The 230686-nt window shown below is 44.7% G+C and carries 222 protein-coding genes, 17 tRNA genes, 3 rRNA genes, 1 pseudogene and 1 riboswitch; of the genes and pseudogenes, 52 read left to right on the top strand and 191 right to left on the bottom strand.

Features of this window, described 5'->3' with window-relative positions:
- Window positions 1-28: 28 nt before the first annotated feature.
- Together ACZ444_RS05660 and rpoN are read right to left on the bottom strand one after the other, a co-directional pair.
- The gene (locus ACZ444_RS05660) at window positions 29-277 is read right to left on the bottom strand and encodes a glutaredoxin family protein (RefSeq protein WP_382357635.1); all 249 of its coding nucleotides are present in this window, start codon (window positions 275-277) and stop codon (window positions 29-31) included.
- Window positions 278-289: 12 nt separating this feature from the next.
- Entirely contained in the window at window positions 290-1561 is a 1272-nt protein-coding gene (gene rpoN / locus ACZ444_RS05655; RefSeq protein WP_382357636.1) for an RNA polymerase factor sigma-54, read from the bottom strand.
- Between the two features lie 195 nt (window positions 1562-1756).
- Between rpoN and ACZ444_RS05650 the strand changes: the two genes are divergently transcribed.
- The 3 genes from ACZ444_RS05650 (at window position 1757) to ACZ444_RS05640 (ending at window position 3415) form a co-directional block, all read left to right on the top strand.
- On the top strand, window positions 1757-2248 hold the full coding sequence (locus ACZ444_RS05650) for a hypothetical protein (protein WP_382357640.1): 492 nt from the start codon (window positions 1757-1759) through the stop codon (window positions 2246-2248).
- Window positions 2249-2266: 18 nt separating this feature from the next.
- Complete coding sequence (locus ACZ444_RS05645; protein WP_382357637.1) at window positions 2267-3175, top strand: prenyltransferase; 909 nt, start codon at window positions 2267-2269, stop codon at window positions 3173-3175.
- Between the two features lie 166 nt (window positions 3176-3341).
- Window positions 3342-3415, top strand: a tRNA-Arg gene (locus ACZ444_RS05640).
- Window positions 3416-3647: 232 nt separating this feature from the next.
- Here the strand turns inward: ACZ444_RS05640 and ACZ444_RS05635 are convergent.
- The 3 genes from ACZ444_RS05635 to ACZ444_RS05625 all read right to left on the bottom strand — a co-directional run bounded on the left by ACZ444_RS05635 (window position 3648) and on the right by ACZ444_RS05625 (window position 6634).
- Window positions 3648-5003, bottom strand: coding sequence for an IS1182 family transposase (locus ACZ444_RS05635; RefSeq protein WP_464433229.1), 1356 nt, complete (start codon window positions 5001-5003; stop codon window positions 3648-3650).
- Between the two features lie 214 nt (window positions 5004-5217).
- Window positions 5218-5895 carry a hypothetical protein gene (locus ACZ444_RS05630; protein WP_464433669.1) on the bottom strand — a complete coding sequence of 226 codons (678 nt, stop codon included), beginning with the start codon at window positions 5893-5895 and terminating at the stop codon, window positions 5218-5220.
- A gap of 22 nt (window positions 5896-5917) precedes the next feature.
- On the bottom strand, window positions 5918-6634 hold the full coding sequence (locus ACZ444_RS05625; RefSeq protein WP_464433666.1) for a hypothetical protein: 717 nt from the start codon (window positions 6632-6634) through the stop codon (window positions 5918-5920).
- 499 nt (window positions 6635-7133) lie between these two features.
- Here ACZ444_RS05625 and ACZ444_RS05620 point away from each other — a divergent pair, with 499 nt between their 5' ends.
- The 3 genes from ACZ444_RS05620 to ACZ444_RS05610 all read left to right on the top strand — a co-directional run bounded on the left by ACZ444_RS05620 (window position 7134) and on the right by ACZ444_RS05610 (window position 9151).
- The gene (locus ACZ444_RS05620) at window positions 7134-7445 is read left to right on the top strand and encodes a transposase (protein ID WP_382360195.1); all 312 of its coding nucleotides are present in this window, start codon (window positions 7134-7136) and stop codon (window positions 7443-7445) included.
- A complete protein-coding gene (locus ACZ444_RS05615; protein ID WP_464433820.1) occupies window positions 7436-8362 on the top strand; it encodes an IS3 family transposase in 927 nt (308 codons plus the stop codon). The genes ACZ444_RS05620 and ACZ444_RS05615 overlap by 10 nt, the downstream gene beginning before the upstream one ends.
- Before the next feature lie 624 nt (window positions 8363-8986).
- A complete protein-coding gene (locus tag ACZ444_RS05610) occupies window positions 8987-9151 on the top strand; it encodes a hypothetical protein (RefSeq protein WP_382358832.1) in 165 nt (54 codons plus the stop codon).
- Window positions 9152-9246: 95 nt separating this feature from the next.
- Here the strand turns inward: ACZ444_RS05610 and ACZ444_RS05605 are convergent, their stop codons facing one another.
- From ACZ444_RS05605 to ACZ444_RS05550, 12 genes are all read right to left on the bottom strand, one after another.
- Window positions 9247-10050, bottom strand: a complete 804-nt coding sequence (locus ACZ444_RS05605; RefSeq protein WP_464433664.1) for a peptidoglycan recognition protein family protein — start codon at window positions 10048-10050, stop codon at window positions 9247-9249.
- Window positions 10051-10092: 42 nt separating this feature from the next.
- The gene (locus ACZ444_RS05600; protein ID WP_382358833.1) at window positions 10093-10260 is read right to left on the bottom strand and encodes a hypothetical protein; all 168 of its coding nucleotides are present in this window, start codon (window positions 10258-10260) and stop codon (window positions 10093-10095) included.
- A gap of 46 nt (window positions 10261-10306) precedes the next feature.
- Window positions 10307-10582 (bottom strand): phage holin, encoded by a 276-nt coding sequence (locus ACZ444_RS05595; protein ID WP_382358834.1) that lies wholly within the window; start codon window positions 10580-10582, stop codon window positions 10307-10309.
- Between the two features lie 10 nt (window positions 10583-10592).
- Window positions 10593-10859 (bottom strand): hypothetical protein, encoded by a 267-nt coding sequence (locus tag ACZ444_RS05590; protein WP_382358835.1) that lies wholly within the window; start codon window positions 10857-10859, stop codon window positions 10593-10595.
- 94 nt (window positions 10860-10953) lie between these two features.
- Window positions 10954-11199 (bottom strand): hypothetical protein, encoded by a 246-nt coding sequence (locus ACZ444_RS05585; RefSeq protein WP_382358836.1) that lies wholly within the window; start codon window positions 11197-11199, stop codon window positions 10954-10956.
- Window positions 11200-11415: 216 nt separating this feature from the next.
- Window positions 11416-11655, bottom strand: a complete 240-nt coding sequence (locus ACZ444_RS05580) for a hypothetical protein (protein ID WP_382358837.1) — start codon at window positions 11653-11655, stop codon at window positions 11416-11418.
- Between the two features lie 467 nt (window positions 11656-12122).
- Window positions 12123-12572, bottom strand: coding sequence for a hypothetical protein (locus ACZ444_RS05575; protein ID WP_382358839.1), 450 nt, complete (start codon window positions 12570-12572; stop codon window positions 12123-12125).
- A gap of 29 nt (window positions 12573-12601) precedes the next feature.
- Window positions 12602-13510, bottom strand: a complete 909-nt coding sequence (locus tag ACZ444_RS05570) for a hypothetical protein (RefSeq protein WP_382358840.1) — start codon at window positions 13508-13510, stop codon at window positions 12602-12604.
- A gap of 12 nt (window positions 13511-13522) precedes the next feature.
- Window positions 13523-14161, bottom strand: coding sequence for a hypothetical protein (locus ACZ444_RS05565; protein ID WP_382358841.1), 639 nt, complete (start codon window positions 14159-14161; stop codon window positions 13523-13525).
- Window positions 14158-14838, bottom strand: a complete 681-nt coding sequence (locus ACZ444_RS05560) for a hypothetical protein (RefSeq protein ID WP_464433656.1) — start codon at window positions 14836-14838, stop codon at window positions 14158-14160. The genes ACZ444_RS05565 and ACZ444_RS05560 overlap by 4 nt, the downstream gene beginning before the upstream one ends.
- Before the next feature lie 35 nt (window positions 14839-14873).
- Complete coding sequence (locus tag ACZ444_RS05555; protein ID WP_382358842.1) at window positions 14874-15194, bottom strand: hypothetical protein; 321 nt, start codon at window positions 15192-15194, stop codon at window positions 14874-14876.
- 36 nt (window positions 15195-15230) lie between these two features.
- Window positions 15231-15488, bottom strand: coding sequence for a helix-turn-helix transcriptional regulator (locus ACZ444_RS05550; RefSeq protein ID WP_382358843.1), 258 nt, complete (start codon window positions 15486-15488; stop codon window positions 15231-15233).
- A gap of 130 nt (window positions 15489-15618) precedes the next feature.
- On the opposite strand from ACZ444_RS05550, the gene ACZ444_RS05545 reads away from it, so the two are divergent.
- From ACZ444_RS05545 to ACZ444_RS05535, 3 genes are read left to right on the top strand one after another with little or no spacing between them, the layout of a single operon-like run.
- Window positions 15619-15999, top strand: a complete 381-nt coding sequence (locus ACZ444_RS05545; protein WP_382358844.1) for a helix-turn-helix domain-containing protein — start codon at window positions 15619-15621, stop codon at window positions 15997-15999.
- A 33-nt stretch (window positions 16000-16032) separates the two neighbouring features.
- Window positions 16033-16989 carry a dsDNA nuclease domain-containing protein gene (locus ACZ444_RS05540; RefSeq protein WP_382358845.1) on the top strand — a complete coding sequence of 319 codons (957 nt, stop codon included), beginning with the start codon at window positions 16033-16035 and terminating at the stop codon, window positions 16987-16989.
- A gap of 4 nt (window positions 16990-16993) precedes the next feature.
- Window positions 16994-17941 (top strand): hypothetical protein, encoded by a 948-nt coding sequence (locus ACZ444_RS05535; RefSeq protein ID WP_382358846.1) that lies wholly within the window; start codon window positions 16994-16996, stop codon window positions 17939-17941.
- A gap of 41 nt (window positions 17942-17982) precedes the next feature.
- Here the strand turns inward: ACZ444_RS05535 and ACZ444_RS05530 are convergent, their stop codons facing one another.
- Entirely contained in the window at window positions 17983-19176 is a 1194-nt protein-coding gene (locus tag ACZ444_RS05530) for an IS256 family transposase (protein ID WP_464433219.1), read from the bottom strand.
- 121 nt (window positions 19177-19297) lie between these two features.
- Here ACZ444_RS05530 and ACZ444_RS05525 point away from each other — a divergent pair, with 121 nt between their 5' ends.
- From ACZ444_RS05525 to ACZ444_RS05510, 4 genes are all read left to right on the top strand, one after another.
- Complete coding sequence (locus tag ACZ444_RS05525) at window positions 19298-20038, top strand: hypothetical protein (RefSeq protein ID WP_382359427.1); 741 nt, start codon at window positions 19298-19300, stop codon at window positions 20036-20038.
- A gap of 194 nt (window positions 20039-20232) precedes the next feature.
- The gene (locus tag ACZ444_RS05520; protein WP_382359428.1) at window positions 20233-20619 is read left to right on the top strand and encodes an ImmA/IrrE family metallo-endopeptidase; all 387 of its coding nucleotides are present in this window, start codon (window positions 20233-20235) and stop codon (window positions 20617-20619) included.
- Window positions 20616-20999, top strand: coding sequence for an Arm DNA-binding domain-containing protein (locus ACZ444_RS05515; RefSeq protein ID WP_382359431.1), 384 nt, complete (start codon window positions 20616-20618; stop codon window positions 20997-20999). Before ACZ444_RS05520 ends, ACZ444_RS05515 begins: the two co-directional genes overlap by 4 nt.
- Window positions 20959-21822: a site-specific integrase gene (locus ACZ444_RS05510; protein WP_382359434.1), complete on the top strand. Its 864-nt coding sequence runs from the start codon at window positions 20959-20961 to the stop codon at window positions 21820-21822. The genes ACZ444_RS05515 and ACZ444_RS05510 overlap by 41 nt, the downstream gene beginning before the upstream one ends.
- A gap of 259 nt (window positions 21823-22081) precedes the next feature.
- On the opposite strand, the gene ACZ444_RS05505 is transcribed toward ACZ444_RS05510, so the two are convergent.
- Both ACZ444_RS05505 and ACZ444_RS05500 read right to left on the bottom strand, forming a co-directional pair.
- Window positions 22082-22987 carry an IS3 family transposase gene (locus tag ACZ444_RS05505; protein WP_464433816.1) on the bottom strand — a complete coding sequence of 302 codons (906 nt, stop codon included), beginning with the start codon at window positions 22985-22987 and terminating at the stop codon, window positions 22082-22084.
- Between the two features lie 11 nt (window positions 22988-22998).
- Window positions 22999-23310: a transposase gene (locus ACZ444_RS05500; protein ID WP_382360195.1), complete on the bottom strand. Its 312-nt coding sequence runs from the start codon at window positions 23308-23310 to the stop codon at window positions 22999-23001.
- A 62-nt stretch (window positions 23311-23372) separates the two neighbouring features.
- On the opposite strand from ACZ444_RS05500, the gene ACZ444_RS05495 reads away from it, so the two are divergent.
- Together ACZ444_RS05495 and clpP are read left to right on the top strand one after the other, a co-directional pair.
- A tRNA-Leu gene (locus tag ACZ444_RS05495) sits at window positions 23373-23467 on the top strand.
- 304 nt (window positions 23468-23771) lie between these two features.
- Complete coding sequence (gene clpP / locus ACZ444_RS05490) at window positions 23772-24365, top strand: ATP-dependent Clp endopeptidase proteolytic subunit ClpP (protein ID WP_464433647.1); 594 nt, start codon at window positions 23772-23774, stop codon at window positions 24363-24365.
- Window positions 24366-24466: 101 nt separating this feature from the next.
- Here clpP and ACZ444_RS05485 read toward each other — a convergent pair whose 3' ends face one another.
- The 50 genes from ACZ444_RS05485 to ACZ444_RS05240 all read right to left on the bottom strand — a co-directional run bounded on the left by ACZ444_RS05485 (window position 24467) and on the right by ACZ444_RS05240 (window position 74409).
- Window positions 24467-24718, bottom strand: coding sequence for an HPr family phosphocarrier protein (locus ACZ444_RS05485; protein WP_382360189.1), 252 nt, complete (start codon window positions 24716-24718; stop codon window positions 24467-24469).
- A gap of 136 nt (window positions 24719-24854) precedes the next feature.
- Window positions 24855-25808: a DNA-binding protein WhiA gene (whiA, locus tag ACZ444_RS05480; protein ID WP_382360186.1), complete on the bottom strand. Its 954-nt coding sequence runs from the start codon at window positions 25806-25808 to the stop codon at window positions 24855-24857.
- A gap of 39 nt (window positions 25809-25847) precedes the next feature.
- The gene (locus ACZ444_RS05475; protein ID WP_382360183.1) at window positions 25848-26810 is read right to left on the bottom strand and encodes a gluconeogenesis factor YvcK family protein; all 963 of its coding nucleotides are present in this window, start codon (window positions 26808-26810) and stop codon (window positions 25848-25850) included.
- A gap of 13 nt (window positions 26811-26823) precedes the next feature.
- Complete coding sequence (gene rapZ, locus ACZ444_RS05470) at window positions 26824-27696, bottom strand: RNase adapter RapZ (RefSeq protein WP_382360180.1); 873 nt, start codon at window positions 27694-27696, stop codon at window positions 26824-26826.
- A gap of 335 nt (window positions 27697-28031) precedes the next feature.
- Window positions 28032-28985: a thioredoxin-disulfide reductase gene (gene trxB, locus ACZ444_RS05465; RefSeq protein ID WP_464433643.1), complete on the bottom strand. Its 954-nt coding sequence runs from the start codon at window positions 28983-28985 to the stop codon at window positions 28032-28034.
- Window positions 28986-29100: 115 nt separating this feature from the next.
- Window positions 29101-30105, bottom strand: coding sequence for a tetratricopeptide repeat protein (locus ACZ444_RS05460; protein ID WP_382360174.1), 1005 nt, complete (start codon window positions 30103-30105; stop codon window positions 29101-29103).
- Between the two features lie 214 nt (window positions 30106-30319).
- On the bottom strand, window positions 30320-31981 hold the full coding sequence (locus ACZ444_RS05455) for a glycerol-3-phosphate dehydrogenase/oxidase (protein WP_382360171.1): 1662 nt from the start codon (window positions 31979-31981) through the stop codon (window positions 30320-30322).
- A 185-nt stretch (window positions 31982-32166) separates the two neighbouring features.
- Window positions 32167-32541, bottom strand: a complete 375-nt coding sequence (dhaM, locus tag ACZ444_RS05450; protein ID WP_382360168.1) for a dihydroxyacetone kinase phosphoryl donor subunit DhaM — start codon at window positions 32539-32541, stop codon at window positions 32167-32169.
- Between the two features lies 1 nt (window position 32542).
- Window positions 32543-33163, bottom strand: a complete 621-nt coding sequence (gene dhaL, locus ACZ444_RS05445; RefSeq protein WP_382360165.1) for a dihydroxyacetone kinase subunit DhaL — start codon at window positions 33161-33163, stop codon at window positions 32543-32545.
- A 15-nt stretch (window positions 33164-33178) separates the two neighbouring features.
- Window positions 33179-34162 carry a dihydroxyacetone kinase subunit DhaK gene (gene dhaK, locus ACZ444_RS05440; RefSeq protein ID WP_382360162.1) on the bottom strand — a complete coding sequence of 328 codons (984 nt, stop codon included), beginning with the start codon at window positions 34160-34162 and terminating at the stop codon, window positions 33179-33181.
- A gap of 74 nt (window positions 34163-34236) precedes the next feature.
- Window positions 34237-35730 carry a glycerol kinase GlpK gene (gene glpK / locus ACZ444_RS05435; RefSeq protein ID WP_382360159.1) on the bottom strand — a complete coding sequence of 498 codons (1494 nt, stop codon included), beginning with the start codon at window positions 35728-35730 and terminating at the stop codon, window positions 34237-34239.
- Between the two features lie 43 nt (window positions 35731-35773).
- Window positions 35774-36589 (bottom strand): MIP/aquaporin family protein, encoded by an 816-nt coding sequence (locus ACZ444_RS05430; RefSeq protein ID WP_382360157.1) that lies wholly within the window; start codon window positions 36587-36589, stop codon window positions 35774-35776.
- A 170-nt stretch (window positions 36590-36759) separates the two neighbouring features.
- Entirely contained in the window at window positions 36760-37308 is a 549-nt protein-coding gene (locus ACZ444_RS05425) for a glycerol-3-phosphate responsive antiterminator (protein ID WP_382360154.1), read from the bottom strand.
- A gap of 68 nt (window positions 37309-37376) precedes the next feature.
- Window positions 37377-38816 carry a nicotinate phosphoribosyltransferase gene (locus tag ACZ444_RS05420; protein WP_382360151.1) on the bottom strand — a complete coding sequence of 480 codons (1440 nt, stop codon included), beginning with the start codon at window positions 38814-38816 and terminating at the stop codon, window positions 37377-37379.
- Between the two features lie 113 nt (window positions 38817-38929).
- Entirely contained in the window at window positions 38930-39445 is a 516-nt protein-coding gene (locus ACZ444_RS05415) for an acyltransferase (RefSeq protein ID WP_382360148.1), read from the bottom strand.
- Between the two features lie 86 nt (window positions 39446-39531).
- Complete coding sequence (locus ACZ444_RS05410; protein ID WP_382360145.1) at window positions 39532-40491, bottom strand: nucleoside recognition domain-containing protein; 960 nt, start codon at window positions 40489-40491, stop codon at window positions 39532-39534.
- Window positions 40492-40510: 19 nt separating this feature from the next.
- The gene (gene lgt / locus ACZ444_RS05405; RefSeq protein WP_382360142.1) at window positions 40511-41356 is read right to left on the bottom strand and encodes a prolipoprotein diacylglyceryl transferase; all 846 of its coding nucleotides are present in this window, start codon (window positions 41354-41356) and stop codon (window positions 40511-40513) included.
- 11 nt (window positions 41357-41367) lie between these two features.
- Entirely contained in the window at window positions 41368-42300 is a 933-nt protein-coding gene (hprK, locus tag ACZ444_RS05400; protein ID WP_382360139.1) for an HPr(Ser) kinase/phosphatase, read from the bottom strand.
- A 123-nt stretch (window positions 42301-42423) separates the two neighbouring features.
- A complete protein-coding gene (locus ACZ444_RS05395; RefSeq protein WP_382360137.1) occupies window positions 42424-42780 on the bottom strand; it encodes a phage holin family protein in 357 nt (118 codons plus the stop codon).
- A gap of 133 nt (window positions 42781-42913) precedes the next feature.
- Window positions 42914-43576, bottom strand: coding sequence for a bacillithiol biosynthesis deacetylase BshB2 (bshB2, locus tag ACZ444_RS05390; RefSeq protein ID WP_382360135.1), 663 nt, complete (start codon window positions 43574-43576; stop codon window positions 42914-42916).
- A gap of 43 nt (window positions 43577-43619) precedes the next feature.
- Window positions 43620-43973, bottom strand: coding sequence for a YojF family protein (locus ACZ444_RS05385; protein WP_382360132.1), 354 nt, complete (start codon window positions 43971-43973; stop codon window positions 43620-43622).
- 203 nt (window positions 43974-44176) lie between these two features.
- Window positions 44177-47059, bottom strand: a complete 2883-nt coding sequence (gene uvrA / locus ACZ444_RS05380; RefSeq protein WP_382360129.1) for an excinuclease ABC subunit UvrA — start codon at window positions 47057-47059, stop codon at window positions 44177-44179.
- A gap of 75 nt (window positions 47060-47134) precedes the next feature.
- The gene (gene uvrB, locus ACZ444_RS05375) at window positions 47135-49147 is read right to left on the bottom strand and encodes an excinuclease ABC subunit UvrB (protein ID WP_382360126.1); all 2013 of its coding nucleotides are present in this window, start codon (window positions 49145-49147) and stop codon (window positions 47135-47137) included.
- Between the two features lie 208 nt (window positions 49148-49355).
- A complete protein-coding gene (locus ACZ444_RS05370; protein ID WP_382360123.1) occupies window positions 49356-50540 on the bottom strand; it encodes a PDZ domain-containing protein in 1185 nt (394 codons plus the stop codon).
- A 109-nt stretch (window positions 50541-50649) separates the two neighbouring features.
- Window positions 50650-52125, bottom strand: coding sequence for a S41 family peptidase (locus ACZ444_RS05365; protein ID WP_382360121.1), 1476 nt, complete (start codon window positions 52123-52125; stop codon window positions 50650-50652).
- Between the two features lie 160 nt (window positions 52126-52285).
- Window positions 52286-53710, bottom strand: coding sequence for a murein hydrolase activator EnvC family protein (locus ACZ444_RS05360; RefSeq protein ID WP_382360118.1), 1425 nt, complete (start codon window positions 53708-53710; stop codon window positions 52286-52288).
- Window positions 53711-53771: 61 nt separating this feature from the next.
- A complete protein-coding gene (gene ftsX, locus ACZ444_RS05355) occupies window positions 53772-54665 on the bottom strand; it encodes a permease-like cell division protein FtsX (RefSeq protein WP_382360115.1) in 894 nt (297 codons plus the stop codon).
- Window positions 54655-55341, bottom strand: coding sequence for a cell division ATP-binding protein FtsE (ftsE, locus tag ACZ444_RS05350; protein ID WP_382360201.1), 687 nt, complete (start codon window positions 55339-55341; stop codon window positions 54655-54657). The genes ftsX and ftsE overlap by 11 nt, the downstream gene beginning before the upstream one ends.
- Window positions 55342-55779: 438 nt before the next feature.
- Window positions 55780-56118: a cytochrome c551 gene (cccB, locus tag ACZ444_RS05345; protein ID WP_382360112.1), complete on the bottom strand. Its 339-nt coding sequence runs from the start codon at window positions 56116-56118 to the stop codon at window positions 55780-55782.
- A gap of 159 nt (window positions 56119-56277) precedes the next feature.
- Window positions 56278-57379 (bottom strand): peptide chain release factor 2 gene (gene prfB / locus ACZ444_RS05340; RefSeq protein ID WP_382360109.1). Its coding sequence is split into 2 segments (ribosomal slippage): window positions 56278-57306 and window positions 57308-57379, totalling 1101 coding nucleotides; the frame shifts between segments, so codons are not numbered across the junction.
- Between the two features lie 61 nt (window positions 57380-57440).
- Window positions 57441-59960 (bottom strand): preprotein translocase subunit SecA, encoded by a 2520-nt coding sequence (gene secA / locus ACZ444_RS05335; protein WP_382360107.1) that lies wholly within the window; start codon window positions 59958-59960, stop codon window positions 57441-57443.
- Window positions 59961-60325: 365 nt separating this feature from the next.
- The gene (locus ACZ444_RS05330; protein ID WP_382360104.1) at window positions 60326-60472 is read right to left on the bottom strand and encodes a hypothetical protein; all 147 of its coding nucleotides are present in this window, start codon (window positions 60470-60472) and stop codon (window positions 60326-60328) included.
- A 383-nt stretch (window positions 60473-60855) separates the two neighbouring features.
- Window positions 60856-61410, bottom strand: a complete 555-nt coding sequence (gene hpf / locus ACZ444_RS05325; protein WP_382360101.1) for a ribosome hibernation-promoting factor, HPF/YfiA family — start codon at window positions 61408-61410, stop codon at window positions 60856-60858.
- 165 nt (window positions 61411-61575) lie between these two features.
- A complete protein-coding gene (gene fliT, locus ACZ444_RS05320; protein WP_382360098.1) occupies window positions 61576-61929 on the bottom strand; it encodes a flagellar protein FliT in 354 nt (117 codons plus the stop codon).
- Entirely contained in the window at window positions 61929-62330 is a 402-nt protein-coding gene (gene fliS / locus ACZ444_RS05315; protein ID WP_382360095.1) for a flagellar export chaperone FliS, read from the bottom strand. The genes fliT and fliS overlap by 1 nt, the downstream gene beginning before the upstream one ends.
- 57 nt (window positions 62331-62387) lie before the next feature.
- Window positions 62388-63980, bottom strand: coding sequence for a flagellar filament capping protein FliD (gene fliD, locus ACZ444_RS05310; protein ID WP_382360092.1), 1593 nt, complete (start codon window positions 63978-63980; stop codon window positions 62388-62390).
- 37 nt (window positions 63981-64017) lie between these two features.
- Complete coding sequence (locus ACZ444_RS05305) at window positions 64018-64197, bottom strand: flagellar protein FlaG (RefSeq protein WP_382360085.1); 180 nt, start codon at window positions 64195-64197, stop codon at window positions 64018-64020.
- Window positions 64198-64264: 67 nt separating this feature from the next.
- Window positions 64265-64489: a carbon storage regulator CsrA gene (gene csrA / locus ACZ444_RS05300; RefSeq protein WP_382360082.1), complete on the bottom strand. Its 225-nt coding sequence runs from the start codon at window positions 64487-64489 to the stop codon at window positions 64265-64267.
- A gap of 2 nt (window positions 64490-64491) precedes the next feature.
- On the bottom strand, window positions 64492-64941 hold the full coding sequence (gene fliW, locus ACZ444_RS05295; RefSeq protein WP_464433619.1) for a flagellar assembly protein FliW: 450 nt from the start codon (window positions 64939-64941) through the stop codon (window positions 64492-64494).
- Window positions 64942-64956: 15 nt separating this feature from the next.
- On the bottom strand, window positions 64957-65529 hold the full coding sequence (locus ACZ444_RS05290) for a DUF6470 family protein (protein WP_382360076.1): 573 nt from the start codon (window positions 65527-65529) through the stop codon (window positions 64957-64959).
- Between the two features lie 80 nt (window positions 65530-65609).
- Window positions 65610-66470 carry a flagellar hook-associated protein FlgL gene (gene flgL / locus ACZ444_RS05285; RefSeq protein ID WP_382360073.1) on the bottom strand — a complete coding sequence of 287 codons (861 nt, stop codon included), beginning with the start codon at window positions 66468-66470 and terminating at the stop codon, window positions 65610-65612.
- 9 nt (window positions 66471-66479) lie between these two features.
- The gene (gene flgK / locus ACZ444_RS05280; RefSeq protein WP_382360070.1) at window positions 66480-67976 is read right to left on the bottom strand and encodes a flagellar hook-associated protein FlgK; all 1497 of its coding nucleotides are present in this window, start codon (window positions 67974-67976) and stop codon (window positions 66480-66482) included.
- Between the two features lie 27 nt (window positions 67977-68003).
- Complete coding sequence (locus ACZ444_RS05275) at window positions 68004-68492, bottom strand: flagellar protein FlgN (protein WP_382360067.1); 489 nt, start codon at window positions 68490-68492, stop codon at window positions 68004-68006.
- 77 nt (window positions 68493-68569) lie between these two features.
- Window positions 68570-68836 carry a flagellar biosynthesis anti-sigma factor FlgM gene (gene flgM, locus ACZ444_RS05270; RefSeq protein ID WP_382360065.1) on the bottom strand — a complete coding sequence of 89 codons (267 nt, stop codon included), beginning with the start codon at window positions 68834-68836 and terminating at the stop codon, window positions 68570-68572.
- 81 nt (window positions 68837-68917) lie between these two features.
- On the bottom strand, window positions 68918-69334 hold the full coding sequence (locus tag ACZ444_RS05265; protein WP_382360062.1) for a TIGR03826 family flagellar region protein: 417 nt from the start codon (window positions 69332-69334) through the stop codon (window positions 68918-68920).
- A 44-nt stretch (window positions 69335-69378) separates the two neighbouring features.
- Window positions 69379-70062: a ComF family protein gene (locus ACZ444_RS05260; RefSeq protein WP_382360059.1), complete on the bottom strand. Its 684-nt coding sequence runs from the start codon at window positions 70060-70062 to the stop codon at window positions 69379-69381.
- A gap of 1 nt (window position 70063) precedes the next feature.
- Window positions 70064-71434: an ATP-dependent helicase ComFA gene (locus tag ACZ444_RS05255; RefSeq protein WP_382360056.1), complete on the bottom strand. Its 1371-nt coding sequence runs from the start codon at window positions 71432-71434 to the stop codon at window positions 70064-70066.
- Between the two features lie 80 nt (window positions 71435-71514).
- Window positions 71515-72357: a DegV family protein gene (locus tag ACZ444_RS05250; RefSeq protein ID WP_382360053.1), complete on the bottom strand. Its 843-nt coding sequence runs from the start codon at window positions 72355-72357 to the stop codon at window positions 71515-71517.
- Window positions 72358-72475: 118 nt separating this feature from the next.
- On the bottom strand, window positions 72476-73180 hold the full coding sequence (locus ACZ444_RS05245; RefSeq protein ID WP_382360050.1) for a response regulator transcription factor: 705 nt from the start codon (window positions 73178-73180) through the stop codon (window positions 72476-72478).
- A gap of 68 nt (window positions 73181-73248) precedes the next feature.
- On the bottom strand, window positions 73249-74409 hold the full coding sequence (locus tag ACZ444_RS05240; protein WP_382360047.1) for a sensor histidine kinase: 1161 nt from the start codon (window positions 74407-74409) through the stop codon (window positions 73249-73251).
- Window positions 74410-74599: 190 nt separating this feature from the next.
- Here ACZ444_RS05240 and ACZ444_RS05235 point away from each other — a divergent pair, with 190 nt between their 5' ends.
- Complete coding sequence (locus ACZ444_RS05235) at window positions 74600-75232, top strand: YigZ family protein (protein WP_382360044.1); 633 nt, start codon at window positions 74600-74602, stop codon at window positions 75230-75232.
- Between the two features lie 48 nt (window positions 75233-75280).
- Here ACZ444_RS05235 and nagB read toward each other — a convergent pair whose 3' ends face one another.
- The 4 genes from nagB to ACZ444_RS05215 form a co-directional block, all read right to left on the bottom strand.
- Entirely contained in the window at window positions 75281-76006 is a 726-nt protein-coding gene (nagB, locus tag ACZ444_RS05230; RefSeq protein ID WP_382360041.1) for a glucosamine-6-phosphate deaminase, read from the bottom strand.
- A gap of 13 nt (window positions 76007-76019) precedes the next feature.
- Window positions 76020-77180: an N-acetylglucosamine-6-phosphate deacetylase gene (gene nagA / locus ACZ444_RS05225; RefSeq protein WP_464433608.1), complete on the bottom strand. Its 1161-nt coding sequence runs from the start codon at window positions 77178-77180 to the stop codon at window positions 76020-76022.
- Window positions 77181-77273: 93 nt separating this feature from the next.
- A complete protein-coding gene (locus ACZ444_RS05220) occupies window positions 77274-77417 on the bottom strand; it encodes a hypothetical protein (RefSeq protein WP_382360035.1) in 144 nt (47 codons plus the stop codon).
- 144 nt (window positions 77418-77561) lie between these two features.
- A complete protein-coding gene (locus ACZ444_RS05215) occupies window positions 77562-77888 on the bottom strand; it encodes a helix-turn-helix domain-containing protein (protein ID WP_382360032.1) in 327 nt (108 codons plus the stop codon).
- Between the two features lie 188 nt (window positions 77889-78076).
- Between ACZ444_RS05215 and ACZ444_RS05210 the strand changes: the two genes are divergently transcribed.
- A complete protein-coding gene (locus ACZ444_RS05210; RefSeq protein WP_382360029.1) occupies window positions 78077-80113 on the top strand; it encodes a penicillin-binding transpeptidase domain-containing protein in 2037 nt (678 codons plus the stop codon).
- A 77-nt stretch (window positions 80114-80190) separates the two neighbouring features.
- Here the strand turns inward: ACZ444_RS05210 and ACZ444_RS05205 are convergent, their stop codons facing one another.
- The 7 genes from ACZ444_RS05205 to ACZ444_RS05175 form a co-directional block, all read right to left on the bottom strand.
- On the bottom strand, window positions 80191-82071 hold the full coding sequence (locus tag ACZ444_RS05205; protein WP_382360026.1) for an OPT family oligopeptide transporter: 1881 nt from the start codon (window positions 82069-82071) through the stop codon (window positions 80191-80193).
- A gap of 307 nt (window positions 82072-82378) precedes the next feature.
- A complete protein-coding gene (locus ACZ444_RS05200; RefSeq protein WP_382360023.1) occupies window positions 82379-83401 on the bottom strand; it encodes a P-loop domain-containing protein in 1023 nt (340 codons plus the stop codon).
- 129 nt (window positions 83402-83530) lie between these two features.
- On the bottom strand, window positions 83531-84268 hold the full coding sequence (locus ACZ444_RS05195) for a nitrilase-related carbon-nitrogen hydrolase (RefSeq protein ID WP_382360020.1): 738 nt from the start codon (window positions 84266-84268) through the stop codon (window positions 83531-83533).
- A gap of 368 nt (window positions 84269-84636) precedes the next feature.
- Window positions 84637-84990: a DUF779 domain-containing protein gene (locus ACZ444_RS05190; protein WP_382360017.1), complete on the bottom strand. Its 354-nt coding sequence runs from the start codon at window positions 84988-84990 to the stop codon at window positions 84637-84639.
- Between the two features lie 52 nt (window positions 84991-85042).
- The gene (exaC, locus tag ACZ444_RS05185; protein ID WP_382360014.1) at window positions 85043-86563 is read right to left on the bottom strand and encodes an acetaldehyde dehydrogenase ExaC; all 1521 of its coding nucleotides are present in this window, start codon (window positions 86561-86563) and stop codon (window positions 85043-85045) included.
- A gap of 185 nt (window positions 86564-86748) precedes the next feature.
- Window positions 86749-86934 carry a cold-shock protein gene (locus ACZ444_RS05180; RefSeq protein WP_382360011.1) on the bottom strand — a complete coding sequence of 62 codons (186 nt, stop codon included), beginning with the start codon at window positions 86932-86934 and terminating at the stop codon, window positions 86749-86751.
- A 124-nt stretch (window positions 86935-87058) separates the two neighbouring features.
- Complete coding sequence (locus ACZ444_RS05175; protein ID WP_382360008.1) at window positions 87059-87793, bottom strand: Cof-type HAD-IIB family hydrolase; 735 nt, start codon at window positions 87791-87793, stop codon at window positions 87059-87061.
- 495 nt (window positions 87794-88288) lie between these two features.
- Here ACZ444_RS05175 and ACZ444_RS05170 point away from each other — a divergent pair, with 495 nt between their 5' ends.
- Entirely contained in the window at window positions 88289-89938 is a 1650-nt protein-coding gene (locus ACZ444_RS05170; protein WP_382360005.1) for an SLC13 family permease, read from the top strand.
- A gap of 58 nt (window positions 89939-89996) precedes the next feature.
- Here the strand turns inward: ACZ444_RS05170 and ACZ444_RS05165 are convergent, their stop codons facing one another.
- Both ACZ444_RS05165 and fabI read right to left on the bottom strand, forming a co-directional pair.
- Window positions 89997-91208 carry an MFS transporter gene (locus tag ACZ444_RS05165; protein ID WP_382360002.1) on the bottom strand — a complete coding sequence of 404 codons (1212 nt, stop codon included), beginning with the start codon at window positions 91206-91208 and terminating at the stop codon, window positions 89997-89999.
- A 229-nt stretch (window positions 91209-91437) separates the two neighbouring features.
- Entirely contained in the window at window positions 91438-92217 is a 780-nt protein-coding gene (fabI, locus tag ACZ444_RS05160; RefSeq protein ID WP_382359999.1) for an enoyl-ACP reductase FabI, read from the bottom strand.
- A gap of 189 nt (window positions 92218-92406) precedes the next feature.
- Between fabI and yfmT the strand changes: the two genes are divergently transcribed.
- Window positions 92407-93864 (top strand): benzaldehyde dehydrogenase, encoded by a 1458-nt coding sequence (gene yfmT / locus ACZ444_RS05155; protein WP_382359996.1) that lies wholly within the window; start codon window positions 92407-92409, stop codon window positions 93862-93864.
- Between the two features lie 70 nt (window positions 93865-93934).
- Complete coding sequence (locus tag ACZ444_RS05150; protein ID WP_382359993.1) at window positions 93935-94807, top strand: methyl-accepting chemotaxis protein; 873 nt, start codon at window positions 93935-93937, stop codon at window positions 94805-94807.
- Between the two features lie 96 nt (window positions 94808-94903).
- On the opposite strand, the gene ACZ444_RS05145 is transcribed toward ACZ444_RS05150, so the two are convergent.
- From ACZ444_RS05145 to motA, 7 genes are all read right to left on the bottom strand, one after another.
- A complete protein-coding gene (locus ACZ444_RS05145) occupies window positions 94904-95539 on the bottom strand; it encodes a response regulator transcription factor (RefSeq protein WP_382359990.1) in 636 nt (211 codons plus the stop codon).
- A gap of 102 nt (window positions 95540-95641) precedes the next feature.
- Complete coding sequence (locus tag ACZ444_RS05140) at window positions 95642-97333, bottom strand: methyl-accepting chemotaxis protein (protein WP_382359987.1); 1692 nt, start codon at window positions 97331-97333, stop codon at window positions 95642-95644.
- 33 nt (window positions 97334-97366) lie between these two features.
- Window positions 97367-97723, bottom strand: a complete 357-nt coding sequence (locus ACZ444_RS05135; protein WP_382359985.1) for a response regulator — start codon at window positions 97721-97723, stop codon at window positions 97367-97369.
- A gap of 22 nt (window positions 97724-97745) precedes the next feature.
- Window positions 97746-98207, bottom strand: coding sequence for a chemotaxis protein CheW (locus ACZ444_RS05130; RefSeq protein ID WP_382359982.1), 462 nt, complete (start codon window positions 98205-98207; stop codon window positions 97746-97748).
- Window positions 98208-98223: 16 nt separating this feature from the next.
- Complete coding sequence (locus ACZ444_RS05125) at window positions 98224-100242, bottom strand: chemotaxis protein CheA (protein ID WP_382359979.1); 2019 nt, start codon at window positions 100240-100242, stop codon at window positions 98224-98226.
- 52 nt (window positions 100243-100294) lie between these two features.
- Window positions 100295-101074 (bottom strand): flagellar motor protein MotB, encoded by a 780-nt coding sequence (gene motB, locus ACZ444_RS05120; RefSeq protein WP_382359976.1) that lies wholly within the window; start codon window positions 101072-101074, stop codon window positions 100295-100297.
- A complete protein-coding gene (gene motA / locus ACZ444_RS05115) occupies window positions 101052-101852 on the bottom strand; it encodes a flagellar motor stator protein MotA (protein WP_382359973.1) in 801 nt (266 codons plus the stop codon). The genes motB and motA overlap by 23 nt, the downstream gene beginning before the upstream one ends.
- Before the next feature lie 151 nt (window positions 101853-102003).
- Window positions 102004-102094: riboswitch (cyclic di-GMP riboswitch) on the bottom strand.
- 259 nt (window positions 102095-102353) lie between these two features.
- Here motA and ACZ444_RS05110 point away from each other — a divergent pair.
- The gene (locus ACZ444_RS05110) at window positions 102354-104420 is read left to right on the top strand and encodes a thioredoxin domain-containing protein (protein ID WP_382359970.1); all 2067 of its coding nucleotides are present in this window, start codon (window positions 102354-102356) and stop codon (window positions 104418-104420) included.
- 188 nt (window positions 104421-104608) lie between these two features.
- Here the strand turns inward: ACZ444_RS05110 and ACZ444_RS05105 are convergent, their stop codons facing one another.
- From ACZ444_RS05105 to ACZ444_RS05095, 3 genes are all read right to left on the bottom strand, one after another.
- On the bottom strand, window positions 104609-104926 hold the full coding sequence (locus ACZ444_RS05105) for a CHY zinc finger protein (RefSeq protein WP_382359967.1): 318 nt from the start codon (window positions 104924-104926) through the stop codon (window positions 104609-104611).
- An 84-nt stretch (window positions 104927-105010) separates the two neighbouring features.
- Complete coding sequence (locus ACZ444_RS05100) at window positions 105011-106483, bottom strand: Na+/H+ antiporter NhaC family protein (RefSeq protein ID WP_382359964.1); 1473 nt, start codon at window positions 106481-106483, stop codon at window positions 105011-105013.
- Between the two features lie 266 nt (window positions 106484-106749).
- Window positions 106750-108906, bottom strand: a complete 2157-nt coding sequence (locus tag ACZ444_RS05095) for a DNA topoisomerase III (RefSeq protein ID WP_382359961.1) — start codon at window positions 108904-108906, stop codon at window positions 106750-106752.
- 124 nt (window positions 108907-109030) lie between these two features.
- Between ACZ444_RS05095 and ytaF the strand changes: the two genes are divergently transcribed.
- Window positions 109031-109660: a sporulation membrane protein YtaF gene (gene ytaF, locus ACZ444_RS05090; RefSeq protein WP_382359958.1), complete on the top strand. Its 630-nt coding sequence runs from the start codon at window positions 109031-109033 to the stop codon at window positions 109658-109660.
- Between the two features lie 101 nt (window positions 109661-109761).
- On the opposite strand, the gene ACZ444_RS05085 is transcribed toward ytaF, so the two are convergent.
- The 3 genes from ACZ444_RS05085 to ACZ444_RS05075 all read right to left on the bottom strand — a co-directional run bounded on the left by ACZ444_RS05085 (window position 109762) and on the right by ACZ444_RS05075 (window position 112089).
- Window positions 109762-110049 carry a hypothetical protein gene (locus ACZ444_RS05085; RefSeq protein WP_382359955.1) on the bottom strand — a complete coding sequence of 96 codons (288 nt, stop codon included), beginning with the start codon at window positions 110047-110049 and terminating at the stop codon, window positions 109762-109764.
- A 97-nt stretch (window positions 110050-110146) separates the two neighbouring features.
- Window positions 110147-111712, bottom strand: coding sequence for a Na+/H+ antiporter NhaC family protein (locus ACZ444_RS05080; protein WP_382359952.1), 1566 nt, complete (start codon window positions 111710-111712; stop codon window positions 110147-110149).
- A 179-nt stretch (window positions 111713-111891) separates the two neighbouring features.
- Window positions 111892-112089 carry a small, acid-soluble spore protein, alpha/beta type gene (locus tag ACZ444_RS05075; protein ID WP_382359949.1) on the bottom strand — a complete coding sequence of 66 codons (198 nt, stop codon included), beginning with the start codon at window positions 112087-112089 and terminating at the stop codon, window positions 111892-111894.
- 150 nt (window positions 112090-112239) lie between these two features.
- On the opposite strand from ACZ444_RS05075, the gene ACZ444_RS05070 reads away from it, so the two are divergent.
- The gene (locus ACZ444_RS05070) at window positions 112240-113019 is read left to right on the top strand and encodes an HAD family hydrolase (protein ID WP_382359946.1); all 780 of its coding nucleotides are present in this window, start codon (window positions 112240-112242) and stop codon (window positions 113017-113019) included.
- A 32-nt stretch (window positions 113020-113051) separates the two neighbouring features.
- On the opposite strand, the gene ACZ444_RS05065 is transcribed toward ACZ444_RS05070, so the two are convergent.
- The 7 genes from ACZ444_RS05065 to rpiA all read right to left on the bottom strand — a co-directional run bounded on the left by ACZ444_RS05065 (window position 113052) and on the right by rpiA (window position 120106).
- Entirely contained in the window at window positions 113052-114035 is a 984-nt protein-coding gene (locus ACZ444_RS05065; protein ID WP_382359943.1) for a Gfo/Idh/MocA family protein, read from the bottom strand.
- A 117-nt stretch (window positions 114036-114152) separates the two neighbouring features.
- Window positions 114153-114482 (bottom strand): PTS sugar transporter subunit IIA, encoded by a 330-nt coding sequence (locus tag ACZ444_RS05060; protein WP_382360198.1) that lies wholly within the window; start codon window positions 114480-114482, stop codon window positions 114153-114155.
- Between the two features lie 49 nt (window positions 114483-114531).
- On the bottom strand, window positions 114532-115830 hold the full coding sequence (locus tag ACZ444_RS05055) for a PTS sugar transporter subunit IIC (protein ID WP_382359940.1): 1299 nt from the start codon (window positions 115828-115830) through the stop codon (window positions 114532-114534).
- A gap of 71 nt (window positions 115831-115901) precedes the next feature.
- Window positions 115902-116219, bottom strand: coding sequence for a PTS sugar transporter subunit IIB (locus tag ACZ444_RS05050; RefSeq protein WP_382359937.1), 318 nt, complete (start codon window positions 116217-116219; stop codon window positions 115902-115904).
- Window positions 116220-116226: 7 nt separating this feature from the next.
- Window positions 116227-116472: a hypothetical protein gene (locus ACZ444_RS05045; RefSeq protein WP_382359934.1), complete on the bottom strand. Its 246-nt coding sequence runs from the start codon at window positions 116470-116472 to the stop codon at window positions 116227-116229.
- Window positions 116473-116702: 230 nt separating this feature from the next.
- Entirely contained in the window at window positions 116703-119339 is a 2637-nt protein-coding gene (locus ACZ444_RS05040; protein ID WP_382359931.1) for a sigma 54-interacting transcriptional regulator, read from the bottom strand.
- 80 nt (window positions 119340-119419) lie between these two features.
- The gene (rpiA, locus tag ACZ444_RS05035; RefSeq protein ID WP_382359928.1) at window positions 119420-120106 is read right to left on the bottom strand and encodes a ribose-5-phosphate isomerase RpiA; all 687 of its coding nucleotides are present in this window, start codon (window positions 120104-120106) and stop codon (window positions 119420-119422) included.
- A gap of 275 nt (window positions 120107-120381) precedes the next feature.
- On the opposite strand from rpiA, the gene rfbA reads away from it, so the two are divergent.
- The 7 genes from rfbA to ACZ444_RS05000 are packed head-to-tail and all read left to right on the top strand — an operon-like array spanning window position 120382 to window position 127060.
- The gene (gene rfbA, locus ACZ444_RS05030) at window positions 120382-121311 is read left to right on the top strand and encodes a glucose-1-phosphate thymidylyltransferase RfbA (protein ID WP_382359925.1); all 930 of its coding nucleotides are present in this window, start codon (window positions 120382-120384) and stop codon (window positions 121309-121311) included.
- Window positions 121304-122317, top strand: coding sequence for a dTDP-glucose 4,6-dehydratase (rfbB, locus tag ACZ444_RS05025; protein ID WP_382359922.1), 1014 nt, complete (start codon window positions 121304-121306; stop codon window positions 122315-122317). The genes rfbA and rfbB overlap by 8 nt, the downstream gene beginning before the upstream one ends.
- Complete coding sequence (locus ACZ444_RS05020; RefSeq protein WP_382359919.1) at window positions 122296-123246, top strand: glycosyltransferase family 2 protein; 951 nt, start codon at window positions 122296-122298, stop codon at window positions 123244-123246. Before rfbB ends, ACZ444_RS05020 begins: the two co-directional genes overlap by 22 nt.
- The gene (locus tag ACZ444_RS05015; RefSeq protein WP_382359916.1) at window positions 123224-123925 is read left to right on the top strand and encodes a GNAT family N-acetyltransferase; all 702 of its coding nucleotides are present in this window, start codon (window positions 123224-123226) and stop codon (window positions 123923-123925) included. The genes ACZ444_RS05020 and ACZ444_RS05015 overlap by 23 nt, the downstream gene beginning before the upstream one ends.
- Complete coding sequence (locus ACZ444_RS05010) at window positions 123925-124290, top strand: EamA family transporter (RefSeq protein WP_382359914.1); 366 nt, start codon at window positions 123925-123927, stop codon at window positions 124288-124290. The genes ACZ444_RS05015 and ACZ444_RS05010 overlap by 1 nt, the downstream gene beginning before the upstream one ends.
- A gap of 9 nt (window positions 124291-124299) precedes the next feature.
- Entirely contained in the window at window positions 124300-125412 is a 1113-nt protein-coding gene (rffA, locus tag ACZ444_RS05005) for a dTDP-4-amino-4,6-dideoxygalactose transaminase (RefSeq protein WP_382359911.1), read from the top strand.
- A complete protein-coding gene (locus ACZ444_RS05000) occupies window positions 125375-127060 on the top strand; it encodes a DUF6044 family protein (protein WP_382359908.1) in 1686 nt (561 codons plus the stop codon). Before rffA ends, ACZ444_RS05000 begins: the two co-directional genes overlap by 38 nt.
- A gap of 37 nt (window positions 127061-127097) precedes the next feature.
- Here the strand turns inward: ACZ444_RS05000 and ACZ444_RS04995 are convergent, their stop codons facing one another.
- Complete coding sequence (locus ACZ444_RS04995) at window positions 127098-127550, bottom strand: hypothetical protein (protein WP_382359905.1); 453 nt, start codon at window positions 127548-127550, stop codon at window positions 127098-127100.
- A gap of 185 nt (window positions 127551-127735) precedes the next feature.
- Here ACZ444_RS04995 and ACZ444_RS04990 point away from each other — a divergent pair, with 185 nt between their 5' ends.
- Window positions 127736-128569, top strand: a complete 834-nt coding sequence (locus tag ACZ444_RS04990) for a YitT family protein (protein WP_382359902.1) — start codon at window positions 127736-127738, stop codon at window positions 128567-128569.
- Between the two features lie 74 nt (window positions 128570-128643).
- On the opposite strand, the gene ACZ444_RS04985 is transcribed toward ACZ444_RS04990, so the two are convergent.
- The 8 genes from ACZ444_RS04985 to gabT form a co-directional block, all read right to left on the bottom strand.
- Window positions 128644-130209 (bottom strand): AbgT family transporter, encoded by a 1566-nt coding sequence (locus tag ACZ444_RS04985; RefSeq protein WP_382359899.1) that lies wholly within the window; start codon window positions 130207-130209, stop codon window positions 128644-128646.
- A 103-nt stretch (window positions 130210-130312) separates the two neighbouring features.
- Window positions 130313-131143 carry an aldo/keto reductase gene (locus ACZ444_RS04980; protein WP_382359896.1) on the bottom strand — a complete coding sequence of 277 codons (831 nt, stop codon included), beginning with the start codon at window positions 131141-131143 and terminating at the stop codon, window positions 130313-130315.
- 152 nt (window positions 131144-131295) lie between these two features.
- Window positions 131296-132390, bottom strand: coding sequence for an alanine racemase (alr, locus tag ACZ444_RS04975; RefSeq protein WP_382359893.1), 1095 nt, complete (start codon window positions 132388-132390; stop codon window positions 131296-131298).
- 91 nt (window positions 132391-132481) lie between these two features.
- Window positions 132482-133318 carry a D-amino-acid transaminase gene (gene dat, locus ACZ444_RS04970; RefSeq protein WP_382359890.1) on the bottom strand — a complete coding sequence of 279 codons (837 nt, stop codon included), beginning with the start codon at window positions 133316-133318 and terminating at the stop codon, window positions 132482-132484.
- A 19-nt stretch (window positions 133319-133337) separates the two neighbouring features.
- Entirely contained in the window at window positions 133338-134324 is a 987-nt protein-coding gene (locus ACZ444_RS04965) for a pyridoxal-phosphate dependent enzyme (protein WP_382359887.1), read from the bottom strand.
- 49 nt (window positions 134325-134373) lie between these two features.
- A complete protein-coding gene (locus ACZ444_RS04960) occupies window positions 134374-135597 on the bottom strand; it encodes a M20 metallopeptidase family protein (protein WP_382359885.1) in 1224 nt (407 codons plus the stop codon).
- Between the two features lie 104 nt (window positions 135598-135701).
- Entirely contained in the window at window positions 135702-137144 is a 1443-nt protein-coding gene (locus ACZ444_RS04955) for an NAD-dependent succinate-semialdehyde dehydrogenase (RefSeq protein ID WP_382359882.1), read from the bottom strand.
- A 30-nt stretch (window positions 137145-137174) separates the two neighbouring features.
- Window positions 137175-138530, bottom strand: a complete 1356-nt coding sequence (gene gabT / locus ACZ444_RS04950) for a 4-aminobutyrate--2-oxoglutarate transaminase (protein ID WP_382359879.1) — start codon at window positions 138528-138530, stop codon at window positions 137175-137177.
- Window positions 138531-138783: 253 nt separating this feature from the next.
- Between gabT and ACZ444_RS04945 the strand changes: the two genes are divergently transcribed.
- Complete coding sequence (locus ACZ444_RS04945) at window positions 138784-139764, top strand: 2-hydroxyacid dehydrogenase (protein ID WP_382359876.1); 981 nt, start codon at window positions 138784-138786, stop codon at window positions 139762-139764.
- 62 nt (window positions 139765-139826) lie between these two features.
- Here ACZ444_RS04945 and ACZ444_RS04940 read toward each other — a convergent pair whose 3' ends face one another.
- Window positions 139827-141014, bottom strand: coding sequence for a M24 family metallopeptidase (locus tag ACZ444_RS04940; protein ID WP_382359873.1), 1188 nt, complete (start codon window positions 141012-141014; stop codon window positions 139827-139829).
- 409 nt (window positions 141015-141423) lie between these two features.
- Between ACZ444_RS04940 and ACZ444_RS04935 the strand changes: the two genes are divergently transcribed.
- Window positions 141424-141870, top strand: coding sequence for a flavodoxin domain-containing protein (locus ACZ444_RS04935; protein WP_382359870.1), 447 nt, complete (start codon window positions 141424-141426; stop codon window positions 141868-141870).
- 206 nt (window positions 141871-142076) lie between these two features.
- On the opposite strand, the gene ACZ444_RS04930 is transcribed toward ACZ444_RS04935, so the two are convergent.
- Together ACZ444_RS04930 and ACZ444_RS04925 are read right to left on the bottom strand one after the other, a co-directional pair.
- On the bottom strand, window positions 142077-142787 hold the full coding sequence (locus ACZ444_RS04930) for a ferredoxin--NADP reductase (RefSeq protein WP_382359867.1): 711 nt from the start codon (window positions 142785-142787) through the stop codon (window positions 142077-142079).
- Window positions 142788-142866: 79 nt separating this feature from the next.
- Window positions 142867-143859 carry a sodium:calcium antiporter gene (locus ACZ444_RS04925; protein WP_382359864.1) on the bottom strand — a complete coding sequence of 331 codons (993 nt, stop codon included), beginning with the start codon at window positions 143857-143859 and terminating at the stop codon, window positions 142867-142869.
- A gap of 252 nt (window positions 143860-144111) precedes the next feature.
- Between ACZ444_RS04925 and ACZ444_RS04920 the strand changes: the two genes are divergently transcribed.
- Complete coding sequence (locus ACZ444_RS04920) at window positions 144112-145164, top strand: dipeptidase (RefSeq protein ID WP_382359861.1); 1053 nt, start codon at window positions 144112-144114, stop codon at window positions 145162-145164.
- Between the two features lie 144 nt (window positions 145165-145308).
- Window positions 145309-146232, top strand: a complete 924-nt coding sequence (locus ACZ444_RS04915; RefSeq protein ID WP_382359858.1) for an AEC family transporter — start codon at window positions 145309-145311, stop codon at window positions 146230-146232.
- Between the two features lie 92 nt (window positions 146233-146324).
- On the opposite strand, the gene pruA is transcribed toward ACZ444_RS04915, so the two are convergent.
- The 4 genes from pruA to ACZ444_RS04895 form a co-directional block, all read right to left on the bottom strand.
- The gene (gene pruA / locus ACZ444_RS04910) at window positions 146325-147872 is read right to left on the bottom strand and encodes an L-glutamate gamma-semialdehyde dehydrogenase (protein ID WP_382359855.1); all 1548 of its coding nucleotides are present in this window, start codon (window positions 147870-147872) and stop codon (window positions 146325-146327) included.
- 150 nt (window positions 147873-148022) lie between these two features.
- Window positions 148023-148910 carry a ribokinase gene (gene rbsK / locus ACZ444_RS04905; protein WP_382359853.1) on the bottom strand — a complete coding sequence of 296 codons (888 nt, stop codon included), beginning with the start codon at window positions 148908-148910 and terminating at the stop codon, window positions 148023-148025.
- On the bottom strand, window positions 148900-149901 hold the full coding sequence (locus ACZ444_RS04900) for a LacI family DNA-binding transcriptional regulator (RefSeq protein ID WP_382359850.1): 1002 nt from the start codon (window positions 149899-149901) through the stop codon (window positions 148900-148902). The genes rbsK and ACZ444_RS04900 overlap by 11 nt, the downstream gene beginning before the upstream one ends.
- A 158-nt stretch (window positions 149902-150059) precedes the next feature.
- Entirely contained in the window at window positions 150060-150851 is a 792-nt protein-coding gene (locus ACZ444_RS04895; protein WP_382359847.1) for an SDR family oxidoreductase, read from the bottom strand.
- A gap of 199 nt (window positions 150852-151050) precedes the next feature.
- On the opposite strand from ACZ444_RS04895, the gene ACZ444_RS04890 reads away from it, so the two are divergent.
- Window positions 151051-151123: transfer RNA gene (locus ACZ444_RS04890), tRNA-Ala, on the top strand.
- A 176-nt stretch (window positions 151124-151299) separates the two neighbouring features.
- On the opposite strand, the gene ACZ444_RS04885 is transcribed toward ACZ444_RS04890, so the two are convergent.
- The 14 genes from ACZ444_RS04885 to ACZ444_RS04820 all read right to left on the bottom strand — a co-directional run bounded on the left by ACZ444_RS04885 (window position 151300) and on the right by ACZ444_RS04820 (window position 165704).
- Window positions 151300-151560, bottom strand: coding sequence for a DUF3951 domain-containing protein (locus ACZ444_RS04885; protein WP_382359844.1), 261 nt, complete (start codon window positions 151558-151560; stop codon window positions 151300-151302).
- Between the two features lie 63 nt (window positions 151561-151623).
- Window positions 151624-151773 carry a DUF6007 family protein gene (locus ACZ444_RS04880; protein ID WP_464433813.1) on the bottom strand — a complete coding sequence of 50 codons (150 nt, stop codon included), beginning with the start codon at window positions 151771-151773 and terminating at the stop codon, window positions 151624-151626.
- A gap of 124 nt (window positions 151774-151897) precedes the next feature.
- The gene (locus tag ACZ444_RS04875; RefSeq protein WP_382359838.1) at window positions 151898-152071 is read right to left on the bottom strand and encodes a hypothetical protein; all 174 of its coding nucleotides are present in this window, start codon (window positions 152069-152071) and stop codon (window positions 151898-151900) included.
- A gap of 314 nt (window positions 152072-152385) precedes the next feature.
- Entirely contained in the window at window positions 152386-152742 is a 357-nt protein-coding gene (locus ACZ444_RS04870; RefSeq protein WP_382359835.1) for a hypothetical protein, read from the bottom strand.
- A 284-nt stretch (window positions 152743-153026) separates the two neighbouring features.
- Window positions 153027-153986, bottom strand: a complete 960-nt coding sequence (gene ilvA, locus ACZ444_RS04865) for a threonine ammonia-lyase (RefSeq protein WP_382359832.1) — start codon at window positions 153984-153986, stop codon at window positions 153027-153029.
- Window positions 153987-154054: 68 nt separating this feature from the next.
- Window positions 154055-154639 carry a 3-isopropylmalate dehydratase small subunit gene (gene leuD / locus ACZ444_RS04860; RefSeq protein ID WP_382359829.1) on the bottom strand — a complete coding sequence of 195 codons (585 nt, stop codon included), beginning with the start codon at window positions 154637-154639 and terminating at the stop codon, window positions 154055-154057.
- Between the two features lie 48 nt (window positions 154640-154687).
- Window positions 154688-156091: a 3-isopropylmalate dehydratase large subunit gene (leuC, locus tag ACZ444_RS04855; RefSeq protein ID WP_382359826.1), complete on the bottom strand. Its 1404-nt coding sequence runs from the start codon at window positions 156089-156091 to the stop codon at window positions 154688-154690.
- Window positions 156092-156110: 19 nt separating this feature from the next.
- Window positions 156111-157217 (bottom strand): 3-isopropylmalate dehydrogenase, encoded by a 1107-nt coding sequence (gene leuB / locus ACZ444_RS04850; RefSeq protein ID WP_382359823.1) that lies wholly within the window; start codon window positions 157215-157217, stop codon window positions 156111-156113.
- 38 nt (window positions 157218-157255) lie between these two features.
- Window positions 157256-158803 (bottom strand): 2-isopropylmalate synthase, encoded by a 1548-nt coding sequence (locus tag ACZ444_RS04845; protein WP_382359820.1) that lies wholly within the window; start codon window positions 158801-158803, stop codon window positions 157256-157258.
- Window positions 158790-159836 (bottom strand): ketol-acid reductoisomerase, encoded by a 1047-nt coding sequence (gene ilvC, locus ACZ444_RS04840; protein ID WP_382359817.1) that lies wholly within the window; start codon window positions 159834-159836, stop codon window positions 158790-158792. The genes ACZ444_RS04845 and ilvC overlap by 14 nt, the downstream gene beginning before the upstream one ends.
- A gap of 22 nt (window positions 159837-159858) precedes the next feature.
- On the bottom strand, window positions 159859-160377 hold the full coding sequence (ilvN, locus tag ACZ444_RS04835; RefSeq protein ID WP_382359814.1) for an acetolactate synthase small subunit: 519 nt from the start codon (window positions 160375-160377) through the stop codon (window positions 159859-159861).
- Complete coding sequence (ilvB, locus tag ACZ444_RS04830) at window positions 160374-162104, bottom strand: biosynthetic-type acetolactate synthase large subunit (RefSeq protein ID WP_382359811.1); 1731 nt, start codon at window positions 162102-162104, stop codon at window positions 160374-160376. Before ilvB ends, ilvN begins: the two co-directional genes overlap by 4 nt.
- 836 nt (window positions 162105-162940) lie before the next feature.
- The gene (gene ilvD / locus ACZ444_RS04825; RefSeq protein WP_382359808.1) at window positions 162941-164635 is read right to left on the bottom strand and encodes a dihydroxy-acid dehydratase; all 1695 of its coding nucleotides are present in this window, start codon (window positions 164633-164635) and stop codon (window positions 162941-162943) included.
- A gap of 106 nt (window positions 164636-164741) precedes the next feature.
- Window positions 164742-165704, bottom strand: coding sequence for a bile acid:sodium symporter family protein (locus tag ACZ444_RS04820; RefSeq protein WP_382359805.1), 963 nt, complete (start codon window positions 165702-165704; stop codon window positions 164742-164744).
- A 184-nt stretch (window positions 165705-165888) separates the two neighbouring features.
- Here ACZ444_RS04820 and ACZ444_RS04815 point away from each other — a divergent pair, with 184 nt between their 5' ends.
- Complete coding sequence (locus ACZ444_RS04815; protein ID WP_382359802.1) at window positions 165889-166995, top strand: branched-chain amino acid aminotransferase; 1107 nt, start codon at window positions 165889-165891, stop codon at window positions 166993-166995.
- A gap of 307 nt (window positions 166996-167302) precedes the next feature.
- Here the strand turns inward: ACZ444_RS04815 and ACZ444_RS04810 are convergent, their stop codons facing one another.
- The 3 genes from ACZ444_RS04810 to ACZ444_RS04800 form a co-directional block, all read right to left on the bottom strand.
- Window positions 167303-167956, bottom strand: a complete 654-nt coding sequence (locus ACZ444_RS04810) for a reverse transcriptase-like protein (RefSeq protein WP_382359799.1) — start codon at window positions 167954-167956, stop codon at window positions 167303-167305.
- Window positions 167957-168026: 70 nt separating this feature from the next.
- The gene (locus ACZ444_RS04805) at window positions 168027-168722 is read right to left on the bottom strand and encodes an HAD family hydrolase (protein ID WP_464433595.1); all 696 of its coding nucleotides are present in this window, start codon (window positions 168720-168722) and stop codon (window positions 168027-168029) included.
- Between the two features lie 114 nt (window positions 168723-168836).
- The gene (locus tag ACZ444_RS04800; RefSeq protein WP_382359793.1) at window positions 168837-169847 is read right to left on the bottom strand and encodes a proline dehydrogenase family protein; all 1011 of its coding nucleotides are present in this window, start codon (window positions 169845-169847) and stop codon (window positions 168837-168839) included.
- A gap of 195 nt (window positions 169848-170042) precedes the next feature.
- On the opposite strand from ACZ444_RS04800, the gene ACZ444_RS04795 reads away from it, so the two are divergent.
- The 4 genes from ACZ444_RS04795 (at window position 170043) to ACZ444_RS04780 (ending at window position 173790) form a co-directional block, all read left to right on the top strand.
- A complete protein-coding gene (locus ACZ444_RS04795) occupies window positions 170043-170564 on the top strand; it encodes a GNAT family N-acetyltransferase (RefSeq protein WP_382359790.1) in 522 nt (173 codons plus the stop codon).
- A gap of 62 nt (window positions 170565-170626) precedes the next feature.
- Window positions 170627-171508, top strand: coding sequence for an ATP-binding protein (locus tag ACZ444_RS04790; protein WP_382359787.1), 882 nt, complete (start codon window positions 170627-170629; stop codon window positions 171506-171508).
- Window positions 171509-171523: 15 nt separating this feature from the next.
- On the top strand, window positions 171524-173464 hold the full coding sequence (locus ACZ444_RS04785; protein ID WP_464433594.1) for a vWA domain-containing protein: 1941 nt from the start codon (window positions 171524-171526) through the stop codon (window positions 173462-173464).
- A gap of 131 nt (window positions 173465-173595) precedes the next feature.
- Complete coding sequence (locus ACZ444_RS04780; protein ID WP_382359781.1) at window positions 173596-173790, top strand: hypothetical protein; 195 nt, start codon at window positions 173596-173598, stop codon at window positions 173788-173790.
- A gap of 139 nt (window positions 173791-173929) precedes the next feature.
- On the opposite strand, the gene ACZ444_RS04775 is transcribed toward ACZ444_RS04780, so the two are convergent.
- From ACZ444_RS04775 to hmpA, 3 genes are all read right to left on the bottom strand, one after another.
- A complete protein-coding gene (locus ACZ444_RS04775; RefSeq protein ID WP_382359778.1) occupies window positions 173930-174790 on the bottom strand; it encodes an EamA family transporter in 861 nt (286 codons plus the stop codon).
- A 142-nt stretch (window positions 174791-174932) separates the two neighbouring features.
- Window positions 174933-175121, bottom strand: a complete 189-nt coding sequence (locus ACZ444_RS04770; protein WP_382359775.1) for a gamma-type small acid-soluble spore protein — start codon at window positions 175119-175121, stop codon at window positions 174933-174935.
- A gap of 84 nt (window positions 175122-175205) precedes the next feature.
- On the bottom strand, window positions 175206-176459 hold the full coding sequence (gene hmpA / locus ACZ444_RS04765; protein WP_382359772.1) for an NO-inducible flavohemoprotein: 1254 nt from the start codon (window positions 176457-176459) through the stop codon (window positions 175206-175208).
- 197 nt (window positions 176460-176656) lie between these two features.
- Here hmpA and ACZ444_RS04760 point away from each other — a divergent pair, with 197 nt between their 5' ends.
- A complete protein-coding gene (locus ACZ444_RS04760; protein WP_382359769.1) occupies window positions 176657-177502 on the top strand; it encodes a metallophosphoesterase in 846 nt (281 codons plus the stop codon).
- Window positions 177503-177612: 110 nt separating this feature from the next.
- Here ACZ444_RS04760 and ACZ444_RS04755 read toward each other — a convergent pair whose 3' ends face one another.
- From ACZ444_RS04755 to ACZ444_RS04710, 10 genes are all read right to left on the bottom strand, one after another.
- Window positions 177613-179484: a PTS fructose transporter subunit IIABC gene (locus ACZ444_RS04755; protein ID WP_382359766.1), complete on the bottom strand. Its 1872-nt coding sequence runs from the start codon at window positions 179482-179484 to the stop codon at window positions 177613-177615.
- An 18-nt stretch (window positions 179485-179502) separates the two neighbouring features.
- Entirely contained in the window at window positions 179503-180417 is a 915-nt protein-coding gene (gene pfkB, locus ACZ444_RS04750; protein ID WP_382359763.1) for a 1-phosphofructokinase, read from the bottom strand.
- Window positions 180414-181163 carry a DeoR/GlpR family DNA-binding transcription regulator gene (locus ACZ444_RS04745; RefSeq protein WP_382359760.1) on the bottom strand — a complete coding sequence of 250 codons (750 nt, stop codon included), beginning with the start codon at window positions 181161-181163 and terminating at the stop codon, window positions 180414-180416. The genes pfkB and ACZ444_RS04745 overlap by 4 nt, the downstream gene beginning before the upstream one ends.
- Before the next feature lie 135 nt (window positions 181164-181298).
- The gene (gene cbpA / locus ACZ444_RS04740; protein ID WP_382359757.1) at window positions 181299-181925 is read right to left on the bottom strand and encodes a cyclic di-AMP binding protein CbpA; all 627 of its coding nucleotides are present in this window, start codon (window positions 181923-181925) and stop codon (window positions 181299-181301) included.
- Window positions 181926-182061: 136 nt separating this feature from the next.
- Window positions 182062-182271 carry a hypothetical protein gene (locus ACZ444_RS04735; protein WP_464433592.1) on the bottom strand — a complete coding sequence of 70 codons (210 nt, stop codon included), beginning with the start codon at window positions 182269-182271 and terminating at the stop codon, window positions 182062-182064.
- 20 nt (window positions 182272-182291) lie between these two features.
- Window positions 182292-183245, bottom strand: a complete 954-nt coding sequence (locus ACZ444_RS04730; RefSeq protein ID WP_382359754.1) for a hydroxyacid dehydrogenase — start codon at window positions 183243-183245, stop codon at window positions 182292-182294.
- A 160-nt stretch (window positions 183246-183405) separates the two neighbouring features.
- The gene (locus tag ACZ444_RS04725) at window positions 183406-184938 is read right to left on the bottom strand and encodes a BCCT family transporter (protein ID WP_382359751.1); all 1533 of its coding nucleotides are present in this window, start codon (window positions 184936-184938) and stop codon (window positions 183406-183408) included.
- A 285-nt stretch (window positions 184939-185223) separates the two neighbouring features.
- Window positions 185224-186153, bottom strand: coding sequence for a glycine betaine ABC transporter substrate-binding protein (locus ACZ444_RS04720; RefSeq protein WP_382359748.1), 930 nt, complete (start codon window positions 186151-186153; stop codon window positions 185224-185226).
- Between the two features lie 510 nt (window positions 186154-186663).
- On the bottom strand, window positions 186664-188025 hold the full coding sequence (locus ACZ444_RS04715; RefSeq protein WP_382359745.1) for an alanine/glycine:cation symporter family protein: 1362 nt from the start codon (window positions 188023-188025) through the stop codon (window positions 186664-186666).
- Window positions 188026-188234: 209 nt separating this feature from the next.
- The gene (locus tag ACZ444_RS04710; RefSeq protein WP_382359741.1) at window positions 188235-189107 is read right to left on the bottom strand and encodes a DMT family transporter; all 873 of its coding nucleotides are present in this window, start codon (window positions 189105-189107) and stop codon (window positions 188235-188237) included.
- Between the two features lie 279 nt (window positions 189108-189386).
- Between ACZ444_RS04710 and ACZ444_RS04705 the strand changes: the two genes are divergently transcribed.
- Window positions 189387-190274: a fructose bisphosphate aldolase gene (locus ACZ444_RS04705; protein WP_382359738.1), complete on the top strand. Its 888-nt coding sequence runs from the start codon at window positions 189387-189389 to the stop codon at window positions 190272-190274.
- Between the two features lie 240 nt (window positions 190275-190514).
- Complete coding sequence (locus tag ACZ444_RS04700) at window positions 190515-191249, top strand: glucose 1-dehydrogenase (protein ID WP_382359735.1); 735 nt, start codon at window positions 190515-190517, stop codon at window positions 191247-191249.
- A gap of 86 nt (window positions 191250-191335) precedes the next feature.
- On the opposite strand, the gene cax is transcribed toward ACZ444_RS04700, so the two are convergent.
- On the bottom strand, window positions 191336-192397 hold the full coding sequence (cax, locus tag ACZ444_RS04695) for a calcium/proton exchanger (RefSeq protein WP_464433591.1): 1062 nt from the start codon (window positions 192395-192397) through the stop codon (window positions 191336-191338).
- A 186-nt stretch (window positions 192398-192583) separates the two neighbouring features.
- Here cax and ACZ444_RS04690 point away from each other — a divergent pair, with 186 nt between their 5' ends.
- Window positions 192584-193570: a diaminopimelate dehydrogenase gene (locus ACZ444_RS04690; protein ID WP_382359732.1), complete on the top strand. Its 987-nt coding sequence runs from the start codon at window positions 192584-192586 to the stop codon at window positions 193568-193570.
- Window positions 193571-193750: 180 nt separating this feature from the next.
- Here the strand turns inward: ACZ444_RS04690 and ACZ444_RS04685 are convergent.
- The 17 genes from ACZ444_RS04685 to ACZ444_RS04605 all read right to left on the bottom strand — a co-directional run bounded on the left by ACZ444_RS04685 (window position 193751) and on the right by ACZ444_RS04605 (window position 200209).
- A tRNA-Leu gene (locus ACZ444_RS04685) sits at window positions 193751-193832 on the bottom strand.
- 15 nt (window positions 193833-193847) lie between these two features.
- A tRNA-Cys gene (locus tag ACZ444_RS04680) sits at window positions 193848-193918 on the bottom strand.
- A 14-nt stretch (window positions 193919-193932) separates the two neighbouring features.
- Window positions 193933-194004, bottom strand: a tRNA-Gly gene (locus tag ACZ444_RS04675).
- A gap of 6 nt (window positions 194005-194010) precedes the next feature.
- Window positions 194011-194085: transfer RNA gene (locus ACZ444_RS04670), tRNA-Gln, on the bottom strand.
- 14 nt (window positions 194086-194099) lie between these two features.
- Window positions 194100-194175: transfer RNA gene (locus ACZ444_RS04665), tRNA-His, on the bottom strand.
- Between the two features lie 14 nt (window positions 194176-194189).
- Window positions 194190-194263 (bottom strand) — tRNA-Trp (locus ACZ444_RS04660).
- 9 nt (window positions 194264-194272) lie between these two features.
- Window positions 194273-194358: transfer RNA gene (locus ACZ444_RS04655), tRNA-Tyr, on the bottom strand.
- A 10-nt stretch (window positions 194359-194368) separates the two neighbouring features.
- A tRNA-Phe gene (locus ACZ444_RS04650) sits at window positions 194369-194441 on the bottom strand.
- 26 nt (window positions 194442-194467) lie between these two features.
- Window positions 194468-194544: transfer RNA gene (locus ACZ444_RS04645), tRNA-Asp, on the bottom strand.
- 59 nt (window positions 194545-194603) lie between these two features.
- Window positions 194604-194680, bottom strand: a tRNA-Met gene (locus ACZ444_RS04640).
- Window positions 194681-194785: 105 nt separating this feature from the next.
- A tRNA-Val gene (locus ACZ444_RS04635) sits at window positions 194786-194858 on the bottom strand.
- 52 nt (window positions 194859-194910) lie between these two features.
- Window positions 194911-194985 (bottom strand) — tRNA-Glu (locus tag ACZ444_RS04630).
- A gap of 18 nt (window positions 194986-195003) precedes the next feature.
- A tRNA-Ser gene (locus ACZ444_RS04625) sits at window positions 195004-195096 on the bottom strand.
- 1 nt (window position 195097) lies between these two features.
- Window positions 195098-195172: transfer RNA gene (locus ACZ444_RS04620), tRNA-Asn, on the bottom strand.
- 41 nt (window positions 195173-195213) lie between these two features.
- Window positions 195214-195329 (bottom strand): 5S ribosomal RNA (gene rrf, locus ACZ444_RS04615).
- A 129-nt stretch (window positions 195330-195458) separates the two neighbouring features.
- Window positions 195459-198384, bottom strand: a 23S ribosomal RNA gene (locus ACZ444_RS04610).
- 258 nt (window positions 198385-198642) lie between these two features.
- Window positions 198643-200209, bottom strand: a 16S ribosomal RNA gene (locus ACZ444_RS04605).
- Together the 16S, 23S and 5S rRNA genes with 14 tRNA genes alongside form the textbook arrangement of a ribosomal RNA operon.
- Window positions 200210-200951: 742 nt before the next feature.
- Between ACZ444_RS04605 and ACZ444_RS04600 the strand changes: the two genes are divergently transcribed.
- Window positions 200952-201341: a YgzB family protein gene (locus ACZ444_RS04600; protein ID WP_382357492.1), complete on the top strand. Its 390-nt coding sequence runs from the start codon at window positions 200952-200954 to the stop codon at window positions 201339-201341.
- 131 nt (window positions 201342-201472) lie between these two features.
- On the opposite strand, the gene perR is transcribed toward ACZ444_RS04600, so the two are convergent.
- The 5 genes from perR to ACZ444_RS04575 all read right to left on the bottom strand — a co-directional run bounded on the left by perR (window position 201473) and on the right by ACZ444_RS04575 (window position 204688).
- Window positions 201473-201925, bottom strand: coding sequence for a peroxide-responsive transcriptional repressor PerR (perR, locus tag ACZ444_RS04595; protein WP_382357501.1), 453 nt, complete (start codon window positions 201923-201925; stop codon window positions 201473-201475).
- A gap of 143 nt (window positions 201926-202068) precedes the next feature.
- Complete coding sequence (locus tag ACZ444_RS04590) at window positions 202069-202629, bottom strand: cob(I)yrinic acid a,c-diamide adenosyltransferase (protein WP_382357491.1); 561 nt, start codon at window positions 202627-202629, stop codon at window positions 202069-202071.
- A 2-nt stretch (window positions 202630-202631) separates the two neighbouring features.
- The gene (locus tag ACZ444_RS04585; RefSeq protein ID WP_464433590.1) at window positions 202632-203672 is read right to left on the bottom strand and encodes a D-2-hydroxyacid dehydrogenase; all 1041 of its coding nucleotides are present in this window, start codon (window positions 203670-203672) and stop codon (window positions 202632-202634) included.
- A gap of 46 nt (window positions 203673-203718) precedes the next feature.
- On the bottom strand, window positions 203719-204159 hold the full coding sequence (gene bcp / locus ACZ444_RS04580) for a thioredoxin-dependent thiol peroxidase (protein WP_382357489.1): 441 nt from the start codon (window positions 204157-204159) through the stop codon (window positions 203719-203721).
- A gap of 82 nt (window positions 204160-204241) precedes the next feature.
- Window positions 204242-204688, bottom strand: coding sequence for a potassium channel family protein (locus ACZ444_RS04575; RefSeq protein WP_382357488.1), 447 nt, complete (start codon window positions 204686-204688; stop codon window positions 204242-204244).
- Window positions 204689-204811: 123 nt separating this feature from the next.
- On the opposite strand from ACZ444_RS04575, the gene ACZ444_RS04570 reads away from it, so the two are divergent.
- Window positions 204812-206101, top strand: coding sequence for a glutamate-1-semialdehyde 2,1-aminomutase (locus tag ACZ444_RS04570; protein WP_382357487.1), 1290 nt, complete (start codon window positions 204812-204814; stop codon window positions 206099-206101).
- 60 nt (window positions 206102-206161) lie between these two features.
- Here ACZ444_RS04570 and ACZ444_RS04565 read toward each other — a convergent pair whose 3' ends face one another.
- From ACZ444_RS04565 to mutY, 4 genes are all read right to left on the bottom strand, one after another.
- A complete protein-coding gene (locus ACZ444_RS04565; RefSeq protein ID WP_382357486.1) occupies window positions 206162-207928 on the bottom strand; it encodes an ABC transporter ATP-binding protein in 1767 nt (588 codons plus the stop codon).
- Window positions 207929-208043: 115 nt separating this feature from the next.
- Complete coding sequence (locus ACZ444_RS04560; protein ID WP_382357485.1) at window positions 208044-208568, bottom strand: DUF402 domain-containing protein; 525 nt, start codon at window positions 208566-208568, stop codon at window positions 208044-208046.
- 120 nt (window positions 208569-208688) lie between these two features.
- Complete coding sequence (locus ACZ444_RS04555) at window positions 208689-208859, bottom strand: gamma-type small acid-soluble spore protein (protein ID WP_382357484.1); 171 nt, start codon at window positions 208857-208859, stop codon at window positions 208689-208691.
- Between the two features lie 105 nt (window positions 208860-208964).
- A complete protein-coding gene (gene mutY, locus ACZ444_RS04550) occupies window positions 208965-210038 on the bottom strand; it encodes an A/G-specific adenine glycosylase (RefSeq protein WP_382357483.1) in 1074 nt (357 codons plus the stop codon).
- Window positions 210039-210119: 81 nt separating this feature from the next.
- Between mutY and ACZ444_RS04545 the strand changes: the two genes are divergently transcribed.
- A complete protein-coding gene (locus ACZ444_RS04545; protein WP_382357482.1) occupies window positions 210120-211106 on the top strand; it encodes a metal-dependent hydrolase in 987 nt (328 codons plus the stop codon).
- A gap of 110 nt (window positions 211107-211216) precedes the next feature.
- Here the strand turns inward: ACZ444_RS04545 and ACZ444_RS04540 are convergent, their stop codons facing one another.
- Together ACZ444_RS04540 and recX are read right to left on the bottom strand one after the other, a co-directional pair.
- Window positions 211217-211561, bottom strand: a complete 345-nt coding sequence (locus tag ACZ444_RS04540) for a YfhH family protein (protein ID WP_382357481.1) — start codon at window positions 211559-211561, stop codon at window positions 211217-211219.
- A 69-nt stretch (window positions 211562-211630) separates the two neighbouring features.
- Window positions 211631-212443: a recombination regulator RecX gene (recX, locus tag ACZ444_RS04535; RefSeq protein ID WP_382357480.1), complete on the bottom strand. Its 813-nt coding sequence runs from the start codon at window positions 212441-212443 to the stop codon at window positions 211631-211633.
- 115 nt (window positions 212444-212558) lie between these two features.
- Here recX and ACZ444_RS04530 point away from each other — a divergent pair, with 115 nt between their 5' ends.
- Window positions 212559-213449, top strand: coding sequence for a TIGR01777 family oxidoreductase (locus ACZ444_RS04530; RefSeq protein ID WP_382357479.1), 891 nt, complete (start codon window positions 212559-212561; stop codon window positions 213447-213449).
- A gap of 66 nt (window positions 213450-213515) precedes the next feature.
- Here ACZ444_RS04530 and ACZ444_RS04525 read toward each other — a convergent pair whose 3' ends face one another.
- The 4 genes from ACZ444_RS04525 to ACZ444_RS04510 all read right to left on the bottom strand — a co-directional run bounded on the left by ACZ444_RS04525 (window position 213516) and on the right by ACZ444_RS04510 (window position 217767).
- Complete coding sequence (locus ACZ444_RS04525; RefSeq protein ID WP_382357478.1) at window positions 213516-213692, bottom strand: type II toxin-antitoxin system antitoxin; 177 nt, start codon at window positions 213690-213692, stop codon at window positions 213516-213518.
- A 12-nt stretch (window positions 213693-213704) separates the two neighbouring features.
- Window positions 213705-214553 carry an SPFH domain-containing protein gene (locus ACZ444_RS04520; protein WP_382357477.1) on the bottom strand — a complete coding sequence of 283 codons (849 nt, stop codon included), beginning with the start codon at window positions 214551-214553 and terminating at the stop codon, window positions 213705-213707.
- Between the two features lie 70 nt (window positions 214554-214623).
- Window positions 214624-215490, bottom strand: coding sequence for a ComEC/Rec2 family competence protein (locus ACZ444_RS04515; protein WP_382357476.1), 867 nt, complete (start codon window positions 215488-215490; stop codon window positions 214624-214626).
- Window positions 215491-215634: 144 nt separating this feature from the next.
- Entirely contained in the window at window positions 215635-217767 is a 2133-nt protein-coding gene (locus ACZ444_RS04510; RefSeq protein WP_382357475.1) for an ATP-dependent Clp protease ATP-binding subunit, read from the bottom strand.
- A 404-nt stretch (window positions 217768-218171) separates the two neighbouring features.
- On the opposite strand from ACZ444_RS04510, the gene ACZ444_RS04505 reads away from it, so the two are divergent.
- Window positions 218172-219893 (top strand): bifunctional diguanylate cyclase/phosphodiesterase, encoded by a 1722-nt coding sequence (locus ACZ444_RS04505; RefSeq protein ID WP_382357474.1) that lies wholly within the window; start codon window positions 218172-218174, stop codon window positions 219891-219893.
- 274 nt (window positions 219894-220167) lie between these two features.
- On the opposite strand, the gene pdaA is transcribed toward ACZ444_RS04505, so the two are convergent.
- The 8 genes from pdaA to ACZ444_RS04465 all read right to left on the bottom strand — a co-directional run bounded on the left by pdaA (window position 220168) and on the right by ACZ444_RS04465 (window position 226339).
- Window positions 220168-220959 carry a delta-lactam-biosynthetic de-N-acetylase gene (gene pdaA, locus ACZ444_RS04500; protein WP_382357473.1) on the bottom strand — a complete coding sequence of 264 codons (792 nt, stop codon included), beginning with the start codon at window positions 220957-220959 and terminating at the stop codon, window positions 220168-220170.
- Window positions 220960-221030: 71 nt separating this feature from the next.
- On the bottom strand, window positions 221031-222341 hold the full coding sequence (locus tag ACZ444_RS04495) for a Na+/H+ antiporter family protein (RefSeq protein WP_382357472.1): 1311 nt from the start codon (window positions 222339-222341) through the stop codon (window positions 221031-221033).
- A gap of 175 nt (window positions 222342-222516) precedes the next feature.
- Window positions 222517-223314, bottom strand: a complete 798-nt coding sequence (locus ACZ444_RS04490; RefSeq protein WP_382357471.1) for a YfkD famly protein — start codon at window positions 223312-223314, stop codon at window positions 222517-222519.
- A gap of 81 nt (window positions 223315-223395) precedes the next feature.
- Window positions 223396-223788: an OsmC family protein gene (locus tag ACZ444_RS04485; RefSeq protein ID WP_382357470.1), complete on the bottom strand. Its 393-nt coding sequence runs from the start codon at window positions 223786-223788 to the stop codon at window positions 223396-223398.
- Window positions 223789-223927: 139 nt separating this feature from the next.
- Window positions 223928-224752 (bottom strand): YihY/virulence factor BrkB family protein, encoded by an 825-nt coding sequence (locus ACZ444_RS04480; protein ID WP_382357469.1) that lies wholly within the window; start codon window positions 224750-224752, stop codon window positions 223928-223930.
- A gap of 23 nt (window positions 224753-224775) precedes the next feature.
- Window positions 224776-225081 carry a YtxH domain-containing protein gene (locus ACZ444_RS04475; protein ID WP_382357468.1) on the bottom strand — a complete coding sequence of 102 codons (306 nt, stop codon included), beginning with the start codon at window positions 225079-225081 and terminating at the stop codon, window positions 224776-224778.
- A gap of 22 nt (window positions 225082-225103) precedes the next feature.
- Window positions 225104-225574, bottom strand: coding sequence for a low molecular weight protein-tyrosine-phosphatase (locus tag ACZ444_RS04470; protein ID WP_382357467.1), 471 nt, complete (start codon window positions 225572-225574; stop codon window positions 225104-225106).
- A gap of 99 nt (window positions 225575-225673) precedes the next feature.
- Window positions 225674-226339: an SOS response-associated peptidase gene (locus tag ACZ444_RS04465; protein WP_382357466.1), complete on the bottom strand. Its 666-nt coding sequence runs from the start codon at window positions 226337-226339 to the stop codon at window positions 225674-225676.
- Window positions 226340-226565: 226 nt separating this feature from the next.
- Here ACZ444_RS04465 and ACZ444_RS04460 point away from each other — a divergent pair, with 226 nt between their 5' ends.
- Complete coding sequence (locus ACZ444_RS04460; RefSeq protein ID WP_382357465.1) at window positions 226566-227744, top strand: MFS transporter; 1179 nt, start codon at window positions 226566-226568, stop codon at window positions 227742-227744.
- Between the two features lie 190 nt (window positions 227745-227934).
- Here the strand turns inward: ACZ444_RS04460 and ACZ444_RS04455 are convergent.
- Window positions 227935-228321: pseudogene (locus ACZ444_RS04455) on the bottom strand (CAP domain-containing protein); the annotation flags it as partial.
- 1236 nt (window positions 228322-229557) lie between these two features.
- Here ACZ444_RS04455 and mreBH point away from each other — a divergent pair.
- On the top strand, window positions 229558-230565 hold the full coding sequence (gene mreBH / locus ACZ444_RS04450; protein ID WP_382357464.1) for a rod-share determining protein MreBH: 1008 nt from the start codon (window positions 229558-229560) through the stop codon (window positions 230563-230565).
- The last annotated feature ends 121 nt before the right edge of the window (window positions 230566-230686 follow it).

Below are 230686 nucleotides of genomic sequence, written 5' to 3'. Positions count from 1 at the left end.
ATATAACATATGTTTACTTTTAAATAAATCATTTTGCTTCAAATGCTGACAGCGCCCTTTCCAGTGCTTCATAACTGATTTGGCTGCCATTAAAAGCGGCGCCGTTAATGATGACGACGGGAATCTGCAGCTGATAGCGTTCCAGCCAGTCATCATTCGTTTCAATATCCCACTTTTCAACCTCAAACGAATAATCTGAACGCAATAAATTCAGTATAGAAAGCGCCTCATCACATAATGGACAGTTGTCTTTTAGATAAATCGTAATGGTTGGCATGATCCCCCTCCGTTACTTTCGTTTAGCTGATGATACCATTCCCAAATGCTTGCGGTACTTCATCACAGTCCGCCGTGCTGCTGTAATCCCAAATTCCTGCTGCAGGCGGTCTGCAATAGCCTGGTCTGACAAAGGCTGCAGCTTATCTTCCTGTTTAATTAATTCAGCAATAAGCTGTTTAATGACTGATGAAGCGGTTTGCTCTCCATTTTGCTGCTTAACGCCCGATTGCAGAAAGAATTTAAGCGGCATAACACCTCGTCTGGTCTGTATATATTTATTAGATACGGCACGGCTGACAGTCGATGGATGCATATTTAACGCCGCAGCAAGATCCTTCAATGTTAAAGGCTGCAGCATAAAATTACCATGTTCAAAATACAAACGCTGTTTTTCGACGATCTTTTCAATGATCTGCTCCACTGTATTGCCGCGGAATGCGACCGCTTGCTGCAGCCAATTGACTTGTTTATATTTTTCCTTCAGATAATCCTGTGCTGCTTTATCATCAACTTGAAGATGCTGGTAAGATTCATCAATATTAATCGTCGGGGCATGCCATTTATAAAACGATATGGTCCATTCCCCGTTTTCCTTATAAATATAAGCTTCCGGAATAATGTAAGCTGTATCCGCTGCCGCTAAAAGATGACCCGGCTTAGGATGGCACGACTGAATTTGGTTTAACAGATCGGCAGCTGTATCTTCCAGCATATTAAAACAGTCAGCGATGGCAGCTGTGTCTTCCTCTGCCACCCAGTCCAGATGATCAGACAGCAATTCTTCTAAAAGCGCTTTCTTATCTGGCAATTGCAGCTGAATGCACTCCTGGAGACTCCGCGCTCCAATCCCCGCAGGTTCAAGCTTTTGAATTAGCTTTAGTGCTTGTTTCGTCATATCAATTGTTATTTGACATGCATGAGCCCAGGCTTCCAGCGTCATATCCAGGTAACCATCTTCATTCAGCGAGTCAATTCCGAAGATAACCGCCTCGCGTAAATTATCCGGAATCTGGACGGCATACAGCTGGCTTTTCAGCTGTTCGTACATCGTCCATTCAGCCTGGTTCATGTCGCCTATTGATGTATCGTTCATATCAGCCGTTTTAAAGATGCTGATATCATCATCCACATTGACAGTTTCAATCAGCGGGTTCTCTTTAGCCAATTCCTGAATGTATTCCACAATTTCTATGCCTGTATACTGCAGCAGGTGAAGCGATTGAATCAATGATTGATTCATTTTCATCTGTAACGTCTGTTCCTGCACCAGTTTCGGCTCCATGATAAATCCCCCATGTTTTTCCCGTCATTTTCTATTTTGCCATAAAATTTGCGAAAAGGCACGCATCAGGCTGAATGGCATAAACATGTCATTTAATTGAATTGTATGCTTTAACGTGATATGAATCACACCTCAAAATGCCCCCGGGGTATATAATGAAATTAAATCAAACAAAGCAGGTGATCTGTCGTGCTAATGGATTTTCGGGAAGTCTTATTAGTACTCCATATTCTGCTTGCCATTATCTGGGCCGGAGGTGTGCTGTTTATAGGCTGGGGTGTTTTTCCTGCCTTCAGAAAAATGGCTTTTGTCCAGCAGCGAACCTTTCTGCAGGCACTCATGCAATGGTCACATAAGTTTTTAACAGCTGCAGGCGGTGGTGTCGTTATAACCGGTGTATTGCTTGGCACAGTTTTTGGACCTATCAGCCAATGGCAAGATATGATCACGACACGATATGGCCTAATCTGGATAACGGCACTCGTTATCGGTATTGTGACATTATTATGGGGGACTGTGGTTGGCTTCAGACAATCCGCAAGACTTTTTTCAAAGGTTACATTATGGAAACAGGCGGATGCCGGCAACACAAAACCTCTAACAAAAGCTTTAGCCGCCGTTGTCCTGCTGGAATCAGCAGAGGGGGTCGGTTTTGCAGCGCTGGTTGTTCTTATGGTTTTATTCTAAACGAGGAGCTGAGCTGGTATGGCACAGTCTGCTGTCGTGTATCGCCGGGAAACCTATTTCTACCGGGATTCGTGGATTCAATTATTCCGGCCGATGACGCTAACGGGAACCATTACGCCGGTTTTAACAGGAACCGGTATGGCGGCCGCTCAAGGGAAAGTTCAATTCACTGTCTTTCTGGCAATGCTTGTCGCCTCATTACTTGTGCAATCTGCTGCCAACCTGTTCAATGATTATTACGACTTTCTGCACGGACAGGACGGACAAAAATGGACTGATGATTCAGCCGAGGCGCACGGCCCGGCTCATCAAACCGTATTCTATCTAGCTTTAACACTTTTAAGCGCTGCTGCTGTGATCGGGTTGTGGCTCGCCGTCAAGAGTACATTCTGGATCATTCCTGCAGGCGTCCTGAGCATCCTATTCGGTTATCTCTATTCAGCCGGACCACGCCCATTATCCTCGATCGGCCTCGGCGAAACAGTCGCGTTCGTTTTTCTTGGCCCTGTCATCATGATATTAAGCTATGTTGTCCAGGGCTGCGGACTAGATGCTGATATCTTTTTTGCGTCGCTTCCATTTGCATTCATGATTGCGTCAATGATTTTAACGAATAATATCCGCGATATCGCCAAAGACTATGAATTCCGCAGCACGATTGCTGCCATAATCGGCTATAAACATGCCGTTCATGTGCTGACTGCTCTTTTACTGCTGGTATATTTAACAGTGACCGGACTGATTCTTAGCGGCACCATACCTTTATCAGCCATGATTGTGCTGTTCGCCCTTCCCTTTGCCATACGCTTGCGCTGGCTTCTGCGGCAGAAATCTGCGCGAGCCGCTGAGCTTAGCAGCATGAAATGGGCAGCATGGCATCACTGGGCTTTCGGCCTATTGCTGACAATTGGGGTATGGATCACTTAATACGAGTGAATCGTCAAGTCGCGCACCGGAAAGGTGGCTTTCACAGACACCCGATTCCAAACCGTCAGAAAATACCGTCTTATTATAAAATCTTTAATAGGGCTTGTTTATTTCGCAGCCACATATTATAATGTGACATGTGCTTTGAGGAAATGATCATGCATAGGCGCTCGTAGCTCAGCTGGATAGAGCACTGGTTTCCGGTACCAGGAGTCGGAGGTTCAAGTCCTCCCGGGCGCATCTTAATTAAGACAGTCATGGCAAGGGGTTTGGTATTCCGGACTCCTTGCTATTTTTATGTTCTTCTAACTTATTTCTAACATTGGCTTTTCAAGTGGTTAGATCAGGCTGTCCGATTAACGGATATTTTGGGATGTGAGGTTACAGTTTTATACGAATCAATTTCATAATTGCTCTTATTAAAAACGCAAAGACCTGCAGAATTTCTAATGTGTATTTTTTTAAAATTCCTCTAAGCAGCCTGCTGCTGCTTTAACGCGGCATCAATGCGGTCTGCGGCTAATTTCGATGCATTATACATCAACGTAACGATATCAAAATGGATCTGAGCGCGTTTCCCTGAACGATGGCGAACATTGTTGAGCTGAAAGAATTCCTTTAAATAGGCATTGACACGTTCAACGGCTGATCGGCGCTTGTAGATGGTGTTCCAAGCTTTAGAGCCCCGTGCCGGGGCTGTGTATCGCCTGAGGTCTTTAGTGATTTTCATCTTGAATACTTTCTGGCATATGTCTTCATGGGCTAAAGGGCAGTCTTTGCATTCCTTTGGGTTTGTGTACTTCAGGGTTTCATGTTTGGCATCGTAACTTTCATAACGGTACGAATGTTCACGGAAACATGTTGGGGCAAAATATTTATCAAACCCTATGGGTTCCGATTCATTGCGTTTATTATAGGCAATGATAGATTGCTGGCCCATTCGATAGACCTGCGTGTAAATCGGTTCAAAATCATAACCCGCATCCATCGTCTGATAACGCAAGTTTGAAAGAGGCAAGCGTTCATTCATCCCCTTCAATAAAGGAATTGCGGCTTTTCCATCATTTAGATTTCCTGATGAGAAAAGGGCCTGTAAAATGTATTGACTTGATGTGCCGACAGCCAGATGTCCTTTATAGCCAAACCAGAATGTATTTTTGCCTTCGCTGTTTTTCTTGATCCCCCATTGGGGATCCCGGGGAACACCGTCTCGAAGTTCTGTTAAAGATGCATCCAGTTGAGCTTCGATTTTCCTGTCATAAAGAGGCAGATTCGCTTCTTTCTCAGCTTGTTCCTGGAGCCATTGGTCACGCTCTTCCCTGGATTTACGGCCGCGTTTTTTCGGTTCCGGCTTTGCCTTTTCTTCTTTAGGCGGGGCCTGATCACGTGCTTCGAAATGAGTCGCATCGATGGCGACTGTATCATCAGCGATAAAGCCTTCGGCAATGGCTTGAAGAACAACTTTTTCCTGGGCCTTTTCCAATGCATCTGACTCGCTCAGCTTGGTTAAAAGGCGGGAATAGGAAGCTTCCGAAGGAATCTTGTCTGAAACCAGAAATCCACAATTCAATTTGAAGGCAATATCATCATCTAAGCGTTTTTTCAGGTCTTTTATGGTTGGGATGCGTTCAACATACCGAATGAAAACGGAAATAATCATCGCTGCAACATTCAGCTCTTCAGGCGCGCCCAAACGGGATTTTTTAGCCATGTCGTGATAAATGGCATCCAAATCAACGGCGGAAATGATCGCCTCATACTTTTGGGTAGGTTCCATGTCATAAAGTTCTTGGATGCTAAATAAGCTTGGTTGTCGTATAATAGTCATAGGAAGTATTCCTCCAATCTCTATGGATGTTTTAGTTCAACTACCATTATACAAGATTTGGGGAGGTACTTCCTTTTTTACGTTTTTAAGTCCTTGCGCCGCAAGGGCTATGAATTATGAAATTCGCTCATACGAGAAATAATAAAATCTCTAGACATAAAAATAAGACCCACAGAAATGGGTCTTTTAAAATCCTCATAAATTTATCTGACAATTATTCTAAATTTAATAAGTCTTCAATAAGTTCTAATATCTCATAATCGCCAAGATTGCTATATAATTGTATAGATCCATCTACAGTCACTCTGAAAGTAATTGTTTTATCAGGTAAGTCATAATTCACAATCACAGCCGACAGTTGACCGGAACGCAACATATTCGCATAATATTCAGTGTTATGCACTCTGGTACCTTTCATTGTCACACCGCTCACTGTCTCAATTTCGACGTCAAATTTGGCATTTCTGACGTCCGCGGATTCTTCAATAATTTGTAACACATCAAACTGATGAGGTTCAAAACTTAACTCATACTGGTCTTCAAATATCTCTTTTATTCTATGGGAGTCGGCTTTTTTACAAAGAGTTATTAAGTTTCCAACACCATTTCTAAAATCATTTCTAACCTTCACATAAGCTAAATGAAGTTCTTGTTTAATAACCTCGTCAACGACTTCTCCTTTGACTCTAACCCTTTGACTATATACTTCGTCAGTAATTATCCGAAAATTTTGATATCCTGTAGGAGAAATTTCATTTTTCATTATCCAGGTTTCTAGAACTTCATTATAACCATTAACAAGCTTTTCAGTTTCATGGTGCTTTGTATCAATATCATTATTTCCTCCTGTTTCATTTTCTTCATCATATGCATCGTTTTGTTTGTCGTACACGTTGATGCTTACAATCATCTTTTCACCTCAATAACAAAGAATCAAGAACAATTTCCTCTAGTATATCATAATTGGATTCAGTAACGGTTATTTTATCCTTAAATATTCTAAGTTTATAATTATTTTGAGTATCCTTATTTCTTTGTTTTTTCATCATCATGGATATCGGGAAAACACATTCAAAGTAATCAATATGTTCTGGGCCTAATCGTTGAATCATCAGTCCATAAAAAGGATTGTTCATTGAGGTGAACTCAATGTTCATATTGTAGCTTTTATTATAAACTTGTAGTCCCTTCTCCAAATCAGTAAATAAGTGGCGTAATTCCTTTAATCTCTCCTCAGAGTTTTTCAAGGTAACATTTAAGGGATCAAATAACAATTCAACACTTATCTGATCTGTTTCTTCAAACTCAATATTATATAACACTGTACACGCAAAATTTCCAAAGCTATAATGTTTTTTATTTCTTAGATTAAATTTACGTTGAAATCCATTAAATCTTTGATTCAAAATGTATTGAAAGACCCCAAAAAAGTCATCACTTTGACTTATTCTAAATGAAACAGTTGTCTCCCATTTAGTATCTTTTCTTTTTGATAAGAATTTCATTATAGTGAAATAATATTTGGGAGATTTTGTATAAAGTATTTGATGTAATCCGGCAATGCTAAGAATCCAAGGGAGAATTTGGAAAAATAGTTTCAATATTGTTCCAGCTTGTTGAATTATTTCCATATAATACCTCCCTCTTGAATACACTTAGTATATACTAACGTTCAATCATTTGTATACAAAATACCATTGGGTTTACTATTATCCCCTGGTCAAAAAATTAATTACTGAAACTAAAATTAACACATCCACTCCTTAAATTAAAGTGGATGAAATTATGTTTGTATTCATTACACAAACTCGCGTATTACATAGTTCAAATCTTAAAACATATATATAAGTCAACTAATAATTTTCTATTTTTAAGAACCGATCAGTGCTTTTACCGTATGTCAAGTATTCACAATGTCAGGTTCGGATAATTCGTCGATTATTGTAGTTCCTGGTTCAACAACTCCAAATCGAATACTCCTGATTCAATATCCTCTTTCATGGACAGAAAGTAGTCCTTCAGATGACCATTCGGAAGAAAAGGCACAGCATTCCAACCATACAAGCCCCCAAGTGACTTTGGACACTTAAGGTAACAAGCGTTACACTAAAGTTGAAAGGGGATCTTGTTATGGAACGCCAACATTATTCCAATGAATTTAAAGTCCAGGTTATTCAAGAAGCCGAGGAAGTCGGCAATAAAGCAGCTGTGGCCAGACGATACGAGATCACACCTAACATGCTTCACCGTTGGCAAAAGCAATACCATGATGGAGGCTTTGCCGGCGTTGATGCTGACGCAGCCAGTAACCAGGAAGTTGGTGAATTAACCAAAGAAAACGATCATCTCAAACAGCTGCTTGGTGATAAGGATCTAGAAATTGCGATCCTGCGGGATCTTGTAAAAAAGAAAAACCCTCACTTGCTGAAAAAATTGAAGTAGCCCAGCAATGGATTGGGCGTGGCTATCCCGTCGCGAAGGTATTACGAATTGCCGGTGTGGCCCGTTCCAGTTACTATTATCAAACACGCTATGCCGTGAAAGAAAAACAAGTAAGTGAGGGACGTCCGGCGCCAGGCTATTCTTATAATGACCATCATGTACGTATTTCTGATGAGCAAATCCAGGAGTGGCTGATGGAGCTGATCAGCGGATCAGGCTACAACTATGGCTATCATAAACTCACAGCGGCCTTGCGGCGGGAATACGGATTGGTGGTTAATAAAAAGAAAATCTATCGGCTGTGTCAGGAACTGGGCATTTTACGCCGCCAGCATCGTAAACAAATCCATTATCCCAGGCGAATTGCTAGAAATCGCATCATCACAGGATCCAATCAGCTTTGGGAAACGGATATCAAATATGGTTATGTCGATGGTGAAGACCGTTTCTTTTTTATCCTTGAGTTTCTTGATGTCTATGATCGTTCGATTATTGCCTATCATATGGGGCGGAGCTGTCGAGCGACAGACGCCGTAAGAACCTTGAAAAACGCGCTTTGGCAAAGGGATCTGTTGGAAGCAGATACGCAGCCCATTATTCGCAGTGACAACGGCCCACAATATGTCGCAAAGGCATTTGAGGCAGCTTGCGAAACCCTGGGCTGTGAACATGAACGGATTCCGCCCAAAACGCCCAATAAAAATGCTCATATTGAATCCTTTCACCGCGTCCTGGAGGACGATTGCCTCTCGCGAGAGCTCTTTGAGAGCTATAAAACGGCGTATGAAAGGGTTTCTGAGTTCTTTTATAATTATAATAACGTCCGTCTTCATGGGAGCCTCGGTTATCGTCCTCCGGCTGAATTTTTTCGTAAGCATATGCAGGCAGGCGTAACGACGAAAACGGTGACCCTATAACATTTTTTCTTGATTTTTCGTCCTGTGTTAACAGCAGCCGGAACGAGCATGAGATCAAGGGCGATCGGTAGATCGGGCGTCAGCCTTTACCCTTGATCCCAGGCGCAGTGAAGGTTACATTGTCAGCGGACGAAAAACAGATGAATTCAAAGCAAATATGAGTAAACAAGAGAATTTCGCCTTACATGTCTAAAATATAGGGGCTAATCCGCTCTTAATTGAAAATGAATAATCTCCTGCCCAAAGAAACACCTTTGAACAGGAGGTGATTTCAATGAATTATCAAGAAAAGCATGACAGAATAGCGGCAATGTGTAGAGAAATATTAGATACTGAAGAACCATTTTATTGAAATTATAATTTGTCACATAGAGACAAAGATATTGCAATTGACTTTCTTCTAAGAGCAGTTTTAGGTTATGCAGAAAGCAATGGATCCGATTTAAATTATATTCAAACGAAATTCTATGGTGCATATAACTTCATTACAAATAAAAGTTTAACCCCTCCTTAAAACAATTTTTTATAATCGTAACAGGATTTCCCCCGAAACGTGTCGAATAACTATATGAAGTAATAAAGTTTTGAAAGATATATTAGTTGTTTAAATTTGGGGGATTTATAATGCAAATGGAAAAAGCTGAAGAAATTCGAAAGGAATGGGGAAATAAACCTTGCGAACACCCCACCATCACTAAAGAATATTACTTAGGGGCGCAAACTGGCGACTATGTATGTACGCAATGTGGGCAAACACGCTCTAACGAATCAGATTTTAAAAAACAATGAATTAAAGAGGGCCGTTAAGCCCTCTTTTTATTAAAGTAATACGCTAATAGGTGATAATGTAATAAATAAGACTATATTAGTAATTATAATATAAATCAAACTTGCTTGCCATATTGTCCAGTAATATAGCCAAGTTGTCCTTTATACTTAACTTCATAATAACCTGTGTCGCTTCCAGTACCACGCACAGAGCCATTAAGCGGTAGTGTATCGCCTTTAGAAACCGTGCCCAGATTACTGCTGTTGTTGCGATTAGGCTTGTCCATAACAATAGCAGCATTGTTGACACCAACAATTTTAAGTTGACCAGCTTTGCCACTATCTCCGCCGGAATTATCTGATTGATTGCTACTTCCATTCGAGATCGTGGCGCCAGTATCAGGAGCCACATATATATTTCCCTTGCCAAAGTTATCTGTATTTATAGTTACAACATTTTTCTGCGGATGCCCTAATACATCATATTGTAGACCGCCAAACTTGGAAGGCCTTAAGAACCCTTTTTCATTTCCTTTAGTAGACGCGGCATCTACTGGATAACTGCGCCATGAGTTAGACGATGCAGGTAATGTGACGATTTCTTGTCCGCCAGAACCAGATGAGACCGTCTGTGCTTCTTCTTCTCTGTCTGGAGCAGATTCCACTTTCTTGTCATCAACCATTTGCAGAAATTCATCCCACTCACCATTTTCGCGTATTTTTCCGGGACAGTTTTCACCCGACCAATGATGATGCTGTTTGATGTGAGACTTAGGTATATTTTCATCATTCATAATTTGCTTGACCAATTCAGCAGCATTTGCCAGTGCCTTATTAAAATTGCCGTCCGAATTGACGCAAATTTCCACAGCGATAGAATTTAAATTCCCATCACCTTTACCATCGCCTGCATGGTACAATTGAAAATCATGTTCAAATGATTGGATCGCCTCATGGTCGTCTCAATTAGCGGCGCGGCTGTTACCACCAGATTGCAAATCAGCATGCATTTGTGCGTCTGCACCCTCATTTGTATTAGCAGTTGTGTGGATTGTAATGTAGGTACGTCCATTATTTCTGCCAAATTTGTTAGGCGTGTCACTGACTAATTGTTGTTTGATTTCAACCATTATTTATCATCCTTTCTTTATTAAAAAGACTCCCAAACTGGATGTCTTACGCAGACTTATGTTCTTGTTTCATGGCTTCCATATAATTGGTTGCATGTTTAGCTTCGGGCGTGTAATCGTTGTTTTTGTAGTGATTCCACACTTCACTGACGATCATTGCGACAAAGGATGCACCGTTTACAATCTCCTGATTATCAAAAGGGAGAAGATCATATCCTAACAACATCGCTCCTGTATTAATGCCGACAATAATAAAGACAGCGAACCTTACCCAGCCATTATTGATTTTATCGAGCGCTTTTCTAAGTGATTTTTTAAGCATTTTTTGCCTCCTAGCCCAATATAAGTTTTAATATGGTGAGACCAATGGCAATTAGTCCGATCATAGATGATATAGCTATGCCCCATGCCCATCTATTTGTAACTTTAATGCCGTGTACGTCTTTTCCCTGAGCTTCAAAACGTTCGTCAATCTCGTTTCTTGGCACATAGTCCTGCTTGTCTATTTTTTTATCGATTCTTGTAAGCATATCTGTGTGGTTTTTGAATTCGTTTTCGAGTGCTGCCAACCTTTCGCCATAATCATTTCGATCTACCATACTTCCCTCCTTATAAAGAAAAGCACCCCTGTAACGGAGTGCTTCGACATAAAAAATACGCCCAGCGTTTGAGCGTATTAGTTATTTAAAATTATTAATCAGCAATCCTGACTTCAATTTTTCCATCATTTAGTCTAAAATTAAACGATCTGAACGATGGGCTTTGATGTTGATTTCCAACCCATTTTATAGCTAGTGGAGATTCAAGACTACCTTCATTTTCTAATTGATTTATTATAGATGTTTTATATTGCCTCAAATCTTCCCATAAAGTTTTGAGTTGTTCTTCACTTAATTTATCCTCTACATCAATTAATTCATATTTTAAATTGTCATTCATTGAATCCCTCCTTTATCCATATAATACGACAAGAAGGAATTTTTAACCATAAAAAATACGCCTTCGTGGGCGTTTTGATTTACTGCGTATATCCGTTCTTATGCATTGTTTTCCTTGTCTAGCTCATATTGAATTTGCTTTTTAACATCTTCATTCTTAATATCCTCAACCTCGATCATGTTAAATTTAACCATTCTCAAAAAATCATTAATCATTTTATAGCATCCCTTTCGATTTATAATATAATAAATTGACCTTGTCCTCTAGTGACGGTTCATCATCTTCTTCTGTATCATCCTCTACCTTTTCATCTGACCACCTCCCATCTTTGTATTTTCGTCCGATTAAGTCATCATCCATTTCATCAATTTCGACATGATAACCGTCATCAATAAAATCTTTTGTTTGTTTTACGCCTTCGCAAACATTTTCGTCACTTAAAACAGCTAAAAACATTTTATCACTCCTTTATTCAAACTCGATTACTTGCCAATGAAAAGTCATTGTGGAAGATGTATTCTTAGGTCTTGATAATTTTATAGAAATGCTATCTTTGATATATCCAGATGCTTCTCTATATTCACCTGATGACGTACTGTCTGATTCGTGGCTTAAAATTAAAAAAGACTTAGAAGTGTTAATGTTTGATATATTCTCAATTACTGATCCTTTTTTACTAAAAGATATAGTACCTCTTTGAACGCTCTTAATACCTTTAGTGTCTATATTAAGAGGGAATTTGCCATATATATAATCAACGTTGCTCTTTATAGTTCAAATATCACTCTTTAATCGTGAAATATCATCAGTATTATCTTTGATTTGTTCTTGTGTTTTTTTTGTTGGAAACTCGATTTCTTTTTTTGCCATTATTATACCTCCTCATAAACAAAAGCCAGCCTAAATGGCTGACTGATTATGTTCTATATAGGTTCTTCTTCAAGATTTAATTCTTTTCTTGCTAAATCGTTAATCCAAGCAAATGTTGCTAATCCAATGATATTAATGTTAAGCAAAGTATCCTCTGAATTTAACTCCTTAATCTCATCTCGTACATAGTCCAGATTATAATCCCTGTAATTTAAATCATTAAAACGATAATTCAAATTATGAGCACATTTGTTTCTTAACTTATTGAGCTTAACAAGATTTTGATATAACTTTTCTGGAATCAAATCCATGTTAAATATTAGCTCCAACTTATTTAAATAATTCCACCTCAATATTTTTGAAGATGTCTTAGTTTTATTCTTAATAATCAAATCAACCCAATACTCTGTATAAAGATGAATAGTAACGACTGCTGCGATTGGATCTTCAATCGAATTTAATTTCGTCGCAAAACCTTCTGCCAACTCATGAGACATACCCAATTTTATCACATCCCTTTTTGACAAGATTATCAGTTAAGGGATTCATAAACAAATGTCAGCCCATCTTTATTACTATTGACTTTCCATCCACCTTGATATTTAATGCCATCAATCTCAAACCTATTATGTTGCATATCGTCCGCCTTATGCGCATCAAAATCCTGCTTGCTTGCCTGTTCAATGTTTTCTACTTTCGGCAGACCAACATCATCTTTAGACACACCGCCGCGAACTTCAGAAATGTTTTTACCGTCCAGTTTACTGCTATCACTAGCTTGTTCATTTTTACCTAATTGCTCCTGGTTTTTGACCTTACCTAAACCAATTTGTTCAGCGTTTGTGCCGTGAGGATTATCCTTATCACCCGCGTGACTACCCTCCGCGACCGTTCCTTTTTCGGTTCCAAAATCCTTGTTGAATGCATCGTTTTTATTAAAGGATGGTTCCGCTCCTATATCAGACGGAGACACAGGATCAGATCCATCACTCGCGTGTGTGCTCGCATGTGACTCAGGCGTATATTCGCTGGGTTTCCCCGGTAAGTTCTCCCAAGTCATGTCAGGTATTTCTTTTATTTGCTGGTCCGTATATTGATTCGCATTTGATTCAGCCGGGCCAGCTTTAGATTGTGCACCGCTAGGCGTTTCCGCATCGATATCACTTGGCTTAATTTCATCATCGCCACCGCTGGAATGACTGGAAGCATGATGTTCTGGTGGGAAAACAGAAGGTTTTTCTTGAATTTCAGGCCAACTCAGCTTTAATTGTTCAAGGTATTCGCGCAATTCTTTTAGTGCTTCGTACGTGGTATGTTGAAACCGATTGTGCCATTGAGCGGGTGGCTTATCTCCTTCTTGCCAACCTTGATTACGTTTGCTTTCTGGTGGTTCGGTTCCCGGCGCATTCCACTCCGGCAACCGCTTTTCGAATTTAGCCATCATGTCACCCCTTTAAACAGGTAATTTTTCTTCATTTTCGGGCTTATAAACGGCACCGTAGTAGCCGCCTGTTGTCATATCTAGATCGGAAAAACCTTTATCTTTGTCCTGGACTAACTCTGTTCCACCATATTCAAATGTTCCTTGTAATTCAATTTGTTTAACAAGTACGCCTGCAGCTACTGTACGCTGCACAATTTGCACAAACTGACCACTGGACATCCCTACCTCATTTAATCGTTCAATCGGAATCTCAATAACTTTGATAGCAGCAGGTTCTGGGTTGTATTCATCCATCCATTTGTCAGTTATATTAACCTCTTGTTTTGGTACATCTAGCGACATAGCCAGAACATCAATAATCGTATTCGTATCAGCCGTGGAGAAATCACGTGCTACTTTTGATTTCAGCATAATGCGATAAATATCATCATTAGCTCCGCCGCGATATTGGTCAATATCGCGTCCTATGTCATTTAGAACTTCACCCTCGGCATTATCAATGGAACGCCATGATTCGATTTGCTCAAATGTTTCCCGTAATTCTTCAAACGGCTTGATCATAATGCCAATAATTTTAGCAATATTGGAGTCCTGAGCCTTTTTGTAAGCATCTGTGAGCCGATGAATAGTTTTATCTTTTAAACTCATGATATATCGACCTTTTCATAATCTGTTATAGCAACCTCTGTTGGGCTTATTTCTATGGTATTCATTTCTTCCGTGTTGTTAATGTCTTTACCAATTTTTAGCCTCGGTACATTTTCAATACCCGGAACGCTCTGGAATATAATATTGACAAGCGGCATGAAGTAAACATCTTCACCTGTTTGCAGACCCACATACTCGTTGCCATCATAATCCGTACCGCCTATATGTCTCACAATTTCTGTTATAATCCTTTTTTTGCCGTCGTCCGGGAACTCATTATTTGTTTTGAGCACCATTTCAACATGTATATTTACTTTTTTGGCACGCGTTAGACCTACTGGGACAATGTTTCCTGCGTCGTCTTCTATATCCACCATCGTTTCACCATAGGCTTGTACACCCGCTGCGCGTCGTTTAAAAATAGCTCTCGCGACATCTTCATCATCACCACCTAACACATACGTTTCAAAACTTCGCCCTGGCCGTCCGTTTTGTTTATCAAGTGATAGGTTTTCGATAACTGTAGCGGTAAGTACGCCCTCGACACCTAATACTTCGGAACGGATGCCGTTCATGGTTGGAGAACCACTTGCGGAGAGTGACAATTCGTAGCGATTTTTTAGTTCATCGTCTGTTTCAGCTATCCGTCCGCCCGAAATAGGCTCTTTATTTGTCACGCCATCAACGCCGACAATAGGTGTATCAATTGTGTCTACCTCACCAGGCTGTGCATTGCCGTGAGCGCCTGTGCCCGATCCTCGTCTGACCTTTGAAGGAATGCGCCTACTTGAACGTTAGATTCAGGATTTTTGAATTTGCGAATATGAGGTTCGCGAATTGTTTGGCATCCTGCTAGTTTCTTTGCATGGTCAAAGACCATATCCATTTCTTCAAGGCGCATATTATGATCAGCCAAAGTTTGCAAAATGTTGTAAGCCATTCGGCTCAGATCATCATACGTGATCGTTCTGATTGTGCTTTTCTTTTGTGATCCGTCGTTGCCGCGGCGGGTCACATATGGATTTTCGTTCATTAAATAACCTCCTTAGCGAATTCGGTGTCACATCTTTTACTTGCATTTTTTTGCAACATATCCATTAAAAAAATATTCAACTGGTACTTCAAAGTATTCCGCAATAGTATGCAATTCATCAGCTGTAAAATTTTGCGAACCTACTTCTTTACGATGATAAGGATAAAGACTATTCAAGCTCAATATTTGAGCCATTTCTCGCTGGGAAAGATTGTGTTCATTTCTGAGAGATCTAATTCTCTCAAGGTTTACTTTTTTCATTTTTTCACCTCTTTTATCTTGCGTTTTTTGCAAGATTTGACCCCAGTATAAATTGCATTAAATGCAATGTAAATAATTTAATGCATTTAATGCAATAAAATTTTTGCTAAATCTGCAATAATGGTATATTAAAAAGGAGGTAAATAGGTTGGAGGTTGTGACCATGGAAAATAACACATTAGGTAAACGCATGAAATGGCTTAGAGAAAAGAAAGATTTAAAACAAAACAAAGTTGCTGAAACACTAGGAATTACTGCTTATCAATTGTCCAGATATGAAAGCGGAAAGTCTAAGCCTGATCCAAAATTAATAGCTTCAATCGCCAATTACTATGACGTAACAACCGATTATCTTCTAGGTCACAACAGCCAGGAAACAGCCGTAGATCCTGAAGAAGATGAAAAAACGGCCATCATCAACAAAATAGCCAAGGACTTCCCTAACGCTGACCTGATGTTTCACGATATGGCTAATATGGATGCGGACCAGCTGCAGGAAGTGTACGAGTTCATTAAGTTTAAGATGAGTCAGAAGGATAAATGAATATGTTATTTATATAATGGAGGATTATTGACTATGCCTACAATGGATGATGGAGGAGCTAACGCAATTCGGGGCTTTAATTATCAAAAAGCATCTATCATCTTAGTTATGATTAAAAACTTTCAAAAACAAGATTTTGCTATTATTCCTGAAGCTGATGAAGATTTTGATGTAAAATGCGAAAATAATGATTTTTATATACAAGTAAAAGGTACCAATAAAATTTCTCCGAAAAAACTTATGAAATCAAGTAATAGTAAAAATTCAGGGGATTCAATTTTAGAAAAGAATATGGAGCCAGGTTCAAACTCAGATATTAGAAAAATATTTATATGTAATTACACTGAATCTTTAAATAATCAATTAATTGAAGAATACGGTGATCACATTGTAACTCCGGTATATAGCCTTTCTGATCAACAAAAGAAAGTTTTTATCAATAAATTAAATCTTACCCCTGATCAAACTACTCGTCTAAACAATCTATATATTTTTATTACCCCTTTTATTAACAATTCAACTGATGCGACAACATATTTAAAGGGAGAAATGGTTAATGAAGATTTAATTACTAGTAATGAACGAGCTCAATTAATTCTTGGAGAATTATCAACGTTAGTAGATCAAAAAAGTGAGATAACGATAACTAATGAAGAGGATTATAATAAGAAAAAAATAAGTGGTGAAAGTCTTAAAGAGTTTTTAATCACTGTTGAAAACATGGATAATTTTAATAGTATACTTGAATCTTTGGATTTTAACTTCCTTAAAAAGCAAAAAATTAGAATGGAAAAAAATAAAATTCCGTTGCTATTCCAAGATTTAAAAAGTAATATTAAAGAAGAAATAACTTTAGACTCTGTTATTAATCTTACGGATCAAGGTGCTCTTGACTTAATTATAAATACAATAAAAAGCAAAATTTCTGATATTAATGAACACCAATTATGGGCTATAGCTATAGATTGCTTTAAGGATTTAGGAGAATAAATATATGTGGATTGAGTCATTTTCCATACTGGATTATAAAAACGAGGAAGCTAATCACTATAAATTTTCAGAAGGTATCAATTTAATATCCAGTGAAAATAATAGTCTGGGGAAATCTAGTGTCTTAAAATCACTTTATTTTAACTTAGGATTCGATATTAAACATTTTCCCAGCAATTGGGACTCAAGAAATATGGTTTTTCAGTTAAAATGTGTAATCAACGATGAGGAGTATGTTATAACTCGTAAAAATAATATTTTTAAAATAGATAACGACGATACCCCCTTAAATGTAAAGGAATATTCAAACTGGCTTCAAGACAAACTAAATATAAATATGCAATTACCTAACGTAAGGACAAACGAATTATATGAAGCGTATTCTTCAGCGATTATTTTACCTTTTTATATTGACCAAGATGATTCATGGAATGGTGCTCTATACAAAAATGTAACTGACACTGTAAAGCAATACTCTTCTATGCCTTCAGAAATTTTTAAATATTTATTTAATATTTCTGATATCGAAATACAAGATTTAAACAACCTCATAAAAAGTTATCAAAAAGAAAAAAACGATACCCAAACAAAAATAAATAGTCTGAATCTTGTTATTGAAGACTATCAAACTGAGGTTTCATCTGTTCCATCAATCGACAAAAATGCTCTAGAACAAGAAATAAATTCATATTTGAAGATTTTGAATGATCATAATGAAAAAGCAACTAAATACAAAATGAATTTAATAAATAAACAAGAACTTTTGGATCAACAAAAACAAGACTTATCTGAAATAGAAAAATTACTCCAAATGAACAAAAAAAGATATGATTCGATACAATCAATATGCACTTATTGTAATTCATATTTAACTCAAGAACAGTCTTTAACAAGATTAAATTTATCAAATAATAAATTTGAAATGGGGGCGTCAATAATTTTGTGTAAATGACCCTATCCCTTTTGAATTTAGTTAGCCAGTGTTTTAGTCGTTTAAACTTGTTCCTCCAGCGATTCAAACATCTGCAGTAATTCAGGCTTTGCTTTTTTGAAGCCTCTGTGGCACCGCATACCGAACTTATGGTTATAATCTAAAAACTGGGTCACCAGGAAACGTTCCAGGGCATCTTCATTTGGAAATTGTTCTTTGCGTTTGACGTAGCGTTTGATTTCCTTGTTAAATCCTTCGATGAGGTTTGTTGTATAGATGCTGGATCGGATGGATGCCGGAAAATCATAAAACGTTAATAAGCGATCCTGTTTCATCACGGCATCGACAGCACGTGGATACGTCTTATGCCATTTGTTTTGAAATTGTTCCAGGGCATTTAAAGCATCCTGGCGGCTTTCAGCCTCATAGACAGCCCTGAAATCATCCAGAATGACGGCACGATCTTTCACACGTACTTTGTTAGCGATGTTGCGGGAAACATGAACGCAGCACACCTGATGTTTAGCCTTGGGATAGACACGATGCAGCGCATCCGTCATGCCGTTCAAGCCGTCCGAAATGAAAAGAAGGACGTGTTCAACACCGCGATCATATAAGCGCTGAACGAGCTCCTCCCACACCTCGGCGGATTCCGTTGGGGCGATGGTGAAGTCGAGCACTTCTTTGCCGCCATCTTCCGCAATGCCAATGGCGATATAGACCGATTCCTTTTCAACGCTTTGACGCCGGATTGGAATTTGCGTGGCATCCAGATAAATGCAGACATAACGCTGTTCCAGCGTTCGCTCATGAAAAGCCTTAACATCTTCTGACACAAGCTGTGTCAGGTTGGATACAGTTTGTTTGGAATAGTGCTGACCATACATTTTTTCGATCAAATCGGCGATTTCATCCGTTGTGATGCCCTTTTCGTACAGGTGGATGATAAACTGTTCCAGTGTGTCGTTGGAACGTTTATAGGGTGCCAGGGTTTGTTGCTGAAAGGCACCGTTGCGATCTCTGGGAATATGCAGCTCAAGGTTGCCGTATTCTGTCTTAAACGTACGGCCATAAAATCCGTTACGGGAATTACCAGAGTTAACGCCAGCCTGCTCATAAGGCTCATAGTCCAGAAAAGCTGTTAATTCGTGTTTTAAAAGCTGATTGATCGCTGTTTCCAAGTGATGGCGAAAAACTTCTTCAATATCCTGTTTTTGGGCTAGTGATTCAAGCAAATCTGTAGTAAGATGGCTCATAGGGAAGACCTCCTGTGGGTGTGTTTTGGCTAACTCTATTCTACAGGAAAGGGTCTTCCTTTTTCTATGACCATTATTGAGTCATTGCGATTTACACAAACTATTTTACGCTCTCTTTGAAATGCAGTATTTACGTGATGAAGTATTAAGTAATATATCAAAGTATGAAAAAGATATAGAAGAACTAGAGCTGGATAAAACTAGATTAGATAAAGATATTGAAAAGATTAATTCTTATATAAAAAGATCCAAAGAGTTATTAACTATAGACGAGTATATTGATTCAAAGGCAAAATCAATTGCACTTAATGAAATGAATGACCGTGTTAATAGCGAATTATTACATAAATCAAATTTAGATAATGAAATTAAAACACTCAAAAAGAGAGTTGAGGAATTAAATAAAGATAAAAAGTCATTAAGAAAAGAATTATCCTCTTCCTATAAATCAAAAATCAACCAAATGGAAATTATTTTGTCTAATACCAACCTGAATGAACTTGAATTTCTTTCCTTCAAAAAATTCAATGGGAGTGGTATTGACAAAAATAAAAAGTTTTTAGCTTATTATCTAACCTATTTTTCCTTAATTGAAAAATATGGCATATATAATTTACCGCTATGTATGGATTCTTTTATAAAAGATGAAGCAACAACTCAATCATTAACCCAAATGTTTAGTGCTATAGAAAAAAGTCTTTTTACAAGCAATAATCAAGTGTTTTTTTCACTTGTAAATGAAAATTTTAAATATCTTCAGCACGAAGAAGAGTATAATATTATTGATATTGGTGATAAAGTTTTAAGTGAAGATAAATATAACGAAGTTTCCCAAGAAATTGAAAAAAATCAAAAGTTATAATAAACAACTTAAAACTTTAGACCAAGATTTTCTTGCAGTTTACTAAACAATTAAAATGACTTAATTAACAAAACTTTTAAAAATACGGTGTACATAAGTACACCGTTTTTTTAAACCTAAATCGAACACTAGTTCTAAATGGAGATGATACCATTACGCATCTTGAAGACTTCATCACGACCTTATACAGAGATATGCGGATAACCACACCGCAGCAGATGAGCATTAAACGTATCGCAAATAGTTTGGGAATTAACATACACTATGGCTGTGTCAATTTTATAATCGATAATGACATAGTCATCAGGGAAACAACAAAACAGCGTGAGTGGCAGTTATTTGGCCATGAGTTGGGTCATTATTTAAGACATGCCGGTAACCAGTATGTTATGTGCTATCTTTTCCGGGATCTGCAGGAGTACCAGGCGGACCATTTTGCTTATCACTTCTGTGTTCCAACATTTATGCTGGATAACGTACAGCCATTAACAGTCCATGATGTTGTTAATCTGTTTTGTGTAGAATACCAATTTGCACGACAGAGATTGGATATGTATCAGCAAAGGGAGGAATACATATGAGAGGACACATTGCTAAAAAAGGCCAAAAATATTATGTTGTTATTGATCTGGGACAGGATCACAAAAATAAGCGCAAGCAAAAGTGGTTCTCCGGATATGAACGAAAGAAAGATGCAGAAAAGGACTTACCGAAAATCATCAACAAATTGGAACAGGGATACACAGATCCAGCGAATATGACCATGCTGGAATACTTTGAACAATGGCTCCAAAAGAAAAAGAATGCGGTATCTGAGGGCACGTATGAACATTATGAGTCTTATTATATGCGCAAGCACATCATTCCAGTTGGGCCACTTGAAGATAAACAAATTAAAAAGTCACCATATCGAATCATTTATGGACGAAGTTTCCGAAAAAGAATTATCACAACGCAGTAAACATCATATTTACCGGATCCTTTCCAGCTCAATTGCAAAAGGAAAGAAATATGGCATTGATGAAAACATTATGGAAGATATTGAACCCCCTAAATTAGACAGGCAGGAAAAAGAGTATTGGATACAAGCAGAAGTCCAGACATTTATGGCCCATTTGAATAGTAAAAATCATGCATTGCCAATTATCCTTGCTCTGGCAACCGGCATGCGTCGCGGGGAAGTGCTTGGCCTAACATGGTCGAAAGTCGATTTTGGAAATAAAACATTGTCGGTTACACATCAATTGAAAAAACATGAAAACAGCAAATGGTATTTATCGTCCCAATTAAAGACATCGACGAGCTACCGCACCATTAAGCTGGACGATGACACAATTGATATTCTAAAAAGTCACAAGCGTAAACAAGAGAAACAGAAGTTGCAAGCTGGATCTGATTACGATGATAAAGACCTGGTTTGCGCTGTTTCAGATGGCGGGTATATGCTGCCAACTTATCTGCGGACCGTGTTCAATCGCACAATCAAGAAAAGTGGTGTAGCAAAAATTAGCTTTCATGGGTTAAGACACACCCACGCCACTCTTCTATTACAGTCTGGTGTCCATCCAAAAGTAGTACAGGAACGACTGGGCCATCTGTCCATTCAAACGACCTTAGATACTTATTCGCATATTATACCAGGCATCCAAGATGTCGCTGCAGAAAGCATTCAAAAATCGCTTTATCAACAGCCGAAAAGCAATGATGAAAATGTTTCTTCGATGTACGAAAATAACCGTCCAACGTCTAACAGAATTTCTAACGAAACATCTAACACTAACTGAAATCAATGGAAATTTATTAGAACCAAAGGTCTTTATTCAAAACAATTTCGGATTAGCCCCTATATTTTAGACATGTAAGGCGAAATTCTCTTGTTTACTCATATTTGCTTTGAATTCATCTGTTTTTCGTCCGCTGACAATGTAACCTTCACTGCGCCTGGGATCAAGGGTAAAGGCTGACGCCCGATCTACCGATCGCCCTTGATCTCATGCTCGTTCCGGCTGCTGTTAACACAGGACGAAAAATCAAGAAAAAATGTTATAGGGTCACCGTTTTCGTCGTTACGCCTGCCTGCATATGCTTACGAAAAAATTCAGCCGGAGGACGATAACCGAGGCTCCCATGAAGACGGACGTTATTATAATTATAAAAGAACTCAGAAACCCTTTCATACGCCGTTTTATAGCTCTCAAAGAGCTCTCGCGAGAGGCAATCGTCCTCCAGGACGCGGTGAAAGGATTCAATATGAGCATTTTTATTGGGCGTTTTGGGCGGAATCCGTTCATGTTCACAGCCCAGGGTTTCGCAAGCTGCCTCAAATGCCTTTGCGACATATTGTGGGCCGTTGTCACTGCGAATAATGGGCTGCGTATCTGCTTCCAACAGATCCCTTTGCCAAAGCGCGTTTTTCAAGGTTCTTACGGCGTCTGTCGCTCGACAGCTCCGCCCCATATGATAGGCAATAATCGAACGATCATAGACATCAAGAAACTCAAGGATAAAAAAGAAACGGTCTTCACCATCGACATAACCATATTTGATATCCGTTTCCCAAAGCTGATTGGATCCTGTGATGATGCGATTTCTAGCAATTCGCCTGGGATAATGGATTTGTTTACGATGCTGGCGGCGTAAAATGCCCAGTTCCTGACACAGCCGATAGATTTTCTTTTTATTAACCACCAATCCGTATTCCCGCCGCAAGGCCGCTGTGAGTTTATGATAGCCATAGTTGTAGCCTGATCCGCTGATCAGCTCCATCAGCCACTCCTGGATTTGCTCATCAGAAATACGTACATGATGGTCATTATAAGAATAGCCTGGCGCCGGACGTCCCTCACTTACTTGTTTTTCTTTCACGGCATAGCGTGTTTGATAATAGTAACTGGAACGGGCCACACCGGCAATTCGTAATACCTTCGCGACGGGATAGCCACGCCCAATCCATTGCTGGGCTACTTCAATTTTTTCAGCAAGTGAGGGTTTTTCTTTTTTACAAGATCCCGCAGGATCGCAATTTCAAGATCCTTATCACCAAGCAGCTGTTTGAGATGATCGTTTTCTTTGGTTAATTCACCAACTTCCTGATTACTGGCTGCGTCAGCATCAACGCCGGCAAAGCCTCCATCATGGTATTGTTTTTGCCAACGGTGAAGCATGTTAGGTGTGATCTCGTATCGTCTGGCCACAGCTGCTTTATTGCCGACTTCCTCGGCTTCTTGAATAACCTGGACTTTAAATTCATTGGAATAATGTTGGCGTTCCATAACAAGATCCCCTTTCAACTTTAGTGTAACGCTTGTTACCTTAAGTGTCCAAAGTCACTTGGGGGCTTGTATGATTTGACACCCGCTAAAATACGTTAAAATGCTACTTATTGGTTTCCGGTACCAGGAGTCGGAGGTTCAAGTCCTCCCGGGCGCATCCATCTTTAAGTCAGAGATACTGTGAGTGTCTCTGACTTTTTTCTATTCTGCAGAAACCTGAAGATTATCACCCTTCTTGTATAAACATTTTAATAATATTTTTGCTTAATGGGTTTTATTGGGTACCTTTTAAGGGTATTATGAAATAAGATGCATTTGACTTATCCTGAGTTTATCTTTATAGACTTTTAAAATGTCAATTTTAGTGTGACCTTTTCGTTTGACCTTTTTTGACCTATTAGTTATGATAAAGATATCCACTGCATGGATGGGTTTTGAAAATGAACAAGGAGGCTAATGAAATGAATTTAATACCAACAGTTATTGAACAGACAAATAGCGGGGAACGCGCCTATGATATTTATTCGCGCCTGTTAAAAGATCGTATCATTATGCTTGGAAGCGAGATTAATGACGACGTTGCCAACTCTATTGTGGCGCAGCTGCTGTTTTTGGAGGCAGAAGACCCGGACAAGGATATTTCCCTGTACATTAACTCACCAGGCGGCTCAATCACCGCAGGCATGGCCATTTACGATACCATGCAGTTCATCAAATCAGATGTTTCAACCATTTGCACAGGTATGGCAGCATCCATGGGTTCTTTCTTGCTGACAGCCGGCGAAAAAGGCAAACGATTTGCACTGCCTAACAGTGAAGTTATGATTCACCAGCCATTAGGCGGCACACAAGGCCAGGCAACGGATATTGACATTCATGCACGCCGTATCATTCAAATACGTGAGAAAATGAACAAAATCCTGTCTGAACGGACAGGTCAGCCTTTGGAAGTCATTCAGCGTGATACAGACCGGGATAACTTCAAGTCTGCCCAGGAATCTGTTGAATACGGTCTGATTGACAAAGTTCTCGAAAGAAATACCGAGCGTGAATAAGAGCTGACATCTGATCGAAAAAAGCTGCACCGACTATGGTGCAGCTTTTTTATGATCAGATGATTGTGATCTTGAGAATAAGTGATTTGCGGATAAACATCCTACGTATCTGAAACGAATTCTGTCAATTCATTAAGAGCTTCCTTTTCGTCATCGCCCTCCGCTATCAACCTAACCATTTCACCCGACGTTATCGCCAGGCTCATCAATCCCATGATGCTTTTGGCATTAACCCGCCTTTTGTCTTTTTCAAGAAACAAATGCGCCGTAAACCGGTTTGCTTCCTGAACAAATTGCGAGGCCGCCCGTGACTGCAGCCCTGTTTCAAGTTCAACTTTCACGGATTTCTCCACTCTGTGTCACCCTCCTAATGAAATCGTTTGCAATACGTTATAAAAAAAAGACAGCACGTTAACTGTATGACTGCCATATTGTTAATTTGCTGTTTAGTGATCATAGTGTATCACATATTTAGACAATAATGAACTATCAATTATTCATTGACTTGGCGTCATCTTCCCGGAGTCTTTCAGCAAATTCGTCAATTTTCTTCAATCGATGGTTAACACCAGATTTAGAAATTTTACCACTTGTTACAAGTTCACCTAGTTCTTTCAGTGAAATTTCCTGATGCTGGACCCGTAATTGAGCTATTTCCTGTAATTTTTCCGGAAGAGCTTCCAAGCCGACTGTGTCCGCAATAAAATTAATATTTTCAATCTGACGAAAAGCAGCCCCAATCGTTTTGTTTAAATTTGCTGTTTCACAATTAACCAAACGATTGACTGAATTACGCATGTCCCGGACAATCCGCACATCTTCAAATTTGAACAGAGCATTATGGGCCCCAATTATGTTAAGAAAATCCGTTATTTTTTCGGCTTCTTTCAAATATGTTATATAGCCGCTTTTGCGTTCCAATTTCCGTGCCTTTAAGTCAAAGTCGTTTAGCATCTGACACAACGAATCATTATGCTCCTCGTAGACATTGGAAATTTCCAGATGATACGACGATGTTTCTGGATTGTTAATCGAACCGCCCGCTAGAAAGGCCCCCCGTAAATAGGAGCGTTTGGAGCAATCCTTTTCCCAGTAGACATCCGGTATTGTTTTATGAAACGTATACGAATCACTAACGATCCCTAAATCCGCCAGCAGGTTTTGAGCACTGTTCTTCAATCGGACAATATAAATGTGATTTTTTTTCAATTTCATTTTCTTGCGTACAAGCAATTCTGCTGAAATGTCATATAACGACTTCATCAATGTGAACATGCGCCGTGCAATAGCCGCATTTTCTGTTTGGACATCCAATGTGTGAACATTTCCGGCCATGGATATAACACCATTCATCCGGATTAGAGCAGCCAGTTCAGCATATTGGCCGCAAGCATCCAACTCGATGCCTGTCAGTTCTTTCTTGATCTCTGCTGCAAATGACATTCTCCTCACCTCCCGGCTCAGCCATTCACATCACCCTATTCATTCATCACGGATCATTGAATAAAGTAATTTGGCTATTTTATGTGTATCATGACGTAAGGCAGTCTTAGACGGATCAATGATATCATTTTCGATAACCTGAAGCCCCATCGCAAGCAGTCGGTCTATATCATAAATAACCGGGGTCGCATTTTCCTCGGCATAAATCTCACGTACCTGTTGTCGAATAGGTTCGTTATGAACAACAACCGAATCAATGCAATCATCACCAATGTGGCGATGAATGGCCTGCACATGATCTGCGGCGGTATAGCCGTCAGTCTCGCCCTCCTGTGTCATAACATTACAGACATAGACAACCCTTGCGCTCGTCTGACCAAGCGCTTTATCAATTTGCGGTATAATCAAATTCGGCATAATACTTGTGTATAGGCTCCCGGGAGATACGACAACCAAATCTGCATCCCTAATGGCCTGTACGGCATCAGGCAATGGATGAACCGGCTGCGGGCTTAGATAAACCTGCTCAATTTGTTTATGAGCGAGCGGTATCTGCGACTCTCCGGATACAACTGATCCATCGGTCATGCGTGCGTGGAGCGACATGTTGTCATTTGATATAGGAAGAATTCGCCCCTTAACATTGAGTACACGTGATATCTCCTGAATGCCCATTAAAAAATTCCCTGTCACTGACGTCATAGCTGCCAGCAGCAAGTTGCCCATTGAATGACCAGTCAGATCCTTGCCAGCTTGAAACCGATGCTGGAACAAATCTAAGAGCATTGGCTCGGCATCAGATAATGCAGCAATAACATTTCGTATATCACCAGGAGCCGGCATGCCCATTTCATCACGCAGACGGCCTGTACTGCCACCATCATCAGCAACTGTTACGAGAGCTGTCAGATCGACGGGTAAATCTTTCAGTCCACGCAAAAGGACCGGCATCCCCGTTCCGCCGCCAATAACAACGACGCTCAGATTTTTTTCGCTTTTCATGTTAATAACCCTTTCATTTATCGATATCGCGATGGCTGACATGCGTCATGTATTGTTCTGAAAGCTGTTCAGCAAAGTATTCTGCAATGGCTACAGAACGATGGCGTCCACCTGTACAACCGATACCGATGACAAGCTGTGATTTTCCTTCTTTTTTATACTGAGGCAGCATGAACTGCAGTAAATCCAGTACTTTTGTATCAAATTTCTGGGTATCAGACCACTTAAAAACATAGGAAGCAACATCAGAATGAAGCCCTGTCAGCGGCTTGATTTGCGGTACATAATGCGGATTGGGCAAAAAACGCACATCGAACAATAAATCCGCATCAATCGGGATGCCATATTTATACCCAAATGAGACCATTTGTACCGAGAAGATATCCTTTTGATCGCCTGTATAAGCTTTTAAAATCTGATTTCTTAATTCTCTGGGGGTCAGGTTACTGGTATCAATGATACGCTGTGCCCTCCCCCTTAATTCATCGAGCATTTTCCGTTCCTGTTGAATACCGTTCAATGGCAGACCTTCTGCAGCCAAAGGATGGCTGCGCCGAGTCTCTTTATAGCGATTGACTAAAGCATTATCTTGTGCATTCAAGAAAAGAATTCGATCATCCAGCCATTCTTCTTCACCTAATCTGTCCAGCACCTCAAACAGCGAATCAAAAAATTCACGAGAACGCAAGTCCATGACCAGTGCCACATTTTGAATATTATTACGCGAGTCCTTCATCAGATCCAAAAATTTCGGCAGCAATGCTGGCGGCAGATTATCCACACAGTAATAACCCATATCTTCAAAACTCTGGACAGCAACCGTTTTCCCCGCTCCAGACATGCCGGTTATCACAACTAATTTTGTTTGCGGTTTATTATTTGCCATACACAATTCTCCTCTTCAGGGAATGAACAAACAACAGCCCTGCACCCTTTGATTTCACAAACAGAAACGTGCTGCCTCTCGAAATGTCTGATACAAAAAGCTATTAGCTATATTATACACTGAAACCGCTCCGGCCAACAACCTTCTGGAATGCGGGCAGACACATACCCGCCTCACTGAATTAAAAAAAGCAGGTGACATCATATCACCTGCAAGTCATTTATCATTATAAGGGGGTCAATAATGTTATTGTATCAAATTGATGTTTCGTGCGGGTTACAGTAACATTAAAATATCATGACGCATCTGACTTTCACTTGAAACAGATGCAGAGCTTACGATTGTGCCGCTTTCAGCTCTTCTTTTAAATCTTCAATATATTTCTGTGCTTCCTCAGCAGCAATGCTTCCATCACCAGTTGCTGTCACGATTTGCCGCAATGATTTCTCACGGATGTCACCTGCTGCAAATATACCTGGAATGGCCGTCTGCATTTCTTCATTTGTTTGAATATAACCTTCTTCGCCTGTAATGCCAAGTGATAAAAACGGCTCATTAATAGGCAGCAAGCCTATATAAATGAAAACACCATCTATCGGATAGTCATATTCTTCGCCCGTCTTATTGTCATGCAGAAGAACTGAACTGACCTTGCCATCTGGTCCATTAATTGTTTTAGCCTCTGTATTCCAGATGAAGTCAATCTTGTCATTGTCAAACGCACGGTCCTGCAGAATTTTCTGCGCACGCAGTTCATCACGCCGATGAACAATGGTTACTTTGTCAGCAAAACGTGTCAAGTACATGCCTTCCTCAACGGCAGAGTCACCGCCGCCAACAACGACGAGATTCTTCCCTTTAAAGAACGCACCATCACAGACAGCACAATAGGAAACACCTTTTCCGCCCAATTCTTCTTCCCCTGGTACTCCAAGTTTTTTGTACTCGGCACCAGAAGCAATAATCAGAGTGCGTGTGTTGTACTGTTTTTTTCCGGCGAAGATCGTTTTATACATGCCATGATCCTCGACACTTTTAATATCACCGTAAGCATACTCAGCACCGAACTTTTTAGCATGTTCATACAATTCATTAGATAAATCCGGGCCTGAAATATAGGAGTAGCCAGGATAATTCTCAACATCTTCTGTATTAGCTACTTGGCCACCTGGAATGCCGCGTTCGAGCATCAGTGTATCAAGATCAGCCCGGGATGCATAGACCGCCGCGGTCATGCCAGCAGGGCCTGCACCAGCAATTATTACATCATACATACGTTCTTCGGACATCATATCAGCCCTTTCTCTCACATTTATCCGTTTACCGTCTTCATCATATTAGATAGCGATGATTTCGTCCATTCTTATGCTTATCAGCCAATTTTCATAACAGGGAAGCCATTTTTCAACGATTCCAGGGCGCGGTTTTGTCTGCAAGTGCCGGATGTTTTTGACAGCCCTCTTCCCATAATGACGCAGCTTTCGATGTCTGCCCAATCTGATATGCCGCCAGACTGTACCATTTATAGTAGGCCTGATGAGACTGCACTTGCGGCTTGTTCAGTGTTTGAAAGCGCCCGAAGGCCCATTTATAAACACCCGTCCTTGCAAAGGTAACAGCTATTCGTAATTTTTGCTGTTCATGAATAGGATATACATTCAACAGTGGTGTTATATAGTTGTTATATTCCGCCATCTGCCCTATCTGGTGATAAAATAACGCCAGGTTCGTGTAACTGTTAATTGAATCAGGGTGTTCCAGCAAGAACGCGTGTTCAAGTCTGATCGCCTCTTCTGTGTGACCGTAAAAGAACAAAACGTAAGCATAATCATGTTCAATCATCTCGTGTTCCGGAAACAGTGAAAGCATTTCTTCAAGCAGCGGCAGTGCTTCTTCCCACATCTCGTTTTCCATATGCTGAAAAACAGCTTCCTGATATACAAGCAGTTCTTCCTCTTCCTCGAACTCCCATTCATCACTCTCTGCTTCATCACTATTCACTAAATCCAGCAGATGTTCAGCATCATCGCGGAAATCTCCCTCTGGGGACGCACTAAGATAGTGTTTTGCATATTTTTTTGCGTCATTCAGCAGTCCTAAATGGGCATAATTATTAGCCAGCAAATAATAACAGTCCGTATATGTCTCATTGGTTGTCTGCAGGACCTCGTGCAGCAATTGATTGGCTGCTTGATAGGCACCGGTTTCAGTATAAACAACGGACAACTGGCACTGGTATAGTGGCGTGTCAGGTGAAAATTCAATAGCCTTCCGCAGCCATTTAATGGCCGTGTCGAATTTCTGTTTCTCGAAGGCTTCGACACCTTTTGTGAAATAAAACTTGCCGTTCGGAATAAAGGGGACAATATTCTCCTTATATTCTGTGTTTGATTCACTTGAAGACGCCATAATCTGGGCTCCCCCTTATTGTCGAATTTCTCCGAATAAAGTGTATCACAATTGAAAGAGAAATAACATATGGTTGCCTATTTTAAACGAATTTTAGATGGCAGCTTCTGAACTATGAAAAAAAACTGGGACAAATGTCCTTTTATCAACGTCTAGCTGCTCCGCAAAATGTACCTTAGCGTTGATAATTCAGGTTTTGTCCCAGCCCCTCTAATTAATTAGTTGGATGAACGGCTTCATAAAGAAGTTGATCCAGCTGTTCGATATAGGATTGTTTTTGATTGTCGCTCCATTCCAGAACACGGGCCATATAATTAATAACAGGATCTTTATGCTCTCTGACAAAGTCAATATCAAAAAACAGGGCACCCGTACGGCGTATGAAAAAATCAACGGGTTTATAGACCATTTCCTGATCAATCGCATAAAGCAGCTCCGCAAATACGATCGGCTCAATCCCTTCTTCAGCTGCACGCGAATATTCACGCTGATACAGATTGAAGATTTCATCAATGTTCCCGCCATACTTTTGGATCAGAAAACGCGCTGTTTCGTCTTTAATTCCCAAATCAGCTGCTTCAGTAAGTTTTTGCTCCCTTAACGCTTGAAAGCCTGTTGAACCATTGACATCCCCACCGGAAATAGGTAAATGCACCGTTTTGCATTCCGAATATAAAATATCATAGTCATCTTTGAACTGTTCAGCAATCGTGTCGACCACATTTTCGGCCATTTTGCGGTAACCTGTCAACTTTCCGCCGGCGATGGATACCAGCCCGGAATCTGAGATAAATATTTCATCTTTACGGGAAATTTCATCAGGATCATCCTGGCCTTCCTCAGCAATCAGCGGCCTTAAGCCGGCATAACTCGAGTCAACATCAGCAACCGTCATGCCAAGCGATGGAAACATATAATTGATGGCATCCAATAAATAGTCCCGGTCCGCTTCGGTCATCTGTGGATGAGCAATATCACCATTATGACTGGTATCCGTTGTTCCAACATAGGTTTTCTTATTCCGCGGGATGGCAAAAACCATCCGGCCATCAGGGGCATCAAAGTAAACCGCCTGCTGCAGTGGAAAACGGTCATTTTGAAATACAAGGTGAACCCCTTTTGTCAGCTGCAGCGTTTTGCCCTGTTTGGAACCGTCCATTTCACGAAGATTATCGACCCATGGACCGGCTGCATTGATAATTTTCTTCGCATAAACATGGTGCTTTTGACCTGTGATGCGGTCTTCGATAAGAGCTCCAACCACTTGGCCCTCGTCATAGAGCAGATCCACCACTTTAGCGTAATTAATCGCATGAGCACCTTCTTCAACGGCTTTCTTCGCCACTTCGATCGTCAACCGGGCATCATCTGTTTTATACTCGACGTAATAACCGGCGCCTTTCAGACCTTTCTGTTTGACAAGCGGTTCCTTTTTCAGGGCCTGTGATCGGCTCAGCATCTTCCGTCGTTCGCCCTTTTTGACTTTTGCCAGAAAGTCATAAACGCGCAGACCAATATTCGCCGTTAACGGACCAAACGTCCCGCCTTTGTAAAACGGCAGCATCATCCACTCAGGTGTTGTCACGTGTGGCCCATTTTCATAGACGATCGCCCGCTCCTGACCAACTTCTGCCACCATTTTTATTTCAAATTGCTGTAGATAACGCAAGCCGCCGTGCACTAATTTTGTCGAGCGGCTGGATGTCCCGGCAGCAAAATCCTGCATCTCGACAACAGCTGTATTCATGCCGCGCGTAACGGCATCGAGTGCAATACCTGAACCAGTGATCCCGCCGCCGATAACAAGCACATCCAGCTGCTTCTGCTCCACGTCCTGAATGATAGTTTCCCGCTTACGACTTGAAAATACTGACATGACTTTTATCGCTCCTTATATTAAGAAATGTTTAGTTCATATCCTGTTGGACATATTCCCTAAAAAAAGAAACCGCAAAATAGACGAATGAACCATTCATCAGTTTTCGCGGTTTCTCCTTGGCTCCGGTAAACTTATTAACTTAACTATATTCTACCACACTTCTGACCCCTTTGTATAACGATTCACTTGAATTCTTTCATAACAGCCTCTGCTGCGTCGTCAGCTTCTTTTTCCATCCCGCATTCAACAGCCGCAACATAAGCACCCTCCAGCAAGGGAACGTCCAGAAGTCTCACCTTCTCAGCTGTTGCCATTTCAATCGCCATTTCTGCATTCATTTTAGCACTGCCTATATCATAGAACACTAAAACACCCTGACCCTGATCGGCGCGGCTAATAGCTGTCTGGATCTTGTCAATGCTTGTTCCAATATCATTTTCATCCGTTCCGCCAGCCAGCTCAATCGGAACTTCTTTCATGACCTGGCGAATCATATCATTTATCCCATCAACAACTTTTGGACTGTGCGAAATAAGGACGATACCGACATAGGCCATATTAAGTTCCTCCTTCAATCACTTCTGACAAGGCCTCGAAAATATACAGTGAGGATGCAGATCCCGGATCAATATGACCGATTGACCCGTCCTTAAAATAAGCGGCTCTTCCTTTTGTGGCCATCATGCTTTTCGTTTGCTCCATAGCACTTTTTGCCTCTTCTGCTATCCTGTCTGCCCTGAAGTCTGATTCACAATTAAACAGATCTGCCATTTTCGACCACACATCCACAAGTGTCTTGTCACCTTCTGCTGCTTTTCCCCGCTGTTTAATACCATTTACGGCGTCCTCAATGGCACCCGTAAATGTATCATAATCAACCGGGTCAATTCCTTTTATGGCTGCGGATAATTTCAGGAATGCTGTCCCGAACAACGGACCGGATGCACCGCCTACTTTTGACATCAGTGTTTTAGCTGTATCCTGCAGTACATCAGCACCGCTCGTATACGTCTCTCCTCTGATTTTTTCCGCCGTTTCCTGAAAACCGCGTGACATATTGATACCGTGGTCACCGTCACCGATCGCCTGATCCAAAGCTGTCAGATAATCTTTATTGGCCTGGATTTTTTCATTTGCTTTTACGATCCAATCAACTATATTCTGTACAGTTAGAGCCATCGCTATCACCCCTTTTCAACCGTTAAACGCCAGTGTATTGGCTGGTTCATCGAGCAGCTGTTTCAATTCATCATCCAATTGCAACAGCGTTAAAGAGCAGCCGGTCATTTCCAGCGACGTCATGTATTCACCGACTAGTGTTTTGTACACATTAATCTCATTGTTCGCTAGTATAGCCTGTACTTTATTATTCATAATATACAGTTCCATCTCCGGAGTAGATCCTAAACCATTGACTATAACAGCTGTATCACTCCCGGAAAAATCATAATCAGCCAAGAGCTTATCAGTCAGTTCTTGTGCTATATCATCAGCAGGAGCAATTTCTTTTCGTTCGATGCCTGGTTCACCGTGAATGCCGATACCGATTTCCATCTCATTTTCAGCTAAAGTGAAACTCGGCGTTCCAGCAGCAGGGACTGTACATGGGGTCAGCGCCATTCCCACCGACCGGACGTTTTCGGCTGCCTTATCGGCTGCGGCTTTAACCTCCTCTAGTGAACCGCCTTGCTCAGCTTTTGCCCCAGCCATCTTATGAACCAGTATGGTACCGGCAATACCTCTGCGCGATGCGACATCATCAACAGCAACATCATCATTTACAACCACTTTGGCCACTTTAATGTTCTCAGCCTCAGCCAGTTCAGCTGCCATATCAAAATTCAGCACATCGCCTGTGTAATTTTTGACGACCATAAATACGCCTGCACCACCATCAACAGCTTTAATTGCTTCAAATATCTGGTCAGGCGTCGGGGATGTGAAAACCTCACCCGCCACTGCAGCATCCAGCATTCCTTTACCTACATAACCGGCATGAGCTGGTTCATGGCCGCTTCCTCCGCCGCTCACAATACCAACTTTATTAGACTCCGGGGCCGTTCTTCGTTTAATAACAGTGGTCCCGGGCAATTGTTCCAGGTCATCTGGGTACGCAGCAGCCAAACCTTCCGCCATCTCTTGCACAACGGCATTCGGATCATTTATGATTTTTTTCATTTTTCGCCCTCCTTATAGTAAAAAGAGAGGCCAATCTTATTCTTAAATAGTGACCTCTCCTGAACCATTATTCTTTATTCGAACGTTCTTGCTGCCTTTACGGCTTTCTTCCATCCAGCATAAAGATTATCGCGTTTTTCCTCTGGCATATTTCTGGTAAAGGTGCGCTCTTTCTTCCACTGTCCTGCAATTTCATTTTTATTCTGCCAGTAGCCAACAGCCAGTCCTGCCAGATAAGCAGCTCCTAAAGCAGTTGTTTCCTGCACAACCGGCCGTTCAACCGGTACATCCATCATATCACTCTGGAATTGCATTAAAAAGTCATTCTGTACGGCACCGCCATCAACGCGCATCGCTTTGAGGTCTATTCCGGAATCCTGAATCATGGCATCGAGCACATCTTTGGATTGGTAGGCAAGCGACTCCAAAGTGGCTCTGACCATATGCTCGCGTGTTGTTCCGCGCGTGATGCCGAAAAAGGCGCCGCGGACATCACTGTCCCAATAAGGTGTTCCCATTCCGACAAATGCCGGCACCATGTACACACCATCTGTGGAATCAATCTGTGTCGCATATGCCTCACTTTGCGGCGAATTCTCGATAATATTCAGCCCATCACGAAGCCATTGAATAGCTGAACCGGAAACAAAGATACTGCCCTCCAGCGCATACTCAACTTTGCCGTCAATGCCCCAAGCCAGTGTGGTCAGTAATCCATTATCCGATTGAATGCCTTCTTCACCCGTGTTCATCAGCATGAAATTGCCGGTTCCATAGGTGTTTTTGGCCATACCCTTTTCAAAACAAGCCTGGCCAAACAAGGAAGCCTGCTGATCACCGGCGATGCCGGCAATCGGAATTTCATGACCAAAGAAATGGTAATCAACTGTTTGCGTATAAATCTCGGAAGACTCCTTCACTTCGGGCAGCATGCTTTTCGGAACGCCGAATATAGCCAGTAATTCATCATCCCATTGCAAATCATAAATGTTGAACATCAGCGTTCTGGAAGCATTTGAGTAGTCCGTTATATGTGCTTTTCCGCCTGACAATTTGTACACAATCCAAGTATCCATGGTGCCGAACAACAGCTCATCATTATCAGCTTTCTCCCGGGCACCTTCTACATTATCAAGTATCCATTTAACTTTTGTTCCTGAGAAATAAGGGTCGATCAACAGGCCCGTTTTCTGATGAATGGTATCCTCATAACCCTGATCCTTGAGTTCCCTGCAAATGCCGTCTGTTTGCCGCGACTGCCAGACAACCGCTCGATATATAGGTTTGCCAGTATTTTTGTCCCAGATGACGGTTGTTTCACGCTGGTTGGTTATACCAATACCGGCAATTTGAGAAGGATCGGTATCCGCTTTTCGCAACACTTCCGAAATACAAGCGAGCATCGATGTCCAAATTTCATTGGCATCATGCTCAACCCAGCCAGGTTTTTGGAAAAATTGTTCAAACTCTTGCTGCGCTGACTCAACAATCTCACCATCATGATTAAACAAAATCGCCCGGGAACTTGTTGTTCCCTGATCCAAAGATAAAATATACGTTTCACGCATGACCTTCTCCCCCTTAAAATTAATGGATGTGCATTACTTTCTTCTAGACTTCGCTCGTTGCTGTTTTCGCTTTTCTTAATTCCGACACAGCTGCTCCAATAAAAATAATGGCGACTAACACAGTTAAAATCCAAAACATGATGGAAGATTCACCTAAAAACAATACCTTATAAAACAAAGCGCCATAGATACTTCCTAAAATCGGACCGACAACTGGGATCCAGGCATAACGCCAATCGGATGCTCCTTTATTCGGAATCGGAAGCAATGCATGGGCAATTCTGGGCCCAAGGTCACGAGCCGGGTTAATCGCATAACCTGTCGCACCCCCCAGAGACATTCCTATGGCAACAATCAATAGCCCCACAACTAATGGATTAAGTCCTTCAGAGTAATTATTGGCACCAATGAACATCAGTCCCAGCATAAGAACAAATGTACCAATCATTTCACTGACTAAATTTGAAGGAAGACTGCGGATAGCCGGCGTTGTTGAAAACACATCCCGTTTAGCTATCTTATCCTTCGTTTCCCGCCAATGCGGCAAATAGTTAAAGAATACAATCACGGCACCAATAAAAGCGCCGATTAACTGAGCGCCGATATACATTGGCACTTTTTCCCAGGGAAATTGGCCGGCTGCAGCAAATCCGATGGTAACGGCAGGATTGATATGAGCATCTGTCACCAGTCCAGCCGCATATACACCCATTGTAACACCCAGTCCCCAGCCTATGGTAATCAGGACCCAGCCTGTCCCCTCAGCCTTTGAATTTTTCAGAAGAACACCGCCAACAACGCCGCCTCCTAAAATCACCAGGATCATCGTACCAAGTAACTCCGCTAAAAACTCAGACATCCTAACACCCCCAGTTATTGTCCAGCCATTATTCGACACAAAAAAATCCGCAAAACAATCATGTACTTTTCTTAAAGTACACTTGCAACGCGGATCTCCAAATCTCCATCACAAATTAACTTGTTAACTATTATTATAATGACTTATGCAAACGCTGTCAATAACCATTCTTAGTGGGAACGCCATAATTCTGTGTTGGACGTCGACACAGCAATTGCGCCGGCATTCAGTGCTGAAGAAACTTCATTTTGATCCCGGATAAGCCCTCCAGCGATCACTGGTACGCCGGTTTTCTCATTAATATGCTGAATAATATCAGGGATGAGACCAGGCAGCAATTCGACACAATCCGGTTTAAAACGGTCAATTAATTCTAGATTATGGTCTAATGCCATACTATCCAGCAAAAACATACGCTGAATGGCCAGCAGCTCATGCTTTTTAGCAAGCTTAATAATATTACCCCGGGTTGAAATTATTCCGTCCGGCTTAATCTCACGGATTAAAAACTCCATCCCATACTCATCAGCTTTTAAGCCCTGAATTAAATCAAAATGAAGTAATACCTGTTTGCCCTCTCGTTTTGAATAGTTAATTAAACTTTTTAATTGCGCAAGACGCGTTTCCAGAAAAAAGATCGTATTCGCTTCAGACCCCAAAGCCTTTTCAAAATCCTTCATTTGCCGGACAGCTGGAACAATGCCTGTGGGAATGTCCATATGATACCTCCTATAACAGCCTCCTCATATTCAAGCGATCCATCACCCTGGAAAGGACATATTATCGCTTACTCCAGCGAATTTTTCTCAATAATATCCTGCTTCATTTTCCATAATTCATAGCTCAAATCAACATAATACGTTTGCGGATTAAGCAATCTTAAAGTTTCTTCCCATATAAACGCAAGCTGTTGCTCATGATAGCTGTGTATATCTTCGAGCGACGGCAGCTGATAAACTTGTTTCCCGTCCACAAAGATTGGCTGCAGAAGATCAACAGCATCATAGTCATCCACATATTTAAACTTTTGCGGGAATATCGGATCAAACATCTTCAGCGGTTTATCATTGACCACTTCATGATCCAGCGCAACATAGTCGCCTTCCGACTTTTGTGTCTTGCGATTGATGATTCTGTAAACCTTTTTCGAGCCGGGAGTTGATATCTTTGCCAAATCATCAGACAGCTTAATCACCGGCACAAGTGCATTGTCCTTCTCTCTGGCAACAAGTTTGTACACACCGCCAAGTGATGGACTCCTGGCACCGGTAATCAATTTTGTTCCAATACCCCAGGCTGTAATTTTGGCTCCCTGTAATTTCAGATGCATAATAACTTCTTCATCAAGATCATTGGAAGCCATAATCTGAACATCTTCCATGCCTGCTTCATCAAGCATTCGCCGGCCTTCAATTGACAAACGGGCCAAATCCCCGCTATCAAGACGGACAGCCTTTAACTTCTTGCCATATTCTTCCAGTTGCTTTCCGATCTTTATAGCATTAGGAATCCCGGATTGCAGCGTATCATATGTATCAACCAGCAGGACCGTCTGATCAGGCAGAGCCCTGGCAAAGTTCATGAAGGCTTCTTCTTCTGTATCGTGGTCCTGAATCCAGGAATGCGCATTGGTCCCCTGTGTCGGAATGCCAAACAGCTTACCAGCACGCATATTTGATGTTGCGTGAAAGCCCGCAATATAGGCAGCACGGGCGCCCCAGATAGAAGCATCAGCTTCCTGTGCCCTTCGTGTTCCAAATTCAATCAGCGTATCATCATCAACAACCTGTTTGATGCGGCTTGCCTTCGTGGCAATCAGACTCTGATAGTTCATCATATTAAGAATAGCTGTCTCGATCAATTGCGCTTCAAAAATGCGTGCCTGCACCCGGATAAGGGGTTCATCCGGAAAAACAATTTCACCTTCATGCATAGCGTAAATGGTGCCGGTGAAAGAAAGCTGTCTTAATTCATCCAGAAAACCTTCTTCATAATTTTCTTCCTGCTGTCTCAGAAAATCAATATCTTCTTCAGTAAACGTCAGGTTATTAATATAATGAACAACCCGCTCCAGCCCGGCAAACACAGTATAGCCGTTATGGAATGGATTGTTTCGAATATACGCATCAAAAATCGCTTCGCGGTTATGCGAGTTATTTTTCCAGTGCGCATACATCATATTAATCTGATACTTATCCGTGTGCAACGTTAAATTTTCGTATTCCATCAGTTTCCCCCATTAAACGACTTTACGACTATTGTATACGAAAAGCACCTTAATTTAAATAAATTGTCCTCCGAACCAGGAATGGCTTTTTATTATCTGTCAGCCTCATGTCATTATTCATCATCTTCCTGCCGCTCTGTCAATTCTTCTTTCGTGTAAATGATCTGCATAGGATTCCCCCCCGCGAAAACACCCGGAGGTACATCTTTATTGACCAGCGTGGCTGCGGATATTATCGCCCCATTGCCAATCGTTACGCCGGGCAGAACCGTCGTATTGGCGCCGACCATCACCTCATCACCGATGACAACAGGGCCAATCCGGTACTCTTTAATTAAGTATTCATGAGCCAGTATCGTTGTATTATAACCAATAACACAATTGGAACCAACTTTTATCTGTTCCGGAAACATCGTATCGGGCATGACCATCAGGGCAAATGCTGTCGTCTTCCCCACCTTCATACGCAAAAAGGTGCGATACAGCCAGTTTTTCACACTTAAAAGAGGCATATACCGGCCCAATTGGATAATACAAACATTCTTCACGACTTTCCAGAATGAAACCGTTTGATAAATATGCCACAGTGAATTGTCTTTGTTCACACGATACCGTTTTGTTTGACGCATCAGCGACACTCCTGGTCTTCTGTTCTATTAAAGCTGCTTGAACAACAAATTAATCAATCGCTATTAAGCCGTGCATGCGACCGTCATCAAAGTGGAAGATTAGACTGACTATAGGTTGACTTGCGGCCTTTTCGATGAGCCACACGTTTCCAGATTGCTGCAACTGTTATTGTTAATACAACAGCGGTGACCAGACGGATCAGCAGCAGTGGCCATACCGGAATCCCCAGCGGAATGAATATAACAGTGTCTTCCACAACAGCATGACAGGCAACAAGAAAAATCAGTGCCAAATACATATCATGTTTGGAGACACCATCTTCTTCGACAGCCTGAATCATTAAGCCCGCCCCATAAGCCAGGCCTAATGTCAGACCAGCAACCAGCGTCATCGTTGTATTTTGTCCCATGCCAAGCACCCTGGTAAAAGGGGCCAATTTGTCAGAAATGAGCGTAAGCCAGCCTTTTTCCCGGAAAAACTGCATCACGACCATTAAAACCAGTACAATCAGCGCTAACTGAAGTATGGCCGTGAAGGCTGTCTGCAGTCCGTGGAGCAAAACATCAGCCGATCCATCGGGTGCTGCATCAGATGATGAGATAAGTCCGTACTGGGCTGGCTCACTTCCACCCGTCCAGAGAAGATTAATCATGATCGCTGCGACCAAAGAAAGCGAAAGACGAATGCCCAAAATCAGCCACCAGCTCACACCTGCCTTAGAGGCAACTGTTGATTCAATAAATAAATTATGGGAAAACGACATCATAACCGCCAGAATAAATACTTCTTTAATCGAGAAATCGAACGAGACGATCGCGCCAATGCCGGCATACAGATTCAGGGCATTTCCCAGCACAAGCGGCACGGCGGCTTCACCGGACAGTCCAAGCAGTCGCATGAGAGGACTAATCTGCTCCACGACCCAGTCCAGTACAGGGGTGTACTGCAAAATAGTTACAATCAGTGTGATTGGAAAAATAACTTTGCCCAACGTCCATGTCAGGTGCAGTCCCCGCTGCAGCCCCCGGCTAAAAATACCCGTCAATGATCTGCCTCCCCTCATTCTACGACTTCTTCTTTTTCACCTTTTCCCCATTGTAATGTCTATCAGCCATACCAGATTTACGGCGATACCACATGATAGCAAGCAGGCCTAAGATGATAATAACCGAGATAAGCTGTGCCATTCGAATATTGGTATCGGGAACATATAAGCTGTCTGTCCGCATCCCTTCAATCACAAAACGGCCAGCCGAATAGGCAATCAAATAACTCACAAAGATTTCACCGCGCAGTGGATTCTTGCGGCGCAATACGAGCAGAAGGATGAGAACCAAAATATCCCAGAATGACTCATATAAAAAGGTTGGATGATACATAACACCATCAATGCACATTTGGTTCATAATGAAATCGGGTAAATATGTATGGAAATTATTAAACGTTTCCTCACTGATCGGGCCGCCATGAGCTTCCTGATTCATAAAATTGCCCCAGCGTCCGATAGCCTGTCCCAAAATCAGACTGGGTGCTGTGATATCTGCCAGCTGCCAGAAAGAGACCTTTTTCACACGCGCAAAGATAATCGCCGTCAGAACCGCACCAATTAACGCGCCATGAATGGCAATGCCGCCTTCCCAGACTGCAAAAACATTCCACCATGGACCACCTGCATAACGATCCCATTCAAAAATCACGTAATACATCCGTGCAAAGATAATCGCAACAGGCAAAGCAAACAGCAGTAAATCGACCATTAAATCTTTTGGCATGCCCAGCCGGTCAGATTCCTTCGTTGCCAAATAAAGCCCCAAAAAGGCGCCAAATGCAATTATCACACCGTACCACTGAATTGTCAGCGGCCCTAACTCGAAAAATACCGGATCTAATGCCGGTGCATTGCACTGCACATTAACCACTCCTACTCCATATCATGCCCCTGGTCTATCATATCTGTTAATCGCTCAGAAAATTTCTCAGCCGCATTAACACCCATACGTTTTAGTCGGAAGTTCATAGCAGCAACTTCAACAATTACGGCAAGGTTACGCCCCGGTCGGACCGGGATCGTTGCTTTCGGCACATTAACATCCATAATTTTCGTTGTATCTTCATCAAGCCCAAGGCGATCATACTGTTTTGTTTCATCCCACAATTCCAGATCGATAATCATCGATATACGTTTATAGCTTCTGACAGATCCTGCGCCGAACAACGTCATAACGTCAATGATGCCAAGTCCGCGGATCTCCAGTAAATGCTCAATCAAAGGCGGCGAGTTACCAATCAGCGCTTCATAATCTTCCTGCCGGATTTCAACGCTGTCATCTGCCACGAGTCGATGCCCCCGTTTGACCAGCTCAAGTGCTGACTCACTTTTACCGACCCCACTCTGGCCAGTCAAAAGCACACCCACACCATAGATATCTACTAACACGCCGTGAATAGCAGTGAACGGGGCAAATTTAGCTTCCAGATAATTGGTCAGACGGCTGATAACCCGCGTCGTTTTGCGTGGTGAGTGTAATATCGGGACCCCTGATTTATTCGCCGTCTCCAGAATAACCTCTGGAATAGCCATATCTCTCGAGATAACGATGACAGGGGTGATATCGGTACAAAGCTGTTCCATGCGATCCTTCTGTGCGTCTGCCGGCAGATCAAGAAAATAGGACATCTCCGTTTTGCCAATTAATTGCAGACGTTCCCGCGGATAATAGTTAAAAAAACCAGTCATCTCAATCCCCGGCCGATGGATATCGCTGGACATAATTTCCCGATGGACGCCATCTTCTCCGGCGACTAAAGTCAAATTAAAATTTTCCAGCAGATCTTGTGTGCGGACTTTCGCCATCTTGTAAGCCTCCATTTATCCCGTAAATACTGATTTATATTGTAGCATATTTTTTTCCCAGCGAATATACCAGCCGGCTTAACATTCAAAAAATCGCAGGTGGCTCACCTGCGATAAGAGCGGTTACGTCATGGGATCCCTGATAAGCTTATTCAGCAGAAGATTCAGGACAGAAATGATCACCGCAGCTATAACAGCAATACCAAACCCTTCAATGATGAATGATTCATCCATAATGGCCTGTGCCACCATCAGGCTGACAGCATTAATCACAAATAAAAATAAACCAAGGGTCACCACTGTCACCGGAAGCGTCAAAACCACTAAAATCGGTCGTACAATCAGATTGAGAATACCAATGATAATACTGGCCAATACAGCTGTACCAAAACCTTCAAGGTGAAATGAACTGAACAGCTGAGCTGTCACAATAAGGGCAACAGCATTCAAAATAATCGATAGGACTGCTCGCAGCAGCATTCATGCACCTCCCGCTCTTCAGCATGATAACAACACTAATAATATAAGCATCAAGGAAGACGCCACTTGCGAAAGCAATCACAGCAAACTGATGCGGCCACTTTCGCATGTCACGCTCTCCTGTTAAAATCCATTAGTCCGAAAAATGCCAGATATAAAATTGTTCCTGACCCAAGTGCCGTTTAGCTTTTTCGCCTAATTCTGCAGACGTGTCTGAACCGCCGTGAAATTGACCAAGAATTCCCTTAGCCTGTGACTGATGGGCAAAAATCGCTTCTTTCTTCTGCTCCAGCACAGGCAGCACATCATTTGAAATATCCGGCTTGCCAAGTTCCTGCTGGTTAATCGCTTGTGCCCAGACGGTCGGCCGTTTATCAGGATCCATCAAACGAACCGCTTCAATGGCCGCAGCACCCATGGCATTATGATCAGGATGGACAGCATAGCCCGGATAATGTGTCATAACCAGACTCGGCTGTATCTCCTCGAGGTAGCCTTTCAGGTGATCAGCGACGTTGCGTTTATCTTCAAATTCCACCATTTTATCACGGTAGCCAAGCATATGAAGGTCAACATCTAACTTCTCACACGCATTAACGAGTTCCTCCCGGCGGATTTCCGGGAGTGTTTCCCGATTGGCAAATATAGGTGATCCCATATTCCGTCCCATTTCTCCCAAGGTGCCGCACAAATAAGTAACTGGCACACCCTGATTTCGGAATTGCGCGATCGTGCCTGCCGCACCAAATGATTCATCGTCTGGATGCGGATATATAACTACAACATGCGTTTCCATTTTCATCACCCAATCCTTAATAGTATATGCAGATCAAATCAGTTTATTGCCCCAGCGGTGTCTCACTAACATGCAATGCTACCATCAGCTTGCCATCCTGATCGTGCCCCGCAAGAAGCAGCTCATTATCATTATGGATGGTCCAGTCTGTCAGTCCTTCAGCATAAACCCAGCCAAGCTGTGTCTTGAGTCCGGCCCGGTAGCCTGCTCCATCTCTTACCAGTTTAGCTTGAGAAAAGTTAATTGCCGCATTGCGTATATAAGCACCGACATTATGAGCCTGGCCATCAAAATGACTCGCATAAGCTCCATTCGTTGTTTCCAGATGGATGTAGACATCTTTATTGATCAAATCATTCAATTGCTGCTGTACCTGTTCCTGTTCAATCGGCTTCATTACAAGTCCTCCTAACATATTTCCAAGGTATCAGAACGGCATAAAACCCGAGTACGTGGCTTCGCATACGGACGATTCCAAATCTGTACCCGCGCATGGGACTATCGTAACATCTCCAAGGGGCAATGCGCTCTTTTGCGGATTGCCCTGCCATTAAATAAGCCTATCGCTTCAGATCGCGGGAGCAGCGGAGCCAAAACACCTTAGGTTAACTCGATTTCTTCACGCCGCTTCATATCCCGCTCCATCCGTTCGCGATCACGTTCCAGGACGGGTTTTAAGTAATAGCCTGTATAGGATTGCTCCTGTTGTTCCGCCACTTCTTCCGGCGAACCCGTTGCAATGACGTAGCCTCCGCCATCGCCGCCTTCAGGTCCCAAATCAATGATATGATCAGCCGTTTTAATAACATCCAGATCGTGTTCAATAATTAAAACAGAGTCGCCATTGTCAACAAGCCGCTGCAGCACATCCAAGAGACGTCTGACATCATCAGTATGCAAACCCGTTGTTGGTTCATCTAAGATATAAAACGATTTACCATTGGAACGGCGATGCAGTTCACTGGCGAGTTTAACCCGTTGCGCCTCGCCGCCTGACAATGTTGTAGCCTGCTGGCCCAGTTTAATATAACCAAGCCCCACATCAGAAATCGTCTGCAGTTTTCGCTTAATTTTCGGGAGGTTCCCAAAGAATTCCAGACCCTCTTCAATGGTCATGTCCAACACGTCAGCAATATTTTTCCCTTTATAGGCCACTTCGAGCGTTTCCCGGTTATAACGCTTGCCATGGCACACTTCACAGGCAACAAACACATCCGGTAAAAAGTGCATCTCGATTTTAATAATTCCATCCCCATGACATGCCTCACAGCGGCCGCCCTTCACATTAAAACTAAAGCGCCCTTTTTTATAACCGCGGATTTTAGCTTCGTTCGTTTCTGCAAACACGTCACGAATATCATCGAACACCCCGATATAAGTAGCCGGATTTGATCTTGGTGTTCGGCCGATGGGTGATTGATCGATATTGATCACTTTTTCAACTTGCTTTGTTCCATTTATACGCTGGTGTTTTCCCGGTTTAAACTTGGCACGATACAGCTGTCTGGACAAGGATTTATATAAAACGTCATTAACCAGCGTACTCTTCCCAGACCCTGAAACACCTGTCACAGCTGTCATGATACCGATTGGGAAAGAAACATCCACGTTTTTCAGATTGTTTTCCTCAGCTCCGACGACTTTGAGCTGCTTTTGCTTAGACGGTTTGCGTCGTTTAGCCGGAAGCGGTACATATTTCTCACCAGCTAGATATTGACCGGTCAGCGATTCTTTATTTTGCATCACGTTTTCCGGTGTATCGCTTGCTACAATATAACCGCCATGTTCACCTGCTCCCGGTCCAATATCAATTAAATGATCAGCCGCCAGCATCGTATCTTCATCATGCTCAACAACAACCAGCGTGTTATCGAGATCACGCATTTGCTTCAGGGTATTGAGCAGACGGTTATTATCACGCTGATGCAGTCCAATCGATGGCTCGTCCAGTACATACAGGACACCGGTAAGAGCTGAACCAATCTGGGTAGCCAGCCGTATCCGTTGTGCTTCGCCGCCAGATAGTGTTCCCGCTCGGCGTGACAGGGTCAGATAATCAAGTCCGACATTATTCATAAATTCAAGCCGATCAGCTATTTCCTTTAGGATCATCTGGGCAATCGTTTCTTCCTTCTCCGTCAGCTCAAGGCTCATAAAGAACTGTTTAGCTTCAGTTATCGCGTAATCCGTAACCTCACCAATATGCTTGCCGTTTACTAAAACGGCAAGCGCTTCTTCTTTAAGACGATGCCCATGGCAGGTCGGGCAATCATTCTGCGACATGTATTTACCCAGCAGTTCCCTGGTGAATTCAGATGATGTTTCCTCATAACGCCGGGCAATATTAGCCACAACACCTTCAAAATAAATCGCATTATCACGAATCGTGCCAAAGTCATTCTGAAACCGGAATTGAATTTTTTCCTTGCCGCTTCCATACAAAATTTTGTTCATTTGTTTTTTGGGGATGTCTTTAACCGGTATCGTCATGTCAATGTTGTAATGATCACAAACACTCTTCAAAAGCTGTGGATAATACTGAGAACTGATGGGCTCCCAGGCTGCAATGGCATGATCGTTTAGACTCTGATTCCAATCCGGTATAACAAGTTCCAGGTCAACTTCAAATTTGGTCCCCAGTCCATCACAGGTTGGACAGGCACCATATGGACTGTTGAAGGAAAAAAGCCGGGGTTCCAGTTCGCCGATTGAATAGCCACAAATTGGGCAGGCATGGTTTTCGCTGAACACCAGCTCCTGATCATCGATGACATCGACAATGATATTCCCGTCACCGAGTCCGAGTGCCGTTTCGATCGAATCACTTATACGGCCGGCTGCGCCATCTTTGACAACGATGCGATCAACAACGACTTCAATGGAATGATCTTTATTTTTTTCCAGCTGAATATCATCTGTCACTTCCCGCATTTCCTGATCGACCCGGATCCGAACATATCCTTCGCGTTTCAGCTTTTCGATTGTTTTGGTATGTTCGCCTTTACGTCCGGAAACAACGGGCGCCAGAATTTGCATCTTGGTTCGTTCAGGGTACTCCAGCAAACGATCAACCATTTGCTGAACGGTCTGGGACGTGATCTCAACACCGTGTATGGGACAAGTTGGACGGCCGATCCGCGCAAATAACAGACGCAGATAATCATAAATCTCCGTCACTGTCCCGACAGTTGAACGGGGGTTGTTGCTGGTTGTTTTCTGATTGATCGAAATAGCCGGCGACAAGCCTTCAATTGCATCAACATCGGGCTTGTCCATTTGCCCTAAAAACTGGCGGGCATAAGCAGACAGCGACTCGACATAGCGGCGCTGTCCTTCCGCATATACTGTATCAAAAGCAAGTGATGATTTGCCTGAACCGGATAAACCGGTAAACACGACAAATTGACCTTTGGGAATCGACACATTAATATTTTTTAAATTATGAGCACGAGCGCCTTGAACGGTAATCGATTTACTAGACATGAACAGGTCATCCCTCCACTTTGCTTGGTCATGAATTATTCAGAAACGGCTGCTGGAACCATCTCTCAGCAGCGATTAGGCACCTTCTGCTTTCAATTCAAGCATAATATCGCGCAGTTCAGCGGCTTTTTCAAAATCAAGCGCTTTAGCCGCTTCTTTCATTTCTTTATCCATGTTCTCAATCACTTTCTCTTTTTCATCTTTCGTCATCTCTTTAACATTTGGTTTGCTTCTGCCTTCTTCTTTTTCATCATCTTCAGCTTCTGTCGTTGCCTGAATGACATCACGCACTTCTTTTTGAATCGTTGTTGGCGTAATGTTATGCCGTTCGTTATAAGCCATTTGTTTTTCACGGCGACGGTTTGTTTCCTCAATCGCAGTCTGCATCGAATTCGTCACCTTATCACCATACATGACGACTTCACCATGCTCATTTCTGGCAGCACGCCCCATGGTCTGAATAAGGGAACGTTCAGATCTGAGAAAACCTTCTTTATCGGCATCGAGAATAGCCACAAGGGATACTTCCGGAATATCCAGTCCTTCACGGAGCAGGTTAATCCCTACGAGCACATCATACTTGCCCATGCGTAAATTCCTTATGGTTTCAAGACGCTCCAAGGTTTTTACCTCTGAATGCAAATAGGCAACTTTAATGCCGATTTCCTTCAAATAGTCCGTTAAATCCTCAGACATCCTTTTTGTCAAAGTTGTCACGAGCACGCGTTCATTGCGCTGCGACCGGTCTTTAATTTCCGCAATCAAATCATCCACCTGCCCGTCAATCGGCCGGACATGAATCTCGGGATCAAGTAATCCCGTAGGCCGGATAATCTGTTCGGTTACATCCGGCGCATGCTCTTTTTCGTATGGACCGGGTGTTGCCGAAACATAAATCAGCTGATTGGTGACTTTTTCAAATTCCCCAAACTTGAGGGGGCGGTTGTCGAGTGCGGACGGCAGACGAAAACCGTGATCAACCAATACTTGTTTACGTGCTCTGTCGCCATTGTACATACCTCTGATTTGCGGCAGGGTGGCGTGTGACTCATCAACAACACACAAAAAGTCATCCGGAAAGAAATCCAGCAGTGTATAGGGTGTTGCGCCGGGTTCACGGAATGTCAGATGAGCCGAATAGTTTTCGATACCAGAACAAAAGCCCATTTCCTGCATCATTTCGATATCATAATTCGTACGCTGCTCCAGGCGCTGGGCTTCCAGCAGTTTATCCTGTTCACGCAATGCCGCGAGTTGTTCTTTCAATTCTTTTTTAATATTTTCAATCGCTACTTTCAGCTTTTCATCACGGGTCACAAAGTGGGAAGCCGGATAAATGGCGACATGTTCACGATCGCCGACGATTTCACCGGTTAACGCGTCCACTTCCCGGATCCGATCAATTTCATCACCAAAAAATTCAATCCGAATACAGTGTTCATCACGCGAGGCCGGGATCACTTCAACTGAATCCCCGCGCACACGGAATGTTCCGCGCTGAAAATCAATATCGTTACGGGCATACTGAATATCCACAAAGTCCCGTAAAAGCTGGTCACGATCTTTTTCCATTCCCATTCTCAGTGACAAAACCTGGCTTTTATATTCGTCCGGTGACCCGAGACCATAGATACATGAGACACTTGAAACAATCAGAACATCACGTCGTTCAATCAATGCTGATGTTGCTGAATGCCGCAGTTTATCAATCTCATCATTAATACTGGCGTCCTTTTCAATAAATGTATCAGTCGATGGGACATATGCTTCCGGCTGATAGTAATCATAATAGCTCACAAAGTACTCAACGGCGTTATTCGGAAAAAATTCTTTAAACTCGCTATACAGCTGACCCGCGAGTGTCTTGTTATGAGCAATAACCAATGTTGGCCGATTAATCTCTGCTATGGCATTGGATACTGTAAAAGTTTTGCCTGTGCCAGTAGCACCAAGGAGTGTCTGATGCCTCTGGCCGGACTTCACTTTTTCAACAATCTCGTTAATCGCTTCAGGCTGGTCTCCGCGCGGCTCATAATTCGCTTCTAACTGAAATTGATTTTCCAAACCGAAAGACCTCCGTTCCTTCATTGCATCTATTCTAACATAATTAAACTCACATTTTAATGGTCATGCGAACAAATATTCGTTTCATTACTGAACCTAAGCCAATTCCATTTTACCCGAAACATTGGGTATAAATCATCCACAAAGGCTTCAAAGTGCTGAGCAGCTATATGCCGGAAACAAAAATAAGCAGCAAGGTATGTTTTGAACCTTGCTGCTTAGCTGGTCTTTATCAGGCCGATTTATTGTTGTGATAGGGTTTATCAACCGTGATAATCCCTAATTCATGATGGTCTTCTTCATACAGGGCACTTTGCACAAATCGCACTTCACCGTTATCATCAACCACGGTCAGCTTGAAGAATGCGCCACTATCCTGCAGTGCATAATAAAATGCCTCAATAGTGTCAATGGATTTGCCATTCACCTTCGTAATCACCTCGCCGACCGTAACACCTAATCGATCGGCTGGTGTGCCAGGAATGACCGCCAGTACCTGAATACCGCGTTCATGGCGTTGAAAATATGGCGTCTTTACCTGATCTGTCACGCGATGCCTGTAATGAATGAGTTCCCGGCCAATTATCCCTGCTGCAACCGCCACCAGTGACAGCCAGCCAGCATAAATACCACCGAGGGCCAGAAGAAGCACAAACAAACTCAGCATGTACGTCCATTTCGCTGCATTGGCCGCGGCCTTCTCCGGTAATTCGCTTCTGACAACGTGATCACATCCGAGTAAAAACGGTATTAATACGAGGCTGTATGTTTCATTGTTTATTGAAAAATACGGCCAGAAGGAAGCCATTTCGGGTATAGACCCAGTTGGAATCAGAACGAAAAACGGAATCAGTGCCATTTTTTTAAGATGATGCACACCCATCCAATTGCCGCGCCGGCTTAACTCCAGAGCCGGAAATGTATGACGCCGTGTCTGCCGGCGCAGCAAAAAGGCTTCAGCTGCCAGAAGAATGCCTGATAATAAAGCAAGCCCTTCCAGATCAACTGCCTCAAATAATTCTGGATTAATCAGTGACTGATTCTGCAGTACCAGCGGCATAACTAAAACAAGCAGAAACGTGATTCCAATCGTATAAACTGGTGACAGCATCGTTAGACGTAACGACAGACTAAGGACAATAGTGACAATGGCCAGCAGCAAAATGGTTTCAAGCGAAAAAACCATCCCCGCGCCAATCGTGACGGCAGATATGATAAGTCCGAAAATAACAGACACTGGCCATGTTCTTCGCCACTCTGAAAATAGATCAAATACCTTAAAACCAAATGATAGCCGTTCTTGTTTGATTCGTTTATAACCGGTCAGGATAACGAGAATCACAGCCCAGTATAATACGGGGTTTAAAAAGAAGCGTCCCACTCCTTTTAACAGTTCTATAAACCAGCTCTCTGTCACGATGATCACCCTTCTGTCTGCCTCTATTAATTAGCTCAGTCCATATATTCGCTGTTAGGCCAGCCGATTCCTGCCGGTTGTGAAAATGGATCCGCAGTGTACCCGCGGATCATTTCTGTTTATACAAAACATGCAATGCTTTGGCCAGTTGCTTATCATCTTTGCCGTCGCGAATCTGATCAACAATAGCTGATTCAACTGAGCCGGCTGTCTGTTCATCAACTTTGCCAGTTGCATCAAGGTCATGATCAGCCTGGAAATTCTCAACCGCTGTTTCGGTTTCACGGCTGAAATAACCATCCGTGCGACCTGGATCATAGTCCAAACCTGACAGCATCTCCTGCACGTTTCCTATATTGTCACCTGTCTGGTCATACGCAAGCATTTTGTCTTCAACCTGGACAGGATTCGTAAAGTAATAATCAGGCTGCTCTTCTTTCACAGTCGGTTCCACGCCTTTTTCATGAATCCATTTTCCTTCAGGAGAGAGCCATTTGTTTAACGTTAATTTAACTCTGCTGCCATCGTCTCCAACAGGAACAGCTCTCTGGACCGTTCCCTTGCCAAAACTTGTTGTACCAACAACATCATAGCCGGCTTCCTTCATAGCCACAGCCAAAATTTCAGAAGCTGATGCACTTCCTTCGTTAATCAGGACACTGATTGGATATGGCTTTTTCTCATCCAATGAGGAATAGAATTTCTCAGTCTCACCATTCCGATTTTCAATCTGGTAGTCAGGCATATCTTTCGGTATAAAGTTTCCCAGCACATCCTCCACAGCAGTTAAAACGCCACCAGGATTGCCACGAACATCGATAACCAGCCCCTCAATGTTGTTATCCTCGAGTGATGCTAACTTCTTTTTGAACTCATCACCTGTCTTTTGGGCAAATGAGCTGATTTCAAGTGTACCTGTTTTTTTGCCGTTAACCTTTTGCATGTTAGAATGAACGGTCTCCACAGGGATATCATCACGTACGACATCTACATCAAATGGTTCAGAAACACCGGAACGCTGGATTTCAACACTAACTTCGCTTCCTTTTTCACCACGAATTTTCTGAACGGCCTCATGCAAACTTGAATCCGAAACACTCTCACCATCCACGCTTAAAATCTGATCATTGGGTCTGAGTCCTGCGTCTTCAGCAGGGGAATCTTTAATCGGTGAAACAATGGTCACTTTTCCGTTCTTCATGCTGACTTTCGCGCCAATGCCTTCAAATGATGATTCAATTGTTTGGCTAAATTGTTCCATTGATTCCGAATCCATATAAGAACTGTATGGGTCATCCAAAGATGTCACCATGCCCTTAATAGCACCTTCAATTAACTGATCATTCGTAACATCTTCCAGATAATTGTCTTTGATTAAATTGTAGGCTTCCGTTACTTTTTGCATGTTGTCTGGTGATGTGGGGCTATTTTCAACACTTAAATCGGCATCAGTTGAATCAGCCGTGTCTTCCTGTTTTGGCGTATCGTCAGACTGCCCCAGTTCAACACCTAAAAATCCACCCGCAACCCCCAGCACCAATGCGCCAGTTAAAATAAGAATCATATGCAGCTTGCGAAGTCTCATATAGTCACCCCAATGTATCATATTCAACCGAAAGCTTGACCATTCCAGCCGTTTAAACGATCCGTCGTCCGTTCTATTTAAAAAGGCATCACACCTTTATGTGCGATGCCTTCAATAATAGAGTTTATACACGCAAAATGCAATATGCTCAACTCACTAATCAGTTAACATAATTTAATGGGTTGACCGCATTACTTTTAGCTCCATTCCATCCGCCTTTATGAACTTCAAAATGCAGATGTGGCCCCGTTGACGAACCTGTATTTCCGCTTGCGCCCACTGTCCGTCCACGACTGATTGACTGACCAGAGGATACGGATACGCTGCTCATATGAGCATACAGTGTTGTATAAGACTGGCCGTTAATGGAATGCGATATCAGGACGGCATTGCCGTAGCCTCGCATCGTACCATCACCCTCAGCGTGTGTGGAGATAACCACACCTGCAGCTGCTGCCTTAACCGGCGTTCCAAGCGTTACACCATAATCGATTCCAGGATGAAATTCAGCCCCCCGATTGCCATATCCAGACGTTATCCGAGCAGATACCGGACTGCTGAACTTACCATTACTGGACTGACTGGCTGAATCGCCACTGGCGTCACTATCTGAATGGCTGGAATCAGAACTTGAATGGCCGCTTGAACTGGTATTACTGTGTGACTTTGTTGCCGCTTGTCTGGCTCTTTGCTTTGCTTGTTCTTTATTTCGCTTAGCTTGTTCAATAGCCTTTTGGTTGGCTTCCTTTTGTTTACGCAGTATATCCTTTTTGTCGTTCAGGCTTATTTGGTGTTCTTCCAATTGTTCTTGTTTGTCTTCAAGCTCATCAAGCTGGCTTTCCTTTTCATCTACTTGATCATCTAATTGTGACTTCAAGGATTTAAGTTCTTGTTTTTGGTTCTTTAGAGAAGCCTTTTTATCTTCTGCTTCCTGTTTCTTTTGTTCGGCTTCCTGTTTCTTTTGTTTCACTTCGGACTGTTTATCTTCAACTTCCTGCTTTTCCTGTTTATGTGTCTCCATGATGTCTTTATCCTGATCCATTATGGTATTGACAGCTGAAGCTCTGCTGATAAAATCGCTGAAACTTTTTGATCCAAGCAGAACCTCTATGTAGTTCATACTGCCGCCATTTGACTGGATTGAACGGAGGCGGTCTTTCAACAGCTTCTCCCGTTTTTTAATACGATCCTTCAGCTCTTTAATGTCATCTTTCAATTGAGCAACCTGTTTATTTAAATCATTAACCTGGCCGCTAAGTTTGTCAACTTGTGCATTTGTAGCGGCAATTTTTTCTTCTTTAGCATCAATTTTATCTCGTGTATCAGACAAGTCCTGGTTAATTCCGTCAATTTTGCTGTTGACTTCAGTCTGTTTTTCCTGATTTTCATTAAGCTTTTCTTTTGTATTCTGTTTTTCGTTTGTCAGTTCTGATTTTTTCTGTTCAATTGCCTCCTGATCGCTTTTCTTAGTTTCGATTTTTTGATCGAAATCAGATGCTGACTGAGCTGATACTGTCTGCATTCCCAGCGAACCTGTACTGAAGACCATTAAAGCGATCATTGGATAGGTGATATATTTGCGCATCTCAGTTTCTCCTCTCAAGCATTGTCTAGTGTCATGTCTTTTTTCGTTTCTAATTAAACTATTAAACTTTCAGGAATTTACGGATGCTCATGCCGCTTCCCCATACACCGATTACCATTCCAATCAGCAGAATGATTATGGATAACTGCCAGGCAAATGGATCAAATGGCAGTATATCGACAAACGAATACGTAATTTGATCACTGATCGTGTTTTCCAGATAAGAATAACCAGTTAAAACAACCGCAATCGGTATAATCGAACCTAATAGTCCGTGCAGAGCTCCTTCAATGAAAAAGGGCCAGCGAATGAAGCCGTTTGTAGCACCGACAAGCTTCATGATGCCAATTTCGTTGCTTCGAGCCATAATCGTTAGTTTAATAGTATTTGATATGAGGAATACAGCAGTAAATACTAATGCAGCAATCAGAACCAAACCAATATTCCGGGCATAATCATTAAATGTGAAAAGCTCGTGAATGAAATCCTGGCCATAGTTAACTTTCTTAATATGGTCAAGTTTATTAATATCTTTGGCTAATGATTCTGTCTGCTCTGGTTTGTTCGGTTTCACAACATAAGCATGGCTTAATGGGTTATCCTGTTTAAACATTTCCCAAGTGTCGCTGTCTTTGCCCATGTCATCAAAAAGTTTCTCAAGCGAGTCTTTTTTGGAAAGAAAACCGACACTTTTAGCACCATTCATTTGTTTAATATCTGAACCGATGTCTTCTATATCAGTTTCATCCGCAGAAACATCGATTAATGCTTTAATTTCAACATCTTTTTCAAGACCATCGGCCATATGGTTCAGATTCAGCATCAATGCAAGGAAGACACCAACCAGAAGCAGGGTTGTCGTAACGGCTGCTACTGATGCGAATGTCATCCAGCCATTCCGGAAGAGATTCTTGCCGCCTTCCCGGAAATGCCGTCTTAGTGTTTTAAGCTTCATAGCCGTATTCACCTCGTTGCTCGTCTCGAACGATCAGTCCGTCATCGATGGCGATAACGCGTTTTCTAACCGTATTGACAATTTCTTTGTTGTGGGTGGCCATGATAATCGTTGTGCCCCGATCACTTATCTCTTCAAAAATTCGCATGATCCCTCGCGATGTTGCCGGGTCCAGGTTACCTGTCGGCTCATCCGCTATAACAATCTTAGGTTTGTTCACAATAGCACGTGCAATTGATACCCGCTGCTGCTCGCCTCCTGACAATTCGGCAGGAAGAAATCTGGCTTTATTCTTCAATCCAACCAGATTAAGCACTTCCATAACAAGGTTGCGAATCTGGCGCGGTGTCTCTTCTATCACCTCAAGTGCAAATGCGATATTTTCATAGACTGTCAGTTTAGGCAGCAGTTTGAAATCCTGAAAGATAACGCCAATATCTCGGCGCAGTAGCGGAATATCTCTTCTTCTTATAGTGCTTAAGTCTGTATCATTTATAACGACCGTTCCTGCTGATGGCTTCACTTCACGATAAATCAATTTAATAAAGGTTGATTTGCCGGCACCGCTTGGACCGACAATATAAATGAACTCGCCTTTATCAATCGCGGTACTGATGCCATTCAGCGCCGTAACACCATTTCCATATGTTTTATAGACATCTTGCATATGTATCATGTGCATATCACCTTTAATCGAAAATGTTGCCATTCTAGCTGTAAAGTCGCCGGGAACCAGCTTCTTCAGCTCGTTTCATAAAAAACAGTTTCGCAATATGACATCCGTTTCAATCAAATAACAGATTTTCCAATTTATGTAACTTGTTTAAAATATAACAATGTTTGTAACACAAACCCAAACTATGTATGTAATTTTCATTTATTATAACATCTTTCAACACAAATTTTAGGCTTAATCAGATTACGTTTTCATTTCATTTTGCGTCAAAGTGACCTGTTTTTGTAACATTTTAGCGTAACGGGACATATTCTGCTGTTTACGCATGTATCTTAGCCGATGAGTGAAGGGACTGGAAGCAGATAATTGACATTATTAATTCCAAATACAAAAAACGTGACCCATTTGATGAAATGGATCACGTTTTGTATTATCAGCTTAGTTTTTTTGAGCCAGCCAATCAGCAAGGGTCTGAGCATCTTCGTCACTCACATCCTGTGGAGGCATTTGGCCTTTACCTTCATGGATGATTTTCTTAATGTCATCTGCGGAATGATCTGAGCCAACAGATGTTAAATCCGGACCAACATTGCCGGAAAGATCAGCGCCATGGCAATTTGCACAGTTGCTGTCGAAAATCTTCTCGGCAGCATTTGCATCGACTTTACCGCCGCCATTACTGCCGGTACTTTCCTCATTACCGCCATCACCGCCGCCGCCACAGGCACCAAGTACCAGTGCTGCGCCAAACAGCATTGTCATTAACCATTTTTTCATATGTCATCCCCCTAAAAAATATTGTGATAAAGTTATCAAATATAGTATAACCTTAATCACAAAAATTAATACCGTGCAATCCGCTATTCTCAGGAGTATTTATCCTGGAACGCACGCACCTGAAGGGGTTAGTAAAATCTGTCAAATTTATGACCTTTTTCAGCTCACTCTATCCCGTAAAAATGCATCGATAAATGGATCCAGGGCACCATCAATAACACCCTGTGCATTACCTGCTTCTGTATTTGTACGATGATCTTTCACCATCGTATAAGGGTGAAAGACATATGAACGGATTTGGCTGCCCCAACCGATTTCCCGCTGTATACCGCGCAGTTCATCGATTTCCTGCTGCTGCCGTTCCAATTCTTGCTGGTACAGCTTAGAGCGAAGCATTTTCATAGCACGTTCACGGTTTTGGATCTGCGACCGTTCTGATTGGCATGTCACAATCGTTTTGGTGGGCAGATGGGTAATTCTGACCGCCGAATCCGTTGTGTTGACATGCTGACCGCCGGCTCCACTCGCACGATACGTATCAATGTGAATATCCTGACTTTTGATTTCAACATCGACATCATCATCAATTTCAGGCATGACCTCACAAGATGCAAACGATGTATGACGCCTGCCGGAAGAGTCAAATGGTGAAATGCGAACAAGCCGGTGAATCCCTTTTTCAGCTTTTAAATAACCGTATGCATTACGTCCCTTTATCCACAATGTCACACTTTTGACACCAGCTTCATCTCCGGGCAGATAATACAATGTCTCAACTGTAAAACCCTTCTTCTCAGCCCAGCGCTGATACATACGAAGAAGAATGCTGACCCAGTCCTGTGATTCTGTACCGCCTGCTCCGGGATGCAATTCAAGAATCGCATTATTTTGGTCATATGGTTCACTTAGAAGGATCTGCAATTCAAATTCATTCATTTCGTTTCTTAAAGCAACTATGTCATTTTCCAGATCAGCAAATAATGCCTGATCTTCCTCTTCTTTAACCAGCTCATAGGATACATCAAGACTCTCAATTTTTTCTTCAAGTGAGTCAAATCCTTCTACGTAGCGTTTCAGATTGTTATTTTCTTCAATGTGTTTTTGTGCCTCGTTCTGATCATTCCAGAACTCAGGGTCGGCCATGGCCAGTTCCAGTTCTTTCATGCGTTCACGTTTGACGTCTAAGTCAAAGTGACCCCCTAAAGTCATTAATTCGCTTATGCATGTGCTGCAGTTCGTGTCCAATATCTGTTAAGTCCAATATAGTCACCTCATTTTAAATGTTGTATTATCGTCGTGCGCGTACAGGATGAGCAGCGCATCTAGGCGCCATGGCAGTTTTTATATTTTTTACCGCTGCCGCAAGGGCAAGGATCATTCCGCCCGACCGTTTCAGTCTTCACATACGGTTTCCGGGGTTTTTTCGTTTCACTCTGATCCTGTCCGCCTGATACAGCCTGTGTATTTTGAGCCACTTGTTCCCGCTGCAGATTATCCCGGATCTCAGCTTTCATAACATATCTGGCCACCTCGTCCTCGATGTTGGCAACCATTTCCTCAAACATCTCGAAGCCTTCTGCCTGATATTCCTGTAATGGATCGTTCTGCCCATAAGCACGCAAATGGATTCCCTGACGCAATTGCTCCATCTGGTCGATGTGATCCATCCACTTCGTATCCACAGTGCGCAAAACAATGACTTTTTCAAACTCGCGCATTTGCTCAGATGTTAGTTCCTGCTCTTTTTCATCATACCGGCCATTCACTTTTTCCATAATCAGTTCAGTGATTTCGTCCGGGTCTTTTCCTTTAAGGTCATCCACTGATAGGTCTTCCGAGTGCAGCAAGTTTCGATGTGCATATTCGACAATAGAATCCAGGTTCCAGTTTTCGTCAATTTCATCCTGCGTATTCGTACTGACAACGCGTTCCAGAGCAGATTGAATCATGTCTTTAACAATGCCGCGCAAATTGTCACCTGCTTCAATGACATCATAGCGCTGTTTATAAATAATATCACGCTGCTGTCTCAGAATATCATCATAGGAAAGCACTGTTTTGCGGGCGTCGAAGTTATTGCCTTCTACGCGTCTTTGAGCGGATTCCACAGCCCTTGAAACCATCTTGCTTTGAATAGGCTGTGTATCATCCATACCCATCTTTTCCATCATGGAACTCAAATTTTCCGACCCAAAACGCCGCATCAGTTCATCTTCCATTGACAAATAAAACTGTGTTACACCAGGATCACCCTGGCGGCCTGAACGTCCGCGCAGCTGATTGTCGATCCGGCGGGACTCATGCCGTTCAGTGCCAATAACAACCAGACCGCCTAATTCTACCACACCTTCGCCAAGCTTGATGTCCGTTCCGCGCCCAGCCATGTTTGTGGCAATTGTTACAGCGCCTTTTTGTCCCGCATTTTCAATAATCTCTGCTTCCCGGTAGTGATTCTTAGCGTTCAGCACGTTGTGGGGAACCCCGGCCTTGTTCAGCAGCTTAGAGATTAATTCGGATGTTTCAACAGCTACCGTGCCGACCAGTACAGGCTGTCCAATCTCATGACGGCGCTGAATTTCATCGGCAACGGCCTGGAATTTTCCGTTCATCGTCTTATAAATCATGTCTGCCTTATCATCACGAATAATAGGCTCGTTCGTCGGGATGGCAATAACATCCATATTATAAATGTTGCGGAATTCCTCTTCTTCCGTTTTGGCAGTACCGGTCATACCGGCTAATTTATCGTACATCCGGAAAAAGTTCTGGAATGTCAGCGAAGCAAGTGTCATGCTTTCATTTTGAATCTGCAGACCTTCCTTAGCCTCGATAGCCTGATGAAGCCCATCACTGTAGCGGCGTCCTTTCATAAGCCGGCCGGTAAATTGGTCTACAATGATGATCTCACCTTCCTGGACAACATAATCAGTATCACGCTGCATGGCTACATGGGCTTTTAAAGCCTGATTAATATGGTGGGTCAATGTCACATGATCCAAATCAAATAAATTATCAATATTAAAATAACGCTCCGCCTTATTGATGCCTTCTTCTGTCATCTGAACACCTTTTGTCTGCTCATCAAACGTATAATCCGTTTCCTGGCTAAGTACTCGGACAAAAGCATTTGCCTGCTGATACATTGATGCCGACTTCTGTGCTGAACCGGATATGATCAGCGGCGTCCGTGCCTCATCAATCAGAATGGAGTCAACCTCGTCAACGATCGCATAATGCAGTGAGCGCTGGACCATCTGTTCTTTGTACAGCACCATATTATCGCGCAAGTAATCAAACCCAAATTCATTATTCGTTCCGTAGGTGATATCACAGGCATAGGCTTCCCGCTTCTCTTCTTTGGACATACCATTGCCATTCATGCCTACTGTCAGACCAAGAAAATTGTATAACACACCCATGTCTTTGGCATCACGATCAGCCAGATAATCATTGACCGTGATAATATGAACGCCTTTTCCGGTTAAGGCATTCAAATACGCAGGCATTGTTGAAGCAAGGGTCTTACCTTCCCCTGTCTTCATTTCGGCAATATTTCCCTCATGCAAGGCAATGGCACCTATCAACTGAACAGGAAAGGGCCGCATGCCCAAAACACGTTTTGAACTTTCACGAACAAGGGCGAATGCTTCGGGAAGCAAGTCATCAAGTGATTCACCGTCTGCATAACGCTGTTTAAATTCGTCGGTTTTACTGCTGAAATCATCATCCGTCAGTTGTTCCATTTCAGACTCCAGCGTTTCGATCTGGTCAACCTTCCGCTGTAGCTTATTTAACTGCCGTTTAGTGCCGTCGCCAAAGATTTTTGTTAGTAATCCTGCCATATCAAACGCTCCTCATCTGATTTCAAAACTTAAGAGCTGTCTCATCCTACAGTAAATATTAATGTCTTTACCGTATGTTCAAACGTTTCAATCATTCGTTGTCACATTATAAAATAGTACTTTGCCCAAGTGTACAGCGGCAAAGTTCAATCAATTAGTTATCATTGACATCGTTCAATAAGGTACCATCAATATAATAACGTATCTCGAATGGTATGACAACTGATTGAAGCTTGCCTGAGCGTCTGTGACAGCCGGCGAGCCCTGCTGTTTGAGACAAAAGAAAAAGCAGCCCAGGGGGTGGGCTGCTTTTTCTCTGAGCGAGAGGCACATGGTGCGAGGTGGACATAAGGGTGGAGGAGGGCTTATGTCAACAAGTATTGGTCAGTCTGCCGCCTTTCCAGCTCTGACAAGCGACGGTTCGTTACAGCAACGATTTCTAATAACTGTGTTATAACTTCTTCGTGCTGTCTCACTTGTTTAACTAATTCGTCATGCGTCATCTTCTTCACATAAGCACTCCCTTTTTCGATTGGCTAAGTCTTTTATACCATAGAAACAAAAAGAAAAGCCAGTTGCCATTTTTCGATTTTGCCATTCAGTCGACACGTTTTTACCATAAAAACTACAATAATCGACAATTAAACGCATGAAACAGGACAATTTATTCCTTTCTAAGCTACCAAAAGTAGAATTTGGTAAACTGTACGACAGTTTTCGACAAATCCACCCTAAATCCAGTCTAGGCAGTGATATCAAGGACTTTTTCCACGCACTAAATTTTAAGTTGGAACACTAAAAAGACGATCCTTTAAATTCAAGGATCGTCTTCAAAATATGTTTTCGTAAGGCCGCGCTATAAAACACGCATCTGTCTGAGTACTTGATTCAAGGGTCAGGCGGTAGGCTCAATCAACCCGAACTTGCCATCCTTCCGGCGATATACAACGTTCGTATCACCAGAAACAGCATTGGTGAAAACATAGAATCCATGTCCGAGCATATCCATTTGCAGGACAGCCTCTTCGGAATCCATCGGTTTTAAATCAAATTGTTTTTTACGAACAATCTCAATATCATCGGATTCCTGTTCCTTCTCAGCCTCAGCTTCTTTTTCAAGTTCTGCAAAAATATGTTTTGCGGCACCTTCCTGTCTAAATTTACGGTTCACTTTTGTTTTGTACTTGCGGATTTGACGTTCCAATTTTTCCACAACCAGATCAATAGCTGCATATAAATCAGAATGCCTTTCCTCAGCTCTCAGCACTAAATTGGTCATGGGAATAGTCACTTCAATTTCTTGTTCATCACTATAAACACTTAAATTCACATTGACATCGGATGATGGTGGTGTATCAAAATATTTGTCGAGTTTTCCGATTTTTCTTTCCACATAGTCACGGATCGCATCGGTCACCTCAATATTTTTACCACGGATATTGTACTTCATACAACATGTCCTCCTTTCATCCTTGTGGATTTATTATACTACATTACCACGTATTTTTCATCTTTAAACACGCATATTTTTAGAAAAAATAGAATAAAATGCAAAAAACTTTTCAGAAGATACTCTGCATAAAAACAACGCTGGTTCTCCAGCGCTGTCAGTTGGTTAGTTGCGACTGTCCATATACATGCCATCGGCCGTTTTCACCTGGGCATAGGGATTAATATAGGAACGATTTGATTTTTTTTGTTGTTTCACCTGTTTCATTACCTGTTTCAATTCTGCAAACTGCTCATTCATTTTTCGCTCAACGCGATGATTGATCTCGATAACCTGCTGGCCCATGTCGGACTCGTCATCGGCAAAAGGGGGCTCAATCTGATGCAGCAGCTTGTCCCTTTTTTCCAGCAAGTCCTGAACATTTGCCATAACGTCGTCACGATTTTCAGCATAGATATCCCCATCAAGCAACTTTTCCATTTGCTGTGTTAAGGCCAGCAGTTCCTGTACCTTTTCCATTATACACGTTCTCCTTGAGCATAGCGGGTCTGTCGTGATTGCTTAATAACCTGTTTCCACGTGTCACGAAAATCTTTGACATAAGCTAATGCCTCTTCCAGGTAAGCCGGATCATTCTGGATATTTCCTTCTTTGAGCTGATGCAGAATGTACTCGTACAGCGGCATAAATTGCTGTGATAACGTTACATTGGGATCCAGTGTGACCATCAGTTCTCTGATAATATTCTGCGCCTTTTGAATACTGGTGTTCTTAGCTTCGATGTTGTTTTGTTCCATATGCTTCTCGGCCTGCTTAATAAATTTGATACAGCCGTTATATAGCATAAGTGTAAGTTCCCCGCTCGATGCTGTGTTGACAGCATTATTCTGATACGTCTGATAAGGCTTTTGTTTCGGCACTCTGAAACACTCCTTTTAAGCGACTGACATTTGAGTTATATTTGGTGAAAACGATGACTACATCATCGCATTTCCGCCTCCACCACCAAACTTCTGCGACAGCATGGAGGACTGCTGATTCATCCGCTGAATCGCTTGCTCCATTTGCGTGAATTGACTCCGATAGCGTTTTTCTACCCGTGTCATGCGATCTTCAAAATCATCTATCTGCTGATTGAGATCTTTCATCCGTTTGCCAATGCTGTAGTTGTCAGGGGTATCCGTCGCTTTACCTGCACGGTGTTCGATTTGACCTATGGTCGAATCAAGTGCACCTTGAAGACGGTCAATCACACCGTTCCCATCCTCTCCTCCCGACGAATTGGAAAACACTTTGGATACACTGTCAGGGTCCTTAGCCAAGGCTTCTTTAAGCTCTTGTCCGTCAACCTCCAGCTTCCCGCCATCCATATAGTTCTTGGTGGTTGAAATGCCAATTTCCGTAATCGTATTGTAAGCACCGCCGGTATCTTCATTGGCATACCAGCTGCCGCGCATCGACGTCAGACCCTGGGAAATAACCGATTCGCCATGGAGTATTCCGCTTTTTGCCTTATCCTCCCACAGCTCGATCTCGTGCTCTGACATTTCCTTTTTCTGTTCATCGGTTAATGGGGGGTAGTCCCGGAACTTTTCTTCCTTCTGTGCCCCGTCCAGCTTTTCAACAACGTCATTATATTTGTCGACAAAATCCATGATCGTATCAAATGATTTTTCCACATCATTGACCACGGTAACATTCGCGCCATTACCAGTCGTTGTATCATGAAAATTAAATGTGACGCCACCGAGATCATACGAATTTTCATGTGAATTCATCGTATTATCATTATACTGGAACTCGGCATCCTTCCCGCCTTTTTCTGCCCCATCTAAATGGAGGGCTTTGAGAAACTCATTGCTGCTGGTATTGCCGTCAATAAATTTAATTTCATTGCCCTTATCATCCGGGTTATACTTTCCAGTCCGGTCTGCTTCCATAATTACTTTTTTGGAATTATCGTCAAAAAAAGCACGGACATGGTTGTCATCGTTGGTTATCTTCGTCAGGACGTCATCGAGTGTGTCACCATCACCAATTTTGTAGACATACGACGGATTTTTATCAGTTTCACCACCAGCTTCATTACCAGTTCTTTCACCTTTTTCGTTGAATGTTGTAAATTCGACCTCCTTAATGTCATTGTTTTCACCACGCAGCACAGTATCCCCGGAAATATCTTTTATACCATTGACTCCGCTTTCAAGTTCTTGTCCGTCCTCTGAACTTTCGTCTATGGCTTTAGTGCTCATCCTGGTCGCCTTTGTAGCCAATTCTTCCACTTTAATATTATAGGCGCCTTGCTGGGCACTTGTTGATCCTGTTGCTGTGACGGCGCTCTCCTGTGATGAACTAATTGACTTTGCATTGTAAGTGTCGTTCGATTTCATATTATGCATCTTACCATCAAGTTCCGTTAACGTTTTGTTCACGTCACGAAAGGCATCCCGTTTCCAATCCATCGTCGTCTGATTCTGGTTCATTTTTTTTAGTGGCATACGTTCAGCCTTCATCAGTTTATCAACCATACCATCAATATCCATGCCCGATACCAGACCGCTAATCTGCATTATTCACAACTCCTTTCAACATACATTTACCAAAAGCTTAAATTTTTTCATCTACTAAAAGACCCATGAATTCCGCCATAGCGGCATGCTTGTCAAGCATTTTCTCCGGGGGTATTTCCCTGATAACGTCGTCTGTATCCTGGTCAACAACTTTGACAAAGTATTCGTCCAGCTTGTCATGTAACTCAAATTCCAGATTTGTCCGAACTGGTTTCATTGAATCATTTATTAATCGTTAATATTAATATCGGCCAGAACCTTACATTATTAAAGGTTTTTGCTATTTATTTATCTTCCTGCTGCAATACATCTAAAATATCCGCAGGTAAATTGGCAGCCTCGCTATTCTGTTTTTGAATGTCCAGATAAACTTCTTTTCGATTTATACTGACGGATTCAGGTGCGGAAATCCCCAGCTTGACCTGATCACCCTCGAGACCGAGAACCTTAATTTCAATCGTGTCGTTAATTTGAATCGATTCATTTTGTTTTCGTGTTAAAACAAGCATGGCTATTCCCCTTTCACCGTTGTGGAGTTAGAAGCCATGATAGCTGCTTGAGACGGATAAGCATCTGTCGTTAATATGTATTGCTCACCCTTATTGTTTTGTGAATTGATGATAATAGGTGCTTTCAAATTAAGTGTGCTGGCCTCAAGCGGCTCTTTAACCGTTACAATTGTCAGAACGATCACGTCAGATGCATGGCTGATATCCAGACTTATCGCTGAACGATCGTCTAAATCGATGACATAGTCCTGATAAAACTGATAGGGACTTACCACGATAAAGGCAATGTCAGGCGTTTTAACTGATTGCAGAACTTGAAAAACCGGATTCCCCGGCATTTCGAGCAGCGCAAATTGCTTTTCGTCGATAAATCCCGGCAGACCTGAGGGAAAATGCAGCATCTTATCCTGATCCACGTCAATTTCGCCAAGGTATTTCGTCTGCAGGTTCACAATACTCACCTTCTCTTAAGAAAAATCTGAATCAATATGAGCAAAATCAATTTGTAAATCCGGCTGCTGTCGCATGCTTGTTGTCACATCCCCTGGCTTATAGGTATAGTCAGGCTCCTGCGGCTGATTATTAATAACGGGTTTGTTCACATTAACATTGATTTGAAGCTCAGATGGCTCATAGTTCGTTTTTACAGCAAACCGTGAAGGGATGAACGTCATACCAAGCGGCTGATACGGTTCATAGGCATTTGCCGCCGCCTGGGAGACAAGTGGGTCCCCACCCTTTTCAATTTTCATCATTTCCGTTCCCTGCCTCGCTCGGCGTGCAATTCCTTCCATAACACCCTGCTGACCATCTTCCGCATGTTTTTTGACACGTTCGGAAATCGGCATCAGCCCCATATCGGCCCATGCTTCTGTTTGATCAATCGTCAATTTTGATGGTCTTGTGTTCATCGAAATATCAGCGCGGGGCTGCTGAATGGACATCTCAGCTTCCGGCTGGCGGATTTCCTGCCGCGCAGACGTTTGCTGCACCTGTATTTGAGCCATTTGTGATGTCATGCGAATTTGTGGCAAATGCATAGCGTTTCATCCTTTTTGTCACCTTATCAGAATATCTGAAAGTGAATCTGGTATCGTAACAAACAGACCGGATTCAGTCATTAACGCAAGAAATCAAGCAGGGTCGGCTGAATAACGCGTCCGCCCGCTGATAAGGCTGCCCGGTGAACACTTTCCTGACTTTTCAGGTTCGTAATCACTTCTTCAAAGTCGACATCTTCATTGTCAGACATGGTTTTCTTAGCTGTTGTTTCCTGTTCATTCAGACGATTTTCCACCAGATCAAGCCGGTTCATGCGTGCCCCCAGGTCTGCCCGTTCGTTAATCACATTATTAATTTGGCCATCCAGATTATCGATGCTTTCTTCAATTGCTTCCTGATCATTGTTATTCAAATCTTTAATAAAACCTTTTACATCATCGAACAAATCTTCATTAAAGATTTTAGACCCATCAACGTTTGCCTTGAGCTTGGTGCCATTGGCAACCTCTATGTTCACATCCGATTTATCCGGGTAGTCACTATCAGTCGGTTTTTCACCCGTGTTTGTCCCGTTAAATATATAGTTGCCATTCACTTTTGTATTGGCAATGTCAGTGAGGTGTTCTTTTAGTTGTTCCACTTCCTCTTTGACATTTTCCCGTTCGTCTGCACCGTATGTATCATTGCTTGCCTGCACCGCCAGTTCCCGCATTTTTTGCAGTGCCTTTGTCGTTTTATCGAGTGCGGCATCAGAATTATCCATCCATGTATGGACTTCGCCTATATTCCGCTGAAATTGTTTAACTTCCGTAACCTGTGAGCGATAATCGATGCCCTTGCTGGCAATGGCCGGATCATCAGAGGGGCGATTAATTTTCTTGCCAGTCGACAGCTGATTCAAATACTTATCCATGCTGGCATAACTGTTGGACAAATTTTTAAGCATGTTGCTGGAAAGCATACTTTGAGTAATTCGCATAATATCAGCCTACCTTCCTACTAATCCCATATTATTAATAACCCGGTCGAGCATTTCATCAACGGCTGTCATGCTTCTGGCGGCAGCATTATAGGCGTGCTGAAATTCGACCATGTTCGCCATTTCTTCATCCAGCGATACCGAACCGACAGACTGTCTCTGTGTTTCTACCTGCGAACGGAGGGTTTCAGTATTATCCGCCTTGTTATTAGCTTCCTGCGCCGTAACCCCCATTTCACCAATCATTGATTGATAGAAACCGTTAATGGAATCATCATCCAGATCTTTTTGTGAGGTGTCAAATATATCCGCCAGGTCCTGGGCATTATCCCCATCCCCAGCATTATTACTTTCTGCGGCTGCTATCTTATCGGGACTGTTCACAATACTTTCATTAATCGTAATGCTGCCTGCAGTTATTTTTTTGTCGGATTCATCTTTGAAGAATTTATCAGTTCCCTGTTGCCCCTTCAAATTCACACCGTCTTTGTGGACTTCATTAAAGGCACTAGCAAATGTATTGGCCAGGTCGTCCAAATCCCCCAGCATATCATCCTCAACATACTTGGATGACTCGACTAATCCTTTCAAGGAACCTGTTGGCGCATTAGGACTCGCCTTTTGCACAGGAATAATAATGTCACCTTCTGAATTCGTAAATTCTTTGATGCTAATATCACCATCTTCACCCGGGGTTTCGCTGATTTCATTAAAGCCTTGGTCATCATTTGTTTTGCCCTTAACCAGTACTGTTTCATCATTATTGACAAGATTGATTTTCGCCAGCCCGTCAGCCATCTTCGGGGCTCCTTCACTGCTTCCCTCGTATTCCACCTGAATATCCACTATTCCAGATAAATCATCGATTAAGTTGTCACGTTTATCATACAGATCATTAGGGAGCTGACCATTAGCTTCGGCTTTTTTAACCTGATCATTAATCGTATCAATCTGACTTGCGATAGAGTTAACCTCATTCACCTTATCACCAATTTGCGTGTTCAAATCTTCTTTAATCGTGTTTAGCGAATCGGACAGAAAATTAAATGTTTCCGCCACGGCTTGCCCTCTTTGTGCTGCAACCGACCGGGCGCCGGAATCGTCCGGGTTAGTGGACACATCCTCCAGTGATTTCCAGAAATCATCCATCACGGCGGATAAACCCGTATCCGACGGTTCATTCATCACATTCTCCACCCGCTCAAGAGCATCAGACTTCGCGCCCCAATAACCCGATGAGCTGTTTTCCGTTCTGTATTGATTGTCCAGAAATTGGTTGCGGACGCGCTGTATAGACCCGGTTTCCACGCCCGTTCCTCGTTGGCCGGCAATCTCCGGACCATTGCGCGAAGACGGCGGAAATGACGTGGACGTTTCAAAATTTACCCTCTGACGCGTGTAGCCGTCTGTATTTGCATTTGAGATATTATGACTGGTTGTATAAAGGGCTGATTGCTGCGCAAACAAAGCTTGTTTAGCCATTTCCAATCCATCAAAAGTACTCATTCGTTTACCCCCTTCATTAGTTGACGCCTAAATTCTCGAATCAAAGACAGACCGCTCAGACGTACGGGATGGCTGCTGTCTGCCATAGTTCATCTGGCGCAACGATGGACTGATTGTATCAAGTGACAATTCTACAAATTGCATCGATTGACGGAGCAAATCCTGATTCAGCTCCTCCTGTTGTTTCAATGATGTTATCGTCTGGGTCAATTTAGTAGCGGTATTTTCAAGTTCCTGGGCCATATGCTCATCCGTTAAAGCATTTAAAATCGCTGTAATCGTCGGCTCCTGCCAATTGAAGCCTTCAGCTTCGAGCCATGCATCCACAGCCTTTTGACGATTTATTTCAGCCTGCTCCAGTGCCTGGACATATTTATGTTCGCTTATAAGCAATTTCTGCAGTTCATTCACAGAATCGGCTTTAATAATTTCTGTCTTTTGCCTTGCTGTCTCAAGAAGGCCTTCATGCAGTTTTACCAGTTTTTCCAATGCCTGTATTATGGGCTGAACAGACATGCTTACATCCTCCTTTTAACTGCATGCGGAATATTTTCACCCGCCTTTTTAGCTATCTATTTAAGATCAGGGGACATTCAGGACTTCCCGGACCAAAAGTCGATCATTTTGCGGGCGGTCTTCGCATGGTCAATCTGATAATCTCCGTTGTCGACAGCTGCTTTAATTTTTTGAACGTATGCTTCACGGCTGTCAAAAGTTTTATCATTTTCCAGCATTTCTTGCGCCTGACTGGATATACGCAGCTGATCTTCTTTCTGCGCTTCTTTCATATCTCTGGTTGGTTTTTGCATTTGTTGTTTATATGGATTGAAGTTTGTATGATCGGGGCCATATATTCTCACAAGACTCACCTCTTATCATCAGCTTACAGTACAGGCTAAATTTATATCGGCTTTTCACGTATTAGATTAAAGTCTGAGCATTTATTTTTTAGTCTGACTGGATGTATAAAAAACCCTGTTCGGGCTATTCTTCCCGTCCAGACCCTGTCCTTTCTGGCTTTCATGCCGTTGCAGATCGCTTTTTAACGCCTCCGAACAGTCACTGCATAATTTTCCATTGACAATACCGGCTCCACAGCGTTCACATGGATAAGCCAATTTAGGAAAATCTGATGGACGCAAACGCCCTTCCTTAACAAACTTTGTAATCAGTGCTTCTTCGACGCCTGTTGCTTCTTCGATTTCCTGCATGGTCGCTTCCCGGTTTTCCCGTTTACGCAAAAACTGATAAACGGTCTGAAACGCATTCTCTTCTTCCTGGTAACATGACTGGCACACATCACGCTGTGTTCGCACAAACACAGTTCCACAACGTGTACAATTCGCTAATTCAGCCACTGACTCTCTCTCCTTTTTTTCTGCCATTCTACCATATTCTGACGTCATCCTCGAATAAGTGTATACGCATATACAGCTGGACAGCCTTGTTTTTTCAGAACAGAAGCGGCATTTCTTAAAGTTGTTCCAGTTGTATAGATATCATCGGCAAGAATGACCGGATTTTCAATACGTTCTGTTAAATTAAATGGATTATCTGCTTCAAGACGTTCCTGACGTGTTTTTTTAGCCTGCTTATCACGATGCGTTCGTGTTAGTATATCACGTGTTGCAAGCGGCACAAACGAGGCCAGCATTTCTGCCTGATTAAATCCCCGCTCCTGCAGCCGCTCGTCACTCAATGGTATCGGAACAACGGACGTTTCCTTGGGAAGGAACGAAAAAGTTTCGCCAAATTCCTGCCGGTAATATTTGCGAAACGCCCGGCCAAGACAATAATCCCCACGGTATTTCCAGCGTGCCATCATCGCTTTCATGGCTTCATTATACGTGAAAACGGAATGATTCCATACGAGAGGGTCCTCTGCGTTCACTCCTTTGTCCCATTCCCGGCAATCCGGACAGGGATCCGTTTTGCTCAGCCGGCTGCATTTACTGCAGCGTTCGCCCTGCAAAAAGGCCAGAGTCTCTTCACAGGATGGGCAGAGCTCTGATGGTTCAGATAGAAAAATTAATGTTTCCCAGCTGACAGACGGGATAATAGCGGCATCACACCAGAGACAATGCATGTTAGAGGAATCCTCCTCTTTTGTTCATTTTTTGAATAGCTTTTACAGCCTCAATCATGGCATCAGTCTTCCCGTCATGGAAAAAGACAACTTCTCCTGTCGGATCATGCGGACTTCTCCCGGCTCTTCCGGCAATCTGTACCAGAGCTTGTTCGCCGAAAACCGCACTGCCGGCATCCAATATAGCTACATCAATAGATGGGAAGGTGACACCACGCTCCAGAATTGTGGTGGTAACAAGTATATCCAATCGCTTATCCCGGAACTGCTGAACGTTTTCTTCGCGATTCGCATCAGATGCATGGACAGCTTTGATCGTAGACTGCACCAGGTTAGCAGCAAGCCGATTCGTCAGAACCTCAGCCAGTTTAATAGAGTTAACAAATATAAGAACCTGCCGTTCCCGGTTTTTCCGATTCATCAGCCATTTGATAAAGGACTCAGGCAGACGTGCCTCCGCCAAATCCTTCTTCAATCTGGGGATCATACGCAAAATCGGGACCGGAAGCGGGTGATTATGAAAACGTTTGGGGACAAATACATGCGGGAGTTTTCCCAAGGACATCCGGACCTGATCATCCGCAGCAGGCGTTGCCGTTAAATAAATCAGCGTGCCCTTCTCTCTTCTGGCGCGGTGAGCCGCAAAAGCAAGTGTTGGATCGTGTGTATAAGGAAAGGCATCAACTTCATCAATAATCATCACATCAAAAGCATGTTTGTAACGCAGCAGCTGATGTGTTGTGGCAACCATCATCTGGGCGGATCCTTCTTTTTCCGGACTGCCGCCGTACAGGCCTTGACAAGTAACACCCGAAAAGGCACTGCGCAGGCGCGGCAGCAATTCGCGCACCACATCTGCCCTTGGTGTCGCAATACATATCCGTTTGCCTTGTTTCAACGACTCGGTAATCCCCGGGTAAAGCATCTCTGTCTTTCCGGCACCGCAGACTGCCCAGGTCAACAGTTCTTGCTCATGGTTTCTGATCGCCTGGACGATACGCTGGGCCGCATCCTCTTGTACCGCCGTTAATGCCCCGTCCCATGTGCAGGGATTAGAATAGAGCGGCCACTCGTAATCCGGCCCTGTCCACTCATAAAGAGGCGACCTGTCTATCACCCTGCCCATTTCAATGCACTTCCGGCAATAAACCTGCGCTGGCAGAGACCTCTGTGCAGGGATATGCCCGAATAGTGAACGTTTCCGGTTGCCGCAGCGCTGGCATTCATAATGCAGCCATGTTTTTCGGATTGACGGTTTGACTGTGAAAAAATGGTCAGTAAGAAGACGTTCGAATAAAGAGGGTTCCAGGGGGATTTCACTTCGCAGCAAAAATTTTCCGGCGTAACGCTGACTAAGTTCCTCAATGTCCATAACATCACGCTCCTGTATATAAGTAGCAGTGGATGGGGAAACCGGCGGGGGTCGCCGGCTCCCCGTTTGACCGCTTAGCGTTACTTCTTATACCAGCAGACGCCAAGTGCGCCTTCACCGAGGTGTGTCCCAATAACAGGACCGAAGTAACTGATCATGGTATCCGTGCCAGGATAATCCGCTTCAAAGGAAGTTTTCAGTTCAGCCGCACCTGTCTCGTTGTTGGCATGAATAAACACAACTCGGAGCTCATCTCCTTGCGCGGCATCATCCCGCAGCATTTGCATAATCCGGTTTAACGCTTTTTTGCGTGTGCGGATTTTTTCAAATGGAACGATCTGTTTGTCGACAAAATGTAAAATGGGCTTTACCTGCAGCATACTGCCCAGGATTGCCTGCGCGCCATTCAAACGTCCGCCGCGCTGCAAATGACTTAAGTCATCAACCATGAAATAGGCCCGTATCGACTGATCGACGGCATTCAGACGTTCTATGATAGCTTCAGGCGCCTTCTCTTCCTGAACCATTTCGGCTGCTTCCAAAACAAAAAAACCCTGCCCCATACAACTCAATTCGGAATCGTAGGGATACACGTCAATGCCATCCACACTTTCACCAGCAGTGGCAACAGCCTGATATGTTCCGCTTATGCCGCTGGATAAATGAATTGAGATCACCGCATCGTAATCATGGGAAAGCGCCTCTAACTTAGCCGTCAGCATCCCCAGAGAGGGCTGTGATGTTGTGGGCAGCTCATTGACTTCGTTAACTTTTTGGTAGAATTCCTCAGTGGTTATATCTATTCCTTCACGGTAAGACGTGCTGCCAAATACAACACTGAGCGGCACAACATGAATATTATATTGGTCAATGAGTTCTGCAGGGATATACGCTGTGCTATCAGTCATAACAGCAGTAGTCATTACAAACCTTCTCCTCACGTAAATGATTCCTGTTCATTTTATCTTGTCCAGGAGATAATTGCACGTTAAATATGCTCTCATAAAACATATCAGTTAGTTTCTCCGGATGGGCCATTTTTCACGATTCGGACACATTAACCCAGCCTTTGCGGATAGCGGTAACAACCGCCTGGGTACGATCACTGACATTCATTTTTTGTAAAATGCTGCTCACATGATTTTTGACCGTTTTTTCACTGATATATAAACCTTCAGCAACAGCACGGTTGCTCTTGCCATCAGTCAGAAGCTGCAGCACTTCACATTCCCGGCGCGTGAGTAAATGAAGAGGCTTATACTCATAAATACCGTTTTCATCTCTGAGTGACGGATCACTGGAGGCACCGGAGGCCAGACGGCGGTATTCTTCAATCAGGTTATGTGTAATTTTTGGGTGCAGATAGGATCCGCCCTCCCTGACAATTTTAATCGCTTCAATCAAGGCATCTGAGTCCATTTCTTTCAGCAAATAACCCTGTGCACCTGTCTTCAGGGCTCTTGTTACGTAATTCTCATCGTCATGAATGGAGAGGATAATAATAGACGTATCAGGGAACTGACGCGCAAGATCAGCTGTCGCTTGGACGCCATTCATTTTCGGCATATTAATATCCATTAAAACGACGTCAGGTTTATACGTTCTGACCACGTCACTGGCGCCGTCACCATCATCCCCTTCAGCTACAACTTCAAATGACGGTTCAAAATCAAGAATACGTCTGACACCTTCGCGGAATAGTTTATGGTCATCTATTAAAACAATTTTGGTTGTATTCTCAGTCATCTATGTTCCTCCCATATTTTCAAGGCATTACGAATGTCTCTTTACACCCCTTGCTTAAACCAAGTCTGTTATTCAGGAGCTGATTGATCATAAGATTTGGGATACGGCACTTTAATGAGAACGGTCGTTCCCTTTCCGATCTCTGAATTGATGGTTAAAGAACCATCCAGCATTTCCACACGTTCGCGCATACCCATTAACCCAAACGATTTATCCCGTTTAACAGACTGGTCAAATCCTTTTCCATCATCCTTGATAACCATGACAATTCGATTGTCGCTCATCTCCAGTTTCACTAGTATGGAAGATGCCTCAGCATGGCTGATCGCATTCTGAAGGGCTTCCTGCATTAACCGAAAAAACGCAATTTCATATTTATGGTGGATCCGTTCTTCTTGTCCAACCAGGTTAAATCTAATATCAAGGTTATAATACTCAGCTGTCGTAGCCACAAATTTTTGAATGGTTGGCACGAGACCTAAATCATCTAAAGCCATTGGCCGGAGATCATAAATGATGCGCCGAACTTCCTGCAAAGAGGAACGAATCATTTTTCGAACACTTTTCATTTCGGAAACGGCCTCTTCTACAGTCCCCTGCCGGAATGTCCGGTCGACAAGCTCTGAACGAAGCAGAATATTAGCAAGCATCTGGGCAGGTCCGTCATGGATTTCACGGGATATTTTTCGCCGTTCATCTTCCTGTGACTCAATGATCTTCAGACCAAATTCCTGCTTTTCTTTCGCATCTTCAATCATCTCGTTAACCTGTTGAAAGTCATCCGTCAGGTACGTGAAAATAACGGAGATTTTGCTGGCCAGGTCTTCCGAGCGTTTCAGCGTTTTATCGAGTGATTTCAGACGCCGCTCAAGCTCGTCCCGCTTTTCACGCAGCACTTTTTCTTCCTGACGCTCGACAGCAAGCTGCGTTTGCAATTTATGTGTCTGTTCATAAGCACTGCGTATCTCCTCTTCCGAGTGCTGATTAAACTGTTTGCTCACTTCAGCTAATCGCTGCCTGGCGTACTGAACTTTCGTTTCCAGTTCATCGCCATTGGTTATATGCGTTTTTACACTTTCTCGTATTTCCTCAAGTTCTTTCTGCAGCTTCTCATATTCGGCCAGGGCTTCTTCACTAATATCAAAAATTTCATCTTTACTGTTTTGCGTGACGTTTATCATGTCTTCAATAATATTATCCAGAGTCTTTTCTTCCGGTTTCCGTGCCATACCATTCACACCAGTCTATGTTATAATTAATCGGACTTAACCCGGGGATGAGACAATTATTGACAAGTCCTGCACATCCGCAAAAAGAGCTGCAATGGAACCAGATATCTCGTCCCCCGAGTTATATCAGTCTGCAATTTTAGTCCTGGCCTGTTTCTAGTATAATACGCCATAGGAGGTAAAACGCAAGATGCTATCTAACTATTATACTGTCAAAAAAGAAGATACTGCAGAAATTGTAATCCAAAAGTCCCAGTTCATCGGTTATGTCAAACGTGTGGAAACAGAAGACGATGCACAGGCTTTTGTGCAGCAAATTAAGAAGAAACATCATGACGCCACCCATAATTGCTCAGCTTACATGATCGGTGAGCACAATCAGATCCAAAAGGCTAACGATAACGGCGAGCCTAGCGGAACAGCTGGAATCCCGATCCTTGAGGTTCTGAAAAAAAAGGATTTAAAAGATACAGCGGTGGTTGTGACCCGGTATTTCGGTGGGATTAAGCTCGGAGCGGGCGGTTTAATTCGTGCTTACAGCAGCACCACATCGGAGGCCATTCAAACAGCGGGAGTTGTCGAACGCCGGCTTATGAAAGGCTTTTCGATTACCGTCAATTATGCCTTGCTGGGCAAAGTTGAAAATGCCCTGCGCAACTCGGATTATATCTTAGAAAATATTCATTACCTCGACACAGTTGCGTTCATTGTGTACGTGCCTGACGGTGAGGAAGACATCTTTCGGGAATGGATCGTTGAGATCACCCATGATCGGGCCGCGTTTGCAGAGAAAGGAACAGCCTATGTTGAAATCGATGTCTAGACTGATGCCCGTTCCCTGAAACCCCATGCTAAAAGAGAAGGCACTGTCTTAAATCCTCGACAGTGCCTCTTCGTCACCGATAATGGTAACGTGTTGATGTTTCTGCAAGATCGATGATGGAATAGCTTCCGTTAACTCACCATGAACAAGCTTGCTGACAGCATCAGCTTTTTTCTCACCCGATGCCAGGAGTACAATCTGGCTGCTTTCCATAATCGTACCAATGCCCATTGTAAGCGCCTGATGCGGAACATCATCTTTTGATGGGAAAAAACGTGCATTTGCTTCCCGGGTTGTATCATCCAATTCGACAACGTGTGTCCGGCTGTCAAATGGTGTTCCCGGTTCATTAAACCCAATATGGCCATTTAGTCCTAAACCCAAAATCTGTAAATCAATATAACCCGCATCACGAATCTGTTTGTCATAGTCCCGGCATTCTTTAGCCAAGTCAGCTGCATTGCCATTGGGCAAAAATGCTTGGTTCTGCGGCAAGTCAATATGATTAAACAGTTTATCATTCATGTAATAACGGTAACTATTCGGATCATCTCCGCGCAGGCCGGCATATTCGTCAAGGTTAAATGTTGTAAGATCTTTAAACGACACTTGCCCATTCTGATACGCTTCAATCAGTTTTTGATAAAGGCCCTCCGGTGTTGAGCCAGTTGCAAGCCCCACAACAGAATTACGAGCAGTCTGCACCTGCTGCAAAACCAGTTCGCAAGCTTTTGCACTCAATTCATCATAATTGTTCGCACGGATAATTTCCATTCCGTCATCCCTCCTAGTCCGCAATGTCACCACGGCATATCGTATAGTGAATTTGCAAATTGTCATCGACTAATAACAAGTCGGCATCTTTACCCGGCTCGATACTGCCTTTTCGGTCAAATACATTAAGCTGTTTGGCAGGATTTTCTGAGGCCATCGTTACAATGCTCGAAATAGACGTTTCCGGCAATTGCAGCATTTGTCTGGCCCCTTCGATCATTTTCAAAATACTGCCTGCCAGCGAACCGTTTTCCAGCTCAGCCCGATCTTCTGTTACCTGGACAGGCTGGCCTCCCAATTCATAACCTCCTGGCTGCAAGCATTTAGCCCGCATGGCATCTGTGATAAGAATTAACCGGTCACTGCCGACATTATAATAAATCAGCTCCAGCATTTCCGGTGATACATGAATGCCATCAGCAATCAGCTCCGCCCTTAATGTTTCCAGTTGAAAGGCAGCTCCGACAGCGCCAATATCACGGTGGTGAATGCCGTTCATGGCATTGCACAGATGCGTCATCTGCCGAAGTCCATGTGACACGGCTTGTTTAATAGCGTCAAAACCGGCCGCTGTATGCCCAGCCGACACATTTACACCGGAATTGGCCAAATACGAGATAAATTCGCCGGTGGTATCATGCTCGGGAGCCATCGTGATTGTTTTAATCCGGTTGCCGGAAAGCGTCTGCCATTCATCGAATTGGTTGATGGACGGCTCCATAATATAAGCTTCCGGCTGCGCGCCTTTTTTGCTTGTATCAATAAAAGGGCCTTCCAAATGGACACCAAGCATTTCCGCGCGGCCTTGCTTAGATGTGTAATGGGAAACATTTTCCAGAGCTTGGCTGGTCTGCTCCGGTGACTGTGTAATCGTCGTCGCCAAAAAACTGGTTGTCCCCTCCCTGGGAAGCACGCCAGCCATCGTATCCAATGCCTGCTCTGTGGCATCCATCACATCGGCTCCGGCAGCACCATGAATATGACCGTCAATAAAACCCGGAATCAGATTCAGTCCTCCAGCATCAATGACAGCTGCATCAGGTGGCGGCTGTTCTTCCGTATGTACGGCTTTGATGAGGGAATCTTCAATCAATAAACATCCCTTTTGAGGTTCATCGTTTTCAGTGAAAATAACTGCATTTTTAATGTAAGTCGTTTGACTCAATCTGCTCATCCCTTTTCGTTTTCTCATATTAACGTAGCATACCATTAAATGCTATGTCTATTTTAACTATCACAGCACTGCCAGTGCATTTGAAATTTTGTGTTAATGGTCCGGGTGCCAGGTTGTTTTTCCTGATAATTCGCTGACAAGCTTTTGGATCATTTCCTCTGCCGATTGAATCCGGTGATTTTCCGTTTCCTGAATCATTTTTTGCATTAAGTTTTTATACTGCTCTTGATCTGCCATTCTCATACCGCCTTTTTGTCAATCCAGTATTTAATTGCTAGTTGCTTTTATTATCATTTTTAATAGTCTATGCAGTCATCTTTCAATATGAGCCTGCATATTAGCTGAATATATAATACGGAAGCTGCGTATCACGATGCTGCACTAAGACTGCTGGTCACGCCATTTATAAAACGCGAGGCACTCTTCCAAACGCTCTTTGGGCACACCGGAGTCCCTGGCGTCCCGAAAAATCTGGAGCCATTCGCTATCCAGCGGTTGAGAGTCAATGTTTGCGTCTTTCCGGATGAGTATATCAACTGATACATCCAGCACCATACTAATCTTTTCCACGAAAAGGATAGATGGATTAGTCTGCAGATTACGTTCTATTGCGCTTAAATAGGACTTAGCCACACTTGCCTCCTCAGCCAGTTCAGAAAGTGACATCCCTCTTGCTTGACGCATCTGTCTTATCTTCGCACCGATCACAGTCCACACCTTCTTTCCAAAGAAATTTTACCATAAAAAATCGAATAATTCTATATTTAGAATAACTTAAAGGGACGAACGTTTATATGCATGTTTATTCATACTCAATAGCAGAGGCCGTAACATGCTTTTTGCCTGTCAAGCATGCTATAATAATATAAAATCATACAAAAGATTGAGGGGGTTGTATGAAAAAACTTACCGTATTATTGCCGTTACTGCTCGTGTGCGTACTTTCTGCTTGTTCAAACGATGAAACCACACCACAGGAACGCTTTGATCAATACATCGACCACTGGAATAATGATGAATTCTCTGCCATGTATGACATGCACAGCGCTGATTCAGCTGAAAATTATCCGTCTGAAAAAGTCACCGGCCGGTACAAAAACATCTATGACGATCTCAACATAAGTGACCTAGAGGTTACATATGACAAACCCTCCGATGATCAGCTGGATACGGCGATGGATAAAGGCAAGGCAACGTTCCCTTTCCATGTCAAGATGACGTCAATTGCCGGTCCGATCACGTTTGATTATAATGCCACACTCACTCAAGAACAGGATGATCAGGCGGAAGATGATGACGCAAACTGGTTTGTCAACTGGGATCCCGGATTTATCTTTCCGGAAATTCAGAATGGCGGCAAGATCCATTTAGAGACAACAGAACCAAAACGGGGTGAAATCCTCGACCGCAATCGCATGCCGCTGGCCATTAATGACAAAGTTCATGAAGCAGGTATCGTTCCAGAGGATTTGCAGAAAAAACCAGAACAAGCTGCAGACAAAATCGCCGGCGAAACGGACATGTCAGCAGAAGCGATTGAAGACAAACTAAATCAGGACTGGGTCGAACCGAACATGTTCGTTCCCTTGAAAAAATTCCCAAAAACGCAGGAATCCAAAGTTAATCAATTAACCAAACTGGCGGGTGTTACAACACGTGAAGTCACAGGCCGTGTCTATCCGCTCGGAAAGGCCGCTTCACACTTAACCGGCTACATCAGTCAGGCAACAGCAGACGATTTAGAAGATCTGGACAGTGATAAATACAGTACCGGTGATATGGTCGGAAAGCGCGGCTTGGAGTCCTTATTTGAAGACCAGCTGAAAGGCAAAAGCGGCGCCGCTATCACAGCTGTCGATGACAATGGCGGAGAGACTGTTATTGCCAAAAAAGACGTGGAGAATGGTAAGAACATCGAGACAACAATTGACGCCGATGTACAAGAGACCATCTACAATGCCTATGACGCTGATGACAGCGGCACCGCAGCAGCCATTCAGCCTAAAACAGGTGAAACGCTGGCACTTGTGAGCAGTCCGGGCTTTGTCCCAGATGATTTTCTGTATGGGATCTCCCAGTCAAACTATGATTCTTTAAAAAATGATCCGCAAAAACCGCTGCTCAATCGTTTTTCATCCACATATGCACCCGGTTCATCCATTAAGCCCATAACGGCTGCTATCGGACTGGATAATGGCAGTATTAAACCCGGTGAAGGCATGACAATTAATGGCCGTAACTGGAGCAATGGTGAAGGCTGGGGAGACTATAAGGTGCACACGATCGGTGAACCGGATGGCCCCATTGATGTCAGCGATGCCCTCATCCGTTCAAATAACATTTATTTTGCGAAAAAAGGCGTGAAAATGGGCAGTGATGCACTTGTCAAAGGCTTGAAGCAATTTAGCTTCGGAAAAGAACTGCCGTTTGACTACCCAATTGAAGCATCCTCTGTTTCTTCCAATGGAAACATTGATGATGAAGTCCAGCTGGCAAATACAAGCTATGGACAAGGCGAAATCGAAGTCAGTTCGCTGCATCTCGCTTTGATGTACACATCATTTTTAAATGATGGCAACATGCTGGAGCCATCGATTAAGAAAGATGCCAAAAGCGGCCAAGTATGGCAAAAACAAGTCATCACTGGTGACGAAGCCAATTTGATTACAGATGCCCTGCACGATGTGGTCAATTCACCTGCAGGCACGGGCAAGGCAGCACAAAACAACAATTTTTCAATTGCCGGTAAAACGGGAACAGCTGAATTAAAACTTGCTGATGACAAAAATGGCAAGGAAAATGGCTGGTTTGTTGGCTATCCGGAAGATGACCAGGATATTTTAATTGCCATGATGGTTGAAGATGTCCAGGATAAAGGCGGCAGTGGCTATACCACTAAAAAAGTGGAAGATATTTTGCAGGAAGTTAAATAACATGACTATTAAAAGACGTGTACCCAGTTGAGCGGGTACACGTCTTTTATGCTATATGACAGTATGAATCAGATTCGCTATTTTAATTTGGACGGATGCTTATTCGCTATATGCAGCAGGAACCAGGCCACAGCCATAATGGCAACCAGTGACACAAACGGACCAAAGATTGTTCCATCAGGGAAGCCTACACCAGCCGTGACGGCTAAAGCGACAAATACACCCATCAGTGCCTCACCAGCAATATAGCCGGACGCAAGCAGAATACCGCGTTCATTCTTCTCTTCGTATTCCTCATTACTTTTCGAGCGGCGTTTTACGATGCCATTAATTAAGCCGCCAAGCATAATCGGCGCGGTCGTGTGAATTGGCAAATAAAGTCCAACAGCAAATGGCAATGACCCAATGCCGAATAATTCAACAGCTGCAGAAGCTGCCGCCCCGATAAAGATCAGATTCCAAGGCAAATCACCGTTCATAATGCCGTCAACGATCATGGACATGAGAACAGCCTGTGGCGCCGGCAGCTCCTCGGATCCAAAGCCATAAGCGTTATTCAGCAGCACCAGAATACCGCCAATCACGATACTGGCAATGAAAACACCATATAACTGGGCGATTTGCTGCCACTTAGGTGTTCCGCCGACAATATAGCCTGTTTTTAAATCCTGTGACGTATCTCCCGCTATGGCGGCAGCAACACAGACAACGGAACCAATGATAATCGCCATGACCGCACCTTTGTCACCCGTGTGGCCTACTGCCGACAGCACCAGAGAAATGAAAATCAAAGCACCAATCGTCATTCCGGAGACAGGATTGGACGAACTGCCGACAACCCCAACGATCCGGGAAGATACGGTTACAAAGAAGAAACCAAATACAAATAATAAAAGTGCCCCAAGCAGCCCAATATCGATGGTTGGATAAAACATTAAGATGCCTATAAAAACGATCGTCAGGATAACAATCAGTGTGATTGGAATATCCCGGTCAGTACGCAAATCCGTTGTATCGCCTGCTGATGAAAAACCTCTAATTGAACCCATGAATGAGGAGAAAATAGTCGGCAATGCTTTAATCAATCCCATAATGCCGCCAAATGCAACCGCACCGGCACCGATATAACGAAGGTAATTATCCCATATATCGTGGAAGCCCATCTCAGAAATTGGTATTTCACCTGGATAAATCGGTGTCGACGCAACATCCCCGATAAAACTGATTAAAGGAATGATTCCGATCCACCCGAGAACACCACCGGCAAACATCGTGCCTGCAATTTTGGGACCGATAATATAGCCAACACCAAGCATAGCAGGCATGGTATCCATACCGATCGCGGCATTTTTAAATTTATAGATTTCCCATTCAATCGATGACGGGAAAGCTTTTACCGCATCCGTCAGCATTTTGAAAATCGCACCTATGCCAAGACCACCCAAAACAAGCGTGGCACCTTTACCGCCTTCTTCACCAGCTTCAAGCACTTCAGCACAAGCTGTACCTTCCGGGTAAGGCAACGTCCCATGTTCCTTGACAATCAACGCACGCCGCAGAGGAATCATGAGCACAACACCCAGAATACCGCCGGCCAAGGCAATAATCGCAATCGTTATCAGGCTCGGCTGCAATTCCCAGATAAAGAGTGCAGGCAGTGTGAAAATAATCCCTGCAGCCAGCGATTCTCCCGTCGATGTAATCGTCTGGACAATATTATTTTCCAGAATCGATGTTCGTTTCATAATAATTCTAAGCACAGCCATAGAAATAACCGCAGCCGGAATCGAAGCCGAAACCGTCATACCCACGACCAGTCCTAAGTAAGCATTCGCTGCACCAAATACAATCGCCATCACGCCGCCAACGACCATCGCAACCCAAGTGAATTCAGGCGGGTTTTTGGATGCTGGGACGTAAGGCTTGAATTCATTCTGTTCATCCTGTTGTTTGGACATATCTAACACCTTCCTTAGCAATTTAATTTAATGAAGTCTCATTCACTCTTCTATTCATAAGCCTTAGAATGTTTAAATTATTTAGAATAAAGAAACAATTTGGCCAAAATAGAAATCCCTTACTACGCAACATTAGCAGTAGCAAGGAATTAGGAACTTCATTGTTATGCTTGGCACAGAACAGCCAAGTTGTAGAGCATTATCAAATTTTATCACAAATCATCGTTATATGACATATGAATTTGTGTATTTTAAAGATTATTTTCTGGAAGGCATTTCTCAGGAAGAGCATTAGACATATCGCAATTCACGAACGTGTTTGCTGAAGCGTCTCTGCACATGTTCTTATGGCGTCATCTGTTATACCGCTCATATAGTCTTCCTCGGATTGCTGCCGCCGTTCACCAGCTTTTTGCAGCATACGGGAACCCTCTTTCATATGGGCTTTATAGCGTGCCTGCACGTCACGGATTTTCCCGGCCAGTTTTTCATCCGTTCCCGGAATAACGAGCTTTTCATATAAATCAATAGTTACGTCTGTTTCCTCTTGCGGGAAAAATTCATGCGGGTCAGTGCTGTCAAACATACAAAAATCCAGCTCACGCACCAGAACCATATCAACACTTTCCGGATCAAAACTGCAATAATACAATTCGACATCCAGTCCGCGCGTCTCGCAAGCCTTTGCCACTTTTTTCATCAATACCGACTTACCTGTTCCGGCACGCCCTTTTACATAATAAACATGCGTGATGTCCTCGATCAGCTGCGGCACAACATTAACTGAACCATCAGCCGTATTCGTACCGAAAAGCCGGTTATAGATATGTGGTGTACGATCCTTTTCAGGAACATCTTTAAGTAATGCGTTAATAAATTGTTCCGCATAGTTATCGGCCCTATCGAAATCCATTCGCTGAACGTATATGGTCTCCAGTTCGTCATCATGAATCGCTAAACCTTTTCTAAAGCTGTCAAAAGCCTTTTGCACAAATTGGTCGCTATCAGACGTATCCTGTGTTTTGACAGGAAAGGTCTTTTCCAAATCAATCGTTTCCGTGCCTCCTCCAGCAATTCGGCTGTCAATAAACGCGATCGAGTTGTTGCGATCTATTATCCCATCGAGGTAATCACGCGCAAGTGAGCTTTCCAGGATTTCCAGGCCATTGCTTTGAGAGGATTCAGCAAGTTGTTTCATGACGGCCGTTTTTAGCTTGACCGACGGATGCTTAAGCAAGACAACACGGTCAATGTTATGCAGATTGCTGTCAAGATAATTGACTGGCCCCTTCGCCGTGTTGCCCGTTACATAGTAATGCAAGCGAGACATAGGAACACTTCCTTTTTTAATAATGGGTATGAAAGCGCCTATATAATTTATGTAAGTGACATGTATTTGGTGAAACCCTGACAACTATCACAAATCTGCTTGAGATTAATCCGGTTTTAAAGTGAACAGCTATTGCTTTCCACTCTGGTCTTTATCCACACTAATCTCTGCTAAAATCATTTTTTCGTCATTTCCGCCTTCTGCTATTATCCCGCCTTTCGGATCAACAACAAGTGACATGCCGCCATAGACATTGTCGGGATCTGAGCCTGTCCGATTACAGGCGATGACATAGCACTGATTGTCCACTGCACAGCTCTGTACTGTTGTTTTCCACTCATTGATCCGGTCTTCAGTCCATTGTGCAACGACATATATAACTTTCGCACCATTTTCCGCTGTCTCACTCAGCCGCTTCGGAAAGCGGATGTCAGCGCCAATAAATCCGGCAGACAAAATGCCATCCAGTTCAAATTCATTTCCAGCTTCCCCCGCCAGGAGATACGGCTGCTCGCTCTCCGACAAATGCTCTTTGCTGTATTTATGAATGCGTTCGCCATTGCGATCAATAATCAGCATCGTATTTTTCATTCCGCTGTTGATCTCTTCCGCAATCGAACCACCGAGAATCGCTATATTCATCTGCTTTGCCAGATCACTCAGGAACTCAGTCGTTGCGTTGGCATCTCTGTCAGCCATCGTGTTCATCTGTTCCAAATCAAAACCCGTATCCCACAGTTCTGGAAGCACAATGATATCCACGCCCATATAGGCGGCATTGGTCACCCATTTGGAAACGTGTGCGAAATTCACTTTCGGATCACCGTATGTAATATCCATCTGAATCAAAGCTATTTTTTTCGTCATGATTGCCGCTGCCTCCTTAAAACTTAAGACGTCCTCTAATATAATCGGAATCCAAACGACATAGAGGGGCATCACTTTTTTTCTGGTAATGCCCCTAAAAACGATGTCACAGTTGATTATAAATAAGAAAACGGTGTAACGCTACTTAAAGCGTATCACATACCGCGTGCCTCTAAAACATGTATACATGCATAGCACGCATGAAAAAGGGGCTGGAACAAAACGAAAGCGAATAACTCAAACTTACTTCGAACAATGGCTCGGTTCAGCGGAGGAAAAGACGGAGACGCCCGCGGAAAGTGACGTCTATTTCCGGAGCGCTTCAGTCACGCAAGTCGTTCGCACTTTTGTCCCAGCCTCCCTTTTCGCTAACGCAGAGATTGGCGTTCTTGCTCGGTAAACACCCGGGATCTGGTTAAAAATCGTTTTCCTTCTGGTCCTTCTAATGAGAACATTCCGCCGCGGCCGTCAATAGCATCAATAATCAGTTGCGTATGTTCCCAGTAGGCATACTGATCTTTTGCTATATAAAATGGCGTATCTCCAACTTTCCCGAGCAGCACATCCACATCACCAACGCGAAATTCACCTCTTGGAAAGCACATTGGTGAACTTCCGTCACAGCAGCCGCCTGACTGATGAAACATTAGGGGACCATGTATATTTACCAGCTTATCAATCAGTTCTAACGCAGCCTCAGTCGCCGTTACGCGTTCAACCATTTACCGCACCCTTTCTTAAGGCCTTCATGCTGATACTTAGCGTGAAATAGCGTTAAAATAATCCGTCGGGCGTTTCATCATAACTGACTAACAGATTTTTTGTTTGCTGATAATGATCCAGAGCCATCAAGTGATTCTCACGTCCAATACCGGATTTTTTATAGCCGCCAAACGCAGCATGTGCCGGATACTTATGATAGCAATTCGTCCACACACGACCGGCTTCAATTCCCCGGCCAAAACGATAGGCCGTATTGATATTCCGGGTCCACACACCAGCACCTAGCCCATAAAGTGTATCATTAGCAATTTCCATCGCTTCATCATCATCCTTAAAGGTTGTCACAGCTAGGACAGGGCCAAAAATTTCCTCCTGGAAAACACGCATATTATTATCACCTTTGAAAATCGTAGGCTCCACATAATAGCCCTCCGACATATCACCATCCATCTGATGGATTTCACCGCCTGTAAGTACTTCTGCTCCTTCCTGCTTGCCAATATCAAGGTAGGACTTGATTTTTTCCATTTGTTCTTGAGAAACCTGGGCTCCCATCATTGTTTCCGTGTCTAAAGGATGACCAGCCTTAATATCTTTGACTCGCTGGACAGCCTTTTTCATAAACGCGTCATAAATTGATTCATGAACAATTGCCCTGGACGGACAGGTGCATACTTCACCCTGATTCAAGGCAAACATAACAAGTCCTTCAACTGCCTTATCCAGATAATCGTCATCTTTATCCATGACATCTGAGAAGAAAATATTCGGTGATTTACCGCCGAGTTCGAGTGTTACCGGAATAATATTTTCTGAGGCATACTGCATAATCTGACGACCTGTTGTTGTCTCACCTGTAAAGGCTATTTTGGAGACGCCACTATTCGTTGCAAGGGGCTTACCTGCTTCCACCCCAAATCCGTTAACCACATTAAGAACGCCGGCTGGCAAGAGATCCTGAATCAGTTCTATCAGCACGTGGATAGAAGCTGGTGTCTGTTCGGCTGGTTTTAAAACCACACAGTTTCCTGCAGCTAAAGCCGGCGCCACTTTCCAAGTCGCCATTAAGATGGGAAAGTTCCACGGTACAATTTGCCCAACAACGCCTAAAGGCTCGTGGAAATGATACGCAACTGTGTCATCATCCAGTTGACTGATACCACCTTCCTGAGCCCTGATAGCTCCGGCAAAATAACGGTAATGATCCGCTGCGAGCGGCAAATCTGCTGCCAGAAGTTCTCTTACTGCCTTGCCATTATCCCACGTCTCAGCTACAGCCAGTGTTTCCAGATTGTCTTCAATTCTGTCAGCAATACGATTTAAAATGTTAGCTCGTTCAGCAACAGACGTTTTTCCCCAGCTGTCTTTCGCGGCATCAGCTGCTGCAACGGCTGCTGCAACATCTTCCTTGGTTGACCTTGCTACCTCACAAAAAACGTTCCCTGTTACAGGACTCACGTTTTCAAAATACTGGCCGTTTTGCGGCGGACGGTAGTCACCTCCAATAAAATTATCGTAACGCTCCTGAAAATGCACCAATGCCCCGTTCGTATTGGGATCTGCATAACGCATTAAAATAGCCTCCTCATTTGTAATCGGTTTCAATTATTTAAAAAAACTGAATATTTATATTACTATCATGCATGATCGGCTGCATTCTGTCAATAAGGTACTTGCTTTTATAACAGAAAGTCGGGCAAGTCGATAAAAAAGCCACCTCACATTATCAGGGTGGCTTAACTTAGAAAAGACGCGTGCTATTCGCCAACTTCAGGCAGGACGTGCGTTTCCATTTGCATGGATGATTGACAAAGCGGGCAGTTGGGATCCTCATTAAAGCTGAACGAAGCCCTCATCCAACCTGAACAGTTTTCATTTTTACAAGCCCATATATTCGTATCCACTTCTGGAACAGGCTCTTTGGAGCGTCGAGAAAATGCCATCGAAGCATCCCCTTTCATCATAATTAGACCAATTATACTCCCTTTGCGGTTCAAAGTAAAATTTATCTATAAGAACGCTTAGTACAGTCTATGCTTTAAATGGTCAAATAGAAGGGTATCTGGCTTAGTCTCCCAGCACATATTTTTCGATCGCCCTGCTGACGCCATGCTGCTCATTCGTATCCGTCACATCAGCGGCGACGTTCTTAATCGCCTCCTGTGCGTTGCCCATCGCAACACCGATGCCTGCTTCCTGAATCATTTTCATGTCGTTCAAGCTGTCACCGATTGCCAAAACATTGTCAAGCGTTATATTCAGCCGCTCACACACTGATTCGAGAGCACTGGCTTTATGCACCCCTTTAGGATTAATCTCGATATTTGTCGGAAGGGAATTCGCTAATTCAAGATCATCATAGTATGACAATTCCTCAATAAATGTATCCAATGCAGCTGGATCCTCAGAGTCACAGCCGAATTTAAGCCAGTCATGACTGGAAAAGTTATCCGGATACATACCGCGCCATACCCCATCGGTTGAGATCATCCATGTGTTTAAATTCAGATTCTCCGCCCGTTCCCACATCTCTTGCACACGCTCTGGACGAAGCAGATGGCGTTCAATGAGTTCGTTATCAACAGTCCAGATTTCCCCGCCGTTGCACGTAATTAAATAGGAAGTCAGATTAAGTGATTCAGCGTATGAAAAGCATGTATCAAACGAGCGCCCCGTGCTTAAGACAACCTGAACATCTTTCGCCAGTGCCCTGGTAATTGTATCATGGTTAACAGCTGAAATCGTTTCGTCCGAATTCAGCAGTGTTCCGTCCATATCAAGTGCAATCAGTTTTATAGCCATTTAACCGCTCCTTTTCTGTGTAACACCTTTATCGCAAAAATACATTGTGATATATGGGATCACAAGCAGCCTGATAATACAAAGAATAATACCTTAATATTGCCCACATCCACGATCAAACCACCTGGAAACGGGCCAATGATCGAAGTCCTTGATTCAAAGCTAAAATGAACCCGGCAAATGCGAGTGAATTACCGAGCTCATTATGCATATAATTCGTATACAAAGGTCACAAAAACGAGGCGCCTGTCACATTAATCGCTGCAGCCAGACAAATTCAGGCATGCTAACCCTTCCTTTTAAACTAACCCTATTAATTATATTATATTTCGTCATACGGGGCAATCCTTCCTGAATGTCTCTGCAGGGATTCAGCAGTTATCATACTCTTTTCCGGGAACGATTTAACATAACTAGTTGAATATTAAATAGGTTTCCCCTATAATTTAATGGTAACGTTTTCATTGTTTAATAGACTAAAGATGGAGGTATTTTATGGTCACGGCGGCATGGAACTGGTTATGGGATAAACATGATCAAGCTAAGGACTTACTTACTTTTTTCGTCAAACCAAATAAATCGGGGGAAAAATCTGACAGATCCACTTCTAACACTGCGCAGACAACTAACGGCGGCAACCATAAGCGGCCCTATACGAAAGCTCAATTAATCGGGCTGTTTGCAGGACCTATTTTATTTATTCTGACGTTAGTCTTTTTCCAGCCAGAAGGATTATCAGATGCGGGTCAGGCTATTCTGGCCAGTACCATATGGATTGCTGTCTGGTGGATGACGGAGGCAATTCCAATTCCAGTCACCTCACTGCTCCCGATTATTCTGTTTCCACTGACTGGCGGACTGGATATCGAAGCAACCACCTCATCTTATGGTGATGATACAGTTTTTCTCTTTATGGGCGGCTTTATGATCGCTCTGGCTATGGAAAAATGGAATCTGCACAAACGAATTGCTTTGACGATCATTTCCGTCATCGGAACCAATACTGAAAGAATCGTGCTTGGTTTTATGGTTGCGACTGGATTCTTATCAATGTGGATTTCGAATACGGCCACCGCAATGATGATGGTCCCAATCGGCCTTGCTATTATATATCAAGTATCTGATCAAACGAAAAGCGAAGGTGCTGGCGATGGCTCAGAGGAAACCGCCAGTTTCGGCAAAGCACTGATGCTGGCCATTGCCTATTCTGCTTCCGTTGGCGGTATTTCGACTTTGATTGGCACACCGCCCAACACTGCTTTAGCTGGTGCCGTCAGCAAAATATATGATGTTGATATTTCGTTTGCCGGCTGGATGTTATTTGCGGTTCCGGTCGCCTGGGTGTTTATTTTCATAATCTGGTTTTACCTGGTCAAAGTCGCTTTTCCTCAGAAAATGAACGAGCTTCCCGGCGGCCGAGCTATTATACTGGAACAAAAACGGGATCTCGGCAAAGCATCCTTTGAGGAAAAAGGTGTCCTGATTGTCTTTTCATTAGCTGCACTTGCCTGGATTACCCGTTCCTTTCTCTTGTCAGAATTTGTGAACGGAAATATCAATGATGCTATTATTGCGATGACGGCCGCGATCATATTATTCTTGATACCGGCCAAGAACAAAGAAGGTGACCATCTGCTGGACTGGGATACAGCCGTCAAGCTCCCGTGGGGCATCCTGCTGCTGTTTGGAGGCGGTCTATCAATTGCCAGCGGGTTTACAGAATCAGGCTTATCTGAATGGATTGGACAGCAGCTGACAGTTCTGCAAGGCGTAGAAATATTCATCGTCCTTCTGGTTGTTTCCGGTATGGTGATCTTCTTAACAGAAATTACATCGAATACCGCAACAGCTAATATGATGTATCCAATTATGGCCTCACTTGCTGCAGCACTTGGTGTTCATCCGTATGCCGTTATGGTGGCAGCAGGTGTCGCCGCATCCAGTGCTTTTATGCTGCCGGTTGCGACACCACCGAACGCGGTTGTTTTCGGCTCCGGTTATTTACGGATTCCCGACATGGCCAAAACGGGTATTGCTTTGAACATTATTGGCATTTTACTGGTCTCTGTTGCGATTTACTTCTGGCTGCCAATCGCCTGGGATATTAATCTGACTGAGATACCAGACTTTATGAAGAACACATAACGACATAAAAGCAGGAAACCAGTCAATGGGTTTCCTGCTTTTTTAGCGCTTTAGACCTTCATTCGTTTGTGTCTGACTGCCGCTTTTGCTGCCGGTGCTGTATCAATTGAACCAGTAAAACGTAGACAGCCGGAATAGCAGCAAGGACGAGGACAAGCGGTTTCCATCCCCCACTGTTCCATAAAGGGCCAAGCACTGTACTGCCGAGACCGACACCGATATAATAAGCCACGAGATACAAGCTGGAGGCACTCCCTTTATGATGGGTTACAGACTCACTGACGGTTGAAGCGGTAAGTGAATGAGCCGTAAAAAAGCCAAGGCACGCAACACACAATCCAACGACAATCATCCATAAAGCAGGTCCCATGGTTATAAGCAGACCAACTGCCATCACAAGCACACCTGTTATACGAATATATTTCAAACTAAACTGACCTGCCAGCCAGCCGGCAAGCGGTGAACCAATCACACCCAAACCATAGGCAAAATACGTATAGGAGATCGTATCCAACGACATCGAAAACGGCGGAGCCTCTAAATGGAACGGCAAATACGTCCAGATGCCGGTAAACGACAGCTGCAGCACAACACCAAGTCCAAAAATCAGCAGTAACGCGGGATTCTTCAAGTGATGCGCAAACCCTTTCAGATCATTTGAGAACGGCAATTGACTCGGCGTAAAAAAACGGGAACGCGGCAGCATAAACATAACGGCAGCTAAAATAACCACCCCAGTAATGGCCAGCCCATAAAAAGCTGTTTCCCAGGAGAAGTGATCGGTTATATAGCCAGTGAGCACCCGCCCGGCCATGCCTCCAAGCGCATTGCTTGATATATAAAGCGCGGTTGCCACATGCACACTGCGTTTATCAATTTCTTCACTCAAATAAGCCAGAGCGGCTGCCGGAAGTCCCGCCAAAGCAAAGCCCTGCACCAGCCGAAGCAGCAAAAGAGGCAGAAATGAGTTAAACAGCGGCATTAGGAAAAACGGCACCGCTGCGCCCAACAGGGATAGTTTAATGAAAGCGGTTCGACCGTTGCGGTCAGATAAAAAACCGAGCACAATCAAGCCGATAATAAGCCCGGCAATCGTTAGTGATAACGCCAGTCCGGATGCCGATACCGATACATCAAATTCCTTCACAAATAGAGGGAACAGCGGCTGTACTGCATACATGCCGGCAAACACGAAGAACGATGCCAGTGCCAGACTGAACGTTATGCGCCAAAAATAGAGGTCTTTAATCGTATAAGCTTGTTTTTCCATTATTCCCATCTCCAAATAAAAGTGGATTCTCGGTGTCTCAGGCATTTGCGTAACCGAGCTATAAGGCCTGATGGCACATGCAAATGTATAAAATTTATCAGGAAAATACTTACAATCCAATATAGCATATCTGACTGCTCTATTTAAAAAAAGAACATTTCATCGATTGCGGGGACTAAAAAAAGCGAGCACCTCTTATAGGGATGCTCGTCTGCTTATCAAATGGGATTCAGGCTCCTGCTACCGTATGGAAGCCGGCATCAACATGCAGCACTTCACCGGTAACGCCGCGAGCCAGTTCACTCAGCAAGAAAAGATTCACATCGCCGACTTGATCCTGATCAACCTGGCGGCGGAGTGGTGCTTTCTCTTCAACAGCGGATACCTTATCGTTAAAACCAGCAATACCTTTAGCTGATAAGGTGCGGAGAGGCCCCGCTGAAACAGCATTCACGCGAATATCATCTTTGCCGACGTCTTCGGCAAGATAGCGCACACTTGCTTCCAGAGCAGCTTTGGCAGCTCCCATGACATTATAATTCGGGACAACCCGCTCTGCGCCGATATAAGTCTGGGTTACGATCGACCCGCCTTCTGTCATGTACTTGCGTGCTTCCCGGGTAACAGCCACAAGGGAATACGCGCTAATATTCTGTGCCAGCAGGTAACCATCCCGGGAAGTATCCGCATACTCACCCTGCAGCTCTTCCGCATTGGCAAAAGCAATCGAGTGAACAAGACCATGAATAATGCCGGCCTCCTCGCCAATCTTTTGAAAGGCTTGCTCAATACTTTGATCATCCTCAGCATCACAAGGGACAACCATGCGCGGCTCAATGCCATGTTTGTCGAGCAGCTTATTCAGCTTTTGCTTTGAACGCTCCTGGCGATATGTGAAGATCAGATTAGCTCCTGCATTGTGAAGGGACTGGGTGATTCCCCAAGCAATGCTGCGGTTATTCGCAACCCCCATCACAACAATGTTTTTGCCGCTTAGTAATGACGTCATATATGTACCTCCGATATAAAGGTTATGTTTATATAACTCTAATGTAGCACAGTCAGATCCAGGTGTTAAATCAGAGACAGAAAGCAATTTGTTAACTGAATAATTCTACTTCTAATGACTGGGTTTACATCACAGTTAATTTGGACGATGAAATATGTGTAAGCTGATTAAAACCAAGGAGGAATACGTATGCTGGACATGCATTCACTTAATAAACAATATATAGGAGGCAAGTGGCGGGACGGCAACAGTCGTAATATTTTGGTTGATAAAAATCCTTATAGTGGCAAAACTCTGACCGAATTCAGAATGGCGGACACAAATGATGTCGATGAAGCCTACAAATCAGCACAGGAAGCTATGGAAAAATGGAATCAGATTAATCCGTATAAACAGCGTGATATTCTCGAAAAAGCTATAAGTTATATTGAAGAACACGAAGACACCATTACAGACTTCATTATCGATGAACTTGGTGGGACACGCGTCAAAGCCGCTTTTGAAATTGGTCTTGTCAAAGACATCATTAAGGAGGCATCCACATTTCCGCTGAAAAAGGAGGGGAAAATCCTGCCTTCAGTTGAAAATGGTAAAGAAAATCGCTTGTATCGTATGCCAGCCGGAGTTGTCGGTGTTATCAGTCCGTTCAATTTTCCTTTTTTCTTATCCATTAAGTCAGTAGCACCCGCGATCGGAGCCGGCAATGGTGTTGTCTTAAAAGCACATGAAGAAACCCCAATTATGGGCGGTACACTTATTGCCAGCATTTTTGAACAAGCTGGCATTCCAGATGGCCTTTTTAATGTTGTTGCCACAGATATCAGCGAAATTGGCGATCATTTTGTAGAACATCCCATTCCACGCATTATGTCATTTACTGGCTCAACGAAGGTAGGCAGTCATATTGGACAGCTGGCCATAAAAAATTTCAAAAAACCAATCCTGGAACTAGGAGGCAATAGCGCCTTTATCGTACTGGATGACGCAGACATTGATTATGCCGTTAACGCTGCAGCATTCAGCCGTTTTACACATCAGGGGCAAATTTGCATGTCCGCTAATCGAATTCTTGTAGATCAAGCTATTTATGATGAATTTATTTCCCGCTTTAAAAAGAAGGTATCTGCGCTCAAGACTGGCGATCCTCGCGATCCAGACACTGTGATCGGTCCAGTTGTGAATGAAAATGCAGCCAATCATCTTAGAGACACCATCGCTAAAGGAATTGAGCAAGGTGCTAATCCTGTATTGCACGGGGACATATCTGGAAATCTGGTTGAGCCAACTATTTTGACAGATGTCACACCCGATATGGCTGTAGCTCAAGAGGAATTGTTCGGTCCTGTCGTCAGTGTCATGCCTTTTTCAGGTGATGAAGAAGCGATCGAGATTGCTAATAACTCCAAATTTGGCTTAAGTGGTGCCGTGCACACCGCTCATAGTGAACGTGGCACAGAACTTGCGAAAAGGATACATACTGGCATGATTCACGTTAACGATATTACGATAAATGATGAGCCAATCGTGGCTTTTGGCGGAGAAAAACATTCCGGTTTAGGAAGACTGAACGGCCAATGGAGCCTGGAGGAATTTACAACACTTAAATGGATTTCGGTTAATTATCAGAAACGTCAATTTCCCTATTAACAGTTTCATTGATAGAACCGATAAGTTTGACATATTTGCTGATAAACAATGAGATAAAAGGAGAATCAACATGTACGATACTACGACAGATGCACAATCTGAACAAACGATATTAGATGCCTTTATCAAAGCAGGGCCTCTTTTAAATCAACTGACGCAGGATGACATCACAGTGGGTATTTATGATACAGAGAAGTTGATTATTAACTATCCAGGCAATACATTTTCTTTAAACGTTAACCCTGGTGACCCGCTTGCAGATGGAGATGTTATCACACATGCTATCAAAGAAAACAAACCAAAAACTGAAATCGTTCCGAAAGAATTATTCGGATTCCCGCTTATCGCCCGGGCTGTCCCCGTCCACGATGAACAAGGCACCATCGTAGGCGGAATCGGTATTGGAACCAGTCTGGAAGAAGCTAATAAACTTCACGAAGTAGCTGAAAACTTGTCAGCCTCTGTTGAAGAATCTGCAGCATCTGTTGAGGAGATTACCAGTTCGATTTCAGAACTTGCCGACCAGGTAACCGGCATCTCATCTCAAATGACACAAGTTAATGACAGCACCAATAAAATCGGTGATATTTCAAAAGTCGTAAAGGGAATATCTGAACAAACCAATTTGCTTGGTCTAAATGCATCAATCGAAGCAGCACGTGCCGGTGAATACGGAAATGGTTTTAACGTTGTTGCTGAAGAAATCCGAAAGCTGGCAAGCAATTCAAAAGAAAATGTTACGGAAATCGATAAAGGAACCCAAGAAATTCAGAATTTGATCAAAGAACTGGATAATGCATTTTCAAATGTGCACGAAATGTCTGATAGTCAGGCTGCAGCTATCCAAGAGATCTCTTCTACAATTCAGGAGATCAGCTCAAACGCCCAGGACCTGGCAAAAATGGCGGAAAAACAACTGCAAACAGACAGAAACAGTCAATAAACCTGCCTAAAAACCCCGAAACCTTATGACAAACAAAAGGTTTCGGGGTTTGATCTGGTTATTGGTTCAAACACAGTAAACGGAAGCATTATGTCTTTATAACGTAATCCATTTATTCTTAACCGCTAATAGTGCCGCATTGGTACGGTCTGTCACGTTCAGTTTCTTAAAAATGGATATAAGATGATTCTTAACTGTTTTCGAGGATATATAAAGGTTCTCAGCTATTTCAAAGTTTTTCCTTCCTTGAACAATCTGTTCCATAATGTCCCATTCGCGAGCACTTAATATACCATTCGGGCGCTTAATTTCTGTTTCGGTCATGGCAATATAATCTTTTAGCAGATATACCGATAAAAGCGGGTGTATATATTGCTCTTCCGCTAATACAGTCTGTATGGCTCCTACTAATTCATTAGGACCCATACCGTTACAGAAATAGCCATTCAGTCCCTTTTTGAACAATGCTTTGAGTGCTGCATTATCGACCTCCGAGATCCATGCCGCTATTTTCACCGTCTGATACCTGCACTGATCCATCAGCTGATATGCAGTCGTATCTGTATCCGTGTCCAGAATCAGCAAATCAAACAAATTAATGTCATTTTTCAGTATGTCCAATTGAGCTGAACCGTAACTGGATACCCTGCAGTCCGGGATTTCGGCTTCAATGACACGTTGAACCCCGTCGCGAAATATACCGGGGTCTTTCATGATGGCAATTCTGATCATTTTCTCCTGCCCCTTCATCTATCATGATTGGCTGATATTTAATGAGACTATGGAAGTTCATACGGGGTACAAACTTCCATAGTCCGATATAACCTACGGGTATTAAAGTTTAAACTTACGAACGAGATCGTTTAAACTGTCCGATAGCTTAGCGAGGTCATCCGCACTGTTAGCCACTTCTTCCATAGCACTGCTTGTCTGCTGCGATGATGCGGATGTTTCTTCAACACCTGCAGCGGATTCTTCCGATACAGCAGCGATTTCCTGAATTGAGCTGTTCATATTCTGACTTTCAGCTGCCACTTCTGACAAATTATCCGTAACGGTCTGAATGCGCGTTACCACATCATTGACAGCTGAACTGATTCCCTCAAATTTCTCACCTGTCGACTGTATTTGGCCGGTTCCTTTTTCGACTTCTTGATAGCCTGATTGCAATGCATCGGTCACCGTACTGGATTCACTCTGAATATTCGTTACGATGCCGGTAATATCTGTAACAGATTCGGAGACTTGTTCAGCCAGTTTCCTTACCTCGTCCGCTACTACCGCAAATCCTTTACCATGTTCACCTGCACGGGCTGCCTCAATGGCCGCGTTCAGAGCAAGCAGGTTGGTTTGATCAGCGATATCCTTAATGACCGATACCAGTTTGGAAATTTCCTGTGATTGTGCGTCAAGGCCTTCTACCTTTTGGACAGCATCCTTAACAATCTGATCAATTCTTTCCATCTGTTCTTTTGACGTGTTCATGAGCTGTGTACCTTCTTCAGTCATCTTCAGCACATTATTGGCATAATCTTTAATCTCAGTCCCATGATCACTGGCTTCCTGCACTTTTGTCGTAAAGGTGGACATCGTGGAGGATAAATCACTGGAACTGTTGGCCTGCGTTTCAGAACCGGAAGCCAATTCCTGCATTGTTGTTGCGATTTGTTCTGATCCGGCTTTTACATCATTAGCTGATTTAGTTAAACCATTGCTCTGAGTACTGACCTTCTCTGAGACATCACTGATCTGACTGAGCATATCACGCATACTGTCATTTAATTTGTTAGTCGTGTTCACCAGCTGACCGATCTCATCTTTCGAATTTGTCTGAAGCGGTTCTTCCGTCAGATCACCATTGGCAATCAGCTCCATACGATTCACTAACCCTTTTATTGGCCGGGAAATAATTCTGGCTGTCACGATGGTAATAATGAGGCCTAAAACGATCAGTATGACAAAACCAGTAAAAACTGTCACTTCCATAGCATAGCCACTGGACGTAGCATTTTCACCCATTGTTTGAATAGCATCCTCACGTTTACTGGCCAGGTCCTGAAAACCGCTTATCAGTTCATCTCCGAGCGGCTGCACATCTCTGTCCATGATGAGCTTAGCTTTTTCGACATTTCCATTCTCATATTCCTCAACGACTTGATCTGTCATTTTTCCCCATTCGACTTTTTTATCAAGTAACTTGTTAAGTTCTTCGGAATTGCTTAAATCCTTAGCTTTATTTTCCATAGCAATGGTTTCTTCAGTGCCAGCCTGGAATTCGTCTAAGTAACTCGGATCATCATATAACAAAAATCCGCGCAGTAAACTGGTTCTTTCTGACATATTCGTCGCTAATTTTTCATCAAGAACTAAAAGCTGTTCTTGATCCATGATGCTGTTTATGTCCTTATTGTTACTATGTAACGTGTGAATGCTCAACCCCGTTACGGCTCCCGCTAATACCAGTAAAATCATGAACCCCAGAAATATTTTCGTTCGAACTTGCTTAATATTAAACAAATTTTTCATCTATAAAACCTCACTTTTCCAGTTTAGTGGCTTCTATAACGCCTTCTCCAGAGCTTCTTTGATTCGTTCGGCACTGAACGGCTTCACGATAAAATCAGACGCGCCTGATTTGATAGCATCCAGGACCATGCCTTGCTGTCCCATTGCTGAACACATGACAACTTTTGCACCTGAATCAATTTTTTTAATTTCCTTCACAGCTTCTACACCATCCATTTCAGGCATGGTGATATCCATTGTTATTAAATCCGGCTTTAATTCCTGATATTTCTCAATGGCATCTTTACCATTTTCTGCTTCACCAATCACTTCATGCCCCAATTTGGTCAAATGATCCTTGAGCTGCATCCTCATAAACGCTGCATCGTCTGTTACAAGTATTTTGGCCATTCCAGTTAACCTCCCGTATTAGTTAATTATCGATCATTTCGTTAACTTCATTAACTTCTGTAAAATCTAAGATATATTCCAGATTGAGTAAAATTAATAGATTATCTTCTAAATTAGCCACGCCTTCAATAAAAGACGTGCTGATGCCATTGGTCATCTCAGGCGCATCCTCAAGTGCATTGGTATCCAGTGTCATCACATCTGTTGCTGCGTCAACAATCAGACCTACTTGCATATCATTCATGGTTACAATTAAAATCCGGGTTTCTTCCGCATGCTCTGTCACCCCGAGCCTAAGCCGCTGTTTCAGATCCAAAGCAGGTGTTATCTCCCCGCGAAGATTAATAATTCCTTTAATAAAATCGGATGTCTGCGGCACTTCAGTTATGGGCTGCATTTTTTCAATGCCAAGCACATTTTGAACTGGGATGCCATACCGCTGCGATCCTATCAGAAAAGCAACCACTTTAATTGATTCGTCCATGTAAAAACCTCCTTTGTTATGTTACCAGGGCATTGGGATCAAGAATCAGAGACACTTGCCCATCACCCAGGATAGTCGCACCTGAAATCGCAAATATATCTTTTAAATAGTTGCCGAGCGATTTCAATACAACTTCCTGTTTGCCGATAAATGAGTCGACCATCAAACCTGTAAGCTTATCACCCTTTTTCACGACGACGACCGATTGATACCGAGTTTCCGCTTTTTCTTCCCTTTCTGGAATGTCCAATACGTCCATGAGTGATACAAGAGGGATGATTTTTCCGCGGAAATCCATCACATTCTGCTTGTGAGCAGACATAATATCTTTCTCTTCAAGCAGTACAGTCTCAATGACAGACGATAACGGGATGCCATATGTCACTTGCTGCACATTGATCAAGAGACTGGACAGAATCGAAAGGGTCAGCGGCAGCTGAATGGAAAATTTGCTCCCCTTTCCTTCCTCTGACTCAATCGAAATATGACCGCCCAATGAAGCAATTTTCATCTTGACCGCATCAAGTCCGACACCCCGGCCTGAAATATCCGACACTTCCTCTGATGTACTGAAGCCAGAAGCTAGAATCAACTGATAAATATCTTCATCCTTGAAATTTGCTGCTTGCGCTGATGAAATTACACCGTTTTCAATGGCTTTCCTGGCGACTTTTTCCCGGTTAATGCCTGATCCGTCATCCTCTATCTCAATGAAAACGTGATTGCCGCTATGGTAAGCCTGCAGCGTCAGTTCACCTGTTTCCGGCTTCCCAAGCTCTTTCCGCTCGGACGGCGACTCAATGCCATGGTCAACTGAATTACGAATTAAATGAACTAAAGGATCGCCAATTTCATCAATAACCGTCCGGTCAAGCTCTGTTTCAGCTCCGATGATTTCCAGGTTAATCTTTTTGTCCAGATCTTTTGCCAGACCTCTAACCATGCGAGGGAAGCGGTTGAAAACCTGCTCAACAGGCACCATCCGCATTGACAGAATTAAATCCTGCATATCCTGCGATACCCGGGTGATCCGTTCAACGGTATCCGTCAGTTCCTGATCATGCTTCTTGGCAGCGATATCCTCCAGACGTCCGCGGTCCAAAACAAGTTCCTCAAATAGATTCATAAGGTGATCGATACGTTCACTGCTCACCCGAATTGTCTTGGATGAGGCTTGTTTGCCAGTGCCAGTATCTTTTGATTTTGACTCATTCGATTTAGCCTCTTTGGAATGATCCTCAGACGATGATTCGCTCTCACCAGCCGGACCCTGCTGATTGGCTGTGTCACGGACAGCTAAACTGCTAACGTCTACACGCTCAATTTCAGAAACAGTAAGTATCTGAGCCTCAATGTCAGACGGCTCTGCCTGGGACAACAGGACGATGGAGAAGCTCTCGTCAAATTCTTCTGCCTCCAGATTTTCAACCGGGGGGTCTGATTTAATAACCTCTCCAGCATCCTCCAGCACTTCAAACACCATATAAACCCGGGCTGCTTTAAGCAAACAATCATCAACCAGTTTGACCGTTATGCTGTAAGTCTGATAACCCTGCTCTTCAGCCTGTTTAACAACGGTGGTTTGATAATCATCCAGGTTTGCTGTTGAGCTGGGCTGGCTTTCATCAGCATTTTGACTGGGTGCTGTCTGCCCCTCTCCTTGCTCAAGTTTTTCCATCTGGCTAATGAGCTCACTGACGTCTTTTTTGCCATTTTCACCATCACTGATTGCCTGGACCATTTCCTCCAGTGCCTCAACGGCTTCAAAGATGACGTCCATCACATCTTCGGTAACGGCTAATGACTGATTCCGGATTTGATCAAAAACGTTTTCCATTTTATGTGTTAATGACTGGATATCCTTAAATTCCATCGATCCTGCCATACCTTTAAGTGTATGAGCTGAGCGAAAAATTTCCTGAACAACTTCAAGATCTTCCGGATTTTTTTCCAGTTCCAATAAATGATTGTTAATGGACTGCAGATGTTCATCACTTTCATCAAGAAACATATCAAGATAGTCCGTTGTATCCACATGAATCCCCTCCGTATTTATTTCTCTCAGTTGACATTGTCTCCATCTAATATCATTCCTTCTCTGTTTTCTTTATAGCTTCGGCGTCTTCGGGAATGTCATGGTTCGGTAAGATAAGCACTTCTACCCGTCTGTTTTTTGACATATTTTCTTCGTTCGTATTGGGTACTAGCGGCTGATATTCACCACGCCCCTTGGAACTGAAACGTTCCGGATCAAGATCTTCATTCTCCAATATTAAACGCATAAAGTTTATCGCGCGCATCGCACTTAATTCCCAGTTGGATTTGTATTTTTTAGTGTTGATCGGACGGTTATCGGTATGGCCGCTTACAACAATCTGATGCGGAGGGTCGGTATACAAAAAATGGGATACTTCTTTAGCTATATCCTGGCCTTTAGCGTTAACTTCGGCGCTTCCTGAGGCAAACGTCACCTCATTGGAAATAGTTACAAGCAGTCCTTCACTGGATAATTCGGTACCCAGTACATCCTGTAAATTATTGTCTTCAATATAACCATTGATTTTCTTTTGCACCTTTTCCAGGCGTTCAGCCTCTTTCATACCAGCGCTTTTTTTGTCCTTTTCATCCGCCGAGTCTGAAGAAGCAGGCAATGGCTCTTGTTCGCCGCTTCCTCCCTCCATAACGCCGGTGCCCCCTTTAAATTCAGATTCAAACACATCCATAAGACTTTGATACTTTTGCGCGTCCACTTCACTCATGGCAAAAAGCACAATAAATAATGCCACTAATAATGTCAGTAAGTCTGAATAGGGAAGCAGCCACGATTCATTAATATGATTGCTTTTACGTTGTTTTTTCCGCCGCATCGTCGTCCTCCTTATCCAGCATATCTATCTCTTCTGCCGATAGGTAAGAACTTAACTTATCTTTGATGATATGAGATGATTCGCCATTAGTTATGGATAAAATACCCTCGATCATGATTTCCTTCAGACGAACCTCATCCTCGGACTTTTCTTTTAGCTTATTAGCAAATGGATGCCATAACACATACCCGGAAAAAATCCCTAATAAGGTCGCCACAAAAGCTGCCGAGATGGCCGATCCCAGTGCTTCAATGTCATTCAGATCACTCAGTGCTGCAATCAGCCCTATCACAGCCCCTAGCACACCCAGGGTAGGCGCATATGTACCTGCTTGTGAAAAGATGGCAGCACCCTTCTGATGCCTTTGTTCCATGGCTTCTATTTTTTCCAGCAGCACTTCCCGGATAAAGTCCGGTGTCTGACCGTCTACAACAAATTGCAAACCAGAATGCAAAAAAGGATCTTTCACCTCGTCCAGCTGGCCTTCCAGCCATAATAAACCCTCTTTGCGGGTCGTATCCGCCCAGCTCGTGATCATCGTAACAAACTGTGCAGCATTGTTGCCTTTGCGCTCCGTAAAAATGATTTTCAAAAGGACCGGCACTTTCTTAAGCGTTCTCAGTGGAAAGGCGATTAAAACGGATGCCGCTGTTCCCAGAAAAATAATCAGTAATGCCGCCGGGTTAACAACGGCCATGGGACTTACCCCTTTTAAAAACATGCCTACGCCAATCGCAATAATGCCGAATAATATACCAAGTATTGATGTCTTATCCATCCTGTACCCTCCATAATGCTGAGTAACTATATCTGCCGCTTCTCTTCCGGGTATAAAAGCAGTCTTGTAAAGTACGCATTTCACGGTAATAAAAATAGCTATTCCTAAACCGGTGAATAGCCAAAACGTTTAATACATAATGTAGTAAAGATTTGGCAGCCAGGCGATCATATCGCATAATACAGCACGTTAGACCCTGGGCTTTGCGTCCTGCTCTTTCGAACAGTTTGCCTTTTCTGCTTCATAATGCGCTAAATAGAACAAAACAATTCCGTCCGAATTGCATGCACCTCTATAGTCTTATATCGACTTAATCGAACAAGTCTTGATACTTTCAGACAAAAAAATTAAAAAGATTTTTGCGAGGCATTAACAGCTGGTGATCATTGACCCGTCTCTCAGGACTGAATGCACGCAAAAATACTGTTCCAGCCATAGTGTCGTATCTGCTTGTTTTGGGAATTGATAAATTCTAGAATGGTATTAAAAGGATGTGTTAAATTGACACAGCAAAACAAAGCCAATAACCTGATCAGCGAAAAATCTCCTTACCTCCAGCAGCATGCCTATAATCCAGTCAATTGGTATCCTTGGGGTGATCAGGCATTCAATAAGGCGAAACAGGAAGACAAACCTATATTCCTCTCGATCGGCTACTCGACATGTCATTGGTGTCATGTGTTCGCCCGTGAATCGTTTGAGGATGAAGTCATTGCCGCTTACTTAAATGAACATTTTGTATCAATTAAAGTTGACCGCGAGGAGCGTCCGGACATTGATGCCATCTACATGAAAGTGTGCCAGATGATGACCGGTCAGGGCGGCTGGCCACTTTCCATTTTTATGACACCTGAGCAAGTGCCTTTTTACGCCGGCACCTATTTTCCCAGAGACAGTAAATATGGCCTGCCTGGATTCAGCGATGTCATCACCCAGCTCAACCATGTTTATCAGGAAGACCCTGAGCAAATTGCCAACGTCACGAAGAGTGTCACAGACGCGCTTCCTAAAACTATTTCAGCCAAAAGCGAAAACCGGCTGACACAAGAAACAGCTGACAAAGCGTACAAAGCACTCAAAAAACAATTTGATCTGACAAACGGCGGATTTGGTGATTCGCCCAAATTTCCGACACCGCACACCATCATGTTTTTGCTCCGATACTATTATTTTAAAGGTGAAACTGAGGCTCTTGAGATGGCCGAAAAAACACTGCAGCAAATGGCAGCCGGCGGGATCTATGACCATATCGGTTTTGGCTTCGCCCGCTATTCCACTGATGAAAGCTGGCTCGTCCCGCATTTTGAAAAAATGCTCTATGATAATGCGCTGCTCCTAATGGCCTATACTGAATGCTACCAAGTTACAGCTAACCCATTGTATAAGACGATAAGCGAGCAAATTATAACGTTTGTTATGAGAGAAATGCATAATGGCGAGGGAGGCTTTTATTCAGCAATTGATGCCGATTCAGAAGGTATTGAAGGTCAATACTACGTCTGGGATTATAATGAGATTCTGGAAGTTCTGGGTAAAGAGCGCGGCGTGATGTTTGCTGATGCTTATGGTATAACACGGGAAGGTAATTTCGCAGGCAGCAACATACCAAATTTGCTCCATACGGATTTGGATCAGATGGCAGCCAGCCGAAACATGACGACAGCGGCGTTAAAGCAGGAGCTGGATGCAGCACGAGAACAGCTGCTTACAAAACGTCATGAACGCGTCTATCCTCATATTGATGATAAGGTTCTCACATCCTGGAATGCGATGATGACAGCGGCGCTTGCCAAGGCAGGAAAAGTGTTTCAGGAACAGCATTACACCAATGCCGCTGAAGAAACAGCTGCATTTATTGAGCAAAACCTGGTCGAGAACAATCGTGTTATGGCCCGCTATCGCGATGGTGACGTCAAGTATGCCGGCTATCTGGATGATTATGCTTTTTTGATCCGGGCTTATGCCGAACTCTATGAAGCAACCTTTTCACAGCATTATTTGCAAATGGCATGCCGTCTGACAGATAACATGATTGATTTGTTCTGGGATACAGATGAGGGCGGTTTTTTCTTAACCGGTCATGACAGTGAGCGATTACTGTCGCGGGAAAAGCACATTTATGATGACGCACTTCCTTCAGGTAATGGTGTTGCCGCCATGATGCTTGCAACGATGGGCTTTCTCACTGGTAATACGGCGTACCTTGATAAACTGGACAGCATGTACTACACCTTTTACGATGCGCTCAAGCGCGTTCCGGATGGCGGCATCCACTTTGTGCAAAGTTTGCTGCTGCTGGACAATCCGACAAAAGAAGCAGTCGTTCTAGGTGACATTCAGGACGCCTTCATCGCCAATTTGCAGCAAACCTTTTTGCCTGACGTAACGCTTCTGGCGAGTGCGGATCCACAACAGCTTGCACAAGCAGCCCCGTTCGTCGCTGACTATCAGCAAATTGAGCAACAGTTGACGGTTTACGTCTGCGAAAACTTTGCTTGTCACGAACCGACAACTGATCCGGAAAAAGCATGGCAGTCTATTTATAAAAGGAGTTGGGACAGAATTTAAGCGACCAACTCCCAAGATGAACGAAGCTGCGGCTCAGCGGAGGAAAAGACGGCGACTTCTAAGGGAGCAGAGGCATAGGTGAGACCCCGGAGTGCGCAAGCACGAGGAGGCTCACCAGCCGCCCGCGGAAAGTGACGTCTATTTCCGGAGCGGGCAATGACTCTTGCCTTTTGTCCTAACCCCTTTTCTTAGTTAGTCCCGAAATAAAGGTGGCTGTGCAGCGCACATCCCGGATTAAACGCTTCACCGCATGCGGGACAGCTATAACCGCTTGCCAAATAATCATTAATGGATAATGTTACATGACATTGGCCGCATAAAACCGCCTTGTGATGAAACTTATTCCGAGGCCACACGACACCCTCCTCACCACAGCCAAAGCGGGCATGACATTTAAAACACGGAAAATACTCTCCGCAGCAATAAAATTTAATAGCTATGCGATCATTCGCGCTTCGATAATGCTCGCAGCGCGTTTCGTGATCAATAGCGCCTTTTATGTCCATGTTATCATCACCTTAAATGTAAGTACTCAGGATTAATCATACAAAATGGAGACCCTCCTGTAGAAGGTCCCCATTTCAGATAAGTTAGTCACGTGGTTTTTCTTTCAATTCTTCACCGTTTTTCCCTTCATACCGGCGTCCCCAGCCTGTCAGGGCCGCAATCAGCATGATAACAACCAGGAACCAGCCCTGGAAAACGAATGGAAATACCGACGTTGGATCCACAAGCGGCAGCCATTCATATTTTCCCTGCATCGTCTGCAGTGTCGAGTAGCCTAATAACAGCGGCGCACCCCATGGGAAAATATATCCTAATGCTGATGTCACCGCATCAAGCATGTTTGACATCCGATAGCGGTGCAGGTTGTATTTCGTACCAATTTCCTGAACAAAGGGAGCCGCGGCAATTTCCGCTGCTGTATTAATTGTAATGGCACTGTTTAACAGGGCAACAATCGCCCACATCGACACCTCAGCTTTGCGCACAGAGTTTTTAATCCATTTGACAAGGGTGTTGGTAATAGCCTGCATGGTTCCGCCCAAACGCATTAAGTGCGCAGCACCAACAATAAGCAGGATTAGAATCGCCATATTAAAGTAACCGGTGATGCCTTCTACCAGTGCTCCTTCAACAACGGTATCTGAATCCGGGTTAAAGGTTAAAATATCTGAAGCCTCACCTAAATTCAGGAATATAACCATCGGAATTGCAGTGATAATTCCCCAAGTTAAGGATGTAATCAAATGGTGTCCAGCTAAAGCAAGAGTAAGAACCAGCGCAAATGGAATCAGCATCAATAAACCGCTCGGATCAACAGACTCAATCACTGAATTAGCTGTTGCCTGATCAACCTCTGGACTGCCGCCGCCTCCGAAAATAGCAAAAAGTATAACCGTCGGTACAGCAGCCAGGATTGAGTATTTGAAACGGCTGCGCACAACGCCCGGCACATCAGCGTTTTGCGTTGTTGCTGAAACGATGGTCGTGTCCGAGACGGGTGCCAGGTTATCACCGAATACGGCACCGGCAAGGATCGAAGCAAATAAAAATGTCGGATCAGCGCCAACAGCAATGCCGGCTGGATACATTAATGTACAAAATGCAACAGCCGTCCCATAACCGGTACCGACAGCGGTAGAAAAGACTGCCGCCAGCAAAAACGTCAGTGCGACAAACATGCCGCCTTCAACACCTGTTGCGGAACCAATCCAGACAAGTCCTTCGACAAGACCGCCAACTTGCAGCACCTGTGCAAACATGCCGGCATAAAACCAGGCCACCATGGCAATTACACCAACAGGCTGGCTTAGTCCATCAAATAATCCCTGCGCATAATCCTCCCATTTACTTTTACACAGCAAGAGGCCCATTGTAAGACCTATGATAGCACCCAGGACGAGCGCTACTTCAGATGATAAATCGAGCACACTGATCGTAATCGCCCAGACGACAAAAAATAAGAGCGGGATAACTGCACCGAACGAACCAAGGCGAAAATCAAGCTTTTGAATTGTTTGGTCTCCAGTTGCTCTGTCAAGTTGTTCATCGTCAGTCATTGTTTGCCTCCTAATTCAATCGCAGTCTTATAGATTATCTATTTTTAAATTCTATCATAATTCACAGAGTATAGAAAACGCTTTCCTATTTTTTATCTCATTAATTCATGGTGATCCTTTTTTTGCAGCCCAACAACTTAATTTATCACTTTAATACACTACCATAGATTGCGTTCAAAAACGAATCTTTATACTTCAGGGTATTCAGCTGCAGCAAAAACCACCGTCATAAAAGAACCCTGCATAGCAGGAGTCCTATTATGAAGCTATTTTTTTAACTTGGAGAGCGCCTCAGCCAGCGCATCATTCTTGAAGTCATCATCCTGGTTATTCAAATACTTATTAACATCTTTTTTGGAAACTTTATCGCCTTTTTCCCGTTCTTTTCGTTTATTAAATTCCGATAGTTTCTCATGGTAGCCGCACTGACAAGTGAACGTCTTTCCATCACCTTCACCGCGCAGGACCATTCGCTTATGACAATTGGGGCATCTGGCATTTGTCCGTTTGAAAATGTTCTTTTTATAGCCGCAGGAGCGGTCCTGACAAACGAGCATTTTACCTTTTTTGTTATCAATTTCCATCATAAGTTTGCCGCAATTCGGGCATTTGCTTCCGGTCATGTTATCGTGTTTAAACGTTTCTTCACTTGTCTTAATTTCCTGCACGATTTGTTTCGTGTAGTCTTTAATCTCATTAATAAAGGCTTGTTTGGTTAACTTTCCTTCTGCAATCCGGGTGAGTTTCGTTTCCCATTCAGCTGTCAGTGCCGGGGAACGGAGATCTTCAGGAACCAGGTCCAGCAGCTGCCGCCCTTTCGATGTGGTATAAATCGATTTGCCGCGGAGTTCCAGCAGAGAACTATTAAACAATTTTTCTATAATATCAGCGCGTGTGGCGACCGTTCCGATTCCACCACTTTGACTGATGGTTTTAGCCAAATGTTTTTCGTCCTGATTCATATAGCGAGCAGGACTCTCCATCGCTTGCAGGAGACCGCCTTCAGTAAAACGCTCCGGCGGTTTGGTTTCGCCAGTTGTCATCGTAATACGGAGATTGTCCAGTGTCGCCCCCTGCTGGACATCCGGCAATTGCTCACCGGTATCACTGCGATCATTGTACACAGCTTTCCAGCCCGGCTTTTGAACATGTTTTCCCTTTGCGACAAAGCGCTCTTTGTTCACGTGTGCTTCTATCGTTACCTGTTCATATTCATATGGATCAGACAGCACTGCTAAAAAGCGTTTAACCACCAAGTCATAAATTTTTCGTTCCTGCTGATTCATATTAGCCAAGACAGGCGGCTCCTCCGTCGGAATAATCGCATGGTGGTCGGACACCTTCGTATTATCAACAACCGACTTTGGAAGTGAAAATTGTTTATTTAAAAGCGGGCCGGCCACATGCTTATAATCACCGGCATTAACAGCTTTCACACGATCTTTCAAGGTTGGCACAATGTCTGACGATAAATGACGGGAGTCTGTCCGCGGGTATGTCAGCACTTTATGCTGTTCGTACAGCTTCTGCATGAGTGACAGCGTCTGTTTGCCGGAAAACCCGAACATCCGGTTGGCATCCTGCTGAAGCTCTGTCAGATCATATAGCTGTGGAGCATGTTTTTTCTTCTGCGCTTTATCAACATTGATGATCTTAGCCGACTGTTTGTTTAAAGCGTTAAGCAGCGTTTCTGCCTTGTCTTTGGAGAAAAGCCGGCTGTTGTTGTTTTGATCCTGCCAAGTCAGGGTCAGGCCGGTTTTCGTTTTGGCTTCAAGGCCATAAAACGGTTTGGGCTGAAAGGCATTAATTGCGTTTTCTCGTGTCCGCACCATGGCAAGTGTTGGTGTCTGCACCCTGCCTGTTGACAGCTGTGCATTGAATCTGGTTGTAAGTGCGCGGCTCGCATTCAGCCCCACATACCAATCCGCTTCTGAACGTGCGGCAGCAGCTGCATATAGATTGTCGTACTGCTTGCCTGGTTTCAAATGATTAAAACCATCACGGATGGCTTTATCCGTAACCGACGAGATCCAGAGCCGTTTAACTGGCTTACTCACACGTGCCTTATCGATGATCCAGCGGGCAACTAACTCACCTTCACGTCCGGCATCCGTTGCAATGACAATCTCACCGGCATCTTTGCGATTCAGCTGTGTCTTAACCGCATTAAACTGTTTACCTGACTGTTTAATCACGACCAGTTTCAGCTGTTCGGGCAGCATGGGCAAATCCTCAAGCCGCCACGTCTTCCATTTATCCTCATACATCTCCGGATCTGCAAGTGTCACAAGATGCCCAAGCGCCCATGTCACAATATATTTTGATCCTTCCAGAAAACCATCGCCTTTTTTCCGGCAGTTCAGGACACGTGCAATGTCACGGCCAACGGAAGGTTTCTCAGCTAATACAACAGTTTTGCTCATTTTTAAAACCTCTCTCTTTCAAAAACACTCTGCCGTTACTTTAACACAAATAAGGCTCCCCGTGCGTCTTTCACATCTTCATTTCCAATGCAATATACTGGGGTAGACCAATGCAGAAAGGAAAATGATACCGATGCTTTACTATACCGGCTTAATTCTCTTAGTTATCGGCGTCAGTATCGATGGGTTCGGTGTCGGCATGTCTTATGGCATACAGCGCGTCCGTGTGCCGATCACAGCATTGGGCATTATCATGTTTTGTTCCGGCTTAATCGTGTACGCAGCCATGACAATTGGAAATATGCTTAAAGCATTTATCACGCCTGGTCTGACTGATGTACTAGGCGGCATTATCCTTTTGGTTATCGGTTTGTATTGTTTATATAATGTCCTTCGCTCCAGACGAGAGGCATCCTTTAATTTTTCCACTGAGGAAGCATGGCACGATTTTAAAACGGTCATGAAAGAACCCAAACAGGCTGATTTAGACGACTCCGGGAGTATTTCAATGACTGAAGCGGTCTTTCTGGGATTTGCGTTGGCCATTGATGCATTCGGGGCTGGACTCGGTGCGGCTATGATCGGTTATTCGCCGCTTTTAACCGCCTTTTCCATTGCCTTAATGAGTGGTTTGTTTGTTTGGTGCGGCGTGCGGCTGGGCATGTTTTTATCGACTAAAAAGTGGCTGCAGCAGCTGACCTTGCTCCCCCCTTTTCTGCTCATGCTCCTGGGACTTCTGAATATATTTTACTGACCCCTTTCACTTGGCATTCTGCCCATTGTGTTCATGCAGGGATTCTGCATTGATAACCTAAAAAATATCTGCCCGAAAAAGGCAGATATTTTTTAGGTTATTCATGAGGCTTGTCTGTAACTTTCAACAACGGATGTTACAACAAATCCGACTGCAGCGGCAAACAAGCTGGCAGCGCCCCAGCCGCCGAAGCCAAGTCCGGCCATCTCAATTTTGCCAAACGTCGAAGCGGCCAGCATAATAAGTCCGGCAGCAAATATGACAGTTGGCGGCAAGTAGATGCCAAAGCTGTTTCCGGGAGATGCAGACGATGTAGCCGTAATAATCACATTAACAAGCATGATAACAACCAGTAACGATAGACCTATAATTAGACCTGTATTAAACATCCAATCACCTCACCATATCTCAGTTTAACTACATACCAGTTTATCGATACACTGGACCAAAGTCAATTCAGGATACAGAATGCGGTCGTTTGTCTGTCTAGCTTTCTGATTGCGCGTTAAGGTCATCTTCTTGCGGTATCCGTTTTCCCCAGAATTTATTAAGCAGAAAAGCGAGCACCACCAGAACGACAGCACCAAGTACGAGCGACAAAACGGCTGAACCCGTGACCCCCGCTGTAAAAAAGGCAATTATCCCACTGATGCCAGCTGTCATAGCATAAGGAATCTGGGTGTTGACATGGTCGATATGATCACTTGACGATCCAGCCGACGACAATATCGTTGTATCGGAGATTGGTGAACAATGGTCACCGAAAATCCCTCCGCTTAAAACGGCTGCAATCGTCAGAGCCATTGACATATCCATTGTAGCCGCGATCGGCATCGCAATCGGAATCATAATCGCAAACGTTCCATATGACGTTCCCGTTGTGAAGGCGATAATGGCTCCGAAAATGAATAAAAGCACCGGAATGACTGCTGGTGAGGTTGTTTGTTCCGCAAAATCAACTAAGTAATCCGCCGTTCCCAGTTTCGAAGTGATCGACCCGATTGACCAGGCAAGGACTAAAATAATATAGACAACCATCATACTCCGAAAACCACTCACATAGAGGGACATGGCTTCCTTAAAGGAAAACAGCTTTTGCTGCATCCCCATCGCCAGACCAACAATGCCTGCGACAAACGCTGCCAGCAAAATTGACAGTCCGCCATTTGCCTCTCCTACGGCCGTAATCAGATCATGTTCCGGAAAACCGCCGGTCCAGAGAAACATTGGTGGAATAATGACCAGCAGAACAACAATCGGCACAATCATATTCCGTTTTTTAGGTGTATGGCCTTCAACCATTTCCACATCACCCATTTGATCATCCGTTGGCGGTTCGGCACCGTCACGGATTAATTTGCCTGTTGTCCGTGCGCGGTGTTCAACCTTGGCCATTGGTCCGAAATCCCATTTCTTCCAAATCAGAATCCCAACAAGCAAGAGCGCTAAAATGGAATAGAAGTTAAACGGTATTGTTGATAAGTACATTAAATATTCCGATCCGGACACGCCAAGTTCAACAAACTGAGCACCAATCAGCCCCATAATAAATACAACCCATGTTGACACAGGGCCTAAAAGACACATCGGAGCAGATGTTGAATCCACAATATAAGCCAGTTTTTCCCGGGATACATGCTTTTTATCCGTTACTGGGCGCATCACACTGCCAACGGTTAAGGCGTTGAAATAATCCTCAAAAAAGATAATAATACCAAATAATGCGGAAGATCCTTGAGCACCTCTGGCCGTTTTGACTTTATTTGAAATAGCGTAGGCAATGGCATGCGCACCTCCTGTCCGCTGTAAAATAACGATCAGGACGCCAAAAAATCCACAGTAAGCGAGCACCGTCGCATTTCCTTCATCTGCGAGGTTAGGCAAAATAATATCGCTGAAACTGGCATACAGTCCCATAAATGGGTTCCAGCCATGGAGCATCGTCGCGCCGAGCCATACACCAGCAAATAAAGCAGGTATGACATTTCGCGTGACGAGTGCCAGCGCAATTGCGATGACCGGAGGAAGCAGTGATAATATGCCAAACGTCATCAGCTTTTCCCCTCTCCCTAAATAGTTTAACAATTCTTACTTCTATTGTAGCAAACCTATGCTGCATGTAGAACCAAAATTTCTGTTCAATTATAGCCGTTTTCGTCAAATTATACAAACCATTGAACTAAAAAGGCAGAACCAGCCGAAGCTGGTTCTGCCTGTGTGTCTGCAGACCTTTATTTATCTTTTTCTGACACACTTTGTTCGGCGATATTGATCATGCGTTTGACCATTTCGCCTCCCACAGATCCGTTTTCACGTGCAGTTGTATCCGCTCCGGGCTCGACATCCAATTCCTGCGCAATTTCCTGTTTCATGTTTTCCAAAGCATTTTCTGCTCCAGGTGCCAGTAAATTATTTTTGTCGCCAGCCACAACTGATCACTCCTCGTGGGGTGTTGAACAGATCAATTAGCATCTGTTCAATACGTAGTGTGTGACGTCTTCAGCATTTTTAGACCTGTCAAAAAATGCATGCCTGTGCTAATATGGTCCATACAGTACGGAAATGATAAGGAGATTCCCATGTATAACGTTTTATTTCTCGATATTGATGGTACCATTTTAAAACCTGACCAAACCTATTCCGAGACAACCAAAAAAGCCATTGCAGCTGTAAAAGCACAAGGCGTGGACGTCTTTTTAGCGACGGGCAGACCGCTTCATGAAATTCATGATCTGGCAGAAGCACTGGATATCCACTCATTTATTGCTTATAATGGCGCTTTTGCCCTGCATCAGGGAAATGTTATTGTTAATGAACCCATACCGCAGGAGCAAATTAAACAATTCACCAATACCGCAGCCAAAAATGGTCAGGAACTGATTTTGTATGCACGTGACACAAATTACATGACTGACCCGAAAAGTCCCTTTATCAAGCAATTTGCTGATTTATTCGATATGAAAAGCAATGCGCTATACACGTCCGATGCAGCCGATAAAATTTTAGGCGCTACAGTTCTTAATGCAGCACCTGAGGATGTTCCAATGTATGAGATTGACGCCAACTTCCGTCTTTCACCAGTTCATGTAAACGGTGCGGAAAACAGCTATGACATTTTGCGAAAAAATGTCAATAAAGGCTATGCCGTCGAGCAAACGCTGAAGCACCTGAACATCTCCCGCGACCAGGCGATTGCTTTCGGGGACGGAATGAATGATAAGGAAATGCTAACAGCTGTTGGTACAGGCGTTGCCATGGCTAACGCACACGAAGACCTTTTCCCATATGCAGAACAGCAAACAACCTCAGTCACCGACGACGGCATAGCACATGGTTTACAACAGCTGGGATTGCTTTAGACCATGCCGCTTTTTACACTGAATTTGTGTCATTATGACTTCTCACTGTCGAATAAAATCCCATTACTGTATCGCGCTTTCTCGGTAATCATTAGAATATCACGGCTGAGCTTTGTCAATTTCTCATAAGTCTGCTTATCACCCTCACATATGATCTGGGCAAAAATACTGGCTTCATAAACCATATTATTCGGATGGTCATCAGCACTCAGTTGTGTTTCCCCGCCATCAGGCCTTATAATCCGAGGGTGATACATATCGCCAGGATTATCAAAAACCAGCGTCCCTTTTTCACCATGAATTTCACATGTGTTGGATGACTGTGCTATTTTGGAGCAAAGAATCGTCCCTGTAAAACCCGGATATTCCAAAATCAAGACACCACTGCCATCAACATCGCTTGAAAGCTTCACTGGATAATAAGCAGAACTTACAGGTGCTCCAAACAGACCAAGCGCAAGTGCCAATGGATAAACGCCCAGATCAACCAGAGCTCCACCGGAAAATACGGGTGAAAACACATTGGGCACATCACCAGCTAAGTGTTTATCATACCGTGAAGAATACTGCACAAATGGCAGGATCATGCTGCGAATCGGTCCTATCTGCTGTAGTTCTTCCCAAATCGTCCTAAAATTTGGCGCATGCACATTCCGCATCGCTTCAAGCAGGAAAACACCTTGCTCATCAGCGATACGATGAGCTTCTTCCCACTCATGAATGTTTGAAAAAATTGGCTTTTCACAAATAACATGCTTCTGCTGCTTTAAAAATGCAACACTTTGCTCAAAATGCAATGCATTAGGTGACGCGATATACACAACATCAAGCACGTCACTTGCAGCCATTTCCTGTATATCCGTAAACACATGCTTAACGTCATGTTTCTGAGCGAAAGCATCCGCCTTGTTAGTCGTCCGTGAATAAACAGCCGAATGGGTCAATTCCTGCGAATAGCCGCTTGCCTCAATAAATGCATCGGTGATCCAGCCAGTCCCAACAGTTCCAAAGTTCATATGTCAAGTCCTCCCTCGTAACCTTTAAAAATACTGCCTGACAAATAATACGTCAGGCAGTAATTCAGCAGGTCAATGAAGTATAACTTATACAGCTGTTTTCAGCCAGTTATGCCCCTATTGACTCTTAGTTTGTTTTTCAAGATCTGTAATCCGATTCTCCAGTTTCTCATTCTGCTTCAGCTGTCCGATCATACGCTTAATCAGCTGAAGCTCTGCCTGAGCGGTCATAACATGATCTTGTGCATGAATCATAAAGAAATTTGGCGCAGCTGTTTCATCCTGATTCTGCAACAGTTCTGTTTGATATTTATGACCTTCAAGAAACTCATCATTCGCTTCTTTCATCAGTTTTTCAGCTTCGTCAAATTTAAATTCTTCTGCTTCATCAAGTGCCTCATAGGCTGCTCCGCGGGCATTACCGCCGTGTAAAATAAGCTGTGTCATGATTTCTTCGTAATTCAACGTCACCACTCCTTATGCAATCGAGGTCTATTTATGCTTCTTCTGTTTCCTTCTCTTCCTGCACCAGCTGTTTATCATACTGTTTAAAGAATGGCCAGTAAATAAGGGCAGCAATGGCCGCATTCATAAGCTGAACAAAGCCGGCCAGCCATGAACCGCCTGTTGCGATAAATCCACCAAAGAAAATCGGAACAGTAAATGGCGGCTGTATAATGACTGGCGGCAAAATACCTGTTGCGAACAAGATATAGTTAATCGTTACAATGATAACCGGTCCTATAACGAACGGTATAATTAGAATTGGATTTAATACAATTGGCACTCCGAAAATGAGCGGTTCATTAATATTAAACAGAGACGGGATAATAGCCGTTTTGCCAACTTGTTTCAATTGTACAGACGAAGCAAACAATAAGAAAACAGCAAGACCTATCGTGGCTCCTGATCCCCCGAGATGAGTAAACATATGGAAAAATGGTTCAGTAACAATCCCATCGGCTGCAGCAGTATTCCCGGCACTGACAGCATCTGCGTTATCTGCCAGCTGTGTTGTCCAAAACGGATACGCAACAGATGATACAACGTTCATACCATGTATCCCGATTGACCAGAGAATGAGCATTAACAGAATCATACCAAGTGCTGCCCAATAAGAATTAGATGCTGATACCAGCGGGCTGAATAAATCAAGTACTGCTTGTGGAATCGTTACGCCGAAATTTGACCAGACAATCCATTCCAGAGCCCAAGCAGCCGGTAAAATGATCAAAAAAGGTATAAGAGCTCGGAAAGTCCTCATAACATATGGGGGTACTCCAGCCGGCATTTCAAACGCAAATCCTTTATTCAGCAGGAATCGCATCGCTTCCGTTGTTAAAATACCCAGGATAATAGCAACAAACAACCCTTGACCGCCAAGGTAATCCAATACATCGCCGAATGGCACTTGTTCAATATCGGTTACTGGAAATGCCATCATGATAAACGCCAGCATTGATAATATACCTGACAACGCCGCATCCATATCATGCCTCTGAGCCAGGCTGTAACCAACACCAAATGCAACTGTTACCGCCATTATGCCAAAGGTCAAATTGTACGGAAACAGAATCTGATCCTGAATCGGGTCAACTGCATTTTCCCACGCATTAATAATGCCCCAATTGAGTGAGGTCGGCGGGTTAGCAATAATAAGAAATATAGCCCCCGTTATAATAACGGGCAGAGCAAATATGACAAAAGCGTCCCGAATTGATTGTAAATATTTGTTTTGGGCAATTTTACCTAAAGGACCCATCAGTTTATCTTCCATCAATTGAACCAAATTCATATAAATGTTCCCCCTTTGCTTAGTGTTCTATCATATCGTTGATCTCAGTTCTTATTAAAGAATCAATAAATTTATTGATTCTTTAATTTTAGTACCTGATCAAGTACTTTCTCACCATCCATCAAGGCAAATGCACGCTGATCAACAAGTTCAACAGGCACACCATTGGCATCGCCAACTTTTGTCACTTCCTTTTTCAAATGACGGACTTGTGGTTCAAGCAGTGCCACGTCATATTGACTGGCCTTTTCCTGGAATTCACCAGTGCCTCCAGCATAGGCTTCTACATTCATACCACGTTTTTCCGCAGCTTCTTGTACTTTTTTAGCGAGCTGACTCGAAGTTGCACCCCAGCTGCATAGTATAATAACTTTCATTTGTTCTGCCATAATGAATCTACTCCTTTACTCGTTTATTTTTTGAAAATACGTCTTTGGCCATTTTGTCAATTTTTTTATAATGTCCCATTAACCAATAGGCAAACCACGAAGCCGCATAAATTACAACAGAAAAGCCAATGCCATACCCGAGAATCAAATTGGCCGATGGTTTACCAGTAATAACGGCGAAAAGCCCATATCCTGTCCAAACTAGGGCAAACACTGATGCATAAATGATAAAAAATCGCTTCAGATTGTTCATATCACACCTCCTATCTCATCCCAGGAATTAACTATTCACGAAACTTCATGCATTGCTTATACGACTTATCGCCTTTCATATATAATATAGCAAAAATCATGCCAACATCATTCATATACTGGCTTAACGCTCCCGGACAGCATCATAGCCTGCTTGTTTAAATTATCCAAGTAAAAATTCAACTGTGAACAAAACACAATAAAAAATGTGTGCAAAAAAATTGCACACATTTACCGGGAAAGTTTTACAAGTTCTCGTTTTATATAATCTGTCAATACGACAGAGAACGCTTGTTCAGTCTGATCAAAGAGTGGCTGCCAAATTTGCTGTTCATCAGCAGATATAACGGTCTCTCTGGAGACAGGAAATGAAGACAGCAGCTGATCATGGTTTTGCTGTACAATTGCTGATACCATTCGATCAAGCAAACTTCCAATATGCATCCACATGCCTAGTTCATGACTACTGTCCCAATCATAGTACCGGCGAATTCTCGGGATATGTTTCTGCAGAAGTTCCGCTATAGCCCGTGGATTAATGTAGGTGACTATTTCTTGCAGCCCCTGAATAACCAATCCATATATTTCGTCTTTTGCCACTTCCCCCTTAATTTCCGGCATCGCTGATTTTCGTGTTATTTCCAGCAATTTATGCATGCGTGAAATACCTTCAGTTTGAAGAAGTTCCCACGCTGGAATATACGGAACACCTTCAATTGAAACAGGAACCGTTCCAATGATCGCCACAACATCATAATAAGTTTTTAAACCATTCAAAACAGACGTATCCTTCGTCTCTGGATCAATTCTCACCGACCGGATCAAAACATCTTCATCCGCCGCTGATAGCTGATTTTCCAGCCAGGACTCCAATAGCTGAGCTGCCCCTTCACCCGTGAAACAGACAGTCACAATGAGCCGTTTTTTCTGAGGAGTTGTTTGGTGTTCCTTCTCCATAAATGTCAGCATCGCGCTTTTTGCTTTCTCATATATCATGTCTAATGATTGTTCCGTTGTCAGTGATTGACGACCTGCTTCCAGAATCATGGGGAGATTAACGCTTGACAACGTTTTAATTGGGACTTGCAAGTCATTTTGGATTGTATCACCCATTGTAATTAAAGAACCAATATCCACTAGCAAAAGTACGCCTGTAATATCAGACATTCTATTAATGACCTGCTTCACTCGATCATACGTTTCTTCAGCTGATTGATTAAGAGGCATATCAATAGGGTGAACGACATTGTTGCCAAGTAAATAATTCGTTACTTCTGCCATCGAGGAAGCTGTAGATTCTCCATGTGTAACAAGAACAACTGCAACCATCTGTTCAATTGGACGATCATTTCCAAGCTGATGATCCGTTGACAAAAAGTGAGCTAATAGTTCAATCTCCTCATTTGGTAAATCGATACCAATTTTCAGATTTAGTTGATCAGCAATATAATTGGCTGCTTGACGATAAGATGCGTTTGGATGGCGAACAGCCGGTATGGACTCGGTTTGTTCGTTATCATGTAAGTGATTTCGGTAATGCTGCAAATGCAAACCAATAATGTACAACTGACCCTGGCTAATCGTAAACGGTAATATCTTGCGCAAACGGTCAGCTGCACTAAACAGGCTGTTCAGCAAGTCATAATCGATCATATTCTGCCAGCTGTCTTGTGACAAAGCAGGCTGCCTATATCTTTCTGTCAGTTCATGAATATACGACATCACTACTTCCTGCAACTGATGCTCATCTTTATTTTGTGTATCATCCAGTCTCTGATAGATATTTGGAAATGGATCTGCCAGCTCTTGTGATAATTGTTCTTGTTTATCATTAAAAGACTGATTCTGTAATTGGAAATCTGACTGAACAGGGTTATTTCCTGGAAAGTCCTCAAGTTTAACAAAAACCTGATCATCCTCACTGTTTAAATAGCGAAGATAAGCACGTGCACAGGCAATTTGCATATCGCTTTTAAGCTGACCGATATTCCCCGGACAGTCATATGATAAAAAAGCTTCGCGGCAGTCGTCTTCAAGCGAAAGATCAACACTCATTTTCGCAGCTTCTTCTGTCAAGAAATAGTCAATGAGAGCCTGGCGCTCAGAATCTTTTCGTTTCCGCAGTGGGGGAACATCTAATTTAACAGAAAAACGTCGTAATAATGTCGATAATAAATAGTTCTCCGAGTCCTCGGTAGTTGCTCCTATCAAGGCTACATTTGCATGCCGTTCGCGAGTAGCCTCTCCTAATCGATGGTAAATGCCTTTATCTATCAAATAAAAAAGCATTTCCTGACCAGATGGAGGCAGGCGGTGAATTTCATCCAAAAATAAAATACCCCCATCTGCCTGTTCTGCCAGTCCTGTTTTGTCCTCATCAGCACCAGTAAACGCACCTTTTTTAATACCAAATATTTGGCCAACAAGGAGTTCTGGATTTTGTGCATAGTCAGCACAATTAAAAGCAATAAATGGAGTATCAGCTGAATCGCCAGCATTCTCAATCGCCATATAAGACAATTTCTCCGCAAGATACGATTTGCCAGTTCCTGTTTCACCTGTTAACAGAATCGGGAGCGATCGGACTGGATATAAAAATGCTGCCATTCCTGTTTCAAATAAAGGCTTAAGACTATCCTTTGATCCGATCACCTCCTGCTTCACAGAATCTGCAGGTACTTGCTGACGTGTCATATATTTAACTGGTTTACCAGGCAGTTTTTCTACACGATCAGCTTTAACAAGATCATTTAAATAACGGCTAGCAGTCGAACGATTAATTTGCAAATCATCGCCAATTTCCTCTGCGGTTGCTCCAATACTTCCAGCTTTCTGAACTTGTTGATAGATATCGAGAATTCGGCTCATCTGTATGTGCAACCCCATTCGTCAAAAATTTCACTTCACTTAATCACAAAAACATACTGTTATTGATACGACCAGTCATATCATGATGAATGGCCAAATGTCTCAGTCCGGTCAGGATAACCGACAATGACATTGTTAGCCATATCCGTGAACAAGCCTGTCTCCACAACACCTGTCAGCTGATTGATTTGTTTTTCTAAAGCTCGTGGCTCTCGAATAGTGCCGAAATGACAATCAACGATATAATTGCCATTATCTGAGACAAATAACTCACCAGCATCATTTCGGCGGGCAACCGGCTCCACACCAGTCTCAGTGATCCTTTCAGCGGTCGTCTCCCACCCAAATGGGACAACCTCAATTGGCAGCGGAAAAGCTCCTAATTGGGACACCGTTTTGGATTCATCAATAATCACGATCAGGCTGTTTGCGGAGGCGGCAATAATTTTTTCGCGCACGAGGGCACCGCCTCCTCCTTTGACCAGCTGCCACTGGGGGTCAACCTCATCCGCTCCGTCAATGGCCAAATCGAGTCTTTTAACGTGCGCAAAATCCGTCAGCGGCACACCAAATGCCTCAGCCCATCCCTTTGTCTGCTGAGACGATGGCACACCCTTGACATCCAGGCCATTTGCTGCACGCTCACCGAGTTGTTTGAGCATCCAGTACACTGTTGAACCTGAACCTAACCCAACTGTCATACCATTCTGAATCAAATCCACCGATGATTCCCCTGCATTTTTTTTGGCATGATCCTGATCTTTCATACTAACAATCGCTCCTTTAGTTGGTCATCAACTGGTATATGTTCTATGTCTATTTCATCATGTTGAACGACCTTTGTCACGTGATTGTTATCTTTCGCACGCTGTAACGTTCTGCAGCACAATACGGTCTTTCAAATGACGAATCCCAGCGAAAATTCACAAAGTAACTGAAATGGTTTTGTAAGACTATATACATCACAAAAAGGCAATACTATGGTCAGAATTTGTATCGAGTCTGAAACATCTTAAGAAGAATTAAAACAGGAGGGATACAAATGAAAGGCATTATTCTCGCGGGCGGTAGTGGCACAAGACTTGCTCCAAGTACGATCAGCGTCAATAAACATTTACTGCCAGTTTATGATAAACCAATGATTTATTATCCATTGTCTGTGCTGATGCTTGGCGGCATAAAAGACATTATGATTATAAGCAGCCCGAACAATATCCCCCGCTTTCAGGAGCTGCTCGGGGACGGGTCAGCCTTTGGCATCAAATTGCAGTATAAGGAACAGACAAACCCCAACGGCATTCCGGATGCGTTTATATTGGCTGAAGATTTTATTGGTTATGACGATGTCACATTAATTTTAGGTGATAACTTATTCTACGGACAGGGTTTCACCACCCTTTTCCGAAGAGCTCTCAAACAGCACCAGCATGCCACTATCTTTGGCTATCGTGTGAAAGACCCAGAACGGTTCGGTGTGGTTGATTTTGATGATAAGCAAAAAGTAACGTCACTCGAAGAAAAACCAAGAGAACCGAACTCCGATTTTGCGGTTACAGGCTTATATATTTATGACTGCCGTGCTGTCCAGATCGCTAAAGGTCTGTCCCGTTCGGATCGCGGTGAAACAGAAATCACGGATCTCAACCGGGAATATCTGAAAAACAATCAGCTTGATGCACAGCTGTTAGGACGTGGATTGGCCTGGATGGATGCTGGCACACATGACGCTCTGTTTGAAGCAACTGAATTTATCAAGGTCACACAGCGCCAGGGTTTTAAAATTGCCTGTCTGGAAGAAATCGCTTATTACATGGGTTATATAAGCCGGCAAACCCTGCATCAAAAAGGCACCCGTATGAAAAAGACCGATTATGGACAATACTTAATGGAAATCGCCAATCGCAAACATACAAAACAATATTGGAATACCCTTGATAAAAATCCAATGCTGGAGCTGGTACAAAATGAGTAAAACCCTGCTGGTGACAGGCGGAGCGGGATTTATAGCTTCCAATTTCATTCACTATCTCAGACAACACTACCCTGACTACCATATTGTTAATGTCGATAACATGACTTACGCCGGATCTGTAACGAATTTAAAGGCTATCGACGCAGAGAACAACTATGACTTTATCGAGGGAGATATCGCCGACGAACAACTCATGAATGCTATTTTTTCGGATTATGATATCAATGGCGTCATCCATTTTGCTGCTGAGTCCCATGTTGATCGTTCCATTAGCGATGTAAAAACATTTATTGAATCCAATGTGCTTGGCACGGCCGTTTTGCTGCAGGCGGCCCGGGAAGCTTGGACAAAGGCGGGAGAAGTGGACAAACGCCGGTTCCACCACGTCTCTACCGATGAAGTATACGGAGCGCTTGACCTGGATGAGCAAGTGACCTTTAATGAACAAACACCGCTTGATCCGCGCAACCCTTACAGTGCCTCGAAAGCCGGGGCCGATATGCTGGTGAGAAGCTTTGGCTTGACGTATGGTATGGATGTGGTTATTTCCAGTTCCTCCAATAATTACGGACCTGGGCAGCATGCGGAAAAATTGATCCCCACTGTGATTACAAAAGCCCTGGCCTCGAAACCGGTGCCTATTTATGGTGATGGTCAGAATGTGCGTGACTGGCTGTATGTCATGGATCATTGCGAGGCACTTGACTTAGTTTTTCATAGCGGTAAGACTTTAGAGAAATACAATGTCGGCGGCGGCAATGAACAAACGAATCTTGCATTAGCCAAGATGATTTGTGAACTGGTTGATGCATTCAAGCCTGGGATACATAGCTGCCAGGATCTGATCACGTTTACTGGAGACCGGGCGGGACATGACCGCCGCTATGCCATCGATGACCGTAAAATCAAGCACGCATTGGGCTGGCAGCCGTCGACATCGTTTAAGACAGGGCTTTATAACACAGTGAAATGGTATGTTGATCAGTGGGAACACGTGACACGCTAATATCGATTGTCGTGCCGGTATATGGCTGCCGCACCTGTCTGGAAGAGCTCTGCAGGCGGATTATCAAAACGGTTGAAGCCATCCCGGCCGAAATGGAGATCATTTTAGTGAATGACGCCAGCCCCGATCATGCCTGGGAAACGATTCAAGAACTGCATACACAGGACAGCCGGATTAAAGGCATCGACTTCGCCCGCAATTTCGGTCAGCACCATGCTATCACAGCCGGACTTGATTATGCAGAGGGGGATTGGGTGGTAGTCATAGACTGTGACCTGCAGGACCGGCCGGAAGAAATTCAGACATTATATAACAAAGCTCTGGAAGGTTATGAAGTCGTCTTCGGGAAGCGAGTCCACCGGCAGGATAAATGGCTTAAACGCAAACTGTCGCAAGTCTTTTACAAGATCTATGACTACTTCAGCGGCAAATCGACGGACCATACGATCGCTAATTTCAGCATCAGTCAAAAGAAGGTTATCCGGGCTTTCCAGCAATTGCGCGAACAAAACCGATTCTTTCCGATATTCATTCAATGGATGGGCTATAAAACCCAGTCTGTAGCCGTGGAACACAATGCCAGAAAAGAAGGCAAAACTTCCTATAATCTGGGAAAGCTGGTCACTCTGGCAACAGATGCCATCGTATCACAGTCCAATAAACCGCTTAGACTCTCGATTCAATTCGGCTTTTTATTAGCACTCGCCTCGCTGATCTATGGCTTGTATTTAATCGCTGGCTACTTTTTTCTCAACCAGCCTGTGCAGGGCTGGACAAGTGTGATGGTATCCATTTATTTCATTGGCGGCATGACCTTTTTTAATTTTGGTATCCTGGGCTTGTATATTGGAAAAATCTTTAATGAAACCAAGGGCAGGCCCCTTTATTTGATCCGGAAAACAACAGATGACACTGACCATACGAGGTGATTATATCACATATTTACGCGAAACACCTTGGGACAAACGCAATTTCGGCGTGAATACATATGAAGTAACAGACATAGGCAAAGAAGCTCTTGAGGAGACAGATGCCTATGAGGGGCATTTTACGATTAAGGTGGATCCACTGGAAAATCCTGAGCCCCTGTTAAGACACGGCTTCTACTATGTTGATACATTAATTGAACCAGTTTGCCAGCGCGACAACCTGCAAGTGTTTGAAGATAATCATGTCCGGATTACGAAAGATTATAATCCCAGCGCGATCCTGGCGATTGCTGAGGAGGCCTTTACACTGGGACGTTTTCACCGTGATTTCCATATACCAGATGCTTTAGCTGATAAGCGCTATAAAAACTGGGTAGATGATTTGCAGCAAAGCGGCAAACTATTCGCCTTGACATACGATAGTGACACAGTTGGTTTCTATGGATTTTCAGACAATAAAGTGCTGCTTCTTGGCGTTCGCAAAGACTATCGCGGACAGGGCTTCGCAAAACGTTTCACCAGTTTGAGCTGCCGTGAACACTTCAAGGCCGGTTATGAGGAACTGCAAACATCGGTTTCAGCGGTGAACGCACCCTCTCTGAATCTGTTTTACACACTCGGCTTCCGGCTCAGGGGTGCAGTGGATGTCTATCACAAATTGAATGGCGCGTTTGCATGATGGGCTATGTCTATATTTTCGGAACGATTGTATTTACCGTCTATGGTCAGCTCGTATTGAAGTGGCAAATGGATCAGGCAGGCGCGCTTCCGGCGGGTCTGTGGGATAAATTGCTGTTTCTGCTGCAGCAATTTCTGAATCCATGGATCGTATCCGGTTTTGCGGCTGCTCTTCTGGCGGCATTATGCTGGATGGCCGCTATGACGAAATTCAATATCAGCTACGCCTATCCTTTTATGAGTTTTTCGTTTGTGCTGGTTTTTCTGCTCTCGGCCTTTCTGTTCGGTGATCCAATAACCGTGCAAAAGGTACTCGGACTGGCACTTATTATCGCTGGTCTTGTTGTCACGAGCCAATCTTTGTGAGGTGCTAACATGCTGGATTTTAACAAACCGTGCCATATTGGAAAGGAAGAAGATGCTGTACGGGAGGCTATAATGAATCAGAAACTATCCGGTAATGGGCCGTTCAGTGACGAATGCACGAATTGGCTGGAAACCTATTTGAATTGTCACAGAGCCATTCTCACACCATCCTGCACAGCTGCACTGGAGATGACCGCTCTTCTCACAGAGGCTGGACCCGGTGATGACATTGTAATGCCTTCCTATACGTTCGTGACAACTGCGAATGCTTTTGTGTTGCGAGGCGCGTCCATCCGTTTCGCAGACGTTGATCCAGCGACGATGAATCTCTCGCCAGAAGCTGTTGAACAGGCCATCACCCCTGAAACAAAGGTAATTGTTGTCGTCCATTACGCCGGCATCAGCTCTGATATGGATGCCATAATGGAAATAGCCCGGCATTACCGACTCTGGGTGGTTGAGGATGCTGCTCAGGCCTTGACGAGTACATATAAAGGCAAAGCTCTCGGTACAATTGGTCATATGGGCACATTCAGCTTTCATGAAACGAAAAATATCACCTGCGGGGAAGGCGGTGCCCTGATTGTCAACGATTCAAGCCTTGCCGAGCGGGCGGAGATCCTCCAGGAAAAAGGAACCGATCGAAAACAATTTGCCAGAGGTATGGTGGACAAATATACGTGGCGTGATGTCGGCTCCTCATTTTTATTAAGTGAATTGAATGCCGCCTATTTATCTGTCCAGCTGGAGCATGCCGGCGCCATCATGACTGACAGAATGCGCACATGGCAGGCTTATAACCAGGCTCTCAAGACTATACCGGACCTGACACTGCCCGCTGTTCCAGAAGCATGTGAGCATAATGCGCACATGTTCTACATTAAAACGGAGCGCCGTTCGGAACTTCAGACGCATTTAAAAAATCAGGGCATTACAGCAGCCACCCACTATGTACCGTTGCACACGTCTCCTGCCGGGAGGCGATTTGGCGAATTTGCGGGCACAGACAATTATACCACAGCTGAAAGTGATAAATTGCTCCGTTTGCCCCTGTATCATGGAATGAACGAAAAGGATGTTGACCATGTCATCAGTCATGTTAAAGGTTTTTTCACGGTATAAACACATTCTGATAGCCTGTATTGTGATAGTTCTATATCTCTCCCCTTACTACATTCTGGGTGAGGATACACACATACGTGTGCATGATAATCTGGATTCCAATATTGTCTGGTACAAATTACTGGCTGAAAGCGGTCAGTTTTTCTCCTTGTCGGAACTGCCAGCTATTATTGACGGCCTGCCCCGGAGCGCACTTCCTTCCCCATTCGATATGATGGTCTGGTTTTATGTGTTGTTTAAACCCATGACCGCCTACATCATTGGGCAGACGATCATGCGCTTTGCTGCTTTTGGGGGAATGTATCTGCTGCTGCAGCGCTTTATCGGCTCAAAATGGATTGTAACCGGAGTTGCTTTGGCGTTTGCGCTTTTGCCGTTCTGGCCGTCAGGAATGCTGTCCATCGCAGGTCTTCCGCTTGCACTGCATGCGTTTCTGGCCATCCGGCGCCATAGATGGCAAACACCCTGGTATCATTGGCTCGTCCTGACGATCATTCCGTTTTTATCCAGTTTTATTTTGACATTTGTCTTTTTCCTTGGCTTAATGGGGGTTTTATGGCTTATAGACTGGATTCGTTTCCACAAGAGCAACTGGGCCTTGTTCACAGGCATTGCCGGCATGACAAGTATCTATTTAATCAAAAATTACATGCTGATTTATGCCATGTTTATCAATGCGGACTTCACGTCGCAGCGGGAAGCGCTTAACTTGGGCCATAAAGATCTGCCGGGGACTATGGAGCTTTTTCTTGAAAATTTCCTGACCGGACATACACATGATATGGCTGTTCATACAGAGATTATATTGCCCGTCATCGGCGCTGCTTTAATCGTGGCTCTTTACCGGCGGATTAATCCGAAATGGCTGATAGCGCTCGTCCTGGCGAATGCCCTTTTGTCCTTATGGTATGCGTTCTGGTATTGGGGCGGGATGCGTGTGATCAAAGACAGTTTCTCACTCGCTAATGAATTCAACTTCAGCCGGATTCATTTTCTGCATCCCGTGATCTTCTATATCTGCTTCGCTCTGGCACTCTGGCTGTTATGGAAGCATCTGCGGTTCGGTAAGGTGATTGTCATCGCCATCATGACCGTCCAGCTGTTCAATGTCTTTTCGTTAGATGAAGAACTGAAATACGGGGATATTGGCACGCCAACATTTGCAGAATTTTATTCGGCGGATTTGTTTGACTCAATTGCCAGTTATATTGGAAAAGATCAGGCAGACTACCGTGTTGTGAGCATTGGCCTGCATCCAACAATCGCCCAATACAATGGCTTTTACACACTCGACACATACAACAACAGCTACCCGCTTAACTATAAACGACAATTCCGGCGAATCATTGCACCAGAGCTTGCCAAGGATTCATCGCTGGAGCAATATTTCGACGATTGGGGCGGCCGATTGTATATGTATACAGCCGAGTTGGGAAAACACTACCTTTTCACCAAAAAGAGCGATGCCGAACTTGACCATTTAGACATTAACACAGACGCACTCGCACGGCTGGGTGGTGATTATGTGCTGTCAGCAGTGCCGATTAAAAACCACAACCAGAATAAGCTGGCATTTGAACAGGCATTTGAAAACAGCCAGTCACCCTTTAAAATTTATTTATATCGTGTGGAAGCAGCACCCCAATAGGCGTTATTTCAATCATAGCGCCTATTCTTAAAACGCATTACTGTTTATAGTTCCATAGAATCATCCATTGATCGCCCATTTCGGCCGCAAACGCATTCTGAACGACCGTTACATTCCCGTATTTTCCGGCATAGTGCATCCTTACAGGCACTTGATAGACAACCTCGATCGTTTCGGCATCGTCATCCGGCTTCCAGTTTTCCTGTTTGACAGCTTCACCAGTGCTGAAGGAGAATGTATCCACCTCAAAGTGACTTGCGAATACACCGGCACGATCCTGCAAATACCGCGCTTTTGCATACCGCGCTTTCATATACGGATGAAACATCGCCCACGATTTTTCGAAATTGCCATTTTGCTCATATGTGTAAAATGCCGCCACTGCTTCAATCGCCTGGTCCTCAGGTGACGGCCGGAAAACAGACAGCAGCACAAAGCTCAAGATCCCCGTTATGATAACGCCTGCAAGCAGCACGATGACTTTTTGCATAGTGACCCCTCCAGCATGATGCCTGTATTAGTCTATTCGCACCACCTTTCAATCAGTACCCAGCACTTCTCTGTAACACGTACAAAATAGCACGCATTAACGTATCCCTGAGTTCTCAAAGCACGCAGCTTTCGTTATAATAGAAGCCATGCCGCGATAATCACGTTGGAAATGGAGGATTGACTATGAAACAAACAACGAAAGATCTGCTTTTAATTATAATCGGCTCATTCATCTTTGCGATCAGTGTTAATTTCTTTATCATTCCTAACCATTTATCAGAAGGCGGCGTCATCGGGGTTTCCATTGTAGCCCATTATTTATTCAACTGGCCTTCTGGTGTCGTTAACTTTGTACTGAATGCTATTCTCGTCGTCATCGGCTACAGATTCTTTGATAAACGTTTCACCGCATATACGGTTACAGCTATTATTCTTTCATCGATTTTTCTGGATTTAACAGCATCGTGGGGATATAAAATTAATGATGATACGCTGCTGGCGGCCTTGTTCGCCGGTTTGGGCATTGGTCTGGGGCTTGGTCTGATTTTCCGTACGGGCGGAACATCAAGCGGCTCATCCATCCTCGCTCGAATGGGCAATCGGCTGTTTGGCTGGACAATTGGTCAAGGCATGCTGTTTATTGATATTGCAGTCATTGCAGGCTCGGCATTTATCATTGGACAGGAACGCGCCATGTATACACTTGTCGCAGTCTATATTGAAGCAAAAATTATTGATATGGTTGTTGAAGGTGCCAACGAACGGACAGCTGCCATTATTATTTCCAGTTATCCGGACCATGTGCTGGACGCTGTCACACAGAAAATGTCACGCGGTATTACCGTTCTGGAGGGAAAAGGAGGCTACACAAATGCACAGCAGGATGTCTTGTATCTGGTTATCAATAAGCAGGAAATCGTACCATTCAGAAGAATCATTACAGACATTGATCCAGATGCTTACGTCACCGTTCATCCCGTCCAGGAAATTTTCCGGACAGGTTATAAAGGCCGCTAGACTATGAACGATTGATATCTCAAATACTCAGAGATTTAAAAAGTCCTTCCACAATAAGTGAAAGGACTTTTTTGCTAGCTGCCATATTCAATTGGCGCTCCAGGTCCGAGTGGAATACCAAGCAGCATCCAGATAACCAGAATAATGGTCCACCCGATAAGGAAATATAGTGAGTATGGCAGCATAACCGAAATCATAGTTCCAATACCCATTTTCTTATCATATTTTTGCGCAAAAGCAATAATAACAGCAAAGTAAGTCATCAGCGGTGTAATAATATTCGTGGCAGAGTCGGCGACACGATAGGCCATTTGTGTAATTTCCGGTGAATAACCGAGCTGCATCATAATCGGCACAAATATCGGAGCCATCATAGCCCATTTAGCTGATGCACTGCCAATGAACAAGTTAATAAAGGCCGCTATTAAAACAAACAGAAGGATGAGCGGTATACCTGTCAGATTAATACTGTCGAGAACTTTCGCCCCGTAAACACCCAGAACAGTTCCCATGTTGGATTCCTTAAAGAAAGCAACAAATTGACCGGCTGTAAACGCCAGAACAATAAACATAGCCATTGAAGCCATCGTATCAGTCAATTGCCCAGCAACATCTTTATCATTGCGGATAACCTTCGTGACAATGCCATACACGAGACCTGGTATAAAAAACAGAATCGCAATAATCGGCACTAGTGAATCCATAAATGGCGACTGGACAATCCGGTCCATTGCACTGCCTTCTGTACCGCGTAACGGAGCATTTTCCGGCAGAACAAGCAATGCCGCCATAATAAGTCCAATGACTAAAGAAATCGCTGCCCAGATAAGGCCTTTCTTTTCAATGGGTTTAAGATTTTGCAGATTCTCATCATCATCTGCTTCCGCTGTGTCCGCGTCCTCACCTTTATAGGAACCTAAACGCGGAACAACAATTCGCTCGGTCACCCAGGTCCCGATGCCTGTCAGCACAAACACAGAAGCTGCAATAAAGAACCAATTCATAAGGATATTCATTGTTTCAGCATAACCGGGGTCAATAGCTGAGGCAGCATCAATCGTCAATTCTCCTAGTAACACGTCTGTACCAGAAACTACAAGATTCGCACTGAATCCGGCCGATACACCCGCAAATGCAGCAGCAAGACCGGCCAGCGGATGCCGCCCCAATCCAGCAAAAATCAAAGCACCCAGCGGCGGCAGAACAACATACCCAGCATCTGATGCAACACTTGACATAACACCGGCAAAAACCAGCCCGACTGTTATGAAACGTGTCGGAACAGCCAATACAAATCCGCGCAATATAGCACTGATCAGGCCGGTCCGTTCAGCCACACCAATCCCAAGCATCGTTACTAGCACAACGCCAAGCGGCGCAAACTCAACGAAGTTTTCGGTTATATGACCAAAAATGTATTTAAGGCCCTCAGCGTTCAGCAAGTTTTTAATCTCAACCATTTTGCCTGCTTCACCAGGGTGCTCAACACTGATCCCCAGAGGCTGTAAAGCAGCGGACAAAATAAGCACCAATCCAGCTAAAATAGCGAATAGAGTAATTGGATGCGGCAACTTGTTACCGATGCGTTCAATCCCATCTAAAAATCGTTGAAAGACCCCTTTCCGCCTTTTCCATCTCACACATCTCTCCCTGTTGTCCTGTAAATTTACTCAGATAAACGACTATTCTTTTACACAGTGCTTTAAATTATAAAGCATTGTATGATTCCTTTAAATCACTATACTAGGATGGATCAAAACTGTCAGGATTCTTGCCCGTTCGGTCATTTTGATTCAAACTGTCGATCTTTTGCATGTCCTCATTTGCAAGTGCAAAATCAAAAATAGATGCATTTTCTTTTATCCGTTCATCATGTGTGGATTTCGGAATCGTGACAACATGATTTTGCACATCCCAGCGCAGAATGATTTGGGCGGGGGTCTTGCCATATTTTTCAGCCAGATCATTAATGCTGGGATCATCCAGCAGCCGGCCCTTTTTCAGCGGCGACCAGGCTTCAAGCTGGATATTTTCCTGCTCACAAAACACACGCAAAGATTCCTGCGTTAGATGGGGATGATATTCAACTTGATCAATCACTGGTTTGACGCGAGTATTCGCCATCAGACGCTGTAAATGATGCACATGAAAATTACTTACACCAATTGCTCGGACACGTCCTTCTTCATAAAGCTTTTCCATCGCTTGCCATGTTTCCAAATATGTATCGCTTACAGGCCAATGAATCAGGTACAGATCGAGATAATCCAGCCCCAGTTTAGCCAGACTGTTTTCAAATGCCTCTAACGTATTATGATACCCCTGCTCATCGTTCCAGACTTTTGATGTGACAAAAATAGACTCTCTTGAAATACCAGATTCCTTAATACCTCGCCCGACACCTGCCTCATTGTCATAATAAGAGGCTGTATCGATACTGCGATAGCCGTTTTTTAGAGCAGCTTTTACTGAGTCAGCCGCAGTCTGTTCGTCAACTTTATAAACTCCTAGTCCAAACCCAGGCATTGTCACGCCATTATTTAAGGTAACTGTATCCTGCAGATGATCGATCATAAGCTCCTCCTTATTTAGTATTACTCAAACCATCATTATACAGGACATAGTGCTGACAATACAAAAAACTGTATTTTTCGCAGACATAAAATCAGCAAACCTGCTCTTTTGCATAGAGGGATGCAAGTTTGCTGATCGCTGCGCCGCTTCACTTATTTATAAATTCTTGGGACCCGCTCCGTCAAACTTGCCAATACATCGTCAACATTGCCATTTATCCAATTTGCTGTCTCACGCGCTGAAATCACATCGTTTCCCTGACGGCCAATAATAACAACCTCATCCCCTGGTTTGACATTTGATATGTGGGTGACGTTAATCATGGTCTGATCCAGTGAGATGGCCCCTGTCGGAGAAGCCCGCTGACCATGGATCAGCATCTCCCCCTCTCTGGCCAATCCTCTTGGGTAGCCATCACCCAAACCTATGGGTACAACAGCTATTGTTTCATAGTCTGAGGTGACATAAGCATCGCCGTAACCAACCGGTGTATCCGGCGAAAGGTCACGCACATGTAAAACGCGGGACCGCAGTGTTAGAACCGGCCGCAGAGAAACCATTTGTCGCTGGCGGCGTTCAGGCGGATAACCGAATAGCGCAATACCAGGTCTGACCATATCCAAATGCATATCCTGTCGTTCTATTGCAATGGTAGAAGCACCGGCATGACGGATGGGAAAATGACAACCTTTCTGAGAAAAGTATGATATCGTTTTCATAAACCTGGAAAACTGCTGTTTTGTTGTGAGCCAGTCTCCTTCATCAGCATTAGAAAAATGCGTATAAACTCCTTCCCAATTTAAACGCGGCAAATCATAACATGCACGGCAAAATACGGCTGCCTGACCCGGATTAATACCGAAGCGATGAAGACCCGTATCAATTTTTAAATGGACAGTGACATTTTTCGCCTGTCTGACAGCTTCCCGGCTCAGGGTGTCAGCCATATTTTCCGATGAAACCGGAACAATTAAATCATGAAGGACGGCCTCAGATGCCTGATTCGGCATAATAGAACTGAGCAAATGAATGGGAACACGAATGCCCTCTTCCCGCAGTCGCGTCCCCTCTTCAACCGTCGATACTCCCAAACGATCCGCACCTGCCTCAACGGCTGCACGTCCGATTTCAGCCACACCATGACCATAGGCGTTTGTCTTAATGACCGCCATGAACAGACGGCTATGTGCCATGTTTTTCAACGTCTGTACATTGTCCTGAAATGCCGTCAGATCAACTTCTGCCACAGTCGAACCGGATAATGCTTCGGGTGTCAGAACACATCCCTCCTCATGAAGCCATCATGATGTGACCGGTTCTAAATGTATTAAATGCTTTTTAATCATGTTGATAAAGTAAGCGAAATGCCTGTAAGATTTGTTTGGTTACAGAACCCGGCTGGCCATCATAAATCATGTTATCGCCAACTTGTAAAATCGGAATAATATCCAGTTTCGTCGCAGAAATGAATACTTCATCAGCCTCCAGCAAATCACTAACAGTAAATGCTTCTTCATGGACCTTAATCGATAACGTTTCACATAATTCGATGATTTTTCGCCGTGTGATGCCGTTTAAAATGTATTGATCAGCGGGATGGGTGTAAAGATGACCTTTTTTAACGATAAACACATTGGATGCACTAGCTTCCGTCACCGTGTCGCCGCGATGCAGAATAGCTTCCACAGCATGATTTTCAACAGCCTTCTGTTTAGCCAGCACATTTGGTAAGAGATTAAGCGTTTTGATATCACAGCGCAGCCAGCGTATATCGTCCATTAATATAGCTGTCCCGCCCTGATCTTCAAGTGCTGTGGGTCGTTTCTCCTCTCGTGTATAGGCAACTATGACAGGCGGCACAAGAGAACTCGGAAATTCATGATCCCTTGAAGCAATGCCTCTCGATACTTGCAAGTAAATGATTCCTTCTTGAAGCGCATTGGCCTTAACCAGCTGTTCCAGATCAGATCTCAGATCATTCATGTCTTTCGGCAATGACAGCCGCAGTTCGCGGGCACTTCTCTGGAGACGCTCCATGTGTTCTGCCATCATAAGCGGCTCTCCGTCATAGACGCCGATCACTTCATACACCCCATCGCCGAATTGATAACCACGGTCTTCAATATCAATAACAGGAGCCCGCTCCATAAGTTTTCCATTATACAACATTTGCATAGCAAAACCTCCCCATCACTTACACATTATCATTGTCAAACGGGTTATTAAGGGACGTCATAGTCATCGGGTCGACGTTGCACCCGCTGACGACAACTACTGCATGAGAGCCGAGCTGAACCCGGTTATCTAAAATAGCACCAATACCTGAGGCGGCTGCTCCTTCCACAACCATACGCTCCTGCTCCAGCATAAACACCATGCCGCGAGCAATCGAATCGTCATCAAGCAACAGAATGTCATCAACATATTGCTTCACCATGGCCATGGTGTAATGGTTGTCGCGTCCAATACCGCCCAACAGACTGTCAGCCAGTGTATTCTGTTCTGTCACCGTCACGGGTTCTCCCTGCTTAATGCTTTCATACATAGCAGGGCCTCTAATGGTGGAAATTCCGGTAATCCGAATATTCGGATCAGCTGTCTTCAGCGCAACACCCAAGCCTGCGTGCAGACCGCCTCCGGATAGGCCGCCGATAACCGTATCCACTTCCGGCATTTCTTCCAGAATTTCAAGACCTATGGTGCCCTGCCCAGCAATTACCAATCCATCGTCAAACGGATGGATTAATGTGAGTCCGTGCTCTTTCGCAAGCTGATACCCCCTATTCTCAGCATCGTCCTGCGAATTACCACTCATTTCGATTTGTGCACCAAAACGTTTCAACGTTTCTATTTTCGTTTGTGGCACCCAGCGGGAAATGCAGATTACAGCATTGATATGAAGTTTTTTAGCCATATAGGCGACACTTAAACCAAAATTACCTGTCGAAAAGGTTACGACACCTCGTTTTTGTTCCTGTGATGGTAGATTCAGCATTTTATTAGCTGCGCCTCTTATTTTGAAGGAATAGGCGGGATGAAGATTTTCCAGTTTTAGATGGACGGGGCTGCCCGCAGTTTCAGATAGTGGCTTAGAGTAGATTAATGGTGATTTAGTAACCCATGGAGCAATCCGGTTTTTCGCCTTCCAGACATCCCGCTGGGTAACGGAATGTGATGTCAAGTGAAGCCCCCTTTGTTTTGTTGATCATGATTAAAACGTTGCGGCCATATCAGTCACCCTGGTGCTTAAATTCACCTGATTGCAAAAAGTGTTCAACCGTTTGTGTTAAAATACTGACACCGATCGGCAGGATATTTTCATCAATATCAAAATTTGGTGTATGCAGATCACGCGTTTTCCCGTCACCAACGGCACAGCCCAGAAAAAACATGGCCCCTGGAACGGCCCGGGTCATATGGGCAAAATCCTCCCCGCCCATCCCAAACGGCTGGTTCAATACATTAAAACCAGGGTGATTGTCATTCAGTGCTTGCCGAATGAACTGATTCACGTCCGGATAATTGTAGAGCACGGGATCCTCAGGCTCAATTGACAGTTTATAATCGCCACCTAAAGATCCAGCAAGAGCAAAGGCCTTTTCCAGCTCTGCATGCATCCGTTTACGAACATCCGTATCATAGCTGCGGATGGTTCCCTTGACAGATACCTCTGACGGAATGACATTGCTGGCAAAACCACCCTCGATCTGTCCTATGCTGATGACAGCTGAGTCGAGCGGTGACACCCGCCTGCCGGTAATCCCGTACAAGGTCTGCAATACAGGCCCGAGCATCCAGACAGGATCTGCCGCCAAGTGCGGATAAGCTCCGTGACCCCCCGTTGCCAAGACACTCGCTTCAAACACATCGACATTAGCCATGCTATAGCCGTCATGCACTTTAACAGTCTCCACAGGGTCTTCCGGACTCATGTGCAATGCGAGCACAGCATCCACATCTTCGAGCACACCTGCTTCAATCATATAGGGCGCCCCAGTGGAACCTTGTTCATCCGATGCTTCTTCCGCCGGCTGAAACAAAAACTTAACTGTCCCGTTCAGCTGACCGTCCTGAAAAAGATCACTGAGAACAGTGGCAGCACCCAGCCCAATAGCCGAATGAGCATCATGGCCGCAAGCATGCATGACGCCATCATGAACGGAACGATAAACACATGTATTGGTCTCCTGAATAGGAAGCGCATCCATATCTGCCCGTATGGCAATGACAGGCCCTGCGCCGGATGAAATCTGCCCCATAACCGCAGTTGAATAACCGACATTAGTCTCAACCTGCATTCCCGGAATTTGACGCAGTGTATCAGCTATCAATTGGGATGTCTCTGTTTCCTGAAAACTTAGTTCGGGATATTGGTGAAAGTGACGCCGCCAGTCTATCAGGCGGCCAGCTAATGCGCGGGCCTTTGTCTCGACAGCCGAATCTTTCGCCGCCACGTCATCCCTCCTCGACTGCCATTTTCCTGTGTGTTTATGTGTTAATGAAGTGGAACCGGAACGAACCGATTCCACTTATCACAAACTTAGAAGTTATTCACATGTTAATCCATAGCGATTGAAACATATTGTGATTCAACATATTCCTCAATGCCTTCATGACCGCCTTCACGGCCAATTCCGCTTTGCTTCATGCCACCAAATGGCACTTGGGCTGCTGATGGGCCGCCATCATTCCAGCCAACAATACCAAAGTCCAGATTTTCAATCAGCTGCATGCCCCGGGAAACATCATTGGTGAACACATAAGCAGCCAGACCATATGGCGTATCATTGGCCAGTTTTGCCGCTTCAGCATCACTTGTGATCTTTTCGACAGGTGTAACAGGCCCGAATGTCTCTTCCTGCATAACAACCATCGATTGATCCACGTCCTTAACCACGGTTGGCTGATAAAACACACCGTCATTTTCATGAAGCGCGTCGCCGCCCGTTACGACAGTCGCACCCTTGGATGCCGCATCATCCACATGGTGTTTCACCTTATCCAGGCCATCCTGATTAATCAACGGCCCTATATCAACCGACTCATCAGTGCCATTGCCGACTTTAAGTTTCTGGACTTCTTTCGAAAGTTTATCAACATAGTCATCGTAGACACCTTCCTGAACATAGATCCGGTTGGCACAAATGCAAGTCTGGCCGGCATTGCGGAACTTGGACTGAACCGTGCCTTTAACCGCCTGGTCGATATCCGCATCATCAAGGACAACGAGCGGTGCATGGCCGCCAAGCTCCAGCGATAATTTTTTCACTTGATCAGCGCTTTGTTTAATCAGGGTTTTGCCGACTTCAGTTGATCCTGTGAACGTCACTTTGCGGACTTTACTGTTTTCCATGACTGTTTTGGCAAATTTTGACGACGATCCCGTCATTAAATTGACAACGCCTTTCGGAAAGCCTGCCTCTTCACACAGTTCCATCAGCTTCACTGCCGTTAATGGGCTCTCGCTCGACGGCTTCATAATCACGGTGCACCCTGAGGCCAGCGCCGGTCCCATTTTACGTGTCAGCATCGCAGCTGGAAAATTCCATGGTGTAATAGCCGCTACCACGCCGACCGGTTTTTTCCATACTTGCAGGCGCTTGCCTGGTGTGTGTGTCGGAACCGTATCACCGTAAACGCGCTTGCCTTCTTCTGCAAACCACTCAATAAACGAAGCGGCATACTTAACCTCGCCGCGTGACTCATCGATAGGCTTACCCATCTCGGCGGTCATGGTCTGAGCAAGATCTTCCAGGTTATCATGCATGAGCTGAAACAATTTCTTTAAATAACCAGCACGCTCATGAGACGACCGCTCTGACCATGTCTGAAAGGCATCATAAGCTGCATCAATGGCCTGTTCCGTCTCGTTTTCACCACCGTATGGCACCTTGCCGACCGTTTCATTCGTTGCTGGATTCACGACTCCAAGCGTATCAAGATCGCCGCCAGTCCATTCGCCATTAATGTTCATTAAATAACTGTCTGTTTTTATTGCCATGTTCATCACTCCTTTATTAGATTGCGTTGTTTAGTTAACTTTTTCGCCGACAACGGACGCCTCAATGGCCTCCTCCAGAATCTCAAGCCCCTCATCCAGCTGATCATCCGTAATGACAAGCGGCATGAGAAAACGAACAACATTATCATACACACCCGCATTTAAGGCAATCAATCCGCGCTCGCGTGCTTGCTGCAGCACCTTGCCGACCATGTCTTTGTCCGGTTCTTTTGTGCTGCGGTCCTTCACAAATTCAAGGGCACACATAGCGCCAATGCCGCGATAATCACCGATAATATCGAACTTATCATAAAGCTGTTCAAACTTTTTCATAATCCTGTCACCGATAATAACCGCACGATCGTTCAATTTTTCCTTTTCCATAATATCCAGCACTGCCAGACCAGCGCGGCAGCCCATAGGTGTGCCACAGTACGTGCCCCCAAGTTCACCTGGGTTTGCATCATCCATGATCTGCTGCCGCCCGATAATGCCGCTGATCGGCAGTCCGGCTGCCATGGATTTGGAGACAGTTACCAGATCTGGTTCGACGTCAAAATGCTCCATCGCAAAATAGTTGCCCGTTCGGCCGAATCCCGTCTGAATTTCGTCAGCGATAAACAGAATGCCATGCTGCTTACATAAGTCATATACCCCTTTTACGAACTTTTTATTCGGGATAATAAAACCACTTTCACCCTGAACTGGTTCCATTATAAAGGCTGCGACCTGACTCGGGTCAATTTCCGTAATAAAAAAATCCCGTACCCGTTCCAGAAGCAAATCCGTATACGCTTCTTCACTCATCCCGTCCGGACGGCGATAATTGTACGGAAACGGAGCATGATAGACTTCTGGCGCAAACGGACCATATTCATACTTGTAGGGTTTAACCTTGCCAGTCATCGCCATCGTAAGAAGCGTCCGCCCGTGAAAACCGCCTGACAATGATACAACAGCCTGCCGTCCTGTATACTTGCGGGCAATCTTAACAGCATTTTCATTGGCCTCTGCACCACTGTTTAAAAACATTGTCTTTTTAGGAAAGCTGCCCGGGGCAAGATCAGCCAATTTTTCAGCGAGTTCAATATAAGAATCATACATCATGACGTTGAACCCGGTATGGATGTATCGCGGCGCCTGATCCTGCAAAGCATTTACAACCGTGTCATGACTGTGACCGACATTATTGACACCGATCGCGCCAGCAAAGTCGATAAATTGATTCCCGTCAATATCCTGAATCAATGCTCCCTTGGCAGATTCAACAAATGCCGGCGTGCCGTAACTGACACCATGCGGCACGGCACCATGCCTGCGCTCTAGCCATTCTTTTGCCTTAGGACCCGGCAGTGATGTCTTAACACTGGCAAACTGTTTATGCATTGTGATACCTCCCCTTACAAGTGTTCGAAAATAGTTTTTGCATCTTCCCCCATTCACTATATGCGTACGCTTCACACTTTATTCGAGACACTGCATCACCGCGTAACACTATTTCGGACTTTATGTTACAGTAATCTGAATTATACCGGACGTATTATTATTAAATTTTTGCCAAAACATTGACGATTGTTCTGTTTCCGTCTATGTTTGCAGTAAATGTGTTCCCTGCATCCAGGGGGATAGGAGGAATCTAGTGAAGAAAAAAATTATCGCCTATAATCGTGTCGAAAAGCCTGTTCTGGAAAAGTTACAGCAGTCATATGATGCCCGCTTTTTTCAAAACGCCGACACAAAACATGATCCGGCTTTTTTAACTGCTTTGCGTGAAGCAGAGGGCATTATTGGTCTTGATTTGCCGGTTGACGCAGACTTGCTGGCCCATGCCCACAAATTAAAAGTCATCAGCAATGTCTCCGTCGGCTACGACAATTTAGATCTCGACGCTATGAGCAGGCACGGTGTTATGGGGACCAATACACCTGGCGTATTAGACGATACAGTAGCCGATGCCATTTTCGGCATTCTGATTGCTGCGGCCCGGCGGATTCCAGAGCTCGACCAATTCGTCAAAAATGGCAAGTGGCAATCCGCGGCCATCGATAATGACCATTTTGGCCACAATGTTCATCATAAAACACTCGGCATCATTGGCATGGGCCGAATCGGAAAAGCAATTGCCAAACGAGGGTATTTCGGATTTGACATGCCCATTTTATACCACACCCGGAGCCCAAAACCGGATGCTGAAGAAGCATTTGCTGCGGAATACTGTTCACTGGAAACATTGCTCCAGGAATCAGATTTCGTCTGCTTAATGGCACCGCTCACCCCAGAGACGGAGGGGTTGATCGGGAAGCGCGAGTTCCAGCTGATGAAGTCATCTGCCATCTTTATTAATGGCTCCCGCGGCCCGACGGTGATCGAACAGGATCTGGTCGATGCCTTAAAGAACAACGACATAACCGCCGCTGGTCTGGATGTTTTTAGCCAGGAGCCAGTCGAGCCTGACCACCCGCTGCTGAACATGACACAAGTCGTGACGACACCGCATATTGGTTCGTCCACGCACGAGACAGAGGAAAAAATGTCAGAACTGGCCGCAAAAAATTTGGAATCCGGTCTGAATGGTGAAAAACCTGTGAATTTAATTAATCCGGAAGCGTGGAAATTCTAAAATCCTGAACAGTTTAAGCCGTCCTCGGCATACTTGGTGGAGGGCGGCTTTTTTATACGTCTTTATGCCAAGCGGATATTGGGCTTCACCTGCAGTTCACGCGGATAATCCGCAAGAATGTCACACCCATCTTCCGTCACGCGGAATGATTCACTAATTTCGACTCCCATATTGTCCATCCAGATACCAGGGATCAAATGAAATGTCATATTCGGCTCCAGCACTGTACGATCATTCGGGCGGAGACTCGCTGTATGCTCTCCCCAGTCAGGCGGATAATTCAGGCCAACTGAATAACCCATACGCGATTCTTTTTTAATACCGCTCTGTTCGATAACGCCACGCCAGACGCTTTCCAGCTCCTCACACGTCACGCCTGGTCTGACTGCATCCAATGTCGTATTAATGCCTTCAAGCACCACATCCGAAACGTATTGCATCTGCTGTGATGGCTTTCCAATCACTGCTGTCCGGGCAAGCGGTGAATGATAACGTTTATAGCAGCCGGCTAATTCAATAATGGCTGGATCACCATCGTTAAACCGCTCCTCAGTCCATGTCAAATGTGAAGCAGATGTTTTCTCGCCCGTTGGAAGCAGCGGCACGATAGCTGGATAATCACCGCCGAAGTCTTCCGTCCCTGTAATTTGAGCATGTGATATGCCAGCAACAACATCACATTGCCGCACACCTTCATTCATTGTGTCAAATGCCGCTTGCATCGCTTTTTCTGAAATACGGGCCGCCTGTTTTATATAGGTGATTTCCTGTTCTGATTTTATAATCCGAAGCCAGTTGACCAGATTTGTTCCATCTTTAAACCTTGCATTCGGCAACCCCTTCGTTAGCTGTAAATAACTTTTGGCCGTAAAATAATAGGCATCCATTTCCAAAGCAATTGTCTGATTTTCCCACCCTTTTTTCTTTAATAAATCACATACAAAATCCATTGGGTGCTTGCTGTCTGACTGTACATAATCATCAGCATATGGAACTATGCAGTCCTCACTGATCCAGGTTGTGTGCCACGCCGCTTGGGCATCTTGACCGCGGCCGACCCAAATTGGCTGTTCTTCTTCCAAATGAACAATGAGCATTTGCTGGACATAAAATGACCATGCGTCATAACCGCTTAAATAATTCATATTCGCCGGATCCGTTACAAACAGCAAATCCACCTCGGCCTCAGCCATCCGCTGCTTTGTCTTCAGCAAGCGTTCCCGATACTCGGAAATTGAGAATGTTAACATGCCTTATCCCTCCCCGCTAATGTCTCCGGATAAAATCATGAAAACGCTTACCATTTCATACGACATAATTTGTTGAGAATAAGTCCCTATACTACCACCCCTTATGAAAAGACGCACGCTTTTAGAACGCCGGAAGATGACACGGTGATAGACAAACTGTCGATTACTGACAGTTTGTTACCAACAGTCTATTCATTATTTAACTGAATGTTAACTATTTTTAAATAATGAATTATGCCTTGATACATACTTATGTGGATAAATGGCATTAATCAGGTAACTATAATCGTTGAGGGATGATTTAGCATAATATGAGCTCCGGGAAATTTCACAGCTTATTAAGTTGAAAACTGTTCTCATTAGAAGGTATAATATAATGTGGTCAAGCAAATAAAGGAGTTGGTTTTCAATGGCAAATGTCCTCATAATATGTGCCAGTCTGACGGGCAGTACAGAAATCATGGCAGAAGAAATGACTGAACATCTGCAGGGACTGGGTCATGACGTAACATTCAAATCATTTGATCTCGACCCAATAGAGGCCTCACGTCTGCAGGAATTTGACTGTATCATGTTTGGCTCCTATTCATGGGATGATGATATTCCATTTGAAGTGGAAGATTTTTATGATGATATGGAAGACGTTGATCTGACAGGTAAGCGTGTCGGAGCATTCGGCTCATGCGATGCGTATTATGATATCTACGGCCCTGCAATCGATACACTCGCAACAAGAGCTTCTGAACAAAACGCAACCGTTTATAAAGAAAAGTTCAAGTTTGAACTGGAACCGGATGATCAGGACATTGAGTACGGCGAAAAATTTGCGGAAGCCGTCGTAAACCAAGAGACATAAACATACTTAGCAAAAAGCGCGAATCCATCTATAGCTGGATTCGCGCTTTTTATACAAGTGAGCTTGTATTGATAACAAACATTATGTTAAAGATTGCACTGTTTATGGCGCTGTTAAGAACCAACGCAATTAGACAGCCAAAAAGTTAAACCATCTAGCACAGGCGTATGCTCTCATAGACCATGTCCCTGGCAGGTCACGCAAGACTAATAGCCGCCAAACTCTTCAGCTCGGATATTGTCCTCATTCGCGCCTGCTTCAACCAGCATATCATACATCGCATTAACCATTCCTGGCGGCCCGGAGAGATAATAGATCGGTTTACTCACATCGGATACATACCGTTTCAGCATATCCGCATCGATATGCCCGCTCTCACCGTCCCATTCAGAATCAGCCTGTGTCATAACTGGGACGAACGTGAAATTCGGATTTTCTTTCTCGAATTCCCGCAGGTCAGACATAAACGGTGCATCCTCTGGCTTGCTGTTTGAAAACAGCAAAGTCATATCGTGTGATGTCTCTTGTTTTGTTGCCTCACCAATCATACTCCGAATTGGCGTTATGCCAATACCGCCAATCAGGAAAACAGCTGGCGTTGATTCGGTCTTGTGCAGCGTGAAATGGCCATTCGGACCATCAAATTCAACCTCATCGCCCTCAGAGAGTTTGGATAACTCCCGTTTAAAAGCTGAATCACGCATACGAGTAGCGGTCACCAGCTCATTTTCTGAAGGTGCATAAACGAACGAGAAAGGCCGGGTATTTCCTTCTTCATCCGTCTCATCCGGATTTATTAAAGTAAAATCACCCAATTGGCCTGCTTTGAATTCAAATCCTTCAGGCATTTCCCAGTGGAAAGCCATGGTATCTTCAGCTACTTCTTCTTTCCAACGTAATTTAATTCGTTCAGCCATTGTCTTCAGCTCCTTATCGTCAATAATGTTGCACTTATATCATGTATTCCCTTGCAATCCTGCAGTTAAACCTGATTTTTTAGCCTTTTAATACAAGATACTGAACCAGAAAGTAGCCCACCACCATTATCACCGAAGGATTGCTGTAGGCAGTCAGCGATTTCGTTTGCTGCCGCATGAACGACCAGATGATAATAGCTGCCAGGAAAGAACCGCCAGCAGCCGACACTATGTGAGAAGCGCTGACATCAGTTAAAATGGCACCATCCTGATAGACAAAGTCTGATAAAGCGAGAATCACCATATTCAGCATATTACTGCCAAGAATAGCACCTATCGCCAAATTAACATTTTTCAGCCGTAATGCCGAAAAAACTGACACTGCTTCCGGAAGTGACGTAGCCGCCGCAACCAGAAAACTGCCTATGAAACTGGAGCCAAGCCCCGTTACATCAGCAATCTCATCGCCGGTTATCGAAAGCAATGTACCTGACCCTAAAATAATCACAGCTGTCAGGATAAAACCAATTATCGCAAATTTCACCGGAATAGAAGCAGTCTTAGCCGCTGTGTCCTTTGCATCTTTCACCGTCTCAGTGCGGGTTTGCGGCGATGGCATTTGACTGATGATTATCATGCCAGCAATATAGGCCGCTAAAATCAGCCAAGCATCCACCCCGCCTCCCAACAGGGTATAACCTGGTCTGAACAGCAGAGCAGTTAACACAAGCAACATGAGAAATAGACCTAAAAACGCCGTATACTTATGATTCCTGTTAGCAAGGTAAAACAGTTTGTGCCGCCTGTAAAACAGGTCCAGTACAGCCAATATAAATATATTAAACAAATTAGAACCAAGCATATTGCCAATTGCAATATCACTATTAGCAATCACAACTGCTGAGAAACTTGTCGTCAGTTCCGGGAGTGATGTCGCACCTGCAAGCAGAACCGTTCCGACAAGCATCCCGCCCATTCGTGTTTTACTGCTGATAACATCAGCATATTGTGATAGTTTTATGGCAGTTAAAACGGTTATCGCCGCTGCTAAACCAAACCAGACAAATACCACGTCTACAACTCCTTTACAATAGCCAGCTGTCCATTAGTAAATATAAGCTGTTTATTTATAATCGATTATCAGGTAAAAGATGAGGCGTGTCCAGAAGAAACCATGGTTGATTTTAACAAAACCGCTCTATCTTTTCACTAACTATCTTGTTATATTTCATAATCACCGTAAATAAATGGCCCCCGAAACATACAACGCTATTAAAATATGGTAAACTAAAAACACGTTTAAACAAAAAGGAGTGTTGCAATAATGGGCCACTTTCCAATACTGGACGGACACAATGACACACTTCTCAGGCTGCACAAGTCGAACGATACCCCTTCTTTTTTCACAGAAAGCACCTCAGGCCATATCGATCTGCCGCGCGCTAAAAAAGGCGGCCTGGGCGGCGGCTTCTTTGCCGTCTACACACCGGATGCCGTGGATCAGGGCGGGCCGGAGAGCCATTTAACGGAAACTGGCTATGATGTACCGCTGCCTCCGATGATCAGTCACGAACGGGCCTTGACATTTTCGAATGCTTTGGCTGCGAAATTATTTCAGATTGAGGCTGCTTCAGATGGTCAGTTTAAGGTCGTCCGGACAGCTGCTGAATTAAAAGATTGTCTGCAGCAGCAGGACATGATGGCTGCCATTTTTCACATTGAAGGTGCGGAAGCGATTGATACAAACCTGGACGCCCTTCATGTGCTCTATCAAGCCGGATTGCGGTCACTCGGCATCGTCTGGAGCCGGCCCAATCTATTCGGGGAAGGCGTCCCGTTTCGCTATCCATCTTCACCTGACACCGGGTCCGGCCTGACGGACGCCGGCAAAGCCCTCGTCAGAGAATGCAACCAGCTGGGAATTATGATCGACACAACCCACCTGAATGAGAAAGGGTTCTGGGATGTCGCAAATATAACGGACGCGCCAATCGTGGCAACCCATTCCAATGCCCACGCCCTCAGCCCAAGCGCTCGCAATCTGACCGATAAACAGCTTGCAGCCATTGCGGCGTCGGGAGGTGTGGCCGGTATTAATTATGCGGTCAATATGCTGCGGCAGGATGGCGGTCTCGGAACCAATATCTCACTGGATAACATTGTCCGGCATGTGGCTTATATCGCCGAAAATTTCGGTGTTGACCATGTTGCTTTAGGTTCCGATTTCGACGGCACAACTGTCTCAGACTCATTAAGCGATGTGACAGGGCTTCCTCATTTGCTGGAACGCTTGAAGGCACATGGCTTCGATGACGATGAGCTGCAAAAAATCACCCACGGAAATTGGGTACGGGTGCTGGAAAATACGTGGAAGTAATATAGCAGCATAGCCGGCTGTCCTGCCAGGGCTGCCGGCAGTTTCGTGCTGCTGTCTCATACGCGCTGGGACAGCACCTATAATCATAGCCGGGTTTTTACTAAAATAGAATCTCTATGATAGTCACAAGAAAGGGCGACTTTGTTGACTGAACTGTATACAATTTTAATTGATATCCTGCTCCCTGTCTTCATCATTATGGGGATCGGGTTTTTAATGGAGAAAAAATTTAAGCTTGATCTGCAGACGCTGGCGAAGCTGAATATTTATTTTCTTGTTCCCGGATTCATTTTTGTTAAATTATATGATACGAATTTTTCCGGCAAAATCTTTTTGCTGGTTATCCTATTTTTCGCCTTATACATGATCATTCTGTTCCTCATTTCCAAGCTTATTGCGAAATTCAAGGGGTATAGTCAATCGAAAAGCGCGACATTCTCAAACAGTGTGATTCTGTTCAACTCGGGCAATTATGGTGTGCCGGTAAACGACCTTGTGTTTAAAGGCGATTCATTTGCCATGTCCATTCAAGTCATTATTCTGACGATGCAAAATATCCTGACGTTCTCCTATGGCATTTTCGCTATGCAGTCAGCAAGCATCGGCAAATGGCAAGCCATTCTCAGCTATTTTAAAATGCCTGTCCTGTATGCGATGGCAGCCGGTATCCTGCTCAATCTGTTTAACGTGCCCATGCCGTCCTTTTTATGGACGCCGGCGAACTATATTTCTGACGGGATGATCGCAATAGCCCTGGTTCTGCTGGGTGCTCAAGTGGCACAAATTAAACTCACCTCAGCCCTGACGGATGTTTACTACAGTGTGATAGTGCGCTTAGTGCTCGGACCCGCCATCGCCTTCATCATCATCTTGTTGTTGGGAATTGATGGCATCACAGCCCAGGCTCTATTCATAGCCTCTGCCATGCCGACAGCGGTAAACAGCTCGGTGATTGCCCAGGAATATGATAATCACCCGCATCTGGCCGCGCAGATTGTGTTATTTTCCACCATCTGCAGTGCCATCAGCGTAACAGGTGTCATCTATCTGGCGAGAGTTCTGTTTTAAGCCTACAGCTGTTTATGAAGAGAACAGGGACATTATGAATTCAACTAGCTATAAAAAAGAGCGGCACGTAACGGTGCCGCCTTTTTTTATATTTACCAGGTTTCTGTTACAGTTTTTGGATTCAGGAAGTTCAGGAGATAATCCGGGCCGCCTGCTTTGGCGTTCGTTCCGGACATTTTGTAGCCGCCAAATGGCTGGTAGCCAACAATGGAGCCAGTGCATCCGCGGTTGAAGTACAAGTTGCCGACTTCAAATTCATAGCGGGCACGGTTCAAATGCGCACGGTTCTTAGAGATAACCGCGCCTGTCAGCGCATAATCCGTGTTGTTGGCAATGTCCATAAGTTCATCAAAGTCTTTTGCTCTCGTGAAACCAACCACTGGACCGAAGATTTCCTCTTGCATGATACGGCTTTGCGGATCCAGGTCTTTAAAGATGGTTGGATAAACGTGATAGCCTTTGGAGTCGTCTGTTTCGCCGCCAAAAACGAGTTCGCCTTCCTGCTTACCGATTTCAATGTAATCTTTAATTCTATCAAACTGTTTTTGGTTGACGACAGCACCCATACCAACATTTTCTTCACCAGGGTTGCCGACTGTATAGGACTTAGCCTTTTCAGCGGTTTTAGCCAGTACCTCGTCATAGACATCCTGATGCACAATAGCACGTGAGCATGCCGAGCACTTTTGCCCCTGGAAGCCAAATGTTGAATCAACGATCGACTGGGCTGCAAGATCCAGGTCAGCGTCGTTATCGACAACGATCGTATCCTTACCACCCATTTCAGCAACGACACGCTTCAAATGTGCCTGGCCTTCATGGACAACAGCAGCACGTTCATAAATACGCGTACCAGTCGCGCGGGAGCCGGTGAAATTGATGAATTGTGTATCGATATGGTCAACAAGATAGTCACCAATTTCAGCAGGGTCACCCGGAATGAAGTTGACGACACCTTTAGGAAGACCTGCCTCTTCCAGAATTCTGATCAGCTGATACGCAATAACGGGTGTATTTTCCGACGGTTTCATCAGAACCGGATTACCCGCTACAATCGGCGCAACGGTCGTACCAGTTACAATGGCATAAGCAAAATTCCACGGCGGAATAGCAACACCAGGTCCGATTGGCTGATAGAAGAAGGTATTATTTTCATCTGTCCGGTCATTGACTTCGCGGCCTTGTCCCAGACGAACCATCTGACGGCCATAATATTCCATAAAGTCAATGGCTTCCGCTGTATCGCCATCAGCCTGACCCCATGGTTTATTCGCTTCAAAAGACATCAGCGCGGAAAGCTCATGCTTGTGGCGGCGGGATATCGCAGCTGCCTTAAACAGAACTTCAGCACGCTCTTCTGGTGTCCACTTTTTCCATGTTTTGAATGCTTCTTTGGCAGATTCCATTGCCTGTTCAACATGTTCTTTCGTAGCCATAGAAGCTCTGCCGATAACTTGTTCTGTGTTAGCAGGATTAACAGATGTCAGTTTATTATCGGTATAAACTCTCTCTCCGCCAATAACCAGCGGATAATCCTGACCCAGTTGACTTTCAACTTTTCGGAGGGCTGCTTCATAGTCAGCATAATTTTGTTTATCGCTGAAATCTGTCTCTGTTTCGTGTGCGTATGGTAGTACCAAAATAGAACCTCCTAATCATTGCTTTTAGCTGCATGGTCCAGTTTACTACATAAAGACTTGAAAACGCAATCAACCGGTTTTTTCCATAGTAAACGGCGTTCTTGTCAGTTAAGTCCTGTTTCATTAAAGAGCTGCTTCATGTCGGGCAGCCTAGTCTTTTCCCTGCAAAAACGTCACAACATCCTGTCTGTAGGGCATCCCGCCCTGTGCACCTATTTTTTCTACTGATAAAGCGGCGGCTGCGTTCGCTGTGGCGACAGCCCTTTCCAGTGCGGTGCCACTGGCGAGTTCTGCGGCCAGTGCTCCGTTAAATGTATCACCGGCACCTGTTGTATCCTTGACTTGAATAGCATGACTGGGCACTTTTTGCTCCGCCCCATTCACAACAAACGAAACACCTTGCTCACCACGAGTAACGATTGATTTTTCTTTGATAAGTGGAAACTCTGCTTCGTTTTGCAGTGATGCCAGTTCAATTTCATTTGGCGTCATGTAGCGGGCACTGTTCAGAACTTCCTCCGGCAAAGACTGAAATGGGGCAGGATTCAGAACAACCGGAACCCCTGCCTGTTCAGCTGCTTCAGCTGTGAATGCAATGGTATCCATAGGCACTTCCAGCTGCAGGAGAACGATATCACTGTTTTGGATTAAATTGCGATATTCCGCCACTCTGTCTGACGTCACATCCCTGTTCGCTCCAGGTGCGACAATGATACGGTTGTCATTATCCGACAAAATAATGGTGGCCGTTCCCGTGGCTGATTCAGACATCGTGTCAACACCATCTGCAGCAACACCCTCATTTCTTAGGTTTTCCAGCAGATGTTTGCCAAATGGGTCGTCGCCAACTGCCCCGATAAAGGTGACATCTGCCCCCATTCGGGCCGCTGCTACCGCCTGGTTAGCTCCTTTACCGCCGGGGTTTGTGAAAAATTGATCGCCGAGAACCGTTTCACCCTGCATTGGCATGCTCTCGGTGGTGACTGTTAAATCCATATTAATGCTGCCAACAATACAGACATTCGGTTTACTGCTCATTCGTAGCCGCCTTTCGTAACGTTGATTCGCGTTCTGCCAGCTGCACGTTAAACTCTTCTGTCATAACGGTTGAATCAGCCGTCTCAATTTGATTGATCAGCATGTCCGCAGCTTTCGCGCCCATATCATAGATCGGCTGCGTCATCGTCGTCAAAGCAGGGGTTACCGTTTCACTCAGGGCAATCCCGTCAAAACCAACGACTGCCAGATCATCGGGAATTCGTTTGCCTAACGAAGCTGCGGCATGAAGCACGCCAGCACCCATCATATCATTACCAGCAAAAATGCCATCAATGTCCGGATTATTAGAAAGCATCGTCTCAACAGCTTCCTGGGCCTGATTGAAATGGTATGCACCCGACACAATATAACGGCTGTCGAACCAATCTTCCTGCTTCACAGCATCCAGATAGCCGCGCATTCGCTGAGCTGCGTTATCAGCATATTCCAGTCCGGCAACATGAGCAATACGCCGGCAGCCAATCGCCTTCAGATGATCAACCGCCTGTCTGGCACCACTCCGATTATTAACGGTAACCGACGGCATGCTGGGGCTAATAACGCGATCAAGTGCCACAGCAGGCACTTGAAGAGACTGCATGTTATCTGGTGTAAGCGAGCTGGAAACAATAATAAAACCATCAATTGACTTTTGCTGCAGGGCATTCAAATAATTCAGCTGTTTAGCTACATCATTATCGGTGTTGCAAAGCACAAATGAATAGCCATTGAGGTTTGTCTTATCTTCCACAGCGCGCGCAAGTTCCGGAAAAAAGGGATTTGTAATATCGGGAACAAGCAGCGCGATCATGCCAGAGCGCCCTTTAAAGAGACTGCGCGCCACATCATTGGGTCTGTAATCAAGCTGTTCAATGGCTTCTTTCACCCGTCTGCTGGTTTCTGCATCTGCATAGCCATTGCGGTTCATAACTCTGGATACCGTTGCCGTTGAGACATTGGCGTATCTTGCTACATCCCGGATAGTCGCCATAAAAAATTCCTTCCCATTCATTAATCGTTCAATATCTCACATAACGGGGCAATCTGCAAGAACGTTTATGTAACCCGTTACACAAACAGCATAAGTCCTTTCTGACTCGCTGTCAATGCACAGGTGCCATCCTGATATGAATCCTGATTTGACAGGACTCAAAGTGCTTTGATCATGCCGCCATCCACCAGCAGTGATTGACCTGTGATATACGTATTCGCTTGTGAACAAAGAAACACAGCTGTTTTTGCAAACTCCACCGGCTCACCGTAGCGCCCTGCAGGAATCTGTTTCTCTGCCTCCTGCTTCACTTCCGCCAGTGATTCATTCAGTTTTTCTGCCTTAACCGCATCAAGGTGGTCAACCCGGTCTGTCCCAATACGCCCAGGTCCGATTGTGTTAATTAAAATATTATCCGCAGCCAACTCCTGCGATAAACTTTTGGACAGGCCTGTAATCCCCGCTCTGAATGTGTTGGACAGAATTAAATTATCGATTGGCTCTTTAATGGATGATGAAGCGAAGTTAAGAATGTGACCGCCTCCCTGCTGTCGCATATAAGGCAATGTTTCACGAATAGCTCTGACAAAGCTCAGCAAATTAAGCTCAAATGCACCCTGCCAGTCAACATCTTTCATATCATCAAATGTGCCCGCTGGCGGCCCGCCGGCGTTATTAACTAATACATCCATTGGTCCCTGCTCGCGAACCGCTTTTGAAACAAGCTGTTTAATGGCATCGCCATCCGTTATATCACAAACACTATATGTGACGTCCGGGTTGCCAGTTTCCTCGCGTATCGCCGCGGCAGTCTGGCTAAGCTGTGATTCATCCCGGCTTGACAGAAACACCCTGGCACCCTCCATTGCAAATTGGCTAGCCGTTGCTCTTCCCAGCCCTTTACTCGATGCCAGTACGAGCACAGACTTGTCTTTCAGTCCTAAATCCATTTGAATGCCTCCCTCTTTTGTAAACGGTGCGTTTATTCCTCTATCATATACCCGTAAAGCATCTTTATGATAACGTCAGAAAATCCATTTCTGTTAAAAACGTACTTGCGGAAATGAAAGAAGACTGGATTTAAGATTTAATTAAACAACCCCTTGAAACACACTGAAAAAATGGCTATAATATATAGTGTACTTATTCGGGGCATTAGCTCAGTTGGGAGAGCGCATCGCTGGCAGCGATGAGGTCATCGGTTCGAGCCCGATATGCTCCATCCGTAATTAAAGCGTCTGTTCCTTGATGTGACAGGGTTCAGACGCTTTTTTATGGTGTTTTTTATTAACCATCACGCTCGTTTGTTTAGGTGTTAATAGTCTTCAGACTTCTTATTAATTGCCGTTCTCTATTCCTTTAGCCTCCGTTAATTAAGAATGCTAAAACCGCTATTACTTAATTCTTTTCTTTTTCATCGTACTCTTTTTCCTCGTGAAACGCGGTGTCAGTCTGACCAGTAATATGGTCAAATGGTGTATAACTATTGCTAGGCGTTCCTTTTCCCGAAACCATTTTATAAATGCCTATACTAACTACTAAAATGACAAACACTGAGAAAATAATGCCAATCAATATACTGCCCCCTAATATTACCCGTATCAGCACTACCAGGAATCCAATAAAACCATAGAGCGATAAATTAAGTGAACTTATCATTACTAAATTTAGAAACGGCTCCTCCGATAAAAAAGTCCATATTAAAATGGTCTTACATTTCTATCATCCACTCTGATCATTTCTCTTTTTAATAATGCTAACAAGAATATGAAACGCCGCAGACAAACCAAACGCAAAAAATATAACAATAATTGTATTTATTATTATGCTCCAAAAATTATAAACAGGTAAGTAAGAAAATAACAGAAACATAGGGATTATAAAAATCAGGTCCAGTATCCCCATTCTATCAAATACACCTTTTAAATCATCATTCAAAGGCGTACCACCACCTTTTTAATTCAATAAATACCTGATCGGGAAGTATTCCGTTAGTTTACTTTCCATCTGTTTTCCCCGGACCAATGCAGGCTAACCCAAGACTAACCATCAAAGCGACTAAAGAAACCGTCAGTACATTTAAACCGTCTTTAAAAATAGCATTAGTCACTGAGGCTACAATAAAAAACGAAACAAAATATAGCAAAAATCCCAAAATACGCTGTTTCAAATTCTACCCTCCATATTTTATTGTACGGCCCAGCCTTACAAACCAAGAAAGGAGATTTTTGTTTTGCTGGATCGCTGCACCTCGACAGAAGTCACGTTTTCATCCTCCATCTTTTAACTTCCTTAACTGTTTTAAACCATCAAACCGTAAACATGAATACTGCCTTAATTTTAACATATGGATTTTACAAAATGTTAAATAGTCAGATACTGAAACAATCAGCTTAATGAAGAACGCCCAAATGCTCTATCCCTAAATAAAAATGCCTCAATTCTTCAAAAGATTGATTGAGGCATTTTTTGGCCTTGCAGCCACTATTTATTAGTGCTGCTTAGTGTTTCCAGGAAGTTGATGCTATTTAAACCCAAGAGTTTCAGCGCTTTTTTGGCTCCTTTAAGGCCATGACCAGCTTCAAAATGTTTAAAAACAGCAACGCTAAGGATAATAGTGATCATAATCGATCCTATTCGAACAAACGTTTTTCCAAATACGGACATCAATAAAAATAGAGAGCCGATTAATTCAAATAGACCTGCAAACCTCATCGTGCTTCTGGATAAATTAAACCCTTCATTAAATTGTTGAGCAGCCTGGTCGTCATTTTTCACTTTCGGCAGACTGCTGTTTAAAGTTTCTTTTGCCACATAACCATTTGAAATATGCTCTAGCATGATGAATTCACTCCTGATTGCTTTTACTTAATTGCTTTTAGATTTTCTGGATGGTCTCTTGTGACATATCTCAGAACGGCTTGCATATGAAGCCAAAAATACAAGCAATGACAACCTATGATTATAACGTTTGTCTTAATAAACATCACGCGAAAAGCTTTGCGTAACATTTCAGTCACTTCTTCATGCCGTATTTATAACCTTATATAATATCATACAAGACAAACGTAAAAACCCGGATAAAGACCTGTTTATTCAGCATCTTCACCCGGGTTTTTATCATTTTAGGCTGACCGATGATGGCTGCTGGCAAGCTGCTGGATCATCGGCAATGTACTGATATCCATATTGCCGCCGCTGACGATCATGCCGCAATGCTCTGATTGTATGCGACTCCCGTGAGCAAACAATGCAGCCAGAGACGCGGCACCGGCGCCTTCCAGCAATGTTTTATTGCGTTCAAGCATATAGACAACAGCTGATGCAATATCTGTATCATTGACCGTGACGATATCATCAACATATTGATTGATCAATGGCCAGGTAAGGTCGCCTGGCTTTTTAACGGCAATCCCTTCAGCAATCGTAGACACCTGCTCGAGCCGCTTGAGACGATGACCGTAATAGCTTTCATACATGGCTGCTGCACCTGAGGCCTGCACACCAATCACCTTGATATGCGGATTCATATATTTGGCAGTTGCAGCAATTCCGCTGATCAGCCCGCCGCCGCCAATCGGGACAATAAGCGTATCAAGTCGGTCTTCCTGCTGGAGCATTTCGGCTGCAACAGTTCCCTGACCGGCCATGATTTCATAATCATCAAACGGGTGAATATACGCAGCTCCTGTTTGCCATTGTCGCTGCATTGAGGCATCATACGCTTCCTGAAATGATTCGCCGGTAAGCACCACTTCTGCACCGTAAGTCCTGGTGGCCTCAACTTTAGCCGCTGGTGTATGCTCCGGCATAAAAATCGTTGCTTGCGTATTCAGCCGGGTTGCGGCATTTGCTACGCCCTGCGCGTGATTGCCAGCCGATGCAGCAATCACGCCTTTTGCCAGTTTTTCCTCTGGCAGCTGCAGGAGTTTAAAACTTGCTCCTCTAAATTTGAATGCACCTGTCTTCTGCTGGTTTTCCATTTTAAAATACACATGTTTCCCGGCCAGAGCATCTGTTGTCGCTGACCGCAAAATGGGTGTACGGTGTGCAATCGTTGCCAGCTGCTCCCTAGCTTTGTTCATTAGATCCTTGTTTAACCAATCCCCAAGTCAGCTCACTCCTTTATTAACGATTTTTGCCTGCAGCTTTCCTAAACCTGTCTGGCGTCCTCAAACGCCGTGATGACATCTTCATGCTTCAGCGTGATGGCGATATCATCCAGCCCATAAAGCAAATTTTCCTTTTGATAAGCCGGGATATCGAACGTTATTTTCTGCATCTGATCCTGAATAATCTGTTCCTCTAAATCGACTTTCAGCACCAGTTTCCCCTGCTCTGCCTGTTTTATCCACTGCTGCACGTATTCTTCAGGCAGTTCAATAGGCAGAATGCCATTTTTCATGGCATTATTATAGAAAATATCGGCAAAACTTGGTGCGATAATCACTTGGAAGCCATAATCTTCGAGCGACCATGGCGCATGCTCACGGGATGAGCCGCAGCCAAAGTTTTCGCCGGCCAGTAAAATCGTGCCCTCTTTGTAGTCCGGCTGATTCAGGATGAAGTCAGCACGCTCCTGGCCTGTTTCATCAAATCGCCAATTGTAAAACAGAAACTGACCAAAGCCGGTCCGCTCAATCCGTTTCAAAAATTGTTTCGGGATGATCTGATCCGTGTCAACGTTTGCCCGATTTAACGGAACAGCCACACCCTCATGTTCCTGGATCGCTTTCATGGTTAACACCCCACATAAACTGGTCTCTTATCTAGTGTTTTAGACAGACTACACATTCACCGTAAGTTTCCGGACATCAACAAAGTGACCATTAATAGCGGCTGCGGCAGCCATTTCCGGACTGACCAAATGCGTACGGGCCTCATTCCCCTGTCTGCCTTCAAAATTACGGTTGGACGTTGATGCACAGCGCTCACCAGGTGGCACAATATCGTCATTCATGGCCAGGCACATGCTGCAGCCTGCTTCACGCCATTCAAATCCGGCATCTTTAAAGATTCTATCAAGTCCTTCCTTTTCTGCTTGGACTTTGACACCAAAGGAACCTGGCACCACCATGGCACGAACACCCGGATTCACCTCCTGCCCTTGGGCAATTTGGGCAGCTTTGCGTAAGTCGGTAATACGTGAATTCGTGCATGACCCAATAAAGACATGACCAACCTCGATAGACGTCATCGGCTTGTTTTCCTTAAGTCCCATATAGTCAAGAGCACGCGTGACCTCATCCGGATTTTCGGACTGGTCTATCACCGGTGTGCTGCCGCTGACTGGGACACACATGCCGGGATTGGTACCCCACGATACTTGCGGTTCAATCTCATTAGCATGAATGGTTACCGTTTTGTCGTACGCAGCCCCTTCATCGGTTGCTAGATTCAGCCATTCTACTGCTTTTGCCTCGAATGCTTCACCCTGCGGCACATGGGGCTTATCCCGGAGAAAATCGACCGTTTTCTCATCCGGACTGATCAGCCCCGCTCTGGCACCGGCTTCAATCGACATGTTGCAGATCGTCATACGTTCTTCCATTGATAAGTTCCGGATCGCTTCGCCCGTATATTCCATGATATAACCTGAACCAAAACGAACACCGAATTTTGAAATAATCGCCAAAATTAAGTCCTTCGCTGTAACACCTGTTCCAAGGTCACCGTCCACATGAACATTCAAGGTTTTCGGCGGCTTTTGCCATAATGTCTGCGTTGCCAGCACATGCTCAACTTCACTCGTGCCAATGCCAAACGCGAGCGCACCAAACGCGCCGTGCGTTGATGTGTGACTGTCGCCGCAGACAATGGTTTTACCTGGCTGGGTCATACCGAGCTGCGGGCCAATGACATGCACAATCCCCTGATAAGGATGAAACATATCGGCCAACTTCACACCAAAGTCCTGACAATTTTTCTTCAATGTGTCCATTTGCTTTTCCGCAACCTGGTCCGCAATGACATCCCGGTTGTGTGTCGGTACATTATGATCCATCGTCGCAAATGTCAGATCCGGGCGTCGGACGCGGCGATTATTTAAGCGGAGGCCTTCAAACGCCTGTGGTGATGTCACCTCATGCACCAGATGCAGATCAATATACATTAAATCAGGTTTCGCCGTTTCCTGGTGCACCAGATGATTGTTCCAAATCTTTTCTATAATCGTTTCTGGTTTGCCCATCATTCACACCTCCCCATAATCAGACATACATACGGCAAATGCTGTCTGAAACACTCTTAGCTGTTAAATAATCGATAACGGCTGCTGTCATGTGTTCTGTATCCATAAGCTGACCGTTTTCCTGAGGCAGATCTGCTGTGTGATAACCGTGATTAAGCGTCTCCTGGACCGCCTGTTCAACAGCAGACGCTTCTTCTGTCATCTGGAAGGAATGACGCAGCATGAGCGCGACTGATAAAATCATGCCTAACGGATTAACACTGCCCTGGCCGGCAATATCAGGCGCTGAGCCATGCACTGGTTCATAGAGGCCAAAGCCGTCTGAGCGAATGCTTGCAGATGGCAGCATGCCGAGAGAACCGGTAAGAACGGAAGCTTCGTCACTTAAAATATCACCGAACATATTCTCCGTCACAAGTACATCAAATTGATTAGGCTGTGTGATTAATGCCATGGCGGCGGCATCCACGAGCATATGCTCCACTTCAACATCAGGGTAGTCCTTGCTTTTTGCCTCGACTACTTCGCGCCACATCCGACTTGATTCGAGAACATTTGCTTTGTCGACTGATGTGACATGCCCGCGCCGCATGTGTGCACTCTGAAATGCTTTGTCAACAATCCGCTCCATTTCCGCGCGCTGATAACTGAGCGTATCCACAACCGCATCCCCCTGGCCGTTGCGTCCGCGTGGCTCGCCGAAATAAAGGCCGCCTGTCAGCTCACGGATGATAAGCACGTCACTGCCGGCAATGACACTTTCTTTCAGCGGCGAAGCACTCTGTAATGCCGGAAACCATTTGACAGGCCTTAGATTCGCAAACAGGCCCATAGCTTTCCGTATACCCAGCAGTCCTTTTTCGGGGCGTTTAGCCGCAGACACCCCATCCCATTTGGGACCGCCGACAGCACCAAGCAATAGCGCATCAGCCTGTTCGGAAGCCTGGATGGTTGCTTCCGGAAGAGGCGTGTCATAATGATCGACCGCCTCACCACCGATTGCCCGCTCCTCCGTTGTGAATGTGTGGCCAAACTCTGTGCCGACTGCTTGCAGCACGGCTTCAGCCGATTCCATAACTTCTTTCCCGACGCCATCACCTGGAAGCAATGAAATGTGCTTATGCATGCCCTTCTCCTCCTTTATCATGTAACGATCGATCACCGTTATTTATGCGCGGCTGGTTCATCTTTGGCCATTGTTTTCTGGACAATATACCGATTAACGGCGTTTAAAAACGCGTTGACGGACGCTTCTAGCACATCCTGCGCAGCCCCTCGGCCGTTTGTCATTTCACCATTGACGGTGAGCTGGACATGCGATTCAGCCAATGCATCTCTGCCGCGGCCGATGGAACTGAGCTGATAATCTGTTAAGTGCAGTTCTTCCTCAATCAGCGCATCAAGTGTGTTGTACAATGCCTCAACACTTCCCTGTCCAGTGCAGGCTGTCTCCAGTGAGCCGCCATCCGGAGCCGTCAGTGACACTGTAGCGGTCGGGATATTCGCTGTGCCATACTGCACTTGAAACATCGTCAGCTGATACGTATTAACGGCTGACGTATCCGTTTGAATTTCCATCAGGATCGTATACAGATCATCATCAGTCACTTCTTTTTTCTGATCGGTCAGCTGTTTAAATTTGGCGAACGCTTCTTTTGACTTTTCCTCAGACAGATCAACGCCAAGTTCTTGCACCCGGTCCTGGAAAGCATGATGACCGGAATGTTTGCCAAGGAATAATGTGTCCGTTTTGACGCCGACCATTTCCGGTGTCATAATTTCATAGGTTTCTCTATTTTTTAAGACACCATCCTGATGAATGCCTGCCTCATGCTGGAATGCATTGCGGCCAACTACAGCTTTATTTGCCTGCACGTACATGCCGGTTAATTTGGCGATTAAGTCACTGGTCTGCTTCGTCTCATCCAATTTAAGATTGGTTGCATACTGGTAATAATCTGAGCGGACCCGCAGAGCGACAGCCACTTCCTCGAGTGAGGCATTGCCAGCGCGCTCGCCGATGCCGTTAATCGTACCTTCCACTTGCGTAGCGCCATTTTCGACAGCTGCAATCGCGTTAGCAGCAGCGAGCCCCAGATCATTGTGGCAATGGCAGGAAAGCTCCACTCGCCCAATATTCGGGACCGTTTCGCGGATGAAGCGAAACAAATCACCGTATTCAGCGGGAGTCGAATAGCCAACCGTATCCGGCAGGTTGATTACCGTTGCCCCGGCATCAATGACATGTTCGATAATCTGGGCAAGAAACTGCCAGTCAGACCGGGAAGCGTCTTCCGCTGACCATTCCACTTGCGGAAATTTGCTCCGGGCGTAACGGACCATGCTGATGGCGTTTTCCATAACCTGCTCAGGTGTTTGTTTCAACTTATAGGTCATATGGATTGGTGAGGTGGCCAGAAACAAATGAATGCGCGGCTCCTCGGCGTATTTCAGAGCCTCCCAGGCTGTATCGATATCTTCCTGGCGCGTTCTTGCAAGCCCTGTGACGGATGTGTTCTGAATTGTTTGAGCAATAGCTTTAACGGCTTCAAAGTCACCTTTGGAGGAAGCAGGAAACCCTGCTTCCATTCGGTCCACACCCCAGCGTTCCAGTTGTTTGGCCATTTCCAGCTTTTCCTGTTTGGTCAAGTTGACACCGGGGGACTGTTCACCGTCCCGCAGTGTCGTATCAAATACCTTAATGACTGACATGGGCCTTCACATCCTTTTGTTTCGTTTGTTCTTTCGCTTGCAATGGCTGTTTAACAAAAGGCATTAAATCACGCAGCTCCCTTCCGACTTTTTCAACTTCCAGATTCTTTTCTTTTTCATTAATGGCATTATACATCGGGCGGTTGGCTTGATTTTCTGAAATCCAGCCTTTAGCAAATTCACCTGATTGGATTTCAGATAATACATCTTTCATGCGCTCTCTTGTCTCTTCATTAATCACACGATCACCAGAAACAAAGTCACCCCACTGAGCCGTATCGGAAATAGAATAACGCACATTTTCCAGCCCGCCTTCATACATGAGGTCAACGATCATTTTCATCTCATGCAAGCATTCAAAATAGGCAACTTCAGGTTGATAGCCAGCTTCTGTTAATGTCTCAAAACCGGCCTTGACAAGACTCGTCATGCCTCCGCAAAGAACAGCCTGCTCACCAAACAAATCAGATTCTGTCTCTTCCTGGAAACTTGTCTTCAAAATACCAGCTCTTGCTGAGCCGATGCCTTGTGCATAGCCCAGAGCTACGTCACGCGTATCGCCTGAAACATCCTGATGGACAGCGTATAATGACGGAACACCTCCACCGTCTTCATACGTACGGCGTACTATATGACCTGGTCCCTTCGGCGCTACCATAAATACGTTGACATTGTCTGGCGGAACGATTTGCGAAAAATGCACATTAAATCCATGCGCGAATGCAAGTGAATCGCCCTCTTTTAAATGAGGTTTAATACTTTTTTCATAGACCCCCGTTTGAAGCTCATCCGGGAGCAGGAACATCATAACGTTTGTTTCTTGAACAGCTTCAGCTACAGATTTTACTGTAAAACCGTCATCCTCGGCTTTTTTCTGTGATTTACCAGGGCGGACACCGATAATGACGTCATAGCCGCTTTCCCGCAGATTAAGTGCATGCGCATGGCCTTGAGATCCGTAACCAATCACCGCAACTTTCTTCGCCTGCAAGACACCTGTGTCTATATCCTGTTCATATAATACTTTTGCCATTTTTCGCGTCCTCCTTTTTAAATTAAACAAATTGGGAATTGATCTCAGTAATATCTTTGGGCTGCTGGCCTCTCAAAAAGGCTGTCATCCCTGTTTTGGCCAGTTCCTTAATGCCATACGGTCTTAACAGAGCAATCAGGGCTTCAACTTTCTCCGGTTTGCCAGTGATCTGAATGGTCATGCTGTCGCGGCTGACATCAATGACAGACGCGCGGAATGGTGCAATCACTCCCTGAATCTCTGTCCGCTGCTGGCCGCTTCCGCCAACTTTGATCAGCGCCATTTCCCGTGCCACAATTGACTGTTCTGTAATGTCCTTTACTTTTAAGACATCAATTTGTTTATTCAGCTGTTTCGTCAGCTGCTCCACTTTCTGATCATCATTTACCTCCACAACGAAGGTCATTTTTGAAATGCCAGCCCGCTCTGAGTTGCCGACCGAAATACTGTCAATATTGAACTGGCGCTTATGCAGCATGCCGGTAATACGGTTCAAAACCCCTGACTGATCCTGCACATCGGCTGTAATAATGCGCTTCATCGTGTCACCCCTATCATGTCGTGGATCCCTTTTCCCGGTGCAATCATCGGATAGACGGATTCTTCCTGAACGACGCGGCAGTCAATCACCACCGGGCCGTCACAGGCAAATGCTTCCGCCAGCACGGCAGCTGCTTCTGACTCCTGAACAGCCTGCATCCCGCGAATGCCGTAACATTCCGCCAGTTTGACAAAGTCCGGATTTTCCGGAAAAATCGATTCAGAGTAACGTTTGGCATAAAAGCTTTCCTGCCATTGCCGAACCATGCCGAGCGACTGATTGTTAACAATGACCACCTTGACCGGCAGCTGTCTTTCGTTAATCACTGAAAGTTCCTGGGCCGTCATCTGGAAGCCGCCGTCACCTACAACAGCCACAACCAGGTCATCTGGTGCGCCGAGCTGTGCACCCACGGCAGCGGGAAAGCCAAATCCCATCGTGCCAAGTCCGCCTGAGGTTACCCAGCGATTCGGTTTATCAAACGGATAGTATTGGGCCGCCCACATTTGGTGCTGACCGACATCGGTTGTCACGATTGCCTCTCCGTTTGACATTTGATAAATCTGCTCAATCAGCCCCTGCGGCGAAATGAAAGTCTCCTGCCGGTCATACCAGAAAGGGTACTGCTGCCGGTTGGCTTTCAGCGTTTCCAGCCATGATGCCTGCTGCTCCCCGTAGATTTCGGTCTCAAGCAGTGCCTCAAGTGCTTTCCCTGCGTCTGCCACAACTGGAATGGCTGTTTCGACATTTTTGCCGATTTCGGCTGGATCGATATCAATATGAGCAACTTTGGCATTTGGGGCAAAATACTGCAGATTGCCTGTCAGCCGGTCGTCAAAACGCGCCCCGATATTAAGCAGCAAATCACAGTCAACAATGCCCATGTTCGCCGCATAACTGCCATGCATCCCGGCCATGCCGAATGACAAGTCATGTGTTGCGGGAAAACTTCCCAGTCCGTGCAAGGTATTGACGACCGGGATCCGATGCCTTTCGGCTAAAGCCTTTAAGGCATCCGCTGCTTCTGCAAACACAACACCCGCGCCCGCCAGGATAAGCGGTTTTTCCGAGCGCCCGAGTGCCTCAGCCAATTTAAGAATCTGCAGTGGATTTGGCTGCTGATTCGGCTGATAGCCAGGGAGGCAGCAATCAGATGCATCCACATCAGTACTGACAGAAGTAACAGCTGATGCGATATCTTTCGGGATATCTACAACAACAGGTCCCGGCCGCCCGGTTGATGCAATGTGAAAGGCTTCTTTAACGATGCGCGGCAATTCTGCAAGGTCGCGCACTTGATAATTGTATTTGGTAACCGGTGTTGTAATCCCCATCACATCCGATTCCTGAAAAGCATCGGACCCGATGGCGGATGTAGCCACCTGCCCCGTAAAGATAACGAGCGGCAGCGAATCCATCATAGCGTCGGTAATGCCCGTCATCAGATTAGTAGCACCCGGTCCCGACGTCGCCAGAACCACACCCGGCTTGCCGGTAACCCGGGCATAGCCTTCAGCCGCATGCACAGCTCCCTGCTCATGCCGTGTCAGGATATGCTTAAAGGAGGCATCACTGCGGTACAACGCATCATAGATCGGTAACACCGCGCCTCCTGGGTAACCGAAAACTGTCTCGACAGCAGCGGCTTCGAGTGTTTGAATCAGTAAATCGGCACCCGTCATCTTTTCCTCCATCTGTTTCAATTCCTGTTCAGGCTCAGCATTCACGGCAACTCGCCTCCTTTGGTATTGATCAAACAACCAGTACTTCCTCGTGCACCGGCAGTTTGACCTGAATATAAAAAGACCCTTCCCAGCCCCAAATCTGCCACTGGCAGCATAATAGGGGCGAAAAGAGTCTTCTTTCCACGGTACCACCCAGATTTATAGCATTCTCGCAAATGCTACCTTGTCAGCTGACTGCCTTGTCAGCTGCGTTTTTTCAACAGGTGCATGAGTGTGCACCCGGCCATGCCTAATAGGAAATTCTTCCGTTCAGCAAGGCACTCAGAGAAGATGTCGGAACAATATGCATTTCCGGGTTTCCAGCAACCCCGGCTCTCTGGTAATGCATCGGCATGTTCTTTTTTTCCCGTCATCGTGTTTATATTATGAAGTTGTGGTTGTAAGATTTTTTGCTTCTTTTCGAATCATTAGAAAATTAATATTGTCGCTAATCATATAACGTTTTATCCTGCGAGTCAACCGTATTTCAATACTTTTTTGACAGTTTCGATAAATCAGATAACTATGTATGCGTTTACAAGTTCCCTGTGACGGAAAAATAACTGCTCATAAAAATTTTTTAAAAAAATGAGCCCCTTTTGGCTGACATAAAAAAAGGCTGAGACAAAAGTGCGAACCACTTGCGTGACTGAACCGCTCCGAAAAAAGACGTCACTTTCCACGGGCGGCTGATGAGCCTCCGAAGTGCGTTCGCACTCCGGGGTCTCACCTATGCCTTTGCTCCCGCAGGAGTCGCCGTCTTTTCCTCCGCTGAATCGGAGCATTGTTCGACGCTTGAGTTAGTCGCTCTCGTTATGTCCCAGCCTCCGCTTTTTCGTTTAATCTTTTTTAGTTTTGTAGTCTGTTACAGCGCCTTTTGAGGAGCAGGAGACGTTATGGGCATATTTGCCGAGCACCCCTTTCTGATACAGCTGCGGTGCTGTCCATTGCTGTCTGCGCCGTTCAAATTCGGCATCAGATACAGCCGCTGATAATTCTTTTTTATCAGCATCAATCGTCACCTGATCGCCTTCCTGCAAAAAGGCAATCGGTCCGCCAGACTGGGCTTCTGGCGCCATGTGACCGACGACCAGACCATGAGTCCCGCCAGAAAAGCGGCCATCGGTCAGCAAGGCCACTTTTTCACCCAGACCCTTGCCGACGAGCAGACTGGATACAGCCAGCATCTCTGGCATGCCTGGTCCACCTTTAGGACCGGCATAACGAATGACAAGCACATCGCCCTCCAGTATTTTATCTTGTTTGACAGCGTCAATCGCTTCCTGTTCTGTGTCAAACACGCGGACAGGGCCTGTGTGACGGGTCACCTGTATCCCCGATACTTTAGCAACCCCTCCTCTCGGTGCCAGGTTGCCTTTTAAGACGATAAGCGGCCCATCTGTTCGTTTTGGCTGGTCCAGCGGCGCAATGATGGACTGGTCCTCAGACAGAGACGGTGCTTCCGCCAAATTTTCCGCAACAGTCCGGCCAGTAACAGTCAAGCAGTCGCCATGCAGGTAACCAGCCTCATACAGCAGTTTCATAACAGCCTGAACACCGCCCGCTTTGTGCAAGTCCTGCATAACAAACTGCCCGCTTGGCTTCAAATCAGCCAGATGCGGCACCTTGGCCTGCATTCGGTTAAAGTCATCAATTTCGAGATCAACACCGATCGCATGGGCCATCCCCAAGAGATGCAAAATCGCATTCGTCGAACCACCAAGCGCCATCACGACGGTTATGGCATTTTCGAATGCTTCTTTCGTCATGATGTCTTTCGGATAGATACCTTGTTCCAGCAGCGTGTAAACCGTTTTGCCTGCTTCCGCACAATCAGCCGCCTTTTCCTCAGATTCGGCGGGATTTGACGAGCTTCCGGGCAGACTCATACCCATCGCTTCCACAGCGGATGCCATGGTGTTAGCGGTGTACATGCCCCCGCAGGCTCCGGAGCCAGGGCAGGCTTTACATTCAATGTTTTTAAGCTCCTCATCACCAATATCGCCGTTGTTATGCTTGCCGACACCTTCAAAAACAGAAACGATATCGATAGCGTTACCGTTATGTGTTCCAGGTGCAATCGTCCCGCCATACACGAATACAGCCGGCACATCCGCATTCGCAATCGCAATCATACAGCCAGGAATATTCTTGTCACAGGCACCAATCGCCACAAATCCATCAAGGTTTTCCGCACCCACAACCATTTCGATCGAATCCGCGATCAAGTCCCGGCTGGGCAGTGAATAGCGCATACCCTGGGTGCCCATGGAAATACCGTCAGACACCGTGATAGTGTTAAAAATAAGCGGCGTTGCTCCTGCGTCCCGCGCACCTGTCTTGGCGCTGACCGCCAGATCATCAATGTGGATATTGCATGGTGTTACCTCACTCCATGTACTTGCAATGCCGACCATTGGCTTTTGAAAATCCGCATCGTCAACACCAACTGCCCGCAGCATCGCGCGGTTCGGTGCCCGCATTGTGTCATCACTGAATACATGGCTTTTAATACGCAAATCATTGTTGTCCATTCGAAGACCACCTTTCTATTTCGGCATATTATATACTTAATATTTTAATAATTCAATACCTCAATACTGTTTTAATAGATTAGCTGACCGCGAATCGAAGCCCTTCTTATCCGGCTTTATGGTCCTCATCGTCCTGAGGCAAATGGTTGCTCTTTTTGCCCCACCACGTGGCAATCAGCGGACCGGAAATGTTGTGCCAGACACTGAACAGCGCACTTGGAACCGCCGCAATCGGTGAAAAGTGGGCAAGCGCTAATGCTGAGCCCAGGCCGGAATTTTGCATACCAACTTCGATTGATACCGCCTTTTGATCCGCAAAATCAAAGCGGAACAGCTTGCTGATCGTATAACCTATCACAAGTCCCAGTACGTTATGCAGTATGACGACCGAAAGAATTAACAGGCCCGTTGAAAGAATTTCTTCCCGGTTAACCGCTACAACTGCTGAGGCAACAGCAACAATTCCCACAACGGAAACAAGCGGCAGTGCTGCTACACTCTTACTGACTTGTTTGCTGAACAGCAAACGAACAACAATTCCCAGAACAATCGGAATCAGCACAATCTGCACAATCGATGTGACCATATCGGCAGCCGATACGGGAAGCCACTGACTGGCAAGAAGCCATGTCAGCACCGGTGTTAAAATGGGCGCCAGAATCGTTGATACGGCCGTAACCGAGACGGATAAAGCCGTATTGCCTTTGGCGAGAAAGGTCATGACATTCGAAGCAGTACCCCCCGGACAGCAGCCAACCAGAATCACACCAGCAGCTACCTCGGCCGGAAGCTGAAATACAACCGCCAGGCCAAATGCCACCAGAGGCATGATAATATATTGGGCTGCTGCGGCTATGAAAACACTTGCCGGTGCCTTCAGCACGCCTTTAAAATCATCCAGCGTGAGCGTAAGGCCCATCCCAAACATAATAATTCCCAATAGCAGTGTTACGTGCGGGGCTATCCAAGCAAACCCATCTGGAAACAATAAGCTTAAGATACCGAATAAAATGACCCAGATCGCAAATGTGTTTCCTGCAAAGCTGCTGACTTTTTCCAATGTTTTCATGTCCATCCCTCCGAAGTAATGATTTAATAGTCAGATAACTATGGATTCTAACACATCCCATTTTGCTAAGGAAGTCTTATTGTTTAAATATTTATATAATTTAGTAAATACTAATTTTGGGCTTGCGTTTGTGATCAATTTATTCTATGATAGATTTCAACTTTTTACACAAGGGGATGGCGACATGACGAACGAACAGCAATCCATTAGAGTAAACCTCTGCTCATCAGGTAAAGAAAAACCTCAGGCAGATCAGCTGGCGTTTGGGCGATCTTTTACGGATCATATGTTTGTAATGGACTACACGGAGGATGAAGGCTGGCATGAGGCACGCATAGTGCCCTATGCACCGCTGATGATCGATCCGTCAGCTATGGTCTTTCATTACAGCCAGTCCGTATTTGAGGGATTAAAAGCTTACTTGAACGACGATGGCGAGGCTCAATTATTTCGCCCGCAGCGGAATTTTAAGCGGATGAACCACTCCAACGACAGGCTATGCATACCGCCGATCGATGAAACGTTTGCCTTAAAAGCGGTCAAACAGCTTGTCTCGATTGATAAAGACTGGATCCCGCAAGCTGAAGGAACTTCCTTGTATATCCGGCCATTTATCATTTCAACGGAGCCTTTCATCGGTGTAGCACCATCTCGTCATTATCAATTTATGATTATATTATCCCCTGTTGGTGCCTACTATGAAGAAGGAATTAATCCGATTAAAATAGCGGTGGAAAATGACTATGTCCGCACCGTAAAAGGCGGAACCGGCGAAGCTAAGACCGGCGGGAATTATGCTGCCAGCCTGAAAGCCCAGGAGATGGCTGAGGAAGGCATTGCTCAGGTCCTATGGCTTGACGGCGTTGAACGGCGTTATGTCGAAGAAGTCGGCAGTATGAACATTTTCTTTAAGATTAACGGACAGGTCATCACACCTGCGCTAAACGGCAGCATTCTCGATGGTGTCACCCGCAATTCTGTTATCCGGCTCCTGCAGCATTGGAATGTTCCAGTTGAAGAACGGAAAATTTCGATGGATGAAATCTATCAGGCCTATCAGGAAGGAACACTGGAAGAGGCATTTGGCGCTGGGACGGCTGCTGTTATTTCGCCAATTGGCCAACTCGTCTGGCAGGAACACATGGAGATTAACGACGGTCAGACTGGTGCCATAGCCAAAAGCCTTTATGACACATTAACGGCTATCCAGTACGGCAAAATTCCGGATCCATTTAACTGGATCGAAAAAGTTGATGACATCGGCGAAAACACACTAAAAGCAACAAACTAAACATTGAACCAGCAGCACACAGTCAGAGACTTAAAAGAAGATGAGTTCATTTTGATTCATCCTTTTCAAAATGAACTCATTTTTTTGCGTTTGGGCGGCACATGACATAAAACGTTTCAAACGTTCCAGGACTATAAATAGCCCGCTTCAAACTACAAGTGAACGTAACCAAAGCAAATGAAAACACGCTATTCCAAAAATTATCAAACTGATGCTAAACGCTCAAGAGGAAAAGCCCCTGCTCACCTTTCGGCAAACCTGACGTCACGACTGTCATTGGACAGGATCAAGAAAAATTTCTTCTAAGCTACAGCTCCCGCATACTTGTTATGTCGACACCCTTTAACGCCTGGGCTGCCAGCCAGTCCGCTTCCTGATTATGCTGGCGTGACTTAAGATCATACACTGGATCAATCCCCGACCGGTGCAAATCATCTTCAATACGATCGGCCCACTTGTTTAACTCAGTCTCATAACAGGGCCATTCACCCTGCAATTGCTTAATAACCACCTGTGAGTCACCGGCAAAGATCACCGGCTGATGATGCACCTCAAGCAGCAGCAATTCCCGAATGCCCAAATGCAGCGCAGCATATTCTGCTTCGTTATTGGTCTCCAGCTCCTCAACCAGGGCATTCTGGCGCAGGCGCCATGATTTGCCGTTCTGCTCATAGTAGATGACACATCCTAATCCGGACTTTTTCGAATCACGTTCAAAACCGCCATCGAAATAAACTGTCATTCCATGAGGCTCTGTCTGAATAATGTCCAGCTGCTTCTTCAATTGTTTGAACGTCCACCTGCCATCATAGTTATCAAAGAAAGTGAGCTGCGCAGCACGGCCAGTTTTTTCCAGATCTTCAGCCAATAACAGGGCCTTAGCAGCCGGCATTGCTTCCGAGCTGAAAGACGTTTGCGTTCCTTTCGGTGTTGTGTACGTTAATGCAACCCTGACATCCATAGCCGACATCCTTTTAATATAATACTAAAACCAGTATGCCCGTAATGACCTGACGTTACCCTGGCAGCTGTCAGCCGAAAAGCGGCCATCCCTCTTCCACAGCTACTTTCTTAACCGACTTGTCCGGATTAACGACAAAGGGATGTTTAACGAATTCGAGCAAAGGCACATCGCTCTCACTGTCAGCATAAGCCCATGTATCACGCGATTCTTCTTCAGTCAGGTAACCAAATCGTTTCTGGCGGTCCATCCAAGCCTGTACATGATTGACTTTTTCATCGCCATTGACAACTGACCGGACATGACCGGTACACAAGCCGCGCTGATTAAACATTAATTCAGTGCCAATAATATGCACATTAAGTGAGAATGCATCCGTAAAAGCTTTTAGAAATGGCTGAAATGCTCCGGACAGAACAATAATCTGATCGCCCTGGCGTTCATGCTCGTGTATTTTTTCTATCAGTCCCTGATGAACATCGTCCTTGCCGATTTCGACTAAACGCCGGAAAAACTGATCCAGCTCTGCTCGCGTCATGCCTTTAAACGACTTAGCAAAGGCTTCGAAAAAAGACAATTTGAAGGCGTTTTTGCCTTTAGTCAGACCAGCCGTCGAAGCTTTAGCGAGACCTTTTGAGATAACGGTCCACTGTTTCAGGCCAAACGCCTGATTGGCCCCCTCCATAACGACCTTAAATGAATCACCCTGATAAAGCGTTCCATCAAAATCAACTGTTACAACACCCATGACAATCACCTCTGACATCATCTTAATCCAATAGTGGCTGGAAGTAAATGCTCGGGAAGTTTAATGAACCAAAAGAGGCTGCGACATTTCATTGATTGTTTTGTTATGTCACCTCCTCTTTTGGTCTGTCAGTTATGCTTTTTTACCGCGTTTTGACCGGAAGCGCCAGATCAGAAGCGCGGAGACAGCTGCTGCACCGCCAATGACCGGTCCTTTCTTCAATTTGTTATCTTCGGTATAAAGCGCGTCTTTAAGGATAATATTGACATTCTGCGGCCGTTCGGCCAAACGGCGCATAAAGTAGCCAAACCAGTCATCGCCAAACGGAATATAGGTGCAGAAATGATAACCCTCATTGGCGAGTTTTTGCTGCAAGTCATTCCGGAAACCGTAAAGCATCTGAAATTCAAATTGGTCATTAGGGATGCCCTGCTCTTGTATGAATGTCTTCAATTCATTAATGATATGATGATCATGTGTGCCAATTGACGTGAATGTACCTTCTAAAAGCCGCTCTTCAGCCAGCTTTATAAAGTTCCGGTCAATAGCCGCCTGCTCCTGATAAGCTACATCCGCGCTTTCTTTATAAGCGCCTTTAACAATCCGGACACGTATACCTTTCAAATCAGAAAGATCGTCCCCAGCCTGAAGCAGATATGACTGAACAACTGTGCCGACATTGTCATAGTCCTTATGGAGTGTCTTCAGAGCAGCCATGGTAGCCTCGTAATGCACATAGTCCTCCATATCAATGTTGACAAAAATGGCGTATTCTTTCGCCTTAGCCAGAATTTCCCGCACGTTGGCCATACAAAAATCCTGATCGATATCCAGACCGAGCTGTGTCAATTTAACGGAGAGATGACAAGCTACATTCTCCTGATGAATCGTTTCCAAAAGTGTGATGATCTTATCTTTTGCTTGTTCAGCTTCAGCCCTGCTGGCAACAAACTCGCCTAAATTATCAAGTGTGCAGCTGATTCCTTTGGCATTCAGATTTTTAACCGTTTCCATAACACTCGGAATCGTTGTGCCAGCGACAAACTTATCAGCTCCCAGGACAAAGCCCCATTTTTTGGCTTGGGAATTTAACAACTGATTGTTCGACAAGCCGATAAAAAAATCCCGCGTCATATTTGACATGTTCAAAACTCCTTCAATCGTGAATATGGAAGAACCATTCTATTGTAAATGATTTCATGACTCTATTATACTATAAAACACATACAAAAATAAATTGTCGATTGCCGCCAGTTGTCAAATTTGCAAAACATGACGAAGCTCGTATTTTCTGATAAAATGAACGTTATATCAAAGCGGAAAAGGAGACAATCTAACATGGAAAAGACCATTCAGCTCCGTGCAGTCGAAAAAGATGATCTGAGCTTCTTGCACAAACTGCTGAACAATACCGATGTGATGCATTACTGGTTCAGTGAAGCCCATATGTCGATGGAAAAACTGAAAGAAATGCTTGAGAAAAATAACGCGAATGACCGGAACCGTTCCTTTATCCTCACCGATGGGCAGGAACCATTCGGCTTCGTTGGAATAGCCGATATTGATCCAAGACACCGTCACGCGGAATTCTCAATCATGATTGAACCGGCGCACCAGGGCAATGGGTATGCCGGCAAAGCTACGCAATTAGCGATGGATTACGCCTTTTCAATGCTGAATTTGCATAAACTTTATTTAATTGTCGCCAAAGCAAACGACAAAGCCCGTCATGTCTATGAAAAAGCCGGTTTCCACACAGAAGGTGAAATGACTGAGCACTTCTTCGTGAAAGGGACCTATCAGGATGCCCTTATGATGGGCGTTTTTCAACAGGATTACTGGAACAGACAAAATCATTAGATGCAGCAGCGCAGAATGACAGATGCTGAACGTTAAACTGTCTGCAAGAAAGGAGCCCCAATATGACACAAACTGAACAGCTGCCAGAAGCCATCAGACAATTACTTCAGAACAACCGCCACACGACAAAGGACCGTGCGTTCCGCGAGCTGATCCGGAGTGACCTCTATGTGCCGCCCGAACAGGACCTTTTAATCGATGCCATTACAGCATTAAGCATGGGGAAAAACGTCCTGCTGAAAGGCCCGACCGGTTCCGGTAAAACACGTTTTGCAGAGACACTCTCCAGCTTATTCAATCAGCCTATGTTCAACGTGAATTGCTCGGTTGATTTGGATGCGGAAAGTCTGATGGGTTTCAAAACACTCAGCTACGAAGAAAATCAACAAGTGATTGATTTCGTGCCTGGACCAGTGACGAATGCAATGAAACACGGCACATTTCTTTATATTGATGAAATTAATATGGCTAAACCGGAAACCCTCCCGCTGATCAATGGCGTGCTGGACTACCGCCGGACGATCACCAACCCGTTCACCGAGGAAATCATTACGGCCGAAGATGGCTTTGGCGTCGTGGCAGCCATTAATGAAGGCTATGTCGGAACGGTCCCACTTAATGAAGCTTTGAAAAACCGCTTTGTCGTAATCGATATTCCCTATTTACAAGGTGAACAGCTAAAACAGCTGATCCAGAATACGAGCCGGCTGGAAAAAGGACGCACAATCGACTTGTTTGTCCGCCTTTCCAGTGACCTGATTGAAGCCGTTTCCCAGGGCAAACTGGCTGAAGACGCTGCATCAATCCGTGCTTTAGTGGATGCGTGTGACTTAAGTGCATTTATCCCGCCAAAACGAGCGATTCAACGCGCCATTGCCGATAAACTGGAAGAAGACCGGGAAAAAGAATTTGTCATGACGATGGCCGAAACCTTATTCGGCTAAAATGGGCTACATCATATGGATAGGAGAATCACCATGTTCCGCTTTCGTGAAACAAACGTTGATACCCGGCTATTTCGCCAGCTGCAGGATCTGGCTTCTGTGCTTACGGGCTTCCCTGACATAAACTTCTACTATTCCTATGGATCAGCGATTGATCTTGACCAGTCCAGCATGAAGCTCACAGCAAGTGCCAACTGGGGAATCGGAGACGTCAAAACCCATGAAGCTGGCGCGAAAACAGACATCCTTCTCAGAGCAATTGGAACGTTAACTGCATCCAACATCCGCGATCTGCAGTCGTGCCTGCAAGCGAATAACCATTCCGCTCTTCCGAAATTCGGGAATCAATTGATCACATTACTTGAAAATATCCGCCTGGAAGAATTTATTAAACGCGAGCGTCCAGGCACCACTGAATTATTTGCCACTCGCCGGGTGTATTTGAAACGGTTTTTCACCCAGCAATTGGAGGCTAACATCACACGGAGTCTTGCATTGGATGAATTGTTCTGTCTTATCTACCTTTTGATTGAATCTGATACACCAGACCCTGTGTTCACACAGGCTAACAGACAACAGACTGATCAGCTGGAAACACTGAAACCCCTGCTTTTTCAATTGTTTGAAGCGAAAAGGTCGCGTGATACGGTAGAGCTGGCCAATCAAATACGCGACCGCGTAGAACCAAATTATACTGACATGGCCCATACTTATTTTATTTTTCCGGTTGCAGATCTGACCGGCGGCACAGAAGAAACAGCCTTTGATAAGCTTACACGTACGGATCCACTGGCCAATGACAGTCAAGAAGAGGATCCCAGCACGGAAAAAAGCGAAACGTTCGAGCAGGAATTCGCCACGTGGCACAGTGAAAACGAAAATGCCGACCGCAGCCAAAACTTTATGCAGTTTGATCTGGAAGAAGGAACACGCTCAAGCCTGATGGGCGAAGGTGCTCGTGAAACTGAGGAAGGCGACCAGGCTCTTGCTTCAATGCAAGGCTCATCCGGCAGCAGCGACCAGAATGATTACGCCAATATGGAAGCTATGCCTAAACAGCAGGACCAGCAGCAGGAATCATCGTCCGGCAATGTTTATGGCCGGGAAAACCAGAATGCCGTTAAAATCATAAAAGAAGCCAGAGCGTCGACACCATCTGAAACCGAACAATATGCAGCGTTTGCTGAGGATATCGCACCAATCAAACGCAGACTGTCCCGGACGATTGAAAAAATGCTGGAATATAAACGCCAGGCACCACGGCGTCAATTAACCTCAGGCCGTTTATCAAAAAAACTGCTGCCGGTCGTTACAGATGAATTTCCGCGGCTGTTTTATAAGAAAAACGAAGAATCAAAGGAATTGGATGCTGCCTTTACACTCTTGGTCGATTGTTCAGCCTCGATGTTAGACAAAATGGAAGATACGAAAAAAGGCATTGTACTGTTTCATGAAGTGCTTAAAAGTCTGGCTATCCCGCATACCATTATTGGCTTCTGGGAAGAGGCAACCAGTGTTAAAGATAATTATCAGCCTAATTATTTCCATGTCATTCATTCATTTAATGATTCGCTTTATCAGTCGGACAGTGCGCGCATTATGCAGCTGGAAGCCCAGGAAGACAACCGTGATGGCTTCAGTATCCGTGCTGCTGCTGAAGAACTTTCAGCAAGAAGCGAGAAGAACCGCTTTCTCCTTGTCTTCTCAGACGGGGAACCGGCAGCTGCCGACTATACGGAAAACGGGATAATCGATACAAACTTGGCTGTATCCGAAACACGCAAAAAAGATATCGACGTCATCGGCATCTTCCTTGCTGAGGGAGAAATCGGCGAACAGGAAGACAGCCTGATGCAGAATATTTACGGAAAAGAACGTCTTATGATCCCGACTGTGACCGATCTGCCAGATCACTTCGCCCCGCTCTTGAAAAGATTGCTGCTGAGAACAATATAAAGTCACCCAGTCACGTATAAAATTTTCGAATCTTTCATTCCGGTACGTTCACAATGGTTAGATGATCGCATAAACTTGCGAATAAGAGTTGATACTAACTAACAACACGTATGTGGAATGGAGGGTTCATGATGAAACGCAATAAGCACTTCCGCAAGCATGTTAAAAACATCCAGAAAGAAACAAAGAATACCGTTATTTTAAACGACGTCGCTGGAAGTCCACCTAAAAAAACAAAACAGGAAAACGAAGAGCTGTTGACGCCAGCTGAAAAAGTTGCCACTCATAACATTGACGGCAAAACATGGCAGGATACAGACAAGTAAAGTAGCGCATAAATGTTAACGCTATCATTCATCTATTACGATTTATAACCTGACGGAAAGGGCTGGGACAGCATTTGAGTGATCATTTTACCAGCTGAGTCCCAGCTCCTCTTTCGTTTATATGCCAAATAATCATTGTCTACTGCAGCGCAATTGTAATCACGCCAGCAACCATCGTACAGGCTGCGGCAATCCGGCGTATTCCGAAACCTTCTTTCAGCATAAAACTGCCTAAAATCGTTCCAATCAGAATGCTCATTTCGCGCACTGGCGCAACATGACTCACCGGCGTAAACGTCATAGCAATCAGAACAAGTATATAGGCAAGCTGATTCAAAATGCCAACACCAATGGCCTCTTGTTTATGTTCGCGCCATTCCTGACGGACACGCTGCCAGTCCCGCACGACAAACGGAGTCAGTATAAGCGCTTGAAACACAATACTCCCATAAATCAGTATAAGCGGCTGCATCATCACAACACTGACAGCACCTTTATCGAGAAGCGTATATGAAGCGATCATCACGCCAATGAGAAGCCCATAGGAGACCGGCACCAATGTTGAAGCCTTTTTGATGGCGTCTAAACCGCCTGTTATAACAAATATACTGAATGTGATTAGCAGTATACCGATAATCCCGGCTGCCGAAAGTTTTTCACCATAAATAAAAAAGGCAGCTACGGCTACAATTAAAGGGCCTGTTCCTCGGCAAATCGGATAGATCAGCGACAGATCACCGACTTTATAGCCCTTCTGCAGCAAGAGCGAATAAGCTAAATGAATAAGTGCACTGCCGGCCATGAAGCCCACTTCCAGCCAGCCAATCTGAACACCCTGCAAAACAATAAAGCCAATCACAAAAGGTGCATAAACAAGAAGACTGACAACCATATAAAGCCAGACAAATGTATCGCCGCCTTCCGATCGTTTTGCTAAGTAATTCCAGGTTGCATGCATGAAGGCTGAGACGATAATAAGTGCCAGTGCCAAAATTGACATAAAAGCTCCTCCCCTTTTGCCCAGCAAAACATGAGCTGATAAAAAACAACATATTTTACCATTATATCATAAACTGCTCTTTTTTGGAAAAAATGCCACACAGATCAACACTGCGTGGCATTTATGCTTCTGGCAGGGAGGATTACTGATCTTTGCGCTGATTAGCCGCAGACTGCTGATTTTGCCGTTTAACCTCTGCTGTATTCGTATCACTATAAATATGGGTCCCATGGCCGCCGGTTGTCCGGGCAATCCATTCTTTTGCTTCATTATACGACAGACCGGAACGTTGGCTTTGTTCCTTAACCTTATCGTCTTCATATTGCGCCATAGAAAAAACACCTCCATTACATGATAGGGTTAGTATCTGTAACAGAGGCTGTTTCATAACACCATTATATACCTTGCCTATAGCTTAAGCGTCATTTAACACACTGACAGGGTTAAAGACTTCATAATGCCTGTTCTCACCTGTCGTACCCCACGCTTTAAGGGCGCTGTCAACAGCTTTCATAAACGGTGCCGGGCCGCAACAATAAAAGTCCGCTTTATTTCCGGATTCCAGAATCGACTGCAGCCAGGGAAGATCAACAACGCCTTCTTTATCATAACGCTGGTCTGTTTTGTCCGCATGACTCGGACTGTCATAGCAGACATACGTTGTAATGTTCGAATGCTCAGCTGTGAGTTGCTCAACCTGTTCCTTCATGGCATGGGCAGCACTGTTTTGCGTGGCATGAATATAAGTGACAGGCCGATTCGGTTCCTGTTCAGCAATTGTATTCAGCATCCCGACAACAGGTGTCATGCCGATGCCGCCGCTCAAGAGGACAAGCGGTTTATCCTCGCTTGCGATGGTGAAGTCACCCGCAGGAGCAGAAAACGGCAGTATATCCCCTTCTGCCACGTGATCATGCAGATAACTTGATACGACGCCATCAGGCATGCCATTACGGCCTTTTTCCCGTTTAACGCCTATTTTATAATAATCTTTTCCAGAAGGGCCGCACAAACTGTATTGCCGCATATGTGTGTAAGGTTCACCTTCAATGTCCAGTTTTAACGTCAGATATTGTCCAGCTTTATAATCAGGGATAGAATCGCCATCTTGCGGTTTCAATGTCAGCGTAATGATATCAGGGGTTTCCTGGACTTTTTCTGTCACAATAAAGTTGCGAAATCCTTGCCAGCCACCTTCTTGCTGGAGAGTATCTGCATATTTTTGCTGTTCCAGGTCAATGAACAGATCAGCAATGTATTGATAGGCCTCGCCCCAAGCGTCCATAATCTCATCTGTGGCCGCGTCACCCAGAACATCTTTAACTGCCTGAAGCAATGCCTCGCCAACAACCGCATACTGCTCGGGTTTAACACCAAGCGATACGTGCTTTTCCGCAATGCGCTCCACAAGCTGCTGAATGTTTTCAAGGCTGTCTATATTTTCACCTGCAGCATAGACCGAATAGACCAGTGCTTCCTGCTGAAGGCCGCGTTTTTGATTCGTCTGATTAAATATATGACGAAGCTCAGGGGCTTTAGCAAATAACAGTTCATAGAAATGCGTGCCAATCGCTTTACTGTGTTCCTTCAGAACAGGTGCACTCGATTTTACGATGTTTAGTTTCTCAGTATCCAGACTCAATGTTGGTCCCTCCATCATTGTTTTCATGATCAGGATTGATCCTGTACATATTATGATAAACCCCAATGACGTCACTAAATGTGATCTATGTCACACTTAGACGGGAAGTTTGTGACACTTATGTGAACCATTCAGCTTAACTGTCATTTAAAAAATGGCTTTTGACAAAAAGACTGTGCTACACTAACGTTGTTCCGTATTTGTTTGAACGTGAGGTGGTGCCCATGAAAAAACTGCTGGCTATTCTAGGGTTTATCCTCGTTATGATCACCTGTTCAGCGAGGATATATCGGGATACGTATCATTTTAAACTGAAAGAGGTATTCCTCTCCAGCGGCAAATTGCCAAAGGGGGAAATGCTTTCCGTACTGCAGATCAGTGACCTGCACGACCATGTCTTTGGTCCTGACAACAAGCAGCTCATCCGCACAGTCAAACAGGCTGATCCTGATTTAATTGTGCTGACAGGCGATCTTATCGACCGGAAAACAACCTCATTCAGCAATGTTTTATCACTGATTGATCAGCTGATTGCCATTAACAAACATATCTACTTTGTTCCAGGGAATCATGAATGGGGAAATAATCGAACAAACGCGTTTCTCAGCAGTCTGTACGCGCGGGGCATTACCATTTTAGCCAATCGGAATGTCCAATTGACTAAGAGGGGCCTGACGGTTAATCTGGCCGGTACTGATGATCCGGCAACAGAACGTGATAACCTCGATGACGCATTTTGCGGACTAACCAGCAGCCACTATACCATTTTGCTGGCCCATGCCCCGGAAATCGTCACCATAGCTGACAGTATACCGGCTGATCTGATTTTAAGCGGCCATACGCATGGCGGTCAGGTGCGTTTCCCCTTTATCGGGGCATTGGTCGCACCCGGCCAGGGCGTTTATCCTAAACTGGACAAAGGAACCTATCAGCTTGGTCCAGAACAGTACGTGTACATTGACAGCGGACTGGGCACAACAAGACTGCCAATTCGCTTTCTTAACCAAAGCCAGCTCAGTTTGGTAACTATAACTGGAAAACCTGAAATATCATTCGAACAACCCGATTAAATCGGGGAGTGCCAATCAACCGCCCCGGAAATAGAGCCGCCTTCCGCAGGCGGCCCTAGCACTCGTCTTTAAAATTGATACATTTCGTTATGCCCAACCTTCTCCGGTCATCATGTCTGCACAGGTTTTTTCCACAAACCGAGAATAAGTGCTGCGATAACCGAACCGATCACAAGGGCAAGCAGGAACAAAATTGCGTGATCAGCCAATGGAATGACGAATATGCCGCCATGTGGAGCTGGTATCGAACTATGCCAGAGCTGTGTCAGCCCACCGCCGATAACAGCGCCAATCACGGATGACCCGATGACACGAAGCGGATCAGCTGCCGCAAACGGAATAGCACCTTCTGTAATAAACGACAAGCCCATCACATAGTTCGTCAAGCCTGATTGACGCTCTTCTTCGGTGAACTTCGCTTTAAAGAACGTCGTAGCCAGTGCAATGGCAATTGGCGGAATCATGCCGCCAACCATCACAGCAGCCATCAGACTGCCGTCACCCGTGTCAGTAAAAATACCAATTGAAAATGTGTAAGCCGCTTTATTAAAAGGACCACCCATATCAAGAGCCATCATCCCGCCAAGCAAGGCGCCGAGAATAACGGCATTCCCTGTTCCGAGACCTTCCAGAAAGCTGATCATACCAGTGTTAATAGTTGAGAAAACCGGGTCAATCGCCACATACATCAGCAGGCCAGTCAAAAGTAAGCCAATGACCGGATAAATCAAAACGGACTTCAAACCATCCAGCGACTTAGGCAGATCGCGGAACCAGCGCTTCACTAACAGCATGATATAACCGGCCAGAAAACCGGCGACCAGACCACCCAGGAAGCCGGCATTGCTGTCGACTGCCATAACACCGCCGACAAGACCAGGCATCAGCCCGGGGCGATCCGCAATGCTCATGGCAATGTAGCCGGCAAGGATCGGGATCAGAAAGTCAAATGCATTATTTCCCACTGTATTAAAAAACTTGAATAATTCGCTGTCGTCACTGGCAACCCCTTCAATTAAGAAAGAAATCGCCATCAAAATGCCGCCGCCGACAACAAAAGGCAGCATGTGTGAAACACCATTCATCAAATCTTTATAAATTGAACGCCAAAAAGAAGTGGCTGTCTCGTCCTCAGAAGACGTTTCAGCAGATTCATCTTTATGAAAAATTGGCACGTCCTGGCTGACAGCTTTACTGATCAGTTCCTCTGCGTTATTAATGCCGGCGCTGACCGGACGCTCAAGCACCGGTTTCTGATCAAACCGGTTCATAGCAACATTTTTATCGGCAGCAATGATAACCCCGGATGCCTGATCAATTTCGGACTGAGTCAGCACATTTGCTGCACCGTCTGAACCATTTGTTTCAACACGAATATCAACACCCATTTCGCTGGCTTGCTTTTTCAGAGAATCTTCCGCCATATACGTATGGGCAATGCCGGTCGGGCAAGCGGTTACAGCTACGACGAACGGCCGGTTTTCGGCTTGCGCTGTATCTGCCGCATCAGTATCTGCTTCACCGGATTCCGGCTCTTCCTGTTTGAAAATAGCCTGAACCTCATCAGGTGTTCCTGCATCCATCAGCCGGGCTATAATATCCTGGTCAATCAGTTTGCGTGATAATGCCGCCAATGTCTCTAAATGCGTATCATCCGCACCGTCTGGGACAGCGATCATAAAAAATAAATACGCCGGCTTGCCATCAAGCGATTCATAATCGAGACCGTTTTTGCTTTTCGCAAACAAGACAGCCGGCTCGCTGACGGCATCTGTTTTGGCGTGCGGCATCGCTATCCCATCGCCAAGCCCAGTCGATGTTTGGGCTTCACGTTCGAAAATCGCCTGTCTGAATGTGTCCGTATCGCTCACAATGCCTTTTTCGGCCATGGCATGAATCATTTCATCAATGGCAGCTGTTTTAGTGTCAGCCTCCATGTCCATAATCATAATATCTTTACGCAGCATGTCATAAATAGCCATGTCACTGGTCCCTCCCTGTTAATCGATGCGTTGAATCGTAATGTTTTTGGTCAAATCCTCAATGGCTCCTCTTTCTGCCAGATCATCCGAAAACGCGGTGGCACTTCCGGCTGCTAGACTAAGTAAGAACGCGTCCGTAACATCACCTGTTTCCGCCCATTTGCCTGTGAATCCGGCAATCATCGAGTCACCCGAGCCAACCGAGTTTTTCACCTGGCCGGTCGGTGCCGATCCATGATAGACACCATTGTCTGTCAGCAGCAAGGCGCCGTCACCGCCAAGAGACACAAGCGCATGCCGGGCACCCAGATCCAGCAGTTTTTGTCCGCAGCGACTAATATCCTGCCGATTATGAAGTGTGACGCCAAAGAATTCAGCCAGTTCATGCTGGTTCGGCTTAACAATCAGCGGCTTAAAGCTAAGGGCAGTCTTTAGTGCCTCACCTGTCGTATCGAACACAAGCTGAGCCCCCGTCTGAGCCATGCGCTGGATCAGCTGCTGCCGGAAGCTGTGGCTTAATGACGGCGGTGTACTGCCTGATAAAATCAGCGTATCCTGATCAGATATACCGTCAAGCTGATGCAGCAAGGCATCCGCTTCCTGCGCTGTTATCGTTGGACCAGGAGCGTTAATTTCAGTTTCGGTTTCTGATTTTAATTTAATATTAATTCTGCTGTCATCCTGAATCGGGGTGAAATCGGTGGCCAGCCCTGCTGTCTTTAACTCACCGGTTATAAAGTCACCAGTGAAACCGCCCGTGAAGCCCAAAGCCGTCGTATCATAGCTCAGTTCATGCAGCATCCGTGACACGTTAATTCCTTTGCCGCCTGCAAATGTCATACAGGTGTTTGCTTTATTTAACGCACCAAGTTCTAATGACGGCGTGTGAACAACATAGTCTATGGATGGGTTAAGTGTTATCGTATAGATCATTGCACAGCCTCCATGATGTTTGTTTTCTCTCTGTAATGATTCAAATGCTCATTCAAGCGATCTGTGATGACTGTAATTGCGTCCAGATCACACACTTTGGTAAAACTGATTTTATCCCATTTGCTTTGATCCGCTAACAAAAATGTTATCGCTGCCTGCTTGTGAGCTGTTTGTTTGAGTACTGCTTCTTCAGGATCCGGTGTTGTACAGCCAAATGCTGAATCAATACCATTCATGCCTAAGAAAGCTTTATCAAATCGGTAATAGCTGAGATCGTGTAAACTTTGTGATCCTATCATTGCCTTTGTATCATGCTTAATTCTGCCGCCTGTCAGGAATGTTTCAATTCCCTGATCTGCAAGCATGGAAGCATGCTGAATACCATTGGTCACGACCGTAATGCTCTGATCCGTCACGTATGGCAGTATCGCAAGTGTCGTCGTGCCAGCATCGATATAAATAACATCCCGATGTTCAATCAGACCAGCCGCTTTTTGGCCGATCATATCTTTATTTTGAACGTTTTTGAATGATTTCTCTTTTGTTGTTTGTTCCGTATCGAGCTGGTAGGCTCGTTTGGCACCGCCATGAATTCTGATCAGTTTCCCTTCCGCTTCCAGATGGTCCAGATCACGTCTGATCGTGGATTCAGAACAGCCGATAGCATCCATTAAATACTGTGACTTTAAAATCTGGTGCTGATTCAATTGATCTAAAATTAACTGATGCCGTTCTTCATTTAACATGCCATCAAGCCTCCTAATCATCAGAATACCAGCAAAAACAGTCAAAAACAACCACCAACATCACGATTCCAGCAGAAACCAGCAAAAAAAGCGCGAGGCAAATCGCCCCGCGCTTGTTATACCACCACTGACTGGTTATAAGTTTTCAATATCCGTCACAGTGAAATTCAGTTTTTCGAGTTCCTCCACAACCTGCCTCATCAGACGCTCATCAACATCATCAGGCAAAACAATGCACACGCGGCGCACAAACTGCGAATTATTATTCAGCGAAATCACACTTTGCACATTGCAGTATTTATTAACACCCCGAAGCATACGCTGCAGAGCACCCGAATACTCAATTGTGCCAATCGTGAGCGAATAACTGCCGTTGTGAACGCCCCATGCATTCTCCAGCACTTCGAGGATATTGCCGTTCGTCAAAATACCGAGAAAGTGTTTATCACGATCGACAACCCCTAAAAAGGGAAGCTTTTTAATGGACGAAAACACTTTAACAAAAGAATTGTCCTGATATACAAAACCATCGTTTTGATCCGCTACCAGCTGCTCAATGGAACCAGTAAACTGATTATCGAGCTGTTCACTCAATAAATGAACTTTATAAATGTTGCCGGCATACGTGTGACCGTCTTCATCAAGAACAGGAATACAGCGATAACCTGATTCCAGCAGCCTGTCGAGCACTTGCTGTTTCGCTTCATTAATTGTGGCATAAACGACATTTTCACGCGTGACATAATCCTCTTCAACCAGCATAAAACCCCTCCCATCGATTGACAGACAAAGAACTCAAACACGCCTTTCCATCCCCAGCGAGATAATGACCTCACTTAAGCAACTGCTTAGGTAATCCAATATCTGTTTTATTCTCTGTATTACAAATATTTATACATCAATTTGACTTCTTTGTAAATACCTTATTTATAATCATTAAGAATATACCCGGCATTGATTTAAATTCATAATTATAATGAAATGAAGCCTTACCCGACAAACGAATGCCATCCAGCATTTTTAAATTCACCTGATGATAGATGCAGTTGTCATCTGCCGCTTGAAACAACCCTCCTAACTGCTCTCGACCCGCTAAATGAACGGTCATGTAATAGCTGATGGGCAAGCTCACACAACGGCACAAAGCGATTCCCTGCCATGCAGAACATTTATCACCTCACGAGCGACAAGCATAGCTGTCCGGGACTGCGCTTCATCTGTCAGACCCGCAATATGCGGTGATAACCTGATAGCTTCAATTTGCGCAAGCGGTGAATCACTTGGTACCGGTTCTTGTTCCAGCACATCCAGATAAGCTCCGGCAACTTGTTCTCTTTTCACTGCTTCCATCAGATCCTGTTCCTGCACAATGCCGCCCCTGGCTGAATTTATAATATAAGCGTGCCGTTTCATAAGCGGCAAATTAGCTTTATGAATCATATGCTTCGTTGCACGCGTCAATGGGACATGGACCGAGACAAAATCTGATTCCTGAAGCAATGTGTCAAGTGTTTCCACTGGCCGTACACCAGTTTCTGCCACTATATGATCATAAGGCGTCACAAAAGGATCATAGCCAATAACATCCATACCCAATGCTTTGGCTCTTGTTGCAACACGCTGAGCGATTTCGCCCATTCCAACGAGCCCGAGTGTTCGTTTATTCAATTCAAAACCTGTAAAAAATCGCCGGTCCCAACGGCCTTTTCGCACATCTGCATCTGCCTCGATTAACGGACGGTAAGCATCCAGCATAGCCGCTATCACATACTCGGCAACAGACGTCGCATTTGCATGTTTTGCGGCGATCACCGGTTTATTTCGTACCTCAGCCGCTTTTAAGTCAATATTATCAAGACCAACGCCTAAGCGCCCAATAACTTGTGCATGTTTTGCCGCATCAAGCAGTACCGAATCAACTTGTGTTTCATTACGGACAATCAGCGCATCATAATGAGGCGCCAGTTCAAGCAATTCGTCCCTTCTCCGCCCCAATTCCTGATCATAATCGACACGGCAGCCTTGCCGCTTGAGTTCATTAATCCCATCTTCCCACATTAACTCAGTTACCAGCACCTTCATAGCCTTCACTCCCCATTCGAATTCTGCAGGTCCTTATAGACTATATGAATATACCTCGCACCTTATTAAAAAAACGCGGCTTTCGGTAAAAACCGTAAAGCCACGTTTTAAGATCACTCAGCGGCGTGCAAAACAAAGCACGCAGCCTGGTGATTAATATTTATTCAAATCCCTGTTCCTTGTAAAGCTTCTTAACAACATGCGGAGCAGTCCAGAAAGTCGTCAAGAGTAATAAGGAGACAGGAACAGCTGTGACCACGATAAAGGACTGTAAGGAATCGATACTGTCTTCACCTAATGAAACCAGAACGACTGCGACTAGACCTATCAAGAATGCCCAGAACACTCGCAGCCATCTGGAAGGAGAACCATTACCGGTAATCGCCATTGAAATCGTAAGCGACATCGAGTCCGTTGTTGTAAGAACAAAAACAACCGTAGCAACAAGTAATAGAAATCCAATAATAGTTCCTAGCGGTAGGTTCTGAGCTATAGCCATCATAGCTGCAGGCTGACCGCCATCATTAAATGGACCTGACACAGAACCTGGATTCTTAAGTTCTTCAGAAATACCAGTCCCGCCAATGATAGTAAACCAGAATGTTGTAATAACTGGTGCAACAACTGCAACCGCCGTTACCAGTTCACGGACAGTACGTCCTCTAGAAATACGGCTGACAAACATGGCCATCATAGGTCCATAACCAATGAACCAGGCAAAGAAGAAGACCATCCATCCGCCTAGCCAGGCAAGATCACTACGTTGAGTGGTCATTTCAACAAAATCCTGAACATAGACGCCAAATGATTCTAAGAACGAATCAAAAATGAACATCGTTGGTCCAAGAACTACAATAGCTGCCACAAGAATAATAGATAATATGACATTGTAGCGGCTCATAAGCTGAATACCTTTATGAATGCCGGTAGCAGCAGACACACCAGCTGCAACAACGAGAACCGCAATAATTGCAATCTGTACTGTCAGAGTATTCGGAAGACCGAATAAATCCATCAAAGCGTAGCCCGCTTGAAGTCCGAGAAAGCCAACAGGGCCAATCGTACCAGCTGCAACAGAAATGATAGAAAATATATCTACAATTGCGCCAAATACACTCTTTTTCCGCATGATTTTCTCACCGACAATTGGATATAACAGCGCTCTAGGCTTAAGAGGCTGACCGCGGTGATAATGGGCATACATAAGAACGAATGTTCCAAGCGTTCCAAGAGAAACCCAAGCAAGAAAGCCCCAATCTACAAAGCTTGTTGCAAGTGCTGGAGCAACGGCTTCTGCAGTACCGCTTTCTACATCAAAGTGCGGCGGTGCTGTTAAAAAGTGACTTAACGGTTCCGCAGCGGCCCAAAATACGCCGCCTGCCGCGAGCAATGTACACATAATAATAGAAATCCATCTGAAAGTACTCATTTCAGGCTTATCAACATTACCCAGGCGAATTTTTCCGAATTTGGAATAGCCTAATACCAAAGCAATAATGAACGTTCCTAACAGCAAGACTTGATAAATTGGTCCAAAATATGTCGCCGATAAATCAAAGAAGTAATCGACACCATCCGACACCATATCTTGGTTTATCAAAGCCAGAATGACAAACAGTAGTAATATACCACCACTTATAATAAGGACAGGTTTGTCAATTACACCCTCTGTTTGCTGATTCGAATTCTTCAAAAGTGAGTTCCCCCTAGTTTAAATACCTGCACCATATGCAGCCTGCTAAGCATACCTATGTTTACAGGAACCAGTATTAAATAATATACAATTTTTCACGATACAGGTTCAATGAAAGTGTGTCAAATTTTATGTTATATTTTTATCAAACAGCCTCTTCTTTTTTGGCGTGCCCAGAAACCATTTTATATTCAGCATATACTATGATTTTGAATTTCTACATGATAAAAAACGGGGATGCCGTCTGAAGCATCCCCGTTTTTTATCATTTGTTAAACGATACGATTAATCTTCTCTTGGCACACCATCAAGCCATTCGTCGACTTTGTCAGGATTATCGTTAAGGAAGTTTTCAACCACTTTTTCGACATCCTTGTCTTCTTGATGAACTTTAGGCATCATTTCATTGATCATATCGTACGACTCATCATATTGTTCCAGAACTTTGTAGGCTCTTGGAGCATCATCTTTCAAATCATTACGGGCGACTGTATAAATCTGGTCGCCATCGCCGCCATAGATGCCTTTTGGATCTTCAAGCATTTTCAGATCCAATGAACCGAAAGCCCAATGCGGCTTCCAAAGCGGAACAACAATCGGTTCTTCGTTATCCATAGCTGACTGCAGTTCAGTAAGCATTGCAGCTTCTGAGCTTTCTGTAAGCTCCCATTTGTCCAGACCATATTCCTCAAGTGCCTTCCCGGTATTTTCCATAATACCGGCACCAGGGTCAATTCCAATAATCTTCCAGTCTACTGATTCGCCAAGTTCCTTATTACCTTTCAAATCTTCAACTGAGTTTACATCTTCCATGTAACTTGGAACAGTCAGAGCCAATGGCGCCTGGTCCAGCACCTGATTCACTTTTTCAAGACTGTCACCGTATTCTTCCCAGTAGGATTCGTGGGTTGCCGGCAGCCATGTCGATGTCTGGAAATCAGCGTCACCTTCCGCGACACTTGAGAACATCGGGCCAGCCTCTACCTGTTTAGTATCAACATTATAACCAACTTTCTCAAGCAGCTGGTTTAGCATTTCGGTACTGATTGTCTCACGGGCCCAAGCAACGTAAGGCTCCGTTAATTCTTTTTGACCAATTTCAGGTCCTTCACTTGTTTCTTCAGTGTCTTCGGAATCACTGCCATCCGAAGCATTACTGTCACCTTCCGCTTCGCTGTCGTCCCCGCCGCATGCTGCTAAGAGCATTGACAGCATCAGAACTAATGCGAAAACAGTTAAACGAATATTAAATCGTTTACTAAAAATAAAATAACCCCCTAGTATTTATAATACTGCAAGTCTTTAAATAAATATCCCTCTTGTAATATCTATTTAAAGAAATGCCCAAATCATCCAAAAAGATCTCAACAGCCTTATAATCACGGCCTGACCGTTTTTGAACAACTGTTTATAATCGTAACAAAATACTGACAAAACGTTAAATGAGTATTCTGACGAAAAAGTGATTAAATACGAACATTAATGCGATCCTCTTAATTATTTTAATATATTGCATTGTTTCAAGGAATAAAATGGCTATTTATACATATATGGAGCTTGTTCGTCTTCTTTGAATGATCTAGAAGACTCTATTTAATCCATTATTTTAAATTTTATGTCTTTTAACTCAGCGCATTAATCATGACTCCAGTTCCTCTGGAATCATTAAAAAAGCTTGCGGAAAGTGAAAATAACCGCAAGCTTATTTGTAATACAGCCATTAAATTACGATGCGTCCTTTTGTTCTTTTTCCTCCTTTGATTTCTGTTTAAAACGTTTCGTTTCAAATACGATAATCCCCGACAGTCCAAGCAGACCAATCAGGTTAGGAGCAGCCATCAGACCGTTCAGGATATCCGCCAGTGTCCAGACAGCATCGAGGGAGGCTGTTGCACCAACAAAAATGAACAGAACAAACACAGTACGATAGATCTTGACAGCAGTCGCACTCTTGAACAGGTATTGAAAGCACTTCTCCCCATAGTAGCCCCATCCCAGTATGGTAGATGTGGCGAAAAACAGCAGTCCGATCGTGATTAAATATGGGCCCGCACTGCCTAACAATGTGCCAAAAGCAGAAGACGTCAGTACGCCTGCTTCGATGGATGCGTCCTGCCAATTGCCGCTCATAACAATGGTGATACCAGTAATGGAACAAACAATAAAGGTATCAATTAATACTTGCGTCATGGAGACCAGGGCCTGTCTGCCGGGTAAGTCCGTTTTAGCTGCAGCGGCTGCTATAGGAGCCGATCCCAGCCCTGCTTCATTGGAAAATAACCCGCGGGCAACACCAAAGCGGATAACAGCACCAACCGTTCCGCCTGCGACTGCCTCGCCGCTGAAGGCATACGTAAAAATCGTTCCAATCGCTTCCGGTATTAGATTAATATGCGTTATCATGACAAACAATCCGGCAGCGATATAAAATACAGCCATAATCGGAACAAAGAATGATGTTACCCGGCCGATCCACTTAATACCGCCAAGAATAACCAATCCCGCGAATATGACAAGAATAATCCCCGTCAGCCAAAATGGCACAGAAAATGTGTCGTTCATTAAATCAGCAATCGCCTTTGCCTGTGTCCCATTGCCAATACCAAAGGCTGCAAGGGAGCCGAATATCGCAAACAATACGCCGAGCCATTTCTGTTTTAAGCCGTGTTCCAGATAATACATCGGACCGCCGGCCATATTGCCGTCAGCATCTTTCACACGGTACTTGACAGCCAGTATCGCTTCACCATACTTGGTTGCCATCCCGAAAAAACCAGCTACCCACATCCATAAAATAGCTCCAGGTCCACCCAGAACAACTGCCGTTGCCACCCCGACAATATTGCCAGTGCCCACTGTCGCGGCAGAAGCTGTCATAAGTGCCTGAAAGTGCGAAATATCGCCATCTGATTGTTTGTCCTGATTGCTTTTAGTAAAGGCAAGTTTTAACGCATAAGGCAGCGAACGAATCTGCAAAAAACCAAGCCTGATTGTTAAGTAAACCCCTGTGCCTACCAAAAGTACAAGTAAAGGAACCCCCCATACAAGACCACTCACCTGATCTAAAAATGCTTCAATTTGTGCCATAAGTGCCTCCCTCTTTTTTGTTCTTAGGATCATTTAAATCGTTACGGTCAGACTTGTCTATTTATTACAGTTAAACAGAATTGTCACTAAAATGTCAATCATGTTTTATGATTATTACAAAAATTTACATAGATAAATACTCGCCTCTACAAAAAGCGGCCCCAAACTTTAATGTCTGGGGCCGCTTTTCGTTCATATAACAGCGCCTTTTATCCCTGTTCTTTTGCCTGTTTATCCATTCGGCTGTTTTTCAAAAACATATAGAATGATGCCCCGAATATGATCACGTAACCTAAAACACTGAATAGTGTCGGAATCTGGCCAAACAGCACAATACTCAAAAGCGCTGAATAAACAACCGAGGAATATAAGAAGATTGAGATCTCACTTGCTGGTGCAAATTTATAAGCAAGTGTGATGCCAAACTGACCGACAGTTGCAAAAACACCTGCAAGAATGAGCAGCACCCATTGCTGCCACGTCATCGGTTCATACATAGCAACTGTGAACGGCAGGAGCAAGAGCGTTGTAAACAAAGAAAAGTAGAATACAACCGTGTAATGTTTTTCTTTATCACCCAGGACCCGCAGCATTGTATAGGCACTTGCTGCAAAAAACGCGCCAAAAACACCGCCAATATACGGAAGCAATTCACCCGAAAAATCCGGCTGAATAATGAACAGGGCCCCGCCAAACGCAATGATAACGGCTACAACCTGGAAGCGCCTGGCCGCTTCTTTAAGAAAAATAGCCGACAGAATAATCTGTATGAACGGACTGAGCTTATTCAGCATCTCCGCATCCGACAGCACGAGATGATCGAGCGCATAAAAATTAAGCACCATCCCCACTGCACCAAGGGCTGAACGAGAAAGCAGGTATTTCTGGTTTTCTTTTTTGCCGAATAATCTTTCCTTATTATAGATAACGAAGCCTACAGCTATAATACTGGCGATAATATTGCGAAAGAAGGCTTTCTGTATCGTAGGCACATCACCGGAAAGTTTGACAAAAGCGCCCATAAGCGAAAAACCTAATGCCGACACCAATAATAATAGGATTCCTTTATTGCGATTAGACATAGTTGTTCCTCCAGTTATCATGACAATCAATTTTCACCAAAGGGATATCATAATACAAATTTAAATTGATGAGAAGAAAAATGTTTAACCCCTAGTGGCAGCGGGATTAGCTGCCTGCTTTTTTTCTGAATAAACAATCAGTTCTGCTAATTGGCTAACTTATGCGATTGACTATTACACGACTTGTTTTCATGATATAATAATTTTGAGAAGCACTTTTGATCCAATAGCTTATTTCCCTAAAGAGAGAGCTTACAATGATAAAAAGGAGTGAAATACATGAATCAAAAACAACTTGACCAAATGAAAAATGCTGACGGGTTTATTGCAGCTCTTGATCAGAGTGGCGGCAGTACACCTAAAGCACTTGCTTTATATGGCATTCCCGAGGATCAGTATGACACGAATGAGCAAATGTTCGATCTCGTACATGAGATGCGGACACGGATTATTACATCCCCCGCTTTTGACTCGAACCGTATTATCGGTGCTATTTTATTCGAACATACGATGGACCGTGAAATTGACGGTCTCTACACCGGGGACTATTTAGCCGATGAAAAAGGGGTCGTCCCTTTTTTGAAGATCGACAAAGGACTTGCTGAAGAAGAAAATGGCGTGCAGCTGATGAAGCCTATCGATGACCTTGACGACAAATTGAAGCGGGCAAACGAGCGCCATATTTTTGGCACAAAAGAGCGTTCTGTCATTAAAGAAGCCAATGAAAAAGGCATCAAAGACGTTGTCGATCAGCAATTTGAAATTGGCCAAAAAGTCGTCGATGCCGGCTTGGTTCCGATTATCGAGCCAGAGGTGGATATTAACAGCCCGGAAAAAGAAAAATGCGAAGAACTGCTGAAAGCGGAGATTCAAAAGCATCTAGACAGCCTCAATCAGGACGATCTTGTTATGATTAAACTGACTATTCCAACGGTCTCCAATATGTACAAGGAACTGATTGAACATCCAAATGTCGTACGTGTCGTTGCCCTTTCCGGCGGCTATGAAACGAACGATGCAAATGAAAAACTAAAAGAAAATAACAACCTGATTGCAAGCTTTTCCCGAGCTCTGACACAAGATCTAAATGTCAGCCAGACAGACGAAGCATTTAATGAAACACTTGGAAAAGCTGTTGACTCGATCTATCAGGCATCCATTACATGAGGAAAAATCCTGCATACACCCTGGGCAAAATAGCCAGGGTGTTTTTTTATCTTTCCGCAGCGCATTAAGGGGCAGAAAAATTTAAATCATTGAAGGCTAAACGATTTAACCTGATACCATTAAGTGTTACGATATAATCGTAAAACATAATACTTATAAAAAAGTAATGGAAAACAGGCAGCTGAGTGGTTTATTAATTTATAATTCGCTGCCGGATCAACTACTTAGGAGGAATTCATCATGGGCAGATTAGACGGAAAAGTTGCGATTATTACAGGTGCAGCACAAGGTATGGGCGAGTCCCACGCCCGCAGATTTGTCAGTGAAGGTGCAAAAGTTGTTCTCGCTGATATTCTTGAAGAAAAAGGACAAGCCCTTGCTGATGAACTTGGAAACAATGCTAAGTTCATCAAGCTCGATGTCACGAATCAAGAAAGCTGGGAAAACGTCGTCGCTGAGACTGAAAGAGCATTTGGACTAATTAACATCTTGGTTAATAATGTAGGTATTACAACTACCAAATCGATTGAAGAGATGACGCTGGATGACTATCACAAAGTCGTCAGTCTTAACCAGATTTCCGTCTTTCTAGGTATGAAAACTGCTGTATCATCAATGAAAAAAGCCGAAAATGCATCAATTATTAACATTTCCTCAATGAATGGTCTTGTAGGCGGTGCAATTGGCTATACCGATACTAAATTTGCTGTCCGCGGCATGACCAAATCGGCTGCTCTTGAATTTGCTGATCAGGGCATCCGTGTTAATTCCGTACATCCTGGGGCAATTGAAACACCAATGATTGCTCAGGCTGATACAAAAGAAGCTGTTGCCGAATTTGCTAAAAGCATTCCAAACAAGCGCATTGCTAAACCTGAGGAAGTATCAAATCTTGTGTTGTTCCTCGCTTCAGACGAGTCAAGCTACAGCACTGGCTCCGAATTTGTCATGGATGGCGGTTTAACAGCACAATAATAAGTTAAAACCTAAACAGTTTTCAATATCACTATGCATGGCTGCCACGGTTCCTGCCCACAGCCATGCATTATTTTTGTCGGTATTTAAACAAAATAAAATCCAATGCCCATGATAATATAGGCACCCAATAAGACGGCACCATCAAACCAGTTCGAATCACCGTCCGTTGAGAGCATATTGATTAACAGAACAGCCGTTACCATACCGACCAGCTCAGGCATAGTGAACGTAAGCGGCATCCTTGGGCTGAACAGAAGCGACAGCAAAACAAGAACCGGCAGCACAAACATAGCCACTTGCAATGTGGAGCCGACCGCAATCTCCATAACAGCTTCCATTTTATTTTTATAGGCCATATAGACAGCTGAAACGTGTTCAGCCGCATTGCCAATAATTCCAACGATCATGACACCAATAAATAGCTCAGACAGCCCAAACTTAGCACCAACCACTTCGAACGTATCCACCAAATGATCGGACACATAAGCAACAGCTATCGTCGCAGTAGCCAATATGATCATCGCCTTAACTTTACCCCATTCAGGCGTTTCTTCTTCTTTCTTACTCTCCTCCGCATTATCTTTACCCTGATAGACACCGCGATGGGTAACAAATTTAAACAACATCGCAGCCATATATAACAGAATTAAAATAATAGAAATACCAGCACTCATAACCATTGTATCCTGCTTGTTCATCGTCTCAGTAAACACGACTGGCATTACAAAAGCCACAATGACAGCAAAAATAAGCAGTCCAGCATTATGCCTTGCCTGCTGAACAGCAAACGATTGACGTTTATATTTCAGACCACCCACAAAAAAAGACAGTCCAGCCACAAGCAATAAATTTCCCAGGATAGACCCTGTAAACGAAGCCAGAACAATATTGATCAGCCCAGCCTTAAGGGAGAAAAACGAAATAATTAATTCGACTGCATTGCCAAACGTTGCATTGAGCAGTCCGCCAATTCTGGGACCCATAACGATCGCCAGACTATCCGTTCCTCTGCCAATCACACTGGCCAGCGCAATAATTGTTAAGCAGTAAATAATAAACATCATGACAGCTGGCCATTGAAAAATAACACCAGCAACGGATACCGGAACACCGATAATACTGAGAATTGTAAGTGCTCTGTTCATTAAACAAACCTGCTTTCTTAACCGGGTAAGCTTAGACTAACCATCTAACGGTGACATTATAATTATGTCCAGGGATCTCCACATACATGATTAGCTGGCCAGTACTGGATATTTGCTTTCACGATTAAAATTATTTAAGCTAATAGGAGCAAGTTAAATTTTTTCTCAAAATAAGGAGAAATGGATATGAGCTCTAACATTAAACTTGGAATCGTTGGCTTCGGCAATCTGGGTAAAGGTGCCGCCAAAGCGATCAAAGCAACATCTGATTTGGACCTTGTAGCTGTTTTTACAAGGCGGGAACCTGAATCACTGAATATTAATGAACCTGGTGTACAAGCTGTACATATTGATCACGCTGAGGATTACCAGTCGGCTATTGATGTAATGCTGCTCTGCGGCGGTTCAGCTACAGATTTGCCAGAACAGACGCCGCATTTCGCTAGTATGTTCAATACGGTTAACAGTTATGATACCCATGCTAAGATCCCTGAATTCTATCAAACGGTCAATGACGCAGCAGCCAATCATCAAACAACCGCTATTATCTCAGTTGGCTGGGATCCGGGCTTATTTTCGATTAATCGTGTCATGGCTGATGCCATTTTACCGGAGGGCAAAAGTTATTCATTCTGGGGAGAGGGCCTCAGCCAAGGGCACTCCGATGCTGTAAGACGCGTCAACGGTGTTAAGAATGGTGTTCAGTACACTATCCCATCCGAAGAAGCGATTGAGCAAGTACGCAGCGGTGCTAATCCCGAATTATCAAAGTCTGATAAACATAGGCGTGTTTGCTATGTGGTTGCAGAAGAAAATGCCGACAAAGCCGCAATTGAACAAGAAATCAAGACAATGCCGAATTATTTTGCTGATTATCATACAGACGTTCATTTTATTTCAGATGAAGAATTGGAACGTGATCATGCCAAAGCTCCACATGGCGGGTTCATTATTAAAAGCGGTCAGACAGGCAGCACTAATCAGCAGTTGTACGAGTTTTCGCTTGCATTAGACAGTAACCCTGAATTCACTGCCAGTGTTCTGGTCGCCTATGCACGTGCAGCCTTCAGACTAAGTCAGGAAAAACAATTTGGGGCCAAAACCGTATATGATGTCGCACCAAGTTATATATCGCCCCTATCTGGAGAGGCCTTAAGAAGAGATTATTTATAAATAATAAGATGACACTATAGACAACAACTCCCTGTTACTCAGGGAGTTGTTTTATTATGAGTCCTGCATTGCGGTTGGTATGATTGCGGATGTCAGCTAAAAACAATTTAATTTAACGCATAAAAAAACAGGGTAATCATACCCTGTTTTTTATACACAATTGTTTATCTGCTATATCGATACCTGAGGTGGGGCTCGAACCCACACGCCCGTAGGCACAGCATTTTGAGTGCTGCGTGTCTGCCAATTCCACCACTCAGGCATAATCACTAAGTAGAGGCGGTAACCGGATTCGAACCGGTGATAAAGGTTTTGCAGACCTCTGCCTTACCACTTGGCTATACCGCCAAAGGAAGCAAAAGAGCGGAAGACGGGATTCGAACCCGCGACCCCCACCTTGGCAAGGTGGTGTTCTACCACTGAACTACTTCCGCATGTACTGGCTGGGCTAGCTGGATTCGAACCAGCGAATCACGGGATCAAAACCCGATGCCTTACCGCTTGGCTATAGCCCAATATTGAATAATGATGGGGCGACCGGTGGGGATCGAACCCACGAATGCCGGAGCCACAATCCGGTGCGTTAACCACTTCGCCACGACCGCCATAAATGGAATTATGGCAGGGGTAGCAGGAATCGAACCCGCATCAAAGGTTTTGGAGACCTTCGTTTTGCCATTAAACTATACCCCTGTATTCAAATGGTGGAGGGGGAGGGACTCGAACCCCCGAACCCTGAAGGAGCGGATTTACAGTCCGCCGCGTTTGGCCAGCTTCGCTACCCCTCCATTTTAAAGGTGGCTCGAGACGGAATCGAACCGCCGACACACGGATTTTCAGTCCGTTGCTCTACCTACTGAGCTATCGAGCCAATACTATGTACAATTGAACTTGAAATGGCGGTCCGGACGGGACTCGAACCCGCGACCTCCTGCGTGACAGGCAGGCGTTCTAACCAACTGAACTACCGGACCAGGATGTAAAGCAATTGTCACTGTTATCATTGGTAATAAGCATGAATCATTAATTAAATTGGTTGCGGGGGCAAGATTTGAACTTGCGACCTTCGGGTTATGAGCCCGACGAGCTTCCAGACTGCTCCACCCCGCGATATGAAAATTAAATAACCACATCACATTATATCACTAATAATATCAGTATACCATACCTTACTTAAAATGTTTGCTTACGATGCAATACATATATTTTAAGTGATGGAGGATGCAGGGCTCGAACCTGCGGCTTCTTGCTTGTAAGGCAAGTGCTCTCCCAGCTGAGCTAATCCTCCGGCACATTATATTGCACTCATTTGTATACTCGCAATAACTTATAAAAAGAAATGGTGACCCGTACGGGATTCGAACCCGTGTTACCGCCGTGAAAGGGCGGTGTCTTAACCTCTTGACCAACGGGCCAAATATCAAGAAAATAAATGGCGGAGAGCGAGGGATTCGAACCCTCGAGACCGTGAAAACGGTCTACACGATTTCCAATCGTGCTCCTTCGGCCAACTCGGACAGCTCTCCATGGCTCCACAGGCAGGATTCGAACCTGCGGCTACTCGGTTAACAGCCGAGGGCTCTACCGCTGAGCTACTGTGGAATAATCCAAAAGTTAGCACTCAGTTGCAGTTGAATGAAACTGCCTGGCAGCGTCCTACTCTTGCAAGGGTCAAACCCCAACTACCATCGGCGCTGGAGAGCTTAACTGCTGTGTTCGGCATGGAAACAGGTGTGTCCTCTCCGCTATCGCCACCAGACCTTATGCTGTTCTTTTATTCTAATGAAGCACAGAAACCATTATAAGCATTTTTAATTCAAAATGCAAGAGGTTTTTTAAACCTTTGCACCCTGAAAACTAAATAAGAGAACCATCAAGCTGCAACCTGTTAGTTAAGTCCTCGATCGATTAGTATCCGTCAGCTTCACGTGTCGCCACGCTTCCACCCCGGACCTATCAACCTCATCGTCTTTGAGGGATCTTACTCACTGGACGTGATGGGAAGTTTCATCTTGAGGGGGGCTTCATGCTTAGATGCTTTCAGCACTTATCCTGACCACACGTAGCTACCCAGCCGTGCTCCTGGCGGAACAACTGGTGCACCAGCGGTGTGTCCATCCCGGTCCTCTCGTACTAAGGACAGCTCCTCTCAGACTTCCAGCGCCCGCGACGGATAGAGACCGAACTGTCTCACGACGTTCTGAACCCAGCTCGCGTACCGCTTTAATGGGCGAACAGCCCAACCCTTGGGACCGACTACAGCCCCAGGATGCGATGAGCCGACATCGAGGTGCCAAACCTCCCCGTCGATGTGAACTCTTGGGGGAGATAAGCCTGTTATCCCCGGGGTAGCTTTTATCCGTTGAGCGATGGCCCTTCCATGCGGAACCACCGGATCACTAAGCCCGACTTTCGTCCCTGCTCGACATGTAGGTCTCGCAGTCAAGCTCCCTTGTGCCTTTGCACGCTTACGAATGATTTCCAGCCATTCTGAGGGAACCTTTGGGCGCCTCCGTTACCTTTTAGGAGGCGACCGCCCCAGTCAAACTGCCTGCCTGACACTGTCTCCGGACCGGATCACGGTCCAGGGTTAGAATGTTCGTACAGCCAGGGTGGTATCCCACGGGTGCCTCCACGTAAGCTCGCGCTCACGTTTCCACGGCTCCCACCTATCCTGTACAAGCTGTACCAACATTCAATGTCAAGGTGCAGTAAAGCTCCACGGGGTCTTTTCGTCCTGTCGCGGGTAATGCGCATTTTCACGCATCGTATAATTTCACCGGGTCTCTCGTTGAGACAGTGCCCAAGTCGTTGCACCTTTCGTGCGGGTCGGAACTTACCCGACAAGGAATTTCGCTACCTTAGGACCGTTATAGTTACGGCCGCCGTTCACTGGGGCTTCGGTTCGCCGCTTCGCGCCAGAGGCGCTAACGCTTCCCCTTAACCTTCCAGCACCGGGCAGATGTCAGCCCCTATACGTCGCCTTGCGGCTTCGCAGAGACCTGTGTTTTTGGTAAACAGTCGCTTGGGCTTCTTCACTGCGGCTCAGGACTCGGCCCTGAGCACCCCTTCTCCCAAAGTTACGGGGTCATTTTGCCGAGTTCCTTAACGAGAGTTCTCCCGCTCACCTTAGGATACTCTCCCTGCCTACCTGTGTCGGTTTGCGGTACGGGCACCTGTGAACTCACTAGAGGTTTTTCTTGGCAGTGTGAAGTCAGGAACTTCGGTACTCAATTTCCCTCCCCGTCACAGCCTGGAACCATTGGCCGGATTTGCCTGACCAATTTCCTCACTGCTTGGACGCACATTTCCGACAGTGCGCATTCCTTATCCTTCTGCGTTTCCCCATCATTCAAATGCTCACGAGGTGGTACAGGAATGTCGGCCTGTTACCCATCGCCTACGCCTTTCGGCCTCGGCTTAGGTCCCGACTAACCCTGAGCGGACGAGCCTTCCTCAGGAAACCTTAGGCATTCGGTGAAAGAGATTCTCACTCTTTTTTCGTTACTCATACCGGCATTCTCACTTCCAAACGCTCCACCAGTCCTCACGGTCTGACTTCACAGCATTTGGAACGCTCTCCTACCATTGTTCCGAAGAACAATCCGCAGCTTCGGTGATACGTTTAGCCCCGGTACATTTTCGGCGCAGAGTCACTCGACCAGTGAGCTATTACGCACTCTTTAAATGGTGGCTGCTTCTAAGCCAACATACTGGTTGTCTGAGCAACGCCACATCCTTTTCCACTTAACGTATACTTAGGGACCTTAGCTGGCGGTCTGGGCTGTTTCCCTCTCGACCATGAACCTTATCACCCACAGTCTGACTCCCAAGGCTATGTAGCCGGCATTCGGAGTTTGACTGAATTCGGTAACCCGGTGAGGGCCCCTCGTTCAATCAGTGCTCTACCTCCGGTACACGCTCCTTGAGGCTAGCCCGAAAGCTATTTCGGAGAGAACCAGCTATATCCGTGTTCGATTGGCATTTCACCCCTACCCACGCCTCATCCCCGCATTTTTCAGCATACGTGGGTTCGGGCCTCCAGTCAGTGTTACCTGACCTTCACCCTGGGCATGGGTAGATCACACGGTTTCGGGTCTGCGACCGTATACTCAAATCGCCCTGTTCAGACTCGCTTTCGCTCAGGCTCCGTGTCTTCCACTTAACCTTGCATACGATCGCAACTCGCCGGTCCATTCTGCAAAAGGTACGCCGTCACCCATTAACGGGCTCCGACTACTTGTAGGCACACGGTTTCAGGTTCTCTTTCACTCCCCTTCCGGGGTGCTTTTCACCTTTCCCTCACGGTACTGGTTCACTATCGGTCACCAGGTCGTATTTAGCCTTGGGAGATGGTCCTCCCGTATTCCGACGGAATGTCACGTGTTCCGCCGTACTCAGGATCCACGCCGGAGGAAATCGCTTTTCGGCTACAGGGCTCTTACCTTCTTTGGCTGATCATTCCAAATCAATTCGCCTAAACCATTTCTTGATAACTCCGATGGCGTGTCCTTACAACCCCGGAAAGCAAGCTTTCCGGTTTGGGCTGTTTCCGTTTCGCTCGCCGCTACTCAGGAAATCGCGTTTGCTTTCTTTTCCTCCGGGTACTGAGATGTTTCAGTTCCCCGGGTATGCCACCTGCGCCCTATGGATTCAGACACAGGCACTGTCCCATTACGGACAGTGGGTTGCCCCATTCGGAAATCCTCGGATCACAGTCTGCTTACGACTCCCCGAGGCATATCGGTGTTAGTCCCGTCCTTCTTCGGCTCCTGGTGCCAAGGCATTCACCGTGCGCCCTTGATCACTTAACTTAATAAAACATTCGTTTAAACGAACGTCTGGATGTCGTCTTGAATGGTTTGCTCTTATTTAGTTTTCAAGGTGCAAATGTGCATCTCTGCACAAGGCTTCTATCTGCAAGCATCACAGTATGTGATAACTTAGACAGATGAGGGTTTGCTCCCTCAAAACTGAACCAAACAACCAGAGTAGCTGAAAACAGATATCGGTCCGGCCGATACTGCCGCGCTAAGCGACAAGCACCGGCTTCCGTATAATATCTTCCTTAGAAAGGAGGTGATCCAGCCGCACCTTCCGATACGGCTACCTTGTTACGACTTCACCCCAATCGTTGGCCCCACCTTCGGCGGCTGGCTCCAAAAAGGTTGCCTCACCGACTTCGGGTGTTGCCAACTCTCGTGGTGTGACGGGCGGTGTGTACAAGGCCCGGGAACGTATTCACCGCGGCATTCTGATCCGCGATTACTAGCGATTCCGGCTTCATACAGGCGAGTTGCAGCCTGCAATCCGAACTGGGAATGGTTTTATGGGATTTGCTTCACCTCACGGCTTCGCGTCCCTTTGTACCATCCATTGTAGCACGTGTGTAGCCCAGGTCATAAGGGGCATGATGATTTGACGTCATCCCCGCCTTCCTCCGGTTTGTCACCGGCAGTCACCTTAGAGTGCCCAACTTAATGCTGGCAACTAAGCTTAAGGGTTGCGCTCGTTACGGGACTTAACCCAACATCTCACGACACGAGCTGACGACAACCATGCACCACCTGTCACTCTGTCCCCGAAGGGAACACGGTATCTCTACCGCCATCAGAGGATGTCAAGACCTGGTAAGGTTCTCCGCGTTGCTTCGAATTAAACCACATGCTCCACCGCTTGTGCGGGCCCCCGTCAATTCTTTTGAGTTTCAGCCTTGCGGCCGTAATCCCCAGGCGGAGTGCTTAATGCGTTAACTTCAGCACTAAGGGGCGGAAACCCCCTAACACCTAGCACTCAACGTTTACGGCGTGGACTACCAGGGTATCTAATCCTGTTCGCTATCCACGCTTTCGCGCCTCAGCGTCAGTTACAGCCCAGAGAGTCGCCTTCGCCACTGGTGTTCCTCCACATCTCTACGCATTTCACCGCTACACGTGGAATTCCACTCTCCTCTTCTGTACTCAAGTCCTCCAGTTTCCAATGACCTGCCGCGGTTAAGCCGCGGGCTTTCACATCAGACTTAAAAGACCGCCTGCGCGCCCTTTACGCCCAATAATTCCGGACAACGCTTGCCCCCTACGTATTACCGCGGCTGCTGGCACGTAGTTAGCCGGGGCTTTCTGGTCAGGTACCGTCAAAATACTGCCCTGTTTGAACAGTATCTGTTCTTCCCTGACAACAGAGTTTTACGATCCAAGGACCTTCTTCACTCACGCGGCGTTGCACCGTCAGACTTTCGTCCATTGCGGATGATTCCCTACTGCTGCCTCCCGTAGGAGTCTGGACCGTGTCTCAGTTCCAGTGTGGCCGATCACCCTCTCAGGTCGGCTACGCATCGTGGCCTTGGTAGGCTTTGATCCCACCAACTAACTAATGCGCCGCGGGCCCATCTGTAAGTGGCAGCCTGAGGCCGCCTTTCAATCCCTCACCATGCGGTGAGAGGTGTTATCCGGTTTTAGCTCGCGTTTCCACGAGTTATCCCGGTCTTACAGGCAGGTTGCCCACGTGATACTCACCCGTCCGCCGCTCGTTCCACAAGCATCACCCCCGAAGGGGATCTGCTTGCTTCCCGCGCTCGACTTGCATGTATTAGGCACGCCGCCAGCGTTCGTCCTGAGCCAAGATCAAACTCTCCAATAAATAAGAGAGATGCAAACGACTGACACCGATCAATCGTTTTATCTCAGCGTTCATAATGTCTCAAAAAGCTTCATCCAATCATATGAACACATATGACCGGGAGCCTCTTACCTGACATCTGTTTCAGGCTGGTTGTTTTGTTCAGTTTTCAAGGAGCAAATCGGATGCCGCCTCTCAAAAGCGACTTAATTAATATAACATCCTTTAACTCTAACGTCAATAGATGATTTTAATTATTTCTTGTGCTTTTTCTTTCCTGAAAGCGACAATGTATAATTTAACATGATTGCCTTATTTAATCAAGAGACAATTTTAATTTTTTGTCGCGGCTGAATAATCAATTTCAGAAATAGCTTTGCGACGTTTGCTAATGTATCACGCATAAAATTGAGAGTCAACAAGTGATTAATAAAATTATATTTGTCCTTCTAAGTATCCCTCGAATCCTTGCACAGCAACCAGGCCTGAAAACCGACGGACCACTTGTTTCATTTAAATATACCGCATACAGCCCTGCCAGTGATACCATTTTAAATAATGATAACTCACCGGTCTTCCAGCTGTCTCTCCCATAAACACTGCCTTTTCCCCACCGGTCTATATTTCACAATATGCTTTTGATTGATAACAGCATCCTATATGCTTCACTTATGACTAATGTATGAAATCCTTTTCCCTAAACTGAAAATCCTGTAAAATATGCTATACTGGATACAGAAAAGACAAGGAGGGCTACCATACCATGGCCGATAAGCTGGTCTATAGCAGTAAAATAAATAAGATCCGCACATTCGCGCTGAGCCTAATTTTCGTTGGGTTTGTTATTATGTACGGTGGTTTATTTGCCAGAAATATTGATTGGCTGATGCTGACATTATTCATACTCGGAATGATATCAATCCTTTTAAGCTGCGCCGTTTACCTTTGGATTGGCTTGCTGTCGACAAGAGCTGTTCCAATTGTATGCCCAAACTGCGAAAAACCGACAAAAATGCTCGGAAAAGTTGATGGCTGCATGCATTGTAAACAGCCGCTGACGCTGGACAAAGATCTTGAAGGCCTTGAATTTGATGAGCGTTATAACAAGAAACGTTACCGTGCTCAAGTAAAAAACGACATAAAAAATGAATAAATAAGCGATGCCGGCTGCTATATTCACAGCCGGCATCGCTTATGCTTATTGATGCTGCAGACGTTTCGACGAATCATCAGACTGCTATGCCTGATCGCCAGCGTCAATAAACCATCAAAACAGCCGTTGTTCTACTGCTTCTGTACTGCTGCTTCCTGGCATGCCTGACACATGCCGTAAATTTCCATCCGATGATGGCTGACTTTAAACCCTGTCACCTGCTCAGCCAATGATTCAACTTCATCCAGTACTGGATAGTGAAAATCTTCAATCTTACCGCATTCTTCACAGATAATGTGGTAATGTTCACTTGATTTATAATCAAAGCGGCTTGATGAGTCACCATAGGTCAACTCCCGAACAAGGACGATTTGGCGTAAAACACGTAAATTATTATAAACTGTTGCAACACTCATATTAGGAAATTTTCCTTCAAGTGCTTTATAAATATCGTCGGCTGTCGGGTGGATCTCAGAGTCAACCAGATATTCAAGAACCGCATGACGTTGTGGTGTTATACGTACGCCGGAATCCTTTAGTGTATCAATAGCCTTCTGCAATTCCTGATTTTCTGACACCGTCATGCACCCCACTTTCAATACTTGATTAATTTTAGTCAAGTTATCATATTATAATTCCTACAATTAAGTGTAATTGCTGATGCTGGCCTCTGTCAATACACGTATATTGCCGGCTGGACTAAATTATTAATCAAATTGCAAAAAAGTTAAATGTCAGCTTTGAGCGGACGTTCTTCCCCGCCAAGCTGCTTATTAACATACCGGGCAGCCACAAATAAGAAATCTGACAGCCGGTTCAAATAGGACGTAACAAGCGGATTAACAGCTTCATACTCATTGAGCCCTGCAACTGTCCGTTCCGCGCGTCGTGCCACCGTCCGCGCCATATGCAATGCACTGGATGCTGCCAGGCCTGATGGCAGGATGAAATTATGAAGCATTTCCAAATCCTGATCCCACGCATCCATCTGCGTTTCAAGCTCATCAATATGACCTTGTCGCAATTCCCAGGCAACTTCCTTATCACCTGGCGTAGCAAGTTCTGCCCCAACATGAAATAAAATGGTCTGCACACGGTGCATCTGTTCCAAAAACACAGCTTTCTCCGGCCAGTCCTGACCATCAAGATAGCTTAGTGCAAGTCCAATAACGGAATTAAGTTCATCACACGTCCCGTACGCCTCCACCCGTAAGTCGGTTTTCGGCACCCGTTTACCAGAGATCAGCGACGTTTCACCTTTATCTCCCTTGCGTGTATAAATGCGCATACTCAATACCCCCTGCTCAAATCAATCTGGTTCTCAAAACGAGACCCGCCATCTAAATAAATGGTGAGATTTTGTTCAAAAATAGCGAGACCTCGCGACAAATAATTGCCCGAAACACCGGATATATGCGGCGTTATTGTGATATTAGGCTCATCCCAAAACGGATGATCCGCCGGAAGCGGTTCTTCATTAAAGACATCAAGCACCGCATGCGCAATCGTTTCATTATGCACTGCCTGTAATATGGTGCTGTCCTGAACGACATCACCGCGCCCCATATTTAAAAACACAGCATGATCAGGTAATTGCTGAAAGTGCTCTTCAACAAAAAAATCCTGAGTCTCCGGTGTGCTCGGAAGCACCGAAACGACCGCATCCGCCTCAGGCAGCACGCGGTTTAGCTCATCCCAGGTGAGGCAACTGTCAAAGTTATCCAGCTTCCGGCCGCTCCGTGAAACACCGTACACCGTCATCCGAAAAGCTTTAGCCAGCCGGGCCACTTCCTGTCCAATGGCACCCGTCCCGGCAATGAGAAGCGTATCTCCATTCAATTCGTGCATTTTTAACGACGGATCCCATACCTTCTCTTCTTCATTTTTCATAAGCTGCTTCTCCTGACGATATACCTGCAGCAGCATCGATAGAGCATATTCGGCCATTGGATATTTATGAATGCCCCGCACATTGGTGACAAGGATCCCCTGCTCACGAATCGCCGCAAAAGGCATTTCTTCCATCCCTGCGGACAATACCATAATCCACTTCAGAGAAGCTGCCTGGCTGACCAAATCGGCAGTAAGATCATTCCCATATGTCACGAGAATTGTCGCTTGATCTATGTGTTGTCTCGCTTCATCCATCTGGCGGCAAAATGTAAATGTCATGTCTGGAAAGTGTTCACGCAATTTTAACTGATGTTTTTCGGATATATTGGCGGAAAAAAGAATGTTCATGCCCGTCTCTCCTTTTATTGAATTGTTAACGATTTCAATAAAACGTTTAATGAAGCTGTCCATTTTTTTATTTATCAGCTCCTGCAGCACGTCAAATACAAAAACAGCCCACCCGCAGATGGACTGTCGTTAAATCTTAACTGGCATTTTGCAAATAATCAAGAGCTTCCTCAACGTGACCATCCACATTCACGTTGCGGAATTCCTTTTGCAAATTGCCTTCTTTATCGATGATAAATGTTGAACGTTCGATGCCATTATTCCAGACGCCATAATCTTCAGCTGCTTTGTGATCCTCATCAGCCAGCAGCATAAAAGGCAGATCATGTTTATTCATGAATTCTTTATGACTGTCCACTGGGTCAGGACTCACACCCAGAATAACCGCGTCAAGATCGCTGAATTTCGCCTTATTATCACGGAAATCACACGCTTCATTTGTACAGCCTGGTGTCATATCTTTAGGATAGAAATAAAGAACGACGTACTGGCCTCTATAGTCGGACAGACTCACCTGCTCACCGTTCTGATTCTTCAACGTGAAATCTGGTGCTTGTTTGCCTGCTTCTGCACGCATTAAAATCCCTCCGTAACTAAAATTGGCATGTCCATAAAAAATCAATGGACCACACTATTTTCTAGTGCCACTATAGCACAGTTTACTTGCTTTCTCCATTGTTCTGATTGGTCTGGACAAGATTCAGGACAAAGGCGGCCGGCAGAATATAACCAATCAATGCTTGAATAACGGCAATAAACCGCCCAAAGCCAATCGGTGTAATATCACCATAACCAATCGTCATGAGGGTGACGCCGCTGAAATAAAACGAACGCATTAAAGAGTCTGTAATGCTTGTATCCTGAAGTTTAGCGTTATCCACCAGCAGCACATGATTCATGGACAACACAAAATAAACCAGGCCAAAGCCGAGAAGCACGATTAGATAAATGACTAAAAGGGTATAAAAAATCTCCGCAGAAAACCGTGTGTCTTTCCCGCGCTTCCGGATGTTGCCTCCGCGAATAAAGCTGACGAGGCTCATCACCATGATCACTGTAATACTAATGATAACTGCCCATGCAATGGCATTCATACTATCCCCCATTCTAATCTTAATCTATGCTTATCCACCTGCTGAATAGTCATTGATTTTCGAGTGCTTTCTAATCCGTTATACTGGAAAAGGTCATAGCCGCATGGATGGCTAACAACCACAGGAGGTATACAAATGGATTTCTCAACGTCACAAGCATTACATAAAGAAGCCCAGGAACGCATTGTCGGGGGAATTAACTCACCATCCCGCGCCTATAAAGGTGTTGGGGGCGGCTCCCCTGTTTATATGGAACAAGGAAAAGGCGCTTATTTCTGGGATGTTGACGGCAACCAGTATATCGATTATCTGGGCGCATATGGACCGATCATTACCGGTCATGCTCACCCGCATATTGCTGAGGCAATCACTACTGCCGCTTATAACGGTGTTCTGTATGGCACCCCAACCAAAATGGAAAATAAACTGGCGGCAATGCTTCAGGCAGCTATTCCGTCACTGGAAAGACTGCGCTTTGTTAACTCCGGTACAGAAGCCGTAATGACAACGGTTCGTGTAGCACGCGCTTATACAGGCCGGGATAAAATTATTAAATTTTCCGGGAGCTACCACGGTCACTTCGATTCCGTTCTGGTTGAAGCTGGTTCGGGACCTGCAACACTGGGAACGCCTGACTCAGCCGGGATCCCGCAAACAGTCGCCGCCGATGTCATCACGGTCCCTTATAATGATCTGGAAACGTTCCAGCAGGCAATGGATCAATTCGGCGAGCAGATTGCCGCTGTCCTGGTGGAGCCAATCGTCGGAAACTTTGGCATCGTGAAGCCCTTCGACGGATTTCTGCAAGGGGTTAAAGATGCCACGCACAATGCCGGATCCCTGCTTATTTTTGATGAGGTAATCAGCGCATTCCGTTTCACATATGGCAGCTCACAGCAAATTTATGGCGTTGAGCCTGATATGACCGCCATGGGTAAAATCATTGGCGGCGGATTGCCAATCGGTGCTTATGGCGGCCGCCAGGCGATTATGGAACAGGTCGCACCACTCGGACCTGCTTATCAAGCGGGTACGATGTCCGGAAACCCTGCATCAATTTCAGCTGGAATTGCCTGCCTGGAAATTCTGCAAGGAACTGGTATATATGACAAGCTGGATTTCCTAGGCGCACGCCTGGAATCCGGCCTGCAGCAAAAAGCATCTGAAGCAGGCATTCCCATCACCATTAACAGAATGTGCGGTGCTCTGACCGTTTTCTTCGGCACTGATGACGTGACGAACTACGATCAGGCTGATGCAAGTGACGGCGACGCTTTTTCCCGGTTCTTCTGGCTGATGCTTGAGCAGGGCATTAATTTAGCCCCGTCCAAATTTGAAGCATGGTTCTTAACAACAGAGCATACAGAAGCTGATATTGATGCGACAATTGAAGCTGCCGGCAAAGCCTTTGCAGCTATGGCCTAAGGTTTTTCTTTTGTCTGTGTATAAAAAACACCTCCGCACGAGTTGCGGAGGTGTTTTTTATCAGGATTCGGAATCCGTATGATCATCGAGATTCTGCACGTGATACAAATCGTAATAGTGACCCTGTTTGGCCATTAATTCATTATGTGAGCCGACTTCTTTAATTTCACCCTCTTCGATCAGAACAATCCGGTTAGCGTGGGTGATCGTCGACAAGCGATGCGCTACAATAAATGTCGTCCGGTCTGAGGCAAGCCGTTCCATAGCTTCCTGTATAATATGCTCACTTTCCAGATCAAGCGCTGATGTCGCTTCATCAAAAACGAGGATCGACGGATTTTTCAAGAAAACACGTGCGATGGCCACACGCTGTTTCTGCCCACCGGACAGTTTCACACCGCGTTCACCGACAGTTGTTTCATAACCATTTTCCAATCCCATAATAAACTCATGTGCATTGGCCGCTTTAGCAGCTGCTGTGACTTCTTCATCAGTTGCATCGGGGTTGCCCATGCGAATATTCATAGCAATTGTTTCACTGAACAGGATATTATCCTGTAAGACCATACCGATATTATCGCGCAATGAACGGGCTTTTATATCACGAATATCCGTGCCGTCGACTTTTATCGAACCGCTTGTAACATCATAGAAACGCGGGATCAGGCTGACAAGTGTTGATTTACCGCCACCGCTCATGCCTACAAGCGCAATCGTTTCACCGCTTTCGACATTGAGCGAAACATTCCGCATGACATCGCCTTCCTCATCTTCATAACGGAACGACACGTTTTCAATATCAATGCGGCCATCAATTGAATCAATTTGTTTAGCATCCGGTTTATCAACAATATCATACGGTTCGTTCATTAATTCAAAAACACGGTCGATCGAGGCAATTGATTGCGTTAAAACGGTGGATGAACTGATCAGCCTGCGCAACGGACCATAGACCCGTTCCATCAAACCTGTAAAGGCAGCCATAGTTCCAATTGTGACATCACCTGCAATCACCGAATAGCCCGCAAAGGCGATAACCAAAAGCGGAGCAAGATCCGTAATCGTATTCATCACCGCAAACGTTTTGGCATTCCAGTCGGTGTGGTTCAGAGCCTTTTGCAGGAAGTTGGCATTGCGCTTGTCAAACTGATTCTGTTCATAATCTTCCAGAGCAAAACTGCGTGTCACTGAAATCCCCTGGACACGCTCATGCAAGTGTCCCTGCACTTCCGCAAGTGCCTGCGAGCGTTCGCGCGTCAAGTGTCGCAGACGTCCATAAAAGTAGCGAACACAGAAGCCAAATATCGGGAACAAAATAACGGCGACAATTGTCAATTCGACATCCATGTTCAGCATAATAACAATAGCGATCAGAATGGTGACCATGTCCAGCCAAATATTCATGAGCCCAGTCACAACAAAATTCTTGGTTTGTTCGACATCATGTATTACCCGGGAAATAATTTCCCCGGTTTTTGTCTGAGAATAGAAACCCAGGCTTAATTTTTGGAGATGGTCGAACAATTTATTTCTCAGATCATACAGGACAGAGTTGCCTACCCACTGCGCCAGATATTGCCGGAAATATTCAACCGGTGGACGCAAAATCAGGAAAATGACAAAGGCACCGCCCATCAGCCAGAATAATTGTTCCAGTTTCGCTGATTCTCCCAGACCATCTGCATTAATAATATCGTCGATAACATAGCGCACAATTAATGGTGTCAAAAGCGGAATACCGAATTTGGCGATTCCGATAATGACGGTTATCATAATCTTCCACTTATAAGGCTTTACAAACTGTAAATATTGCTTAATCCTGCCCATAATTGCTATTCCCTCACTTTAATAAAAAGAAAAGCCTTGCTACAAACGTAACAAGGTGCTTGTAAGACACGCTTCCAAGTATAAACCGATGCCCGGTGGTAAGCAATAATTTGAACTAGGTATCGGCATAGTGCTGATACCACTGCTCAATGAACTCATGTGAAAAAGGACCCTGACGCTGTTTGATCCACGTCAGCAAGTAATCCTTATGACGATGCAAAACACGATCAAGGGAATCAGAGTAATTCATCTCACGTTTATGCGCTTCATACTCGTCCTCATCCAGCAACTCCCAGGTCATATCAGGATAAACCTGCACATCCAGGTCGTAGTCGGTGTATGTTAAAACGCCATCTTCAAACAGAAACGGTGAACTGATATTACAATAGTAGTGAATGCCGTTTGTTTGCAGCATGCCAATAATATTGAACCAGTAATTTTTATGGAAATAACAGATTGCCGGCTCACTAGTTGTCCATATGCTGCCATCACTTTCCCTGACACGCGTTTTATCATTGGCCCCAATAATAACCGTGCTGGTCGCAGACAGTACGAGCGTCTTTTCCCACACCCTGTGCAGCTGGCCATTATGTTTATAACTATGTATCGAAATTTCTGAGCCCGCTCCTGGAACAGTCATGCTACCTCTCCTTTACTTGTCACTTCTTTATATCTTCCCATAATAGCCGTCCAGTGAAACATCAGAAAAGAGCTCCCTGGGGAAGGAAGCTCTTTTCTGGTTCATTTGGAACTGATGGCATTACTTTTTATTTTGCTCTGATTTTTTGTTCCGTTCCTTCACAGATTGTACATCGGTTTCAGCTGCATATTCTGTCTCATACTGGCCTTGTTTTGCCTGTTGGTTTTGTTTCTTAACATCTTCTACGTTAGTGCCAGTTTTTGTTTGGTTGGGCTGTTTATTTTTAGCCACCTAAATCACCTCCGCAGTCCATACTTTTTCCGTTCTGCCAGCATTTATCCATTGAAATTTAATGTTAAATTTTTACGGGCCATAGCGAAAAAAGCACGCCTCTTGTCACGAGGTGATATACGGCATCATCTTCTGATGGGACACTGGAAATGGATAATCATCCAATTCCTCAAGGCTTACAAATCGCTGGCGCCCATCTGCGGACTGTGACGCAGTTGTTTCGGCTGCTATAATCGCCAGCTGCCAGATAATATGTGAAAAGACGTGTTTAAGCTGCCCTTGTACGGCTCCGAGCGTTACAGGGACGCCATATTCCAGCTCGAACCAGGCAGCCATATGGTCCTTTCCTATCTCATCGACAGGCACCATAGGGAACTGCCACATATTGGCCAACAGCCCGTTATCAGGTCTTTTTTCGATTAGATACTTACCGTCTGCATTGCGGATGAGCAGAACCGTGTAATGAACCTCTTTCTGCTTTTTGGCTTTTGATTTAACAGGTAGCTGCTGCTCATTTCCCGCCTGAAAACCGCGGCAATATGCCTGAACCGGACAGAATAGACACATCGGTTCTTTCGGTGTGCAAATAAGCGCGCCAAGCTCCATGATGCCCTGGTTGAATGATGATGGGTCATCACTGGCTATCATGGCCCGAACGATGTGTTCAAACTGTTTTTTAACGTTTGGCTGCGCGATATCATCATCGGCATTCAGGACACGGGCCAAAACACGCATAACATTTCCATCAACTGCGGGCTGCGGCTGGTCATAGGCAATTGACAGAATGGCCCCCTTCGTATAGGGACCAACCCCCTTAAGAGAACCAAGAGCTTTCGGATCATCCGGCACGTTGCCATCATACGAGTTGACCACTTCGCGAACGGCACTTTGCAAATTGCGTGCGCGGGAATAATAACCAAGCCCTTCCCACATTTTTAAAACATCCTGCTGATCAGCGTGCGCTAAGTCATAGACAGTCGGATATTTTGCGATAAAGTGTTCAAAATAAGGTATGACTGTATCAACCTGCGTTTGCTGCAGCATGATTTCGGATACCCATATTTTATACGGATCCTGGGTCTGACGCCAAGGCAGGTCGCGTTTATTTGTCTGATACCAATCAATCAGATCTTTCTGAAATCCATTAACGTCAAAATTCTGTAAGATTTGATTATTCATTTGCTGACATCCTTTTGTTACAATGGTGATGATCCAAGGTATATTTTATACTCTGACCCTTATGTAGGAGGAACCAGGTCTATGGACACAGGCACTCACATCGTTATGGGAGTTGCACTCGGCGGACTGGCAACATTGGACCCCGCCGTACAGAATGATCCTGAATTATTCGGCGCTGTCTTTGCTGGGACCGTCATAGGGTCACATGCTCCTGATTTTGATACCGTTTTAAAATTGCGCAACAATGCTGTTTATATTCGCCACCACCGTGGCATTACCCATTCCATGCCAGCCGTTCTGCTGTGGGGAATTCTGCTGGCAGGCATTATCTATGCGATTCTGCCGAGTGTCAGTTTTGGCCATTTATGGCTGTGGACAGCCCTGGCAGTGGTGATTCACGTGCTGGTTGATATTCCGAATGCTTACGGAACACAAGCTCTCAGACCCTTTTCTCACAAATGGGTAGCGCATGGCGTTATTAACACGTTCGATCCGTATATTTTCCTGCTCCTTGCTGGCGGGATTGTAGCCTGGCTGATTGGTGCAAACCCCGGTTATACCTTTTTGATTCTTTACGCTGTGATTGCCCTTTATTATATCAAACGCTATATTGATAAACGGGAAATCATTCGTAAAATTAAAGACCATTACCCGGAGACCAGGCAAATTGTTACGTCCCCGACCATAAAACAAAATCGCTGGCGTGTTGCTATTACAACGAACGATTACTTTTATGTCGGCAAGGTAAAAGACGGGCATATCGACATCATCGATCAATTCAGAAAAGTTCCTCTGCCGGATAACGAGCTCTTCCGTATCGCCCGGCAGGATAAAAACATCGATGCTTTTCTGTCTTTTTCACCGGTTTATCGCTGGGAACAAAACGATTATGACGACGTCACGGAGATACGGCTGATTGACTTACGGTACCGCTCCAACGATCGTTATCCTTTTGTCGCTGTTGCTTTGATTGACGAGAACAAGCAGATTTTAAATTCTTACACGGGCTGGATTTATTCTGAGCAAAAACTGCAGAATAAACTGGAATTCCGTAACTCCCCCATATGAAAATGGCGGAAATAAGCACAAATCTATAAGCCATCAAAAAAAGGCTGGGACAAGCCGCGCAAGCGTTCTTTTAACTGTTCGCACTTTTGTCCCAGTCTTTTTTTGAACATTCATCCTTGCGATATGTCAACTTTTTCACCAAGCAGCGAAATGGGCAGAGCCTCTTCCTTCTCCTGTACTTCATTTAATAAATTAACACGGTGCCCCCAGGCGAACACACCATTAATGTAATTAATTTTAAATTTATAGCCTGGATCGCCTTTCAGTTCATGCACGTCTTCCGGGTGAAAATCATCCGGGTTCAGCATATAAGCTATTGCCAGCTGCATTTTCCGCTCGTTAATAGCCACTTCACTGATGTTGCCAAACTGCTCTGCTGTTTGTGCCTTTTCCTTAAGCTTGCCAACTTCCTCCCGCAATTGCTCGACTGTATAATCACTATAGCGCATAGTCATCGTTTAAGACTCCCTTCTTCATCAGTTTACATGCCAGCAGCACGTCAGGCCAATCAAAACCATCAGACCTTATTCCGCACGGCTATCATCCAAAAACTGCTGAATCAGATCAAGTGTGAAGCCTTTGCGATACAGGGCTTCTTTCACTTTTTGCTCAAGTTCGGCACCACTGTATTTCTGCTGGTGTTTCCGGTGCAGTTTCTCGCCTTGTTTTATCAGGGCTTCCCACTCAGCGTCATCATCACGCTCATTTTGAAGTTCATTTGTGATCGCCTGAATAACATCGCTGGTGAAGCCCTTCTGCATGAGCGTTCCCTGGATCTGCTGTATTTTTTGCTGAAATGATTTTGCGTGGCTGGCGCTGCGTTTTTTTAACGCTAATTTAAGGGCCGTGTCGTATTGGCCGGCGAACGTATATGCTGACACAGCTTCAGAGGCAAGTGCTGCATCGACGCCTTTTTGCCGCAGTTCCTGTTCGACCAGCTTCGGCCCTTTGTTCGTTGTATTCTGCCGCGTGCGAACAAATGACTCAGCAAACTGTCTGTCATCGACCAGCCCCTCCGTGATAAGCTTGTCCATAATCTGGTCAAGCTGCTCCTCGTCCACATCTTTTTGATCCAGATAGGTCCGAATTTCTTGTTTTGTCCGCATTCGGTAGCTTAAAAAATTGATTGCAAGGGTATAGTGCTTATGGAATGTGTCCTGCCGAATAAGTGCTTGAATCGTTGCGTCATCCAATTCCATTTGTTTGTGCAGACGATACGCAACCAGGACAGCCTCATCAACACTGAATCCATATGATTCACCCTGACCGTCATCCAGAAAAATATTATAGCGTCCGCGATCTTTTTTCTGTGTGGTAATCCGGGAGATTGCTGTCACTGTAACGCCTCCTTCCCCCAGATGCTATTATAGCATGAATATGGGCTGTCTTTTTAGCATTTTGGACTAACGATAACATGTGCAGCATAAACTAAAAACGATAGGAGTGCAGCCAATGAATATTATGATTACGGGTGGAACCGGTCTGGTCGGCCGGCATCTTACAGAAGCATTGACCGCTCAGAATCACCATATCTACATCATGACACGCGCACCTGAAGACAACACAAATACCGCTGCTGTAACTTACATCGGTTATGACCACTCTGTTAGGCAGCTGCCGGTCATTGAAGCGGTGGTTAATCTGGCGGGCGATTCACTGTTCGGTTATTGGACGGACAGGAAGAAGAGAGGTATCCGCCATAGCCGGATTGATGTCACACAGCAGGTTATTCGGATGATGGAGCAGATGGATCCTAAACCAAACGTGTTCATCAGCGGCTCGGCGGTTGGTTTTTATGGAACATCTGAGGACTTTATTTTTACAGAAAAGACGACAGAATCCGGCGCTGATTTTCTTGCCAATGTTACAGCAGCGTGGGAACAAACCGCTAAGCAGGCTGAGGCACTGGGCATCCGTACAGTCTATGCACGTTTCGGTGTTATTTTAGCTGAGAGCGGGGCATTGCCGTTGATGAAACTGCCGATGAAGCTATTTGCCGGGGGACGAATTGGAAGCGGCGAGCAGTGGCTGTCGTGGGTGCATATCGATGATGTTATCGGCCTTCTGGCATTCTGTCTTTTCCATGAGGAGATGAGCGGCCCGGTCAATATCACGGCCCCACATCCGAAGCGGAACAAAGACTTCACCAAGGTGCTCGCAAAGGTCTTGCACCGGCCGCAGTGGCTGCCGGTTCCAGCTCCGATTGTCAGGTTCGTGATTGGTGAGATGAGCCTGCTTGTAGCCAAAGGGCAGTATGTTCTGCCTCACAAGGCGCGGGCAGCTCAGTATACGTTCATCTATCCGTATTTGCAGGAGGCTCTGCAGGCAACGGAAGGATCGTAGCTTAAGCGAATCCGAAGGCCTGCGTCAATCAACATTAAAAAACCCGCCATTTTGATTAGCGGGAAATTAGTCATTATTCCGTTTTTCACCTGATGGCGGGAATCGGCCCGCTTGTTTAGCCGACTCCCGAAGTAAAAATTCAACATGACTGTTAACACTGCGAAATTCATCCTTAGCCCAAAACTGCAGAGCCTTATATAATTCGGGATCGATCCGTAATGGAAAATGCTTTTTTTGCGCCATGCTAACCCTCTCTTACTGGTAAAGTGTTCCTGTATTGACGACGGGCTGCGATCCATTTTCCGAGACAATCGAAACGAGCAGATTATTGACCATAGCGGCACGGCGCTCCTCATCCAGCTCAACGACTCCCTCTTTTTCCAGACGGGCGATCGCATCTTCCACCATCCAGACGGCTCCTTCAACAATTTGCTGGCGAGCAGCTATAATCGCACTTGCCTGCTGTTTCTGGAGCATAGCCTGTGCTACTTCCGTGGAATAAGCTAAATGTGTCAGCCGCGTTTCCATGACTTCGACACCAGCCAGCGTTAAACGCTCCTGCAAATCCTTCGCCAGTTGAGCTGATACTTCCTCAGCATTGCCTCGCAATGTCATATCGTCATCCGTAAATGTATCATAAGGGTATTGTGTAGCGACAGCACGGATCGCTGTTTCACTCTGAATGGCCACATATTTCTCATACCGGTCAACCTCAAAAACAGCCTTTGCTGCATCAACTACGCGAAAAACAATGACGGCCGCAATGTCAATCGGATTGCCATTAACATCATTGACTTTCAGCAGACTGCTGTTAAAATTCCGCACCCGCAGTGATATCATGTGCCGGGTTGAAAACGGGATTGTGATGACCATACCTTCGTGGCGAATGCTCCCCATATACTGTCCCAAAAAAATCACAACTGCCGCCTGATTTGGCTGAACAATCGTAATACCGCTTCCCAGAACAATTGCAATGATAAGTGCAATCGCCCCGATTATCCAATGCGCATCCAGGGCACTCATCACCATAACAGCGAGTAAAACCACGATGGCCAGCATTCCGACATAACCATTCATCATCCAGGCTTCTTTTTCACGAATCACATAGACACACCCTTCATCTGTTTCATATTTATATTAATATGATATCACATTAATATAAAATAGCAAAAAATCAGTTAGCTTTTAAATAGTCTGTCGGCATTTTTTCCTGAAAAATCATCACGCTTTCACCATTTGTCCTGATCGTGATATTCCCAAACATAGCTGTCGGATACATGGCTGTATCAACATCCTGTAAATTCGTCATCACGCGGTCGACCGGATGACCATATTTATTCTCCTCACCATATGTCAGAATGGCCATATCGGGACTGACTTCCTGTAAAAATTTCCGTGATGTACTCGTACGGGAACCATGGTGGGCCACTTTGATAATGTCTGAATCAAGATTATAGTTGTTCATCAGGCGTTTTTCCTGATCCTTGCCAACATCCCCCATCAGCAGAAAATCCGTATCTTTAAATGAAAGCTTCAGGACAATAGAAGCTGCATTATTCCTCTGGGGTCCTTCATAGGCATTCAGCACCCGTATTTTCAGATATGGATCCAGTTTTATCAGCTCATTTTTTTCCGCTATAGTGAGCGGTATTTGCTGTTTTAAAATCTGACTGGCATATTTGGCATAGGTTTTTGTCGAATGAATTTTTCCTATATCCATAATCTTTTTTATTTCAAATGTTTTTATAACAGCTGCCATTCCTCCGATATGATCGATATCCGGATGTGTCGCAATCACCAGATCCAATTGACTGACCTGATGCTTTTTTAGAAAGGCGGTTACGTTTTTGCCTGATTTCGGAGGGCCTGCATCGATTAAAATATTTTTTCCCTCTGGCGTTTGGATCAGCATGCTGTCCCCCTGACCAACATCGATGAAATGAACATCCATTTCGTTTGCCTCTTCGGCGTCAGCGCTGGGAACATTTATGGAAGCAGAAACTAAGACTATCAGTATTAATAAACCTATGCAGCGCTGCATACAACCATCCTCTTCACGTGTGAGTGTATCGCGATTATTATGTGATTATAGGGGGTGCTGTATACAAGCCAGACAGCACCAGCAGGGAGTTTGGACATAAAAAAAGACCGCTGAACTATGTCAGCGGCCTTTTAGCAATCTGCATTACTTACTTTGTTCAACAACAATCTGACCGTCATTAATGTGCACATTCACAGCTTCGATCGACTCATCTTCCAGAAGAATATCAGTCAGCTGATCTTCAACTTCGTCCTGGATGACACGGCGCAGTGGACGTGCGCCTAAGCGTTTGTCATAGCCAAGCTGGACAAGTTTTTCTTTTGCAGCATGTGTCACTGAGATCGAGATGTTGTTTTCTTCGATGGTTTCTTCCAGATCACCAAGCATCAAATCAACAATTTGCAGCAAGCTGTCTTCATGAAGTTCATTGAATTGGACAATACTGTCGAAACGGTTCAGGAACTCAGGTTTGAAATAGGCACTCAGGTTCTCAAGTGTTGAGACAGAATCATGTTCGTCATTGTTGAAACCAACATTGATTTGTTTTTCACCCGTTCCAGCATTACTTGTCATGATGATAACTGTTTCTTTAAAGCTGACAGTGCGGCCTTGTGAATCGGTCAGCTGTCCGTCCTCCATAATTTGCAGGAACATGTTCTGCACATCGGGATGTGCTTTTTCGATCTCGTCGAGCAAAAGAATGCTGTATGGATTGTGACGGACTTTCTCTGTCAGCTGGCCGGCTTCGTCATGGCCGACATATCCTGGTGGTGACCCGATGATTTTCGATACGGCATGTTTTTCCATATACTCACTCATATCAAGCCGGATCAGACTATCACGGGTGCCAAACAGTTCTTCTGCCAGAGCTTTGGTCAGTTCCGTTTTACCGACACCAGTCGGACCGACAAACAGGAACGATCCAATCGGACGATATTTGGATTTCAGACCTGCACGGCTGCGGCGGACAGCTTTGGCAACTTTTTGTACAGCTTCGTCCTGACCGATCACCTTACTGTTAAGCTGTTCAGCCAGATTGCGCATCTTTTGCTGTTCCTCTGCCTGCAGTTTAGTAACTGGAATACCTGTTTTTTCTTCTACAATCAGTTCAATATCTGAAACGGCAACATCGACAACCTGATCTTCATTTTTGGCTTTTTCCAGCTGTTTTTCCAGCTGTGTTTCCTGATAGCGCAGCTGAGCCGCTGTTTCATAGTCTTCTTTTTCAGCGGCTGCCTCTTTTTCGCTTGTTACTTCATCTAAGCGGCTTTTAATGGAATCGGAGTCTTTCTCCGCGTTATCAAGATTCAAGCGTGAGCCGACCTCATCCATTAAGTCAATCGCTTTGTCCGGCAGGAAGCGATCCTGAATATAGCGTTTTGACAATGTAACGAACGCACGGACGGCTTCATCAGGATACCGGACTTCGTGAAATTTCTCATAGCGGTCCTTCAGACCCTCAAGAATCTGCACCGCATCTTCCTCCGAAGGCTCTTTCACCATAACGGGCTGAAAGCGGCGTTCAAGTGCTGCATCTTTTTCAATCTGCCGATATTCTTTCAGCGTTGTCGTACCGATTAGTTGCAGTTCACCGTTTGCAAGGGCTGGTTTCAGAATGTTGCCAGCATCCATTTGGGAACCTTCAGCAGATCCGGCACCAACCAGCTGATGAATTTCGTCAACAAACATGATAACTTCAGGACGCTGTTCTAATTCCTGAACAAGCTGTTTCATCCGTTCTTCAAATTGACCGCGCATACTTGTATTAGCAACAAGAGAGGCCACATCTAATAGATAAATCTCTTTATCCATCAGTTTAGCAGGTACTTTACCTTCCGTAATCTGCCGGGCCAGTCCTTCAGCAATCGCTGTCTTGCCAACACCAGCTTCGCCAATCAGAATCGGATTGTTTTTGTTCCGGCGATTAAGGGTTTCAACAACGCGTTTCACTTCATTATCACGTCCGATTACCGGATCAAGTTTGCCGGCACGTGCCTGATCGGTAATGTTTTTACCAAGTTCATCGAGTAAGCCATTGCCCTGGCCGGATCCCTGCTGCGTTTTTGTTCCAGTGAAGCTCTGGCCTTGCTCGCCATTGCCCTGGAAGAAATTATTAGCAAAGTCCCCTTGCTGGCCTTGAGCAAAATCGTCACTCATCATACTTTTTTGTACATCCCGGAAACATTGATTGCATAGCTGCACATTCATACGTTCATTGTTGACTTGCATTTGTACATTGATTGTTGCTGGACGAACACCACAATTTTGACATTGCATGTGTGATTCCTCCCTAATTAATCATAATCTATTCTTAAATTTAACTTTGACTTTGACTATCTTTGACCTTACGATTCTTATTATAACTTGACCTTCTTTGACTTTCAAGAGAAACACCTAATTTTTTCGAGAAAAATGGTGTGAAGCAGATTGATTGCCGTGATTCTATTGAGCTATTCTGCGCTTTTCCCTTGATCCATGAGTACTATTACCGATTATAGTAAGGTTTAAACATCAAAACTAAAATCGTTTTAATTAGATGAGCAGATTTCACTATTAAACGCCATTTGACGTTTCTCGACATTTTCCGTCTGCAGAGTATTCCATTTTCATACAATATATATTACAATTATTGTAAGAAAATCGTTTATACGGATTATGATTGTTTAAGGAAGGGATAAACGTTGAGCAATCTGCAGCACAATGACGAAGCCAAAAAGAATGCTGAATTTGTATCGAGCCATTTAAAAATCGGTATGTGGCAAAAGGATTATACGTGGGATGCATTTGAATATGTGTCAGAAGGCATCAGTGATATACTGGCGCATCCCGTGCAGGAACTCTATGATAATCCCGATTTATGGAAAGACCTGATTCACCCTGCAGACAAGGATAGCGTGCTCCAAACATACGACTCACTGCAAACGGGTGACTCACTGGATCACCATTACCGCATTCTGCGTGGTGACGGTTCGGTACGATGGGTCTTTGATCAAACCATTAAAGCGTTGAATGATGACGGAAGAACTATCTCCCTGTTCGGCACACTGACAGATATAACCCCGGAAGTCGACATGCGGCGTAAGCTGAAGCATCTGTCAAGCTATGACGCTCTGACATCGCTGCCGAATCGGCAAAGTTTATACGATAAACTCGATACATTTTGCAGCCGTCATACAGCCGAGCCGTTTGCCCTGCTTCATATTGATCTGGACAGACTTCAGCTTATCAACGATTCCCTTGGGTACATAACAGGCGATAAACTGCTGCAGGAAACGACGAGAAGACTCTTGTCTGTGCTGCCGGCTGAAGCCTATTTGGCACACGTCAGCAACAATGATTTTATTGTCCTCATGGCGTATGCTTCCAAAACAGACGCAACACAGGCAGCGTCTCGCATCATTAAGACGCTTAAGGAACCATTCCAGATTGAAGAAGACGATCTCAGATTGCATGTCACCGCCAGTATTGGCATCAGTTTTTACCCGTCAGATGGGGAAAAAAAGCTGTTACTGCTGCGGAATGCCCACAATGCCTTGAGCTATGCTAAAGAGCTGGGCAAAAATAATTATCAGCTGTATGAAGCATCGCAGGAATTCTCCTCTTCCGAGAAGCTTATTCTGGAAGAAGAGATGCGCCAGGCGATTGCAAACGAGGATTTTAAGCTTTATTACCAGCCACTGGTAGATGCGTCTACAGGGGCTATCAACGGAGCGGAAGCGCTGCTGCGATGGTACCATGCTGAGCGGGGTTTCGTATCGCCGGGTGAATTTGTGCCATTGGCCGAAGAAAATCATCTTATCCATGAAATCGGCAGCTGGGTGATCCAGACAGTATGCCAGCAACTACGAGCCTGGATGGATCAGGGATTACCCATGTTCCCCGTTGCGATCAACGTATCGCCTATTCAATTCATGAACGAAGAGCTGGTTGCCTTCATCGAAGAACAATTAAACACTTACAACATTCCAGCCAAGTACCTGAAACTGGAAATTACGGAAGGCTCTCTGCTTAGAAACGAAAAAACGGTGCTTGATAAATTGCAAAGACTGAGCAATCTGGGTATCAAGATCGCCATTGATGACTTTGGCACAGGGTTTTCATCGCTGATGCATCTGAAGAAGTTTTCACCTGATATCATTAAAATTGATAAAGGTTTCGTTCAGAGTATTGGAAATGAACAAACCATTGATGCCGCGATTACGTCAACCGTTCTTCATTTGGCCCAAGAACTTAATATGACAGTGATTGCCGAGGGCGTTGAAGAACACGTCCAGCTGGATTTTCTGCGCGACCATCATTGCGAGATCATTCAAGGGTTTTTGTTTTCCAAACCCGTTCCCGTCGAAACATTCGAGCAAATGCTCGCAGATGGCTATTTGAAACCTGCCCCTCCCCAAGCCTGATGCTTGCGTAATAGCTATAGAAACAACAAGGGGCTGGGACAAACGACAAACGAAAGCGAATAACTCAAGCGTCGAACAATGCTCCGGTTCAGCGGAGGAAAAGACGGAGACTCCTGCGGGAGCAAAGGATAGGTGAGACCCCGGAGCGCGCCAGCGTGAGGAGGCTCACCAGCCGCCCGCGGAGAAGATGTCTTTTTCCGGAGCGGTTCAGTTACGCAACTGGTTCGCACGTTTGTCCCAGACCCTTGTTCTCTGCCGTTCAGTTTCACCGCCATTAATAGCCGTAAATCGGCTCTGGCAAGTGGTCTTTGATTACCAGCTGATCAAGACTCTTGAACTGATAACCTTGTTCTTTCAATTCCGTTATCGTTTTGTCCAGAGCTTTGGCATTGTCTGATGACACCGTATGAAGCAGTATAATCGCTCCCGGATGGATCTGCTCCATAATATTATCATACGCATGCTTCCACCCTTTTTGTTTATCCGTTTTCCAGTCAACGAATGCGAGCGACCAAAAAATTTGCGTGTAGCCGAGTTCTTGTGCCCAGCCGAGTGTCTCTTCATTGAACATGCCTCGCGGCGGACGCATATAAGTAATGCTCTTCTGATCTGTTATGTCGGCCACTTCTTCTTCCAGATCCGCCAGTTCTTTCTGCATATTTTCCTTGCTGACGACAGTGAAATCCGGATGATGATAGGAATGGTTACCGATAATGTGACCTTCATCAGCCATACGTTTCACCAGTTCCGGTTTATCCTGGACATAATGACCGGTTACAAAGAAAGCAGCTGGCACCTGATGTTTGCCTAATACATCAAGAATGTCATCAGTATAGCCTTCTTCATAGCCATTATCAAACGTTAAATAGACTGTTTTTTCACCAGAATGATCCGCATAATAAGCACCATAGTCATCGAGCATTTGCTGATACTTGCCGACGTCCGGAATGTTATGATCATCACTCTTTTTAAAGCCCCATCCGTAGCCATCGGCCGCATAAGCTGGCATTGAACAAGCAAGGAAAACCAGGACAGCTGTTACAGCCACCACACCATATTTCTGCATTACTAGGCCACCTTTTCCCCTTAGGATCTCCGCAGCCGGCCTTTTTATGCAGCAGCCGAATCAAACGCGTCTTAAAGAACGATCGCGGCCACCCAGCCAAAGACGATCAAAGGAATATTAAAGTGGATAAACGTCGGCACACATGTATCCCAGATGTGATGGTGCTTACCGTCCGCATTCAGTCCGGAAGTCGGACCAAGCGTACTGTCTGATGCTGGCGAACCCGCATCGCCGAGGGCACCAGCCGTTCCAATCAAGGACGCGGTAGCAAGCGTTGAAAAGCCTGATGCAAGACAGATCGGGACAAACAATGCTGCGATGATCGGGATCGTGGCAAATGAAGAGCCAATACCAATCGTCACAACGAGGCCAACGAGCAAGAGCACCAGCGCAATGAGCGCCTGATTGTCACCGAGAAAACCAGAGGCAGCCTCGACAAGGGCATCAACAGCACCCGTTTTCTGCAGCACTTTCCCAAAACCGGAGGAAACGAGCATGATAAAAGCAATCTGACCCATCATGGCAACACCATCAGCCATCACTTGCTCCCCTTTTCTAAACGGAACAACAACAAGTGCGAACATGAGAACAAGACCGGTCAGCGCACCCGCAATCAAATTCTGCGTGATGATCTGCACAATCAGTGCCCCTGTAATGGCAATCAGGGTCAGACCATGTTTCCGGTTAAATGTCACCTTTTCAGCTGGCGGTGCTGTGAAATTCGCTTCACTTCCACCTGCTCCTGGAACAGCAACACGGTCTTTCCGGTAGGTGACTAAAATGGCAATCAGAAGTCCGACAATCATGCCAAAGCCCGGAATCAGCATGGCTAATGCTGTCTCCCCAATTGTAATCGACACCCCGTTTTCTGCCATCCCGTCCTGAATCGTTTGATGGAAAAGCAGGCCAAAACCGGCCGGGATCATCACATACGGCGCCTTAAGGCCGAATGTCAGGGCCGCTGCCACACCGCGCCGATCCACTTTCATATCATCGAATAATTTTAATAATGGCGGTATAAGAATGGGTACAAATGCGATATGCACGGGTACCAGATTCTGTGAAAGTGACGCCACACCGGCTATAGCAAGCACCATCATCGTTTTTTTACCGGTCAGAGCCTTAATTAAATAGTTAACTAGAATCGTTGTAATGCCCGTGTAGCTGATCGCGACAGCAAAGGCTCCAAGCAAAATATAACTTAACGCTGTCTCTGCCTGACCGCCCATGCCGTTTACCATCATTTCAATGGAATCAACGACTGACAGCCCCGACATAAGACCAGCTGACAGTGCCGCAGCGATAATTGATAGGATCACATTAACTCTGAGCAGACAGAGAACTGTTAATACGAGAACCGATATAATAACAACCCACGCCATATTCGTTTCCCCTCTCTAACTAACTTCCGTTCCTAACTACTTTATCATGATAAAGCATTAAACAAATGAAGTCAATACGTGTGTTACTTGTTTATGAGCTGGGAAGTCCTGTGAAGCGTGATTGTTTTGCTTTGACATGCAAAAGGGCTGGGATTTCTCCCAGCCTCCATTCATTCTATTTAAGCTGAAAAGAAAACGAGACATGGTCCTGTACTGGCAGCCATGCGCCAATACCTTGCTTTGTAACATTCTGCACAACCAGTTTCTTTTTATTTCCTTTTAGCTGAAAATAAACTTCACCGAATGTCACTTGTCCCCGCTCGTTCACAGCTGGGGCATACGTTTTCAGTTTGGCATGTTTTTTCACCGGGACATTGTACGCGTTTGCCTTTTTGGTATTTTGTCCTACGACTGTTGTATACGCAAGCGGTAAATCCATTTTATCTTTTGCCTGCAGCAGGATCATTTTTTTGACATCTTCCGAATTGGCAATTTTAGTCGTTAAAGCGCCTTTAACTTCCTGCTTCTCCTGCTGCTCGTATTGCATCTCCTTGTCAGAGTCACCGCCTATATTGTTCAGCTCATTCGTATTGATGGATTGATATTCCCAATTGGTATTGGTTTCTTCAGACTCGTAATGCAGCGGCCATCTGCCGATATAAACCATCCCCCGATAGCCAAACGAAATCGGAGACGGATCAATCGATGTTTCGTTCAGCATTTTAATCAATTCCGGGTTCTCAATGGGTATATCCAGATCCTCCATCAACGCTTGCGTCAGGTCACTCGGCTCAACGACTTCCTGCTCCTCCGTCGCGTTCGGATAGGTATTTTCCTGGGAAATATCGAAAACGTGATCCGGCACCTCTGCAGCATCCTCACTATCGTCCTCGTTTTCTGCTGCCAGCGTACTGATCGGAAGCATTAAAACAAACATGATCAGAAAAAACACCGTGTAAACCTTTTTCGTCATGGTCCCCATTCCTTTCATTAGCTAATAACAAGATACGCCATTGTTAGCTATAGTTTTGGCGGACACATGAATATTATGCACTTAAAGGCTTAAATCGATCGTTTCCAATGATTCCTCAATGGTGATGCTATCTTCCACCGAGCGGGCCATCGAACAATTTTTCCGCGCAAGGTCCAGATTTTTTCGCAGTTTATCGACATTGAGATGCTGCCCCTTCACGACAAAATGCAGGCTGATTTTTTCGATCCGGTCCGCGACGTCAGGATTGCGCTCGACGTCTGCTGTCACCTGCAGATCTTCAAACGCGATACGCTGTTTTGATAAGATTTTGCGGAAAACCGAAGCGCTGCATCCGGCAATGGAAGCTACCATTAATTGAAACGGGCGGAAGCCATATGTTTCATCACCCGATATATCCAGCTGACCATAGTCCAGGTTAATGCGCATGCCTTCTTCTTTCATATTAAATTGCATAACTTTCATCTCCTTACATTTTTCTCATTATAGGTTTACCCATTATCTTAAATGATAACGCAAGCTGGGTGAAATATTTGGATCAGACCCTATTAAAGATCGGTATATAAAAAGGCTGCCAGAAGAGTGGCAGCCGAGGCTAGTCAGAAGCGTATTTTTCCCGCAGTACAGCGTTAATAACGCCACCGATCATAATAATAATACCGGTCAGATAAAACCATATCATCAGAACAATAACAGTACCGAGACTGCCGTATGTTGCCGCATAATTACCAATTGAATTGACATAAAAGGAAAATACCAGTGAGGAAAGCTGCCATCCAAGCGTCGCAAACAAGGCACCCCAAACGACGTTTTTAAAATGGATCCGCATGCTGGGTGCCAGAGTGTATAAGACCAGCATCACAATGAACAAAATAATGGATGATATCAACCAGCGCATCGTGTCCCACACAGCAATAAAGCCGTCTGAAAGGCCAATAAATGCGAAGATGTATTCCCCGATCATTTTGCCGAAAACCGGCAGCAGGAAAGCCACACAAATAACCAGAATCATGGCAATCGTCAATCCGATTGCAATCAGCCGCCTGAGAATAAATGAACGGTCTTCCTCTAGCTCGTAGGCTCGATTAAATCCCTTCATTATAGCATTTATCCCATTAGACGCCGCCCAGAGTGTGCCAATAACACTCAATGACAATAAAGAGCCGCTTTGATTGGACACCAGCTGATTGACATTGTCACGAATCAGTTTAAACGTTTCGGTAGGTGCATACCTCTCGATAAAATTGATAATGACCTCTGTGTCCAATGGTAAATAGCCGACTAATGATACCAAAAACAACAAAAAGGGAAATAAAGACAACAATAAAAAGTAGGCAATCTGTGCACCTGTGCCTAAAATATCATCGCCTGTGATACGCTGAAATAATGTTTGCGCAAAATTCACCGTTTTATGCCACATGGTATCATCCTCGCATGAATCGTTTACTGATGATTAATCGTCTCTTCCTCATCTTCCGAGCTGGTAAACTGATTTAGCGTGTCCTCCACTTGTTCCAGTGCATTAATGGCCCCATCAGTATTCCGGGACAGCGCCGCGTTAAAGCGTTCAAATGCAGATTTAGCAGTTCTTACAGCTTCTGATGGGCGTTTAACATAGAAGGAAGAACCATTTTTAACGTCTCCCATTTTTAGTTTTGCATAATCGCGTGATTCCCGACTCAGCAAGGAAAGCAGGCCACCTGCAATGGCACCGATTATCAACCCTGCACATAGTTTTTGTTTACCCATAACCAATCGCTCCTTTTGCTAATTATATGTTATGATGCTTCCTTATAGCACTAAGTAATTCACGACAGCCCTCTGACACTAGCGTATAAGTGTAGTCAAAACCGCCTGTGAGATAGGGATCCGGAATATCGTGTTCAGCCGCATCGGCATCGTAATCCATCAGCCGGGCCACCATGGTTTCTTCCGTATCTGCTCCCAGTCGCTCTATTCCGCTGATCGTTTGCTGATCCATTGCCACGACATAGTCAAAATCCTGCAAGTCCTGTTTCTGCAGCTGGCGGGCATGAAGACCATCAGAGGAAATACCGTGCTGGCGCAGTACGTCCTGCGTCCCTTCATGAGGAGGCATTCCAGCATGCCAGTGACCCAGACCGGCCGAATCCATTTTAATTTTATCAGAAAGCGCCTCTTTTTTCAGCAAATCCCGGAAAATTGCTTCTGCCATGGGCGAGCGGCAAATATTCCCGAGACATACAAATAATACACGTATCATCTTGTCAGCTCCTGCTCCTTTTCTGCTATGTCTCACCTATTATAAGGTGAAAACATCTTAATAGCCACTAGCCCGTAAAAAGCTGGCTGATCGTCCAGGCTAAACGAGCGGCGCAATGCACGTCTCATCATCGTTTTTGACTGAATTGACATAGCTCGCAACATCATAAGCCTGCAAGTCTTCCGGTTCAAGCGTGCTCAAAAAGCGATGCACATCTTCTGGCTTCTGCTCACCTGCTTCCAGCCATGCATTCATTTGCTCCTTTGACAAAATGATGGGCATCCGGTGATGAATCGGCTGCATAAATGCATTCGCCTCTCTTGTCAGGATGGTGCATGTGAAATGTTTCTGACCATTCTGCTCCCATTTATCCCATAGGCCGGCAAAGGCAAATAAGCGGCGGTCCTGAAGCTGTATGCGTTTCGGCTGTTTTTCCTGACTGTCACGGTTCCACTCATAAAAACTGTCCGCCGGAATCAGACAGCGTTTCCGGCTCAGAAGATGTTTGAAACTTGGCTTTTCGTGAGCCGTTTCACTGCGGGCATTAATCATTTTATAACCGATTTTTTCATCCTTTGCCCATGACGGAATCAGCCCCCAGCGCAAGTAGCCAGCCCGCTTCTTCTGGCCGTCGTGAATAATCGCCAGCACATTTTGACCGGGTGCCACGTTATAACGGGGCTGATTAAGATCAATCGGCTGATCAAGCCCGAATGTCTGCGCGATTTGCTTTTCATCAGCCAGCAATGTATAGCGTCCGCACATAACTCGGGCACCTCCTTCTGCTAAAAAATGCATTTTACGGAAGCCTGTTAAGACGATGCCAGCTGCCTATGACTTGAAATGCTTCCGGATAACACATTTATTATACCCTTGAAAAAGGTTTATGAAAAGACACAACTATTCTGCAGAACGGTTTGAGCCTCTTGTTTTTTTCTGCCATTGGGCGTACGATGAATCATTGAATTCATATATAGAAAGGCGTCAGAAGATGAATAAACGTGTCTACTTTTTAATGATTGTTTCATTTGTTGTGGGTATGGTCGAGTTAATTATCGGTGGGATTCTGGATCTGATGGCTGAAGATTTAGGCGTCAGTCTTAGTAAAGTCAGCCTTTTAATCACCATCTTTGCTCTGATTTTTGCAGTCGGCTCGCCGGTATTACTGATTATGACAGCTAAAATCGAACGTAAGCGGCTCATGCTTTTGTCACTGTGTGTATTTCTCGCGGGCAATCTGGTTACCGTGTTCAGCTGGACATACAGTGTCGTTTTCATCGGCAGAGTAATTTCAGCTTTAAGCGGTGCGCTTTTGATTATATTGTGCCTGACCATCGCTCCGTCAATTGTTCAGCCACATTACCGCGGACGGGCAATTGGAATTGTGTCCATGGGGGTCAGTGCCTCAATCGTCCTTGGTCTGCCGATCGGCCTGATTCTGGGTAATGCATTTGGCTGGCGCGCTCCGTTTGTCCTGATCACCCTGCTGACTGTCCTGTCCATGGCCGGTGTCTTTTTCCTGATGGGGCGTGTTGAGCCTAAGCCGTCCCATCCGATCGGCGAACAGCTGGCAACGTTAAAGGACCGGAAGATATTTTTTGGGCAGGCAATTACGTTCCTCTTTATGACGGGGCACATGACGCTTTATGCGTTTTTAACGCCGTTTGCCGAATCGACGCTGGGGATTGATGGCTCCTGGATCAGCATCATTTATCTCTTTTTCGGTGCAGCAGCCGTATCTGGCGGAGGAGTCGGCGGAACGCTTTCAGATAAAATTGGGCCAAAACGGACCATTATAATGACGACAGTTTCAATGATTGTTATTCTGTTTGTAATTCCCTTTACCACCTTTTCACTGCCGGTTTTTTTGGTGATGCTGCTGATTTGGGGTGTTGTCAGCTGGATGCTGGCACCTGCTACACAGAGCAATCTGATGATCCTGTCACCCGAAACATCAGACATCCAGCAAAGTCTGAATAACTCAGCTCTTCACCTCGGGATTGCGTTTGGCTCATTTATCGGCGGACTGGTTATTGATTATGCTTCGGTTGAGCACAATCCCACAATTGGTGCTGTGTTTGTCATTCTTTCCGTTGGGGCGGCATTCCTGTCCATGTACGGTCAAACACACTCAGCCCGGAAAGAAGCTGACACAAAAGCTCACTCATAAATTCCAATCTGGGAGGCGTGCCAGCCTCGCCGGAAAACGTGCGGGTACGACGAGCACAAGAAGGCTCATCAGCCGCCCGCGGAAAAGCAGCGTCTATTTCTGCGGGGGGTTGATGAGCTCTTCTGATTTTAATCTGATTGTTCAAATGTCGTTTGATAAAAGTCTTTTGTCCCGGCTTCTTCAGGTGTGATTACTTACCAATAAATTCTTGTGTCCAGTAATTGCCATCTTTGACATAGCCAACTCCGATATGTGTGAAATCAGAATTCAGGATGTTTTCCCGGTGGCCCTTACTGTCCATCCAGCCATCAACAACTTCTTTTGGCGTTTTCTGGCCTCTGGCAATATTTTCCCCAGCCGTCTGATACGAAATACCGAATTGTTTTATCATATCAAATGGTGATCCATAATTTGGGCTGTCATGTGAAAAATAGTTATTCGATGCCATATCACTGGATTTTTTGTGTGCCACGTTGCTTAAGCTCGTATCAATTTTCAGCGGCTCGAGTCCTCTTGAAGTGCGCTCCTCATTTGTCAATTCAGCCACTTGCTGTTCATATGAACTCACCTGTTGTGAGCCTTGATTCTGCTGAGACTGCTGCTCACTCGACTGTCCCGATTGCTGCTTGTTTGGCTGTTGCTCAGGAATGTCCTGCTGCTGGTCATCTGTACCCGGCTGATCGGACTGATCCTGACCGCCTGTATTTGGCTGACCGGACTGATCTTGCTGTTGATCACCAGTACCCGGCTGATCAGATTGATCCTGGTGCCACTGATCATTCGTGTCCGCTTGACCGGGATGATCCTGCTGCTGACCGTCTGCTTCCTGCTGACCTGATTGATTCTGATGCTGGTCATCCGCATTTGGCTGTTCTGACTGGTGCTGATCATCCGTATTTGGCTGTTCGGACGGATTCTGATGCTGTGCACCCGTATTTGGCTGCTCTGGCTGATTCGACTGCTGGTCGTCTATATCAGGTTTGTCAGCATTCCCCTGGTGCTGATCCCCCGTATTCTGGCCGGAGTCGTGAGCCGAATGATCAGCGTCATTATGACCATCAGGGTTATCCTGCTCCTGATGACCATCCTGATCAGTTTCACCTTGTTGACTGCTTGCATCATCATCCTCCTGACCCCAATCCCACTGAATCTGTGGAAAATAATTACCTAAGGGGTTCATCTGAGTCGCAAAAGAATTTGTCCAGTCATTTCCATTCATAGCGAAAGATACAGGATTCTGGTATAATTGATTGGTTAAATGATCAGAACTGGGCGATGCATCTGCTGTCGTCAGCGCTCCGCCAAAGACTAGTGCTGCGGTTAGTGAACCGGTGATTAACTTGTTAAACATGTCAGCTTTCCTCTCCCTTGTTTAATTTGTACATTCAGCATATCATGGTTTTTTTGTTACATTCTGTCATAATTCGACGTAATCCGATTCCATGAATTTACTATTTTGAAAAATGGGAGCGCGACAGGCGATGTATCATTCCATTCAGAAAACTTGTAAGAAATATTTTGCTTATCTGGCAACATTTACATAAACATCTGTGTTGACACCATCTCAGGCAGGATAACTTATTACAATTTACCTTTAAATGTAAATGAAATGTTACTTGATTTCTGCTAAACTATGATTTGAAATAGAGGGAGAATAGCATGTTCACGCGACGATGCATAGCCAATTGCTGACAGCTATTCAGCATCCCTGAATTCATAATAGAATATGAACCAACAGAAAATGGCATGTGGCTTGTTGGTGGAACACGAATTGCTTTTCAATCGATTATATACTTCATTGGAGGAACCTAAGATGTTTTCAACTTCAGAGATCGGAATTGATCTGGGAACAGCTAACATCCTGATCTATTCCAAATCAAAAGGCGTTGTATTGAACGAGCCATCTGTCGTGGCGATTGATCTAAATACGAAAAATGTCGTAGCTGTCGGTGCAGAGGCTAAAGAAATGGTCGGCAAGACACCGCAGAATATTGTCCCAATCCGACCGTTGAAAGATGGTGTCATCGCGGATTATGATGTGACAGCGCAAATGCTGAAAGCGTTCTTGAAAAAAGTAAGTAAAAAAATGGGCACATCCATGCGCAAGCCAACGGTTGTCGTGTGCACCCCATCCGGAAGCACTTCTGTAGAGCGCCGTGCTGTCCATAACGCTATCACCAGCTATGGCGCTAAAAATGTTCATTTAATTGAAGAGCCGGTAGCAGCTGCCATTGGTGCCGATTTGCCGGTTGACGAACCGATTGCCAATGTGAGTGTCGACATCGGCGGCGGAACAACTGAAGTCGGCATCATTTCCTTCGGCGGCGTCGTTTCCTGCCAGTCCATCCGCACTGGCGGTGATAAAATGGATGAGGAGATTTCCAATTTCATCCGTAAAAAATATAATATTCTTATCGGCGAACGCACTGCTGAAAATATCAAAATGGAAATCGGCCATGCCGATGAAGAGCACATTGAGGAATCCATGGATGTCCGGGGACGTGATATGGTCTCAGGTTTGCCCAAAACGGTCACCGTCTCATCCAAAGAAGTCCATGTCGCTTTAAAAGAATCACTTGAGCAGATACTGGAAACAATCCGTTCGACCTTAGAGAACTGCCCGCCTGAACTAAGCGGTGATATTGTTGACCATGGTATCGTGCTGACGGGCGGCGGTGCCATCTTAAATGGGCTGCGAGACTGGCTGTCAGAGGAAATTTCCGTACCTGTCCACGTTGCTCCCAGCCCACTGGAATCTGTTGCCATCGGAACAGGCCGTTCTTTGAAAATGATTACGAAACTGCAAAAAGCTGCTAAATAAACGTGACTGAATCATTTTTCCGAGGAACTGGGGCAACACTTACGTCTAAGGGAGCAAATGATAGGTGAACCCCGGAGCATAGCAGCTTGATGAGGGTCACCAGCCGCCCGCGGGAAGCATC

It is taken from the genome of Lentibacillus kimchii (assembly GCF_055381965.1).
This window is presented reverse-complemented; position numbering and strand designations above follow the sequence as displayed.

Bases quoted from the DNA above. Each gene is read 5' to 3' on its own strand.
- ACZ444_RS05660 (WP_382357635.1), bottom strand. From the start codon at position 277: ATGCCAACCATTACGATTTATCTAAAAGACAACTGTCCATTATGTGAT.
- rpoN (WP_382357636.1), bottom strand. From the start codon at position 1,561: ATGGAGCCGAAACTGGTGCAGGAACAGACGTTACAGATGAAAATGAAT.
- ACZ444_RS05650 (WP_382357640.1), top strand. From the start codon at position 1,757: ATGGATTTTCGGGAAGTCTTATTAGTACTCCATATTCTGCTTGCCATT.
- ACZ444_RS05645 (WP_382357637.1), top strand. From the start codon at position 2,267: ATGGCACAGTCTGCTGTCGTGTATCGCCGGGAAACCTATTTCTACCGG.
- ACZ444_RS05635 (WP_464433229.1), bottom strand. From the start codon at position 5,003: ATGACTATTATACGACAACCAAGCTTATTTAGCATCCAAGAACTTTAT.
- ACZ444_RS05625 (WP_464433666.1), bottom strand. From the start codon at position 6,634: ATGGAAATAATTCAACAAGCTGGAACAATATTGAAACTATTTTTCCAA.
- ACZ444_RS05620 (WP_382360195.1), top strand. From the start codon at position 7,134: ATGGAACGCCAACATTATTCCAATGAATTTAAAGTCCAGGTTATTCAA.
- ACZ444_RS05610 (WP_382358832.1), top strand. From the start codon at position 8,987: ATGCAAATGGAAAAAGCTGAAGAAATTCGAAAGGAATGGGGAAATAAA.
- ACZ444_RS05600 (WP_382358833.1), bottom strand. From the start codon at position 10,260: ATGGTTGAAATCAAACAACAATTAGTCAGTGACACGCCTAACAAATTT.
- ACZ444_RS05595 (WP_382358834.1), bottom strand. From the start codon at position 10,582: ATGCTTAAAAAATCACTTAGAAAAGCGCTCGATAAAATCAATAATGGC.
- ACZ444_RS05590 (WP_382358835.1), bottom strand. From the start codon at position 10,859: ATGGTAGATCGAAATGATTATGGCGAAAGGTTGGCAGCACTCGAAAAC.
- ACZ444_RS05585 (WP_382358836.1), bottom strand. From the start codon at position 11,199: ATGAATGACAATTTAAAATATGAATTAATTGATGTAGAGGATAAATTA.
- ACZ444_RS05580 (WP_382358837.1), bottom strand. From the start codon at position 11,655: ATGTTTTTAGCTGTTTTAAGTGACGAAAATGTTTGCGAAGGCGTAAAA.
- ACZ444_RS05570 (WP_382358840.1), bottom strand. From the start codon at position 13,510: ATGGCTAAATTCGAAAAGCGGTTGCCGGAGTGGAATGCGCCGGGAACC.
- ACZ444_RS05565 (WP_382358841.1), bottom strand. From the start codon at position 14,161: ATGAGTTTAAAAGATAAAACTATTCATCGGCTCACAGATGCTTACAAA.
- ACZ444_RS05555 (WP_382358842.1), bottom strand. From the start codon at position 15,194: ATGAACGAAAATCCATATGTGACCCGCCGCGGCAACGACGGATCACAA.
- ACZ444_RS05545 (WP_382358844.1), top strand. From the start codon at position 15,619: ATGGAAAATAACACATTAGGTAAACGCATGAAATGGCTTAGAGAAAAG.
- ACZ444_RS05540 (WP_382358845.1), top strand. From the start codon at position 16,033: ATGCCTACAATGGATGATGGAGGAGCTAACGCAATTCGGGGCTTTAAT.
- ACZ444_RS05535 (WP_382358846.1), top strand. From the start codon at position 16,994: ATGTGGATTGAGTCATTTTCCATACTGGATTATAAAAACGAGGAAGCT.
- ACZ444_RS05530 (WP_464433219.1), bottom strand. From the start codon at position 19,176: ATGAGCCATCTTACTACAGATTTGCTTGAATCACTAGCCCAAAAACAG.
- ACZ444_RS05525 (WP_382359427.1), top strand. From the start codon at position 19,298: ATGCAGTATTTACGTGATGAAGTATTAAGTAATATATCAAAGTATGAA.
- ACZ444_RS05520 (WP_382359428.1), top strand. From the start codon at position 20,233: ATGCGGATAACCACACCGCAGCAGATGAGCATTAAACGTATCGCAAAT.
- ACZ444_RS05515 (WP_382359431.1), top strand. From the start codon at position 20,616: ATGAGAGGACACATTGCTAAAAAAGGCCAAAAATATTATGTTGTTATT.
- ACZ444_RS05510 (WP_382359434.1), top strand. From the start codon at position 20,959: ATGGACGAAGTTTCCGAAAAAGAATTATCACAACGCAGTAAACATCAT.
- ACZ444_RS05500 (WP_382360195.1), bottom strand. From the start codon at position 23,310: ATGGAACGCCAACATTATTCCAATGAATTTAAAGTCCAGGTTATTCAA.
- clpP (WP_464433647.1), top strand. From the start codon at position 23,772: ATGAATTTAATACCAACAGTTATTGAACAGACAAATAGCGGGGAACGC.
- whiA (WP_382360186.1), bottom strand. From the start codon at position 25,808: ATGTCATTTGCAGCAGAGATCAAGAAAGAACTGACAGGCATCGAGTTG.
- ACZ444_RS05475 (WP_382360183.1), bottom strand. From the start codon at position 26,810: ATGAAAAGCGAAAAAAATCTGAGCGTCGTTGTTATTGGCGGCGGAACG.
- rapZ (WP_382360180.1), bottom strand. From the start codon at position 27,696: ATGGCAAATAATAAACCGCAAACAAAATTAGTTGTGATAACCGGCATG.
- trxB (WP_464433643.1), bottom strand. From the start codon at position 28,985: ATGTCCGAAGAACGTATGTATGATGTAATAATTGCTGGTGCAGGCCCT.
- ACZ444_RS05460 (WP_382360174.1), bottom strand. From the start codon at position 30,105: ATGGCGTCTTCAAGTGAATCAAACACAGAATATAAGGAGAATATTGTC.
- ACZ444_RS05455 (WP_382360171.1), bottom strand. From the start codon at position 31,981: ATGTCAGTATTTTCAAGTCGTAAGCGGGAAACTATCATTCAGGACGTG.
- dhaM (WP_382360168.1), bottom strand. From the start codon at position 32,541: ATGGCCTATGTCGGTATCGTCCTTATTTCGCACAGTCCAAAAGTTGTT.
- dhaL (WP_382360165.1), bottom strand. From the start codon at position 33,163: ATGGCTCTAACTGTACAGAATATAGTTGATTGGATCGTAAAAGCAAAT.
- dhaK (WP_382360162.1), bottom strand. From the start codon at position 34,162: ATGAAAAAAATCATAAATGATCCGAATGCCGTTGTGCAAGAGATGGCG.
- glpK (WP_382360159.1), bottom strand. From the start codon at position 35,730: ATGCGTGAAACGTATATTTTATCTTTGGATCAGGGAACAACAAGTTCC.
- ACZ444_RS05430 (WP_382360157.1), bottom strand. From the start codon at position 36,589: ATGTCTGAGTTTTTAGCGGAGTTACTTGGTACGATGATCCTGGTGATT.
- ACZ444_RS05425 (WP_382360154.1), bottom strand. From the start codon at position 37,308: ATGGACATTCCCACAGGCATTGTTCCAGCTGTCCGGCAAATGAAGGAT.
- ACZ444_RS05420 (WP_382360151.1), bottom strand. From the start codon at position 38,816: ATGGAATACGAAAATTTAACGTTGCACACGGATAAGTATCAGATTAAT.
- ACZ444_RS05415 (WP_382360148.1), bottom strand. From the start codon at position 39,445: ATGCGTCAAACAAAACGGTATCGTGTGAACAAAGACAATTCACTGTGG.
- hprK (WP_382360139.1), bottom strand. From the start codon at position 42,300: ATGGCGAAAGTCCGCACACAAGATCTGCTGGAAAATTTTAATTTGACT.
- ACZ444_RS05395 (WP_382360137.1), bottom strand. From the start codon at position 42,780: ATGCTGCTGCGAGCAGTCCTATCGATTATTTTGAATGCTGTTGCCCTT.
- bshB2 (WP_382360135.1), bottom strand. From the start codon at position 43,576: ATGGAAACGCATGTTGTAGTTATATATCCGCATCCAGACGATGAATCA.
- ACZ444_RS05385 (WP_382360132.1), bottom strand. From the start codon at position 43,973: ATGAAGCCGATTGAACAGGAACAGGTACAGCAGCAATTGAATGATTTG.
- uvrA (WP_382360129.1), bottom strand. From the start codon at position 47,059: ATGTCTAGTAAATCGATTACCGTTCAAGGCGCTCGTGCTCATAATTTA.
- uvrB (WP_382360126.1), bottom strand. From the start codon at position 49,147: ATGAAGGAACGGAGGTCTTTCGGTTTGGAAAATCAATTTCAGTTAGAA.
- ACZ444_RS05365 (WP_382360121.1), bottom strand. From the start codon at position 52,125: ATGAGACTTCGCAAGCTGCATATGATTCTTATTTTAACTGGCGCATTG.
- ACZ444_RS05360 (WP_382360118.1), bottom strand. From the start codon at position 53,710: ATGCGCAAATATATCACCTATCCAATGATCGCTTTAATGGTCTTCAGT.
- ftsX (WP_382360115.1), bottom strand. From the start codon at position 54,665: ATGAAGCTTAAAACACTAAGACGGCATTTCCGGGAAGGCGGCAAGAAT.
- ftsE (WP_382360201.1), bottom strand. From the start codon at position 55,341: ATGATACATATGCAAGATGTCTATAAAACATATGGAAATGGTGTTACG.
- cccB (WP_382360112.1), bottom strand. From the start codon at position 56,118: ATGAAAAAATGGTTAATGACAATGCTGTTTGGCGCAGCACTGGTACTT.
- secA (WP_382360107.1), bottom strand. From the start codon at position 59,960: ATGGCAGGATTACTAACAAAAATCTTTGGCGACGGCACTAAACGGCAG.
- hpf (WP_382360101.1), bottom strand. From the start codon at position 61,410: ATGAAGTACAATATCCGTGGTAAAAATATTGAGGTGACCGATGCGATC.
- fliT (WP_382360098.1), bottom strand. From the start codon at position 61,929: ATGGAAAAGGTACAGGAACTGCTGGCCTTAACACAGCAAATGGAAAAG.
- fliD (WP_382360092.1), bottom strand. From the start codon at position 63,980: ATGCAGATTAGCGGTCTGGTATCGGGCATGGATATTGATGGTATGGTT.
- ACZ444_RS05305 (WP_382360085.1), bottom strand. From the start codon at position 64,197: ATGAAACCAGTTCGGACAAATCTGGAATTTGAGTTACATGACAAGCTG.
- csrA (WP_382360082.1), bottom strand. From the start codon at position 64,489: ATGCTTGTTTTAACACGAAAACAAAATGAATCGATTCAAATTAACGAC.
- ACZ444_RS05290 (WP_382360076.1), bottom strand. From the start codon at position 65,529: ATGCATTTGCCACAAATTCGCATGACATCACAAATGGCTCAAATACAG.
- flgL (WP_382360073.1), bottom strand. From the start codon at position 66,470: ATGCGAATTACTCAAAGTATGCTTTCCAGCAACATGCTTAAAAATTTG.
- flgK (WP_382360070.1), bottom strand. From the start codon at position 67,976: ATGAGTACTTTTGATGGATTGGAAATGGCTAAACAAGCTTTGTTTGCG.
- ACZ444_RS05275 (WP_382360067.1), bottom strand. From the start codon at position 68,492: ATGTCTGTTCAGCCCATAATACAGGCATTGGAAAAACTGGTAAAACTG.
- ACZ444_RS05260 (WP_382360059.1), bottom strand. From the start codon at position 70,062: ATGCATTGTCTCTGGTGTGATGCCGCTATTATCCCGTCTGTCAGCTGG.
- ACZ444_RS05255 (WP_382360056.1), bottom strand. From the start codon at position 71,434: ATGGACATTGAGGAACTTAGTCAGCGTTACGCCGGAAAATTTTTGCTG.
- ACZ444_RS05250 (WP_382360053.1), bottom strand. From the start codon at position 72,357: ATGACTACTGCTGTTATGACTGATAGCACAGCGTATATCCCTGCAGAA.
- ACZ444_RS05245 (WP_382360050.1), bottom strand. From the start codon at position 73,180: ATGACTGAGAATACAACCAAAATTGTTTTAATAGATGACCATAAACTA.
- ACZ444_RS05240 (WP_382360047.1), bottom strand. From the start codon at position 74,409: ATGGCACGGAAACCGGAAGAAAAGACTCTGGATAATATTATTGAAGAC.
- ACZ444_RS05235 (WP_382360044.1), top strand. From the start codon at position 74,600: ATGCTATCTAACTATTATACTGTCAAAAAAGAAGATACTGCAGAAATT.
- nagB (WP_382360041.1), bottom strand. From the start codon at position 76,006: ATGGAAATTATCCGTGCGAACAATTATGATGAATTGAGTGCAAAAGCT.
- nagA (WP_464433608.1), bottom strand. From the start codon at position 77,180: ATGAGCAGATTGAGTCAAACGACTTACATTAAAAATGCAGTTATTTTC.
- ACZ444_RS05220 (WP_382360035.1), bottom strand. From the start codon at position 77,417: ATGGCAGATCAAGAGCAGTATAAAAACTTAATGCAAAAAATGATTCAG.
- ACZ444_RS05210 (WP_382360029.1), top strand. From the start codon at position 78,077: ATGAAAAAACTTACCGTATTATTGCCGTTACTGCTCGTGTGCGTACTT.
- ACZ444_RS05205 (WP_382360026.1), bottom strand. From the start codon at position 82,071: ATGTCCAAACAACAGGATGAACAGAATGAATTCAAGCCTTACGTCCCA.
- ACZ444_RS05200 (WP_382360023.1), bottom strand. From the start codon at position 83,401: ATGTCTCGCTTGCATTACTATGTAACGGGCAACACGGCGAAGGGGCCA.
- ACZ444_RS05195 (WP_382360020.1), bottom strand. From the start codon at position 84,268: ATGACGAAAAAAATAGCTTTGATTCAGATGGATATTACATACGGTGAT.
- ACZ444_RS05190 (WP_382360017.1), bottom strand. From the start codon at position 84,990: ATGGTTGAACGCGTAACGGCGACTGAGGCTGCGTTAGAACTGATTGAT.
- exaC (WP_382360014.1), bottom strand. From the start codon at position 86,563: ATGCGTTATGCAGATCCCAATACGAACGGGGCATTGGTGCATTTTCAG.
- ACZ444_RS05180 (WP_382360011.1), bottom strand. From the start codon at position 86,934: ATGGCATTTTCTCGACGCTCCAAAGAGCCTGTTCCAGAAGTGGATACG.
- ACZ444_RS05175 (WP_382360008.1), bottom strand. From the start codon at position 87,793: ATGGCTATAAAACTGATTGCACTTGATATGGACGGAACACTGCTGAAT.
- ACZ444_RS05170 (WP_382360005.1), top strand. From the start codon at position 88,289: ATGGTCACGGCGGCATGGAACTGGTTATGGGATAAACATGATCAAGCT.
- ACZ444_RS05165 (WP_382360002.1), bottom strand. From the start codon at position 91,208: ATGGAAAAACAAGCTTATACGATTAAAGACCTCTATTTTTGGCGCATA.
- fabI (WP_382359999.1), bottom strand. From the start codon at position 92,217: ATGACGTCATTACTAAGCGGCAAAAACATTGTTGTGATGGGGGTTGCG.
- yfmT (WP_382359996.1), top strand. From the start codon at position 92,407: ATGCTGGACATGCATTCACTTAATAAACAATATATAGGAGGCAAGTGG.
- ACZ444_RS05150 (WP_382359993.1), top strand. From the start codon at position 93,935: ATGTACGATACTACGACAGATGCACAATCTGAACAAACGATATTAGAT.
- ACZ444_RS05145 (WP_382359990.1), bottom strand. From the start codon at position 95,539: ATGATCAGAATTGCCATCATGAAAGACCCCGGTATATTTCGCGACGGG.
- ACZ444_RS05140 (WP_382359987.1), bottom strand. From the start codon at position 97,333: ATGAAAAATTTGTTTAATATTAAGCAAGTTCGAACGAAAATATTTCTG.
- ACZ444_RS05135 (WP_382359985.1), bottom strand. From the start codon at position 97,723: ATGGCCAAAATACTTGTAACAGACGATGCAGCGTTTATGAGGATGCAG.
- ACZ444_RS05130 (WP_382359982.1), bottom strand. From the start codon at position 98,207: ATGGACGAATCAATTAAAGTGGTTGCTTTTCTGATAGGATCGCAGCGG.
- motB (WP_382359976.1), bottom strand. From the start codon at position 101,074: ATGCGGCGGAAAAAACAACGTAAAAGCAATCATATTAATGAATCGTGG.
- motA (WP_382359973.1), bottom strand. From the start codon at position 101,852: ATGGATAAGACATCAATACTTGGTATATTATTCGGCATTATTGCGATT.
- ACZ444_RS05105 (WP_382359967.1), bottom strand. From the start codon at position 104,926: ATGGACATAAAAGGCGCTATTGATCACGAAACGCGCTGCGAGCATTAT.
- ACZ444_RS05100 (WP_382359964.1), bottom strand. From the start codon at position 106,483: ATGACTGACGATGAACAACTTGACAGAGCAACTGGAGACCAAACAATT.
- ACZ444_RS05095 (WP_382359961.1), bottom strand. From the start codon at position 108,906: ATGAGCAAAACTGTTGTATTAGCTGAGAAACCTTCCGTTGGCCGTGAC.
- ytaF (WP_382359958.1), top strand. From the start codon at position 109,031: ATGATACCGATGCTTTACTATACCGGCTTAATTCTCTTAGTTATCGGC.
- ACZ444_RS05085 (WP_382359955.1), bottom strand. From the start codon at position 110,049: ATGTTTAATACAGGTCTAATTATAGGTCTATCGTTACTGGTTGTTATC.
- ACZ444_RS05080 (WP_382359952.1), bottom strand. From the start codon at position 111,712: ATGACGTTTGGCATATTATCACTGCTTCCTCCGGTCATCGCAATTGCG.
- ACZ444_RS05070 (WP_382359946.1), top strand. From the start codon at position 112,240: ATGTATAACGTTTTATTTCTCGATATTGATGGTACCATTTTAAAACCT.
- ACZ444_RS05065 (WP_382359943.1), bottom strand. From the start codon at position 114,035: ATGAACTTTGGAACTGTTGGGACTGGCTGGATCACCGATGCATTTATT.
- ACZ444_RS05060 (WP_382360198.1), bottom strand. From the start codon at position 114,482: ATGACACAGCTTATTTTACACGGCGGTAATGCCCGCGGAGCAGCCTAT.
- ACZ444_RS05055 (WP_382359940.1), bottom strand. From the start codon at position 115,830: ATGAATTTGGTTCAATTGATGGAAGATAAACTGATGGGTCCTTTAGGT.
- ACZ444_RS05050 (WP_382359937.1), bottom strand. From the start codon at position 116,219: ATGGCAGAACAAATGAAAGTTATTATACTATGCAGCTGGGGTGCAACT.
- ACZ444_RS05045 (WP_382359934.1), bottom strand. From the start codon at position 116,472: ATGAACAATCTGAAGCGATTTTTTATCATTTATGCATCAGTGTTTGCC.
- ACZ444_RS05040 (WP_382359931.1), bottom strand. From the start codon at position 119,339: ATGAGCCGAATTCTCGATATCTATCAACAAGTTCAGAAAGCTGGAAGT.
- rpiA (WP_382359928.1), bottom strand. From the start codon at position 120,106: ATGAAAGATCAGGATCATGCCAAAAAAAATGCAGGGGAATCATCGGTG.
- rfbA (WP_382359925.1), top strand. From the start codon at position 120,382: ATGAAAGGCATTATTCTCGCGGGCGGTAGTGGCACAAGACTTGCTCCA.
- rfbB (WP_382359922.1), top strand. From the start codon at position 121,304: ATGAGTAAAACCCTGCTGGTGACAGGCGGAGCGGGATTTATAGCTTCC.
- ACZ444_RS05015 (WP_382359916.1), top strand. From the start codon at position 123,224: ATGACACTGACCATACGAGGTGATTATATCACATATTTACGCGAAACA.
- ACZ444_RS05010 (WP_382359914.1), top strand. From the start codon at position 123,925: ATGGGCTATGTCTATATTTTCGGAACGATTGTATTTACCGTCTATGGT.
- rffA (WP_382359911.1), top strand. From the start codon at position 124,300: ATGCTGGATTTTAACAAACCGTGCCATATTGGAAAGGAAGAAGATGCT.
- ACZ444_RS05000 (WP_382359908.1), top strand. From the start codon at position 125,375: ATGTCATCAGTCATGTTAAAGGTTTTTTCACGGTATAAACACATTCTG.
- ACZ444_RS04995 (WP_382359905.1), bottom strand. From the start codon at position 127,550: ATGCAAAAAGTCATCGTGCTGCTTGCAGGCGTTATCATAACGGGGATC.
- ACZ444_RS04990 (WP_382359902.1), top strand. From the start codon at position 127,736: ATGAAACAAACAACGAAAGATCTGCTTTTAATTATAATCGGCTCATTC.
- ACZ444_RS04980 (WP_382359896.1), bottom strand. From the start codon at position 131,143: ATGATCGATCATCTGCAGGATACAGTTACCTTAAATAATGGCGTGACA.
- dat (WP_382359890.1), bottom strand. From the start codon at position 133,318: ATGCAAATGTTGTATAATGGAAAACTTATGGAGCGGGCTCCTGTTATT.
- ACZ444_RS04955 (WP_382359882.1), bottom strand. From the start codon at position 137,144: ATGGCAATAAAAACAGACAGTTATTTAATGAACATTAATGGCGAATGG.
- gabT (WP_382359879.1), bottom strand. From the start codon at position 138,530: ATGCATAAACAGTTTGCCAGTGTTAAGACATCACTGCCGGGTCCTAAG.
- ACZ444_RS04940 (WP_382359873.1), bottom strand. From the start codon at position 141,014: ATGTTAACATTCTCAATTTCCGAGTATCGGGAACGCTTGCTGAAGACA.
- ACZ444_RS04935 (WP_382359870.1), top strand. From the start codon at position 141,424: ATGGCAAATGTCCTCATAATATGTGCCAGTCTGACGGGCAGTACAGAA.
- ACZ444_RS04930 (WP_382359867.1), bottom strand. From the start codon at position 142,787: ATGGCTGAACGAATTAAATTACGTTGGAAAGAAGAAGTAGCTGAAGAT.
- ACZ444_RS04920 (WP_382359861.1), top strand. From the start codon at position 144,112: ATGGGCCACTTTCCAATACTGGACGGACACAATGACACACTTCTCAGG.
- rbsK (WP_382359853.1), bottom strand. From the start codon at position 148,910: ATGAGCAGTAAACCGAATGTCTGTATTGTTGGCAGCATTAATATGGAT.
- ACZ444_RS04900 (WP_382359850.1), bottom strand. From the start codon at position 149,901: ATGGCGACTATCCGGGATGTAGCAAGATACGCCAATGTCTCAACGGCA.
- ACZ444_RS04895 (WP_382359847.1), bottom strand. From the start codon at position 150,851: ATGGATTTAGGACTGAAAGACAAGTCTGTGCTCGTACTGGCATCGAGT.
- ACZ444_RS04885 (WP_382359844.1), bottom strand. From the start codon at position 151,560: ATGATAAGTTCACTTAATTTATCGCTCTATGGTTTTATTGGATTCCTG.
- ACZ444_RS04880 (WP_464433813.1), bottom strand. From the start codon at position 151,773: ATGTTTCTGTTATTTTCTTACTTACCTGTTTATAATTTTTGGAGCATA.
- ACZ444_RS04870 (WP_382359835.1), bottom strand. From the start codon at position 152,742: ATGCTAGAGCATATTTCAAATGGTTATGTGGCAAAAGAAACTTTAAAC.
- ilvA (WP_382359832.1), bottom strand. From the start codon at position 153,986: ATGAACAAAGCTAGGGAGCAGCTGGCAACGATTGCACACCGTACACCC.
- leuD (WP_382359829.1), bottom strand. From the start codon at position 154,639: ATGAAAGCGATCCAGGAACATGAGGGTGTGGCTGTTCCGTTAAATCGG.
- leuC (WP_382359826.1), bottom strand. From the start codon at position 156,091: ATGGGCAAACCAGAAACGATTATAGAAAAGATTTGGAACAATCATCTG.
- leuB (WP_382359823.1), bottom strand. From the start codon at position 157,217: ATGCATAAGCACATTTCATTGCTTCCAGGTGATGGCGTCGGGAAAGAA.
- ACZ444_RS04845 (WP_382359820.1), bottom strand. From the start codon at position 158,803: ATGTCAGTCATTAAGGTATTTGATACGACACTGCGGGACGGTGAACAG.
- ilvC (WP_382359817.1), bottom strand. From the start codon at position 159,836: ATGGCAAAAGTATTATATGAACAGGATATAGACACAGGTGTCTTGCAG.
- ilvN (WP_382359814.1), bottom strand. From the start codon at position 160,377: ATGAAGCGCATTATTACAGCCGATGTGCAGGATCAGTCAGGGGTTTTG.
- ilvD (WP_382359808.1), bottom strand. From the start codon at position 164,635: ATGGACAACAATGATTTGCGTATTAAAAGCCATGTATTCAGTGATGAC.
- ACZ444_RS04820 (WP_382359805.1), bottom strand. From the start codon at position 165,704: ATGAAAACATTGGAAAAAGTCAGCAGCTTTGCAGGAAACACATTTGCG.
- ACZ444_RS04815 (WP_382359802.1), top strand. From the start codon at position 165,889: ATGACGAACGAACAGCAATCCATTAGAGTAAACCTCTGCTCATCAGGT.
- ACZ444_RS04810 (WP_382359799.1), bottom strand. From the start codon at position 167,956: ATGGATGTCAGGGTTGCATTAACGTACACAACACCGAAAGGAACGCAA.
- ACZ444_RS04805 (WP_464433595.1), bottom strand. From the start codon at position 168,722: ATGTCAGAGGTGATTGTCATGGGTGTTGTAACAGTTGATTTTGATGGA.
- ACZ444_RS04800 (WP_382359793.1), bottom strand. From the start codon at position 169,847: ATGTCAAATATGACGCGGGATTTTTTTATCGGCTTGTCGAACAATCAG.
- ACZ444_RS04795 (WP_382359790.1), top strand. From the start codon at position 170,043: ATGGAAAAGACCATTCAGCTCCGTGCAGTCGAAAAAGATGATCTGAGC.
- ACZ444_RS04790 (WP_382359787.1), top strand. From the start codon at position 170,627: ATGACACAAACTGAACAGCTGCCAGAAGCCATCAGACAATTACTTCAG.
- ACZ444_RS04785 (WP_464433594.1), top strand. From the start codon at position 171,524: ATGGATAGGAGAATCACCATGTTCCGCTTTCGTGAAACAAACGTTGAT.
- ACZ444_RS04780 (WP_382359781.1), top strand. From the start codon at position 173,596: ATGAAACGCAATAAGCACTTCCGCAAGCATGTTAAAAACATCCAGAAA.
- ACZ444_RS04775 (WP_382359778.1), bottom strand. From the start codon at position 174,790: ATGTCAATTTTGGCACTGGCACTTATTATCGTCTCAGCCTTCATGCAT.
- ACZ444_RS04770 (WP_382359775.1), bottom strand. From the start codon at position 175,121: ATGGCGCAATATGAAGACGATAAGGTTAAGGAACAAAGCCAACGTTCC.
- hmpA (WP_382359772.1), bottom strand. From the start codon at position 176,459: ATGAAAACAATGATGGAGGGACCAACATTGAGTCTGGATACTGAGAAA.
- ACZ444_RS04760 (WP_382359769.1), top strand. From the start codon at position 176,657: ATGAAAAAACTGCTGGCTATTCTAGGGTTTATCCTCGTTATGATCACC.
- ACZ444_RS04755 (WP_382359766.1), bottom strand. From the start codon at position 179,484: ATGGCTATTTATGACATGCTGCGTAAAGATATTATGATTATGGACATG.
- pfkB (WP_382359763.1), bottom strand. From the start codon at position 180,417: ATGATCTATACGATAACACTTAACCCATCCATAGACTATGTTGTTCAC.
- ACZ444_RS04745 (WP_382359760.1), bottom strand. From the start codon at position 181,163: ATGTTAAATGAAGAACGGCATCAGTTAATTTTAGATCAATTGAATCAG.
- cbpA (WP_382359757.1), bottom strand. From the start codon at position 181,925: ATGCTGGTTGAAGAGGATTATGTCACGCGTGAAAATGTCGTTTATGCC.
- ACZ444_RS04735 (WP_464433592.1), bottom strand. From the start codon at position 182,271: ATGACCGTTCATTTAGCGGGTCGAGAGCAGTTAGGAGGGTTGTTTCAA.
- ACZ444_RS04730 (WP_382359754.1), bottom strand. From the start codon at position 183,245: ATGAAGGTGCTGGTAACTGAGTTAATGTGGGAAGATGGGATTAATGAA.
- ACZ444_RS04720 (WP_382359748.1), bottom strand. From the start codon at position 186,153: ATGCTGTCAATGCTCTTAGCAGCATGCGGCGGGGACGACAGCGAAGCG.
- ACZ444_RS04715 (WP_382359745.1), bottom strand. From the start codon at position 188,025: ATGGCACAAATTGAAGCATTTTTAGATCAGGTGAGTGGTCTTGTATGG.
- ACZ444_RS04710 (WP_382359741.1), bottom strand. From the start codon at position 189,107: ATGTCTAATCGCAATAAAGGAATCCTATTATTATTGGTGTCGGCATTA.
- ACZ444_RS04705 (WP_382359738.1), top strand. From the start codon at position 189,387: ATGAATCAAAAACAACTTGACCAAATGAAAAATGCTGACGGGTTTATT.
- ACZ444_RS04700 (WP_382359735.1), top strand. From the start codon at position 190,515: ATGGGCAGATTAGACGGAAAAGTTGCGATTATTACAGGTGCAGCACAA.
- cax (WP_464433591.1), bottom strand. From the start codon at position 192,397: ATGAACAGAGCACTTACAATTCTCAGTATTATCGGTGTTCCGGTATCC.
- ACZ444_RS04690 (WP_382359732.1), top strand. From the start codon at position 192,584: ATGAGCTCTAACATTAAACTTGGAATCGTTGGCTTCGGCAATCTGGGT.
- ACZ444_RS04600 (WP_382357492.1), top strand. From the start codon at position 200,952: ATGGCCGATAAGCTGGTCTATAGCAGTAAAATAAATAAGATCCGCACA.
- perR (WP_382357501.1), bottom strand. From the start codon at position 201,925: ATGACGGTGTCAGAAAATCAGGAATTGCAGAAGGCTATTGATACACTA.
- ACZ444_RS04590 (WP_382357491.1), bottom strand. From the start codon at position 202,629: ATGCGCATTTATACACGCAAGGGAGATAAAGGTGAAACGTCGCTGATC.
- bcp (WP_382357489.1), bottom strand. From the start codon at position 204,159: ATGCGTGCAGAAGCAGGCAAACAAGCACCAGATTTCACGTTGAAGAAT.
- ACZ444_RS04575 (WP_382357488.1), bottom strand. From the start codon at position 204,688: ATGGGGGATAGTATGAATGCCATTGCATGGGCAGTTATCATTAGTATT.
- ACZ444_RS04570 (WP_382357487.1), top strand. From the start codon at position 204,812: ATGGATTTCTCAACGTCACAAGCATTACATAAAGAAGCCCAGGAACGC.
- ACZ444_RS04565 (WP_382357486.1), bottom strand. From the start codon at position 207,928: ATGGGCAGGATTAAGCAATATTTACAGTTTGTAAAGCCTTATAAGTGG.
- ACZ444_RS04560 (WP_382357485.1), bottom strand. From the start codon at position 208,568: ATGACTGTTCCAGGAGCGGGCTCAGAAATTTCGATACATAGTTATAAA.
- mutY (WP_382357483.1), bottom strand. From the start codon at position 210,038: ATGAATAATCAAATCTTACAGAATTTTGACGTTAATGGATTTCAGAAA.
- ACZ444_RS04545 (WP_382357482.1), top strand. From the start codon at position 210,120: ATGGACACAGGCACTCACATCGTTATGGGAGTTGCACTCGGCGGACTG.
- ACZ444_RS04540 (WP_382357481.1), bottom strand. From the start codon at position 211,561: ATGACTATGCGCTATAGTGATTATACAGTCGAGCAATTGCGGGAGGAA.
- ACZ444_RS04530 (WP_382357479.1), top strand. From the start codon at position 212,559: ATGAATATTATGATTACGGGTGGAACCGGTCTGGTCGGCCGGCATCTT.
- ACZ444_RS04525 (WP_382357478.1), bottom strand. From the start codon at position 213,692: ATGGCGCAAAAAAAGCATTTTCCATTACGGATCGATCCCGAATTATAT.
- ACZ444_RS04515 (WP_382357476.1), bottom strand. From the start codon at position 215,490: ATGCAGCGCTGCATAGGTTTATTAATACTGATAGTCTTAGTTTCTGCT.
- ACZ444_RS04510 (WP_382357475.1), bottom strand. From the start codon at position 217,767: ATGCAATGTCAAAATTGTGGTGTTCGTCCAGCAACAATCAATGTACAA.
- pdaA (WP_382357473.1), bottom strand. From the start codon at position 220,959: ATGCAGAAATATGGTGTGGTGGCTGTAACAGCTGTCCTGGTTTTCCTT.
- ACZ444_RS04495 (WP_382357472.1), bottom strand. From the start codon at position 222,341: ATGGCGTGGGTTGTTATTATATCGGTTCTCGTATTAACAGTTCTCTGT.
- ACZ444_RS04490 (WP_382357471.1), bottom strand. From the start codon at position 223,314: ATGACGAAAAAGGTTTACACGGTGTTTTTTCTGATCATGTTTGTTTTA.
- ACZ444_RS04485 (WP_382357470.1), bottom strand. From the start codon at position 223,788: ATGCAATTTAATATGAAAGAAGAAGGCATGCGCATTAACCTGGACTAT.
- ACZ444_RS04480 (WP_382357469.1), bottom strand. From the start codon at position 224,752: ATGTGGCATAAAACGGTGAATTTTGCGCAAACATTATTTCAGCGTATC.
- ACZ444_RS04475 (WP_382357468.1), bottom strand. From the start codon at position 225,081: ATGGGTAAACAAAAACTATGTGCAGGGTTGATAATCGGTGCCATTGCA.
- ACZ444_RS04470 (WP_382357467.1), bottom strand. From the start codon at position 225,574: ATGATACGTGTATTATTTGTATGTCTCGGGAATATTTGCCGCTCGCCC.
- ACZ444_RS04465 (WP_382357466.1), bottom strand. From the start codon at position 226,339: ATGTGCGGACGCTATACATTGCTGGCTGATGAAAAGCAAATCGCGCAG.
- ACZ444_RS04460 (WP_382357465.1), top strand. From the start codon at position 226,566: ATGAATAAACGTGTCTACTTTTTAATGATTGTTTCATTTGTTGTGGGT.
- mreBH (WP_382357464.1), top strand. From the start codon at position 229,558: ATGTTTTCAACTTCAGAGATCGGAATTGATCTGGGAACAGCTAACATC.